At 46.9% G+C, this 230,686-nt stretch carries 198 protein-coding genes, 2 pseudogenes and 1 CRISPR repeat array (2 of these 201 only partly in view); of the genes and pseudogenes, 121 read left to right on the top strand and 79 right to left on the bottom strand.

Annotation, left to right across the window (positions count from 1 at the left end; translation table 11 throughout):
• Positions 1-1,069 carry the 3' portion of a radical SAM protein gene (locus tag THEBA_RS09125; protein WP_006488421.1) on the top strand. Its footprint begins 167 nt before the window's first position, so the window shows 1,069 of its 1,236 coding nt (coding positions 168-1,236); its start codon lies beyond the left edge, outside the window; the stop codon is at positions 1,067-1,069.
• Here the strand turns inward: THEBA_RS09125 and ylqF are convergent.
• Positions 1,039-1,875, bottom strand: a complete 837-nt coding sequence (ylqF, locus tag THEBA_RS09120) for a ribosome biogenesis GTPase YlqF (protein ID WP_006488422.1) — start codon at positions 1,873-1,875, stop codon at positions 1,039-1,041. The genes THEBA_RS09125 and ylqF overlap by 31 nt on opposite strands.
• Before the next feature lie 108 nt (positions 1,876-1,983).
• On the opposite strand from ylqF, the gene THEBA_RS09115 reads away from it, so the two are divergent.
• The 3 genes from THEBA_RS09115 to pncA are packed head-to-tail and all read left to right on the top strand — an operon-like array spanning position 1,984 to position 4,523.
• Entirely contained in the window at positions 1,984-2,835 is an 852-nt protein-coding gene (locus tag THEBA_RS09115; protein WP_014731295.1) for a DUF4438 domain-containing protein, read from the top strand.
• A 41-nt stretch (positions 2,836-2,876) separates the two neighbouring features.
• A complete protein-coding gene (locus THEBA_RS09110; protein WP_014731294.1) occupies positions 2,877-3,890 on the top strand; it encodes a glycoside hydrolase family 10 protein in 1,014 nt (337 codons plus the stop codon).
• A 24-nt stretch (positions 3,891-3,914) separates the two neighbouring features.
• Positions 3,915-4,523, top strand: a complete 609-nt coding sequence (gene pncA, locus THEBA_RS09105) for a bifunctional nicotinamidase/pyrazinamidase (RefSeq protein WP_014731293.1) — start codon at positions 3,915-3,917, stop codon at positions 4,521-4,523.
• Between the two features lie 649 nt (positions 4,524-5,172).
• Here the strand turns inward: pncA and msrA are convergent.
• The 17 genes from msrA to heR form a co-directional block, all read right to left on the bottom strand.
• The gene (gene msrA, locus THEBA_RS09100) at positions 5,173-5,874 is read right to left on the bottom strand and encodes a peptide-methionine (S)-S-oxide reductase MsrA (RefSeq protein ID WP_014731292.1); all 702 of its coding nucleotides are present in this window, start codon (positions 5,872-5,874) and stop codon (positions 5,173-5,175) included.
• 1,198 nt (positions 5,875-7,072) lie between these two features.
• Positions 7,073-7,570: a ferritin-like domain-containing protein gene (locus THEBA_RS09090; RefSeq protein WP_014731290.1), complete on the bottom strand. Its 498-nt coding sequence runs from the start codon at positions 7,568-7,570 to the stop codon at positions 7,073-7,075.
• The gene (locus tag THEBA_RS09085; RefSeq protein ID WP_014731289.1) at positions 7,570-9,399 is read right to left on the bottom strand and encodes an FAD-dependent oxidoreductase; all 1,830 of its coding nucleotides are present in this window, start codon (positions 9,397-9,399) and stop codon (positions 7,570-7,572) included. Before THEBA_RS09085 ends, THEBA_RS09090 begins: the two co-directional genes overlap by 1 nt.
• A gap of 12 nt (positions 9,400-9,411) precedes the next feature.
• Positions 9,412-10,518 (bottom strand): NADH-quinone oxidoreductase subunit D, encoded by a 1,107-nt coding sequence (locus THEBA_RS09080; protein ID WP_041928459.1) that lies wholly within the window; start codon positions 10,516-10,518, stop codon positions 9,412-9,414.
• Complete coding sequence (locus tag THEBA_RS09075) at positions 10,511-11,026, bottom strand: NADH-quinone oxidoreductase subunit C (protein WP_014731287.1); 516 nt, start codon at positions 11,024-11,026, stop codon at positions 10,511-10,513. Before THEBA_RS09075 ends, THEBA_RS09080 begins: the two co-directional genes overlap by 8 nt.
• A complete protein-coding gene (gene nuoB, locus THEBA_RS09070) occupies positions 11,010-11,549 on the bottom strand; it encodes an NADH-quinone oxidoreductase subunit NuoB (protein ID WP_014731286.1) in 540 nt (179 codons plus the stop codon). The genes THEBA_RS09075 and nuoB overlap by 17 nt, the downstream gene beginning before the upstream one ends.
• Before the next feature lie 4 nt (positions 11,550-11,553).
• Positions 11,554-12,462, bottom strand: coding sequence for a respiratory chain complex I subunit 1 family protein (locus THEBA_RS09065; protein ID WP_006488761.1), 909 nt, complete (start codon positions 12,460-12,462; stop codon positions 11,554-11,556).
• Positions 12,463-12,466: 4 nt separating this feature from the next.
• A complete protein-coding gene (locus THEBA_RS09060) occupies positions 12,467-14,299 on the bottom strand; it encodes a proton-conducting transporter transmembrane domain-containing protein (protein ID WP_014731285.1) in 1,833 nt (610 codons plus the stop codon).
• Entirely contained in the window at positions 14,300-15,748 is a 1,449-nt protein-coding gene (locus tag THEBA_RS09055) for a complex I subunit 5 family protein (RefSeq protein ID WP_014731284.1), read from the bottom strand. It abuts the gene before it with no gap.
• Positions 15,745-16,095, bottom strand: coding sequence for a sodium:proton antiporter (locus THEBA_RS09050; RefSeq protein WP_014731283.1), 351 nt, complete (start codon positions 16,093-16,095; stop codon positions 15,745-15,747). Before THEBA_RS09050 ends, THEBA_RS09055 begins: the two co-directional genes overlap by 4 nt.
• Complete coding sequence (locus THEBA_RS09045) at positions 16,092-16,850, bottom strand: Na(+)/H(+) antiporter subunit B (RefSeq protein ID WP_014731282.1); 759 nt, start codon at positions 16,848-16,850, stop codon at positions 16,092-16,094. Before THEBA_RS09045 ends, THEBA_RS09050 begins: the two co-directional genes overlap by 4 nt.
• Positions 16,847-17,089, bottom strand: coding sequence for a Na(+)/H(+) antiporter subunit B (locus THEBA_RS09040; protein ID WP_014731281.1), 243 nt, complete (start codon positions 17,087-17,089; stop codon positions 16,847-16,849). Before THEBA_RS09040 ends, THEBA_RS09045 begins: the two co-directional genes overlap by 4 nt.
• The gene (gene mnhG / locus THEBA_RS09035) at positions 17,086-17,430 is read right to left on the bottom strand and encodes a monovalent cation/H(+) antiporter subunit G (protein WP_014731280.1); all 345 of its coding nucleotides are present in this window, start codon (positions 17,428-17,430) and stop codon (positions 17,086-17,088) included. Before mnhG ends, THEBA_RS09040 begins: the two co-directional genes overlap by 4 nt.
• Positions 17,427-17,681, bottom strand: a complete 255-nt coding sequence (locus THEBA_RS09030; protein ID WP_014731279.1) for a cation:proton antiporter — start codon at positions 17,679-17,681, stop codon at positions 17,427-17,429. The genes mnhG and THEBA_RS09030 overlap by 4 nt, the downstream gene beginning before the upstream one ends.
• Positions 17,678-18,169 carry a Na+/H+ antiporter subunit E gene (locus THEBA_RS09025; protein WP_014731278.1) on the bottom strand — a complete coding sequence of 164 codons (492 nt, stop codon included), beginning with the start codon at positions 18,167-18,169 and terminating at the stop codon, positions 17,678-17,680. Before THEBA_RS09025 ends, THEBA_RS09030 begins: the two co-directional genes overlap by 4 nt.
• A gap of 225 nt (positions 18,170-18,394) precedes the next feature.
• On the bottom strand, positions 18,395-19,132 hold the full coding sequence (locus THEBA_RS09020; protein WP_014731277.1) for a class I SAM-dependent methyltransferase: 738 nt from the start codon (positions 19,130-19,132) through the stop codon (positions 18,395-18,397).
• 72 nt (positions 19,133-19,204) lie between these two features.
• Entirely contained in the window at positions 19,205-19,969 is a 765-nt protein-coding gene (gene heR / locus THEBA_RS09015) for a heliorhodopsin HeR (RefSeq protein WP_014731276.1), read from the bottom strand.
• 311 nt (positions 19,970-20,280) lie between these two features.
• Between heR and THEBA_RS14290 the strand changes: the two genes are divergently transcribed.
• From THEBA_RS14290 to THEBA_RS08970, 10 genes and pseudogenes are all read left to right on the top strand, one after another.
• Positions 20,281-20,490 carry a hypothetical protein gene (locus THEBA_RS14290; RefSeq protein WP_014731275.1) on the top strand — a complete coding sequence of 70 codons (210 nt, stop codon included), beginning with the start codon at positions 20,281-20,283 and terminating at the stop codon, positions 20,488-20,490.
• On the top strand, positions 20,438-20,836 hold the full coding sequence (locus THEBA_RS13765) for a protease inhibitor I42 family protein (protein WP_049794056.1): 399 nt from the start codon (positions 20,438-20,440) through the stop codon (positions 20,834-20,836). Before THEBA_RS14290 ends, THEBA_RS13765 begins: the two co-directional genes overlap by 53 nt.
• A pseudogene (locus THEBA_RS14980) lies at positions 20,809-21,051 on the top strand (hypothetical protein); the annotation flags it as partial. The gene THEBA_RS13765 and the pseudogene THEBA_RS14980, both read left to right, overlap by 28 nt.
• 186 nt (positions 21,052-21,237) lie before the next feature.
• Complete coding sequence (locus tag THEBA_RS09000; RefSeq protein WP_014731273.1) at positions 21,238-21,864, top strand: bifunctional 4-hydroxy-2-oxoglutarate aldolase/2-dehydro-3-deoxy-phosphogluconate aldolase; 627 nt, start codon at positions 21,238-21,240, stop codon at positions 21,862-21,864.
• Positions 21,851-22,750 carry an ROK family protein gene (locus THEBA_RS08995; RefSeq protein ID WP_014731272.1) on the top strand — a complete coding sequence of 300 codons (900 nt, stop codon included), beginning with the start codon at positions 21,851-21,853 and terminating at the stop codon, positions 22,748-22,750. Before THEBA_RS09000 ends, THEBA_RS08995 begins: the two co-directional genes overlap by 14 nt.
• A gap of 119 nt (positions 22,751-22,869) precedes the next feature.
• Entirely contained in the window at positions 22,870-23,895 is a 1,026-nt protein-coding gene (locus THEBA_RS08990; RefSeq protein WP_236609132.1) for a LacI family DNA-binding transcriptional regulator, read from the top strand.
• Between the two features lie 40 nt (positions 23,896-23,935).
• Positions 23,936-25,354: an L-fucose/L-arabinose isomerase family protein gene (locus THEBA_RS08985; protein WP_006489189.1), complete on the top strand. Its 1,419-nt coding sequence runs from the start codon at positions 23,936-23,938 to the stop codon at positions 25,352-25,354.
• Between the two features lie 43 nt (positions 25,355-25,397).
• A complete protein-coding gene (locus THEBA_RS08980; RefSeq protein ID WP_006489191.1) occupies positions 25,398-26,045 on the top strand; it encodes a transaldolase family protein in 648 nt (215 codons plus the stop codon).
• Positions 26,042-27,031, top strand: coding sequence for a carbohydrate kinase family protein (locus THEBA_RS08975; RefSeq protein ID WP_006489193.1), 990 nt, complete (start codon positions 26,042-26,044; stop codon positions 27,029-27,031). Before THEBA_RS08980 ends, THEBA_RS08975 begins: the two co-directional genes overlap by 4 nt.
• Positions 27,028-28,437, top strand: coding sequence for a rhamnulokinase (locus tag THEBA_RS08970; protein WP_014731270.1), 1,410 nt, complete (start codon positions 27,028-27,030; stop codon positions 28,435-28,437). Before THEBA_RS08975 ends, THEBA_RS08970 begins: the two co-directional genes overlap by 4 nt.
• 6 nt (positions 28,438-28,443) lie before the next feature.
• Here the strand turns inward: THEBA_RS08970 and THEBA_RS08965 are convergent, their stop codons facing one another.
• Genes THEBA_RS08965 through THEBA_RS08955 form a run of 3 tightly spaced genes read right to left on the bottom strand, consistent with a single transcriptional unit; the run spans position 28,444 to position 31,654 of the window.
• On the bottom strand, positions 28,444-29,052 hold the full coding sequence (locus THEBA_RS08965) for a bifunctional 4-hydroxy-2-oxoglutarate aldolase/2-dehydro-3-deoxy-phosphogluconate aldolase (protein WP_014731269.1): 609 nt from the start codon (positions 29,050-29,052) through the stop codon (positions 28,444-28,446).
• Positions 29,053-29,077: 25 nt separating this feature from the next.
• Positions 29,078-29,998: a hypothetical protein gene (locus THEBA_RS08960; protein ID WP_014731268.1), complete on the bottom strand. Its 921-nt coding sequence runs from the start codon at positions 29,996-29,998 to the stop codon at positions 29,078-29,080.
• A gap of 27 nt (positions 29,999-30,025) precedes the next feature.
• Positions 30,026-31,654, bottom strand: a complete 1,629-nt coding sequence (locus THEBA_RS08955; protein ID WP_014731267.1) for an ABC transporter substrate-binding protein — start codon at positions 31,652-31,654, stop codon at positions 30,026-30,028.
• Between the two features lie 199 nt (positions 31,655-31,853).
• Here THEBA_RS08955 and THEBA_RS08950 point away from each other — a divergent pair, with 199 nt between their 5' ends.
• The 5 genes from THEBA_RS08950 to ltrA (THEBA_RS08940) all read left to right on the top strand — a co-directional run bounded on the left by THEBA_RS08950 (position 31,854) and on the right by ltrA (THEBA_RS08940) (position 36,450).
• Positions 31,854-31,982 carry a hypothetical protein gene (locus tag THEBA_RS08950; protein ID WP_041928182.1) on the top strand — a complete coding sequence of 43 codons (129 nt, stop codon included), beginning with the start codon at positions 31,854-31,856 and terminating at the stop codon, positions 31,980-31,982.
• A 739-nt stretch (positions 31,983-32,721) separates the two neighbouring features.
• Positions 32,722-33,957, top strand: coding sequence for a group II intron reverse transcriptase/maturase (ltrA, locus tag THEBA_RS08945; protein ID WP_014731266.1), 1,236 nt, complete (start codon positions 32,722-32,724; stop codon positions 33,955-33,957).
• 667 nt (positions 33,958-34,624) lie between these two features.
• Positions 34,625-34,753, top strand: a complete 129-nt coding sequence (locus tag THEBA_RS14850; RefSeq protein ID WP_006485539.1) for a hypothetical protein — start codon at positions 34,625-34,627, stop codon at positions 34,751-34,753.
• A gap of 94 nt (positions 34,754-34,847) precedes the next feature.
• Positions 34,848-34,970 (top strand): hypothetical protein, encoded by a 123-nt coding sequence (locus THEBA_RS14845; protein WP_006485555.1) that lies wholly within the window; start codon positions 34,848-34,850, stop codon positions 34,968-34,970.
• Between the two features lie 211 nt (positions 34,971-35,181).
• Entirely contained in the window at positions 35,182-36,450 is a 1,269-nt protein-coding gene (gene ltrA, locus THEBA_RS08940) for a group II intron reverse transcriptase/maturase (protein WP_014731264.1), read from the top strand.
• 135 nt (positions 36,451-36,585) lie between these two features.
• Here ltrA (THEBA_RS08940) and THEBA_RS08935 read toward each other — a convergent pair.
• Positions 36,586-37,801: pseudogene (locus THEBA_RS08935) on the bottom strand (IS256 family transposase).
• A gap of 566 nt (positions 37,802-38,367) precedes the next feature.
• On the opposite strand from THEBA_RS08935, the gene THEBA_RS08930 reads away from it, so the two are divergent.
• Genes THEBA_RS08930 through THEBA_RS08905 form a run of 6 tightly spaced genes read left to right on the top strand, consistent with a single transcriptional unit; the run spans position 38,368 to position 43,627 of the window.
• Positions 38,368-39,000, top strand: a complete 633-nt coding sequence (locus tag THEBA_RS08930) for a GntR family transcriptional regulator (RefSeq protein WP_041928173.1) — start codon at positions 38,368-38,370, stop codon at positions 38,998-39,000.
• Positions 39,001-39,030: 30 nt separating this feature from the next.
• Complete coding sequence (locus tag THEBA_RS08925; protein WP_014731259.1) at positions 39,031-40,275, top strand: ABC transporter substrate-binding protein; 1,245 nt, start codon at positions 39,031-39,033, stop codon at positions 40,273-40,275.
• A gap of 48 nt (positions 40,276-40,323) precedes the next feature.
• Positions 40,324-41,190 carry a carbohydrate ABC transporter permease gene (locus tag THEBA_RS08920; RefSeq protein ID WP_014731258.1) on the top strand — a complete coding sequence of 289 codons (867 nt, stop codon included), beginning with the start codon at positions 40,324-40,326 and terminating at the stop codon, positions 41,188-41,190.
• A gap of 9 nt (positions 41,191-41,199) precedes the next feature.
• The gene (locus THEBA_RS08915) at positions 41,200-42,042 is read left to right on the top strand and encodes a carbohydrate ABC transporter permease (RefSeq protein ID WP_014731257.1); all 843 of its coding nucleotides are present in this window, start codon (positions 41,200-41,202) and stop codon (positions 42,040-42,042) included.
• A gap of 4 nt (positions 42,043-42,046) precedes the next feature.
• Entirely contained in the window at positions 42,047-42,859 is an 813-nt protein-coding gene (locus THEBA_RS08910; RefSeq protein WP_014731256.1) for a nucleoside phosphorylase, read from the top strand.
• Positions 42,860-42,865: 6 nt separating this feature from the next.
• Positions 42,866-43,627, top strand: a complete 762-nt coding sequence (locus THEBA_RS08905) for an SDR family NAD(P)-dependent oxidoreductase (protein ID WP_014731255.1) — start codon at positions 42,866-42,868, stop codon at positions 43,625-43,627.
• A 71-nt stretch (positions 43,628-43,698) separates the two neighbouring features.
• Here the strand turns inward: THEBA_RS08905 and THEBA_RS08900 are convergent, their stop codons facing one another.
• Entirely contained in the window at positions 43,699-44,883 is a 1,185-nt protein-coding gene (locus tag THEBA_RS08900) for a GNAT family N-acetyltransferase (RefSeq protein WP_236609130.1), read from the bottom strand.
• Between the two features lie 84 nt (positions 44,884-44,967).
• On the opposite strand from THEBA_RS08900, the gene THEBA_RS08895 reads away from it, so the two are divergent.
• From THEBA_RS08895 to THEBA_RS08880, 3 genes are all read left to right on the top strand, one after another.
• Positions 44,968-45,117: a hypothetical protein gene (locus tag THEBA_RS08895; protein WP_041928172.1), complete on the top strand. Its 150-nt coding sequence runs from the start codon at positions 44,968-44,970 to the stop codon at positions 45,115-45,117.
• Positions 45,118-45,847: 730 nt separating this feature from the next.
• Positions 45,848-47,083, top strand: coding sequence for a group II intron reverse transcriptase/maturase (gene ltrA / locus THEBA_RS08890; RefSeq protein ID WP_014731263.1), 1,236 nt, complete (start codon positions 45,848-45,850; stop codon positions 47,081-47,083).
• A 394-nt stretch (positions 47,084-47,477) separates the two neighbouring features.
• Positions 47,478-47,966, top strand: a complete 489-nt coding sequence (locus THEBA_RS08880) for a hypothetical protein (RefSeq protein ID WP_014731252.1) — start codon at positions 47,478-47,480, stop codon at positions 47,964-47,966.
• Between the two features lie 88 nt (positions 47,967-48,054).
• On the opposite strand, the gene THEBA_RS08875 is transcribed toward THEBA_RS08880, so the two are convergent.
• Positions 48,055-48,900: a formate/nitrite transporter family protein gene (locus THEBA_RS08875; RefSeq protein ID WP_014731251.1), complete on the bottom strand. Its 846-nt coding sequence runs from the start codon at positions 48,898-48,900 to the stop codon at positions 48,055-48,057.
• Positions 48,901-49,024: 124 nt separating this feature from the next.
• Here THEBA_RS08875 and THEBA_RS14705 point away from each other — a divergent pair, with 124 nt between their 5' ends.
• Both THEBA_RS14705 and THEBA_RS08865 read left to right on the top strand, forming a co-directional pair.
• Positions 49,025-49,264 carry a hypothetical protein gene (locus THEBA_RS14705; RefSeq protein WP_041928170.1) on the top strand — a complete coding sequence of 80 codons (240 nt, stop codon included), beginning with the start codon at positions 49,025-49,027 and terminating at the stop codon, positions 49,262-49,264.
• Between the two features lie 1,029 nt (positions 49,265-50,293).
• A complete protein-coding gene (locus THEBA_RS08865; protein WP_014731250.1) occupies positions 50,294-51,859 on the top strand; it encodes a tetratricopeptide repeat-containing diguanylate cyclase in 1,566 nt (521 codons plus the stop codon).
• A gap of 91 nt (positions 51,860-51,950) precedes the next feature.
• On the opposite strand, the gene THEBA_RS08860 is transcribed toward THEBA_RS08865, so the two are convergent.
• Genes THEBA_RS08860 through THEBA_RS08850 form a run of 3 tightly spaced genes read right to left on the bottom strand, consistent with a single transcriptional unit; the run spans position 51,951 to position 54,054 of the window.
• On the bottom strand, positions 51,951-52,682 hold the full coding sequence (locus THEBA_RS08860; RefSeq protein WP_014731249.1) for an ABC transporter permease: 732 nt from the start codon (positions 52,680-52,682) through the stop codon (positions 51,951-51,953).
• Positions 52,679-53,644 (bottom strand): ABC transporter ATP-binding protein, encoded by a 966-nt coding sequence (locus THEBA_RS08855; protein WP_014731248.1) that lies wholly within the window; start codon positions 53,642-53,644, stop codon positions 52,679-52,681. Before THEBA_RS08855 ends, THEBA_RS08860 begins: the two co-directional genes overlap by 4 nt.
• Before the next feature lie 59 nt (positions 53,645-53,703).
• Complete coding sequence (locus tag THEBA_RS08850) at positions 53,704-54,054, bottom strand: ArsR/SmtB family transcription factor (RefSeq protein WP_121526376.1); 351 nt, start codon at positions 54,052-54,054, stop codon at positions 53,704-53,706.
• A gap of 376 nt (positions 54,055-54,430) precedes the next feature.
• Between THEBA_RS08850 and THEBA_RS08845 the strand changes: the two genes are divergently transcribed.
• Both THEBA_RS08845 and THEBA_RS13760 read left to right on the top strand, forming a co-directional pair.
• Positions 54,431-54,673 (top strand): hypothetical protein, encoded by a 243-nt coding sequence (locus THEBA_RS08845; protein WP_014731246.1) that lies wholly within the window; start codon positions 54,431-54,433, stop codon positions 54,671-54,673.
• A complete protein-coding gene (locus THEBA_RS13760) occupies positions 54,660-55,097 on the top strand; it encodes a MarR family winged helix-turn-helix transcriptional regulator (protein ID WP_014731245.1) in 438 nt (145 codons plus the stop codon). Before THEBA_RS08845 ends, THEBA_RS13760 begins: the two co-directional genes overlap by 14 nt.
• An 18-nt stretch (positions 55,098-55,115) precedes the next feature.
• On the opposite strand, the gene THEBA_RS08835 is transcribed toward THEBA_RS13760, so the two are convergent.
• From THEBA_RS08835 to THEBA_RS08825, 3 genes are all read right to left on the bottom strand, one after another.
• Positions 55,116-56,354, bottom strand: a complete 1,239-nt coding sequence (locus tag THEBA_RS08835) for an anaerobic sulfatase maturase (protein WP_014731244.1) — start codon at positions 56,352-56,354, stop codon at positions 55,116-55,118.
• 40 nt (positions 56,355-56,394) lie between these two features.
• Complete coding sequence (locus THEBA_RS08830; protein ID WP_014731243.1) at positions 56,395-58,005, bottom strand: arylsulfatase; 1,611 nt, start codon at positions 58,003-58,005, stop codon at positions 56,395-56,397.
• 572 nt (positions 58,006-58,577) lie between these two features.
• Entirely contained in the window at positions 58,578-58,925 is a 348-nt protein-coding gene (locus THEBA_RS08825; RefSeq protein WP_014731242.1) for a hypothetical protein, read from the bottom strand.
• 181 nt (positions 58,926-59,106) lie between these two features.
• On the opposite strand from THEBA_RS08825, the gene THEBA_RS08820 reads away from it, so the two are divergent.
• Both THEBA_RS08820 and THEBA_RS08815 read left to right on the top strand, forming a co-directional pair.
• Entirely contained in the window at positions 59,107-59,616 is a 510-nt protein-coding gene (locus THEBA_RS08820) for a PH domain-containing protein (protein WP_014731241.1), read from the top strand.
• A 1,030-nt stretch (positions 59,617-60,646) separates the two neighbouring features.
• Positions 60,647-61,861 carry an IS256 family transposase gene (locus THEBA_RS08815; RefSeq protein ID WP_014730611.1) on the top strand — a complete coding sequence of 405 codons (1,215 nt, stop codon included), beginning with the start codon at positions 60,647-60,649 and terminating at the stop codon, positions 61,859-61,861.
• 225 nt (positions 61,862-62,086) lie between these two features.
• On the opposite strand, the gene THEBA_RS14425 is transcribed toward THEBA_RS08815, so the two are convergent.
• Complete coding sequence (locus tag THEBA_RS14425; protein ID WP_041928166.1) at positions 62,087-62,314, bottom strand: hypothetical protein; 228 nt, start codon at positions 62,312-62,314, stop codon at positions 62,087-62,089.
• Between the two features lie 106 nt (positions 62,315-62,420).
• Between THEBA_RS14425 and THEBA_RS08805 the strand changes: the two genes are divergently transcribed.
• From THEBA_RS08805 to THEBA_RS08785, 5 genes are all read left to right on the top strand, one after another.
• Positions 62,421-63,110, top strand: a complete 690-nt coding sequence (locus tag THEBA_RS08805; protein ID WP_041928165.1) for a response regulator transcription factor — start codon at positions 62,421-62,423, stop codon at positions 63,108-63,110.
• On the top strand, positions 63,111-64,367 hold the full coding sequence (locus THEBA_RS08800) for a sensor histidine kinase (RefSeq protein ID WP_014731239.1): 1,257 nt from the start codon (positions 63,111-63,113) through the stop codon (positions 64,365-64,367).
• 93 nt (positions 64,368-64,460) lie between these two features.
• Positions 64,461-65,186 carry an ABC transporter ATP-binding protein gene (locus tag THEBA_RS08795; protein WP_014731238.1) on the top strand — a complete coding sequence of 242 codons (726 nt, stop codon included), beginning with the start codon at positions 64,461-64,463 and terminating at the stop codon, positions 65,184-65,186.
• Complete coding sequence (locus THEBA_RS08790) at positions 65,183-67,687, top strand: FtsX-like permease family protein (RefSeq protein ID WP_014731237.1); 2,505 nt, start codon at positions 65,183-65,185, stop codon at positions 67,685-67,687. Before THEBA_RS08795 ends, THEBA_RS08790 begins: the two co-directional genes overlap by 4 nt.
• Positions 67,688-67,785: 98 nt before the next feature.
• The gene (locus tag THEBA_RS08785) at positions 67,786-68,139 is read left to right on the top strand and encodes a VOC family protein (protein ID WP_014731236.1); all 354 of its coding nucleotides are present in this window, start codon (positions 67,786-67,788) and stop codon (positions 68,137-68,139) included.
• 79 nt (positions 68,140-68,218) lie between these two features.
• Here THEBA_RS08785 and THEBA_RS08780 read toward each other — a convergent pair whose 3' ends face one another.
• The 3 genes from THEBA_RS08780 to THEBA_RS08770 form a co-directional block, all read right to left on the bottom strand.
• Positions 68,219-68,812 (bottom strand): InlB B-repeat-containing protein, encoded by a 594-nt coding sequence (locus tag THEBA_RS08780; RefSeq protein ID WP_158309305.1) that lies wholly within the window; start codon positions 68,810-68,812, stop codon positions 68,219-68,221.
• A gap of 29 nt (positions 68,813-68,841) precedes the next feature.
• Positions 68,842-70,065, bottom strand: coding sequence for a YibE/F family protein (locus THEBA_RS08775; protein ID WP_148270017.1), 1,224 nt, complete (start codon positions 70,063-70,065; stop codon positions 68,842-68,844).
• A gap of 64 nt (positions 70,066-70,129) precedes the next feature.
• Positions 70,130-71,533 carry an alkaline phosphatase gene (locus THEBA_RS08770; protein WP_014731233.1) on the bottom strand — a complete coding sequence of 468 codons (1,404 nt, stop codon included), beginning with the start codon at positions 71,531-71,533 and terminating at the stop codon, positions 70,130-70,132.
• 594 nt (positions 71,534-72,127) lie between these two features.
• On the opposite strand from THEBA_RS08770, the gene THEBA_RS08765 reads away from it, so the two are divergent.
• Positions 72,128-74,209 (top strand): SIR2 family protein, encoded by a 2,082-nt coding sequence (locus THEBA_RS08765; protein WP_014731232.1) that lies wholly within the window; start codon positions 72,128-72,130, stop codon positions 74,207-74,209.
• A gap of 232 nt (positions 74,210-74,441) precedes the next feature.
• Here THEBA_RS08765 and THEBA_RS08760 read toward each other — a convergent pair whose 3' ends face one another.
• Together THEBA_RS08760 and THEBA_RS08750 are read right to left on the bottom strand one after the other, a co-directional pair.
• The gene (locus THEBA_RS08760) at positions 74,442-74,624 is read right to left on the bottom strand and encodes a hypothetical protein (protein ID WP_014731231.1); all 183 of its coding nucleotides are present in this window, start codon (positions 74,622-74,624) and stop codon (positions 74,442-74,444) included.
• 842 nt (positions 74,625-75,466) lie between these two features.
• A complete protein-coding gene (locus THEBA_RS08750) occupies positions 75,467-76,615 on the bottom strand; it encodes a Fic family protein (RefSeq protein ID WP_014731226.1) in 1,149 nt (382 codons plus the stop codon).
• A gap of 419 nt (positions 76,616-77,034) precedes the next feature.
• Here THEBA_RS08750 and THEBA_RS14840 point away from each other — a divergent pair, with 419 nt between their 5' ends.
• From THEBA_RS14840 to THEBA_RS08740, 4 genes are all read left to right on the top strand, one after another.
• The gene (locus THEBA_RS14840; protein WP_006485539.1) at positions 77,035-77,163 is read left to right on the top strand and encodes a hypothetical protein; all 129 of its coding nucleotides are present in this window, start codon (positions 77,035-77,037) and stop codon (positions 77,161-77,163) included.
• Between the two features lie 94 nt (positions 77,164-77,257).
• On the top strand, positions 77,258-77,380 hold the full coding sequence (locus tag THEBA_RS14835; RefSeq protein ID WP_006485555.1) for a hypothetical protein: 123 nt from the start codon (positions 77,258-77,260) through the stop codon (positions 77,378-77,380).
• Positions 77,381-77,591: 211 nt separating this feature from the next.
• Positions 77,592-78,860: a group II intron reverse transcriptase/maturase gene (gene ltrA / locus THEBA_RS08745; RefSeq protein WP_014731262.1), complete on the top strand. Its 1,269-nt coding sequence runs from the start codon at positions 77,592-77,594 to the stop codon at positions 78,858-78,860.
• A gap of 628 nt (positions 78,861-79,488) precedes the next feature.
• On the top strand, positions 79,489-80,106 hold the full coding sequence (locus THEBA_RS08740; RefSeq protein ID WP_014731219.1) for a hypothetical protein: 618 nt from the start codon (positions 79,489-79,491) through the stop codon (positions 80,104-80,106).
• A gap of 1,124 nt (positions 80,107-81,230) precedes the next feature.
• Here THEBA_RS08740 and THEBA_RS08730 read toward each other — a convergent pair.
• The 9 genes from THEBA_RS08730 to THEBA_RS08690 form a co-directional block, all read right to left on the bottom strand.
• Positions 81,231-81,557, bottom strand: coding sequence for a hypothetical protein (locus THEBA_RS08730; protein WP_014731217.1), 327 nt, complete (start codon positions 81,555-81,557; stop codon positions 81,231-81,233).
• Between the two features lie 977 nt (positions 81,558-82,534).
• A complete protein-coding gene (locus THEBA_RS08725) occupies positions 82,535-83,434 on the bottom strand; it encodes an ABC transporter permease (RefSeq protein ID WP_014731216.1) in 900 nt (299 codons plus the stop codon).
• A gap of 1 nt (position 83,435) precedes the next feature.
• Complete coding sequence (locus THEBA_RS08720; protein ID WP_014731215.1) at positions 83,436-84,470, bottom strand: ABC transporter permease; 1,035 nt, start codon at positions 84,468-84,470, stop codon at positions 83,436-83,438.
• Entirely contained in the window at positions 84,448-85,983 is a 1,536-nt protein-coding gene (locus THEBA_RS08715) for an ABC transporter ATP-binding protein (protein ID WP_041928452.1), read from the bottom strand. The genes THEBA_RS08720 and THEBA_RS08715 overlap by 23 nt, the downstream gene beginning before the upstream one ends.
• 47 nt (positions 85,984-86,030) lie before the next feature.
• The gene (locus THEBA_RS08710; RefSeq protein WP_014731213.1) at positions 86,031-87,017 is read right to left on the bottom strand and encodes a BMP family lipoprotein; all 987 of its coding nucleotides are present in this window, start codon (positions 87,015-87,017) and stop codon (positions 86,031-86,033) included.
• The gene (locus tag THEBA_RS08705) at positions 87,014-87,973 is read right to left on the bottom strand and encodes a carbohydrate kinase family protein (RefSeq protein ID WP_014731212.1); all 960 of its coding nucleotides are present in this window, start codon (positions 87,971-87,973) and stop codon (positions 87,014-87,016) included. The genes THEBA_RS08710 and THEBA_RS08705 overlap by 4 nt, the downstream gene beginning before the upstream one ends.
• Positions 87,970-88,788, bottom strand: a complete 819-nt coding sequence (locus THEBA_RS08700) for a BtpA/SgcQ family protein (protein WP_014731211.1) — start codon at positions 88,786-88,788, stop codon at positions 87,970-87,972. Before THEBA_RS08700 ends, THEBA_RS08705 begins: the two co-directional genes overlap by 4 nt.
• On the bottom strand, positions 88,788-89,609 hold the full coding sequence (locus THEBA_RS08695; protein WP_049794054.1) for a BtpA/SgcQ family protein: 822 nt from the start codon (positions 89,607-89,609) through the stop codon (positions 88,788-88,790). The genes THEBA_RS08700 and THEBA_RS08695 overlap by 1 nt, the downstream gene beginning before the upstream one ends.
• Positions 89,609-90,325, bottom strand: a complete 717-nt coding sequence (locus THEBA_RS08690; RefSeq protein ID WP_014731209.1) for a GntR family transcriptional regulator — start codon at positions 90,323-90,325, stop codon at positions 89,609-89,611. Before THEBA_RS08690 ends, THEBA_RS08695 begins: the two co-directional genes overlap by 1 nt.
• A 1,355-nt stretch (positions 90,326-91,680) precedes the next feature.
• On the opposite strand from THEBA_RS08690, the gene THEBA_RS08685 reads away from it, so the two are divergent.
• From THEBA_RS08685 to ltrA (THEBA_RS08615), 17 genes are all read left to right on the top strand, one after another.
• Positions 91,681-92,664: a LacI family DNA-binding transcriptional regulator gene (locus tag THEBA_RS08685; protein WP_014731208.1), complete on the top strand. Its 984-nt coding sequence runs from the start codon at positions 91,681-91,683 to the stop codon at positions 92,662-92,664.
• Positions 92,661-94,472, top strand: a complete 1,812-nt coding sequence (locus THEBA_RS08680) for an amylo-alpha-1,6-glucosidase (protein WP_014731207.1) — start codon at positions 92,661-92,663, stop codon at positions 94,470-94,472. The genes THEBA_RS08685 and THEBA_RS08680 overlap by 4 nt, the downstream gene beginning before the upstream one ends.
• 15 nt (positions 94,473-94,487) lie before the next feature.
• Positions 94,488-95,702, top strand: a complete 1,215-nt coding sequence (locus tag THEBA_RS08675; RefSeq protein WP_014731206.1) for an extracellular solute-binding protein — start codon at positions 94,488-94,490, stop codon at positions 95,700-95,702.
• A 57-nt stretch (positions 95,703-95,759) separates the two neighbouring features.
• Positions 95,760-96,926 carry a carbohydrate ABC transporter permease gene (locus tag THEBA_RS08670; RefSeq protein WP_014731205.1) on the top strand — a complete coding sequence of 389 codons (1,167 nt, stop codon included), beginning with the start codon at positions 95,760-95,762 and terminating at the stop codon, positions 96,924-96,926.
• Positions 96,927-96,938: 12 nt separating this feature from the next.
• The gene (locus tag THEBA_RS08665; RefSeq protein ID WP_014731204.1) at positions 96,939-97,823 is read left to right on the top strand and encodes a carbohydrate ABC transporter permease; all 885 of its coding nucleotides are present in this window, start codon (positions 96,939-96,941) and stop codon (positions 97,821-97,823) included.
• Between the two features lie 97 nt (positions 97,824-97,920).
• Positions 97,921-99,435 carry a glucosidase family protein gene (locus tag THEBA_RS08660; protein WP_014731261.1) on the top strand — a complete coding sequence of 505 codons (1,515 nt, stop codon included), beginning with the start codon at positions 97,921-97,923 and terminating at the stop codon, positions 99,433-99,435.
• Between the two features lie 1,493 nt (positions 99,436-100,928).
• Complete coding sequence (locus THEBA_RS08655; protein ID WP_014731202.1) at positions 100,929-102,605, top strand: ABC transporter substrate-binding protein; 1,677 nt, start codon at positions 100,929-100,931, stop codon at positions 102,603-102,605.
• A gap of 480 nt (positions 102,606-103,085) precedes the next feature.
• A complete protein-coding gene (locus tag THEBA_RS08650; RefSeq protein ID WP_006489297.1) occupies positions 103,086-104,078 on the top strand; it encodes an ABC transporter permease in 993 nt (330 codons plus the stop codon).
• The gene (locus THEBA_RS08645; RefSeq protein ID WP_006489299.1) at positions 104,075-104,923 is read left to right on the top strand and encodes an ABC transporter permease; all 849 of its coding nucleotides are present in this window, start codon (positions 104,075-104,077) and stop codon (positions 104,921-104,923) included. The genes THEBA_RS08650 and THEBA_RS08645 overlap by 4 nt, the downstream gene beginning before the upstream one ends.
• 2 nt (positions 104,924-104,925) lie before the next feature.
• Complete coding sequence (locus THEBA_RS08640) at positions 104,926-105,876, top strand: ABC transporter ATP-binding protein (protein ID WP_014731201.1); 951 nt, start codon at positions 104,926-104,928, stop codon at positions 105,874-105,876.
• Positions 105,877-106,779, top strand: coding sequence for an ABC transporter ATP-binding protein (locus THEBA_RS08635; protein ID WP_014731200.1), 903 nt, complete (start codon positions 105,877-105,879; stop codon positions 106,777-106,779). It abuts the gene before it with no gap.
• On the top strand, positions 106,757-108,151 hold the full coding sequence (gene bgaS / locus THEBA_RS08630) for a beta-galactosidase BgaS (protein ID WP_014731199.1): 1,395 nt from the start codon (positions 106,757-106,759) through the stop codon (positions 108,149-108,151). Before THEBA_RS08635 ends, bgaS (THEBA_RS08630) begins: the two co-directional genes overlap by 23 nt.
• A 14-nt stretch (positions 108,152-108,165) precedes the next feature.
• Positions 108,166-109,161: a LacI family DNA-binding transcriptional regulator gene (locus THEBA_RS08625; protein WP_006489306.1), complete on the top strand. Its 996-nt coding sequence runs from the start codon at positions 108,166-108,168 to the stop codon at positions 109,159-109,161.
• Between the two features lie 23 nt (positions 109,162-109,184).
• Positions 109,185-110,165, top strand: a complete 981-nt coding sequence (locus tag THEBA_RS08620; RefSeq protein WP_014731198.1) for a glycoside hydrolase family 130 protein — start codon at positions 109,185-109,187, stop codon at positions 110,163-110,165.
• A 763-nt stretch (positions 110,166-110,928) separates the two neighbouring features.
• The gene (locus THEBA_RS14830) at positions 110,929-111,057 is read left to right on the top strand and encodes a hypothetical protein (RefSeq protein WP_006485539.1); all 129 of its coding nucleotides are present in this window, start codon (positions 110,929-110,931) and stop codon (positions 111,055-111,057) included.
• A gap of 94 nt (positions 111,058-111,151) precedes the next feature.
• Positions 111,152-111,274, top strand: a complete 123-nt coding sequence (locus tag THEBA_RS14825) for a hypothetical protein (protein ID WP_006485555.1) — start codon at positions 111,152-111,154, stop codon at positions 111,272-111,274.
• Positions 111,275-111,485: 211 nt separating this feature from the next.
• Positions 111,486-112,754 (top strand): group II intron reverse transcriptase/maturase, encoded by a 1,269-nt coding sequence (gene ltrA, locus THEBA_RS08615; RefSeq protein WP_014731260.1) that lies wholly within the window; start codon positions 111,486-111,488, stop codon positions 112,752-112,754.
• Positions 112,755-112,889: 135 nt separating this feature from the next.
• Here the strand turns inward: ltrA (THEBA_RS08615) and THEBA_RS08610 are convergent, their stop codons facing one another.
• On the bottom strand, positions 112,890-114,104 hold the full coding sequence (locus tag THEBA_RS08610) for an IS256 family transposase (RefSeq protein WP_014730611.1): 1,215 nt from the start codon (positions 114,102-114,104) through the stop codon (positions 112,890-112,892).
• A gap of 566 nt (positions 114,105-114,670) precedes the next feature.
• Here THEBA_RS08610 and THEBA_RS08605 point away from each other — a divergent pair.
• From THEBA_RS08605 to THEBA_RS08580, 6 genes are read left to right on the top strand one after another with little or no spacing between them, the layout of a single operon-like run.
• Entirely contained in the window at positions 114,671-115,303 is a 633-nt protein-coding gene (locus THEBA_RS08605) for a GntR family transcriptional regulator (RefSeq protein ID WP_041928173.1), read from the top strand.
• Positions 115,304-115,333: 30 nt separating this feature from the next.
• Positions 115,334-116,578, top strand: a complete 1,245-nt coding sequence (locus THEBA_RS08600; RefSeq protein ID WP_014731259.1) for an ABC transporter substrate-binding protein — start codon at positions 115,334-115,336, stop codon at positions 116,576-116,578.
• A 48-nt stretch (positions 116,579-116,626) separates the two neighbouring features.
• Positions 116,627-117,493 (top strand): carbohydrate ABC transporter permease, encoded by an 867-nt coding sequence (locus tag THEBA_RS08595; RefSeq protein WP_014731258.1) that lies wholly within the window; start codon positions 116,627-116,629, stop codon positions 117,491-117,493.
• A gap of 9 nt (positions 117,494-117,502) precedes the next feature.
• On the top strand, positions 117,503-118,345 hold the full coding sequence (locus THEBA_RS08590; protein WP_014731257.1) for a carbohydrate ABC transporter permease: 843 nt from the start codon (positions 117,503-117,505) through the stop codon (positions 118,343-118,345).
• Positions 118,346-118,349: 4 nt separating this feature from the next.
• Positions 118,350-119,162 carry a nucleoside phosphorylase gene (locus tag THEBA_RS08585; protein ID WP_014731256.1) on the top strand — a complete coding sequence of 271 codons (813 nt, stop codon included), beginning with the start codon at positions 118,350-118,352 and terminating at the stop codon, positions 119,160-119,162.
• A 6-nt stretch (positions 119,163-119,168) separates the two neighbouring features.
• Positions 119,169-119,930, top strand: a complete 762-nt coding sequence (locus tag THEBA_RS08580) for an SDR family NAD(P)-dependent oxidoreductase (protein WP_014731255.1) — start codon at positions 119,169-119,171, stop codon at positions 119,928-119,930.
• A gap of 71 nt (positions 119,931-120,001) precedes the next feature.
• Here the strand turns inward: THEBA_RS08580 and THEBA_RS08575 are convergent, their stop codons facing one another.
• On the bottom strand, positions 120,002-121,186 hold the full coding sequence (locus tag THEBA_RS08575) for a GNAT family N-acetyltransferase (protein WP_236609130.1): 1,185 nt from the start codon (positions 121,184-121,186) through the stop codon (positions 120,002-120,004).
• Between the two features lie 84 nt (positions 121,187-121,270).
• On the opposite strand from THEBA_RS08575, the gene THEBA_RS08570 reads away from it, so the two are divergent.
• From THEBA_RS08570 to THEBA_RS08555, 3 genes are all read left to right on the top strand, one after another.
• On the top strand, positions 121,271-121,420 hold the full coding sequence (locus THEBA_RS08570; protein ID WP_041928172.1) for a hypothetical protein: 150 nt from the start codon (positions 121,271-121,273) through the stop codon (positions 121,418-121,420).
• 730 nt (positions 121,421-122,150) lie between these two features.
• Complete coding sequence (ltrA, locus tag THEBA_RS08565) at positions 122,151-123,386, top strand: group II intron reverse transcriptase/maturase (protein ID WP_014731253.1); 1,236 nt, start codon at positions 122,151-122,153, stop codon at positions 123,384-123,386.
• 394 nt (positions 123,387-123,780) lie between these two features.
• Positions 123,781-124,269 carry a hypothetical protein gene (locus THEBA_RS08555; RefSeq protein ID WP_014731252.1) on the top strand — a complete coding sequence of 163 codons (489 nt, stop codon included), beginning with the start codon at positions 123,781-123,783 and terminating at the stop codon, positions 124,267-124,269.
• Between the two features lie 88 nt (positions 124,270-124,357).
• Here THEBA_RS08555 and THEBA_RS08550 read toward each other — a convergent pair whose 3' ends face one another.
• Positions 124,358-125,203 carry a formate/nitrite transporter family protein gene (locus THEBA_RS08550; RefSeq protein ID WP_014731251.1) on the bottom strand — a complete coding sequence of 282 codons (846 nt, stop codon included), beginning with the start codon at positions 125,201-125,203 and terminating at the stop codon, positions 124,358-124,360.
• Positions 125,204-125,327: 124 nt separating this feature from the next.
• Between THEBA_RS08550 and THEBA_RS14700 the strand changes: the two genes are divergently transcribed.
• On the top strand, positions 125,328-125,567 hold the full coding sequence (locus THEBA_RS14700; protein ID WP_041928170.1) for a hypothetical protein: 240 nt from the start codon (positions 125,328-125,330) through the stop codon (positions 125,565-125,567).
• 1,029 nt (positions 125,568-126,596) lie between these two features.
• Positions 126,597-128,162 carry a tetratricopeptide repeat-containing diguanylate cyclase gene (locus tag THEBA_RS08540; protein ID WP_014731250.1) on the top strand — a complete coding sequence of 522 codons (1,566 nt, stop codon included), beginning with the start codon at positions 126,597-126,599 and terminating at the stop codon, positions 128,160-128,162.
• A gap of 91 nt (positions 128,163-128,253) precedes the next feature.
• Here the strand turns inward: THEBA_RS08540 and THEBA_RS08535 are convergent, their stop codons facing one another.
• The 3 genes from THEBA_RS08535 to THEBA_RS08525 are packed head-to-tail and all read right to left on the bottom strand — an operon-like array spanning position 128,254 to position 130,357.
• Positions 128,254-128,985: an ABC transporter permease gene (locus THEBA_RS08535; protein WP_014731249.1), complete on the bottom strand. Its 732-nt coding sequence runs from the start codon at positions 128,983-128,985 to the stop codon at positions 128,254-128,256.
• On the bottom strand, positions 128,982-129,947 hold the full coding sequence (locus THEBA_RS08530) for an ABC transporter ATP-binding protein (protein WP_014731248.1): 966 nt from the start codon (positions 129,945-129,947) through the stop codon (positions 128,982-128,984). The genes THEBA_RS08535 and THEBA_RS08530 overlap by 4 nt, the downstream gene beginning before the upstream one ends.
• A gap of 59 nt (positions 129,948-130,006) precedes the next feature.
• Positions 130,007-130,357, bottom strand: a complete 351-nt coding sequence (locus THEBA_RS08525) for an ArsR/SmtB family transcription factor (RefSeq protein WP_121526376.1) — start codon at positions 130,355-130,357, stop codon at positions 130,007-130,009.
• A gap of 376 nt (positions 130,358-130,733) precedes the next feature.
• Between THEBA_RS08525 and THEBA_RS08520 the strand changes: the two genes are divergently transcribed.
• Positions 130,734-130,976, top strand: coding sequence for a hypothetical protein (locus THEBA_RS08520; RefSeq protein WP_014731246.1), 243 nt, complete (start codon positions 130,734-130,736; stop codon positions 130,974-130,976).
• Positions 130,963-131,400 (top strand): MarR family winged helix-turn-helix transcriptional regulator, encoded by a 438-nt coding sequence (locus THEBA_RS13755; protein ID WP_014731245.1) that lies wholly within the window; start codon positions 130,963-130,965, stop codon positions 131,398-131,400. Before THEBA_RS08520 ends, THEBA_RS13755 begins: the two co-directional genes overlap by 14 nt.
• An 18-nt stretch (positions 131,401-131,418) precedes the next feature.
• Here the strand turns inward: THEBA_RS13755 and THEBA_RS08510 are convergent, their stop codons facing one another.
• The 3 genes from THEBA_RS08510 to THEBA_RS08500 all read right to left on the bottom strand — a co-directional run bounded on the left by THEBA_RS08510 (position 131,419) and on the right by THEBA_RS08500 (position 135,228).
• Positions 131,419-132,657 (bottom strand): anaerobic sulfatase maturase, encoded by a 1,239-nt coding sequence (locus tag THEBA_RS08510; protein ID WP_014731244.1) that lies wholly within the window; start codon positions 132,655-132,657, stop codon positions 131,419-131,421.
• A 40-nt stretch (positions 132,658-132,697) separates the two neighbouring features.
• Entirely contained in the window at positions 132,698-134,308 is a 1,611-nt protein-coding gene (locus tag THEBA_RS08505) for an arylsulfatase (RefSeq protein WP_014731243.1), read from the bottom strand.
• A gap of 572 nt (positions 134,309-134,880) precedes the next feature.
• Positions 134,881-135,228 (bottom strand): hypothetical protein, encoded by a 348-nt coding sequence (locus THEBA_RS08500; RefSeq protein WP_014731242.1) that lies wholly within the window; start codon positions 135,226-135,228, stop codon positions 134,881-134,883.
• 181 nt (positions 135,229-135,409) lie between these two features.
• Between THEBA_RS08500 and THEBA_RS08495 the strand changes: the two genes are divergently transcribed.
• Positions 135,410-135,919, top strand: coding sequence for a PH domain-containing protein (locus tag THEBA_RS08495; RefSeq protein ID WP_014731241.1), 510 nt, complete (start codon positions 135,410-135,412; stop codon positions 135,917-135,919).
• 1,030 nt (positions 135,920-136,949) lie between these two features.
• A complete protein-coding gene (locus THEBA_RS08490) occupies positions 136,950-138,164 on the top strand; it encodes an IS256 family transposase (protein WP_014730611.1) in 1,215 nt (404 codons plus the stop codon).
• Between the two features lie 225 nt (positions 138,165-138,389).
• On the opposite strand, the gene THEBA_RS14420 is transcribed toward THEBA_RS08490, so the two are convergent.
• Positions 138,390-138,617 (bottom strand): hypothetical protein, encoded by a 228-nt coding sequence (locus THEBA_RS14420; RefSeq protein ID WP_041928166.1) that lies wholly within the window; start codon positions 138,615-138,617, stop codon positions 138,390-138,392.
• Between the two features lie 106 nt (positions 138,618-138,723).
• Here THEBA_RS14420 and THEBA_RS08480 point away from each other — a divergent pair, with 106 nt between their 5' ends.
• The 5 genes from THEBA_RS08480 (at position 138,724) to THEBA_RS08460 (ending at position 144,442) form a co-directional block, all read left to right on the top strand.
• Positions 138,724-139,413, top strand: a complete 690-nt coding sequence (locus THEBA_RS08480; protein ID WP_041928165.1) for a response regulator transcription factor — start codon at positions 138,724-138,726, stop codon at positions 139,411-139,413.
• The gene (locus THEBA_RS08475) at positions 139,414-140,670 is read left to right on the top strand and encodes a sensor histidine kinase (protein WP_014731239.1); all 1,257 of its coding nucleotides are present in this window, start codon (positions 139,414-139,416) and stop codon (positions 140,668-140,670) included.
• A 93-nt stretch (positions 140,671-140,763) separates the two neighbouring features.
• The gene (locus THEBA_RS08470) at positions 140,764-141,489 is read left to right on the top strand and encodes an ABC transporter ATP-binding protein (protein WP_014731238.1); all 726 of its coding nucleotides are present in this window, start codon (positions 140,764-140,766) and stop codon (positions 141,487-141,489) included.
• Positions 141,486-143,990 carry an FtsX-like permease family protein gene (locus THEBA_RS08465; RefSeq protein WP_014731237.1) on the top strand — a complete coding sequence of 835 codons (2,505 nt, stop codon included), beginning with the start codon at positions 141,486-141,488 and terminating at the stop codon, positions 143,988-143,990. The genes THEBA_RS08470 and THEBA_RS08465 overlap by 4 nt, the downstream gene beginning before the upstream one ends.
• Before the next feature lie 98 nt (positions 143,991-144,088).
• Complete coding sequence (locus THEBA_RS08460; protein WP_014731236.1) at positions 144,089-144,442, top strand: VOC family protein; 354 nt, start codon at positions 144,089-144,091, stop codon at positions 144,440-144,442.
• A gap of 79 nt (positions 144,443-144,521) precedes the next feature.
• On the opposite strand, the gene THEBA_RS08455 is transcribed toward THEBA_RS08460, so the two are convergent.
• The 3 genes from THEBA_RS08455 to THEBA_RS08445 form a co-directional block, all read right to left on the bottom strand.
• On the bottom strand, positions 144,522-145,115 hold the full coding sequence (locus tag THEBA_RS08455; protein ID WP_158309305.1) for an InlB B-repeat-containing protein: 594 nt from the start codon (positions 145,113-145,115) through the stop codon (positions 144,522-144,524).
• Positions 145,116-145,144: 29 nt separating this feature from the next.
• Positions 145,145-146,368: a YibE/F family protein gene (locus tag THEBA_RS08450; protein WP_148270017.1), complete on the bottom strand. Its 1,224-nt coding sequence runs from the start codon at positions 146,366-146,368 to the stop codon at positions 145,145-145,147.
• Between the two features lie 64 nt (positions 146,369-146,432).
• Positions 146,433-147,836 carry an alkaline phosphatase gene (locus THEBA_RS08445; RefSeq protein ID WP_014731233.1) on the bottom strand — a complete coding sequence of 468 codons (1,404 nt, stop codon included), beginning with the start codon at positions 147,834-147,836 and terminating at the stop codon, positions 146,433-146,435.
• A gap of 594 nt (positions 147,837-148,430) precedes the next feature.
• Between THEBA_RS08445 and THEBA_RS08440 the strand changes: the two genes are divergently transcribed.
• Complete coding sequence (locus THEBA_RS08440; RefSeq protein WP_014731232.1) at positions 148,431-150,512, top strand: SIR2 family protein; 2,082 nt, start codon at positions 148,431-148,433, stop codon at positions 150,510-150,512.
• A gap of 232 nt (positions 150,513-150,744) precedes the next feature.
• Here the strand turns inward: THEBA_RS08440 and THEBA_RS08435 are convergent, their stop codons facing one another.
• Positions 150,745-150,927: a hypothetical protein gene (locus tag THEBA_RS08435; RefSeq protein ID WP_014731231.1), complete on the bottom strand. Its 183-nt coding sequence runs from the start codon at positions 150,925-150,927 to the stop codon at positions 150,745-150,747.
• Positions 150,928-151,536: 609 nt separating this feature from the next.
• Here THEBA_RS08435 and THEBA_RS14415 point away from each other — a divergent pair.
• The 3 genes from THEBA_RS14415 to THEBA_RS08420 all read left to right on the top strand — a co-directional run bounded on the left by THEBA_RS14415 (position 151,537) and on the right by THEBA_RS08420 (position 153,813).
• Positions 151,537-151,686 (top strand): hypothetical protein, encoded by a 150-nt coding sequence (locus tag THEBA_RS14415; RefSeq protein ID WP_158309304.1) that lies wholly within the window; start codon positions 151,537-151,539, stop codon positions 151,684-151,686.
• A gap of 469 nt (positions 151,687-152,155) precedes the next feature.
• Positions 152,156-153,391, top strand: a complete 1,236-nt coding sequence (gene ltrA, locus THEBA_RS08425) for a group II intron reverse transcriptase/maturase (protein WP_014731229.1) — start codon at positions 152,156-152,158, stop codon at positions 153,389-153,391.
• Positions 153,392-153,531: 140 nt separating this feature from the next.
• Entirely contained in the window at positions 153,532-153,813 is a 282-nt protein-coding gene (locus tag THEBA_RS08420; protein ID WP_236609129.1) for a hypothetical protein, read from the top strand.
• A gap of 123 nt (positions 153,814-153,936) precedes the next feature.
• Here the strand turns inward: THEBA_RS08420 and ltrA (THEBA_RS08415) are convergent, their stop codons facing one another.
• From ltrA (THEBA_RS08415) to THEBA_RS08390, 5 genes are all read right to left on the bottom strand, one after another.
• Positions 153,937-155,172: a group II intron reverse transcriptase/maturase gene (ltrA, locus tag THEBA_RS08415; protein ID WP_014731228.1), complete on the bottom strand. Its 1,236-nt coding sequence runs from the start codon at positions 155,170-155,172 to the stop codon at positions 153,937-153,939.
• A gap of 651 nt (positions 155,173-155,823) precedes the next feature.
• Positions 155,824-156,003: a hypothetical protein gene (locus THEBA_RS14410; protein WP_158309303.1), complete on the bottom strand. Its 180-nt coding sequence runs from the start codon at positions 156,001-156,003 to the stop codon at positions 155,824-155,826.
• Positions 156,004-156,047: 44 nt separating this feature from the next.
• Entirely contained in the window at positions 156,048-157,196 is a 1,149-nt protein-coding gene (locus THEBA_RS08405; protein WP_014731226.1) for a Fic family protein, read from the bottom strand.
• Between the two features lie 765 nt (positions 157,197-157,961).
• Positions 157,962-158,897 (bottom strand): GGDEF domain-containing protein, encoded by a 936-nt coding sequence (locus tag THEBA_RS08395; RefSeq protein WP_014731225.1) that lies wholly within the window; start codon positions 158,895-158,897, stop codon positions 157,962-157,964.
• The gene (locus THEBA_RS08390; protein WP_014731224.1) at positions 158,890-159,996 is read right to left on the bottom strand and encodes a cobalamin B12-binding domain-containing protein; all 1,107 of its coding nucleotides are present in this window, start codon (positions 159,994-159,996) and stop codon (positions 158,890-158,892) included. Before THEBA_RS08390 ends, THEBA_RS08395 begins: the two co-directional genes overlap by 8 nt.
• A 514-nt stretch (positions 159,997-160,510) precedes the next feature.
• Between THEBA_RS08390 and THEBA_RS08385 the strand changes: the two genes are divergently transcribed.
• Positions 160,511-161,299, top strand: a complete 789-nt coding sequence (locus THEBA_RS08385; protein ID WP_014731223.1) for a hypothetical protein — start codon at positions 160,511-160,513, stop codon at positions 161,297-161,299.
• A gap of 20 nt (positions 161,300-161,319) precedes the next feature.
• Here THEBA_RS08385 and THEBA_RS08380 read toward each other — a convergent pair whose 3' ends face one another.
• Positions 161,320-161,889 (bottom strand): phosphatase PAP2 family protein, encoded by a 570-nt coding sequence (locus THEBA_RS08380; RefSeq protein ID WP_014731222.1) that lies wholly within the window; start codon positions 161,887-161,889, stop codon positions 161,320-161,322.
• A 75-nt stretch (positions 161,890-161,964) separates the two neighbouring features.
• A complete protein-coding gene (locus THEBA_RS08375) occupies positions 161,965-163,020 on the bottom strand; it encodes a tyrosine-protein phosphatase (RefSeq protein ID WP_014731221.1) in 1,056 nt (351 codons plus the stop codon).
• A 952-nt stretch (positions 163,021-163,972) separates the two neighbouring features.
• Here THEBA_RS08375 and ltrA (THEBA_RS08370) point away from each other — a divergent pair.
• Together ltrA (THEBA_RS08370) and THEBA_RS08360 are read left to right on the top strand one after the other, a co-directional pair.
• Positions 163,973-165,208 (top strand): group II intron reverse transcriptase/maturase, encoded by a 1,236-nt coding sequence (gene ltrA / locus THEBA_RS08370; RefSeq protein ID WP_014731220.1) that lies wholly within the window; start codon positions 163,973-163,975, stop codon positions 165,206-165,208.
• 811 nt (positions 165,209-166,019) lie between these two features.
• Positions 166,020-166,637, top strand: coding sequence for a hypothetical protein (locus tag THEBA_RS08360; protein WP_014731219.1), 618 nt, complete (start codon positions 166,020-166,022; stop codon positions 166,635-166,637).
• A 1,124-nt stretch (positions 166,638-167,761) separates the two neighbouring features.
• Here the strand turns inward: THEBA_RS08360 and THEBA_RS08350 are convergent.
• From THEBA_RS08350 to THEBA_RS08310, 9 genes are all read right to left on the bottom strand, one after another.
• Positions 167,762-168,088 (bottom strand): hypothetical protein, encoded by a 327-nt coding sequence (locus THEBA_RS08350; RefSeq protein ID WP_014731217.1) that lies wholly within the window; start codon positions 168,086-168,088, stop codon positions 167,762-167,764.
• Between the two features lie 977 nt (positions 168,089-169,065).
• Positions 169,066-169,965 carry an ABC transporter permease gene (locus THEBA_RS08345; protein WP_014731216.1) on the bottom strand — a complete coding sequence of 300 codons (900 nt, stop codon included), beginning with the start codon at positions 169,963-169,965 and terminating at the stop codon, positions 169,066-169,068.
• A 1-nt stretch (position 169,966) separates the two neighbouring features.
• Complete coding sequence (locus THEBA_RS08340) at positions 169,967-171,001, bottom strand: ABC transporter permease (RefSeq protein ID WP_014731215.1); 1,035 nt, start codon at positions 170,999-171,001, stop codon at positions 169,967-169,969.
• On the bottom strand, positions 170,979-172,514 hold the full coding sequence (locus THEBA_RS08335; RefSeq protein WP_041928452.1) for an ABC transporter ATP-binding protein: 1,536 nt from the start codon (positions 172,512-172,514) through the stop codon (positions 170,979-170,981). Before THEBA_RS08335 ends, THEBA_RS08340 begins: the two co-directional genes overlap by 23 nt.
• Before the next feature lie 47 nt (positions 172,515-172,561).
• A complete protein-coding gene (locus tag THEBA_RS08330) occupies positions 172,562-173,548 on the bottom strand; it encodes a BMP family lipoprotein (protein ID WP_014731213.1) in 987 nt (328 codons plus the stop codon).
• The gene (locus THEBA_RS08325; protein ID WP_014731212.1) at positions 173,545-174,504 is read right to left on the bottom strand and encodes a carbohydrate kinase family protein; all 960 of its coding nucleotides are present in this window, start codon (positions 174,502-174,504) and stop codon (positions 173,545-173,547) included. The genes THEBA_RS08330 and THEBA_RS08325 overlap by 4 nt, the downstream gene beginning before the upstream one ends.
• Complete coding sequence (locus tag THEBA_RS08320) at positions 174,501-175,319, bottom strand: BtpA/SgcQ family protein (RefSeq protein ID WP_014731211.1); 819 nt, start codon at positions 175,317-175,319, stop codon at positions 174,501-174,503. Before THEBA_RS08320 ends, THEBA_RS08325 begins: the two co-directional genes overlap by 4 nt.
• Positions 175,319-176,140, bottom strand: a complete 822-nt coding sequence (locus tag THEBA_RS08315; protein WP_049794054.1) for a BtpA/SgcQ family protein — start codon at positions 176,138-176,140, stop codon at positions 175,319-175,321. Before THEBA_RS08315 ends, THEBA_RS08320 begins: the two co-directional genes overlap by 1 nt.
• Complete coding sequence (locus THEBA_RS08310; protein WP_014731209.1) at positions 176,140-176,856, bottom strand: GntR family transcriptional regulator; 717 nt, start codon at positions 176,854-176,856, stop codon at positions 176,140-176,142. Before THEBA_RS08310 ends, THEBA_RS08315 begins: the two co-directional genes overlap by 1 nt.
• A 1,355-nt stretch (positions 176,857-178,211) precedes the next feature.
• Between THEBA_RS08310 and THEBA_RS08305 the strand changes: the two genes are divergently transcribed.
• From THEBA_RS08305 to ltrA (THEBA_RS08235), 17 genes are all read left to right on the top strand, one after another.
• Positions 178,212-179,195 carry a LacI family DNA-binding transcriptional regulator gene (locus THEBA_RS08305; protein WP_014731208.1) on the top strand — a complete coding sequence of 328 codons (984 nt, stop codon included), beginning with the start codon at positions 178,212-178,214 and terminating at the stop codon, positions 179,193-179,195.
• Entirely contained in the window at positions 179,192-181,003 is a 1,812-nt protein-coding gene (locus THEBA_RS08300) for an amylo-alpha-1,6-glucosidase (RefSeq protein ID WP_014731207.1), read from the top strand. Before THEBA_RS08305 ends, THEBA_RS08300 begins: the two co-directional genes overlap by 4 nt.
• Before the next feature lie 15 nt (positions 181,004-181,018).
• Entirely contained in the window at positions 181,019-182,233 is a 1,215-nt protein-coding gene (locus THEBA_RS08295; RefSeq protein ID WP_014731206.1) for an extracellular solute-binding protein, read from the top strand.
• A 57-nt stretch (positions 182,234-182,290) separates the two neighbouring features.
• Positions 182,291-183,457 carry a carbohydrate ABC transporter permease gene (locus THEBA_RS08290; RefSeq protein ID WP_014731205.1) on the top strand — a complete coding sequence of 389 codons (1,167 nt, stop codon included), beginning with the start codon at positions 182,291-182,293 and terminating at the stop codon, positions 183,455-183,457.
• Positions 183,458-183,469: 12 nt separating this feature from the next.
• Positions 183,470-184,354 (top strand): carbohydrate ABC transporter permease, encoded by an 885-nt coding sequence (locus THEBA_RS08285; RefSeq protein WP_014731204.1) that lies wholly within the window; start codon positions 183,470-183,472, stop codon positions 184,352-184,354.
• Positions 184,354-185,967 carry a glucosidase family protein gene (locus THEBA_RS08280; RefSeq protein WP_014731203.1) on the top strand — a complete coding sequence of 538 codons (1,614 nt, stop codon included), beginning with the start codon at positions 184,354-184,356 and terminating at the stop codon, positions 185,965-185,967. Before THEBA_RS08285 ends, THEBA_RS08280 begins: the two co-directional genes overlap by 1 nt.
• Before the next feature lie 1,493 nt (positions 185,968-187,460).
• Positions 187,461-189,137: an ABC transporter substrate-binding protein gene (locus THEBA_RS08275; RefSeq protein WP_014731202.1), complete on the top strand. Its 1,677-nt coding sequence runs from the start codon at positions 187,461-187,463 to the stop codon at positions 189,135-189,137.
• A 480-nt stretch (positions 189,138-189,617) separates the two neighbouring features.
• Positions 189,618-190,610 carry an ABC transporter permease gene (locus tag THEBA_RS08270; RefSeq protein WP_006489297.1) on the top strand — a complete coding sequence of 331 codons (993 nt, stop codon included), beginning with the start codon at positions 189,618-189,620 and terminating at the stop codon, positions 190,608-190,610.
• Positions 190,607-191,455, top strand: a complete 849-nt coding sequence (locus tag THEBA_RS08265) for an ABC transporter permease (RefSeq protein ID WP_006489299.1) — start codon at positions 190,607-190,609, stop codon at positions 191,453-191,455. Before THEBA_RS08270 ends, THEBA_RS08265 begins: the two co-directional genes overlap by 4 nt.
• A gap of 2 nt (positions 191,456-191,457) precedes the next feature.
• Entirely contained in the window at positions 191,458-192,408 is a 951-nt protein-coding gene (locus THEBA_RS08260) for an ABC transporter ATP-binding protein (protein WP_014731201.1), read from the top strand.
• Positions 192,409-193,311, top strand: coding sequence for an ABC transporter ATP-binding protein (locus tag THEBA_RS08255; RefSeq protein WP_014731200.1), 903 nt, complete (start codon positions 192,409-192,411; stop codon positions 193,309-193,311).
• Positions 193,289-194,683: a beta-galactosidase BgaS gene (gene bgaS / locus THEBA_RS08250; protein WP_014731199.1), complete on the top strand. Its 1,395-nt coding sequence runs from the start codon at positions 193,289-193,291 to the stop codon at positions 194,681-194,683. The genes THEBA_RS08255 and bgaS (THEBA_RS08250) overlap by 23 nt, the downstream gene beginning before the upstream one ends.
• 14 nt (positions 194,684-194,697) lie before the next feature.
• Positions 194,698-195,693, top strand: coding sequence for a LacI family DNA-binding transcriptional regulator (locus tag THEBA_RS08245; protein WP_006489306.1), 996 nt, complete (start codon positions 194,698-194,700; stop codon positions 195,691-195,693).
• Between the two features lie 23 nt (positions 195,694-195,716).
• Positions 195,717-196,697: a glycoside hydrolase family 130 protein gene (locus THEBA_RS08240; protein WP_014731198.1), complete on the top strand. Its 981-nt coding sequence runs from the start codon at positions 195,717-195,719 to the stop codon at positions 196,695-196,697.
• A gap of 763 nt (positions 196,698-197,460) precedes the next feature.
• Positions 197,461-197,589, top strand: a complete 129-nt coding sequence (locus THEBA_RS14820) for a hypothetical protein (RefSeq protein ID WP_006485539.1) — start codon at positions 197,461-197,463, stop codon at positions 197,587-197,589.
• 94 nt (positions 197,590-197,683) lie between these two features.
• Positions 197,684-197,806 carry a hypothetical protein gene (locus THEBA_RS14815; protein ID WP_006485555.1) on the top strand — a complete coding sequence of 41 codons (123 nt, stop codon included), beginning with the start codon at positions 197,684-197,686 and terminating at the stop codon, positions 197,804-197,806.
• A 211-nt stretch (positions 197,807-198,017) separates the two neighbouring features.
• Positions 198,018-199,286: a group II intron reverse transcriptase/maturase gene (ltrA, locus tag THEBA_RS08235; RefSeq protein ID WP_014731195.1), complete on the top strand. Its 1,269-nt coding sequence runs from the start codon at positions 198,018-198,020 to the stop codon at positions 199,284-199,286.
• Between the two features lie 598 nt (positions 199,287-199,884).
• On the opposite strand, the gene cas6 is transcribed toward ltrA (THEBA_RS08235), so the two are convergent.
• Genes cas6 through THEBA_RS08215 form a run of 4 tightly spaced genes read right to left on the bottom strand, consistent with a single transcriptional unit; the run spans position 199,885 to position 206,820 of the window.
• Positions 199,885-200,664: a CRISPR-associated endoribonuclease Cas6 gene (gene cas6 / locus THEBA_RS08230; RefSeq protein WP_014731194.1), complete on the bottom strand. Its 780-nt coding sequence runs from the start codon at positions 200,662-200,664 to the stop codon at positions 199,885-199,887.
• A 17-nt stretch (positions 200,665-200,681) separates the two neighbouring features.
• Positions 200,682-202,055, bottom strand: coding sequence for a sigma-54-dependent transcriptional regulator (locus tag THEBA_RS08225; protein WP_014731193.1), 1,374 nt, complete (start codon positions 202,053-202,055; stop codon positions 200,682-200,684).
• The gene (locus tag THEBA_RS08220; RefSeq protein WP_014731192.1) at positions 202,052-202,960 is read right to left on the bottom strand and encodes a hypothetical protein; all 909 of its coding nucleotides are present in this window, start codon (positions 202,958-202,960) and stop codon (positions 202,052-202,054) included. Before THEBA_RS08220 ends, THEBA_RS08225 begins: the two co-directional genes overlap by 4 nt.
• Entirely contained in the window at positions 202,942-206,820 is a 3,879-nt protein-coding gene (locus THEBA_RS08215; RefSeq protein ID WP_014731191.1) for a DNA-directed RNA polymerase subunit beta/140 kD subunit, read from the bottom strand. Before THEBA_RS08215 ends, THEBA_RS08220 begins: the two co-directional genes overlap by 19 nt.
• A 128-nt stretch (positions 206,821-206,948) precedes the next feature.
• Here THEBA_RS08215 and THEBA_RS08210 point away from each other — a divergent pair, with 128 nt between their 5' ends.
• The 16 genes from THEBA_RS08210 to cas10 all read left to right on the top strand — a co-directional run.
• Positions 206,949-207,539, top strand: coding sequence for a DUF4433 domain-containing protein (locus THEBA_RS08210; protein WP_014731190.1), 591 nt, complete (start codon positions 206,949-206,951; stop codon positions 207,537-207,539).
• Positions 207,540-207,543: 4 nt separating this feature from the next.
• Complete coding sequence (locus tag THEBA_RS08205) at positions 207,544-208,233, top strand: macro domain-containing protein (protein WP_014731189.1); 690 nt, start codon at positions 207,544-207,546, stop codon at positions 208,231-208,233.
• An 83-nt stretch (positions 208,234-208,316) separates the two neighbouring features.
• Positions 208,317-208,466 (top strand): hypothetical protein, encoded by a 150-nt coding sequence (locus THEBA_RS14405; protein WP_014731188.1) that lies wholly within the window; start codon positions 208,317-208,319, stop codon positions 208,464-208,466.
• A 652-nt stretch (positions 208,467-209,118) separates the two neighbouring features.
• Positions 209,119-209,292, top strand: coding sequence for a hypothetical protein (locus THEBA_RS14400; protein WP_014731187.1), 174 nt, complete (start codon positions 209,119-209,121; stop codon positions 209,290-209,292).
• Between the two features lie 16 nt (positions 209,293-209,308).
• Positions 209,309-210,610 (top strand): hypothetical protein, encoded by a 1,302-nt coding sequence (locus tag THEBA_RS08200; RefSeq protein WP_014731186.1) that lies wholly within the window; start codon positions 209,309-209,311, stop codon positions 210,608-210,610.
• The gene (cas7i, locus tag THEBA_RS08195) at positions 210,591-211,481 is read left to right on the top strand and encodes a type I-B CRISPR-associated protein Cas7/Cst2/DevR (RefSeq protein ID WP_236609128.1); all 891 of its coding nucleotides are present in this window, start codon (positions 210,591-210,593) and stop codon (positions 211,479-211,481) included. The genes THEBA_RS08200 and cas7i overlap by 20 nt, the downstream gene beginning before the upstream one ends.
• Positions 211,482-211,526: 45 nt before the next feature.
• Positions 211,527-212,222: a CRISPR-associated protein Cas5 gene (gene cas5, locus THEBA_RS08190; RefSeq protein WP_014731184.1), complete on the top strand. Its 696-nt coding sequence runs from the start codon at positions 211,527-211,529 to the stop codon at positions 212,220-212,222.
• A gap of 4 nt (positions 212,223-212,226) precedes the next feature.
• Positions 212,227-214,281, top strand: a complete 2,055-nt coding sequence (locus THEBA_RS08185; RefSeq protein WP_014731183.1) for a CRISPR-associated helicase/endonuclease Cas3 — start codon at positions 212,227-212,229, stop codon at positions 214,279-214,281.
• Complete coding sequence (gene cas4, locus THEBA_RS08180; RefSeq protein ID WP_014731182.1) at positions 214,281-214,790, top strand: CRISPR-associated protein Cas4; 510 nt, start codon at positions 214,281-214,283, stop codon at positions 214,788-214,790. Before THEBA_RS08185 ends, cas4 begins: the two co-directional genes overlap by 1 nt.
• Positions 214,791-214,801: 11 nt before the next feature.
• Positions 214,802-215,785, top strand: coding sequence for a type I-B CRISPR-associated endonuclease Cas1b (gene cas1b, locus THEBA_RS08175; protein ID WP_014731181.1), 984 nt, complete (start codon positions 214,802-214,804; stop codon positions 215,783-215,785).
• A gap of 688 nt (positions 215,786-216,473) precedes the next feature.
• A CRISPR array of direct repeats spans positions 216,474-221,116; the repeat unit is 30 nt; unit sequence GTTGCGTAAGAACCATAGTGGTATGGAAAC.
• A 4,413-nt stretch (positions 221,117-225,529) separates the two neighbouring features.
• Positions 225,530-225,682: a hypothetical protein gene (locus THEBA_RS14395; protein ID WP_014731180.1), complete on the top strand. Its 153-nt coding sequence runs from the start codon at positions 225,530-225,532 to the stop codon at positions 225,680-225,682.
• A gap of 220 nt (positions 225,683-225,902) precedes the next feature.
• Positions 225,903-226,424: a hypothetical protein gene (locus THEBA_RS08165; protein ID WP_014731179.1), complete on the top strand. Its 522-nt coding sequence runs from the start codon at positions 225,903-225,905 to the stop codon at positions 226,422-226,424.
• A gap of 94 nt (positions 226,425-226,518) precedes the next feature.
• Positions 226,519-226,782, top strand: a complete 264-nt coding sequence (gene cas2, locus THEBA_RS08160; RefSeq protein ID WP_014731178.1) for a CRISPR-associated endonuclease Cas2 — start codon at positions 226,519-226,521, stop codon at positions 226,780-226,782.
• A gap of 163 nt (positions 226,783-226,945) precedes the next feature.
• Positions 226,946-228,010: a putative CRISPR-associated protein gene (locus tag THEBA_RS08155; protein WP_014731177.1), complete on the top strand. Its 1,065-nt coding sequence runs from the start codon at positions 226,946-226,948 to the stop codon at positions 228,008-228,010.
• A 15-nt stretch (positions 228,011-228,025) separates the two neighbouring features.
• Entirely contained in the window at positions 228,026-229,261 is a 1,236-nt protein-coding gene (gene cmr1 / locus THEBA_RS08150) for a type III-B CRISPR module RAMP protein Cmr1 (RefSeq protein WP_014731176.1), read from the top strand.
• Positions 229,258-230,686: the 5' portion of a type III-B CRISPR-associated protein Cas10/Cmr2 gene (gene cas10 / locus THEBA_RS08145; RefSeq protein ID WP_014731175.1), read on the top strand. It continues 944 nt past the right edge of the window; the window shows 1,429 of its 2,373 coding nt (coding positions 1-1,429); it begins with the start codon at positions 229,258-229,260; its stop codon lies beyond the right edge, outside the window. Before cmr1 ends, cas10 begins: the two co-directional genes overlap by 4 nt.

Below are 230,686 nucleotides of genomic sequence, written 5' to 3'. Positions count from 1 at the left end.
CTCTAAACTGACAAACAAATACTTGACGGCTTTGAAGCGCGAATCCGAACTACAGAGAGTTGGACAATTCAGTTCCATATACATAGGGGGCGGGACACCTTCTTATGACCTGGACCTTCTAAAGGGAGTCGTCTCCCATTTCAGGGAAATGACTGATGGCGAAATCGCTCTTGAAATCCACCCGGCAGATGTCTCCAGCAAGAGGCTTGAGGAAATAAGAGAGACTGGCGTTAACTTCGTTAGTCTCGGGATCCAATCCTTCGACGATTTCACTTTGAACTCGATGGGGCGAAGGAGACAGGATTCCGTCGTTTCGCTGAATTCGATAGCCGCGACTACTTCGGCGGGCTTTGACTTTGTTGACGTTGACTTGATCTTCGATTACCAGCTTGAGCGGAGAAGAATCGTAGAGGATCTTGAGACGGCTATTTCTTACGGCCCGGAACAGGTATCAGTCTATCCAATGATGCGTTTCGCAGATACGGCGTACAAAAACACTAAGAACGATCCCGAGAAGGAACTCGAGATTCTGGAAGAACTGGAAAACGTCGCTCTCTCAAAAGGTTATATTAGGGACTCACTCTGGACCTTCAAGAAGAGAAACGAAGGAAGAAAATACAGCTCTGTTTCACGCGAGTTCTTTTTGGGAATTGGCACGAGCGCTTCTTCCTTTAATGGAAAGGAGTTTCGAACCAACACCTTTTCGCTCGATGAATACTACTCATTTCTCGATTCTGGAAAGCTTCCTGTCAGTAAGACAATCAAAATGGTGAAGTTTTCAGCGATTCTCTATTACTCTTTCTGGGCACTTTACGGTGGTCAACTAGATCTCCGCCGTCTTGAAGAACACTTCGGAAGGCTTCCGGTGAGGATGAGATATCTCCTTCACTCCGCAATAGCAAGGGGATATTTCCAAAGAGAGGAGGGCATCGTCAAACCAACCAGAATCGGCACGAGAAAACTGCACATAGTAGAAGAATGGCTGACCTATAGCTTCATCGATCGCATATGGAGCGATTTGAGAAACAAAGCGAGAAATCACTCCATTTCTGGCGAATCACTGGTGTAAAAGCTTTCAGGATCTTCGAAAGAGAGTCTGCCTGCCTTCCCGGCAGCGACCTCCCTGAGAAAAGTGTGGGCTCCTCTGGTAGTGTCGAGCGCCCCCTGTTTGGCAAGATAGTTTCTTCTTCTGCAGAACTTCTCGACAAACTCTTCTTGATTGGAGAATTCCTCACCGAGGTAATCCTCGAGGAGACCTTTCCCATACCTCTCGACAATTAGGGCAAGCACCCTTTCGAAGGCGTCAAGAGGGTCAAACTTCTCGTACGGTAGGGAACCAACCGCAAGAAGCTTCGTAGTTATGTGTGGAGATCGGAGATCTGAATATAGTATCCCCGGCGTGTCGAGAACTGCTATACTCTCCGAGACGTTTATCCACTGGACCCCTCGAGTTATTCCCGGCCTATTTCCAACGGCCAGTGATTTCTTGCCTTTGAGTCTGTTGATAAATGTCGACTTCCCAACGTTTGGCGTTCCTACAACCATGAATCTCTTTTCGTAGAATCTGCTTTTCAATAACGGTACTATTTCTCTTATAATGAACTGCTTTGCGTCGGTCGATCTCAGCGAGGCTTCGACAACGTCACTTCCCTCTGACTTGAAATAGTCTCTCCACATCGAAGTGATCTTCGGATCGGCGAGATCGGATTTGTTTAGAACGACAATGCGCTGTTTCTTTTGAAACAATTTCTCTGCTTCATAGGCTCTGCTCGAAAGAGGGATTCTCGCATCGAGCAGCTCGACTATTCCATCAACCGATTTTATGTAATTCTGAATCTGTCTTTTTGCCTTCTGTATATGTCCCGGATAAAACATCTTATAACCTCCAGCGTGGATTATATCACGGTTCGGACAAGCGTTATCGGGTTGATATAATATATATGTACTTCAAAACAACACAACGATTGAATGGAGGAAAGTACATTGCGTACAAACAAAGCTTCTGTAGTGAAGATCTCCGTAAGCGGAGAAGTTGCCCATCCCTTGAGGAGAAGCCCCTTCAGACTGGAAGTCGATGGGACTCCCAGACTCTTTCCCGGCACTGGTGGAATAACCTATAACTTCGCTCTTGGGGACAGCGCATTCAAGATGGTGGGCGACCATGTTGAACCGGATGTTTCTACGAAGAACCCGGACAACGACAAAAACGCGGCATATGTCGGCTATTCCTGTATCGGCAATTCGGCCACTTTGATCAGCGGAGATGCAAAAGGGGAGAAGGGAATAGTAATAGGCAAACATGGCGGCATAAATCATGTCTTGATTCACTTCAAAGAAGACATAAAGAAGAAGATGGCGATTGGAGACAAGATACAGGTTGTCGGATTCGGCCAGGGATTGGTGCTTGAGGACTATCCTTCGATAAGGGTTTACAATATCGATCCAGAACTTCTCGATAGAATTCCCGTTGGAGAAGGAGATGGAAAGATCCACTTTCCAGTTAGGGCAATAGTACCCGGCTATCTCATGGGTTCCGGCTCAGGATCGGGAGATCCTTCCGGCGGAGACTACGACATCATTACAAATGACAGGGCACTCATAAAGAAAGTCGGTCTCGACAGGCTAAGAATAGGCGATTTTGTAGCCCTTGAGAACCACAACGATTCTTTCGGACTTGGAGGTTATATGGAGGGCTCCGTTACAATCGGAGTAGTTGTGCACGGAGACTGTATAATTACCGGTCACGGCCCCGGCGTAACGGTAGTAATGGCGGACGGCAAGGGCATAATAATCCCGGAAATAAGCGAAAAATCTAACGTGATCGACTTCATCTGATAGTCTGGACAGAATTGCCGACATATTGAATGGAGGAGAAGATGAGCGGATTCAGACCGGAAGTGTGGGTTCCTAGCAAGGAACTCGTATCTCGGGAATCTCTGAGCAGAATGATCGAAAAGCTAGACGGGATTAATGCCTTCAGGGCTTACATACAGGTTGTTAATCGCGCCGATTCTTACTACTCCTCAAATATGCTCCCTCCCGCCGAAGAATTAGTTCAAGACTTTGATGCACTTCAGATGACCATAGAAAAGGCTTGCGGAAGGGAGTTCAAGATTTCGGCGTGGATGAACGTTAACCTTGTTTGGGGTTTTGGAAAGCAAAGACCCCTTTCCGAAAAGCATGTATTGAACAGGAGACCGGAATGGATCACCGTAGACGAGAGCGGCAATTCTATGCTTGAGTGTTCATCTAGCAATTTAGAAGAAGTATTCGGGCCGTACATAGATCCCGGTATCCCAGATGTGAGAGAATTCACTGCCCAAATTGCTTCGGAAATTTCAAATTACGATGTGGAAGAGGTTCATCTTGACTTCATAAGGTACCCATTCAAGAGCTTCGGCTACAATCCGCTTGCTCTCGCTGAATACAGAAAGTGGCTCAATCGAGAGGAACTTATCGAAAGTAAGGACACCTTCGTTCGCTTCAGAATCTATTCCATCACGAGACAGGTCTCGATGATCTCCGAAGTCGTAAGAGCCAAAGGGAAAAAGTTATCCTGTGCGGTCTACGATGATTATTCAGAAAGAGCTGTAAGTGAGCGTCTGCAACCCTGGATAGAGTGGTTGAAGAGCGGGTTGATTGATTCGGCCGTCGTTATGGCATATGGAAAGGAACCGGATGAAGTGATCACCAGGATAGAGAAGATCCGCAGTCTTCATGGATCGCTGAAAGATATTAAAATCGGACTTGGAGCATTCAATTACACAGGTCGATGGGACGAGTTCGCTGAACTGATCAAGAGGGTTCAGAAGCTAAGACCGGACGAGATCACGCTTTTCGCCCTTGGCTCAGTTGATGAAGAACTTCGCAAAAAGTTAAGGGCGCTTTAGAAATTTGAAAGTGAGGCGATTGAAATGCGTAAAGCACTGCTAGTCGTAGATGTTCAGAACGACTTCTATGAAACCGGCGCACTGCCCGTAAACGATGCGAGCAAGATCAACACAGTGGTAAACAGAACAATGAAAGACCCCGTGTACAAGGTGATAGTTGCGAGCCAGGACTGGCATCCGTCGAATCACATGAGCTTTGCGGTCAATCATGGGAAAGACCCTTTTACACCGTTTGACAACGGAAAAGGGATCGGCCCCGTTTTGTGGCCTGTTCACTGTCAACAGGGAAGTCATGGAGCGGAGTTTCATCAAGACATAGAGAGTTGGCGCTTCGACTATATAGTAAGAAAGGGGACTCACCCCCACGTCGACAGCTACTCGATCTTCAAGGAGAACGATGGAACACAGCTTGGAACCGACGGACTTCTCAAGGCACTTGGAACCGAGGAACTTGACATTTGCGGGCTCGCTCTTGACTACTGCCTAAAATATACTGTTCACGATGCGCTCCTGGCAGGCTTCAAGATAAACGTAATAATAAACGGAACAAAAGGGGTTGAGGCTAACCAGGGCGATATTCAGAGGACTATAGAGGAGTTCAAAAGCGCGGGAGTAAAACTTATCGAGAGATGATTTTCGGAGAAACCGTGGTTGGGGGTTGGAAAGAGCGAAAAATCAGTTGCAAGATGCAAGTTCCAAGTTGCAAGTAAAAAGACCTAACAAGACGGGTCTCGTCTCGAGTCTGGGGTTTCGTGAACAAAACCGGGTCACCAGTTCAAGGTTTTGCTGCAACTTAGGAAGTTATCCAAACATCGACTTTCGGAAGCTCCTCACTCTGTCATCCCGAACTTGTTTCGGGATCTGGGTTTTTCAAGAATCGGGGTTGGGGGTCGGAAATCGGGGGTTGGAAAGAGCGACTGAAAACCGGATCACCACTGAATGGTTCTCAGTTCTCCGAGGAGAGCCTTGAAGCAAGAGCATCCGGATTCCGACCAGGAGCTCTGTCGGAATGACGGAATGTATCCTTTTCGGAATAATCATTCGCTGTCATCCCGAACTTGTTTCGGGATCTAATTCCAAGAACAAACAACCCAGACGCTTAGCGTAGGAACGGACAACCGGTCTTCTCGGCGGCGACGGTGGATCGTTGACGGACAACTATCATCATGTCTCGTATATCGAAGCCTAGTTCTCGATAATGAGCTTTATCTACTTTTCTCTCTTATTCCTTAATTCAGACCAGGCTTTATTTAGAATTAGTTTTTCAGAATCTCTTTTCACTCTAAAAGAGCATCTTCCTCACCTTTTCGAGAGCTCTATTCTGGAGACCGTAATCTTCATATTCGTTTTTCATAAGATCGGGGTCTCCCTTGCCAGCCAGGAGAGAGTTTAACCTGGCCGCCACAGTTGAATCGTTCAAAGCGAAGATGTCTTCGTAATATCTTAGAAGATCGTTTAGAATCTCCTTATCTCTCTGGAGGTAAAACTTGAGATGGTAATCCTCGGCTCTGTAGAACTCGGTCATCCGCGAGACTTCTGTGGCCGCCTTCCTGCCGGCTTCGTTCTCCTTCGAATCAATGAACATTTCAGCGGTCTCTTTCTGTTGTTCATTGTGATAGAGAATGAGAGACATATACTGAATCTTGTAATTCACATAAGGGTTGTGAGAAAGCCAAAAAAGCTCCAAAAGTTCTTCATAGGAGATTACTGAAGAATCAAACTGTATCTGAACTACCTCAGTGTGGTCTCCAAGAGAATAGTAGCTTGGATTAACCTTCGTGCCTCCTGCGTATCCAACGCTGGTCCTATATACTCCGCTTATCCCTCCAAATATCGCTTCAGAACCCCAGAAACAGCCTAATCCGAAGGTCGCGGTTTCTAGATTCTCTGGCAAATTAGCATCAACTACTGGTATTTCAGTACTGGCCATAGTAAACACTCCTATCAATACGAGTAAAAACATTATTGTGACAATCCTTTTCATAAATACCTCCATGTAATTCTAGACAAATATTATCGGTCTTCTTATGACTATTTAGAATGGTTACAAGTTCAAGGCATGGGTTATCCGTCGGGCTGTTCACCGTTCACGAGAAGAGCCGTTGGCCGATTGCTAAGAGACGAAGGGAAGCTGGAAAGACCGGGGTTGGGGGTTGCGGGTTCGTGGTAGGAAGAGCAACAAAACTGGTTCACCGTTCTCCGAGGAGAATCTGTTATTCCAGAGCAAGGATTTGTTCTTCGTTCTTCGTTAAATCGCGAAGCAAGAGCATCCACATTCCGACCAGGAGCTTTGTCGGAATGACGGAATCTATCCTTTTCGGAATAATCACTCGCTGTCATCCCGAACTTGTTTCGGGATCTGGGTTTTGGAGAAACCGTGGTTGGGGGTCGCGGTTCGTGGTAGGAAAAGCAAGAGAAACTGGTTGACCGTTGAGAGGTTCTCTGTTCGCCGAGGAGAGCCGTGAAGCAATAACATCAAGATTCCGACCAGGAGCTTTGTCGGAATGACGGAATCTATCCTTTTCGGAATAATCACTCGCTGTCATCCCGAACTTGTTTCGGGATCTGGGTTTTGGAGAAAACGTGGTTGGGGGTTGCGGGTTCGTGGTAGGAAGAGCAACAAAACTGGTTCACCGTTCTCCGAGGAGAATCTGTTATTCCAGAGCAAGGATCTGTTCTTCGTTCTTCGTCAAATCGTGAAGCAAGAGCATCCAGATTCCGACCAGGAGCTTTGTCGGAATGACGGAATCTATCCTTATCGGAATAATCATTCGCTGTCATCCCGAACTTGTTTCGGGATCTGGTTTTCGAACCGATCGGGGCTGCAGGTAGGTGGTTGCAGGTTGGAAAAGAGCTACGGAACACAAGATGCTGATAATAGTTCATGATGTTGGTATGTGATGTTTGATCTTGATCTTCATACGTCTACCCTCATACCTCTGACCTCTTTAGTTTCTTTGATCTTATCGAAGGACACGCTCTTCTCGGAAAACCGTTGACGGATAACGTGGTTTTCATCAGCGTACAGCGGTAATTACGAGGGACGGGTCCATGTTCAACGAAGGACCAAGGATGGTTCTTCATAGCATTCAGCGGGTTCTCCGCTTTTAAGCGTGCAGCGGCTCTTCTCCCGCAAAGCGTAACGGCTTCTTCGTCTCTCTTCTCGAGAACGTTCTCTCCAATCAAAAGGGATAGAAGCCAAGATCAATTGCGTTCTTTTCGTATATCTTTTCCATGAGGTCTTTGACAAGAGTAACATGCCCTTTTTCCCAGTTCATTAGCTTTACCATGAGTTTCTTTGCACTCGTGTCTTCCACGTTTTTGGAGGCATTTTCGTAGTAATCAACAAAATCCCTCTCAATGAGGTAGGCCATTCTTAAAATCGAAAGATCGGCAAGATCGCTGCTGTAAGAGTTGTTTGAGAGCGCTTGCGATTCCAGCCTCTCTACGAATATCTCCTCCGCTTCTTCCTGTAGGGCAAAATCAACCTCCTTGTTATCTTCAAGAGCTTCGATCATACCCTCAATGAACTTCACATGAGAGTCTTCCATTTCCATAAGATATTCGAAGGTCTTTTTGGCAACGGATTGATTGACCTTCTGCATATTATTTTTATAGAACTCCCGGCCTGATTTTTCGAAACTGAGTGCTACCTCCAGAATGCTCTTGAAATCGCTCATCACTTCACCCCTTTACTAAGGTACTCGTCGATACCAACTGCCGCTTTGTGACCGTCGGCAACGCCATGAATGATGTCCGGACCATTCACGATATCTCCTCCCGCGAAAAGCCAGGGAAGATCTGTTTGACCTTTCTCGTTAACGAGTATTCTTCCCCTTACGAACTGTATCTTCTCTCTGATCGATTCTGGAAGATAATCGTAGTCCGGCGCCTGACCTATTGCCTCAACAATCATTTTTCCTTCGATCATACTTTCGTCGCTTTCATCGAATCTTGGGTTGAATCTTCCGTCTTTATCAAAGACTGCTGTGCAAGCAATCGTAGATAATCCGAAGACTTTGCCGCCCTTGAGACAGACTTCCTTCGGTCCTCGACTAGGAAAGAATTTGATTCCCTCTTCCCTTCCCTCTACTATCTCCTCAAGGTCGGCTGGCATCTCATCCGAGGATTCGAGACATGTTACTTTGACATCTATCGGCATTCCTTCCATCTTCTGGAGACGGGCAACGCTACGAGCCACGTCCATTGCAACGTTGCCTCCGCCTATTACGACAAGGCTTTCTGGCACCTCCGGTTTCTTGCTTGAATCCCCTCTGAGATAATCGCGAATAGACTCGAGAAGAGGCATGGCCATCAAAACCCCTTCGCTGTCAGCTCCTTTGACTCCGGTGCTTCTTCCCTTCATGAACCCCGTTCCGAGAAAGACCGCATCGAACTTCTCATGAAGGTGTTCTATAGTGACGTCCTTTCCAACTGTCTTGCCGCATTCGATCTTCACACCCAAGGCTTCTATTACTTCTAAGTCTGCATCCAATGCTTCATCGGGGAGACGATAGCGTGGTATACCATACCTCATGACACCGCCCGCATGCTCTTTGCTTTCATAGACTGTAACAGAGTAGCCCATTAGCGAAAGGTAATATGCGGCAGACAGACCGGCCGGGCCACTGCCTATTATCGCAACTCTGCCACTTCCCTTTCTGACTATCTCTTGTTCTTTCGCATATCTTATAACGTCTTCCGTCTTCTCCTGATCCATGAGATATCTTTTCAGCCATCTTATGGCAACGGGCTCTCCCCTGTTACCTATTGAACAGACGGTCTCACACTTGTGGGTACAGACGCGTCCACAAACCGACGGCAAAGGATTGGTCCTGTATATCCATTCGACGCCCTTTTTTGTATCGTTCTTGAAGACGCTCTCTATGTATCTAGGAATATCCATTTTTGCCGGGCAGGCATCTATGCAGAGTTCGCAGTCCACACATCTTGCCGCCTCCGCTATGGCCTGCTCTTTCGAGAATCCCTTGACAAATTCTATAAACGACTGAACTCTCTCTTCACCCGAGAGCTCTTCCATTTCTACCCTTTCAAGATCGAGCAGTTCCGAGTTTTCGTCGCGTGAATAGCCTATAGGTTGACTATCATGATGGATGCCAGTTTCATCTGGTAGGAAGAAAAAACTATCAGGGTCGTCGGATATATGAATATACTCCCTGGTCATGTTCAGTGAACCCGTCGTACATATGTCGACACACATACCGCAGAAGGAACATCTTCCATAGTCTATAGCCGGTCGCTGTGCCTTCTTTCCGATATCGACCGTAATATCCACTGGCACCATCTTAATGGCGTCGGTGGGGCATATCTTTGCGCAAGTTCCACATCCGGAGCATTTGTCCCAATCGTTAACGTGGAACCCCCTGTATCTTTCGGCTGCTTCGCGATAAACCTGTGGAACTTTTATTGTAACCGGCTTCGTGAACAGTCTCTTCCAGGCTACAGTAGGACCCCAGAAAGTCTTTTTGAAATCATCGTATACGCTCACGTTACCAGCCCCCTATCTGTCGATCTCTGGCGGACAGAAGTCCATAGTGGTTAGCCAGAGAGCAACGTCTTCTATTCTTGTGCCTGCTAGCAGTTTCTCGACACCGTATAAACCCTGAGGAAAGGAAGCCCCTCTGACGTTTATCCTGTAGGGTCTTTCCCCTCCATCTGAGACAACAAAGTATCCGTACTCGCCCCTGGATGACTCTATGTGAGTGTAGACAGTTCCCTCCGGCACCCTCCATCTGAGAGCGCTGCCAGATGAGATCTTTGCGTTCACAGGTCCCTCCGGCATTTTCTCAAGTACCTGCCTCAGTATCCTGATACTCTGCATCATCTCATAGTATTTCAAAGTGAATCTGGCAAATGCATCCCCTTCAGTTGCGGTGGGAATGTCGAAAGCCACACTGTCATATTTTGCATACGGATCTATCTTTCTTATGTCATAGGGCAGACCTGTTGCTCTCAGTCCCACGCCGGTTACACCTATTTCCAGCGCCTCTTCTCTGGTTAGAAGCGCGAGACCCTCTGTCCTCGTTCTGATTATCCTGTTTTTCAGGAGCAGGTTCTCAAATTCATCGCTCCTGCTTTCTATATAATCCAGGAATTCAACTATCTCAGACTCGATGCCTTCGGGCAGATCCTTTCTTACGCCTCCAGGAACGATATACATGTGATAGATCCTTGCGCCGGTAATCTTCTCGAAGATATCGAGAATCCTGTCCCTGTCAGCAAGCGTCCAGTGTGAAATTGTGTAGAGACCGGTAGATCCACCGACTCCACCCAAAGCCATAAGATGGGAAGCAATTCTCGCCAGCTCGAGAATTATCATCCTAATCCAGTGAGCTCTTTCTGGCACTTCCGTCCCGGTGAGCGCCTCGACTGCCATCGCATAAACCATTTCGTTAATGTCCGGTTCGGGCACGCAGATTCGCGGGATCAGGGCCAGGTTTTGCATCCAGCCTCTTCTCTCCATCAATTTCTCGAAGCCCCTGTGAAGGAACCCAGGAACAAGTCTAGATCTGACGACGGTGTCCCCCTCTACGTAAAGGTGAACGCTTGAATTGCCGTGCATCCCGGGGTGGTTAGGGCCCAAGAAGAGCTTGACTTCCTTACTCATTTTCATCGCCACCTTCTGCCAGAAACTCGGCTTCGTAGTGCCTGTCCGGAAAGTGCTCGTTTGAGTATTTCTGCGGATCGAAGTCCTTTCTCATCGGCGGCATTTCCTTCCAGTTTTCGAGTATGAGTGGTTTAAGGTCGGGGTTACCATCGAACACTATACCGAAGAACTCGTGAACGTCCCTTTCATAAAACCTTGCAGTAGGCCAAAGGTGCATCACGGTACTAATTACGGGTTCATCTCTACTAATCGAGCTCTTCACCAACAGAGTCTCTCCTGTCTCCCATCTGAATAGGGTGTAGAACACCTCGAAAATACCGTCTTTTATCCTGTCGACGCCGGTTATCAGTGAGAGATGAGAGAAGCCTCTTCTCTTTAAGAGCTCAAGAACCGCATTCAACCTCGAAGCTTCAACGGATACGATTGACTCACGGGCAGTTACTTCCTTAACCGATAATTCTCCGGCAATAGTCGTCACTTCTCCCAGTATCTCATTCATGGAATTCATCGTGTACATACACCTCCCCGAGAGCCTCTATCTGATTCCTCTTGTACCAATCGTTCTTCTCCTTATACTCTTTCCAACCGTTGGCCTCTCCTTTGTCAATCTTGCTCATCAGCGCGGTGAATCCGCTTACTATAGCTTCCGGGCGGGGCATACAACCGGCCAGATAAAGATCCACAGGCACATAAAGATCCAGTTTGTTTATCGTCGCGTACGAGTCATAGTATATTCCCCCATTTAAAGTGCAAGAACCAAAGCCGACTATATACTTCGGCGACTGCATCTGTTCGTACGAATAAATGACTCTCCTGAGAGTCTTCGTACTTAGGTATCCTGTGATTAACATAATGTCGGCCTGCCTAGGAGTTGCCATAGGCCCAATCCCGAGACGCTCCATATCGAAGCGCGAAGTCATCGTTGGAGGCAGCTCTATAGCTCCACATCCGGTACAGTAATAAAGCATCCACAACGAGCGTGATCTGAGCATATTTGCTACTTTTTCCCATGCTTTGCGTTCTTCGCTCATGCCATCACCTCCCCATCACAAAGACCACTATGATTACTTGAACGAAGGAGAGAATGAGCGGCCATTTCCAGTAGAATTTGATCGCCTGCTCGACCCTGAATCTTGGAATAGTGGCGGAGATGATTACTATGGAGAAGTACACTATAAGGAACTTCAAGAGGAATTCCCATAAAGTCCTACCGCCTCCAAGGAAGAGGTTCACAAACAATCCGATCTCAATGAATGTCGCAAATGCGTGCTGGATCATCAGCATACCAAGATACTTCCCGCTGTACTCCACAAGTGGTCCGGAAGCTATCTCGGCCGGTGCAATGAAGGTGTCGAAGGGCTTCTTTCCGAGCATCCCTATCAGAGAAATAAAGGCAACTACTCCGCCAATCGGCATTAACCAAGCGTTGTAAGCGCCCTGCGCTATCTGGATGCTTACAAGATCGGATAGAGATGAAGTCCCATGGTGGAAAAAGACCCCGAGAATCACTATCATGAAGGGAAGTTCGTATCCAAGCATCTGGGCCAGTGCCCTTCCGATTCCTATGGATGCATTTGGATTTCCCGACCCTACGGCAGACATCGCCATTCCAAGAAGGCCAATTGCCAGAAGATAGATCACTACAAAGACATTGTCGATTCCCGGAAAAACGGCGAGACTGCCGGCCGGGACGAAGAAGACCGTCGCAATCGTCCCTCCCAGAGCCATAAGTAAACCAAAGTCGAAGATGAAGCCGTGGGAAATCGAGTGCTTCGTCAGAGACTTGAAAATATCTATGAAGTTCTGCCAGAAAGGCGGGCCGTATCTTCTCTGAATTCTTGCATCTATCTTTCTTGCAATTCCTTCAAGGGTTACGGTATATACAAACGCGACTATTAAAAGCGCGATCCCCGAAAGTATTGTGATTACGATATTCATAAACATGTCATCACCTCAACCACCAGAAGGCGCCAAGAAGAACAATAACAGTCAAAGCAATGTATACCTGAGGATTACGGTTGAAAAAGACTGCCTTGAACAGGGCTCCAAGTTCCTTGATTTTCTCAGAAGTCGATGAAAGCCAGTTTTCCATCGAAGGCCACTTTTCGAATAACCTGTCGAACGGCCTGTACATCCTGTAAGAAAAGTGATAAAGCTCTGCGGTGTACAGAAAATCCCCGCCCGTGTAATTGTCTAGAAGATCTACCTGTCTGGCCTTCTTTGCGCGCATGAAGATCAACAACGATATCACGAAGCCTATCGCGAAGGCAGTCGTAACCAAAACTGAGTCCCATTCCCCAGTAAGTGCGACAATTCTCGAGAAAGTCACGTCGACAGTTCCTCCGCCAACCGATTCCGTAATCCTGTTGATCGATCTTATAGCGTTGCTCGGAAAGACTCCCCAGAAAACAGTAAGAAATGTCAGAAAGGCCATCGGAGCAAGCATAATCAGCGGTGCTTCTCTAACTTTCTCATGTTCGGGCTTCAGTTGTCCCAGGAAAATCCCCGCTAGAGGTTTGAAGACATACATGAATGACCCTATGCTTCCAAAGAAAGCGGCAAAGGCTAGAAACGGCAAACCATCCTGCACTAGCTGCTGATAGATCAACCACTTCGACACGAATCCGCTTGTAGGAGGAATTCCAGCCACCGAAATAATCGCAACGAGATAAACGGCGAAGGTGACGGGCATCTTCATTATGAGTCCTCCCATCTCGTGCATTTTCGTAGTCTTTGTCCTGTAGGCTACCGCAGCTATCGCCATAAACATGGCGGCAGATGCCATTGCGTGGTTGAGAATGTGCATCATTCCTCCGGCAGTCGCGTAGGTTCCACCAATGGCGAGGGCCAACACTATATAGCCTGAATTGCTTACAGTCGAAAAGGCGATGAGTTCTTTGGCGTCTTCCATTCGTATAGCCATAACCGTTCCCACGACTATCGAAATGCCCCCAAGGAGGGCAAATCCATAATTTACGATCGGAATGCCGTTAAATAGGGGAAGTTTGCCGAAAACCTTAAAGGAGGGGAAAACAATCGTCATGGTGAAGAGCAGAAAGCCACCGAGTTTTGTGAGTCCTCCGGAAAGGATGGGGCTGAATTCGTCTGGTGCAGAAGAATGTGAGCCCCTAAGCCATGTATGGAGAGGGAAAGTTCCCATCTTTGCAAGAACCATTACCGCCAAGGCTATGAAGATTGTGAGCTGAACACCGATCGGTTGGCTCTCGATCTTCAAAGCCACACTGGAAAATTCGACGGTTCCCAGCCTGCTGTCCATATAAAAGATCGCGAACAACATTGAATAACTTCCCACCGCCGCGATAGCGGCATACTTTATCGCCTCTCGAGTCGACTTTTCCTTGTCTTGAATTATGAGAATCAGAGAGGCCCATGTGGAAATCTCCCAGAAGATCATCAAAGTAAGGAAATCGGCCGAGAAGACCGCTCCGATCGCTCCTGCAGTTACAAGACTAAGCAGAAAGACCTTGACGGAGCTCTTCTTTAGAGGAAGCATGAAGACCGCAGTCGTGGATATTATTAGCATCACTATCGAAGCGAAAAACCAGTTAACGGGGGGCATAGAGAAGTTGAAGTTGAGTCTGCCCGTTATCCCGACCACTTCATATGAAGCTCCACTTCCTCCCCAGAAAAACACATAGACAAAGATGAATATCTGGAACGCGGCGTAAGCAACATAGGCCGCGTTCTTATTCAGTTTTGAAACCAGAAAGAACAACGGAGCGGCAAAGAGAGATGCCGCTATCAAAAAGAGTATATTCATCTACATCCCTCCCAGAATGGCCTTTCCAATTGCCAAAATGCCATTTACAAGAGAATCCGCGGCTCTCTCAAACATCATGAAGGCCTCCCCCGAGCTTACCCCGAGGAAGACTATGACCGTACTTAACACAAGCCCGAAGGCAAGGAACTCCACCGATGGGACCATTCTCTTCTCAGGCGTCTGAGCTGTTCCGACCGGCTTGAAGAAGGTGAAGATCCACCTGAAGTAATATGTAACTTCAATAGCCGCTGCAATGAGAATTATTATAGGAACCGCCATTGAGGTTTCGAAGCTTGCCGATATCGCGTTCAGCTTTCCCCTAAATCCGAAGAAGAGGGGCATACCTGCAATTGAAAGCGCTGAGATTACAAATATTACTCCGACTATCGGTGACTTTCGGCCGAACCCGTTAAGAGTATCTCTATCGTCTCGACCAACTTCATCGATAACCTTGTCGTCAACGGAGAAGAGCATAAATTTCGAAAGAGCGTTGTTTATGAGAAGCATTATCGATGCCGTGATTGCCTCAACGCTCCCGATCCCGACAAGAAAGATCGCCAGGCCCGACTGAGCGATGCTTGAATAGGCAAGCGTTCTTCTCAACGACTTCTGACTGAAAGCAAGGACCTCGCCTACAAGGACAGTTGCCGTCCCAAGAAGAATGACGAGAGTCATCGCGCGATCGTCTCCTACGGCGAGTAAGACCTTTGAAAAGGCATTCACCATTGCGAGCGGATAGACCGACGCAAGAACCAGCGTAGCAATACGCGACGATTTCGTCAGAACGTCGGGAACCCAACCGTTAAAGGGAAGCAATTTCGATTCAACACCGAGACCCGCAACAATAAGAAGTGAAGAAACTAACGTGACATCGCCGCTGATCTGACCGGAAGATATCCTGGCAGCAAGTTCGGAAATGTTTAGAGTGCCAGCCGCCCCGTAAAGAACAGCGACCCCAAGAAGATACAGCAGCGATCCTACCGATCCTATCATCAGATACTTGAAAGATGCAACCTTTGAACCGCTGCCTTCTCCAGTAGATGCCAGAAGATAGGCGGAGATTCCGGCGATCTCGAGGAAAACGAAGAGGTTGAAGAGATCGTTGGTCAAAAGGATCCCGTTCAATGAGGCAAGAGCTACCAAGAAAACCACCGAGTACTTCTTAGTCTCTTCCCCTTTTCGTAGGTAACTCAACACTGCAAAGAGAAAGAGTATATTTGCGACGGGAAGTAAAAGCTTCGTAGCGTCGTTAACGAGCAAGTTGATACCATATGGAGCTTTCCACCCGCCAATAGAGAAGCTTGTAGCGGTGAGGAACATTACCCCGAAGACTCCGGCGAAGGCGTTGAAGAAGGCGGCTACAAGCAGAGCCCAACCGGAGACACTTCTCCAGAAGGCGCTCACAAAGGCTAGCGCGAGGGGTATTGCTATTAACCATACGGGATTCATTCGGAATCACCTCCCCCGCTCGAGAGCTCCGAGATATCTATCGTGCCCCTTGATTTGCTTACAGAAACAATAAGCGAAAGGGCCAGGGCCGTTACGCCCACTCCGATAACTATAGAAGTAAGAACTAGAGCCTGGGGAAGAGGATCGACAAAGAGAAGGGACGAGTTGTCGCTGACCGAAGAAAGAATAGGAGCCGCTCCCCCTTCTATGTAACCTATAGAGACAATGAAGAGGTTGACTCCGATCTCTGCTATATTCAAAGAGATAATTAGCTTAACGAGATTCTTCTGCGAAAGAAGGCCGTATAAGCCAACGGCGACCAGCATCATAGAAAAGTACTGGATCATGCCTCATCGCCCCCTTCCGAAATGAAGTCATCCACAATTCCGGAAAGCTCTGCTCCAACCTTGATACCGATTACCGAGTAAACAACCGGTATAATGCCTGCGCTGAAAAGCTCTCCTACCACACCGGTGGGAAGGAAATTCTTAAGGAAGGAACCCGAGATCAACAGGCCGGCTATACCTATGAGAACGTAGAGAAGTCCCATTGTACCCTCCAGTATCTTCAGTCCCTTTGAAGCCCTCTTTTCATCGTCGACCGCAACGAGAAGCAAGAAACCGGCCGCGATTATCGCTCCTCCGGGAAACCCTCCGCCCGGCGTCAGATGGCCATGAACGAATACGTATATCCCCAGCACCATTAGCAATGGGGAGATTACGCGCGAGGCGATCTTGACAACGGGACTGACGGATATTGCCGAACCGACCCTCTTTCTTCCCCCTCCAAGAAGCAGTCCGACTCCGGTCGCTGAAATGAAGAGTACCGTCACCTCTCCGAGGGTGTCGAATGACCTGTAATTGACGACAATCGAAGTGACCATGTTAGCCGAACCCGTCTCGGCGTCCGCAGTCACTCCAAAGTTAATCTCATCTTCATTCCCATTCACCGATTTCTCGATGTATTTCGCAGAGACTCTTTCGGAGAGCTTCACTTCACCATATCTTGGAATCCCCATAGAATCGGAAGAGTCGGAATTCAGAACGGTTACGATCATGAAGAAGAAAAGAAGTGCTATAAGTGCAGATATCATCCGCTTCATTCTACATCAGCTCGTTTCAGCTTCCTAAGGGAGAGGAGGAATATGGCCGTAGTGAGGCCGGCTCCAACAGAAGCTTCCGTTATTGCGACATCCGGAGCTTTCATGATAACAAACAGTATGACAGACAGAAGCCCCATTGCGGAGAGCATTATCACGGAAGTCAACAGCTTATTCGCCTCAATCGCGAAAATAGCCAGTCCCACCATTACCACTCCGATTATGAACGAGAATACGTTCACTCTTCCCCACCCCCTTTGGGGAGACCGTCCGGTTCCTTATGAGATTCCTGATAAGTTATCGGTATTATTCCTTTCTTCAGGGCCGTTCTGGCTATCGCTGAACTCCCGACAGGATTTGTAATAGCAATGAAGGCGACTATGATTATAGTCTTCAGCAGCCACTGTGGATTTATCAGTCCCACACCAAGTATCACGGAGAACGAACCCAGTGTAGTTGCCTTCGTTCCGGCCTGCAGCCTGTTGAAAACATCGGGCATCCTCAGCATTCCAAGGCCTCCCAGGAAAAAGAAAAATGTGCCGACAGATAAGAGCCCATATCCCACAATATCTAGTATGATCATCTTCTCCCCTCCAGATACCTGGCAACCACTATGGTCTCAAGAAACGAGAGCGCAGCATAAACAAGCGCTATATCTAGAAAGAGAGGATTGCCATCGATTAGAGAAAACAATACTATTGCACTAGTAATCATCACGTTCAATATATCCAGTGCTGCGACTCTGTCGGGAACCGTCGGCCCTCTCAGTAATCTGTATAGAGTCAGAGCGGCGCCAATGAGTATTAGCGAAAAGAAGATGGAGAAGCCTATCATTCGAAGATCCCCCCTATTCTCTTCTCAAACTTTCCCGAGATCTCTTCTCTTATTCTCTCGGGTTCACTGGTCTTCTTGTCTATCCAGTGAACCAGGAGACGGTCTTCACCAATGTCAACTGTCAAGGTCCCAGGTGTGAGAGTTATTGAGTTGGCCAGAGTGAGCTTCGAGATCTCCCCTTTCAAATCCGTTTCAACTTCTACCATCGAAGGGTTTATCGGAAGAGAAGGATTCAAGACTCTTTTGGCTACATCGATATTTGCCTTTACCATTTCCATAATGAAGATTGGAAGGAAGGAGAATACGAATCTGAAGACCCGAACAGGAAAATCCAGACCGATCCGGAATCTTGAGTACTTGCTCAAGATTATGGCTACAACAGTCGAAACCACAAGCCCAAGAAGTATCTCGGCAAGGGCAAAACTCCCGGCTAAGCCCAGCCAGATGATAAAGGAGATCACCAGTAGAGAGATGAATTGCAGGGCCATTACACCACCCCTTTATGTGAAATTTGTGAAATATTCCACTTACTAATGAAAGTATCATACCATAAACTGGTATAGGGTATTACAATTCTTCTTTTCATGTTTCCACATCACTACCCCTGCAATAAACCGAAAAACCACTGAACTTTCGTAACCCTATCGATCCGGGGAAAAACTATGTGTTCATGATAATTCAATAAGCAACTCGAATGACCTAAAAGATAGACTCTAACCATTTTCGCCTCTGGTTCTTTTCTTGAAGAAGAATATTGAAAAGTCGTGTGAGAACTCGTTGCCGGAAAAGGCTTTCATGATTTGCCCCACCTTCTCGATCGGAAATTCCAGCGTAAGGGCCTTTTCGATTTCCCCACGGTTCTTTGCTCTCCATTTCGTTCTCACGATCCTTTCCAAAAAGCCCCTCGATGCGAAGTAATCGGAAATCTCTTTTTGAAGGTTTTTAAGGTCCCGACCATATGATAGTTCGAGAAAATCCGCATACTGGCCTGAAGAGTAGTTGTTCTGAATATTGAAGAAATACCCGCCGGTCTTCAGGACCCTTTTGACTTCCTCAATCCCCTCTTCACAACTCTCTGTGTATTTCATGGGCGGGCCAAAGAAATACGCAAGCCTGGCGTGCACGATATCTGCCAGATCAGATTTCAGTGGAAGGTCCTCAGCAAATCCCTTCAACACACAGAAGTTCGATCTGAAGTCACGGGCTTGCCTCGCTTTCAATTGTTTTAACATTCCCGAATCCGGCTCCACGGCGTAAACCATGGAGGCAGTGCTTGCGTACATATGTGAATGAAAGCCTGAGCCTGCTCCAACATCGACAATCACGCTGCCTTCGAAATCGCAGAACTCTTCCATAACCTTCTCTATTTTCCTTTCTGGGTCGATCAATTCATTCTGAAGCTCGTACAGCTCCGGATTTGCCGAACCGGCATAGAAGTAGAGATTTGGCATCTATATCCTCCTGGAATTATCTTAACAAAGAGACCCCTTTCGGGGTCTCACGATACTCCTTAAAAACTTTTATCAAACTGGCCTGAGCGTTCCGGCAAAAACCTGCCACGCAAGGACACTCTTGGCAACAAGGCTGAGAAGAACATACATACTTTCGCCGAAGAGGTAGTTCTTCCAGGGACCGATCTTCTTGTACTGAAGAAACATGTTTATCGCAAAGCTGTTGAAGAAAACTAGGAAAGTAATGAGAATTGCATAAACAAAAGACGGGAATTCAACATTAGCCTTTCCAAGAGATGTAAAAAAGTATACGAAGACAGCTATCCATGTGACCGCCCCGGCAATACAGCCGAAGATAAAGGCCGTCCAGTTTGTCCTTTCGGTTGTCTGATTGTGAAGTTCCATCATAAGCCCGAAGAGGTTCATTAGGGCATTGACAGTGAAGAGCAGCATGAGGCTAACTATGTCAAGCATACCCGAGAACATAGCGATGGCAACAATCATCACCGAAGAGCTGATGGAATACTCGTACCATCTGGCGTAATTAATTCCTTTCTGAAGATTTCTTGCGTACCACCCAAAGCCAAAGGTTGAGACTATGAAATGCGCTATGGCGGACATGAAGAGGAAACTCGCGATGAAAGGACCCATCTTCAGATCCATGAAGTTCTCGGTTGCTGGAACCAGTCGCATTATCTCCCGGTCAAACTCCAGGTAGTTTCTCGTAATCGTCAAAGAAGAATCGTTGCTTACTATCAGCATTATGATTCCCTGAACAAGGTGGAGAAAACCCATTATCAAGTTGTATATACGAAGCTTTTTGTAAACGGATTCCATTTACTTTCCCCCCTTTTTCATAGCATGAAGAAATATTAACACAAATGATTGATTTGTTGAGTCATAAAAATCTACACTATTAGATAAAAGATGAAAAGTCGAAAGACATCATTGGAGCTTGTCTTTCACGATTAGACGCGATTGAATTCGGTCGTTTTGACATTCCTCCTCTATGAAATACAAGAGAAGAGTTTAGCTGAAAACAGGACTTCTTCTTTGGATCCTTTCTTCCCGTTTGATCCTTTCTCTCTGGAGATCGTCAAATACCTACATTGTTAGGTTTTCTAACAGAAGCAGAATAGGTGGTACTTATGGCTTTCAAAGACTATCACATAATCTCTTTAATAATGACGATTGTATTTGTGACTTTCTATGGAACTCTTCTTGCCGGCATAGGAGATTCAGAAGAATCAAATATCCCGATAATTAAACAGAATCAGCTACGAACAACGCTTGAAGGCCCAACTTGTGGAGAAAGCTTCGACCGGTTATACATGGCACTACTATTCATCAGAAGCTAACGCCTTTTCACTTTTTTCGAAGGAAAGCTCCGTTGACCAATCTGAAAAAGCTGTCCAAGGTGGCGGTTCGAAAGTGACCTGGTTATTCAGTCCAGAAACCTTGGGAAGCTTTGCAATTATTTTCAAGCTCTACAGAGAATGGGAAGGCGAAGAAAAAGCTGTCGACATAAGGGTATTCAATGTAGAAATGGATGACAGAACTTTAAGTGAGTGTATTCCTGATTATGTAACGGTCCTTGACAGTTCTCCGGGTTTCATAAGTCGGGTGATCTATTCGCAGCCACTACTGAGGAAGACTTATCGGCTGGATTTTCATGGAGCGTGCGGGGCGATAGCGAAATCCTGAGACTCATAGATAACAGGTACATCGACCCTTCGAAGAGCCAATCCTTTCCCGGTGACATCTCGAACTTTCCAATAGCAAGCACCGAACCCGGAAAGCGGTTATTCGATTTCAAAGCTCTAAAAATAGGAGTCTCTCTAATAGAGTTCGAATTCTATAGCACGGTTGAAAACCATGGAAATGTTTCGACACTTTACGCGGGTGTCTCTGTTGAATAGCGATGAGAGATCTGAAAATGTTTTCAGAAGCACATTATTACATCAAAATGAGCAACGATATGCCACAAAAGACATAATACTCAAATGGACAGTTTCCTTTTCAGCGGGGAAATGTGGCGATACCTCCTGATATACTAAATGCAGAGATTATCTTCTGCCGGTAAGCGAAAGGAGGGGTATTTTACCGTGTTTGAAAGACTAATGACAGAAAAGGTCTTGACAGTAATTAGGGGTCTTACGCTTGATCAATCGAGGAAGTTGTGTGAAATGCTGCTGGAAAACGACTTGACGATTCTGGAAGTCAGTTTCTCCGACGAATCTTCATCTGAGATACTGCACGAACTCAAGAAGGAATTCTACGGAAAGCTCGTAATCGGGGCCGGTACAGTATACGATGATACGGCTTATTCGAGAGCGCTTCGCTCGAATGCCGATTTCGTTCTCAGCCCTGGATTTAGTGAGGAAATCGCAAAGCTGTCGACAAGGGATGGAATAAGTTATATACCCGGAGTCTACACTTCTACAGATATACAGACGGCGCTGAACAACGGATTCAGCTTTCTGAAACTCTTCCCCGGCGATGCAGAGGGTCTGAATTTGCTAAAAGCGTACAGGGGTCCGTTTCCCACAGTCAAATTCATGCCTTTCGGCGGAGTAACGGCCGAAAACGCTACAGAATACATGAAAGCAGGCGCCGTTGCGCTCGGAATCGGTTCCTACATAGCAAACAGAAACCTTTTTGATGAGGAAAGAGAAGGGGAGGTTCTTGAAAGGATCCTGAAAATTCGGAGAGCAGTAAATGCCAGCAGTTGACATAGCGATCGACGTTGGAGGTACCAAGACTCTCGTATCGGCTTTCGATGAGAAAGAAGTGGAGCCTTATTCATCGGAAGAATTTCCCACCAGGCCAGCTGAAGGAATTGACAGTTTCTTCGAGCGACTTAGTAACATCTGTCTTCGCATGAAAGGAAGTAGAAATATAAACCGCTGGGGGCTTTGCACGGCAGGTGCCGTCAGTCCCGAAAAGGGCAAGTTGATCTGGTCGCCGAACCTCGGGTGGAAAGACGTGGAGCTCTTCAAAAGAGCTTCCTCCTTTCTCGGTACCGAAGGTGTAATCGAAAACGACTGTAATGCAGCGGCTTTTGGAGAATGGGAATTCAGGAAGGATATTGAGTCGCTCATCTACGTTACCGTCAGTACGGGAATAGGAATGGGAATGGTCGTCCGGGGGAAAATCTTGCGGGGAGCAAGCAACGCAGCGGGAGAGATCGGCCACACAATAGTGAAAGCGGATGGCCCGCTTTGCACTTGTGGTCGTCGCGGTTGCCTGCAAGCAATTTCAGGCGGCAGGGGCCTTGAAATTAGAGCACATGATTCACTTGGAATCGAGATCGGCACAAAAGAGATAACAGATCGCGCAGAGTTGAACGAGCCGGTCTTCAAAGAAATGATAACCGAAGCTTCTGAAACTCTTGGACGCTTTCTCTGCAACCTCATAGATTCTCTCGATCCTTCGGTACTGGTAATCGGAGGAAGTCTCGGGAAGAACCGGTACTATTTCGACAGAATACTCAAGACCATTGAAGAGAACTACTACAGAGTTCCAGGAAAGAAGGTAAAGATTGAGCTTTCCTCTATAGAACCCAATCCAAACATACTTGGAATACTCTCCCTATCAAGGAAAACACACAAAGACTGACTTATTCTACTTGAGCTCTCTCTACGTCTGTCTGCTACCACTTTGCTTTTCAATCAAGGACGACCCATAGTATAATGAAAATGAACGCAAACGTTTGCGAAAGGTTGCGATCCCCAGTGATGAAGAAGACAACGATAAAAGACATAGCAAACGAATTGAACATATCACCGTCGTCCGTATCGCGAGCGCTTTCCGATGAGCCGGGAGTGAGTCCTTCCCTGAGGAAAGAGATAGTCGACGCGGCCGAGAGATTGAACTACATTCCCAATTCCTCCGCAAAATCCCTGAAGACAAGAAAGACCCAGACTGTGGGTCTCATCGTGTCGGATATCAGGAATCCATTCTTTCTGGATTTCATGAGCGGAGTCGAGACCGTGCTCTTTCCTAGAGGCTACAAATTCATCGTCTGCGACATCGGCGAGGATTTCGAGAAAGAGAGAATCTACATCAAATGGCTCCTCGAACACGGCGTCGAGGGGATACTTTCCTCGCCCTGTGGGGGTGAGGATGGAAGAAACAACTCACGACTTTACAGAGAGGCAGTCAGGAGAAACATCCCCGTAGTCTTCTACGATAGGATTCTCGAAGGACTTGATAGGATAAGCTCGGTAACCCTCGACAACCGACAGGCGATTCTCCAGGGAGTGTTGCACTTAAAGGAGAACGGTCACAGGAAACTCGGAATAGTCCTTCACAAAAAGGGAATCTATACAATAGAAGAGAGACGTATGGGCTTTTTGGAGGCTTGCAAGATGCTGGACATTGAAATAAACGCAGACTGGATTATCGAGAATGCAGTGGACGCGGAAAGGGCTTCGCTGTCACTGGAGTCTGTTCTGAAATCGGACAGGAGACCGGATGCGATCATATCCACAAACCAGTTTCTCAATGAGGTCATAGTTGCAACCGTAAGGCGGATGGGCCTGAAAATCCCCGGTGATCTATCGATTGTAGGCTTCGATGACCATTCTATGAACGAACTGATCGAGCCACCCTTGACGACGATCAGACAGCCTGTGAAGGACATCGGCAGGATTGCCGCCACGATTATGCTGAGCGAAATAGACGGAACACGAGGTGATAAATCGAAAGTTGTGCTGAAGGCGGAACTGCTTCAAAGAAAATCTGTGTCAAAGCTCATGTAGATAAGCTCGAAGAAAACACTGAAAAGAGGAGGAATGCTCAATGAAAAAGAGAAAGGTTGGAGTGATCACTTTTTCCGACGGGCGCGATTTCGTTCACAACGATCTGATCGAAATGAACAAGGGGTTTCAAGACAGGCTGGTTAAGGCCCTTGAAGCAACGGGTGAAGTGGAAGTTGTCACAGCCTCCGATATAGTCTGGAAGCCTTCTCTCGCGAAGAAGGCCGGCAAGGAGCTGATGAAGGCCGAGGTTGAGGCCACGATATTCAACTATGCTATCTGGTGCTGGCCGCATCTTTCCGTGATGGCCTCGCTTTATGCACCAGGTCCTTTCCTCACCTATGGACAGATCAATCCCTCTTACCCCGGTATGGTAGGCCAGCTGGCGGCAGCAGGTGCCCTCGAACAGGTCGGAATAATGCCTGAAAGGGTATGGGGCAATCCCGAAGATTCAGATGTAATTGAAAGGGTAATGCACTTCGTGAGGGCTGCTTCAGCGGCCGCAAGACTGAAGGGTGAAAGATACGGTATGTTCGGCGGCCGTCCGATGGGAATGTACACGGCTTCGGCCAACGGTGATCAGTGGCTGAAGGAGTTCGGTGTCGATGTGGAACAGATCGACCAGTATGAACTGGTAGTCAGGGCAGAGAAAGTACCAAAAGACGTCACAAAAGCAGCTAGAGAGTGGCTTGAAAAGCTTGCAACTGTAAAGTATGACGGCAAACAGCTTACACCTGAAAAACTGGAGAAGCAGATCGCGCTCTACGAGGCCGCGCTCAGTATCATAAAAGAGTACGAGCTGGATTTTGTTGGATTCAAAGGTCAGCCCGAGATGACAAACAACTACGCAACGATGGACATAGTAGAGGCCTTCCTCAATGATCCGTATGACTGGCACGGTTCAAAGGAGACAATCGTTGCGGCCACCGAAACGGACATGGATGGAGCTCTGACCATGGAGATCTTCAAGCATATTGCTCAGTCTCCAGTTCTATTTGCTGACGTGAGACACTACTTCGAGGAAGAGGACCTTCTCGACCTCTGTAACTCGGGCACTCATGCGACCTACTTTGCCGGAAAATCTATGAATCCCGAAGACAATCTCAAACACGTAGAACTGTATCCCGAGGACTTCTACTTCCCGGCCGGAGGAGCTGCCGTAAAGCATTTTGCGGCACCTGGGCGAGTTACCCTTGCCAGGCTTGCGAGACAGAACGGCGAGTACATCATGACAATAGTACCGGGAGAGTTCGTTAAGCTCTCCGAAGCAGAAGAAAAGAAGCTGTCGGAGAAGGTTCAGATCGAATGGCCACATGCCTACGTGAAGCTGGATACGGACATGGATACCTTCCTGAGATACTACCCGTGCAACCACACTCACGGTGTTTATGGCGATTTTGTAGAGGAATTGGTACAGTTCTGTGATATAAAGGGTATTGATTACCAGATTCTTGGAGAGTAAACTGCATTTCGGGACATATAGTTACTAAGAAAGGAGCCTGATAATGTTATACATTGACGGTATTTGTGAAAAGAGCGTTGAACTCGTTGAACAGCCGGTCTTTGCCGGAATCACTACCAACCCCACAATACTGAAAAGAGACAGGCCGGGATGGGGCCTGATGGATGCAATGAAATTTCTCTCAAAGGTCCCGGGCGAGAGACACTTCGTTCAGGGCAGCCTCTCTTCGACCGAATGGATTCAAAAGGTAAAGGAATTCATAAAGAAGAGCGATTTCGATCCCGAATTCTTTACTATCAAACTGCCCTGGGATCCGCAGAAGGCCTCTAATATTGTCCCTCAGCTGAACGATATTGGAGTTGGAGTATGTGCTACGGCCGTTTACACTTTACAGCAGTACTACGCCGCGGTCAGCATGGAAGTTGAGTATGTGGCCGTGTACTTCGATAGAATGGTGAAGGCGGGAATAGATGCTGACTTGAGAATTACGGAGATGTTAGACATTGGTGACTGGCACTCAAACGCCCCTAGAATCATTGCGGCAAGTATAAAGGATATCGAGAGCGCAAACAAACTTATCTCACTGGGTGTCCATGATCTCACGTTGCCCATCGAGATCGCAGCTGAATACGTTCAGGGTAGTTTTCCGGCAGATGATCTCAACAGGTTCGAGGCTGACTTCAAGTTATGAGAGATCGGTCCAAACCGGTTTTATGCTCTGGAGAGATCCTCTTCGATTTTATCTCTAGAGAACCTATGAAAGGCCTGGAAGGCACCACCCTGTTTGAAAAGAAACCGGGTGGTGCACCTTTCAACATATCTGTCGGTCTTCACAGACTGGGAGTCCCTATGGAATTCCTCGCCAAAATCGGCATGGACGAATTTGGAAACGCACTCCTTGAGTATCTGAAGTCTCTTGGAATATCTACCAGCTACGTGATTAGAGAACATGGAACGAAGACACCGATAGCCTTTGCCGCTCTGGACGGAGAGGGAAAGCCGGAATTTAGATTCTACTGGGATCATGCAGCCCATCTATCGCTCAAATCAGAAGAAATCGAAGAGATCGACCCTCTTAACTTTTCCCTCTTTCATTTTGGCGCGATAGTGCTCCTGGAAGAACCGTCGGCATCCACTTATCTAGAGCTGTTCGAAAGATTCAGCTCAAGAGGAGTCAAGACTTCATTCGACCCCAACATTCGAAGAAGCGCAATAGAAGATCACGATTCATTCAGGGCCACAGTCAGAGAAATCATCTCAAGAGTCGACATTCTCAAGCTCAGCGACGACGATCTGCTATACATATGTGACAGCGACAATTTAGATGAGGCCCTGTCTCGGCTCAAAGTCAGACCGGACACGCTCGTCTTTCTCACCCTCGGCAGCAGAGGATCCACTGTTTATCGCGGAAGGACTTCTGTTAAGAGAGAGGGGTTCAAGGTGAAAGTGGCCGAGACAACCGGCTGCGGAGACTCTTTCATGGCCGCAGTAATCTCTAAGCTCTACAATATGGGCGATGAAGAACTGCGTAGTCTTACCGAAGAAGATCTGGGAAGCATTCTCACTTTCGCAAACGCAGAGGCGGCGATTGTCGCGACAAGATATGGCGGAGCAAGCTCGATGCCAGCCGAAAGCGAAGTGAACCAGTTCCTTAAAGAACGGGGTATGGACCATTGATCGGATTCCTCGCCATAGACATCGGTGCCTCCAGCGGCAAGGCCTTCGTTGGAAAGTACGGTCGAAACAGGCTGGTTCTGGAAGAAGTACATCGCTTTTCGAACGAGCCTATTCATGTCGCGGATTTGACTCACTGGAACCTCATTTCGCTTTACAAGAATGTCGTGGAAAGTATAAAGGCGGCTTCAGCAATGGGAATTGAGATCCGGAGCGTAGGAATCGACACATGGGGAGTGGATTTCGGTCTCATCGACAGTTCCGGTTCGATTCAGGGCGATCCCAGGCATTACAGAGACATGTTCAAAGATGATTCCATGGATTACGCAATAAAGAAGGCCGGCAAGCGCTGGATCTTCGACAGAGCTCCAACCCAGTTTCAGCCATTCAACACTCTCTATCAGCTCATATCTCTCAAGCGTAATAACAGCCGTTACCTTGAAAAGGCAGACGCCCTTCTCCCGATGCCTTCACTCCTGACCTACTTCCTCACAGGGGAGAAGCTGACAGAGTTCACTTTCGCCACTACCACACAACTCTTCGATCCCGATCGAAACGACTGGAGCGAAGAGCTTATAAGATTCTTCGATCTACCGGACATAATGACTCCGATCGTAGATCCAGGGGAAATCGCCGGAGAACTGCTCCCCTCAGTCGCGGAAGAGCTTGGCATAAAGGGCTTGAAGGTTATTCTCCCAGCGAGCCACGACACGGCGTCGGCCGTTTCGTCCATGGATCTTTCAGATGATTCGATGTTCGTCAGCGCCGGAACCTGGTGCCTAGAGGGGGTGTTGATCGACAAACCTTCCAGAAATGACGACGTTATCGAAAACAACCTTGCCAACGAGGGCTGCTACGGAAGAAGGTACCGCCTGCTCAAGAATCTAACCGGTCTATGGTTGGTTCAGGAACTCCTCAAGGAGTGGAGGAGATCGGATCCGAATCTCGATCACTATGCATTGACCGAGATGGCGCTGACCGTCAGAAGCTATGAGAGAAAAATAGATGTGGAATCCGAAGCCTTCAGAAAACCGAGAAGCATGGAGAAGGCTATACTCTCCGAAGCCGAGAAGCTCGGAATCTCTTTGAAAAATAGGGGAGAGATCGTGAGAGCCGCTATCGAAGGAATCGCTTACCAGACAGAGCAGACAAGAAAACAACTGCAGTCAATAACCGGCCGGTCAATAAGGAACATTAGAATGGTGGGCGGTGGCATTCGCAACAGCCTTCTCTGCCAGTTAGTGTCAGACTACACAGGGCTTCCGGTAGTCGCAGGACCGGCGGAAGGAACTGCCACGGGTAACATCATAGTGCAGATGCTTGGTCTTGGAGAACTAAGCGACCTATCGCAGGCTCACGATCTTATTCAACGCTCATTCAACTTTCAGGAATACACTCCGAAAAAGTAACAAGATTTATCCAAAGAAATTCTTGACTTTGGCGACGTACTGTCTTGCCTTCTCCTCTATTTCTTCCGGGCTCCCCTTAGTCAGATCGGATCCTATACCGACGGCGGCGGTGCCTGCCTTGAACCACGTGTCTATGTTGTCAAGATTGACTCCTCCCGACACCACACACAGCGCCTCGGGGAAGGGACCCCTAAGTGACTTCACAAAGGATGGCGAAAGGACATCGCCGGGGAAGACTTTGACCATCGAGCTGCCCAGCGCAGTTGCCTTTACATACTCCGTCGGCGTCATTATTCCGGGAAGATATAGCGTCTCAAGCGCTCTGGACTGAATCGCAAGCTCTTCGGAAAGATGCGGACTTACAACGTACTTTGCGCCGCTCTTAACTGCCTTGCTGAACTGGTCGTCAGTGATAACCGTTCCAGCTCCAACGTAGGCACCCTCTATTTCTTTTGAGAGAATTGCAATCGCCTTGGGGGCGTCTGGAACCGTGAAGGTTATTTCCAGGATCTTCACGCCTCCTCTGAAACAGCTTCTTCCAATCTCGACACATCTCTCCACGCTGTCGCTTCTGATGACAGCCATTATCCTTTCCTGCAGGATAATATTCTTCACTTCTATCCCCCCATTCGAATTCTATTTAGAGTAATATTCTTCCAAATGATTTGAGAATCAAAAGAACTCTCAAGGTTATTATAGCAACCCACTCATCCCAGGCCCTGCTCATCTCGCCATCGTAGAAGCTCTTGGACCAAGTGGGCTTGATCTTCCCGTGTGTATGAAGCTCGTTAATATAGTATTCGATATTCTTTTCAATCAGCTCTCTATCGACGCAGAAAAATTCATCGGGAGAGGTAACAAAATCCAGCGGCTTGGCTACATACTCCGTTCGCCATTCCTCCTCATCCTTGCTGATCAATGTGCAGACTGCTTCATAGAGCTTTGGCCTTAAACTTGCGGCCGTCTTTTCGTCAAGTAATCTGTAGAGCCTTACAAAGCATAATATCTCGTGAAAAGAGGTAAACGTGTTCATACTTTCCAGATACCTGGTTGCCTGAGAAATAAGCTCATCTACATCTAGATTGGTGAACTCCCTGTACCTGGTTAAATATCCTATGATCTCGGCCGTTGGGTTCCCCCAGTTTGCATCGATTGCGCAAATTTCCTTCTCTTCATCGCATCCCCACCAAGGAGCGTGGGGGTAGTCATTGACGGTTCGTGGAACGGCAAACCATCCCTTTCTTTCCGAAACATATGTGTTGTCCAAATAGGCAATCGCTTTCGAGATTACTCCCTTTGCAAGTGGCAAATCATCGAAGTGAACAAGGTGTTGAAGCGCTACGGACGTTGCCATTGGAGAAGACGCTGGCAATCTGAAGTCCGGCTCTATAGCGTTTCCAAACCCGCCATCGACATTCTGATAACTGGCTATCTCCTCAACAACAATGTTTGCCGGGCCATCCATGAAATAATAGGCGAATAGTCTCTTTTCCAGTTCTCTACCATTCTCAAGGATCGTATATTGTGCTCTCCTAAAAGGCTCCTTTTCAAGATAGAGCATTTTTAATACCCCCTTTATGTTGTCCTTTCATTTCTGTAAATACCATTCAGCAAGATTCTCGTAAAGCTCCCCTCTGCCCGGGACCGGCCCGCTGAGCTGGCTATTCCAGAAAGCGTAAGAGAGATTGTAGGCAAGAACTAGAACCGGTACATCGTTCGTCCATATCCTGTATGACCCAAGATAATAGGGAGCACGTTTTCGCCAGTCAGTTTCAATGGCGGCCCTTCTCATAATCCTGAAAATCTGTGGATTTACATAACCCACTTCCCAGCCTGTCTTCAAATCATGCTCATACTCATTGGTCCATGGGGCTATCTCGGGATAATCAAAGGCCTCGACTCGAAGATAGACCAGCTCGTAATCACCTTCGTCTATGTCACGAAGAAGGCTTCCCCAATCGAGCCTTTCAACTTCGAGTTTCACACCTATCTTGTCCCAGCTCTTCTGGAGCTCCTCCAGCAATATATTCTCAATTCCATGATAGACCTTGATCGACAAAGTTATGCTACCCGGATAACCTGCATTTGAAAGAAAGGTCTTTGCCTTATCCGGATCGTACGGAAGATCCACTATCTGAGCTTGCAAAGTCTTAAAAATGGACGTCCTGGGATCCACAGGGATGAAAGTCCCAATGGAGTTGGGGAGGGCTTCAAGAAGAGATTCGTAGTCAAGAGACATCTTGAGTGCCTGTCTCACTCCCCTTTCTGCCAGGAGCGCGTTTCTATGATTTATGAGGATAACGTGATAACTACCATCCGGGAAGCTTCCCGATTTGAACTTTCCGGAAGCCGCTTCACTAAGAAGAGACTCGTTATGGTCCGGTTCACTGAAGAGAAGATGCAGCTCGCCCGCATCGAACATCTCAATTCTGTCAAGAGGCTCTGCCACTTCCACGAGCCTTATTTCATCTAGAAGGCTCTTTCCAGGCCAACTCTCGAATACTAGCGGAAAGAGATCGTCTCCAGATCCTCCGTGCCAGTTCGGGTTTCTCTTTAGAATAATGTTGCCTTTTACGCTTGCCGGATCGAGCATGAACGACCCTGATGTAGCTTCCACGGGTGGTTTATCCATCTCCATGTTCTCTTCCAGGCTCTCCGGTTCGATTCCAAGTCTGTCGGAGTAAATATGTTTGGCGAGTATGCCCGTTCTCAAAGAGTTCAAGAATTCGGGATACGAATCATTGAAATTGAAAACCACGGTCTTGCCGTCGACGACGGAAAACCAGCCAAACCGCGGATCATTGAGAGCCTCATAGACCGGAGAGCTTTCGGTGCTCTTCCAGGCTTTTATCGAGTACTCTAAATCCGCACTGGTTATAGGCGTTCCGTCATACCAGAAAATATCGTCTCTGAGCTTTATGATAAGTGACTTGTTCGAATTCAACAGCTCGTACTTTTCCACCAGGCAAGGACTCAATTCGTCGCCGCTTGCCCATCTGAAAAGCGGATCCTGGATCGCAAAAGTAACCCAGAAATCACCCTCCGAAAGCTCAAAGCCTGGAATGAATCTGAACGTAGTATCGACCGGCAGTGTAATCGAACCTCCGGCTAACTCCGAGTAAGAGAATTCTTCTTCCGTACCTCTTCTTTTAAGAACCTCGGCGAAACTACTGGTCAACAAGATTAGCAATATACCGACTAGAAATAATCTCCGCACAGGGTACCTCCAAAGCTTCAAGTCTCTCCACTATTATATTAGATAAACCTAATTCGATTTCATTCGCAAAGACAAAGAGCAGGAGAAAATGGTTCTTCGTTGAATGGTTCACCGTTCACTGAATAGAGCATGTTCTTGGTTCCAGAGCAAGAATCTGTTCTTCGTTCTTGGTCAAACATTTGCAAGTGGTCGGAGGTTGGTGGCATCAAGATCAGAAGTGATGCTGCCTCCGGCAGGAAGTGAGGCTCGCTGGCGCGAGGAAGTGATGCCTGGAAGGTCATCCGGGGAAGCGATGCTGGCGCTTACGCACCAGGAGGCAAAAACCTAAGAAAAAGAGCGGGCAAACTAATGTAATCTGATTAGAACAAACCTATTCTGTAATCCTGAAGTGCTCCTGTTCAGGATCTGGGCTTTTGAAAAACTGTGGTCGAGGGTTGCGAGTTGGGGGTTGGAAAGAGCAAAGGATTAGTTGCAAGATGCAGTGTGCCAAGAAGGCGAAGAAGGAAACTTCTAGCCATGCTTAATTGAAGATGAGGGAGGGCCCCTCGAAGCCGCCATGCAGGTGGAGGCTTCAAACCACCGTAAGCTGCTGTGGTAAAGAGCCATGGTAGTGAACGTTACGGGAAAAGGCGGGACAGTGATCCCGTCAGGTGAGTACCAGAGGAGACGAATACAAGTGAATCACCGTGAACGTGTCGTAAGAACTACTAGTGTCATCAAAACCGGGGGGTGCAACTATCCCGGGATAAGTCTGGAGGAAACCTGCTTACTGTCCAGATGGTGACCGGCATATAGGTGGCGTGACCCTGGTACAGGCTTTGATTAGGAACTTGGGAACCTGGATCTGGATGTTAAGGGAAAAGCCGCAAGTGGAAGAACCCACGAGGGTGAAAGTACCGATGCCAGATTCAGGGGCGGAACAGTCCGTAGTAGTGATGAAGCTCCTGTAATGGGAGTGGAGCGAAGGGACTGTGTTATCCAGTTTTGTAGGTTAGTCAACCAACTCTGTGCAGACAACCGAAAGGGAGGAACTGTGAACAGAGACAAGGAAGGAGCCAACAGACAAGATGAGGTCGTATGAAATCCCCAAGAAAGTAGTACTGGAAGCATTCAAGAAAGTGAAAGAGAACAGAGGGGCAGAAGGAATAGACGAGGTAAGCCTGGAAGAGTTCGAAGCCGATCTTGACAACAATCTCTACAAGATTTGGAATCGAATGACCTCGGGCAGTTACTTTCCACCTCCAGTAAAAGCTATAGAGATAGAAAAGAAGAGTGGAGGAAAGAGAGTACTGGGAATCCCCACAGTGGGGGACAGAGTAGCCCAGATGGTAGCCAAAATCTATCTCAATCCCCTGGTAGATCCATACTTCCATAAGGACTCCTACGGATACAGGGAGGGAAAGTCAGCGATAGATGCCCTTGAAGTAACGAGGCAGAGATGCTGGCGGTATGACTGGGTACTGGAATTCGACATTAAAGGACTGTTCGACAACATAGACCATGAACTACTAATGAGGGCAGTCAAGAAACATGTGAAGATTCCATGGCTAATACTCTACATAGAGAGATGGCTGAAAGCACCCTTTATGCAAGCGAATGGAAGAGTCGAAGAGAGGAGCAAGGGAACGCCACAGGGAGGGGTAATAAGCCCTGTACTGGCTAACCTCTTCATGCATTACGCCTTCGACAAGTGGATGGAGAGAACTCATCCGGATAAGCCCTTTGCCAGATACGCAGATGATGGAGTGATACACTGTAGAACTCTGGAGGAAGCCCGGCTTCTTCTTGAAAGTCTCAAAGAAAGAATGGAAGAATGCAAACTAAAGCTTCATCCAGAGAAGACCCGTATTGTCTACTGCAAAGACGATAAAAGGAAGGGCGAGTATCCAAATACAAGCTTTGACTTTCTAGGATACACCTTCAGAGTCCGTAGCTGCAAAGCCAGAAACGGGAGGATCTTCTACAGCTTCACCCCTGCAGTGAGTGAACAGGCAAAGAAGGCGATGAGACAGAAGATCCGGAGAATGAGACTTCAAACCAAGTCATACCTGAGTATTGAAGAACTCTCAGAAAGAATCAACCCGGTAATAAGAGGTTGGATAAACTACTATGGACACTTTCGCAGATTTGAGATGTATACAGTACTGAGTCAGCTAAACAAAGCCTTAGTTCAGTGGGTAAGAAACAAGTACAAGAAAAGGAGAGGTCGTACAAAAGCGGGTAAATGGCTAGAAACTCTTGCTCGCAGAGAGCCTCGTCTATTTGTACACTGGACAATGGGGATATTCTATACGGCTGGATAATGGGAGCCGGATGAATCGAGAGGTTCAAGTCCGGTTCTGAGAGAGCCTGGGGGTGAAATCCCCCTGGGCTACTCACCAAAAAGGCCGGGGTCGGAGGTTGGTGGTTGGAGGTTCGTAAGAGCAAAAGAGGTTCACTGCTGAATGGTTCTCCGTTCTCCAAACAAAAAACCTGTTCTTCGTTCCAGAGAAAGAATCTGTTCTTCGTTATTGGTCAAAACCGTGAAGCAAGAGTACCAAGATTCCGAACAGGAGCTTTGTCGGAATGACGGCATCTAGCCTTTTCGCAGTAACCGTTACTTGTTATCCCACTGAGCCTGTCCTGAAGCCTGCCCCAATGAGCCTGCCCTGAAATGCTCTTGTTCAGGGCTTCTGTTTGGGGTCTCTGTTCAGGGTCATCCCGAACTTGTTTCGGGATCTGCACTTTTGAAGACCGTTGTCGGGGTGTCGGAGGTCGGAGGGTGGAAAGAGCAAAGGAACTGGTTGGCCGTTGAATGGTTTTCCGTTCGCCGGGGAAAGCCATGAAGCAATAACATCGAGATTCCGACCAGGAGCTTTGTCGGAATGACGGAATTGGGCGTTTTCGGAGTAACCATACGCTGTCATCCCGAACTTGTTTCGGGATCTGGTGCGCCCGGCATGATACACAACTATAGGGTGAAAGACCCGAATGCGGGGAGTCAAAGAAGCATTAGCCAGAGGCAAGGGTGTCACTGGTAACGGTGAATCTGAAGGAAGCCCGAGGCAAAGTCCGGAACTGAACGAAAGTGAACCAGGGATGGCCGTTACAGTAGGGTAACCCTGCCAGATAAGGGAAAGCCCTGACTCCAGCTGTAAAGGTTTGGATGGCAGGATTCGGATGAAAGTGGTGTATCTTACCCGGGGAAGTCCTCATGAGTCCGAAAGGGGTAACCGTTAGCAAGGAGGTGATCCAAGTTAACGGAAAGCTCAGGAGGATGGCAGACGAACCCGTAGTAGTGAAGAACCTCTCCGAAAGGGGAAGGGACCTTGGCTAAAAGCCAAGGGGGTGATGGGGAAGTCGAAAGGCTCCATCACTTGCGAAGGGGGGAAGGATCGAAGAAATGTGATCGGAAGACAGATAAGAGATTCAGCTTAGACAGTTAAAGACAAGGTACAGATTCCCGAAAGGGTAGAGAAGCCAGTAATAAACTGTCGAAACAAAATCTGAAACTACAACTGTTGGAAGAGAGCATACAGGAGAAAGAGATGAAGTATTACAGTCTAATCGACAAAGTCTATTCGGAGAAGAACCTTTTAAAAGCCTATGGCAGGGTAGAATCCAACAGAGGAGCCCCCGGTATAGACGGAGTAACCGTAGAGATATTCGCAGAGAAACTTCCCGAAGAAATCGAGAGACTATCCGGAGAAATCAAGAGAGGCGAATACAAACCCATGTCACTCAGGAGGGTAGAGATCCCGAAAGCCGACGGTAAAACGAGGCAATTGGGAATACCTGCAGTGAGAGACAGGGTTGTACAGCAATCTCTCAAGGAGGTACTCGAACCGATATTCGAGGAAGGATTCCATCCCTCCAGTTACGGTTACAGAAAGGGAAGAAATGCCTGGCAGGCAGTGGAGAAGGCGAAAGCCTTCGCATCCAAATACGGACTGTGTAATGTAGTGGAACTTGACCTCAGTGAATGTTTCGACACTCTGGATCATGAGAAGATAATAGACTCCGTAGCCGAGAGAGTGAGTGATGGAAAGATACTCAAACTCATACGGGCAATACTGAAGAGCGGAGTAATGGAAGATGGAGTCTGGAAGGCAACAGAGACTGGCAGTCCACAGGGAGGAGTAATAAGCCCGCTGCTGGCTAACATCTATCTGAACGAATTCGATCAGAAGATGAAAGCCAGAGGAATAAGGATAGTCAGATACGCAGACGACATACTGATCTTCTCGAAAACCCAGGAAGAAGCCCGAGAGTTTCTGGCAATCGCGATAAACATACTGGAGATTGACATGAAGCTCAAGGTCAACAGAAACAAGACGAGAATCACAACACTTGAAGATGGATTTCACTTTCTTGGCTTCGAAATAAAAGGCGAGAGAGTGGGGATAGAGAAATCCAGATTGAAGAGATTCAAGGAAAAGGTCAGGAAACTTACAAGAAGGAATCAGAGCAGGCCGGTAAAGGAGATAGTGAAACAGCTCAATCCACTGTTGAGGGGATTCGCCAGCTATTTCAGGATAGTGGATTTCCAATCCATTTTGAGGGGACTTCTGAGCTGGATAAGGAGAAGGCTAAGAGCCATCATACTACACCAGTGGAAGACCACCAAGAAACTGAACAGAGTTCTCAGAAGGACCGGATGGAAAGAGAAAGTCAACATGAGAATGAACAAATGGCGATCTTCTCACTCAAAAGCAGCCAATTACGCCATCCCCAACAGGTTCTTTGAAGAGATGAACCTAGTCGATATGACAAAATACCATCATCCCCTGTCGAAATTTCCGATACTTGATCCATGAGCCGTGTACGTGGCCCGTACGCACGGTTCTGTGAGAGGGCGAGGGGCTCCGCCCCTCTCCTACTCGATGTTTTGAACCGCTCGGGGTTCTGTCTCTTTTTTTGTGTAAACCCCTTTTTTGTAATGGGTTTAAGAATCAGCTTATGTACTTAGCTAATCTTTCATACTTTATCACAAGTTGAGTAAGGATCCTGGACCAATCAAGAGTTCTTACTGTCCATTTCTTTGTTATGTTCATTATTGCTAGATAAGCCATCTTTAAGAGAGAATTGTCTGTTGGAAAGACTCCTTTGTTCTTCGTCACCTTCCTGAGTTGTCTATTAACTGATTCAATGGGATTAGTTGTATAAACCAATCTTCTCAGTTCCTCTGGATATTGAAAGAAGGTTGAGAGAGTTTCCCAGTTATCTTTCCAGCTTTTTATTGACAAGTGGTATTTGTCGCCCCACTTCTCTTCTAGTGCAAGCAATGCATTCCATCCTGCCTCTCTTGTAGGTGCCTGATAAATTGTCTTGAGATCGCGTGCTAGAGGTCTACGATCCCTCCAGGTAACATATCTCATGGTGTTTCTTATCTGGTGAACTATGCACTTCTGAACCTCTGAGAATGGATATACAGCCTCTATGGCTTCTTCCATTCCGGCTTAATGCATCTATTGAGAAGATTGCCACGTCTTCAACCCCGCGATTCTTCAATTCGTTGAGAATGCTTAGCCAGTAGCTTGCTCCTTCTGTTTCACTTATCCACATGCCTAGAATGTCTTTGTGGCCATTTAGGGATACTCCTAAGGCTATATAGAGTGCTTTCTTCCTTACCTGGTTGCTTTCAACGACCCTGAAGAATACGGCATCCATGTAGACTATCGCATACGCAGATTCTAATGGTCTGTTTCTCCATTCGGAGACCAGTGGCAGTATCTTGTCCGTTATCCTGCTTACGCTCTCTGCAGACAATCTGGAACCGTAGATATCCTCTATATGACTCTGAATATCTCTTACTGTCATTCCCCTTGCATACATGGAGATTATCTGATCCTCTATACCAGAAATGTCCCTCTGGTGTTTCTTCACAACAACCGGTTCAAATTCACCTTTCCTGTCTCTTGGTATCTCAAGTTCTATTTCTCCGTAATCGCTCCTAACTGTCTTCTTGCTATGTCCATTCCTGGAATTGTCAGTCTCTTTGTTCTTGTAGTCATGCTTCGAATATCCAAGCTCATCTTCCAGTTCTCCTTCAAGCATTTCTTTGATTACGTCACCAAACAATTCCTTCATTGCCTCTTGAACATCTCCAACGTTTTCAAATCCATTCTTCTCGATTAACGACTTGATCTTTTCTCTGTCAAATTTCATCTTCTTTTCCCTCCAATCTTCTCTTCCATTCTAGAGGGTTTACACAATCTTCTTTACATACTCCCGCTCGGCAGGGAGAACCGTTGACCGGCAACGTGGCTTTCATCAGTGTTCATCCGCTCTTTCCCCGCGAAGCGAGCATTGCGACCTGGGCAGTTCTTGCCCAGCCTTGCGTCCACTGATGCTCCTCAGTGTATTGCGTCCAATGTTCTATAAGGGCATCACTTCCCGAAGCAGTCGGCCTCGCGTCCCGGCATGTTCTTAGCCGGCATTGCGACCTGGGATGTCCCTGCCCTGCCTTGCGCTCCAGCACGATCTTCGCCGGAATTCCGATTCCTAGTACAGTGGACTGATGATGGCAAATCGCAAACTAAAAGGGTTCCACAGTCTTTGTTTCTGAAGATGAATAGTGTATATTAAGCTGTAGGACATCCTACAACATTCAAGAGGCGGTGCGAATGAGGGAGATAGGTATCGACCACAATTCCCATGTCTCACTTTCTGGGAAGATTCATAGCGAACTGAGAAAACTGATCTTGAATGGTGAACTCAAAGCAGGAGAGTGATTGCCCTCGGAACCGGACCTTGCTCATGAGCTTGGGGTTAGCAGGAATTCCCTGAGAGAAGCTATCGGCCTCCTTCAAAGAGAGGGTTTGCTACTTAAGAAGCATGGAATTGGGACTTTCGTTACAGATAGATATCCGATCATTAGGGGAGGAATCGAGAGGCTCTCAAGCATAGGGAGCTTTATCGAATCCCAGGGTCATTCTGCCAGAAGCGAGATAAGCCGATTCGATCAGTGTGTTTGCGAAGAAAAAATCTGTGAGTTCCTCGACCTGGAAGTCGGCTGTCTGGTTCATGTTCTTGAGACTACCAAATACGCTTCGGAAATGCCCGTTGCCGTTTGCATTGATTACATTCCGAAGTCCATAGTGAAAGATATAGATCCCGACAGAATTCACAATTCTGTCTTTGAGGGACTGGGTAAACACTATAATATCGATATCAGATATGCCGAGTGCGATTTAATTCCTTCAAGTTGTGACGAAGTCCTATCTGAAAGGCTCAAGGTCGACGTGGGTACTTCACTTCTCTTACTGGAGCAGATTCATTACGACGTTTTGGATAGAAAGGTTCTGTATTCGAAGAGTTACTTTCCGTCGGGAAAATTCACTTTCAAGCTCATCAGAAGACGTTGAGATAGATAGCTAAACAGGAGGTGTAGGGAAATGAGAAAGCTTTTACTGGTGACGGTTCTATTACTGGGTGTTATGCTTTCAGCCACAACCATTGAGGTCCTATGGATGGGGTGGCCCCAGGATCAGGTTATGCAGCTCGTCAATGCGTTCAAAGAAGAGACAGGAATCGACGTGGACATTCAACTGGTCCCCTTCGGCCAGCTCTTCCAGACGATTGAAGTCAGACTTGCGGCTGGCGACGGTACACCGGATGTGTATATTGTGGATGGTCCAAACACGGCCTCTTATGCGGCACGAGGTTATCTCCTTCCCCTGGATGAACACTTCAGCGATGAGGAGATGTCTGCGTGGTTCGATGCCTCTATAGAAGAGGGCAGCTATCAGGGCACTTTCTATTCGGTTCCTTACGGAACTTCATCGGCCGGCATATTCTACAATAAAGCTATCTTCGAGGAATACGGTGTTCCATTTCTGCCGGAGACAATAGAAGAGAGACTTACGTGGGAAGAGGTGGCCGAAATTGCGAAGAAACTCACCAAAGACACCAACGGTGACGGACTTACAGATATCTGGGGTCTTGTGATTGAACAGATAGACAGACCGTATCTGATCTTCCCCATGGTTCAGTCACTAGGCGCGAAAGTCCTTTCTGACGACGGTCTTGAATCTCAGGGATATATCACTTCAGATGAGTTCGTTGAAGGAACCACCTTCTACTGGAAACTCTTCAACGAATGGAAGGTCAGTCCCCAAGGGCTCAACGACTCGGCCATTTCACGAGAGTATTTCGGAACTGGCAGAGCCGCAATGATGCTTGGAAACGAGTGGAACTTGAGAAGGATGCTCCAGTATCCCGACGTGGATTATGGACTTTCCCCCTTCCCCTATTTCGAGGGCGGAGTTGCAGTCACCCCGACAGGCAGTTGGCATGTTGGAATTAACTCCAAGACAAAGAAGCTTGAGGAGGCTCTGGCCTTCACAAAGTATATTACCGGCAAGGAAGCTGTAATAACCTGGCACAAGCTGAACGGTATTGCACCGGCAAGGCCAGATGTTTACGAGGCCCTTCCCGAGGTTTTCGATAACCCAATGTGGCAGCTCTTCGTTAAAGAAATGGAGACCACCGCAGTCCCGAGACCTAGAACACCCGGATACTCTCAGTACGAGCTAATGCTGCGGGAGGCATTCAACTCTATTCACTACGGTGCCGATCCAAGAAGCACCCTTGAAGAGGTCGCCGTACGAATCGACAGAGAACTTAGAAAGTACAGATAGTTTTCCAGGGATCGTGCCTGAATCTAGATTATTCCGGATGGTGTGCAGATGTTTCGAAATAACAAAGTAGCGTGGCTTTTTGTTCTGCCCGCGCTGGTATTTCTTCTTGTATTCAAGATCTGGCCAATAGGCGTCTCGGTTATTGAGAGCCTTACTATGACGAGTTACACCGGGACAAAGTCATTCGTAGGGTTCGAAAACTATGAATACCTCTTCAAGCATGATCCCGTTTTCTGGAAATCCTTTTCTGTTACTCTCTTGTACTCGATAATCGTAAATCCCTTGATTGTCCTGACCTCATTGTTGATGGCGTTGCTTCTGAATTCCAGCCACTTCTTCACCAAGTTCTTCAGGACTGTCTTCTTCTTGCCGACGGCGATCTCGTTCGCCGTTGTCTCGGTAATCTGGATGATAGTCCTCGATCCGTATAACGGGCTGGCAAACAGCTTTCTGACCATGTTCGGCTTCAAACCTCAGCCCTTCTTCGCCTCTCCCGATCAGGCGCTTTGGGGGCTGATACTTCTTAACGTCTGGAGAAGCTCGGGCTACTGGATGATGTACTTCCTTGCAGGATTGCAGAACATTCCCGAGACGCTGTACGAAGCTGCCGAGATCGACGGGGCCTCAACTCTGAGGAAGACTTTCAAGATAACGTTGCCTCTGCTTACTAGGACCATTTCATTTGTTCTCGTCGCAAATACGGCCTTCAATTTTCTTAGTTTCGCGCCGGTCTACATAATTACCAAGGGCGGCCCCATGGGCTCGACAAATCTCCTGATGTACGAGTCTTACAAGAGCGCCTTCGTAAATCTCGACATGGGAAGGGCCTCTGCGATCACTACGATCTTGCTGGGAATCATCCTTGTTTTCAGTTTCTTCGAGCTGAGGTTTACAAGAGCTCGATTCGAGTATTGAGGTGGAATCATGAAGAAGCGAAGCCTTTGGAAAACACTTATTCTCTTTGCCGTTCTCGGCATTATAAGTCTTTTCTTTCTGATCCCACTCATCTGGGTCGTTGCATCCGCTTTGAGGCCTGCCAGTCCGCTCTACGAGTACGCCAATCCTCTGACCTGGAAGAGTTTCATTCCGACTCAACCGACGCTGGAGAATTTCGTACATATATTTGTGAACCTCAACTTTGGCAGGGCTCTCATGAACAGCCTTTTCGTTTCAGTCTCAACCATAGTTCTTACGGTCCTGGTTTCCTCCATGGCAGGCTTCGCGCTTGCGAAGTTCGAATTCAGAGGCAAGGCTGCGCTCTTCACAATAGTGCTGATAACCTTCATGGTTCCCTTCGAGTCTATTGTCATACCGCTTTATATACTCATAAAACAGCTACATATAGACAACACATACTGGGCGCTCATTCTTCCGGGCGTAGCCAACGGCCTTGCGATATTCCTTTTCAGGCAGTTCTTCTCTGAAGTGCCTTCAGAGATAATGGAAGCGGCAAGAATAGACGGCGCGTCCTGGTTCAGAATCTACTGGAGGATAGTCCTTCCGCTGAGCGTTCCGGCCATAGTCACGGTAATCGTAATGGTCTTCATGTTCCAGTGGAACTCGCTGTTCTGGCCTCTTGTAGCAACCCATTCAAGCAGATTCGAAGTTGTACAGGTAGCCATCGCCGCACATAGATCAACGGAAAATACAAGTTGGGCAAATCTCTTCAGCTCGGCCATCGCCGGCAGTCTGCCGCCGGTAATTCTCTTCCTGTTCCTCCAGAAGTACTTCGTAAGGGGGATAAGCGGAACGGGGTTGAAAGGATGATTTCATGAATAATTCGAAGAAGGCGAAAAACCACTTGCAGATTTCCAGCGACTCTATTCCCGAGATAGCTCTTCTGCCCGGTGATCCGGCAAGAGTATACGAGATCGCAGAGTGTCTGAGTAATGTGGAGGAAATAGGAAACAACAGAGACTACATAACCGTTACCGGAACCTATAAAGGCCTGCCGCTTACTGTATGTTCAAGCGGAATCGGAGGACCCTCGACTGAGATCGCAGTGGTCGAGCTAAACAGGCTGGGCGTTAAGACAATCATCCGTGTCGGAACCTCCGGAGGACTTGCCGACGATGTGAAACCGGGAGACTTGATTGTGCTTTCGAGTTGCATAAGATACTCGGGGACAGCAAACCTCTTCATTCCTGAGAACTTCCCCGCCGTAGCCGATTACCGGCTACTTACGGCGCTGATCTCAGCCTGTGAAGAGGCCGGAGTGGACTATCACGTGGGAATCGGTCTTTCACTCGATTCCTTCTATGCAACAAAGCCCGATCTCTTAAGAGAAGACTTCCCATCATCTATCTACGGAAAACTTGAAGAATGGATCGCGGCAGGTGCCTTGCAGCTCGACATGGAAGCGGCTACTCTCTATGTGCTTTCTTCTCTTCTGAAGATCAACGCCGCCGCCATATGCACCGCAGGATCCAACATCTCACGAGGTGAAAGACCGGAGACTCCTCCTTCGAACAAAAACGCTATAAGAGCAGCCTGCGAAGCAGCTTATAAATTCAATAACTGGAAAAAGATCTCAGTGAAGCGGGGGAGGAATTTCACCCTTCCTCCGATTGCAGAGCGGGGGTAATGAACAATGAGTGAGAGACTGACCGGAAAGACGGCCCTTATCTTCGGAGCTGGCAGAGTTGGAAGCTCCGCTGCCAATGCATTTGTAAACGAGGGTGCAAAGGTTATTCTGCTGGATAGAGACGAGGAAAGGCTCGAAGCTTTGAAGAAGAAACTTGAAGAATCGAGAAAGGGATTCTGTTCGACGATATGCGCAAACATAGACAGTCAAAGAGATGTGAATGAGATCTCAGATCTACTGGAAGAAAAGACATGGAAGGTCGACATCCTTTTTAACTGCCCAGCCTACATATACAGGGCACCATTTGTCGATCACCCAATAGAAGAGATTGACAAGCAGTGGCATGTCAATGTGAGAATAGTCTTCATGTTGTCGCAGGTTGTTGCTAAGATGATGTCGAAAAACGGCGGCGGAAAGATCATCAACCTGGCCTCGGTCGGAGGCCTCTTTCCGGAAAAGGAGCACGCAGGCCACTGCGCAGCAAAAGCGGGGATTATTGCGATTTCAAAGGTAATGGCGCTTGAACTAGCCTCGGCCAATATTCAGGTAAACGTCATTGCCCCCGGTCCAACAGAGACCGTTCCATTTACTTCTCCCTTCTATTCTCAACATCCCGAAGTACTGAAAAGAATAGAGGAAAAGACTCCGGCCGGGAGGATTGGTCATCCCGAAGACCATACAGGCCTCATGGTATTCCTGGCTTCGGATGAATCGAACTGGATAACGGGCCAGGTGATAATGTCCGACGGTGGACTTGGTTTGGTTTGATGCTACAAAGCATAGAAGAATAAGTATGCCCCGGATCGAGCCGGGGCATATTCATTGGTGTCAGGATAATACTAGAAGTGTTGAAGCTCGAAGGGCAAGCTCTTTGGAAGATCCTGACCTTTGTAGCCGTCCGATACCTTAACCCTGCCGAACTCTATCATCTCTTTGAAATTAGTGCTGCCGCCAACAACTGAAGACAAGGTCGAGATATCACACTCAAGATCAAAAGAGTCACTCGGCGAGAAGCTAAGTTCTCCATTCTCAACGCATAGTTCGAAAACTCCGTCGTTCCAGGATGCCTGACTGTCGTCGATTTTGATTCCGACCCGCATGTCCGGAGCATCGATTCTCAGACCATTTAGTAGCTGGAGGTCTACGATTCTGATCATAGTCCTGGGTACTATCTTCATCTCGGACGGCCTTTCCTTTAGATACGGCCAGAGAAGGAAATCAGGCGGAAGGAAGGCGTGGATCTGATCGATTTGAAGAGAAAGACCTTTCAAGAAACGGAACATTGCATGCCTTGTTTCGACATCGTCCGCAAGGAAGATCGTGACTAAAAACTTAAGTCCGCTGTCCTTGTCAAACTTATCGTAGAGAAAGACGTAGCGGAGCATCCCCGTAGTCCTTCCTTCTCGCTTGAACTTCACGAATTTCTTGGAAACATCGTTATCGGTTCGAAACTCGAAATCGCTTTTCCACATCTCTTCGTCTCTCAAGATCATGCTGTAGTGACTGCTTGCGTACTCGTTGTAGAACTCCCTGATTTCACCGTCGGCATCTTCCATCTCCTCAATCTTCACTTCGACCTTCTGATCGGGAAGATCTATAGAACCTGGGGAGAACTTCGCCCTGAGCATCGTGTCAAACTCCTCCCATCCGAGCTTTCTGTAGAAGCTCCTGCTAAAGGGATAGAGCAGAGATACGGCCTGCCCCTTCTCTCTCATAGTCTCGAGTGATTTCTGCAGAAGGAATTTGACTGCGCCCTTACCCCTGTAAAGGGGACTTGTACACACGTTGCCGATTCCACCCATCGGAATGACGGAATCTCTGAGTCGCATCTTCAAAGAAAGTAGAAGATACTCGGCGGCAAGAGTAGAACCGTCATAGGCCCCAAAGGGGTCCCTTAGATCGTTATTGAAGATCTCACCAGCATGTTTCGAAGCGACCCTCATCCAATTTTCTGTAATACCGAAAGAGAACTTCATAAGATCAAGATAATCCTTCTGATTGCTTATTCTCCTGCATTCAAACATCATTTCACCATCCCTGAATGTGGTGTAAAAATGATAGCATATCGCCGTCGTCGTACGAAGACCGTGGCTGGGGGTAGCAGGTTAGTGGCATCAAGATTAGAAGTGATGCTGCCTCCGGCAGGAAGTGAGGCTCGCTGGCGCGAGGAAGTGATGCCCGGAAGATCATCCGGGGAAGTGATGCTGGCGCTTACGTGCCAGGAGGCAAAAACCAAAGAAAAAGAGCATGCAAATTAAAGTGATCTGATCAGAACGAACTTATTTTGTCACTGAAGTGCTCTTGTTCAGGATCTGAGCTCTTGAAAAACCGTGGTCGGGGGTTGCGGGTTGGGGGTTGGAAAGAGCAAAGGATCAGTTGCAAGATGTAAGTTCCAAGTTGTAGTGTGCCAAGAAGGCGAAGAAGGAAACTTCTAGCCATGCTTAATTGAAGATGAGGGAGGGCCCCTCGAAGCCGCCATGCAGGTGGAGGCTTCAAACCGCCGTAAGCTGCTGTGGTAAAGAGCCATGGTAGTGAACGTTACGGGAAAAGGCGGGACAGTGATCCCGTCAGGTGAGTACCAGAGGAGACGAATACAAGTGAATCACCGTGAACGTGTCGTAAGAACTACTAGTGTCATCTAAACCGGGAGGTGCAACTATCCCGGGATAAGTCTGGAGGAAACCTGCTTACTGTCCAGATGGTGACCGGCATATAGGTGGCGTGACCCTGGTACAGGCTTCGATTAGGAACTTGGGAACCTGGATCTGGATGTTAAGGGAAAAGCCGCAAGTGGAAGAACCCACGAGGGTGAAAGTACCGATGCCAGATTCAGGGGCGGAACAGTCCGTAGTAGTGATGAAGCTCCTGTAATGGGAGTGGAGCGAAGGGACTGTGTTATCCAGTTTTGTAGGTTAGTCAACCAACTCTGTGCAGACAACCGAAAGGGAGGAACTGTGAACAGAGACAAGGAAGGAGCCAACAGACAAGATGAGGTCGTATGAAATCCCCAAGAAAGTAGTACTGGAAGCATTCAAGAAAGTGAAAGAGAACAGAGGGGCAGAAGGAATAGACGAGGTAAGCCTGGAAGAGTTCGAAGCCGATCTTGACAACAATCTCTACAAGATTTGGAATCGAATGACCTCGGGCAGTTACTTTCCACCTCCAGTAAAAGCTATAGAGATAGAAAAGAAGAGTGGAGGAAAGAGAGTACTGGGAATCCCCACAGTGGGGGACAGAGTAGCCCAGATGGTAGCCAAAATCTATCTAAATCCCCTGGTAGATCCATACTTCCATAAGGACTCCTACGGATACAGGGAGGGAAAGTCAGCGATAGATGCCCTTGAAGTAACGAGGCAGAGATGCTGGCAGTATGACTGGGTACTGGAATTCGACATTAAAGGACTGTTCGACAACATAGACCATGAACTACTAATGAGGGCAGTCAAGAAACATGTGAAGATTCCATGGCTAATACTCTACATAGAGAGATGGCTGAAAGCACCCTTTATGCAAGCGAATGGAAGAGTCGAAGAGAGGAGCAAGGGAACGCCACAGGGAGGGGTAATAAGCCCTGTACTGGCTAACCTCTTCATGCATTACGCCTTCGACAAGTGGATGGAGAGAACTCATCCGGATAAGCCCTTTGCCAGATACGCAGATGATGGAGTGATACACTGTAGAACTCTGGAGGAAGCCCGGCTTCTTCTTGAAAGTCTCAAAGAAAGAATGGAAGAATGCAAACTAAAGCTTCATCCAGAGAAGACCCGTATTGTCTACTGCAAAGACGATAAAAGGAAGGGCGAGTATCCAAATACAAGCTTTGACTTTCTAGGATACACCTTCAGAGTCCGTAGCTGCAAAGCCAGAAACGGGAGGATCTTCTACAGCTTCACCCCTGCAGTGAGTGAACAGGCAAAGAAGGCGATGAGACAGAAGATCCGGAGAATGAGACTTCAAACCAAGTCATACCTGAGTATTGAAGAACTCTCAGAAAGAATCAACCCGGTAATAAGAGGTTGGATAAACTACTATGGACACTTTCGCAGATTTGAGATGTATACAGTACTGAGTCGGCTAAACAAAGCCTTAGTTCAGTGGGTAAGAAACAAGTACAAGAAAAGGAGAGGTCGTACAAAAGCGGGTAAATGGCTAGAAACTCTTGCTCGCAGGGAGCCTCGTCTATTTGTACACTGGACAATGGGGATATTCTATACGGCTGGATAATGGGAGCCGGATGAATCGAGAGATTCAAGTCCGGTTCTGAGAGAGCCTGGGGGTGAAATCCCCCTGGGCTACTCACCAGTAAAAAGACCTAACAAAACGGGGCTCGGGTTTCGAGTCTGGGGTTTCGTGAACAAAACCGGCTCACCAATTCAGGGTTTCACTGTAACTGAGGAAGTTATCTCGATATCGGCTTTCGGAAGTCCCTTACTCTGTCATCCCGAACTTGTTTCGGGATCTGCTCTTCGGGAAACCGTGGCTGGGGGTAGCAGGTTGGTGGTTGGAAAGAGCTAAGTGAAACCGGTTCGCCGTTTAATGGTTCTCCGTTCTCCGAAGAAAACCTGTTCTTCATTCCTGATCAAAGTGAAAAAACGAGAGATTCTGAATCAAGTTCAGAATGACGGGATGCGACGTCTTCGAAAAAGCCGATAACTGTCATCCCGAACTTGTTTCGGGATCTGCACTTTTGAAGACCGCGTCGGGGTCGGAGGTTGGAAAAGCAAATGAAACTGGTCTGCCGTTTAATGGTTCTCCGTTCTCCGAAGAAAACCTGTTCTTCGTTCCAGAGAGAGGATCTGTTCTTCATGCGCTTTCGAAGGACGGGTTCATGGTTTTGGACGAAGGGCCAACGGTTGCTCTTTACAGCGCTCAGCGGGTTTTTACTCTTAAGCGTACAGCGATTCTTAGGATAGAGATGCTGAAACAAGTTCAGATGACGCCGAGAAAGGGGTTTCGATTACAGGATCGGGGCCTTGTGAACAGAACTGGCTTACCAATTCAAGGTTTTGCTGCAAATGAGGTAGTTATCCAGACAGCGGTTTTGGGAAGTCCCTCAAATTGTCATCCCGAACTTGTTTCGGGATCTGGGCGTCGACCTCACTATTAAATTAAGTACGCTGCCCTTTCTTATCGCTTTTCCAACAAATCAAATTTATACTTACGCTTTCTTTGAAGCTTACAGTCCGGGATCACCATTATTGTGCCGACTTTCCTTTCTTCAAGTAGACAAACCAGTAGATTGTACCGACAAAGAAAGCGCCTCCTACGATGTTTCCAAGAGTCACCGGTATTAGATTCTTCGTGAAGAGAGTTCCCCAGTTTAGATTGGCGATCTGCTCAGCACTGACTCCAAGAGAAATCGCGGCCTTGGCAAATTCTTCATTTGCCTTTGCGAGAATTCCTGCGGGAATATAATACATGTTTGCCACGGAATGTTCAAAGCCTGAGGTAATGAAAAGCCATATCGGGAAGAAGATGGCGAGAATCTTGCCGGCTATGTCTTTGGATGCGGATGCCATCCATATGGCTATGCAGACGAGCCAGTTGCACAAAATCCCCATAAAGAATGCGCTTTCGAAACTAAGACCCGTCTTATAAGCCGCAATCTTGATTGTATATCCACCCAGCAGACCTTCGGAAAAGCCGAGCTGGCCTGAATGGAGAACGAAGTAAGCTATAAGTAAGGAACCCGCAAAGTTTCCTAAGTAAACGAAGAGCCAGTTCCTGAACATAGAAACCCATTTCGACTTCTTTTGCAAACAGGAAATGACAATAAGACTGTTACCCGTGAAAAGCTCTGCTCCGGAAACGACTACCATCATAAGGCCCGTCGCAAATAATGCGCCTGCCAGGGTCTTGGAAAGTCCCACTGAACCGATAGTGTGTATCGCCACGTTGGACCCCTGCGCCGCAAATGCAATGAATGCACCGCCCAGAATACCCAGCACGAATTCCTTCACGATAGTCAAATTGGTTTTCGCAAAACCTATCTCGACAAAACTCTCAGCATTTTCCGAAGGACTTACAACAGACCTTTCCATTTCAAAAACCCCCTGTTATCTATACATCTGGAAACCATTCATACGGAACTTCCCGAAAAGCCGACAATGATGAGGGACACTTAGATGTTATCACACACTAAGAGTAGCAGCGATAAGAACTAGAGTGGGGATCATATTCAAGAAGGCAGTATCGACGCTTCTTTTCAGAGGAAAGAATCAGTTGCAAGACCGCGGTTGGTGGTCGGAGGTTGGTGGCATCAAGATCAGAAGTGATGCTGCCTCCGGCAGGAAGTGGGCTCTCTGGCGCGAGGAAGTGATGCCCGGAAGGTCATCCGGGGAAGCGATGCTGGCGCTTACACACCAGGAGGCAAAAACCAAAAAAAGAGCAAGCAAATTGAAGTAATCTCATCAGACGAACTCATTTTGTCAGTGAAGTGCTCCTGTTCAGGATCTGGGCTTTGGAGAAACCGTGGCTGGGCGTTCGAAAGTTCAAGAGAAACTAGTCGACCGTTGAGCGGTTCTCCGTTCATCGAGAAGAGCCGCTTCCCGCTTGCTAAGAAACGCTGAACGCTGGAAAGAGCGAGATTCTGAATCAAGTTCATGACGCCGAGAACGGGGTATCGATTACAGGGTATGGGTCTTGTGAACAGAACTGGCTTACAATTCAAGGTTTTGCTGCAACTGAGGAAGCCATCCCGACATCGGCTTTCGGAAGTCCCTTACTCTGTCATCCCGAACTTGTTTCGGGATCTGTTCCAAGAACGAAGAACCCGGACATGTACCGTCGAAGAACCCGTATTCTTGGCGGGGACGGTAGACCGTTGACGGGCAACGTGCTTTTCATGAGCGTACAGCGGTTCTTAGGATAGAGATGCTGAAACAAGTTCAGCATGACGCCGCGAACGAGGTTTCGATTACAGGGTATGGGGTCTCGTGAACAGAATCGGCCATCAGTTTAGGGTTTTTCTGTAATTGAGAAAGCTACCCCGACATCGGCTTTTGGAAGTCCCTTACTCTGTCATCCCGAACTTGTTTCGAGATTAATTCCAAGAACGAAGAGCCTGGACGCGTAGCGTCGGAACGAGGAACCGCGATTCTCGGCGGGGACGGTGGACCGTTGACGGACAGCGTGGTCTTCATCAGCGTACAGCGTGTACTCTCAAGCGTGAAGTGGCTTTTCTCGGCGAACCAGTTTCTCTTGCTCTTCCTACTTCTGACCACCGACGTCAAACCTCGGTAAACGATGGCATGAAATTGCTTGGTGAGTGTGGCATAGCTTTCAATCATATGAAATAACCTTGTGTAATCATGTAATAAATTATGCAATCGAACAATTTTCAAGTCACTCTCTGTTTGTTTGCAAGCGCTTCTAATTTCTGTATCGTTGAAGAAGAGCAAAGAATTTTGCACGGCAGATGTGTGGGAGGCAATGATGACCGAGAAGAGATCGATCAAAGAGATTATGAAAGCCTATTCAGAAGTCCCCGATAAGGATTTCCGGCAAAAGCTCAAAATTTTGAATGAGCTTTCTCAGACTATGTTCAAAGAGGGCAAGCCTCTTCTCGCATCGGAGACTGTTAAAGCCGAGCTTTCTAGAATTGAAGCCCCGGCATGTATCGAGCTGGCAAACATTACGCATAACATGATTAAGTACTCATGCGTTGTGGGCAATTATGATGCATCTATCGAGTATGCATTGAAGGCAGTTGACCTTTTCAAGGAGTTCGGAACGGCCGACGATGTCAACGACGTGATTGGAAACATTGGTGGCGTATATGTCTACATGGAGCGTTTTGAAGAATCTCTCGAGTACACCGACAAGGCTCTAGAATACGCTAGAGCAATAGGTGATGATCTCGCAGTAGCTAACTTTCAGAACAATAAAGCCGTCGCACTGAAAGGTCTGGAAAGATTTGAAGAAGCCATGGATTGCTTGAACAAGGCGATAGAAATAAAGCTCTCTCTACGAAAGAAAGCAGATCTCTGCAACAGCTACTTCAATCTCTCCGAAGTGCTGATCAGCGCGGAAAGGTATGACGAAGTTCCCGCGATCTTCAAGAAAACCGAACCTCTAGTCAAAGAAATCGAAGATCCTGCAGGGTCTGCTGAATTCGATTTTCTTAAGGCTCAGTACTACATGGGAACTGGCAACTATGCAAAGGCTCTGGAAAAAATCGAAAGTTATATAGAGTATCAGAAAGAGTCTGGAAGCATGTCGAAAGTGCCTGGCGCACTAAGAAATAAGATTAAGATTCATGAAGAGCTTGGAGAAGAGGGGCTGGCTCTCGAAACGTACAGGGAACTTGACCTCTTGTCCCAAAGAACTTACAAGGAAACCTGCAGTGCCAGGGCCGCTGAGCTGGCGGCTTCATTCAGATTTCAGCAGAAGATGCACGAAATACAGTTACTGAGCAATCAGAACTTAGAACTTCAGGAAGCAAAGACAACTATCGAAAAGCAATATGAAGAACTTCTCGAAATCGACAGCAAACTCAAGAAGGCAAATGAGCTACTCGAGAAACAGGCCGAGATAGATCCATTGACCGGCCTCCTCAACCAGAAGAAGATGTACCCCATAATAGAAAGAGAGATAAATAGAGCCACAAGATACGGGACTCCTCTATCCATGATCATGATAGATCTTGACAACTTCAAAAACGTCAACGATACTTATGGTCACCTGCAGGGGGACATCCTTCTCAAGAATGTGGCGGGCATAATCAGGTCTTCTCTAAGAAAGGTTGACTTCGTTTTCAGGTATGGTGGCGAGGAATTTCTTGTTCTTTTGCCCTCAAGCGATTTGCAAATGGCAAGTTCTACCGCAGATCGTCTCCGGGATGAGCTGGCCAAGACCACATATCCTAAGGTGACGATGAGCGCTGGTGTCTCCAGCTGGTCAGGCGAAGATGCGACTCATTTCATTCAAAAGACCGACCACCTGTTATACGCAGCGAAAGGCAAAGGAAAGAACAGAGTCGAATTTCAGAAAGGCTCTTGACAGAGTAATCGGCGCAGCTTCAACCGAAAAGAAGACATTGTACTTGGTCCCAAAGGATTACTGAAAAATCAGACTCATTTAACCCTGGACTCTAGTAGATCCATCTTCTCTCAATATTCCGCGTACTTATTAAAAAGAGCAGTGCGGCAAAGCCCAGCAATATAAAAACGCTCGCCAGAGGATCTATGATTCCATTTCTGTTTATAGCGTGTTTAAGAGAATCGGCACCATAGGTCAGTGGAAGGACGAAGGAAAATGGTCTCAAAAACGCCGGCAGATTCTCTATAGGGATGAAGAGACCACAAAGAAACATCATAGGAAAACGGAAGAAGTTAGAAAACGTCTGCGCTTCGAATACTTCGCTAGCCGAAACTGCTATGAAAAGACCAAGAAAGGTCGAAGTCACGGCAATTAGCAGCACACTAACTGAAACCAGGAACCAGTTTATTCCAGATAGGTCGACAATCAAGAGGGCAAAGAGAACCGGAACAAAAGCGTTGATAATTCCGAAAAGTATTGCCCCAGTGGTTTTTGCAAGCATTAGAAGCTTGAGGCTTATGGGAGCTAGAAGCAAGCGTTCAAATGACCTACTTTTTCGTTCGAAAGTTATCGTAACTGCAAGCATCGATGTAGTCCCAAAGAGAACGGAGAGAGCCATAACCCCCGGCAAAATGTCTCTTATTTCTACGTCGCTTCCCGATCGCACAAAGAACATGAGGGTCCATGAGATAGGAAACACAATTCCCCAGCTTATGTTTGGTGGCTTCAAATAGTAGTTCTTCATATCCTTCATAAGGATTGTCCAGTAGGCTACTCCACTCATTTTTTCTTCCCCTCTTTCTCTGTCTTCATCTTCTCAACCTCTATTCCGGTCACTTTAACAAAGACCTCCTCAAGGGACGGTCTGACTATCTTCGCCTCGTACACATCAATCCCACGGGAACCGAAGAAGCTCATAAACGGCATCAGTTTTATTGGCTCCAAAGAGGTTATTCTAAGTGTGTTACCAGGTCGGAGGTTTATAGTCACGTTGCTGAACTCTTCAATCAATTGCTTCTTGAGATCAACGGGATCACTTCCAAGAGTGAATTCAACAATATTTTCTCTCTGAGCTTCTTTCATCAGGTCGGCCACGGTACCTATCTTTACAATTCTTCCCCCGACGATGAAACCAATCCTATCGCACAACCTTTCGGCCTCTTCTATGTAATGCGTGGTCAGAAAGATCGTGGTTCCCCGGTCGTTCAGTTCTCTTACCAAAGACCTTATCTGCCTTGCGCTTTCGACGTCGATACCTGTAGTGGGTTCATCGAGGAAGAGAATCTCTGGATCGTGAATTAAGCCCGCGGCGATCGTGAGCTTTCTTTTCATCCCCTTTGAAAAAGCCTTGAAAGGTCTCTTTCCTGTATCATCAAGACCAAACTGCTTCAGCAGAGACCTCGCCTTTTCTTCTCTTTCAGACTTTCTAACCCCATAGAGAGCCGAACAGAAGACAAGGTTCTCATAGCCGCTAAGATCATCGTAAAGGTTGCTCTCATCAGGAACAATCCCGATCAATCTCTGAACCTTCTTGATCTCTCTGATACCGTCTTTGCCTGCAATATCGATCCTTCCCGAAGTGGGTCTTGCCAGACCCGTGAGCATGTTTATCGTAGTAGTCTTTCCGGCTCCGTTAGGTCCAAGGAAACCGAATACCTCTCCCTTTTCAACCGAGAAGTCGATACTTTTCACGGCAGTGAAGCCGTTGTAGTTTTTTGAAAGGCCGGAGACTTCAATAATTCCCAAAGCGATTACCCCCCAAACTTGTATATTTCACCAAATCCCTATAGACTTATCCTAGAAACCTAATCGCTTTCCCCACTGGAGTCCAAACTACCGCTAATCGATTCCTGCAGAATTGCAATGCTGTCAGAGAGAAGAGTATCTGAAGATTCTTCACAGAGCTCAGCAAGTTGATTCGACAACTCCTTCAACTTTCCTCTGTCCACAGAATAATGGGTGAAATATCCTTTCTTATGACCCTTGACAAGATGCGCGCTCCGAAGCACCTTAAGATGCTGAGAGACGGCTGGCTCGGAAATACCGAGTCTTCTTGAAAGAGCTCTAACGCAGAACTCCCTCCGAAGAAGCAGCTTAATAATTTCGTACCTTGTATTATCTGCAAGTGCCTTCAATACATTGATTTCGAGATTCACAAAAATGTTTTCTCCAATCCAATTAAGTGAATACTTAACCAAATTCTAGTCCATTTTTTCTACTCTTTCAACTAAGGGTCGCCCACGTTTTCTCATGTCTGCTTATTTCCTCAAGTGCTTTCTTCTAGCGGTCATGTCTATCTACCGACTGGTGTCTCACAAAAAACTCTTTGTTTCTCATTCAATACTGATTATCGTAATCATGATTATTATTAATATCGGTGTTGAATGAAGAAGGTGAATCTGATATGAATGACTGCTCATGCAGAGAAACGAAGTGCGAGTTCCACGGTATATGCGACAGATGCCGGGAAAAACACGAAAGACTCGGGTCGCTTCCTGCCTGTGAAAGGAAGAGAAGGAGGAATCGGAGGAAATGAGAAAACTGATCAACCGCATCCTGTTGGCTGTGGCGCTTTCTCCGCTCGTACCAGCGATTGTCACGCTTTTCCCGTGGGAAGCTTCAAAGCCAAACTGCGTCGGCTACTATTCTGTCTGCTCTTTTGCACCGTATAGCTCCATTATTCTTGCAGGGATTGCATTTGCTACTCTAGGACTTGTTATAGCAACCAAGAGGCTGCTGAAGAGGTTTCTGAGGTTGTCCGATGATCTTCGATGACAAGATTGGAAGCCTATTCGAGAAAATTGCTTCGTTGCACATAAACCTCAGCAGACATGCACGGCTTGCCCTGGAACCTCATGGTATTACCTACCCACAGTTCGGCGCACTGCTCGTTCTTTCAAGCCGCGGAGAGATGACCCAGAAGCAGCTCTCCTCACATCTCGAAACGGACACAACGAACACCATGGTGATATGTGTCGGACTGGAGAAGAAGCAGCTCATAACGAGAGAACAGTCCTCTGAAGACAAGCGGGCAAACATCGTCTCAATAACAGCAAAGGGAAGAGAGATATTTCAAAAGTCCATGGCAGTGCTTAGAGAGAGCTATGGTCCGACTGCTAATTCAATTTCGGAGAAGAAAAGAGACACGGTGAACTCAGTCCTGGACAAGTTACTTGAATCACTGAACACACTTCGGTAAGATGAGTTCCGGACTCTCTCACTTTCTCGACCGATACTCTTCGGCAAGCTTTTTCATGTATGGATCTATATGGGAGAAGTATTTTTTCAGTCCGGAGCAAAGGTAGTTCAGTCCCGGTTCTCCGTCTGGCGTTTTGACAAATCTGTTCTTCGGGCATTCTCCGTGACAGGCGAAAAGGTATTCGCACTTGTTGCAGTATTCCGGCAGTGTGGCAGCTTTCGAAACCCCGAAGACAGTCTGTGATGTCAAAGTCACCATTTCGAGCAACCTCCGGTCCTTAATGTTTCCGAGCCTGTGCTCGGGATAGACAAAGTGATCGCAGGAGTACAGGCTTCCATCGGCCTCCAGCGCAAGTGCCTTTCCGCAAGTTTCAGAGAAGATGCACAACGATGCCTCCATCCCGAGCCACTGGGCAAGGGCACACTCAAAGAGGAAGACAAAAACCTTGCCAATATCCTCCCTGTACCAGATATCGAAAACCCCGTTGAGAAAACTCCCGTAGTCTTCAGGAACGACCGACCAGTCGGCAACGAGCGAAGCGTGCTTACCTGGCAGGGCTTCAGTAGATCCTGTAATCGGCATACTGTCTTCGGGAATGAATGTAGTGGGCGAACTTTTGAATACCTTCGGTTCTGCTATAGGGATGAACTGCATTCTGGTTGAACCGGCTGTATCCCTCAAAAAGCGATACACCTCTCCAGGATACTTCGCGTTTATTCTGTTAACCGCGGTCAGGGTATTGAAAAGAATCTCGTACTTGTGCAAAAGTCTTACAGCATTGAGGACCTTCTGGAAGGTCGGACCGCCGCTCCTGCTTTTTCTGTAGACGTTATGCAGTCTCTCCGGGCCGTCGATGCTTATTCCAACGAGAAAGTTGTGTTCTTTGAGAAACGAGCACCACTTTTCATCCAGCAGCGTTCCGTTTGTCTGGAGATCGTTGGCAATCTTCTTGCCCGGAGGACAGTAAAGCCTCTCGTAATCGACAACCTTTTTGAAGAAGTCGATTCCAAGTAGTGTGGGCTCCCCTCCCTGCCAGGTGAAGACTATCTCTGGAACTGTCTGTGAGTTGATGTATTCATAGATGAACCTCTCCAGGACCTCGTCGCTTATAACGTTTCTGCTGTTTATAAGCTCCTGTTTATGCAAATAAAAGCAGTAGGCGCAGTCGAGATTGCATAGGGCTCCCGTGGGTTTGACCATAACGTGAAACGCATTTATACTTTCCCTCGTTCTCCTATCGACTGCGCCCTCTGCCATTTACTGCTCTCCCTCTATGCGAGCTATTTCCTTATTCGTTCTAGTGACCCGTAATGATTTCAACTACAGGTGGATATTCAAGGAATGTGTCAATATGTTTCTTCATGGCTTCCAAGAAGAGATCTGTGAAAACCAGTTTTCTTATGGAGACGTTGTGTTCTTCCTTCGGATCCAGATAGAGATTGTACAGGTGATAATACGGGAAGGCCATTATGTAACCGGTAAAGCCTCCGGGATTAACGATTCCCTCTCCCGAATCCGATTCGGCAAACTGTACGTATTTGTACTCGGCTACCCTTACGGCAGAGAAGTAGCTCATAAGCCAGTAGTAGATGTACTTCCTGTTTGAGAGTCCCTCCTCGGCTAGGAGGAATGAAGTCTGGTCTACTCCGTCGATAAACCTGTCTGTAGGGATAGAATCGGTTGCGCCCGCAAGTGTAAGGCATGTATTGAAGATATCGGCAATGTCGAAGAGGCCGTCGGAGGCCCGTCCAGGTTCTATCATTCCCTTCCAGTAGAAGATTGCGGGTACTCTGACGCCACCTTCCCAGGTTGAACCTTTCGCACCTCTAAACGGCGAATAAGCGCTGTCCGGCCATGATTCCATCTCTGGGCCGTTGTCGGACGCGATGAAAATCAGTGTGTTCTCGAGTTGTCCAGTTCTCTCGAGCGCTGCGACCAGCTCACCCAGTATGTCGTCAAGTTCGACTATTGTGTCTTTGTAAACCTGCTTGGCCGGAGACGACCCCTCATACTCGTCTCTGGGATAGTTGTCAAAGTGAGCTCCCCTCGTGCAGTGGTAAAGGAAGAACGGCTGGTCGCTATCGGCCATCTTTTCAATAAATTCAATCGAGTAGTCTTTCCAGTACTCGTCTAGATGTGAAGATACCTCGATATCTATCTCTTTAACCTGTTCGATTGTGCCGCCCTTTTCTGCGTGAACCCAGTACTTCTCGAAAGCCCACTCCCGTATCATCTCGGTTCTCTCTTCGCTGGTGGCAATTTCGGGGTAGAAGTATGGATCCCGCCACTCTGTGTACAGGTCCGACACACTGAGAAAACCCGAGAAGTCATCAAATCCAACGTTTTGAGGCTGAGAACCGGGATTCTCTCCCATGTGCCATTTTCCAACAGCTTGAGTAACGTAACCGGCATCGCTCAACAACTGGGCAAGTGTAACTGCATTTGTCAGTCCTCCGGGCTCGTTGTACAGCGTTGGCCTTAGTATTCCATGCCTGACTGGGAGCTGTCCCGTAAGAAGAGTCGCCCTGGTTGGTGAAGAAGAAGGTTGCGAATAAGCAGAAGTAAGCATGAGTCCGTCTCTTGCAAGTGCATCCATGTTTGGAGTCGGCGCTCCTACAGCGACACCTCCACCATAAACACCAAGGTCCCCCCAACCGACATCATCCATTAGGTATACAAGTATGTTGGGCCGTTTCCCAGTTCTGCTCTCAAATTCGGCCAACTTCGCCATTGCTTCTTCTCTCTGCTCCGGATGAGGTAATACCTCCTCCAGATTCGGGGCCGGCTTCACGGTTTCGAGCGGCATAGTGTCTTCATAGTTGGCCGCAAGCGCAGATGTGAGAGCGAGAGCGCTTCCGGTGGCTCCAATAAGCACTTTTCTCAGTAACCTGGAACTTTGAATTTCCATACAACCATCTCCTCTTGGATTCACTTTCTAATAACCTTTCTGGAAGTGAAAAACCACGAAATAATTTTTGAAAGCAGCATTCCGGGACCGTTCTCGGATAACCTTATTGGCATAGAAGAAAACGATCGAAGATAGTTAATATAGTCACAAGATAAATGCCTTCAAGATACTATCATAAAGACCTTCGAAATCAGAGCAAATGCCAGATATCTACTCGAAGAAAACTTCGCGCTTCGAATAATGAACAAATGCAAGCCAAATCTCTTTCATTGACTACTCCTGGCAGGTTCCAGATATCTGCAATAACTCGCTTATGAAGAGATCTTCGGAAATTAACACGTTTTGACATCTAAAATTTGCAAAGCAATAGCGGAAAGAAAAAGTGATAAGGTCGTTTGAGTTATATTGATTAAACTTGCTTGCCCTGACTAGAACCGGTGAAATATAATGCTTGGATTCGGAATCTACCGTACAAAAGAAAACTCCCAGACCGAAGTTTGAAAGTTATAGTTTCAGGAATAATACTAGCTTTTTTGTATCAGGGCGGCCGTACTTAAGCCGTAAGTACAAGGCTACTTATACAGGAAGCCATCGCTGATGAGATCGCCGAAATTATCGTATATCTTTATCCGCAATGTGCCGTAGTTTATCATTTCGGCCTGAATGGTTCTCTCGATCCAATAGGAGTCGTACCAGCCGTACTCTCCGACAAAACTCCGGTTGGCTCTTCTACTTACTATGTCCACGTTGTACGGGTCATTGTCGAAAGATATCCATCCGGTATTGTTCGAGTTCACTATGAGAACAACATTGTGGTTCCCATAATAATCATTCAGAACACCACTCCACGTTCCGTCTAGCATGTCGTCAAATGAAAAACATCCGCCAAGCAGCAATACCATAATCACGGCTAGAGACACCAGGTATTGCTTCTTCATGGAGGTCGAACGGCGTTACGATAGAAGTTTTGCAGTTTGAACCCTTCAGATAAAGAGCTCTCTGTCCGAACCGCCACAAAGTCATGATGTCAACGATCATATGAAGATCAGGAGCACTCGAATGTGTAATAATTGAATCGAATTTCTTGTGAGGAGGCAAGATATGGAGACAATCGTGTTCAAGTTTTCATTACCCACATCTGCGATTATGCTGAATATTGGAATCGTTGTTTTTGTTGCGGTGATATTCGTTTTCTCTCTATTCAAGACAAAGGGCTGGCAGAAGACTATTTCACTAATAATCATAGGCAGTCTGTTCGTCTTCTTCATATTTCTCTTCCTGATATTTCCATTCACAAACGCCGTGAAATTTGACGGCGAAAACGTTGTTCTGAATGCACTTCCCTTCGGAAGAAAGACGATAGCAATAGATTCAGCTGAAATCGTTGGAATTATCGACTGGACTGAAGAGAGGGACTTCGAGCCGACGGTAAGAACCAACGGAGCATCTACAGGCCTATACAAAGTGGGCTGGTTCCGACTCAGAAATGGCTCCAAGGCCTTCATCATGACTGCAAGATCGAAAGCCTTCGTCATGAAATCCGAGGATATTTACTACTTGATCTCTCCGGATGAGCTTCAGGAATTTGCCGATGTAATTTATTCAAATTAGGAATGCTTTATTGTAAGAAACGTGTTAGGGGGTAACGGGTTTGTGGCATCAAGATCAGAAGTGAGGCCGACTTCGTCTGGAAGTGATGCTCGCTAGCGCAAGAAAAGACACCCTCTCCTCTCTGGTCGTAAAACGTTGTGAAAAGGCGTCCTTCGAGAAGGAAAGAGCCACCTGGATAAGAAACACTGAAGGCTTACGCTGGAAAAATGCTTCTTCGACACTTTGTGTCAAAGTTCTTCGTTAAGGACCACGAGATAAGGAGAACCGGGCGAGACGTTTCTCTCGCCTTCTAGTGAGCATAGCGAATGTCTCGAAATTATCTTCCTCGTCCTATCTCGATCTTGTCTGAGGACAGGTCTATGATCTGGGACGAAGGGCCAAGGATGGCTCTTGCTTAAGCATGATGAGATATGACGTTCTCAGAATTATCAACTCTCTTATATTCTCCATGCGAAGCTCTCAACAATCTTCTTTCTCACTAATTCTGATCTTCGCTCCTAAATCCCCTCTTTAGAGCTCTTCATTACCTATACGTCAGGGAGTCAAATACCATAAATTAGCTGCTTTTTTGCACGAGTTTATATTTGGCTCCTAATGATCCTGATCTTAAATCCTCCCTTGAGGGAGGAGGGCCACGTAGTGGCGGAGGGTGTTGGTCTTTGTATGCGAGAAAAGTTGATGCTCTCAAATAGTCATTTTAGAGCGGTTGTTCGATGTTCATTCCTGGTTGCTGGTAGGTGCATACATATGGATCACAGACCAAATAACGTGAAGTAGTGAATATATCGTTCAATTTCGAACAGGCCAATCTATTCAAAACGTTGTTCAAAGAGCACACTCCCCACCGCAAGCGGTCCCCCCCGCTCAAGCGGGGATTTAAGAAGGGATCACAAAAAACGAGGTTAGAGGTTGGGCGTACGGGGTCGGAAGAGCAAGAGACACTGATTGACCGTTGAGCGGTTCTTCGGAGTATGTAAAGAAGATTGTGTAAACCCTCTAGAATGGAAGAGAAGATTGGAGGGAAAAGAAGATGAAATTTGACAGAGAAAAGATCAAGTCGTTAATCGAGAAGAATGGATTTGAAAACGTTGGAGATGTTCAAGAGGCAATGAAGGAATTGTTTGGTGACGTAATCAAAGAAATGCTTGAAGGAGAACTGGAAGATGAGCTTGGATATTCGAAGCATGACTACAAGAACAAAGAGACTGACAATTCCAGGAATGGACATAGCAAGAAGACAGTTAGGAGCGATTACGGAGAAATAGAACTTGAGATACCAAGAGACAGGAAAGGTGAATTTGAACCGGTTGTTGTGAAGAAACACCAGAGGGACATTTCTGGTATAGAGGATCAGATAATCTCCATGTATGCAAGGGGAATGACAGTAAGAGATATTCAGAGTCATATAGAGGATATCTACGGTTCCAGATTGTCTGCAGAGAGCGTAAGCAGGATAACGGACAAGATACTGCCACTGGTCTCCGAATGGAGAAACAGACCATTAGAATCTGCGTATGCGATAGTCTACATGGATGCCGTATTCTTCAGGGTCGTTGAAAGCAACCAGGTAAGGAAGAAAGCACTCTATATAGCCTTAGGAGTATCCCTAAATGGCCACAAAGACATTCTAGGCATGTGGATAAGTGAAACAGAAGGAGCAAGCTACTGGCTAAGCATTCTCAACGAATTGAAGAATCGCGGGGTTGAAGACGTGGCAATCTTCTCAATAGATGCATTAAGCGGAATGGAAGAAGCCATAGAGGCTGTATATCCATTCTCAGAGGTTCAGAAGTGCATAGTTCACCAGATAAGAAACACCATGAGATATGTTACCTGGAGGGATCGTAGACCTCTAGCACGCGATCTCAAGACAATTTATCAGGCACCTACAAGAGAGGCAGGATGGAATGCATTGCTTGCACTAGAAGAGAAGTGGGGCGACAAATACCACTTGTCAATAAAAAGCTGGAAAGATAACTGGGAAACTCTCTCAACCTTCTTTCAATATCCAGAGGAACTGAGAAGATTGGTTTATACAACTAATCCCATTGAATCAGTTAATAGACAACTCAGGAAGGTGACGAAGAACAAAGGAGTCTTTCCAACAGACAATTCTCTCTTAAAGATGGCTTATCTAGCAATAATGAACATAACAAAGAAATGGACAGTAAGAACTCTTGATTGGTCCAGGATCCTTACTCAACTTGTGATAAAGTATGAAAGATTAGCTAAGTACATAAGCTGATTCTTAAACCCATTACAAAAAAGGGGTTTACACAAAAAAAGAGACAGAACCGTTCTTCGTTCACCGAGGAGAGTCAGTTTTTACTTACAGAGCTAGGATCTGATCTTCATGCTCTTCTCGAAGGACTGGACTTATCTTGCATCCCCCGCCTCTCTTATTCTAACAAACAACGACGGACCAAGCACGGCTCTTGACAGCGATCAGCGTGTTCTTGATTTTAAGCGTTCAGCGGCTCTTCTCCCGCGAAGTGGTACTGGCGAAGGCGAAGCCTTCACTTGCGGCGATGATTCTCGCCTTTTGGCCGGCCAGCGCAGCACACTGGCTCCCTTTCCCCTCCTGCGAAGCAGCCTCACTTCCCCGGATGATCCTCCGGGCATCACTTCCGCCGGGATCTTTCGGCGCATCACTTCCGGGGATGCTCTTCCCAGCATCACTTCTCAATGGAGTCGGCATTGCGCCCGCCGATGTTTTTCAGCGCTTTTCTATACATTTACATTCCATATATAATAGAAACGCCGGATCTACAAGGACCGGTCATGGCCATTCGGAAGTGATACGATTGCTCAGGATTCTGCTAGTTGAAGACGACGAAAACCTTGCGAACGGCATAAGCTATGCGCTCACGCAGGAGGGGTGGGCAACGACCTTAGCCGGGAGTGTGTCGTATGCTCTCGAAATGCTAGAGAGCGGAGACTTTGATCTGGCGCTCCTAGATGTAATGCTCCCCGACGGAAACGGATTTGAACTCTGCAAGAAGATACGCGAAAGATCAGAGATGCCAATAATCTTCCTTACTGCAAGGGACGAGGAAGTGAATATCGTAATGGGTCTCGAGAGCGGGGCGGACGATTACGTAACGAAACCATTCAGACTAAGGGAGCTCATATCGCGAATCAAAGCCAATGCACGGAGAATCCAGAAGCGTTCCGTTGAGGAAGGTGGTTCGCTAAAGTCAGGCCCCTTAGAACTGAACACCTCTAAGCTGAGGGCTTACAGATCCGGGAAAGAGATCATACTCACTCCAACGGAGTTCAAAATACTCAGAACTCTTATGGAGAACGAAGGTATTGTCCTCGGAAGGGATCGGCTCCTTCAGAAGGTATGGGATGTAGACGGTGAATTCATTGATGACAACACCCTCTCTGTTCATATCCGAAAGCTCAGAGAGAAGGTGGAGGAAGATCCCTCAAAGCCGAAGCTTATTGAAACGCTGAGAGGCCTGGGTTACAGGTGGAATGGAGGGAAGTAGATGTTAAGATTCCTCTTCAGAGAAAAAGCCAATAGACTGGCCTCAGTTGCCGGCATTGTGATCTCTCTCGCGGTCGTCATTATCGCCGTGCTGCTCATATGGTCTGCATTGCAGGAACAGAGAAGTCGTCAGTATGAAAGGGAGATCTCGTTAATTGGAAGGCTGGTTTCGCTGGGTGGTCTTTCGGATGAGACGTTTCAGAGGCTGCTTTCTGAGAGTCGGCCGGAGGACTTCGAAGCTGCGCTGAATCTTCTCAAGCCCTATGGATACACAGAAGCGCCTCCCGAAAGCTATGGATCTACTTACAAGAATTTCCGCTCCAGGATAATTACGATAATTTCGCTCTCTTCTATAACTCTTGTTCTTCTTTGGGTTTCACTGCTCTCCCTCATAGCGAAAAAACAGTCCGACTTTCTGAAAGAAACATCGCTGAGATTGGACGCCCTGATGAGCGGGAGATACGATGGTAAATCGATTTTCGATGGCGAGGGGGACACGGCCATTCTCTCGGCACAACTGAACGCGCTCAGCAGAAGACTGGAGAAGACCATGGAAAGCGTTGATTCCGAGCGCGACAAGATGAGGGCCTTCATCTCTTTCATATCGCATGAACTCAAGACGCCACTTGCCTCCCTAAAAACGATGAATGAATTAATGCTAGACGGCAAAAATATGGAAAGAGAACAGATTGAAGAGTTTCTGGGTAGAAGCGGCGAAGATATCGAGAGAATGGAATGGCTCATCGGTGACGTTCTCAACATAGCAAGGATAGAATCGGGCGCTATCAGATTTAGTTTCAGAAAGGCAGATCTCGCAGAACTGGCGAGAGATATAATGAGAAACTACATCGAGATAGCTCGCAGAAAGAAGATCGAGATTTCACTGAATACCGAATCGTCGGCTATTGTCTTCTGTGATGAGAAGTGGATTACGCAAGCTATTGGCAATCTCCTTAAGAACGCCATCGATTACTCTCCTGAAGGCGGCTCGGTATCTGTGTCAATTTCAGGGAGCGAGACCTACGCCTATATAAGCGTCTCGGACGAAGGCCCTGGGATCCCGCAAGAAGATTCATCGAAGATCTTTCAGAGTTTCTACCGGGGCAGTTCTGCCGGCAGATCGAAAAAGGGTTCAGGGCTCGGGCTATCGCTGGCTAAAGCGATTATTGAGAGACACCAAGGCGACATAAAGCTGAAGTCATCTACGGAAAGAGGGTCGACTTTCACAATAGAGCTCCCCGTAAGACGGGGAGAATGAGGGCTTAACCTTGCGATTTCTTAAGCTTATCCTTCATCTACGAATAAGAAAGACTCCTTAAACTCTGAACAGAAATCAATAAGGAGGCGGATTATGGAAGTACTCAAAACTACTGGACTGAGAAAAGTATATGGATCTGGCGCGAACGCAGTCACTGCGCTAAAAGGGGCGGAGCTTTCCGTCGAGGAGGGCGAGTTCATCGCGATAGTCGGGCCTAGTGGCTCGGGAAAGAGTACGCTCCTTCATCTGCTTGCGGGGCTTGATCGGCCTACCGCGGGAAGCGTCCACATAGACGGCAAGAATCTCTACGCCATGACGGATACGCAACTTTCGATCTTCAGAAGAAGAAGAATCGGGTTTGTCTTTCAGTTTTTCAACCTGATTCCCGTCCTGACTGCCAGGGAAAACATAGAACTCCCGCTGATCCTGGACGAAAGAAAGGTCGATGAGCCCTATCTGAACGAACTCATAAGGCTTATGAAACTAGAAGACAGGGTCGGTCACCTCCCGTCTGCCCTTTCAGGCGGCCAGCAACAAAGGGTGGCCATAGCCAGGGCTCTCATAACGAAACCGGCAATCGTCTTTGCCGACGAACCGACAGGAAATCTCGACAGCAAGACGAGCCAGGAAGTCATGGACCTGCTTAAAATAAGCGCGAGGAAATTCCACCAGACTCTCGTAATAGTGACTCATGAAGAGGATATTGCAGAAAGAGCCAACAGAATAATCACCCTGGAGGACGGCGAGATCGTTTCGGACTACTCGAATACAGACGTGGGCAACGTCTTTTCTTCGGCCCTGGGAGGTCAGAAGGTATGAAACGTTATACAGAACTAAGCAGAAAGTACCTTTCGAGACGACTTAGGAGAACGTTGTACACACTCCTGGGAGTGGCCCTTGCCGTAGCCTTCATAACCGCAATCATGATCACTTTCGAAAGCATCGAAGCTTCGGAGCTCCAGAGCATGGAGAACTCTGTGGGGAGATACCATGGCAAAGTAGTGGAGACAAGTGAATCTGAGCTCATGGACCTGAAGATACATGTTTTGATTGAAGAGCTGGGTATTCAGAAAATAGCCGGAACAATTGAATTCCCCGAAGAAAGGGCTTCTCTGTTTATTGAAGAGGCCAATGAGCTGACGCTCAACCTGAGAGGAAAGAGTGTAAAAGAAGGCCGTCTCCCGGAAAGGCCTGGAGAGATAGCGTTAGACTCATTTTCGGCACAGCTTCTGGGAATCACTCCGGAAACCGGCCAAATGGTCTCACTTGATATTGGAGGCAAGAAACGTACCTATGAAGTAGTAGGGATAGTATCAAAGGCTAGACAGGAGAGTGCAATGTCAAAGGCCTTTGTGGAAATCTCACCTGAGGAGTTTTCAGAGATTTCTGAAGAGTCGAGAGTGGTGAAGAACGCCTATTTCACCGTTGAAGCACCAAACAACGGAATAAGAGTTGCCGCACTGAAGGTTGCCTCGGATCTCGAAATAAGAGATAAGACAACTTACAACGGTTCGTTGATCTACTTTCTTGAGAACCTATCTCCCGTCAACTGGCCGGCCGTCGTTCTGGGACTGCTCGTCGCAGTGGCTTCAATGGTCTCTATCTATAACACCGTACAAATATCCGTTCTCGAAAGAATACGTGAATTCGGGCTTCTCAGGGCGGCCGGTGCCACTCCCGCACAGATAAGGAAGGTCGTCTTCCGAGAATCGATCCTCGTAAGTCTTGTTGGTATTCCCTTAGGACTGGCGACAGGCGTTTTGCTTTCCTTCGCCATAGCGCTCTATGCGGGATCTCAGCTTACGGGGCTAGGCGGCTTCGCAACCATGATTTCACCCCTATCACTCTTACTTGGAGCCATTCTCGGATTCCTGTCGGTAGTCGTATCTTCTCTTATTCCCGCACTAAGGGCGGGGAAAGTCTCACCCGTAGAGGCGATGAGACAGTACGGTGTCGAACCCTCTGACTTCGAAGTCAGAGGGATCGTTAAAGGACAAAGTTCGTTTGGAGAGAAGATCCCGTTGAAACTTGCGAAAAGAAACATGAGGAGAAATCTTCGCACGACGATTATTTCTGTCATTTCAATGACGATGGCGGCAACTCTTTTCATAGCCTTCTCGTACTTTGCCGCAAACTTCGATACTGAGAGAATTGCGCGGGGCGTTGTGAAGTCGGATTTCTCAATAAGAGTGGCAAGCATGTACGATGACGGACCCGATGAGGAAACGATCGAAGAGATACTCTCATTTGAAGATGTACAGACAGTAGCGGCTGCGAAGTTCATTACGGGAAGACTGCTCACCGAATGGGAAGACCGCGACCTTGATAACAAGTCATTCGCAACCTTCTCCACCCCTGAGGCTGGAATGCGCGCGACAATAGTTGATAATAGCGGAATGTTCATGGCTCTCCTCGCTTACAACGATCTCGGTATCGAGCTGATGAAGACGAAAGTCATTTCGGGATCGATAGATTTGACGAGAGCAACTTCCGAACCGGTAATCATTATCGACATAGAAAACAGCAACAAGCACGGAATCGAGGCAGGAGACAGAGTTTTGCTCAAGACGTACTATCTGAACGAGTCTATGGTACAAGTTCCCGTCGCCTCGGAGTTCGTCGTTGCCGCTGTGGTGCAGGAGCTGCCATCAGTCGTCGGCTACACGGTCGAGGGCGGAATACTTGTTGCGGCATGCAGCGAGAAGATAATTGAGGTTTTCAGGCCTGAGAACGGCAATGTCCATCTCACCATGATGGACTACATGGACCACTACTCGTATGTAGATATATACCTTCGAAGGGGAAGCGACGCTGAAGCTCTCGAATCAACAATCGAAGAGATCGCCGACAGATACAGGAACTCTACCTTCATCTCATACAGTGAATACAAGAAAGAGGCTGAAGACGCGATCAGCACACTTTCAACCCTAGTGTACGGGCTTATTGCAATAGTTGGCTTCATAGGCATCTGCGGTATAACAAACACCATGAACACTACTATCATCCTGCGTCGCAGAGAGTTTGGAATACTCAGAGCGGTGGGCATGACCGGAAAACAACTCAAGGCCATGCTTACTTACGAAGGCCTGATCTTCGGATTCATAAGTGCCATATCGTCTGTCGTTCTAGGCCTGATTCTCTCTTACACGGTCTATTCGCTCTTGAGATCCGAGATGAGTCATCTCAACTGGTCGATACCATGGATGGGAATTGTTCTAGCGGTTGCCGGCGCGATAGGGGCAGGAATACTGACCACGCTCGCTTCGTCGAGAAAGGTGACGTCTCTAAGTATAACCGAATCGATCAGAACTATAGAGTGATGTAGAAATGAATCTTTCAGTTTGACTGAGGTCGGACTCTGATAGGTTTTATCGCCGGCCTCATTCTTCTTAAAACAAATTAATATTGGGAGGCTTAAATGGAAATTCAAGTTGCTACTATATCTGTTAGCTCTCTTGAGAGAGCAAGAGTCTTCTACGAAGAGATCCTCGGGTTCGAACCGGATATTTTTTACGAACAGACCAACTGGCAGTCCTATAAACTCGATGGAACGGCCGGCTTTGGGATAATCGAAACTCCGGGATTGAAAAGAAACAGGAATTCAGACATCTTGAACTTCCGAATCACCGGTGTCGAGGAGCTGTGGAATAGAATCAAAGACACTGTTGAGATCGATACTCCTCTCGAAACGACTCCCTATGGAATCCTTAAATTCGTCATCAGAGATCCGGACGGTTTCAGAATCGGTTTTGTTGAAAAGATAGAAGCCTGAGGATTCTCTCCTCAGGCTCCTTCTTTGTACACAAAATCAAATAAACTAAAAAGCTATGTCTCAAAAAGAGAGCTTCGATCTAAAAAGGCTTGTGGAAAGACGCAAAAAGAGCCCAATCAACCTGCAAATTGCTTAGAGTCAAAGTCTGAGAATCACTGAAAGGGCTCCCACATGGATCAAAGTACCAGCCACTAAACTCATATCCGGAATTTGGCACGGCGCTGATAGTAGTGCTCGATCCTTTTGAAAATTTGCCTCCGCCGCTTACTTCACCACCCTCAGGTGGCTCGGCTCTCAAGTTCACAGTAATTGTGTCGGGCACATCCAGGTCGAAATTGCCGACTATGGTGAATTCAGTGCAGCCGATACAAGTCGATCTAGCAAGGAAGAAGGTGGAATTCCCTTCCCACAATGGATTATCGCTGAACTCAGCTCCCTCGAAAGTCCAGTTCCTGAATACGTAATTGTCATTAGGAATTGCACCCAGCGTCATTGGAGCGCCGTATATGAATACACCACTTTCCATGACTTCCCCGCCTTCGGGAGGATTTGCAACTACGTTGAAATGATAGAAGACTGGCGGGAACCAGGCTACTATCGGAAGGGTATCGGTCACACCCTGTGTCGGCAGCCAATCAGATGTGTTAAATGTGTATGGAAGATCCTCACTCAACTTTTCCCCGTCGGTGTACCAGCCATTCCTCAATCGACGGAATCGTTAATGGCGGGCCCAAGTTCTCGAGCCTTCTTGTCCACACTTTGTCCGGCTTCTTGGTTCGCTGGGATAAGAAGCTCGCTCCCTTTTCTGGTGAATACGAAGGCTCCGATTATGGCTGTGAGAGGCGCGGTAAGAACCAGCCCAAAACTCCCGATTACAGTTATGAGTACTTCTGACGAAAAATAGTTGAGATTCAGCATCGCTGATGTATTCACACCCTGCGCCATGAAGGCCATGAGTAGTGTCAGATAGCCACCTGAGTAGGCAAAAAGAAGAGTGGTCGTCATTGTGCCTACCACCGCCCTACCTACACGAAATCCGGAAAACATCAGTTCTCTTGTGGTAATGTCGGGGTTTTTGAATACCACTTCTTGCATAGATGCAGAAAGATCCATACCGATATCCATTACTGCCCCTGAACTCCCGATAAAAATGCTGGCCAGAAAGAGCTGGTTCAGATCAAGGTGTGCAAAACCTGAATAAAGCAGTGTTTCCGCAAACGGCATCACCGAACCGTTTATGTAAAATGGGTCTGAAAAGCTTAAAGAAAGAATCAGGGTTACCAAGACTCCCGATATCGATCCAAGGAAGGCAACAAATCCCTTACGGGTGAATCCTCCAACAAGAAAGATGATTGCCAAAGTGAGTGCTGAAACAATTGCGAAAGCTATCAGTACAGGATTGAAGCCTTGTAAATAGAGCGGAATCATCACTTTCCACAGAACCAGAAGCGTCGTGGTGAACGAGAGTAGTGTTTTGAGTCCGGTGAACCCCGCGAAGAGTATAAGCATTACTCCGAATACTGTGAAAAGAAGCATTTCAGTACCAAGACGGTAGAAATCAACGACCTTAACGTAGATTGATCCGTCACCGATGGTTGAGTATTCGACATAGACGGTATCGCCTTCACTGAGTACTTTATCAAGTTCCATTTTACCTATAAGGTTGTTGTCTGTTTCAAAAACCTGACCTTTCAGTTCGCCGCGTTTGATCTCAACGGTCAAATACTGACTCCCCTGTTTTATCAGTCCATACTGCTTGAGTTCGGTATTGTCTACTTCAACAATCTTTCCAACTGTGTAGCTGTAATTTGAACTCTTATCATACCTGTTTGGCATGATGATGAGCACAATGTTCACAGCCACCAGGATCAATACAAAGAGCAGCTCGTACCGTTTTTTGGATCCACTTATGCTCACTTTTCTCATCTCCAATCAGAACAAGAGACCAGTGCGTTTTTCTGCGCACTGGCCACTACATTTATCGATACTATTAGTCTAGGAGTTTGAAGAGATTCTTGCCGATATCGGTATTGTCGTAGAAACCTGCGAACATTTCTTGGCCAACACCCATGGCGAATGTTGCAACTGGAACACCGGTATGCGAGTAAGATGTCCAACCGAGTCCGGCTTTTTCATTCAGAATATGAGTGAGTGTTACGCTAACTGGATTGTAACCACCGTAGAGGATGTATGTTCTGCTATCCTTTGGTACGCTACCATTCACGTAGTAACCGAAGGCTTCCCGAAGTCTTTCAATCTCTGTATCGTTTAGAGGGATGCCCTGAGGTTTGCCAGTGGTCACAAGACCAAAGTTGTCCTCAACAAGAACGAGAAGATCTTCGAACGTGTTGAGTTTGCCCAGAGCCTTTTCAGAAGAGAGGAGAGCATCGAAGGCCTCGTAGGACATCTTCTGATTTCCGATTGTTGGAACGTTGGCAACGTACTTTGTTCCAGCAAAACCTAGTGTGAGTCCTCCCGTTTCGTGATCACCGGTAACAACAATAAGGGTATCTTCCGGATGTTCATTGTAGAACTTTATTGCTTCCGCTATTGCCTTATCGAAAGCTATCGTATCTCCAACTGATGCTGCTGCGTCGTTTGCGTGACACGCCCAGTCTATCTTGCCTGACTCGACCATTATGAAGAAGCCATTGTCATTTGAGAGAAGTTGTATTGCTTTTGCAGTAATATCTGCCAGAGAGAATTCGTTCTCTCTATCGATTTCGTAAGCCATCGCTCCGCTGCCAGGAATTACTTCGTTTGTGATAATGACCTTTCCTTCAACTGATTCAAGTGATTCGAACTCTTCCTGAGTTCTTACAACCGTGAATCCATTTTCTACAGCTATCTCAAAGAGATTTCTGTCTTTACCTTTGTTGTCAGGCCTGTTGAAAGTTCCGCCACCGAAGAGGTCGTAATTACTTGTTACTGCCTGAAGCCCAATTGAGTAGTAATTGTTTCTTGATTTCTCATGAGCGTAAAAAACTGCCGGCGTGGCATGGTCGATGGAGACGCTTGAAATGATCCCGACTTTCATGTCCCTGCTTTTGGCAAATTCTGCAACCGTTTGGTAGGATTCAGTAAGTGTTGGATCCATGCTAATAACGCCATCATTCGTCTTCCTTCCTGTTGCTATCGCAGTACCGGCCGAGGCTGAGTCGGTTATGAAGGAGTTTGAGGAGTAGGTTGTCGTCATACCCTGGACTGGAAACCTAAGCATGTTTAGCTTAGGAGTTACCGCATCCTCAAATGATGAACTTAGAAATAGTTGTGCTGCGTTGATCTGTGGAAGAGCCATGCCATCGCCAATAAACAGGAAAACATACTTTGGACCCGCAAGAGCCGTTAACGCAAATAGAACCACAAGCGAGAAAAGTAGCAGTGCTTTCTTCATAATACTTACCTCCTGAAAGAATTTGACCCGATTACTATCCATAGAGAATTCTAGAGTGCAGTTTTTTCCACAGTAGATTCTGAATATTCGAGATGCCTAATCACTTAATGGAAAGCAAAAGTAAGTCATGTATGCGAAACAAGTGGCTTCTAGAACTACTGCGAGACATTTGAAAAGAGCGTCTTGACAAGGCACCGAAGAAAGGCTTTCAGGTAATCTCCGCTTGATAGTCTTCTCGACAAATCACTGGGTAAATCAATAACTGATGTTCAAGATGTCACCTGGAGCTTGTCTCACAGTCATCAGGCAAACCAAATCTAGATCCCATTTGTTCGCAAAGAAATTTCCCTACATGAAGGTGGGCGGAGTTACATACGAAGAAAACGGCGTGAGAATTACGCATTTTCCCACCGTTCAAGACAGGCATGAAAGACGCCAGATTCGGTTTTTCTCTCTAGGTAAAGCCTCTTGGATTAAGCACCTTCCTCGACACCGTGTTCGGCAATGGAGTATCATTGCATCAAGGACGCTCTCTATTCAAGGGTCTCAATTTGTGAATGAAGGTTATTAGAAAGAGAGACGGCGGGAGGAATAATGCTCTTAACAGACCATGTAGATATTCCTACAGAATTAATAAGGGCGCAGGAGGAAGAAAGGCTGGTAGTCTTCGCGGGTGCCGGCGTTTCAATGGCCTCTCCTTCAAACATACCCGGTTTTGTCGACCTCGCAAAAGCCGTCGCGAAAAGCTACGGCCAAAAATACTACGTCAAACAGCAGCGAGTCCAACCTCCGGACGTCTTTCTCGGCAGTCTAAACTCCAAGAATGGCGGACAGGGCGTCCACGAAATCGTAAAACAGATTATGAGTAGAGAAACCTCTAGACCGTCGCAGCTTCACAACCTTATTCCTCTTCTATTCAAGAGCGCCCGGGACCTCAAAATCGTAACGACAAATTACGACGCGCACTTTCTAACCGTTTTGAAGAATTACGGAGAGAGATACGACGGCTTCGATATCTTCAGAGCGCCCGCTCTACCGAGGGGCGATGACTTCAGGGGAATAGTATATCTTCACGGAAACGTGGAACAGGATTCTAGATGGCTTGTCGTTACGAACAGGGACTTCGGAAGAGCTTACCTAACCGAAGGTTGGGCGAGGGACTTTCTTAGGGATCTGTACCTATCGGACTACACGATTCTTTTCATAGGGTACAGTCACAGAGATACCATAGTCGATTATCTGGCAAGAGGACTGGACATAAGGCAATCGAATAGATACGCACTTGTCAGCGCGAGCGATGCCGAGAGGTGGAAAGAGATCAATGTGATTCCCGTCTCCTATCCCCTAACACCCGAAAAGAAGAAAGTTCATTACGAACTTCAGAAGGCTCTTGAAAACTGGACTTCCCTGGCCAGTTCAGATCTTGAAATCCATACCGACAGAATTAAAAGCATTGCCGGCAAGAAACCCGGAATAGATCAAAAGGTCGACAGTTACCTAACATACTGTCTCAACCGTGAAGACCTCACAGAGGTCTTTTGTCGTTTCGCTGAGGGCTTCGCATGGGTGGAATGGCTCGATTCGAAAGCGATGCTGGATAATCTCTTCCGCGAGGAAGAGCCGCTCACAGAGATCGAAAAGTCTCTAACCCGCTGGTTCGTAAAAACTGCTTTCGTAAGCAGCAGCCAGGAACACCTGACTTTCTTGGCCTCTAGAAGATCATCCTTGAACCCATATCTGGTCTCTTCGATCGTGGAACAAATGGCAGACAGTGATCTGGAGATTCCAGATACCTGTCAGGCAGAATGGTTGAATCTGATCCTCAACAACTGGCACAAAGGAGAAACTCCATGTCTCGCAATGCTGAAAGCCCTGAAGAAGGTCGATGTCACCACAAACCCATGGATAATCACGAAGGCCATACAGAGCTTCTTCTCTCTTTCTCAGACTGGAAAACCGGCGAAGCTTTCCCTCTTTCACAGGCAATACGATCTTGAGCCTCTCGTCAAAACCGATTGCTTGAAGAAATTTTGGTCCGAGATCATTGAACCAAACCTTGATATACTACATGAAGACATCCTTTCGATTCTTACCTCGCAGCTAATGAAGGCCGTCACAGACATGTCGGTAATCAACGGCTCGGTAAGAGAGTACGACAGCATTTGCAGCGCGAGAAAGACCATCGAAGAGAGCGAGCCGGAATCGAGCCCGGAATGGCTTCATATCTATATAGATTTCGTACGTGATACGATCCTTCACTTGATAAAAACCGACAACAAAGACAGGAACTTCTATTACGAATGGTGGAGACGATCCAGGGCCCCTATCCTGTGGCGTATACTGCTTTATGCTGTATCCGAAGACCCTTCGTGCTCTGACGATGACCGTGTTAGGATCGTCCTGGATAATGGGTGGCTGATAAATCCCGTTCTGAAAGCAGAAACTGCGAAGATCATCTCTAACTCTCTTCGAACAACCTCCACATCTGTTCTTATGAAAGTCGTTGAAACAATCGAAAGAGAACTAGACAGACTGAGCAGAGTACCTAATCTTGGTGACGGTCAGAGATCTAATCCCGCTATTGGAGAAATCCTCTTGGCAATCGAAAAGTCAGGAGTCGACTCCCCCGAAATCAAAAAACTAGTCAAACCGCTTAAAGAAAAAGAACGGTCATAGCGCCTCAAAGCCTCAGAATATAATTTGATTCGCAGGCACAATGTAATACCGGAGTTCTTCGTTGAAGAGAAAGACAGCCGTGGCGACCAGTATGATGTGCCAAATTCAGAGCTTCATGAAGCGCCAAAGATACTGAAAGATCTTGAAATAAGAAAGTGAAACTTCAAACGAAAGGATTCATAACGAGATATCACAAATAAACGGCCCGGAGAATCCTCCGGGCCTTGTAATACTAAGAGTCCGACTTAGCCTTCTTGCCCTTATCCATATAAGCAACAAGGATCATAATAGCACCGCCTATCCATTTCAATGAAACGTACCAGGCGGGTATTACAATACCTCCGACGTTGAATGAAGCTAGAAGAGCCATAACCAGGACTACCACACCGGCGAGCATCAATACAGTTCTTGACATAACAATCACCCCTCCTGTTCACAGGTATCTGGTACAATCTTGACTCCGTCTACTATCGTGATTTTATCACAACTTCACGCTGGAAAGACCATTTTTGTAGAAAAAAACTCGCCTTGGTTTCAATCTACACATAATAGGTCGGTTATTCAGTTGCATTGATAGATTCGTCGATGATATCTTGACAGGCAACTTCGACCGCGCGCTGAAGGCAGAAAACACTGTAGTTCGCTTCCTCTCTTTGAGATGAAGAATCTAAGGTCTTTTGAGAAACCTTCGTTGGAGATTCTAAAGAGCAAGAGAAAGTGGTTGACCGTTGAATCGTTCTCCGTTCACCGAGGAGAACCCGTTGCTCGTTCAAGAGCGAGGATCTGTTCTTCGTTCTTGGTTGAAATCGTAAGCAGTAGCATCAAGATTCCGACCAGGAGCTTTGTCGGAATGACGGAATCTAGCCTTTTCGCAATAACCGTCAGTTGTCATCCCACTGAGCCTGTCCTGAAACCCTGCGCCAAAATGCTCCTGTTTGGGGTCTCCTGTTCAGGGTCATCCCGAACTTGTTTCGGGATCTTGGTTTTGAAGGGGAAACCGTGGTTGGGGGTCGGAGGTCGGAGGTTGGAAAGAGCAAAGGATCAGTTGCAAGATGCAGTGTGCCAAGAAGGCGAAGCCTTCACTGGCGGCGATGATTCTCGCCTTTTGACCGGCTTCTGAGTGCTTCCCGCTGAAAGCCGCATCACTTCTGCTCTTAGTCTCCTCGGAGGACGGAGAACCTTTGACGGTGGACCTGAGAATGCTTCCTGCCAAAAGCAGCATCTCCAATATACTTGGTACTTCTGGAGGACGAGTCTTCATTTAACAATCTCAATCAACTCTGAAGCAATGTATTTCTTTCCGTATTTGCTTTGATCTGTTTGTGAAAGGACTCCCTTCTCACACAAAGCAGTGACCGCCCTTCTGGCGCTAACGTAAGTCACGTTTAGTCTTTCAGCAGCTAGCGGAATTGTAATTACAGGATTCTCGAATAGAGAATCAATTAGCGCTAGTGGAAGGGCTGAAGAAACAGGTTTTAGACGACCTATCCAGTTGCTTCTAAGATCCATGATCTCCTTCAGCTTATTCTTTCCTAGCTCAGACTGCTGAAGGATCGCCTTGAGAAAGAAGAAAATCCATCCATTCCAGTCGCCCTCAAAGCTTACGCTTCTCAGTCTTGAATAGTATTCCTGTCGATTAGCTTCGAAATAGCCGCTGAGATACAATCCCGGTTGATCCATCAGTCCCCAATAAGTTTTGAGTAAAGAGATCAATAGCCTCCCAACCCTCCCATTTCCGTCCACAAATGGATGGATGGCTTCAAACTGATAATGAACCAAAGCCAACCTAACAAGTGGAGGTAGTCTAGATTCAGAGTTGATGAAATTCTCCAGTTCGCCAAGACAATCGTTCAGCTCTTCGGGAGGTGGGGGTACATAATCAGCTTCATTCAAAGTGCAGCCCGGTTTTCCAATCCAGTTCTGCGTTCTCCTTAATTCTCCGGGATATGAATAGCCTCCGCGCACTCCCGACATGAGCACGGAATGTAACTCCTTGAAAAGTCGTGTTGAAATCGGCAAAGACTTCAGGCGTTCAAGACCATACTCAAGTGCCTTTAGATAATTCGACACCTCCCGAACATCATCTGCCAAGGGAACACTATTTTGGTCAGCTTCAAAAAAGTAGAGATCTTCAATGTCCGAAGTCGTTCCCTCGATCTGTGACGAAGCAACGGCTTCCCTGCGAAAGAGAGGCCTGATCAATAATCGCGATCCTGGACTCCCAGAAAGAAACCCCGAAAACTCTCCCATCGCTCGATTTGCTTCACCGAGAAAAAACAGAAGGTCATTGTCATATACGAGCTTTGGTGGTAAGGGATTAGGTACAAACGCCCAGTATGTGAAGCTCGGACCGACTATCTTCTTCACTTTTCCTGGTGAATTAGAGGAAAACTGATCCGGTATCATTTTGCCCTCCAAATTGTGCGCAAGTACAATTCTTTTCAAGACAATTATACTATAGTGCTCATGAGTATAATTTTTTTGATCGGAGAAGTTACCTAAATTGAAGCATTTAAGGAGTAAACAAGCGCCGTGGGCTCTGTTTCCCTTCTATCAAGAGCAATGGAAACTGTCGACAAGACTCTTTTTCGATTTATTGTAGAAGAACATAGATGCTGAAACAAGTTCATGACGCCGAGCACGGAGTATCGATTACAAGGTATGGAGTCCCGCGAACGGAAAAGGCTCATAGATTCAGGGTTTTTCTGTAATTGAGAAAGTTATTCGGGCAGCGCGTTTGGGAAGTCCCTCACATTGTCATCCCGAACTTGTTTCGGGATCTGGTGCGCCCGGCATGATACACAACTATAGGGTGAAAGACCCGAATGCGGGGAGTCAAAGAAGCATTAGCCAGAGGCAAGGGTGTCACTGGTAACGGTGAATCTGAAGGAAGCCCGAGGCAAAGTCCGGAACTGAACGAAAGTGAACCAGGGATGGCCGTTACAGTAGGGTAACCCTGCCAGATAAGGGAAAGCCCTGACTCCAGCTGTAAAGGTTTGGATGGCAGGATTCGGATGAAAGTGGTGTATCTTACCCGGGGAAGTCCTCATGAGTCCGAAAGGGGTAACCGTTAGCAAGGAGGTGATCCAAGTTAACGGAAAGCTCAGGAGGATGGCAGATGAACCCGTAGTAGTGAAGAACCTCTCCGAAAGGGGAAGGGACCTTGGCTAAAAGCCAAGGGGGTGATGGGGAAGTCGAAAGGCTCCATCACTTGCGAAGGGGGGAAGGATCGAAGAAATGTGATCGGAAGACAGTGAAGAGATTCAGGTTAGACAGTTAAAGACAAGGTACATATTCCCGAAAGGGTAGAGAAGCCAGTCATTAGTTGTCGCAATAACATCTGAGACTACAACCGTTGGAAGAGAGCATACAGGAGAAAGAGATGAAGTATTACAGTCTAATCGACAAAGTCTATTTGGAGAAGAACCTTTTAGAAGCCTATGGCAGGGTAAAATCCAACAGAGGAGCCCCTGGGATAGACGGAGTAAGCGTAGAGATATTCGCAGAGAAACTTCCCGAAGAAATCGAGAGACTATCCGGAGAAATCAAGAGAGGCGAATACAAACCCATGTCACTCAGGGGGGTAGAGATCCCGAAAGCCGACGGTAAAACGAGGCAATTGAGAATACCTGCCGTAAGGGACAGGGTTGTACAGCAATCTCTTAAGGAGGTACTCGAACCGATATTCGAGGAAGGATTCCATCCCTCCAGTTACGGTTACAGAAAGGGAAGAAATGCCTGGCAGGCAGTGGAGAAGGCGAAAGCCTTTGCATCCAAATACGGACTGTGTAATGTAGTGGAACTTGACCTCAGTGAATGTTTCGACACTCTGGATCATGAGAAGATAATAGACTCCGTAGCCGAGAGAGTGAGTGATGGAAAGATACTCAAACTCATACGGGCAATACTGAAGAGCGGAGTAATGGAAGATGGAGTCTGGAAGGAAACAGAGACTGGCAGTCCACAGGGAGGAGTAATAAGCCCGCTGCTGGCTAACATCTATCTGAACGAATTCGATCAGAAGATGAAAGCCAGAGGAATAAGGATAGTCAGATACGCAGACGACATACTGATCTTCTCGAAAACCCAGGAAGAAGCCCGAGAGTTTCTGGCAATCGCGATAAACATACTGGAGATTGACATGAAGCTCAAAGTCAACAGGAACAAGACGAGAATCACAACACTTGAAGATGGATTTCACTTTCTTGGCTTTGAAATAAAAGGCGAGAGAGTGGGGATAGAGAAATCCAGATTGAAGAGATTCAAGGAAAAGGTCAGGAAACTTACAAGAAGGAATCAGAGCAGGCCGGTAAAGGAGATAGTGAAACAGCTCAATCCACTGTTGAGGGGATTCGCCAGCTATTTCAGGATAGTGGATTTCCAATCCATTTTGAGGGGACTTCTGAGCTGGATAAGGAGAAGGCTAAGAGCCATCATACTACACCAGTGGAAGACAACTAAGAAACTGAACAGAGTTCTCAGAAGGACCGGATGGAAAGAGAAAGTCAACATGAGAATGAACAAATGGCGATCTTCTCACTCAAAAGCAGCCAATTACGCCATCCCCAACAGGTTCTTTGAAGAGATGAACCTAGTCGATATGACAAAATACCATCATCCCCTGTCGAAATTTCCGATACTTGATCCATGAGCCGTGTACGCGGCCCGTACGCACGGTTCTGTGAGAGGACGAGGGGCTCCGCCCCTCTCCTACTCGATGTTTTGAACCGATCGGGGTTGCAGGTAGGTGGTTGCAGGTTCGAAAAGAGCTACGGAACACAAGATACTGATAATAGTTCATGATGTTGGTATGTGATGTTTGATCTTGATCTTCATACGTCTACCCTCATACCTCTGACCTCTTTAGTTTTTTGATCTTATCGAAGAACCGGCTCTTCACAGCGTTCAGCGGGTTCTCCGCTTTTAAGCGTGCAGCGGCTCTTCTCCCGCGAAGTGGTACTGGCGAAGGCGAAGCCTTCACTGGCAGCGATGATTATCGCCTTTTGAATGGCCTGCGCCAGAAGACTGGCTTCTCCATTTCTCGTCTCTCGTTAGCGCAGCAAACTCTCTATAATGCTCTTTCTCGGCTGATCTTATCGTAGGAACACGTGTATCTTAACTCCTTCTCCAAGGAATCAGCAAAGAACACTCTGGCCAGAAGAGCCTGAATCGGCCGATACTGTTCTAAAATCTATAAGGAGATGTTTGTTAGAGAACCACTCACTTTTCAGACTAAGCAGCATTCTCATCTCCTAATTCAGATTGTGGAGGATAATGAGATGAAGAGTTTTCGCCTGACGGTGGTTCTTGTGCTTACTGTATTATTTCTTACGGCCTGTCCAATTAAGAATAGCAAGCCTGAATGGGGTGTCATAGAGACAATTGTCGAGAATATTGGAGAGCTAATCCAGATCAACCTTGCCAACTATTGTTCAGATCCGGACGGCCATCTTCTTTCATATAGTCTTATTGGAGGACCGGGAACCGTCTCAGGCAGCCTTTATGAATGGACAGTCAGCGGACCACTCGGCGATATTGCAGTTACTATAAAAGCAGAAGACGAGAAGGAAGCGTCATCTGACAAGACATTCACAGTAACGGTCAAATCATTCCCCAACGTTCCCTCGAACCCTTCCCCTGCAAATGACGCGAAAGACACTGATCTTGAAGTTCTCTTGTCTTGGGAAGGCGGAGATCCCGACGGGGATGCGGTATTGTACGATTTATACCTTTCTACTTTCCACAATCCTTCCCTTTTCAGATCGAATCGAACTACGAACACTTATAACAAAATCGGCCTCCTTCCAAATACTACATACTACTGGAAGATCGCCGCAAAGAACGAAGGCTCAGAACCAGTAGTTGGTCCAATTTGGAGTTTCACAACAAAAAAGTAATTCTATCTGGCTGAATGTTGTGGAGACCCTGAAAACCGTTGGAGTCTCCTAAAATTATCAAACATCGTTGTCCAGTAGCGGCTTTCCTGTAGCTCTCACTGCGTTATCGAACAACGGGTTTTTGAAAGTTTCTCTATGCGTCATTCCTGTGAGACTCCTCACTCTGTCATCCCGAACTTGTTTCGGGATCCGGGTTTTGGAGAAGCCGAGGTTAGAGGTCAGTGGTCAGAGGTCAGAAGAGCAAGAGAGTAGTCAGCGTTCGCCGAGGAGAACTTTGAAGCAATAGCATCGAGATTCCGACCAGGAGCTTTGTCGGAATGACGGAATCTAGCCTTTTGCAATAACCGTTAGTTGTCACCCCAATGAGCCTACCCTGAAATGCTCTTGCTCAGGGCCCCTGTTTGGGGTCTCCTGTTCAGAGTCATCCCGAACTTGTTTCGGGATCTGGTTTTGATCCTCTCGGCGGGGCCGGAAGATCGTTGACGGATAACGTGGTTTTTAGCAGCGTTCATCCGCTCTTTCCCCGCGAAGCGGGCATTGCGACCTGGGCAGTTCTTGCACAGCCTTGCGTTCAATGTTCTACAACTGTATCACTTCTCAATGGAGTCGGCAGCGCGTCCGCCGAGGGCTTCCTAAGGACCAAGAGCAAAGCTCTTAGCTCTCGAATGAAGATCTATCTCATAGCAAAAAAAGCAGGGTTAACTGAATGCAAAAAATGGAGTCACGAAAGAACGAAAGAAGCAATTTATCGGAAATATATCGGCATTTTATCGGAAATGGGTACTAACTTCCCAAAAGGTTATAGGTTTTTCTAAAAGCGGTAAGAAACTCTATTGGATCGTAAAACAACAAACTGAAATTGCGGCATCAACTTACCTCCTATATTATTATAAACCCGCGATATTCAGTAACCATTTCGGCAACTTGCATATTCTCGAAGTAATTAGCTCCTTGTACTGTGAAAAACATCTTCCCAGGAATACCAGTGGTTTTTCATTTCAGGCGAATAATCTCCTTGTTCGTTTAAAACGCATACTTTCAAACCCGTCTTCGTAGTTCCATCTAGGTTATTCGGCGAACCGGTAGGTTGCATTTGCAATTCATGAGAGAAAACAATTCGCTTATCACACTCGAGTTAGTACCTTCGTTGTCCTGAGCCTTGCCTTCGAATGTGTGCAAGCCTTTAGAGTATCCACTCCATGTATAGCTTGTGCTCGTGCCATTCTTACCCAGCTGTCACCATCTTTTCTGTATTCGTACTTGGAAATAGTTCCATCCGGATCACTTCCATTCCAGCTGAATGTGCTGCTGTTCTGGGATATTGCTCCGGAAGGGCTACTTGCTTTGGTGATTGTTGGAAGCGTGTTTGGAACGGGTGGACATCGACTTATAAATAGCACCACAGCTGCTATAAGCACCAGCAAACAAAACGAGAAAATTTCGCTCTTCATTACCCACCTCCACAAGTGAGGCTTTGCATCTATACAAAATAAGTGAGGGCTCAGGGAAAATATGGGAAGAGGTGCAATGTACTGATGCGATTAATATACCACTTGTTACATTATAAACAAAATGGAAGTTTCCCTGTTCTAATTAGACAATGTGATTAGTTACATAAAGAAAGAGAGCCTGGTCCATTTATGTCTTTTATTGAGTAAAAAACCAATGATTAAGAACTATAAGTGACAATAATCGCTTAGGATAAGCCTCAACAAATTATAGTAAGCTCAATGGGTATCACTGAGTCTGAAGAATACGAAGGATTTTGGCAGTTCAAGACAGACTTTGAGGTATGATATTCGTCAGCTTTCTCTAAATAGTTAACATACGGTTAGTCACTGCGAAAATAAAAAATGCCACTTTATGCTCCGGATTTTCGTTCACAAAGTTGGCTTTTCAGTATAAGTCTACATAACTAATAAGTGTAAAGTGTAGTCTTTTCCAAACTAGCATTTCTGGTTCATACGCATATTAAGCAGATTGAGATCATCACATGTCTAGGTTGATCTGTTACTAGAGAGTGGCATGCAATCCCTTCCTTCCTGCCGTTGGATGAAAAACCTTTTCTGGACTCCATTTTTAACAACCCGTCAACCTTCATCAGGCTACAGGAAATCTCTATTGAAACAGAATCAAAACTCACTACCACAGTAAGATAAAGCTGTAGCTTCAGATTGTGCACACACAATTGCTTCCGAGTTAGTCATTTGAAGTTCTTATAATAGCCAATACCGCCAGCAAAACGAAAGGCGCAATGTTGCCGCTACGGGTGTCCTAAGAAGCTAGTTTCATAAGGCTTATTGACGGTTATTTGAAGTGCTCTTCACAAAAGAGCTCAGTCTTTTTTGTGGCCCGCATAATTTGGGTATCTTGATTCAGAAGTTGACTTGCTCAAGTAATCTAGTCCAGCCATGTGAAAGATTCTGCTTCAGGCGTTCTTCAGTCCCTTTCTGGACTTCAGATGAAACAACAGCAGAACGACTACACTCATCACATAAGGCAGCATTAGAGCGAACTGAGGCGCGACCTTCTCGCCTTGCAGCTTGACAGAAAGAGCATCGAAAACACCAAAGAGCAGAGAGATGACAAGTATCCTCTTCGGTTTTCCCCCCGAAATTAGAATCGCGGCAAGTGCTACAAAACCTCTCCCGCCCGTCATCTCGCGGGAGAACATCCTTACGTTGTATAGCGAAAGCTGTGCCCCCGCAAGTCCACAGAGAGCTCCACACAAAACGCTGGAACACAGTTGAACAAACCCCACCTTCACACCTGCTGTTGTAAGGGCCTGAGGCATCTCTCCACAAACCCTAAGCCTGAGCCCAAAGGAGGTCTTGTAGACTATGAATGCCAAGACAAAAGCAATCAGAATTGAAAGATAAGTGAGTATACTGAAATTCAGAATGTAGTTGTCTAGAAAGTAGTTTCCAGTTATGAGTTTGAGTTCAGGAATTGGCGCTATATCTGGAGAGTTGAATGCATTTTCTCCCTTAAACATGATTCTCATAAGGAATAAAGTGAGTGAACTCACCAATATGTTTATTGCAAAACCGATTGCGAAGTTGTTTGCTTTCAAGAAACTTACAAAAACTGAGTACAGCAATGATATTAGAATGGAAGCCATCATTCCGGCAATTATGCCGTAAAAAGCATTCCCTGTAAGATATGAAAACACTACGGAGAAGAAGGCGCTAATCAGCATGAGTCCTTCCATAGCCACGTTGATTATACCTGCATGATAAGTTAGTGCCCCTCCTAACGATGCAAGCAGAATTGGAGTCGCCATTCGGATTGATGTTCGAAATAGTGTAGTGATCAATTCCATGTCCATTCTAATTATCCCCCCGTCCAACAATGAAGGTCTTGAATGCAGCTACAAATAAAACCATAACCGCTTGAAGAACACCGCTAATCTCAGCCGGAACCGACGAGAACAACTGTAGATTCACACTTCCGGTTTGAAGTACAGAGAAGAGAAAGGCAATCCCAATAATGATCAGTGGATCATTGAATGCAAGTAGACAAATCAGGAGACCAGTAAATCCGTATCCCGGTGGAAAACTTTGCATAACCCTTTGTGTCATTCCCAGGACCAGAAGACCACCGGCTAGACCTGCCAAAGCACCTCCAATGAGCATCGACAGAAGCTTTATCTTCTTGACCTTAACTCCACTCAACTCTGCAAAAACCGAGTTGCTTCCAGTGATTTCAAATTCATATCCCATGATGAACTTCTTCCTGAATACGAATAGAACCAAAACTATCCCTATAGCAATAAAAAAAGTCGCGGAAAACTGTGACCCTTCGAACAAATATGGAATGACATAATTCGACTTTATATAGGGAGTCTGGGCAAGAGGTGATCGAGGGTCTCTAAATGGTTTGTTGATCAAATAGGCTATCAACTGAGCGGCGATGTAGTTCCCCATCAGAGTAGTAACTACCTCATCCATTCTCAACTTGATCTTGAATATCGCAGGCCACGCAGCCCAGGCCATACCAAATGCAGCAGATACCAAAAGGGCCACGACAATGTTCACGATACCCGCTCCGAAATCTATAGAAAAACCGACTAGAGCAGCCCCGAATGCTCCCAACAATAACTGACCCTCTCCACCGATGTTCCACATTCCGGTCCATGCAGGAACGGCAACGGCGGCTGCGGCTAAAATCAATGGAACCATTTTGTTTAAAGTAGACAAAAGCTGATAGTGGTTGCCTAGTGAACCTTCAATAATAAAGCTGAATCCTTTGAAAGGTGACTCTCCGCCAAACCATATAATCAGTGCCCAAACCGATAAGATACAAACTACGAGAAGAAGCGAGAGAAGGAGCTTTCTTAGACTAAGAGTTCGTGCAGCTTGCATTCTGCGACCCCCTTATCCCCGTCATGTAATAACTGATCTCCGTCGTATCGTAATGAGGGTATGCCAGCTCCGCAACGGCTCTACCGCGGTATAACACAATAATTCTATTCGCAAGATCCATTATCTCCTCGAGATCACCGCTGATCAAGATAATACCGGAACCACTCTTTGAAAGTCTCCTGAACGAATCGTGGATGAGCTTTCTCGCTGCCACATCGACTCCTGCTGTGGGCTGAGAAGCAATAAGAACGGCAGGATCATATGCGATTTCGCGTCCGACGAGAAGTTTCTGCATGTTGCCCCCCGACAAAGCCCTCACAGGGGTTCGAATATTCTTACCTGTTCTAACGTCGTAATCGGCAATGATTGACTCGGTGAACGCGTTTGCCTTCGAGCTATTTATCGCCAGTTTCCCAAATCTTCCAGATTTATGGTGGCCCGCAATGCTGTTCTCGACTATACTTCTGTCAGGCGCTAGCCCCTTCTTCATTCGATCGTCGGTGATATAGGCAAGTCCTGCTTTTCTTCTTTCGAGCGTATTTAGTGATTCGATCGAAGATCCCTTTAGTAAGATTTCTCCCGAGGACAACATCAGATTTCCTGCAAGCACCTCAAAGAGCTCCTCCTGACCATTTCCTCCAACTCCTGCGAAACCTAGGACCTCCCCTTCGTGGAGGTCAAAGCTCAAATTCTTTAGTATTCCCGATGCGTCGGAAATCTGCTTCACAGACAAAACGATTTCATCTCTCACGAAGTTTTCTGGTCGTTCATAGAGATCACTGGCTGTTCCGATCATCATGTTTGCCACACTCTCTCTGTTCACGTCCTTCTTGTCAAAAGTACCTACGACCTTGCCCCTTCTCAAAATCGTTATTCGGTCAGCAATAGCGAAGACCTCTCCCAGTCTATGAGAGATGAAAACCACCGTCTTACCCATGTCCCTAATTCCAGTCACAAATTCAAGAAAGTCATCCACCTCGTTCGGGGCTAGCACTGCGGTTGGTTCATCAAGAATAACGAAATCCGTATCTCTATAGAGAACCTTAAGAATCTCAACCTGCTGCTTCTTACTTATCGGTAAGTCCTGTATTCTGTCATCCGGAGAGATCGACATTCTAAGCCTCTCAATCAACGAAGAAACCGAACTGTTCATCTCGGCGTTGTTGATCTTTCCAATTCTGTTCTGAAAGCGTTTCTCCATACCAAGCACTACATTCTCGGCAACCGTTATGCTCTGCACGAGCTTGAAGTGCTGGTGTACCATTCCTATGCCAAGGCCTATCGCTTCCGAGGGATGTTTTGGCGAGAACTGCTTGTCCTTGAACGTTATTTCTCCCGAAGTCGGTTTGAACATTCCAAATAGAATGTTCATCAGAGTCGACTTTCCAGCGCCATTCTCTCCCACGATCGCGTGAATCTCGCCTCTTTTTACATCGAAACTCACTTCTTTGAGTGCTTCCAGGCCATTTGGGTATGTCTTCGAGACTTTATTGCAGACAAGAATTGGTAACACCCCCCGAGATATTGAAGACGGAGCCCCCGGAGGGGCTCCAAAAAACATCAGTTGAGATATGAGTCTACTACGATTTCTCCGTTCGCGATCTTCTCCTGAATCTCTCTGATTTCTATGTAGACTGACGCTGGTACTGTATCCATCATGAATTCGTTATACGCGAGTCCCACTCCGCCATTAGCAATACCGTAGACATGGAGGGAACCCTTTTCAAGCTTATTCTCAACCTGCATTCTAACGATATCCAGAACTGCGACGTCAACTTTTTTCATCATACTAGACACTATGAAACCTGGCTGAAGATAGCCCTGATCCGTATCAACGCCAATTGCAAAGAAGCCATAGTCCTTAGCTGCCTCGAGAATTCCGAGACCCGTGGGGCCCGCGGCCTGGAAAATCACATCGGCTCCTTCTTTAGATACTGAATAGGCCGTCTCTTTTCCAAGGGCTGGATCGTAATGATCTCCGGCATATCTCGCAATGACCTTGACTTCTGGATCGACATATCTGACACCATGTTCGTAACCGACCTGATAGTCCCTGATTACGGGCATATCGAAACCGCCGACAAATCCAACTATCTTCTCGGAATTGATCTTGCACAGTTCAGTCTTGTCAGTCAATAGCGCAGCAAGGCATCCAGCGAGGAAAGCTCCTTCATTCTGCTTGAAAGGAACTGAAACGACGTTTGGAAGATCCGATGCGCCGTCGATATAGACAAAGGTCTTCGACAGGAACATTGCGCTTACCTCCGCGAGCTCCTTGTCAAAGAAGTAGCCAGGATCTACGAAGATTAGATCGTAGTTCATAGCTGCCGCTCTCAAAGAATCAAAATACTTCGAAGGGTCGACATGGCACTCGAATACTTTGTATTCAATATCGAACTGCTTTTCTGCTTCTTGAATGCCAATGTAAGCCATGTCCGTAAATCCACGGTCTCCGATTGCGTCTCCTGCAACAATGGCCACCTTCAATGCGCCGAAACCCGTTGCAACGATCCCCAGTAGAAATAGAACGAGAATCATTCGTTTCATGATACTTTCACCCCCGTTTTGATAGATTTATAGTGCTTGCTTTCTAACATCTCTTTTCTATAGGGATAAGATGTAGCAGCACCGATTCTTTCTGTGCTGATCCCTGCGTAAATATTTCCGTAAATGCCAATCTCCTTCTCTTCAAGATTGTTGACATAACCCCAGATAACGGCTGCGTTGAAGGCATCACCTGCTCCCGTGCATTCAAGAGCCGTTACTCTTGGAGCGGGAAAGTCAAAACAGCTATCCTTCGAAAAGAGAGAACAACCATTTGCTCCTCTCTTTATCCAGATGTCAGAAATACCAGTTGAAAGCAAGTCCGAGCAAAACCTGAACTTGTCAGACTTTGAAAATAGAGCTTTCAACTCATCTTGAGCGGGAAGGAAGACATCCACGAAAGGAATTATCTTTTCTATTCTCGAAATCGAAACCAAATCGGTCTTTCTTATGTTGGGATCGAAGAAGATCTTCGTGCCGGAAGACTTGGTTTCCTCAACAACTCTAAGAAATGTCTCGAAAGTCTCCTCACCTTCTACAACAGACACACCCGTAAGATACAATATACCTGAATCCAGAGAGGTTCCCGAAAGATCTTCGTAAGTTATATGTACATCGGCCGCACCTCTTCTGAATGAGAAGAAGGTCCGCTCGTTGTTTGTAGAGAGAGAAAACACTACACCGGTTGAATACGACTCCGAGATTTTAGGAGAGAATTCAATTCCAAGTGTCAAAAGTTCGGCCTTTATGAAATCGCCAAAAATGTCCTCTCCTATCATAGTGAAAAAATCAGCATCGATCCCAAGCTTTCTCAATCCAACATAAGTGTTCAGTCCTGAGCCACCGGGTCGCAAAGCCGGTTTCTCGCTGTAGGCACAGCTACCCGGTGTGGGAAACCCATCAAACTTCCCGATTATATCTACGTTTACATCACCCAGAACAAGAACGGATCTGCTCATCGCTTTCTTATCTCCTTGATGACCTTCATGAACTCCTTGACTCTCTCGGAATCCACTGACTTGTAAGAATCACCGTCGACCTTGAAAGTGGAACCAACAAAAGCTCCTGAAGCTACTTCGAAGATCTTTCCAGCGTTAACCTTGTTCATTCCTGAACCCACCATAATCGGGTAATTTGGAAGTACGCCTCGCACCTTTTTCAGATCTTCGAGAGGCGTCTCAAATCCAGTGTGCTTTCCACTAATGATTACAGAATCCGCCAGGAAATATGCGGCATCGTAGGCGGATTCTTCAATCGGTCTCATCGCAAGAGGCGCGGAATGTTTGATATGAACGTCTGCAAAGATCCTTATGGAAGGATCGAGGAATTTGCGGTATCTAAGAATTTCATGAGGTCTTCTTATTGCTAAGCCCGAAACATCTACAGATGCTTCGGTGAACACGGTCGCTCTCACGAATTTCGCGCCGGAGGAATGCGCTACAGCAATGGATGCTATTGGATCGGCAAGAAGACAGATGCCCATAGGCGTATCCGGAAAAGCTTTGTGAACTTCGTGTGCAACAATGGAGAGCGAGGAAACAGTCTCGGGGGCGGCAACATCCGGGAAGTAAGACGGATCGTTGTAATTCTCGACTTGAACGCCATCTACTCCGCCTTCAATGAGCTTTCCCGCTTCGTCCAGCGCATGATCTATTACTTTTCTTAAACCCTCCCCATCATAAACTGGTGAGCCTGGTAATGGCTTTAGATGAATCATCCCAATTATTGGTTTCGAAGTACCAAACAACTGGTTGAACTCAGTTATTGTGGTCATCAATCAAGCTCCTTTCTGCACTTCTCCATATGATTTGCAAACTGCCTGACTCTCTCGGGGTCCACAGGGCTTTCAGTCTTACCGTCTTTCTTAAGGCTCGTTCCAACAATTACAGCATCGCCAAGTTGTGGGAAGTACTCGGAAAGACTTTCTGGAGTCACCCCGCTTCCCACAATAAGTGGAAGCTTTGGAAGGTAATCTCTTACCGCCTTTACATCCTCTGGTTTGGTCTTGCCGCCGGTCTTTTTCCCCGTGACAATAACGGCATCGGCAAGTCCTCGTTCAAAGGCATCTTCGGCCGATTCCTCAATGGGTCTGCGTGAAAGCGAATAGCCGTGCTTGATGTGTACATCTGCAAATATCTTTACGTCTCTGGCTTCGATCATCTTTCTGAATCTCAGTGCATCGGCTGCAATACTCTCCATCATTCCAGCATCAACTATGTATGTCTCCGTGTAGTAAGGTACCCTGATAAACTTGCCCCCAACTGCTTTCGCGATCGCAAGAGCAGAAATCGCATCGGATTGGAGAACGCAGAGCCCTATTGGAACAGAGAGATTAGCGACTACTTCCGAAGCAACATAGGTCATAGATGCAACGGTCTCGGGACCGACTCTCTTTTTGAACATCATGTCGCGGAAGTTTTCGATTATCAGGCCGTCCACGCCATTCTCCACCATGGTTTTGGCTTCTTCAACAGCGAGCCTGGTAATCTCTTTCATAGACATTCCTTCATATCTCGGCGCACCTGGCAGTGGCTGCAGATGAACTACACCGATTATTGGGAGCTTCTTTCCAAACATTTCTTCAAACATCTTCATCATCTCACTTCCTGTCTATAGAGTTCTTGGGATATAAAATATCTGTCTGGCCTGAACAATCCCTCCATGTATTCAATAGGTACGTTGTTCGAAATAAATGTGAGCCTAGTTATTTTCAGGAGGGGGGCTTTGTCTTTCACACGCAGAAAGTTCGCAGTCCTTTTGTCGGCTGCTTCAGCTGTAACCGTTTCGGTAGCCTTTTCTATTCGAAGGCCTAGGGACTCAATTTGGTTGTAGATCGAAGTCGCGCTGAAGTCTATCTCATCTACCGGAAATGCTCTTGACAAAGGAAAGTACGAAACAGTAATCGCCATTTCTAGATCGTCAACCAACCTCAGTCTTTCAACTCTCATCACCTCATGACTGCTGTCAATCCTTAGAAGAGAAGTGACTGAGTTTCCAGCCTGACCTCTCTCGATCCGTATCAATTTGGCTGAGGGGCGATGCCCGGTAGAGATTATTTCCTCTGAGAAGCTTCTCAAAACATTTAGCTCGGTTGCAAACTTCTCACTGCTTACGTAAGTACCCTTGCCTACCATTCTGACAAGGATTCCATCGTTAACCAGCTGATCGATGGCGTGTCTAACAGTCATGCGACTTACCTTGAAGAGATCAACAAGCTCCCTTTCAGACGGAATTCTGTCACCGGGGATAAGTATGCCTTTTTCGATCTGCTTGATCATGTAGTTTCTGATTTTAAGATAGATAGGTATCATGTTGACACCTCGCATTCACACACAGATATCTATATGTCTATACCAGTTTTATTCTACACTTTCTTCGTGAAGCGTTTCTTTTGCTGCAATTAAGCTTTTATGCGGCATATAGACCATTACACTGTGTTCTCTATTAAGAGTAGTTTTCGAACGTGTACCAGCTGAAAGAATCTCACCCTTTCATTTTCAGAATGCTGCATGAAAGGGTCGTATTCCTCAGTGTCGCTGGGATGTTTAGTTCGGCCAGACCAAGTGAACCGGAACAGTTGTCAATTCCAAGCGCAACCTTGTTCAGTAAGAGCCTATAATCAATTCCTTAGCTTCTGATTTGACCATGAGCAAGAGCGAGAATTGGAGGTAAGGAGAGCCGGATGCGAGAGGGAAAAATCCTGAGCGAAGAATACAGCTTTACATTCCTCATCAAAAGATCTCTAGAGCGACAATATGAAATTGTGTTTTATATACTGGACATTTTAATCAAAAACTGTCCGTTAAGCAGGTCATAGTTGAAGAGAGACGCTTGTCGCTCGCTAAGAGACGCTGCTCGCTGGGACGACCATCGATGCTGAAACAGGTTCAGATACGTTGAGCACGGGGTATCGATTACAGGGTATGGGGTCTCGTGAACAGAACCGGCAATCAATTCAGGGGCTCACTGCAACTGAAAAAAATTATCCGAGCAGCGGCTTCAAGAAGCCCCTCACAATGTCATCCCGAACTTGTTTCGGGATCTTGTTTTGATCCTCTCGGAGGACGGTAGACCGTTGACAAACAACGTGGTTTTCATCAGAGTCGCGCGGCTCTGCTCGAAGGATGGGCCTGCGGTCACGGAGGACCAGGGAGACCTCAACAACAAGAGTCTATCTCCTGGTATCCTGATCCCTAGGTTGACTGAATGCAGAAAATGGAGTCACGAGGGCAAGGGACAATATGATGAGTGAGTTTTTTTGTATTATTGGTTCACAGGCTAAATATTGGGCCACAAGGTTGCATGGCACTGATGCTTTTCGATATGGAGAGTGAAAACATAGGTATATAGTCCGCCGCAAGCTTCTGAACACATCGCTGTCAGTCTCTTGTCAATGCCCACAGCATCCCGCTCTGAAATTGGTAACCTGAAACTGCTCTCGAGAGAACCAGCGAGACTACTCACATTTCTCATATCTAGAAATTATGGAATTCTGCCAAACTTTCCCGTACAGTGAGGAAAAACCGTACATTCGTCCCTATTAATGAATAAACAGGAAAAATGCCTGCAAATTGCCGGCATTTGTGTTTGTTGTTAAAAACTAACTGTCTATATAATGTAATCGATTACATTGAAATCGATTACATCTTTTGCAGGAGTTGCTTATATGAACATTAACATTTCCAAAATAGCGAAGATGGCAAGAGTATCTACGGCGACTGTTTCCCGGGTAATAAACAATCCAGAGAAGGTATCAGCTAAAACCCGCGAGAGAGTTGAAAGTGTAATAAGCAAGCTAGGCTACGTGCCAAATCAGCAGGCGCGAAGCCTTAGAAGCCAGCAGACGAAGATGATTGCGATTATTGTTCCGCACAGCGCTGATTATCTCTTCACATATCCGTATTTTTCGATTTTCTTGAGGGAGACCTCGCTCGAATTGAGTCGTCTCGGTTACCATCTTATTCTGACAACCGACGAACCACATAACTCCGTGATAGATACTTACCGTGTATTCACAGACAAAAGACTAGTGGATGGATTTGTGGTACTTGACTTGAAAAACGAAGACGAAAGAGTGGACTTTCTCAAATTGCGGAACATTCCTTTTGTGGCAGTCGGTAGAAACGAAAAAGATAAGGACATCTCATTTGTAGATACCGATAATGAAGGAGGTGCGTATCTTGCAGGGAAGCACCTCGCCCGAAAAGGTTGCTCGCATGTTCTCTTTATTAACGGCCCAGCCGATCAAAGCGTTTCTCTATGGAGGGAACGCGGCTTTCAAAAAGCGGCGCAGGAAATGAATTTCACCTTTCTCGGCCGCAATGGAGACTTCGTTGAAAAGAGCGGCTTCGAAATAACGAAAAAACACCTTGGCCAGTTCGACGGCATCTTTGCGGCTTCAGACCTGATGGCGATTGGCGCGTTGAAAGCCTTGAGGGAAGAGGGGGTTTCTCTGCCAGTCGTGGGATTTGACGATATTCCCATTTCATCAGACGTTTCGCCCTCTCTGACAACGATCCACCAGCCAATAGACGAGGTCGGAAGAAGGGCCGCTATCAATCTTATCAGACTCATATCCGAAGACCACACGGAAACGACGATTCTTCCGGTCGAGCTGATTGTCAGAGAATCCTCAGAGGTGAAAAGATGAAGGTTTTCAAGAACGGAAACCTTATGGTAGTTACCGATGACAGAGGGATCATCGACTGCGAGTATGAAAAGGCGGCCGGACTTTATCTGGAGGATACCCGTTTCATATCCAGAATGATATTAAAGTCCTCGCACAAGCTCAGAAGACTACACACAGATTTTTCCTGGGACAGGATTGAAACCCATTATCTGGGGCGATCAAAACCGGGAATTCCACATTACGATATCGCAGTCTCCGAATGTCTCCGGGCTGAAGGAAATGCTCTTCAAACAGAGTTGACGGTGAGGAGTTATTCTCTGGAAGAAGTTCGGATCTCTTTCGAATATGATATCATTTGCGTCTTCGAAGACATTTTCTCAGTGAGGAAAAAGAATGACTCATACAATGAGCTCGAAAGCTCGAGAACTCTTTCCTCTTCTCCACCGAGGAGTTTTCAATATGAGACCGACCTCGAAAGGGATACCGTTGAGAACTCTCTGACTTCACTCTCTCTGGAAGTTAGACCAGGTCAGATTGAGAGAGTATCCGGGAAATTGAGGCTCGGCAAATATGTGAAAAAGGACGTTGTTTTCAAGAAGATGTTGTCCGAAAGACCGGTGAAGGATATTGCGCCTATCAAAAAGACTTCGCTGCTGGATGAAAGGGAACTGGGAGATCTGAAAATGCTCATGATTCCCACAGTCTACGGTGATTTTCCAGGCGCAGGCCTACCCTGGTTCGCCACAGTTTTTGGGAGGGATAGCCTTATCTTTGGCCTCCAGACCGTGGATCTTCTTCCTGAAATAACGAGAAATATCCTTACGGTGCATACTCATCTTCAAAGTAAAGAAGAAGACAGCCAGACCGAAGCACAACCCGGAAAGATCGTTCATGAAACCCGTCTGAATGAACTATCGCTAGCCGGAAGGCTACCTTTTGAAAGATACTACGGATCGATAGATGCAACGCTCCTGTTCATTATGCTCTCACACAGGTACTACTCACAGACTAATGACTGGAACTTTATAAGATCTATAAAAAACAGCATCATGGCAGCTGCCAAATGGATCGATACTTACGCTGATCTAGATAACGACGGATACATCGAATTCGCACCTTCAGGCACCGGTCTATCTATTCAGAGCTGGAAAGATTCCGCCGACTCCGTGAGCTTCTCCGACGGTACGCTGGCAGAGCCTCCACTGGCGCCAGTAGAGGTCCAGGGATATCTGTATGATGCCTTCAAGTGTCTCGAAAAACTCATGGCTCTCTTTGAGGACGAAGAAAGGGCAAATGTGTATGCACTGAAGGCAGCCGCCCTGAAAGAAAATTTCAACCGGGACTTCTGGCTGGAGAGCGAAGACTACTTCGCTACGGCGCTGGATAAAAACAAGAAACCGGTCGATTCAATAACATCAAATCCCGGGCACTGCCTAATGACGGGCATAGTGGACGAAGATAGAGCCGAGGCGTTGGTGAACCGTCTCTTTTCCGATGAACTATACACCGGATGGGGGATAAGAACGCTCTCCAGCAAAATGAAGCGTTACAATCCATTCTCCTACCACAACGGAAGTGTCTGGCCGCACGACAACTCACTGATTATGCTTGGCCTGATAAAATATGGTTTTTACGAAAAGGCCAGACAGCTCGCGCGGGATCTGTTGAAAGTGAAGGACAAACATCATGACAATCGCCTCCCCGAGCTCTTTAGCGGTCTGTCAGTATCTGAAACATCTGGAAAGTTGATTGAATATCCAACAAGTTGCTCACCTCAGCTGTGGTCTATAGGAACTGTTCTAGTAATATCCAAGGCGCTGGACGCCTGAAAAGGAGGGTTTAGTATGAAAAGATTTCTGTTGGTAAGTCTTGTTTTGTTAGCTGGACTCATGGTATTAGGGGTCACGAACATCAGAATCAGCGGCTGGCCTGGAAACCCTGTTGAAGAGGCCGTCATAATGAAGAACGTCGAAGAATTCAACAACATGCAAACGGATATCGTGGTCGAATGGCAGCCTATACCGGGGGACTTCAGGCAAATGCTTATCACCCAGTATTCTGCTGGCACCGCTCCTGATCTCTTCTATGTTGAAGCCTTCTGGTTCGAAGAACTGGCCAAGCAGAATATGCTCCTTCCACTAGATCTATACATCAAAAGAGACGATAGTTTCGACATCGACTGGTTCTACCCCAATCTCATCGAAGCCTTCAAGTACGAAGATAGGATCTACGGGATCCCGAAGGACTTTTCGACCCTTGCACTTGTTTTCAACAAGAAAATATTCGACCAGTACGATGTCGCCTACCCTACAGACGAAGACACCTGGTTCGATATGCTTGATAAGGCTCTTCAACTCAAGAGAAAGGGCTTTGAAACCCCTCTGGTTCTTGCGGCCGATCTCAATAGGATACTACCTTTTGTTTATGGAACAGGCGGAGACATCGTTGACGAGGATCTAAACGTAGCTCTGGGTAAACCAGATGCCAAATTCGGCCTCAATTTCTATCTCGATCTGGTCAACAAGTACAAAGTCGCTCAGGAACCGGCAAACCTGGGTGCTGGTTGGATTGGAGAAGCTTATGGAAAGGAAAGGGTGGCTATGGCGATGACCGGCCCCTGGACCATCGGATTCCTCGCCGGCGATTACCCGGAAGTTCTGAAGAACACCGGTATAGTCGAGATGCCGCATCTTATTGAGAAGTCAACGATGGTTTATACGGTCTCCTGGAGCATAAACCGAACTACTCCAAACAAGGATGCAGCCTGGGAAGTCTTGAAATTCCTTGTTACGAAGGGACAAGAGCGGTTTGTCAGCGAAGCGGGAGTACTGGCCTCCAACATACAGAACGCTGAAAAGGATACCGATCCAACGAAACAGGCATTCTACAGAGGCGCGGAGTATGGCACTCCCTGGAAGGTCAAGACACCCAGCGGAGTTTTTTCCAGAGCACACGACCAGCTCAATTCGTTGTTAAAGGATCTCTTCTATCAGAAAATCAGCCTCTCCGAAGCCTTAACCTTTGTCGAAGAGAATTATTCGGGCTGGGTAGCCGAATAACCTGTCTCTTGCCGGGCGGATTGCGATCCGCCCGGATCTCTTTAGAGGGGTGAGGATATGAAGCTGAATTTCAAAACGAGAGAAGCCATGGTTGGTTATCTCTTCGCAGCGCCTATAATAATCACCATCTTGATCTTCACGATCTATCCTGTTTTCGCAGGCTTGTACTACAGCTTCACCAACTACCAGCCCACGGAAGCCCAAAAATTCAACATGACCTTCGTCCCTGAAGAATCCGTTTCATTTCATCTGGGCGTTTTCCCCGATGAAGAAGGACTTGTCAAGAATGAGCTTCTCTCTCTTTTTGACCCGGTAACTTTCTTGACGCTGGATATGGGGGTAAAACTGAACGCAGAGCAAAAGGAAGCCGTAAGTAGCTTTCTAGATACGGACAAAATAGTAGAAGACTTTCTGGCAGGCCGGCTCAACAGTTCGGTATCTGTCAAAGACTTCATGAAGGAATACATGTCCTCAAAGAGTGAACTCTTCACGAGATACGTGCCGGAATTTGTAGGATTAAAGAATTTCAGAGAGATGTTCAAGGATCAGTATTTCTGGATCTCGTTAAAGAACGCCTTTGTCTATTCCATCGTAGTCGTACCCATCCAAACGTTACTGGCAATCCTCCTGGCCGTAGCCGCCAACATGAAAATCATGGGACAGAGATTCTTCAAGACGGTTTTCTTCCTCCCTTCAATTTCTTCTTCCGCGGCTATCTCGATGATCTTCTGGCTTATATACTCCAAGCCCGGCGTTTTGAACAGGTTCCTTTCAACGTTCGGGTTTCAGGCTGTTGACTGGCTCAATGAACCGAATACGGCTCTCGGAGCAATTATGGTGATGAACATATGGACCACAGCCGGTTACTTCATGATAACCTTTCTGGCCGCGCTGCAGAGTATTCCATCATCCATTTACGAGGCCTCCCAGCTCGATGGGGCGAAATTCTGGAAGACCTTCTGGAAGATCACTGTGCCCCTTCTCAGACCTCAGATGCTCTTCGTATCGATAATGGGAATAATAGGTTGTCTGCAGGTTTTTGACCAGATATACTTCCTAATCAAAAACATGCGAAATATAACGATTTCCTATTACATATACAAGAACGCTTTTGAATATCACAGGATGGGCTATGCTTCTGCGATCGCGATGGTCCTCTTTCTGATAATTTTCGCGATCACTGCCCTTCAGCGCAAACTGATAAAGGAAGAGTCGTATTTTTAAGGGGGCGATTACATGAAGAAAAAACTAAAGATTGGTATGATTATCGCCTACGTCGTGTTGATTCTCTATGCGGTCGTTTCGCTCTTTCCCTTCCTCTGGTCGGCCATAGTATCTCTCACTCCTATGAGATACACCGAAAACGGTGTGACAACGGGTACGGATATAATGAAGTGGCCTCCCGAGATAAATTTGTTTAAGTGGCCTCCGGAGTTTTTCGGAGCCCCCGCTACCGGCGAGAATTACGTACAAGTCTTCAAGATCACGCCCTACGCCAGATGGATACTTAACACGATCATCTATGCCGCGCTGGTAACAATTGGCCACCTTATCTTCGATGCCCTTGGAGGTTACGCCTTCGCTAGGTTGCGTTTTCCGCTGAGGGATCTGTGGTTCGCACTCTTTCTAGCCACACTCATGATCCCCGGTCACGTCACGCTGATACCCAATTACAACCTCATGGTGAGGTTCGGATTCGTGAACACTTATTACGGCCTCTTTCTCCCCAAGCTAACCGGTGTCTTTGGGATCTTTCTGATGAGGCAGTTCTTCATGGCTATTCCCAGGGAGATGGAAGAGGCCGCAAGAATCGATGGCGCCTCGATAATCAAGACTTACTTCAAAGTCGTGTTGCCAATCTCAAAACCGGCCATTTCAGCATTGGCCATATACATCTTTGTTGGCACCTGGAACGACTTTCTCTGGCCGCTGCTCATGACCTCGAGAAAGGAGATGTTTACCCTAACTGTGGGCCTTGATTTTTACCGGACAAGTTACTATACGTACTGGCAGTATATGATGGCAGCTTCCATAATGATGACGATTCCCATGATAATCATTTTCCTGATCTTCCAGAGGCAGTTCATAGATACAGGCGTTTCATCCGGGGTGAAAGGCTGATGGATAATTTTGACTACTACGTGGCAGGTAGAAGGGCATATTTTTTGGAGGTATCGACGGAAACGCAGAAAACATTGGCTGGCACTTGAAGGGAAAGATGGGCGGGTTTTGGCTAGATAAATACAGGCTATTCTCTTCGTATTTTCTCTCGCTCAATGGAAAGAGGGTTTCGCCGACAAGTTTTCAGAACAAAGTCTCGGAACGAATTGTCAACTATCCCGGGGCCGACCTCCGGATTCTTGCCCACCCTGAACGGCCACTTATCGCCATCAGAATTGAGAGTCGTGCCAAGATCGAGTTCTGCCTCAGACAGGAGATGGATCTAGTGTGGCTCGAAGACAGACCTTCTGGAAACATCTCGCTGAGAGTGGAGAATCAAGACCGGGACACGATCGTATGGCGCGAATTAGAGGGCATGAGTTCTTTCGTCAAAGTGAACGGAAAGGCCACATCGGAAGGCGACTGGCTGAAACTCAGCAGAAGGGGCAGACTTGAAGCGGTTATTGCTCTGGGCAGACCAGGGAAAGAGGGTTACGAACAATACCTCCTTGAGCGGGAGGAACACAACCGTCGATATCTTCCACCATTCCAGGACACTATACCATTCTGGGCAAGGGCTGGAGCTCTTGAACTCTTCTTCGAAAGAGACGTGGGATGCGGATTTGTCGCTGGGCTGGGAGAGTTCCCCTGGTGGTTCGGGATCGATGGAGTCTATACCTGCCTCGGACTGCTCGACACGCCCATGCTGGAACTTGTGGGAAAGACAGTAGACAATCTCGCGAAATTTGGCAACGGCCTGGCCCCTCACGAAGTTACTACGGCGGGCAGGATATACGCTTACGGAAGAATGAACGAGATAATCGCTTTTGCCTATCTAGCCCTGAAGTATGCGGTAAAGACTTCCAAAAAAGAGTACTTAGAACTTGTGGACAACGCGCTTTCACATGTTTCCGGTCACCTTTCGCGAAAGCTGTATCCTCAGGGTGAAGGCATCGTAGAAGTACCCATCAGTGGCGAATTTGCTCTGCTGGATTCCGCCTGCTGGCTATACTCTATGCTGAAAGAGCTACGCGACTCGAACATGATGAAAGATCTCAAAAACTCTCAGTTCGCGGCTTGGCTCCTTGAAAGATACGATCGTGAGTTTCTAAAAGACTGGTACGGCAAAGATGGCCTTTTTTACGATGCCCTCACCGAAAAAAGCGGGAATTTCGAGGGTCACTTTATACAAATTTACCCACTGTCCATGGGTCTCATCCGGAGAGAAATCGGGGAGAGATTGCTGGCAAAAATGGAGAAGATAGGCTACTTCAAAGAGCCGGGGCTGATACACTCGCTCCCTCTAAAAACCTTCGAAGCAGGCGATTATGGAGAGGGAGACAAAAACGATATTGTCTGGTCACTTCCCACTCTCCTTGCCATAGAAGCGGGAATTAGATACGGAAGGCCGGACCTTTCTGAAAAGTTCATCTTGTCTCTTGAGAACTCTCTAAAAAGCGAAATGTACGGGGCGTTACCGGAAATACTTCCCGCTGGCGGTTGTACGATCCAGGCCTGGAATGCCTATGCGATACCTTTGATCGAGCACATGAACTCCCCCTCCCCTGCTTAATGATAGAAACTCCAGAAAGGGCCTGTATTCACGCCTGGTTTTTATTCGGGAACACTGTCAAGGCACAAGACTGACAGCCATTATCGATGTGCCGACAGAGTCGAATCATTCGCTGAATTGGTAGCCAAGTCCCTGAAAAGTTTAATCACAGCCAGCCGGAGTGTGAGTATGCCGGAAGCAAGAAAACACTTGGTGGCTGGGATGCGCCGTATATCCAGTCACTCCTGAGATCGATAAAGAAGCAGAGCAAATCGGCACTGGCAAATCTTGCGTTTGATTGTTCCGAGAGTTCAGTTGCCGCTCTGGGGCAGAAACCTTCTGGACGACCCGCTTCCCAAAACGTATTGAAAGCCACCAAAGACCAGTTGTCGGGAAAGATAACGCTGCCTGAGTAGAAAAAGTGAATCCTCCAATGCCACACGGCTGCATGAGAAACCTAAAACAATCTTGTTGCCCAAACCGATGAAAGAGCGATTCGTCAGAGCCCTTCGACGCTGTACTCGGTGAGTCATTCTTTCGAGCGGGCTCTTATGGATTGTTATCGGCTGCGTACGGTACGCTCGGAACGGTCCCGCCCGTGAACAAACTGAACGGCTGGTCGAAAAGAATGTGAACGTTTCCTTAACGAGCTACGTAAAGTGTCGACCAAAAACTAACCAAACCCTTTGAAGATCAATTGAAAGACCTGAATGACAAGGATACGATGTCGCAGAAGTCCTCACCTGATCGGGAAGGCAAACCACGAACAACCCGGACGCTTAGCAACGAAGAACCGTTCTTCCCGAAGGACGGGTCCATGCTCTTGGAAGGATCAAGGTCGGGCTTCTTGATGACGGTATGTGAAGTTTTCGTAATCGCCTAACACTGTCAGCCTGAAATTGTTTCGGGAATTGAAAGACCGGGGTTGGGGGTTGGAGGTCCGTGGTTTGAAAGAGCAAAAGAAAGTGGTCCTCAGTTAAACGATTCTCTGTCCATCGGGGAGAGCCGGGAAGCAATAGCATCGAGATTCCGACCAGGAGCTTTGTCGGAACGATGGAATCTAGCCTTTTCGGAGTAACCGTTAGCTGTCATCCCGAACTTGTTTCGGGATCTAAGTTTGATCTTATCCAAGGGCGGGTTCTTGCCATAAGGATTTCGACCCTAACGAACCGATACATGAAAACCATTTTCATATGCGAGGATTTCATTTGGGTCCTTCGAAAAACATTCTCCGCATAAAACGGCAAAAACAAATTCATCTTTGTCACTCTATTGTGAGAGAATAACACTTACACGAACTTCACTAAAGATAATTCAGATAATGCATGCGGAAGGCTACACGGTTTACCTTGAAATAGCGTTAATTATTTGTGAATGTAGAAAGCATTACGCATAGTTCGATGATAATTCCAGATTTCTGAGAAATATCGGCCTGAGATCGCTTTAATATGTAAATGTTTTCAGGAATATTATGTTAGCGGAGCCCTTAAGGCTAAGTAAAGGAGGTTGGGTATATGAAAAAGAGGTTCATTTTACTACTTCTGGCCATCATACTCGTTAGTAGCCTCGCAATTGGTCAAGTTTACGATCGAAAAGAAACTCTGTACGCCGGTGGAGGCCTTTGGAGTCCACCAAACAACTGGAACCCATTCACCCCATGGGCGATTATGACCGGAACCAACGGTCTAATCTATGAATACCTGTTTATGTTCGATCCTCTGAGCAACGAGATGATACCCTGGCTTGCGGTGGATGGAGGATGGATAGACGAAAAGACCTACGAGCTGAAGCTTCGAGACGGAGTATACTGGACGGATGGAGAGGAGTTCAATGCCGAAGATGTGAAATTCACATTTGACATCGCAAAGAAGTATCCCGGAGTCCATTACAGCTCTATGTGGAACTGGATGAAGGAAGTGGAGATAGTAGACAGACTGACTGTACGTGTCCACTTCACCGAACCGCTGTATCAGCAATGGTCCTTCCAGCTCTACCAGTTGCCCATGGTTCCCGAGCACATATGGAAAAACAAGACGGAAGCCGAAATTCTGACTGGAGCGAACGAGGGGCCCATTGGAACGGGTTGCTACACAGCCGAAGGTTACGGTCAGGACAGAATGATCTATTTGAGAAACGAAAACTGGTGGGCTATCGAGCAGCTGGGAATAAAGCCTACGCCCAAGAGAATAGTCTATCTCACCGTTTCGGGAAACAACGTGGCTCTCGGTATGATCTTCAAAGGGGAACTGGATATCAGTAACTTCTTCCTTCCAGGAGTCCCAGCCGTCAAATCCGCTTACGGAATCCACACATATTTCGATGGCCCGCCTTACATGCTTTCCGACAATACGGCAGTTCTCTTTCTAAACAACAGCAGAAAGCCAATGGATGATGTTAACTTCAGGAAGGCCGTTGCCTGGGCAATAAACGCCGACGACATAGTCACAAGGGTTTTCGAGAACCAGGTAATCAAGTCTAACCCACTTGGCTTCCTTCCTATCGACGCCTGGATGAAGTATTACGATGAAAAGGTTGTCGAGCAGTATGGATTCAAGTACGATCCATCGGTTTCCAAAAAGGTCCTTGCCGATGCGGGCTACAAGGACATTAACGGAGACGGATTCGTCGAGGCGCCGGACGGTTCCGAGATAGAGCTCTCTATAATAGTTCCATTCGGCTGGACCGACTGGATGGAGTCGATAAAGATAATTGCCAACAACCTGAACGCCGTGGGCATTAACGCAAAGGCCGAGTTCCCCGACTATTCGAGGTATCAGGACGAGCTTTACGGCGGCAACTTCGATATGGCGATAAACAACTTCAACAGCAACCTGTCTAACACAGTATGGAGTTACTACTACTGGCTATTCTGGGATATCAGAGAGCAGCAGACTCAGGGCAACTACGGAAAATACAACAATCCCAAGGCCTTTGAGTTGATGGAAGCCTTCGACAGAACGCCTGTCGATGACTACGAGACTGGTCAAAAGATCATGTCGGAACTGGAAGAGCTTTTCTTGAAAGAGATTCCCTACGTTCCCCTCTGGTTCAACGGAATGTGGTTCCAGGCAAGTACCAATGTTTGGACCAACTGGCCGAGCGAACACGGCCCTCACTACTATCCATGTACGTGGAACGGAAAATGGCAGCTCGGTGGTATATTCATGCTGACAGCCCTGGAGGCTAAGTAACAGAGTATAATCTTCGCCCCCATGGACTTCCGGCCCGTGGGGGCTTTTGGCAGACTGAGATTAAACGGTTTGGCTCATGCGAGATTCAACCTGTCATGTTCGGGCTCCGAGTGTTGTTTTTCGCTGAGCGACGAACAAGAGTGTTCTGGCAAGACGTCCGAATACCGAAAGACAATAGCGATAATGGTACAGACTGGAGAGATCGAGATGCCGGACTGCCTATGAGTATAAGGTTGCACCCGGGTCTTCATACGCGCAGTCTCTAAACATTATTAAAAAACCAACTTTCAGCAATTTATGAAGAAAGAAAAACCTGTCTAATCACCTCTCTCTGTCAAGCGAGAGCCTAAAGACTCTTGAATCTGAATGGGTGATCGGAAGGAATTGAGTATCGCACTTTCAACTGAAAATAACTTTTGGTTGGGCAAGAAGATGAAGCTCTCCATCACGTGGGTAGGGTAAAGGAAGGAGACTCAGACTGTGGGAGCCTATTTCAGAAGAAAGATAATAATCTACCTGCTGACATTTGTATTTGCGGTTACGATAGACTGGATGATACCGCGATTCATGCCCGGCAATCCAATTACGAATCTACTGTCTAGGTTTTCCACCAGATCGGATACAACCGAGGTAATCGCCGGCTACCTTAACGAGATCTACGGGCTGGACAAGTCACCTCTTCATCAGTATTTCGCTTTTTGGGCGGGCCTTTTCAGAGGCGATCTCGGAGTCAGCTTATATGTTACAGGCGCTCCCGTTACGAGGGTAATAGCCAGGGCCCTGCCCTTTGATCTTGCCCTTTTGATTCCCGCAATAATGTTGAGTTATATAGCCGGGAACAAGTTCGGCGCCTTTGCCGCCAGGAAAAAGAAACTAGACGGCATCGTCTTGCCCATCTGGTACGTGCTTACGGCCACGCCCTACATGTGGCTCGGTATACTTCTGGCCTGGTTCTTTGGGGTCGCGCTAGACGTTCTTCCCATAGCGGGCGCCTACAGTTTTTCAATGGTCCCCAACTGGAGCTGGACCTTCATCTGGGATTTCCTGAAGCACTGGATACTTCCCTTCAGCTCTCTCTTTCTCGTGCAATTTGGAGGCTGGGCCATCGGAATGCGTAACATGATCATCTACGAACTCGAGGCCGAGTATTCCAGGTACCTTGAATCTCTGGGTGCCTCGGGAAGACTGGTCAGACAGTATGCCTATAAGAACGCGGTTCTTCCTCAGATCACAGGACTGGCTCTCCAGCTAGGTGTCATAGTTGCCGGGGCTCTTGCTACCGAAGTCGTCTTTTCATACCCCGGCATCGGACATCTTCTAAAGGAAGCGATAATGAATCAAGATTACTTCCTAATACAGGGCTGTTTTCTGTTCATAATCGTCGGCGTGTTGTTGGCTAACATCATTCTGGATATCGCGTATATACTGATCGATCCGAGAATCAGGCACACGGCAGAAGGAGAGACTGTATGAAGACAAAGAATGAATTTCTATACTTCGCCCTGAGGAACGGACGTCTGAAGGTCGGCTTTTTCATACTGGTGATCTTCATCTTACTCGCGATCTTCGGACCTCTCTTCGCGAAGTACGGACCGCTCGATTATGCGGGGCCAGGTTACCACCCTCCTTCAAAAGAGTTCTGGTTAGGGACCACAACCTTCGGGCAGGATGTTTTCTCGCAGACGGTTTACGGGCTGAGATCAACCTTCCTGGTCGGATTGGTTGCCGGAGGTCTCGCTACGCTTCTGGGAGTCCTAATCGGCTTCGTAGCCGGCTACCATGGAGGCATGATCGACGAGCTGCTCAATATGTTGACCAATGTGGTCACCGTGATACCGACGCTGGCCCTCCTTCTAATTGTTGCGGCTTATCTGCCATACAGGGGAATACTCGTCCAGAGCATATTTATAGGGCTCACTTCTTGGCCGTGGGCGGCGAGAGCGATAAGGGCCCAGACGTTTACTTTGAGAACAAGGGACTTTGTGGACCTCGCAAGAATAACTGGCATGAAACCCATGAGGATAATCTTTGGGGAGATCGCTCCAAACATGATGTCCTATCTTTTCATGACCTTCATACTCCAGTTCGGAGGCGCTATTCTCGCAGCCGTTACGCTTGATTTCATCGGGCTCGGCCCGACGCAGGGGATTTCTCTAGGGCTAATGATGCAGAATGCGGTTCTTTGGAGCGCAATTCAGCTCGGAATGTGGTGGTGGCTGATACCTCCCGGAGTAGCCATTACGGCTATCGTCGGCGCGCTCTACTTTATGAATACTGGACTGGACGAAGTCTTCAATCCTAAACTGAGGGAGCTGTGACGATGTCTCTAAGCGTGGATGGCCTTAGAGTCTATTACCAGACTCTTAAGGGAGATATAAAGGCACTGGACGGTGTGAGCTTCGATCTTCGTGATGGGGAGATCGCAGGAATTGCCGGAGAATCGGGCTGTGGAAAGTCGACTCTCAGCAACTCCCTCATAATGCTTCGCCTCCCGATGAAACTCGTGGAAGGCAGTGCCTCTCTTGACGGAAGCCCTCTTCCAATCGGCGATCAAAGAAAGATGAACGACTTCAGATACAAGAGAATCTCGATAATCCCTCAGTATGCTATGAACGCCTTGAATCCCACCGTGAAGCTCAAGAGACTCATCTCAGATCTTCTCGCCTGTCACGGCGTGGGTTACGAAAAAACTCTCCCCGAACTCAACAGGAGGCTGGATCTCGTGGGTCTGGATAGTTCGGTCCTGAAGATGTATCCCGTGGAACTGTCGGGCGGAATGAAGCAGAGGGCCGTAATGGTTATCTCGACGCTTCTGAATCCCTCTCTGCTGATAGCCGACGAGGTCACATCGGCCCTGGATGTCTCGACTCAGCGAGCAGTGGCCGAGATGATCGTGGAGTTCAGGGACAAGGGTTTCGTCAAAAGCATCATCTTCGTTACCCATGACATCTCGATCCTCTACCAGATAGCCGATTCTATTCTTATAATGTACGCGGGTAAGCTTGTCGAGCGGGCCGCCACGGAAGTGATAATAAAAAGGCCCGTCCATCCCTACACGAAGATGCTTATCTCGTCTCTGCCGGAGGTCGGCGTTCACTACACAGATAAGAGACTGAAAGGGATCCCTGGAAAACCCCCTCAACTCCTCTCGCCCCCGCGGGGCTGCAGATTCAAGGACAGATGTCCCATCGCCTTCGAAAAGTGCGAAGAGGAACCGCCCATGGTTGAAATTGAGCCTTCACACTGGGTGGCCTGCTGGGGAGTGAACTAGATGCTTGAGCTCATTAATCTGACTAAGGTCTTCAAGACGGGAATGTTCTCTTCAGGAAGGCTCAAGGCCGTAAACAACGTCTCATTCAAGATCGAAGAGGGAGAGGTCACCTCGCTCATAGGCGAAAGCGGGAGCGGAAAAAGCACCATAGGAAAGATGATCTTGAGATTGTTGACAATCACCCAAGGGGAAATACGACTTGACGGACGCGATATAAGCGGGCTGAAGGGCGCAGAGCTAAGAGACTATTACAGAAAGGTCCAGGGTGTCTTTCAGGATCCCTTCAGCTCGTATAATCCTATCTTCAAAGTTGACAGAGTCTTCGAGAATCTTAGATCGGTCTTCTTTGCGAAGATGCACTACAGCGACTGGATGGACAAGGTCCACACGGTCCTGAAACTGGTTGGCCTTGATCCGGATCAGATTCTGGGCAAGTATCCTCATCAGCTCAGCGGCGGGCAGCTCCAGAGAATTCTCATATCCAGGGCCCTGCTGCTGGACGTGAACCTTCTCGTTGCCGACGAACTGATAAGCATGCTCGACGCCTCTACAAGAATAGACGTTTTGAACCTGCTCGCAGACCTCAAAAAGAAGGGGCTTTCAATCCTCTTCATAACTCATGACCTGTCTCTCGGCTACTATTTAAGCGAAAGAGCTGTGATACTGTTCAAAGGTCATGTCGTAGAAATGGGAAGAACTGACAAAGTTTTCTTCAACCCCCAGCACTATTACACATGCAAACTTCTCTCTTCAGTACCGAGGCTCGACAAGAAGTGGGAGGATATTGAAAGCGATCACAAAAAGAAAATAGACGGACGGAAGTGTTTCGATCCCATCATGGATGCGGAACATGAAATGGTGGAAGTTGAAGAGGATCACTATGTTGCCGTACAAAGGAGATGAAGACATGTTTGGCGAAGATTTCCTGTTCGGTGCCTCTCTTTCGGGATTTCAGTTTGAAATGGGTAGGAACTCTCCCGAGAGCATCGACCGCGGCTCGGATTGGTACGCTTGGGCTCATGATAAATTGAACATCGAAAACGGGATAGTTAGCGGGACGTTTCCCGAAAGCGGGCCGAATTACTGGACAGGTTTCGAGGAGTTCCACAGACTTGCGGCCGACGCGGGAATGAAGATAATACGAATAGGTCTGGAGTGGTCTAGAATCCTCCCCAAACCGACTTTCGAGAGATGGACAGATGATTTGGATGACATATGCAACACTGAAGCGTTAGAGCATTACAGAGGGATCATCGAGGACATAAGAAACCGGGGAATGAAGGTGATGGTAAATCTCAACCATTTCTCACTCCCCATTTGGCTCCACGAACCGATTAGGGTCAACAGATACTCCGATTTCACCGCCGGGGGCTGGGCCGATCCCCGCGCTGCGGAGGAATTCCGTAAATTCGCCGCTCTCTGCGGAAGGAGACTTGGAGATATCGTCGACATGTGGTCGACCGAGAATGAACCGAACGTCTTGGCTACGCTTGGCTACAGAAACAGGGCCTCCGGGTTCCCTCCCTCGATAATCAGGCCCGAACTGGCGGGGGTAGCCCGCGACAATCTGATCAATGCCCATCTTCTTGGATACGAGGAACTAAAGAAAGAAACGAGCTCTCCGGTAGGACTGATCTACGCTATGAGCTGGATAGACGGGGAGGAAAGGGCGGTCGATTCTGCCCTGAAAGCTCAGTTTGAATTTATCGACCGCATAAAAGATAGAACGGACTTCCTTGGTTTGAATTACTATTCACGGATGGTAGTAGAAAGCGATGAAGAGAGCGACATAGGTTACAAACTCCTGCCGGGATTCGGACAGGGCTGCAAGCCCAACTCGCTTTCCAGATCGGGCAGACCGACGAGTGATTTCGGCTGGGAGATCTACCCCGAAGGGTTGTACAATATACTGAAGACGACTATGAGAAGGTACGACGTTCCAGTCTTCGTAACCGAGAATGGAATCGCCGATGCCACGGACGGACTGAGACCATACTATCTCATAGGTCACCTGAAAGCAGTGGAAAAGCTTATTGAAGAGGGCTTCAGCGTAAAGGGGTACATGCACTGGTCTCTCACCGACAACTACGAATGGGCCTCCGGCCTTGGGATGCGTTTCGGACTGGTCAGTGTGGACTTCAATGATGGAAGCCTCACTCCGAGACCTTCCTACTACCTTTTGAAAGAAATCATAAAGCAGGGCTCGGTTAATGGTTTCAAGAAGATGCTGAAAGAGCCGTACGACATTTTTGACGAAACCCTGCTCATCGAATAGGGGGAAAGGACTGGATGGTGACGATAAAGGATGTGGCTGCCGAAGCTGAGGTTTCGATAGCGACCGTCTCTCGGGTATTGAACGGAAGCGGCTATGTTTCCGAAGATACGAAGCTGCGCGTGTTGAGGGTCATCAACAGACTCAACTACCATCCCATGCCTTCGATTCGAAAGAAGAGCCTATACAGAACCCTGGGCGTCCTCCTGCCCAACACCATGGGAAACCATTACGGCGAAATTTTCATGGGAGTGGAGGATTATGCTCACAAAAACGGTTTCAACGTGATGCTTGCCATGGCCAGAGAAATGGTCAGTCGTGAACAGGAGATTCTGAACGAATACTTCCAGCGAAAGGTAGATGGAGTCATAGTTGCGACTCTTCACAGCGACGAGCACATGCTCAACAGGTTCATAGAGAGCGGGATAGTCGTTGTCGCCGTCGACTCCCCAATAAGAGAAATAAAGGCCGATTCCGTAAACATAGACAACTCCTTTGCAGCATACAACGTTGCGAAATTCCTTTACGAAAAGGGGCACAGACGGGTCCTCTTTCTCCCGGGGCAGGAAGGAGTGCATGCTTCAAAGGATAGGTTGAAGGGGCTGAGAAAATTCGCTTCGAGGACCTCGGATTTCGATCTGAAAGTCGCGAGGATAGGGGGCTTCGAACCTCACCACGGGCAGGAGGCGATCCGTGATTACCTTCGGGATTTCGGTATCGATTTCACGGCGATCTTTGCCGTCAACGACCACGTGGCAATGGGGGCAATGCAGGAGCTTCACAAAAACGGTGTTCGTGTCCCAGACGACGTATCCGTGATCGGGTTCGACGATTCCGTTCACGCGCCCTATACGATCCCCGCATTAACCACCGTCTCACAACCGAGAATCGAAATGGGAAGCGCTGCGGCCCAGCTGCTCATAGAGAGATTGAGACTCACCCAGAAGAGAGTATTCAGGAATATAGTTCTGCCCACGGCCCTTGTCGAAAGGGACTCGGTTAAAGCCATATAGGAGAGAGGAAGGAGAGGATCTCTTTGTCGATCACAATACTCGGCCACAAACTCAAAAATCTCCCCTGGGAAGAGAAACCCAAAGATTGTCTAGAACCGGTCTGGAGATACTCGAAAAACCCCCTCATCACACGGGAAACGGTGAGAGGCGCAAACAGCATCTTCAACAGCGCGGTCGTAGCCTACAAAGATGAATTCAGGGGAGTATTCCGTATAGATACGAAAGAGCTTGTCATGGAGCTTCACTCGGGAAGAAGCGAAGACGGATTGTCGTGGAACATTGATCAGGAGAGAATCGAATTTAATGCCGAAGACCCGGAAATCGGCCGATTCGTTTACGGATACGATCCCAGAGTCGTCTTCCTGGAAGACAGATACTACGTAACCTGGTGCAACGGTTATCACGGGCCTACCATAGGCGTTGCCTACACTTACGATTTCGAGAGATTTTATCAGCTTGAGAATGCATTCCTTCCCTTCAACAGAAACGGGGTCCTCTTCCCGAGGAAGATCAAAGGAAAGTTTGCAATGTTGAGCCGGCCGAGCGACAACGGCCACACTCCCTTTGGAGACATCTTCTACAGCGAGAGCCCCGACATGATTCATTGGGGCTGCCACAGGCATGTAATGTCACCCACCGCCGGCTGGCAATCGACCAAGGTTGGGGCCGGACCTATTCCGATAGAAACCTCGGAAGGTTGGCTGCTAATCTATCACGGAGTATGGACATCCTGCAACGGCTTCGTGTACAGTGCCGGCGTCGCTCTCCTCGATCTGGAAAGGCCCTGGAAAGTAATCAAAAGGTCGAAACACTACATACTTAACCCGAGAATGCCTTACGAAAACATTGGCGACGTACCCAACGTCACCTTCCCCTGCGCAAGCCTTCAGGACCCCGAAACGGGCAGAATCGCCATATACTACGGGGCGGCCGACACCGTTACCGCCCTCGCTTTCACGACTTCAGAGATCTTGTACCACTTCCTTCAAGAGCACTCATATTGAGACTGCCATTATGTATCAGACTGTGCCAGGAGATTAGTATATGTGCCGGTCCTTTCGGCTGCCTCTTACGCGCTTGTCAGTTGAAGTTCTGATAATAGCCAATACTGCAAGCAAAATGAAAGTCACTATGTTGCCGTTGCTTGCAGTGACTGGCCTCAGCTTTAAGCTGAGACTGGCACCACGAAGTAGTACTAGCGGCGATGATTCCCGCCTTTTGACTAGCTCCTAATGCTTCCCGCTGAAAGCGGCATCACTTATGCTCTTGGTCTCCTCGGAGAACGGAGAACCTTTGACGGTGGACCTGAGAGGCTTCCTGCCGGAGGCATCCTTGCTGGTATGTTCTTTTCGAGTCCGGCTTCTAAATCCCCGCTCGAGCGGGGGGACCGCTTGCGGTGGGGTGTGTGCTCTTCTCTAAAGACGCCTTTTCACAAAGTTTTGCAACCAGAGAGGAGAGGGTGTCTTTCCTCGCGCCAGCGAACATCACTTCCCGACTCAGCCGGCCTTGAGTTCCTGCGCAATTTTCGCCGGCATTCCGCGCGCGATTCGGAGGACGGTGGACCGTTGACGGACAACGCGGTTTTCATCAGCAACCAGCGGGTTTTTGATTTTAAGCGTACAGCAGCTCTTTGATCATCGAGATTCTGAATCAAGTTCAGAATGACGTGATGTGATGTTTTCGTGATCGCCTAACATTGTCATCCCGAACTTGTTTCGGGATCTGGTGCGCCCGGCATGATACACAACTATAGGGTGAAAGACCCGAATGCGGGGAGTCAAAGAAGCATTAGCCAGAGGCAAGGGTGTCACTGGTAACGGTGAATCTGAAGGAAGCCCGAGGCAAAGTCCGGAACTGAACGAAAGTGAACCAGGGATGGCCGTTACAGTAGGGTAACCCTGCCAGATAAGGGAAAGCCCTGACTCCAGCTGTAAAGGTTTGGATGGCAGGATTCGGATGAAAGTGGTGTATCTTACCCGGGGAAGTCCTCATGAGTCCGAAAGGGGTAACCGTTAGCAAGGAGGTGATCCAAGTTAACGGAAAGCTCAGGAGGATGGCAGATGAACCCGTAGTAGTGAAGAACCTCTCCGAAAGGGGAAGGGACCTTGGCTAAAAGCCAAGGGGGTGATGGGGAAGTCGAAAGGCTCCATCACTTGCGAAGGGGGGAAGGATCGAAGAAATGTGATCGGAAGACAGTGAAGAGATTCAGGTTAGACAGTTAAAGACAAGGTACATATTCCCGAAAGGGTAGAGAAGCCAGTCATTAGTTGTCGCAATAACATCTGAGACTACAACTGTTGGAAGAGAGCATACAGGAGAAAGAGATGAAGTATTACAGTCTAATCGACAAAGTCTATTTGGAGAAGAACCTTTTAAAAGCCTATGGCAGGGTAAAATCCAACAGAGGAGCCCCTGGGATAGACGGAGTAAGCGTAGAAACATTTGGAGAGAAACTTCTCGAAGAAATCGAGAGACTATCCGGAGAAATCAAGAGAGGCGAATACAAACCCATGTCACTCAGGAGGGTAGAAATCCCGAAAGCCGACGGTAAAACGAGGCAATTGAGAATACCTGCCGTAAGGGACAGGGTTGTACAGCAATCTCTCAAGGAGGTACTCGAACCGATATTCGAGGAAGGATTCCATCCCTCCAGTTACGGTTACAGAAAGGGAAGAAATGCCTGGCAGGCAGTGGAGAAGGCGAAAGCCTTCGCATCCAAATACGGACTGTGTAATGTAGTGGAACTTGACCTCAGTGAATGTTTCGACACTCTGGATCATGAGAAGATAATAGACTCCGTAGCCGAGAGAGTGAGTGATGGAAAGATACTCAAACTCATACGGGCAATACTGAAGAGCGGAGTAATGGAAGATGGAGTCTGGAAGGCAACAGAGACTGGCAGTCCACAGGGAGGAGTAATAAGCCCGCTGCTGGCTAACATCTATCTGAACGAATTCGATCAGAAGATGAAAGCCAGAGGAATAAGGATAGTCAGATACGCAGACGACATACTGATCTTCTCGAAAACCCAGGAAGAAGCCCGAGAGTTTCTGGCAATCGCGATAAACATACTGGAGATTGACATGAAGCTCAAGGTCAACAGAAACAAGACGAGAATCACAACACTTGAAGATGGATTTCACTTTCTTGGCTTCGAAATAAAAGGCGAGAGAGTGGGGATAGAGAAATCCAGATTGAAGAGATTCAAGGAAAAGGTCAGGAAACTTACAAGAAGGAATCAGAGCAGGCCGGTAAAGGAGATAGTGAAACAGCTCAATCCACTGTTGAGGGGATTCGCCAGCTATTTCAGGATAGTGGATTTCCAATCCATTTTGAGGGGACTTCTGAGCTGGATAAGGAGAAGGCTAAGAGCCATCATACTACACCAGTGGAAGACCACCAAGAAACTGAACAGAGTTCTCAGAAGGACCGGATGGAAAGAGAAAGTCAACATGAGAATGAACAAATGGCGATCTTCTCACTCAAAAGCAGCCAATTACGCCATCCCCAACAGGTTCTTTGAAGAGATGAACCTAGTCGATATGACAAAATACCATCATCCCCTGTCGAAATTTCCGATACTTGATCCATGAGCCGTGTACGTGGCCCGTACGCACGGTTCTGTGAGAGGGCGAGGGGCTCCGCCCCTCTCCTACTCGATGTTTTGAACCGCTCGGGGTTCTGTCTCTTTTTTTGTGTAAACCCCTTTTTTGTAATGGGTTTAAGAATCAGCTTATGTACTTAGCTAATCTTTCATACTTTATCACAAGTTGAGTAAGGATCCTGGACCAATCAAGAGTTCTTACTGTCCATTTCTTTGTTATGTTCATTATTGCTAGATAAGCCATCTTTAAGAGAGAATTGTCTGTTGGAAAGACTCCTTTGTTCTTCGTCACCTTCCTGAGTTGTCTATTAACTGATTCAATGGGATTAGTTGTATAAACCAATCTTCTCAGTTCCTCTGGATATTGAAAGAAGGTTGAGAGAGTTTCCCAGTTATCTTTCCAGCTTTTTATTGACAAGTGGTATTTGTCGCCCCACTTCTCTTCTAGTGCAAGCAATGCATTCCATCCTGCCTCTCTTGTAGGTGCCTGATAAATTGTCTTGAGATCGCGTGCTAGAGGTCTACGATCCCTCCAGGTAACATATCTCATGGTGTTTCTTATCTGGTGAACTATGCACTTCTGAACCTCTGAGAATGGATATACAGCCTCTATGGCTTCTTCCATTCCGCTTAATGCATCTATTGAGAAGATTGCCACGTCTTCAACCCCGCGATTCTTCAATTCGTTGAGAATGCTTAGCCAGTAGCTTGCTCCTTCTGTTTCACTTATCCACATGCCTAGAATGTCTTTGTGGCCATTTAGGGATACTCCTAAGGCTATATAGAGTGCTTTCTTCCTTACCTGGTTGCTTTCAACGACCCTGAAGAATACGGCATCCATGTAGACTATCGCATACGCAGATTCTAATGGTCTGTTTCTCCATTCGGAGACCAGTGGCAGTATCTTGTCCGTTATCCTGCTTACGCTCTCTGCAGACAATCTGGAACCGTAGATATCCTCTATATGACTCTGAATATCTCTTACTGTCATTCCCCTTGCATACATGGAGATTATCTGATCCTCTATACCAGAAATGTCCCTCTGGTGTTTCTTCACAACAACCGGTTCAAATTCACCTTTCCTGTCTCTTGGTATCTCAAGTTCTATTTCTCCGTAATCGCTCCTAACTGTCTTCTTGCTATGTCCATTCCTGGAATTGTCAGTCTCTTTGTTCTTGTAGTCATGCTTCGAATATCCAAGCTCATCTTCCAGTTCTCCTTCAAGCATTTCTTTGATTACGTCACCAAACAATTCCTTCATTGCCTCTTGAACATCTCCAACGTTTTCAAATCCATTCTTCTCGATTAACGACTTGATCTTTTCTCTGTCAAATTTCATCTTCTTTTCCCTCCAATCTTCTCTTCCATTCTAGAGGGTTTACACAATCTTCTTTACATACTCCCGCTCGGCAGGGAGAACCGTTGACCGGCAACGTGGCTTTCATCAGTGTTCATCCGCTCTTTCCCCGCGAAGCGAGCATTGCGACCTGGGCAGTTCTTGCCCAGCCTTGCGTCCACTGATGCTCCTCAGTGTATTGCGTCCAATGTTCTATAAGGGCATCACTTCCCGAAGCAGTCGGCCTCGCGTCCCGGCATGTTCTTAGCCGGCATTGCGACCTGGGATGTCCCTGCCCTGCCTTGCGCTCCAGCACGATCTTCGCCGGAATTCCGATTCCTAGTACAGTGGACTGATGATGGCAAATCGCAAACTAAAAGGGTTCCACAGTCTTTGTTTCTGAAGATGAATAGTGTATATTAAGCTGTAGGACATCCTACAACATTCAAGAGGCGGTGCGAATGAGGGAGATAGGTATCGACCACAATTCCCATGTCTCACTTTCTGGGAAGATTCATAGCGAACTGAGAAAACTGATCTTGAATGGTGAACTCAAAGCAGGAGAGTGATTGCCCTCGGAACCGGACCTTGCTCATGAGCTTGGGGTTAGCAGGAATTCCCTGAGAGAAGCTATCGGCCTCCTTCAAAGAGAGGGTTTGCTACTTAAGAAGCATGGAATTGGGACTTTCGTTACAGATAGATATCCGATCATTAGGGGAGGAATCGAGAGGCTCTCAAGCATAGGGAGCTTTATCGAATCCCAGGGTCATTCTGCCAGAAGCGAGATAAGCCGATTCGATCAGTGTGTTTGCGAAGAAAAAATCTGTGAGTTCCTCGACCTGGAAGTCGGCTGTCTGGTTCATGTTCTTGAGACTACCAAATACGCTTCGGAAATGCCCGTTGCCGTTTGCATTGATTACATTCCGAAGTCCATAGTGAAAGATATAGATCCCGACAGAATTCACAATTCTGTCTTTGAGGGACTGGGTAAACACTATAATATCGATATCAGATATGCCGAGTGCGATTTAATTCCTTCAAGTTGTGACGAAGTCCTATCTGAAAGGCTCAAGGTCGACGTGGGTACTTCACTTCTCTTACTGGAGCAGATTCATTACGACGTTTTGGATAGAAAGGTTCTGTATTCGAAGAGTTACTTTCCGTCGGGAAAATTCACTTTCAAGCTCATCAGAAGACGTTGAGATAGATAGCTAAACAGGAGGTGTAGGGAAATGAGAAAGCTTTTACTGGTGACGGTTCTATTACTGGGTGTTATGCTTTCAGCCACAACCATTGAGGTCCTATGGATGGGGTGGCCCCAGGATCAGGTTATGCAGCTCGTCAATGCGTTCAAAGAAGAGACAGGAATCGACGTGGACATTCAACTGGTCCCCTTCGGCCAGCTCTTCCAGACGATTGAAGTCAGACTTGCGGCTGGCGACGGTACACCGGATGTGTATATTGTGGATGGTCCAAACACGGCCTCTTATGCGGCACGAGGTTATCTCCTTCCCCTGGATGAACACTTCAGCGATGAGGAGATGTCTGCGTGGTTCGATGCCTCTATAGAAGAGGGCAGCTATCAGGGCACTTTCTATTCGGTTCCTTACGGAACTTCATCGGCCGGCATATTCTACAATAAAGCTATCTTCGAGGAATACGGTGTTCCATTTCTGCCGGAGACAATAGAAGAGAGACTTACGTGGGAAGAGGTGGCCGAAATTGCGAAGAAACTCACCAAAGACACCAACGGTGACGGACTTACAGATATCTGGGGTCTTGTGATTGAACAGATAGACAGACCGTATCTGATCTTCCCCATGGTTCAGTCACTAGGCGCGAAAGTCCTTTCTGACGACGGTCTTGAATCTCAGGGATATATCACTTCAGATGAGTTCGTTGAAGGAACCACCTTCTACTGGAAACTCTTCAACGAATGGAAGGTCAGTCCCCAAGGGCTCAACGACTCGGCCATTTCACGAGAGTATTTCGGAACTGGCAGAGCCGCAATGATGCTTGGAAACGAGTGGAACTTGAGAAGGATGCTCCAGTATCCCGACGTGGATTATGGACTTTCCCCCTTCCCCTATTTCGAGGGCGGAGTTGCAGTCACCCCGACAGGCAGTTGGCATGTTGGAATTAACTCCAAGACAAAGAAGCTTGAGGAGGCTCTGGCCTTCACAAAGTATATTACCGGCAAGGAAGCTGTAATAACCTGGCACAAGCTGAACGGTATTGCACCGGCAAGGCCAGATGTTTACGAGGCCCTTCCCGAGGTTTTCGATAACCCAATGTGGCAGCTCTTCGTTAAAGAAATGGAGACCACCGCAGTCCCGAGACCTAGAACACCCGGATACTCTCAGTACGAGCTAATGCTGCGGGAGGCATTCAACTCTATTCACTACGGTGCCGATCCAAGAAGCACCCTTGAAGAGGTCGCCGTACGAATCGACAGAGAACTTAGAAAGTACAGATAGTTTTCCAGGGATCGTGCCTGAATCTAGATTATTCCGGATGGTGTGCAGATGTTTCGAAATAACAAAGTAGCGTGGCTTTTTGTTCTGCCCGCGCTGGTATTTCTTCTTGTATTCAAGATCTGGCCAATAGGCGTCTCGGTTATTGAGAGCCTTACTATGACGAGTTACACCGGGACAAAGTCATTCGTAGGGTTCGAAAACTATGAATACCTCTTCAAGCATGATCCCGTTTTCTGGAAATCCTTTTCTGTTACTCTCTTGTACTCGATAATCGTAAATCCCTTGATTGTCCTGACCTCATTGTTGATGGCGTTGCTTCTGAATTCCAGCCACTTCTTCACCAAGTTCTTCAGGACTGTCTTCTTCTTGCCGACGGCGATCTCGTTCGCCGTTGTCTCGGTAATCTGGATGATAGTCCTCGATCCGTATAACGGGCTGGCAAACAGCTTTCTGACCATGTTCGGCTTCAAACCTCAGCCCTTCTTCGCCTCTCCCGATCAGGCGCTTTGGGGGCTGATACTTCTTAACGTCTGGAGAAGCTCGGGCTACTGGATGATGTACTTCCTTGCAGGATTGCAGAACATTCCCGAGACGCTGTACGAAGCTGCCGAGATCGACGGGGCCTCAACTCTGAGGAAGACTTTCAAGATAACGTTGCCTCTGCTTACTAGGACCATTTCATTTGTTCTCGTCGCAAATACGGCCTTCAATTTTCTTAGTTTCGCGCCGGTCTACATAATTACCAAGGGCGGCCCCATGGGCTCGACAAATCTCCTGATGTACGAGTCTTACAAGAGCGCCTTCGTAAATCTCGACATGGGAAGGGCCTCTGCGATCACTACGATCTTGCTGGGAATCATCCTTGTTTTCAGTTTCTTCGAGCTGAGGTTTACAAGAGCTCGATTCGAGTATTGAGGTGGAATCATGAAGAAGCGAAGCCTTTGGAAAACACTTATTCTCTTTGCCGTTCTCGGCATTATAAGTCTTTTCTTTCTGATCCCACTCATCTGGGTCGTTGCATCCGCTTTGAGGCCTGCCAGTCCGCTCTACGAGTACGCCAATCCTCTGACCTGGAAGAGTTTCATTCCGACTCAACCGACGCTGGAGAATTTCGTACATATATTTGTGAACCTCAACTTTGGCAGGGCTCTCATGAACAGCCTTTTCGTTTCAGTCTCAACCATAGTTCTTACGGTCCTGGTTTCCTCCATGGCAGGCTTCGCGCTTGCGAAGTTCGAATTCAGAGGCAAGGCTGCGCTCTTCACAATAGTGCTGATAACCTTCATGGTTCCCTTCGAGTCTATTGTCATACCGCTTTATATACTCATAAAACAGCTACATATAGACAACACATACTGGGCGCTCATTCTTCCGGGCGTAGCCAACGGCCTTGCGATATTCCTTTTCAGGCAGTTCTTCTCTGAAGTGCCTTCAGAGATAATGGAAGCGGCAAGAATAGACGGCGCGTCCTGGTTCAGAATCTACTGGAGGATAGTCCTTCCGCTGAGCGTTCCGGCCATAGTCACGGTAATCGTAATGGTCTTCATGTTCCAGTGGAACTCGCTGTTCTGGCCTCTTGTAGCAACCCATTCAAGCAGATTCGAAGTTGTACAGGTAGCCATCGCCGCACATAGATCAACGGAAAATACAAGTTGGGCAAATCTCTTCAGCTCGGCCATCGCCGGCAGTCTGCCGCCGGTAATTCTCTTCCTGTTCCTCCAGAAGTACTTCGTAAGGGGGATAAGCGGAACGGGGTTGAAAGGATGATTTCATGAATAATTCGAAGAAGGCGAAAAACCACTTGCAGATTTCCAGCGACTCTATTCCCGAGATAGCTCTTCTGCCCGGTGATCCGGCAAGAGTATACGAGATCGCAGAGTGTCTGAGTAATGTGGAGGAAATAGGAAACAACAGAGACTACATAACCGTTACCGGAACCTATAAAGGCCTGCCGCTTACTGTATGTTCAAGCGGAATCGGAGGACCCTCGACTGAGATCGCAGTGGTCGAGCTAAACAGGCTGGGCGTTAAGACAATCATCCGTGTCGGAACCTCCGGAGGACTTGCCGACGATGTGAAACCGGGAGACTTGATTGTGCTTTCGAGTTGCATAAGATACTCGGGGACAGCAAACCTCTTCATTCCTGAGAACTTCCCCGCCGTAGCCGATTACCGGCTACTTACGGCGCTGATCTCAGCCTGTGAAGAGGCCGGAGTGGACTATCACGTGGGAATCGGTCTTTCACTCGATTCCTTCTATGCAACAAAGCCCGATCTCTTAAGAGAAGACTTCCCATCATCTATCTACGGAAAACTTGAAGAATGGATCGCGGCAGGTGCCTTGCAGCTCGACATGGAAGCGGCTACTCTCTATGTGCTTTCTTCTCTTCTGAAGATCAACGCCGCCGCCATATGCACCGCAGGATCCAACATCTCACGAGGTGAAAGACCGGAGACTCCTCCTTCGAACAAAAACGCTATAAGAGCAGCCTGCGAAGCAGCTTATAAATTCAATAACTGGAAAAAGATCTCAGTGAAGCGGGGGAGGAATTTCACCCTTCCTCCGATTGCAGAGCGGGGGTAATGAACAATGAGTGAGAGACTGACCGGAAAGACGGCCCTTATCTTCGGAGCTGGCAGAGTTGGAAGCTCCGCTGCCAATGCATTTGTAAACGAGGGTGCAAAGGTTATTCTGCTGGATAGAGACGAGGAAAGGCTCGAAGCTTTGAAGAAGAAACTTGAAGAATCGAGAAAGGGATTCTGTTCGACGATATGCGCAAACATAGACAGTCAAAGAGATGTGAATGAGATCTCAGATCTACTGGAAGAAAAGACATGGAAGGTCGACATCCTTTTTAACTGCCCAGCCTACATATACAGGGCACCATTTGTCGATCACCCAATAGAAGAGATTGACAAGCAGTGGCATGTCAATGTGAGAATAGTCTTCATGTTGTCGCAGGTTGTTGCTAAGATGATGTCGAAAAACGGCGGCGGAAAGATCATCAACCTGGCCTCGGTCGGAGGCCTCTTTCCGGAAAAGGAGCACGCAGGCCACTGCGCAGCAAAAGCGGGGATTATTGCGATTTCAAAGGTAATGGCGCTTGAACTAGCCTCGGCCAATATTCAGGTAAACGTCATTGCCCCCGGTCCAACAGAGACCGTTCCATTTACTTCTCCCTTCTATTCTCAACATCCCGAAGTACTGAAAAGAATAGAGGAAAAGACTCCGGCCGGGAGGATTGGTCATCCCGAAGACCATACAGGCCTCATGGTATTCCTGGCTTCGGATGAATCGAACTGGATAACGGGCCAGGTGATAATGTCCGACGGTGGACTTGGTTTGGTTTGATGCTACAAAGCATAGAAGAATAAGTATGCCCCGGATCGAGCCGGGGCATATTCATTGGTGTCAGGATAATACTAGAAGTGTTGAAGCTCGAAGGGCAAGCTCTTTGGAAGATCCTGACCTTTGTAGCCGTCCGATACCTTAACCCTGCCGAACTCTATCATCTCTTTGAAATTAGTGCTGCCGCCAACAACTGAAGACAAGGTCGAGATATCACACTCAAGATCAAAAGAGTCACTCGGCGAGAAGCTAAGTTCTCCATTCTCAACGCATAGTTCGAAAACTCCGTCGTTCCAGGATGCCTGACTGTCGTCGATTTTGATTCCGACCCGCATGTCCGGAGCATCGATTCTCAGACCATTTAGTAGCTGGAGGTCTACGATTCTGATCATAGTCCTGGGTACTATCTTCATCTCGGACGGCCTTTCCTTTAGATACGGCCAGAGAAGGAAATCAGGCGGAAGGAAGGCGTGGATCTGATCGATTTGAAGAGAAAGACCTTTCAAGAAACGGAACATTGCATGCCTTGTTTCGACATCGTCCGCAAGGAAGATCGTGACTAAAAACTTAAGTCCGCTGTCCTTGTCAAACTTATCGTAGAGAAAGACGTAGCGGAGCATCCCCGTAGTCCTTCCTTCTCGCTTGAACTTCACGAATTTCTTGGAAACATCGTTATCGGTTCGAAACTCGAAATCGCTTTTCCACATCTCTTCGTCTCTCAAGATCATGCTGTAGTGACTGCTTGCGTACTCGTTGTAGAACTCCCTGATTTCACCGTCGGCATCTTCCATCTCCTCAATCTTCACTTCGACCTTCTGATCGGGAAGATCTATAGAACCTGGGGAGAACTTCGCCCTGAGCATCGTGTCAAACTCCTCCCATCCGAGCTTTCTGTAGAAGCTCCTGCTAAAGGGATAGAGCAGAGATACGGCCTGCCCCTTCTCTCTCATAGTCTCGAGTGATTTCTGCAGAAGGAATTTGACTGCGCCCTTACCCCTGTAAAGGGGACTTGTACACACGTTGCCGATTCCACCCATCGGAATGACGGAATCTCTGAGTCGCATCTTCAAAGAAAGTAGAAGATACTCGGCGGCAAGAGTAGAACCGTCATAGGCCCCAAAGGGGTCCCTTAGATCGTTATTGAAGATCTCACCAGCATGTTTCGAAGCGACCCTCATCCAATTTTCTGTAATACCGAAAGAGAACTTCATAAGATCAAGATAATCCTTCTGATTGCTTATTCTCCTGCATTCAAACATCATTTCACCATCCCTGAATGTGGTGTAAAAATGATAGCATATCGCCGTCGTCGTACGAAGACCGTGGCTGGGGGTAGCAGGTTAGTGGCATCAAGATTAGAAGTGATGCTGCCTCCGGCAGGAAGTGAGGCTCGCTGGCGCGAGGAAGTGATGCCCGGAAGATCATCCGGGGAAGTGATGCTGGCGCTTACGTGCCAGGAGGCAAAAACCAAAGAAAAAGAGCATGCAAATTAAAGTGATCTGATCAGAACGAACTTATTTTGTCACTGAAGTGCTCTTGTTCAGGATCTGAGCTCTTGAAAAACCGTGGTCGGGGGTTGCGGGTTGGGGGTTGGAAAGAGCAAAGGATCAGTTGCAAGATGTAAGTTCCAAGTTGTAGTGTGCCAAGAAGGCGAAGAAGGAAACTTCTAGCCATGCTTAATTGAAGATGAGGGAGGGCCCCTCGAAGCCGCCATGCAGGTGGAGGCTTCAAACCGCCGTAAGCTGCTGTGGTAAAGAGCCATGGTAGTGAACGTTACGGGAAAAGGCGGGACAGTGATCCCGTCAGGTGAGTACCAGAGGAGACGAATACAAGTGAATCACCGTGAACGTGTCGTAAGAACTACTAGTGTCATCTAAACCGGGAGGTGCAACTATCCCGGGATAAGTCTGGAGGAAACCTGCTTACTGTCCAGATGGTGACCGGCATATAGGTGGCGTGACCCTGGTACAGGCTTCGATTAGGAACTTGGGAACCTGGATCTGGATGTTAAGGGAAAAGCCGCAAGTGGAAGAACCCACGAGGGTGAAAGTACCGATGCCAGATTCAGGGGCGGAACAGTCCGTAGTAGTGATGAAGCTCCTGTAATGGGAGTGGAGCGAAGGGACTGTGTTATCCAGTTTTGTAGGTTAGTCAACCAACTCTGTGCAGACAACCGAAAGGGAGGAACTGTGAACAGAGACAAGGAAGGAGCCAACAGACAAGATGAGGTCGTATGAAATCCCCAAGAAAGTAGTACTGGAAGCATTCAAGAAAGTGAAAGAGAACAGAGGGGCAGAAGGAATAGACGAGGTAAGCCTGGAAGAGTTCGAAGCCGATCTTGACAACAATCTCTACAAGATTTGGAATCGAATGACCTCGGGCAGTTACTTTCCACCTCCAGTAAAAGCTATAGAGATAGAAAAGAAGAGTGGAGGAAAGAGAGTACTGGGAATCCCCACGGTGGGGGACAGAGTAGCCCAGATGGTAGCCAAAATCTATCTAAATCCCCTGGTAGATCCATACTTCCATAAGGACTCCTACGGATACAGGGAGGGAAAGTCAGCGATAGATGCCCTTGAAGTAACGAGGCAGAGATGCTGGCAGTATGACTGGGTACTGGAATTCGACATTAAAGGACTGTTCGACAACATAGACCATGAACTACTAATGAGGGCAGTCAAGAAACATGTGAAGATTCCATGGCTAATACTCTACATAGAGAGATGGCTGAAAGCACCCTTTATGCAAGCGAATGGAAGAGTCGAAGAGAGGAGCAAGGGAACGCCACAGGGAGGGGTAATAAGCCCTGTACTGGCTAACCTCTTCATGCATTACGCCTTCGACAAGTGGATGGAGAGAACTCATCCGGATAAGCCCTTTGCCAGATACGCAGATGATGGAGTGATACACTGTAGAACTCTGGAGGAAGCCCGGCTTCTTCTTGAAAGTCTCAAAGAAAGAATGGAAGAATGCAAACTAAAGCTTCATCCAGAGAAGACCCGTATTGTCTACTGCAAAGACGATAAAAGGAAGGGCGAGTATCCAAATACAAGCTTTGACTTTCTAGGATACACCTTCAGAGTCCGTAGCTGCAAAGCCAGAAACGGGAGGATCTTCTACAGCTTCACCCCTGCAGTGAGTGAACAGGCAAAGAAGGCGATGAGACAGAAGATCCGGAGAATGAGACTTCAAACCAAGTCATACCTGAGTATTGAAGAACTCTCAGAAAGAATCAACCCGGTAATAAGAGGTTGGATAAACTACTATGGACACTTTCGCAGATTTGAGATGTATACAGTACTGAGTCAGCTAAACAAAGCCTTAGTTCAGTGGGTAAGAAACAAGTACAAGAAAAGGAGAGGTCGTACAAAAGCGGGTAAATGGCTAGAAACTCTTGCTCGCAGAGAGCCTCGTCTATTTGTACACTGGACAATGGGGATATTCTATACGGCTGGATAATGGGAGCCGGATGAATCGAGAGATTCAAGTCCGGTTCTGAGAGAGCCTGGGGGTGAAATCCCCCTGGGCTACTCACCAGTAAAAAGACCTAACAAAACGGGGCTCGGGTTTCGAGTCTGGGGTTTCGTGAACAAAACCGGCTCACCAATTCAGGGTTTCACTGTAACTGAGGAAGTTATCTCGATATCGGCTTTCGGAAGTCCCTTACTCTGTCATCCCGAACTTGTTTCGGGATCTGCTCTTCGGGAAACCGTGGCTGGGGGTAGCAGGTTGGTGGTTGGAAAGAGCTAAGTGAAACCGGTTCGCCGTTTAATGGTTCTCCGTTCTCCGAAGAAAACCTGTTCTTCATTCCTGATCAAAGTGAAAAAACGAGAGATTCTGAATCAAGTTCAGAATGACGGGATGCGACGTCTTCGAAAAAGCCGATAACTGTCATCCCGAACTTGTTTCGGGATCTGCACTTTTGAAGACCGCGTCGGGGTCGGAGGTTGGAAAAGCAAATGAAACTGGTCTGCCGTTTAATGGTTCTCCGTTCTCCGAAGAAAACCTGTTCTTCGTTCCAGAGAGAGGATCTGTTCTTCATGCGCTTTCGAAGGACGGGTTCATGGTTTTGGACGAAGGGCCAACGGTTGCTCTTTACAGCGCTCAGCGGGTTTTTACTCTTAAGCGTACAGCGATTCTTAGGATAGAGATGCTGAAACAAGTTCAGATGACGCCGAGAAAGGGGTTTCGATTACAGGATCGGGGCCTTGTGAACAGAACTGGCTTACCAATTCAAGGTTTTGCTGCAAATGAGGTAGTTATCCAGACAGCGGTTTTGGGAAGTCCCTCAAATTGTCATCCCGAACTTGTTTCGGGATCTGGGCGTCGACCTCACTATTAAATTAAGTACGCTGCCCTTTCTTATCGCTTTTCCAACAAATCAAATTTATACTTACGCTTTCTTTGAAGCTTACAGTCCGGGATCACCATTATTGTGCCGACTTTCCTTTCTTCAAGTAGACAAACCAGTAGATTGTACCGACAAAGAAAGCGCCTCCTACGATGTTTCCAAGAGTCACCGGTATTAGATTCTTCGTGAAGAGAGTTCCCCAGTTTAGATTGGCGATCTGCTCAGCACTGACTCCAAGAGAAATCGCGGCCTTGGCAAATTCTTCATTTGCCTTTGCGAGAATTCCTGCGGGAATATAATACATGTTTGCCACGGAATGTTCAAAGCCTGAGGTAATGAAAAGCCATATCGGGAAGAAGATGGCGAGAATCTTGCCGGCTATGTCTTTGGATGCGGATGCCATCCATATGGCTATGCAGACGAGCCAGTTGCACAAAATCCCCATAAAGAATGCGCTTTCGAAACTAAGACCCGTCTTATAAGCCGCAATCTTGATTGTATATCCACCCAGCAGACCTTCGGAAAAGCCGAGCTGGCCTGAATGGAGAACGAAGTAAGCTATAAGTAAGGAACCCGCAAAGTTTCCTAAGTAAACGAAGAGCCAGTTCCTGAACATAGAAACCCATTTCGACTTCTTTTGCAAACAGGAAATGACAATAAGACTGTTACCCGTGAAAAGCTCTGCTCCGGAAACGACTACCATCATAAGGCCCGTCGCAAATAATGCGCCTGCCAGGGTCTTGGAAAGTCCCACTGAACCGATAGTGTGTATCGCCACGTTGGACCCCTGCGCCGCAAATGCAATGAATGCACCGCCCAGAATACCCAGCACGAATTCCTTCACGATAGTCAAATTGGTTTTCGCAAAACCTATCTCGACAAAACTCTCAGCATTTTCCGAAGGACTTACAACAGACCTTTCCATTTCAAAAACCCCCTGTTATCTATACATCTGGAAACCATTCATACGGAACTTCCCGAAAAGCCGACAATGATGAGGGACACTTAGATGTTATCACACACTAAGAGTAGCAGCGATAAGAACTAGAGTGGGGATCATATTCAAGAAGGCAGTATCGACGCTTCTTTTCAGAGGAAAGAATCAGTTGCAAGACCGCGGTTGGTGGTCGGAGGTTGGTGGCATCAAGATCAGAAGTGATGCTGCCTCCGGCAGGAAGTGGGCTCTCTGGCGCGAGGAAGTGATGCCCGGAAGGTCATCCGGGGAAGCGATGCTGGCGCTTACACACCAGGAGGCAAAAACCAAAAAAAGAGCAAGCAAATTGAAGTAATCTCATCAGACGAACTCATTTTGTCAGTGAAGTGCTCCTGTTCAGGATCTGGGCTTTGGAGAAACCGTGGCTGGGCGTTCGAAAGTTCAAGAGAAACTAGTCGACCGTTGAGCGGTTCTCCGTTCATCGAGAAGAGCCGCTTCCCGCTTGCTAAGAAACGCTGAACGCTGGAAAGAGCGAGATTCTGAATCAAGTTCATGACGCCGAGAACGGGGTATCGATTACAGGGTATGGGTCTTGTGAACAGAACTGGCTTACAATTCAAGGTTTTGCTGCAACTGAGGAAGCCATCCCGACATCGGCTTTCGGAAGTCCCTTACTCTGTCATCCCGAACTTGTTTCGGGATCTGTTCCAAGAACGAAGAACCCGGACATGTACCGTCGAAGAACCCGTATTCTTGGCGGGGACGGTAGACCGTTGACGGGCAACGTGCTTTTCATGAGCGTACAGCGGTTCTTAGGATAGAGATGCTGAAACAAGTTCAGCATGACGCCGCGAACGAGGTTTCGATTACAGGGTATGGGGTCTCGTGAACAGAATCGGCCATCAGTTTAGGGTTTTTCTGTAATTGAGAAAGCTACCCCGACATCGGCTTTTGGAAGTCCCTTACTCTGTCATCCCGAACTTGTTTCGAGATTAATTCCAAGAACGAAGAGCCTGGACGCGTAGCGTCGGAACGAGGAACCGCGATTCTCGGCGGGGACGGTGGACCGTTGACGGACAGCGTGGTCTTCATCAGCGTACAGCGTGTACTCTCAAGCGTGAAGTGGCTTTTCTCGGCGAACCAGTTTCTCTTGCTCTTCCTACTTCTGACCACCGACGTCAAACCTCGGTAAACGATGGCATGAAATTGCTTGGTGAGTGTGGCATAGCTTTCAATCATATGAAATAACCTTGTGTAATCATGTAATAAATTATGCAATCGAACAATTTTCAAGTCACTCTCTGTTTGTTTGCAAGCGCTTCTAATTTCTGTATCGTTGAAGAAGAGCAAAGAATTTTGCACGGCAGATGTGTGGGAGGCAATGATGACCGAGAAGAGATCGATCAAAGAGATTATGAAAGCCTATTCAGAAGTCCCCGATAAGGATTTCCGGCAAAAGCTCAAAATTTTGAATGAGCTTTCTCAGACTATGTTCAAAGAGGGCAAGCCTCTTCTCGCATCGGAGACTGTTAAAGCCGAGCTTTCTAGAATTGAAGCCCCGGCATGTATCGAGCTGGCAAACATTACGCATAACATGATTAAGTACTCATGCGTTGTGGGCAATTATGATGCATCTATCGAGTATGCATTGAAGGCAGTTGACCTTTTCAAGGAGTTCGGAACGGCCGACGATGTCAACGACGTGATTGGAAACATTGGTGGCGTATATGTCTACATGGAGCGTTTTGAAGAATCTCTCGAGTACACCGACAAGGCTCTAGAATACGCTAGAGCAATAGGTGATGATCTCGCAGTAGCTAACTTTCAGAACAATAAAGCCGTCGCACTGAAAGGTCTGGAAAGATTTGAAGAAGCCATGGATTGCTTGAACAAGGCGATAGAAATAAAGCTCTCTCTACGAAAGAAAGCAGATCTCTGCAACAGCTACTTCAATCTCTCCGAAGTGCTGATCAGCGCGGAAAGGTATGACGAAGTTCCCGCGATCTTCAAGAAAACCGAACCTCTAGTCAAAGAAATCGAAGATCCTGCAGGGTCTGCTGAATTCGATTTTCTTAAGGCTCAGTACTACATGGGAACTGGCAACTATGCAAAGGCTCTGGAAAAAATCGAAAGTTATATAGAGTATCAGAAAGAGTCTGGAAGCATGTCGAAAGTGCCTGGCGCACTAAGAAATAAGATTAAGATTCATGAAGAGCTTGGAGAAGAGGGGCTGGCTCTCGAAACGTACAGGGAACTTGACCTCTTGTCCCAAAGAACTTACAAGGAAACCTGCAGTGCCAGGGCCGCTGAGCTGGCGGCTTCATTCAGATTTCAGCAGAAGATGCACGAAATACAGTTACTGAGCAATCAGAACTTAGAACTTCAGGAAGCAAAGACAACTATCGAAAAGCAATATGAAGAACTTCTCGAAATCGACAGCAAACTCAAGAAGGCAAATGAGCTACTCGAGAAACAGGCCGAGATAGATCCATTGACCGGCCTCCTCAACCAGAAGAAGATGTACCCCATAATAGAAAGAGAGATAAATAGAGCCACAAGATACGGGACTCCTCTATCCATGATCATGATAGATCTTGACAACTTCAAAAACGTCAACGATACTTATGGTCACCTGCAGGGGGACATCCTTCTCAAGAATGTGGCGGGCATAATCAGGTCTTCTCTAAGAAAGGTTGACTTCGTTTTCAGGTATGGTGGCGAGGAATTTCTTGTTCTTTTGCCCTCAAGCGATTTGCAAATGGCAAGTTCTACCGCAGATCGTCTCCGGGATGAGCTGGCCAAGACCACATATCCTAAGGTGACGATGAGCGCTGGTGTCTCCAGCTGGTCAGGCGAAGATGCGACTCATTTCATTCAAAAGACCGACCACCTGTTATACGCAGCGAAAGGCAAAGGAAAGAACAGAGTCGAATTTCAGAAAGGCTCTTGACAGAGTAATCGGCGCAGCTTCAACCGAAAAGAAGACATTGTACTTGGTCCCAAAGGATTACTGAAAAATCAGACTCATTTAACCCTGGACTCTAGTAGATCCATCTTCTCTCAATATTCCGCGTACTTATTAAAAAGAGCAGTGCGGCAAAGCCCAGCAATATAAAAACGCTCGCCAGAGGATCTATGATTCCATTTCTGTTTATAGCGTGTTTAAGAGAATCGGCACCATAGGTCAGTGGAAGGACGAAGGAAAATGGTCTCAAAAACGCCGGCAGATTCTCTATAGGGATGAAGAGACCACAAAGAAACATCATAGGAAAACGGAAGAAGTTAGAAAACGTCTGCGCTTCGAATACTTCGCTAGCCGAAACTGCTATGAAAAGACCAAGAAAGGTCGAAGTCACGGCAATTAGCAGCACACTAACTGAAACCAGGAACCAGTTTATTCCAGATAGGTCGACAATCAAGAGGGCAAAGAGAACCGGAACAAAAGCGTTGATAATTCCGAAAAGTATTGCCCCAGTGGTTTTTGCAAGCATTAGAAGCTTGAGGCTTATGGGAGCTAGAAGCAAGCGTTCAAATGACCTACTTTTTCGTTCGAAAGTTATCGTAACTGCAAGCATCGATGTAGTCCCAAAGAGAACGGAGAGAGCCATAACCCCCGGCAAAATGTCTCTTATTTCTACGTCGCTTCCCGATCGCACAAAGAACATGAGGGTCCATGAGATAGGAAACACAATTCCCCAGCTTATGTTTGGTGGCTTCAAATAGTAGTTCTTCATATCCTTCATAAGGATTGTCCAGTAGGCTACTCCACTCATTTTTTCTTCCCCTCTTTCTCTGTCTTCATCTTCTCAACCTCTATTCCGGTCACTTTAACAAAGACCTCCTCAAGGGACGGTCTGACTATCTTCGCCTCGTACACATCAATCCCACGGGAACCGAAGAAGCTCATAAACGGCATCAGTTTTATTGGCTCCAAAGAGGTTATTCTAAGTGTGTTACCAGGTCGGAGGTTTATAGTCACGTTGCTGAACTCTTCAATCAATTGCTTCTTGAGATCAACGGGATCACTTCCAAGAGTGAATTCAACAATATTTTCTCTCTGAGCTTCTTTCATCAGGTCGGCCACGGTACCTATCTTTACAATTCTTCCCCCGACGATGAAACCAATCCTATCGCACAACCTTTCGGCCTCTTCTATGTAATGCGTGGTCAGAAAGATCGTGGTTCCCCGGTCGTTCAGTTCTCTTACCAAAGACCTTATCTGCCTTGCGCTTTCGACGTCGATACCTGTAGTGGGTTCATCGAGGAAGAGAATCTCTGGATCGTGAATTAAGCCCGCGGCGATCGTGAGCTTTCTTTTCATCCCCTTTGAAAAAGCCTTGAAAGGTCTCTTTCCTGTATCATCAAGACCAAACTGCTTCAGCAGAGACCTCGCCTTTTCTTCTCTTTCAGACTTTCTAACCCCATAGAGAGCCGAACAGAAGACAAGGTTCTCATAGCCGCTAAGATCATCGTAAAGGTTGCTCTCATCAGGAACAATCCCGATCAATCTCTGAACCTTCTTGATCTCTCTGATACCGTCTTTGCCTGCAATATCGATCCTTCCCGAAGTGGGTCTTGCCAGACCCGTGAGCATGTTTATCGTAGTAGTCTTTCCGGCTCCGTTAGGTCCAAGGAAACCGAATACCTCTCCCTTTTCAACCGAGAAGTCGATACTTTTCACGGCAGTGAAGCCGTTGTAGTTTTTTGAAAGGCCGGAGACTTCAATAATTCCCAAAGCGATTACCCCCCAAACTTGTATATTTCACCAAATCCCTATAGACTTATCCTAGAAACCTAATCGCTTTCCCCACTGGAGTCCAAACTACCGCTAATCGATTCCTGCAGAATTGCAATGCTGTCAGAGAGAAGAGTATCTGAAGATTCTTCACAGAGCTCAGCAAGTTGATTCGACAACTCCTTCAACTTTCCTCTGTCCACAGAATAATGGGTGAAATATCCTTTCTTATGACCCTTGACAAGATGCGCGCTCCGAAGCACCTTAAGATGCTGAGAGACGGCTGGCTCGGAAATACCGAGTCTTCTTGAAAGAGCTCTAACGCAGAACTCCCTCCGAAGAAGCAGCTTAATAATTTCGTACCTTGTATTATCTGCAAGTGCCTTCAATACATTGATTTCGAGATTCACAAAAATGTTTTCTCCAATCCAATTAAGTGAATACTTAACCAAATTCTAGTCCATTTTTTCTACTCTTTCAACTAAGGGTCGCCCACGTTTTCTCATGTCTGCTTATTTCCTCAAGTGCTTTCTTCTAGCGGTCATGTCTATCTACCGACTGGTGTCTCACAAAAAACTCTTTGTTTCTCATTCAATACTGATTATCGTAATCATGATTATTATTAATATCGGTGTTGAATGAAGAAGGTGAATCTGATATGAATGACTGCTCATGCAGAGAAACGAAGTGCGAGTTCCACGGTATATGCGACAGATGCCGGGAAAAACACGAAAGACTCGGGTCGCTTCCTGCCTGTGAAAGGAAGAGAAGGAGGAATCGGAGGAAATGAGAAAACTGATCAACCGCATCCTGTTGGCTGTGGCGCTTTCTCCGCTCGTACCAGCGATTGTCACGCTTTTCCCGTGGGAAGCTTCAAAGCCAAACTGCGTCGGCTACTATTCTGTCTGCTCTTTTGCACCGTATAGCTCCATTATTCTTGCAGGGATTGCATTTGCTACTCTAGGACTTGTTATAGCAACCAAGAGGCTGCTGAAGAGGTTTCTGAGGTTGTCCGATGATCTTCGATGACAAGATTGGAAGCCTATTCGAGAAAATTGCTTCGTTGCACATAAACCTCAGCAGACATGCACGGCTTGCCCTGGAACCTCATGGTATTACCTACCCACAGTTCGGCGCACTGCTCGTTCTTTCAAGCCGCGGAGAGATGACCCAGAAGCAGCTCTCCTCACATCTCGAAACGGACACAACGAACACCATGGTGATATGTGTCGGACTGGAGAAGAAGCAGCTCATAACGAGAGAACAGTCCTCTGAAGACAAGCGGGCAAACATCGTCTCAATAACAGCAAAGGGAAGAGAGATATTTCAAAAGTCCATGGCAGTGCTTAGAGAGAGCTATGGTCCGACTGCTAATTCAATTTCGGAGAAGAAAAGAGACACGGTGAACTCAGTCCTGGACAAGTTACTTGAATCACTGAACACACTTCGGTAAGATGAGTTCCGGACTCTCTCACTTTCTCGACCGATACTCTTCGGCAAGCTTTTTCATGTATGGATCTATATGGGAGAAGTATTTTTTCAGTCCGGAGCAAAGGTAGTTCAGTCCCGGTTCTCCGTCTGGCGTTTTGACAAATCTGTTCTTCGGGCATTCTCCGTGACAGGCGAAAAGGTATTCGCACTTGTTGCAGTATTCCGGCAGTGTGGCAGCTTTCGAAACCCCGAAGACAGTCTGTGATGTCAAAGTCACCATTTCGAGCAACCTCCGGTCCTTAATGTTTCCGAGCCTGTGCTCGGGATAGACAAAGTGATCGCAGGAGTACAGGCTTCCATCGGCCTCCAGCGCAAGTGCCTTTCCGCAAGTTTCAGAGAAGATGCACAACGATGCCTCCATCCCGAGCCACTGGGCAAGGGCACACTCAAAGAGGAAGACAAAAACCTTGCCAATATCCTCCCTGTACCAGATATCGAAAACCCCGTTGAGAAAACTCCCGTAGTCTTCAGGAACGACCGACCAGTCGGCAACGAGCGAAGCGTGCTTACCTGGCAGGGCTTCAGTAGATCCTGTAATCGGCATACTGTCTTCGGGAATGAATGTAGTGGGCGAACTTTTGAATACCTTCGGTTCTGCTATAGGGATGAACTGCATTCTGGTTGAACCGGCTGTATCCCTCAAAAAGCGATACACCTCTCCAGGATACTTCGCGTTTATTCTGTTAACCGCGGTCAGGGTATTGAAAAGAATCTCGTACTTGTGCAAAAGTCTTACAGCATTGAGGACCTTCTGGAAGGTCGGACCGCCGCTCCTGCTTTTTCTGTAGACGTTATGCAGTCTCTCCGGGCCGTCGATGCTTATTCCAACGAGAAAGTTGTGTTCTTTGAGAAACGAGCACCACTTTTCATCCAGCAGCGTTCCGTTTGTCTGGAGATCGTTGGCAATCTTCTTGCCCGGAGGACAGTAAAGCCTCTCGTAATCGACAACCTTTTTGAAGAAGTCGATTCCAAGTAGTGTGGGCTCCCCTCCCTGCCAGGTGAAGACTATCTCTGGAACTGTCTGTGAGTTGATGTATTCATAGATGAACCTCTCCAGGACCTCGTCGCTTATAACGTTTCTGCTGTTTATAAGCTCCTGTTTATGCAAATAAAAGCAGTAGGCGCAGTCGAGATTGCATAGGGCTCCCGTGGGTTTGACCATAACGTGAAACGCATTTATACTTTCCCTCGTTCTCCTATCGACTGCGCCCTCTGCCATTTACTGCTCTCCCTCTATGCGAGCTATTTCCTTATTCGTTCTAGTGACCCGTAATGATTTCAACTACAGGTGGATATTCAAGGAATGTGTCAATATGTTTCTTCATGGCTTCCAAGAAGAGATCTGTGAAAACCAGTTTTCTTATGGAGACGTTGTGTTCTTCCTTCGGATCCAGATAGAGATTGTACAGGTGATAATACGGGAAGGCCATTATGTAACCGGTAAAGCCTCCGGGATTAACGATTCCCTCTCCCGAATCCGATTCGGCAAACTGTACGTATTTGTACTCGGCTACCCTTACGGCAGAGAAGTAGCTCATAAGCCAGTAGTAGATGTACTTCCTGTTTGAGAGTCCCTCCTCGGCTAGGAGGAATGAAGTCTGGTCTACTCCGTCGATAAACCTGTCTGTAGGGATAGAATCGGTTGCGCCCGCAAGTGTAAGGCATGTATTGAAGATATCGGCAATGTCGAAGAGGCCGTCGGAGGCCCGTCCAGGTTCTATCATTCCCTTCCAGTAGAAGATTGCGGGTACTCTGACGCCACCTTCCCAGGTTGAACCTTTCGCACCTCTAAACGGCGAATAAGCGCTGTCCGGCCATGATTCCATCTCTGGGCCGTTGTCGGACGCGATGAAAATCAGTGTGTTCTCGAGTTGTCCAGTTCTCTCGAGCGCTGCGACCAGCTCACCCAGTATGTCGTCAAGTTCGACTATTGTGTCTTTGTAAACCTGCTTGGCCGGAGACGACCCCTCATACTCGTCTCTGGGATAGTTGTCAAAGTGAGCTCCCCTCGTGCAGTGGTAAAGGAAGAACGGCTGGTCGCTATCGGCCATCTTTTCAATAAATTCAATCGAGTAGTCTTTCCAGTACTCGTCTAGATGTGAAGATACCTCGATATCTATCTCTTTAACCTGTTCGATTGTGCCGCCCTTTTCTGCGTGAACCCAGTACTTCTCGAAAGCCCACTCCCGTATCATCTCGGTTCTCTCTTCGCTGGTGGCAATTTCGGGGTAGAAGTATGGATCCCGCCACTCTGTGTACAGGTCCGACACACTGAGAAAACCCGAGAAGTCATCAAATCCAACGTTTTGAGGCTGAGAACCGGGATTCTCTCCCATGTGCCATTTTCCAACAGCTTGAGTAACGTAACCGGCATCGCTCAACAACTGGGCAAGTGTAACTGCATTTGTCAGTCCTCCGGGCTCGTTGTACAGCGTTGGCCTTAGTATTCCATGCCTGACTGGGAGCTGTCCCGTAAGAAGAGTCGCCCTGGTTGGTGAAGAAGAAGGTTGCGAATAAGCAGAAGTAAGCATGAGTCCGTCTCTTGCAAGTGCATCCATGTTTGGAGTCGGCGCTCCTACAGCGACACCTCCACCATAAACACCAAGGTCCCCCCAACCGACATCATCCATTAGGTATACAAGTATGTTGGGCCGTTTCCCAGTTCTGCTCTCAAATTCGGCCAACTTCGCCATTGCTTCTTCTCTCTGCTCCGGATGAGGTAATACCTCCTCCAGATTCGGGGCCGGCTTCACGGTTTCGAGCGGCATAGTGTCTTCATAGTTGGCCGCAAGCGCAGATGTGAGAGCGAGAGCGCTTCCGGTGGCTCCAATAAGCACTTTTCTCAGTAACCTGGAACTTTGAATTTCCATACAACCATCTCCTCTTGGATTCACTTTCTAATAACCTTTCTGGAAGTGAAAAACCACGAAATAATTTTTGAAAGCAGCATTCCGGGACCGTTCTCGGATAACCTTATTGGCATAGAAGAAAACGATCGAAGATAGTTAATATAGTCACAAGATAAATGCCTTCAAGATACTATCATAAAGACCTTCGAAATCAGAGCAAATGCCAGATATCTACTCGAAGAAAACTTCGCGCTTCGAATAATGAACAAATGCAAGCCAAATCTCTTTCATTGACTACTCCTGGCAGGTTCCAGATATCTGCAATAACTCGCTTATGAAGAGATCTTCGGAAATTAACACGTTTTGACATCTAAAATTTGCAAAGCAATAGCGGAAAGAAAAAGTGATAAGGTCGTTTGAGTTATATTGATTAAACTTGCTTGCCCTGACTAGAACCGGTGAAATATAATGCTTGGATTCGGAATCTACCGTACAAAAGAAAACTCCCAGACCGAAGTTTGAAAGTTATAGTTTCAGGAATAATACTAGCTTTTTTGTATCAGGGCGGCCGTACTTAAGCCGTAAGTACAAGGCTACTTATACAGGAAGCCATCGCTGATGAGATCGCCGAAATTATCGTATATCTTTATCCGCAATGTGCCGTAGTTTATCATTTCGGCCTGAATGGTTCTCTCGATCCAATAGGAGTCGTACCAGCCGTACTCTCCGACAAAACTCCGGTTGGCTCTTCTACTTACTATGTCCACGTTGTACGGGTCATTGTCGAAAGATATCCATCCGGTATTGTTCGAGTTCACTATGAGAACAACATTGTGGTTCCCATAATAATCATTCAGAACACCACTCCACGTTCCGTCTAGCATGTCGTCAAATGAAAAACATCCGCCAAGCAGCAATACCATAATCACGGCTAGAGACACCAGGTATTGCTTCTTCATGGAGGTCGAACGGCGTTACGATAGAAGTTTTGCAGTTTGAACCCTTCAGATAAAGAGCTCTCTGTCCGAACCGCCACAAAGTCATGATGTCAACGATCATATGAAGATCAGGAGCACTCGAATGTGTAATAATTGAATCGAATTTCTTGTGAGGAGGCAAGATATGGAGACAATCGTGTTCAAGTTTTCATTACCCACATCTGCGATTATGCTGAATATTGGAATCGTTGTTTTTGTTGCGGTGATATTCGTTTTCTCTCTATTCAAGACAAAGGGCTGGCAGAAGACTATTTCACTAATAATCATAGGCAGTCTGTTCGTCTTCTTCATATTTCTCTTCCTGATATTTCCATTCACAAACGCCGTGAAATTTGACGGCGAAAACGTTGTTCTGAATGCACTTCCCTTCGGAAGAAAGACGATAGCAATAGATTCAGCTGAAATCGTTGGAATTATCGACTGGACTGAAGAGAGGGACTTCGAGCCGACGGTAAGAACCAACGGAGCATCTACAGGCCTATACAAAGTGGGCTGGTTCCGACTCAGAAATGGCTCCAAGGCCTTCATCATGACTGCAAGATCGAAAGCCTTCGTCATGAAATCCGAGGATATTTACTACTTGATCTCTCCGGATGAGCTTCAGGAATTTGCCGATGTAATTTATTCAAATTAGGAATGCTTTATTGTAAGAAACGTGTTAGGGGGTAACGGGTTTGTGGCATCAAGATCAGAAGTGAGGCCGACTTCGTCTGGAAGTGATGCTCGCTAGCGCAAGAAAAGACACCCTCTCCTCTCTGGTCGTAAAACGTTGTGAAAAGGCGTCCTTCGAGAAGGAAAGAGCCACCTGGATAAGAAACACTGAAGGCTTACGCTGGAAAAATGCTTCTTCGACACTTTGTGTCAAAGTTCTTCGTTAAGGACCACGAGATAAGGAGAACCGGGCGAGACGTTTCTCTCGCCTTCTAGTGAGCATAGCGAATGTCTCGAAATTATCTTCCTCGTCCTATCTCGATCTTGTCTGAGGACAGGTCTATGATCTGGGACGAAGGGCCAAGGATGGCTCTTGCTTAAGCATGATGAGATATGACGTTCTCAGAATTATCAACTCTCTTATATTCTCCATGCGAAGCTCTCAACAATCTTCTTTCTCACTAATTCTGATCTTCGCTCCTAAATCCCCTCTTTAGAGCTCTTCATTACCTATACGTCAGGGAGTCAAATACCATAAATTAGCTGCTTTTTTGCACGAGTTTATATTTGGCTCCTAATGATCCTGATCTTAAATCCTCCCTTGAGGGAGGAGGGCCACGTAGTGGCGGAGGGTGTTGGTCTTTGTATGCGAGAAAAGTTGATGCTCTCAAATAGTCATTTTAGAGCGGTTGTTCGATGTTCATTCCTGGTTGCTGGTAGGTGCATACATATGGATCACAGACCAAATAACGTGAAGTAGTGAATATATCGTTCAATTTCGAACAGGCCAATCTATTCAAAACGTTGTTCAAAGAGCACACTCCCCACCGCAAGCGGTCCCCCCCGCTCAAGCGGGGATTTAAGAAGGGATCACAAAAAACGAGGTTAGAGGTTGGGCGTACGGGGTCGGAAGAGCAAGAGACACTGATTGACCGTTGAGCGGTTCTTCGGAGTATGTAAAGAAGATTGTGTAAACCCTCTAGAATGGAAGAGAAGATTGGAGGGAAAAGAAGATGAAATTTGACAGAGAAAAGATCAAGTCGTTAATCGAGAAGAATGGATTTGAAAACGTTGGAGATGTTCAAGAGGCAATGAAGGAATTGTTTGGTGACGTAATCAAAGAAATGCTTGAAGGAGAACTGGAAGATGAGCTTGGATATTCGAAGCATGACTACAAGAACAAAGAGACTGACAATTCCAGGAATGGACATAGCAAGAAGACAGTTAGGAGCGATTACGGAGAAATAGAACTTGAGATACCAAGAGACAGGAAAGGTGAATTTGAACCGGTTGTTGTGAAGAAACACCAGAGGGACATTTCTGGTATAGAGGATCAGATAATCTCCATGTATGCAAGGGGAATGACAGTAAGAGATATTCAGAGTCATATAGAGGATATCTACGGTTCCAGATTGTCTGCAGAGAGCGTAAGCAGGATAACGGACAAGATACTGCCACTGGTCTCCGAATGGAGAAACAGACCATTAGAATCTGCGTATGCGATAGTCTACATGGATGCCGTATTCTTCAGGGTCGTTGAAAGCAACCAGGTAAGGAAGAAAGCACTCTATATAGCCTTAGGAGTATCCCTAAATGGCCACAAAGACATTCTAGGCATGTGGATAAGTGAAACAGAAGGAGCAAGCTACTGGCTAAGCATTCTCAACGAATTGAAGAATCGCGGGGTTGAAGACGTGGCAATCTTCTCAATAGATGCATTAAGCGGAATGGAAGAAGCCATAGAGGCTGTATATCCATTCTCAGAGGTTCAGAAGTGCATAGTTCACCAGATAAGAAACACCATGAGATATGTTACCTGGAGGGATCGTAGACCTCTAGCACGCGATCTCAAGACAATTTATCAGGCACCTACAAGAGAGGCAGGATGGAATGCATTGCTTGCACTAGAAGAGAAGTGGGGCGACAAATACCACTTGTCAATAAAAAGCTGGAAAGATAACTGGGAAACTCTCTCAACCTTCTTTCAATATCCAGAGGAACTGAGAAGATTGGTTTATACAACTAATCCCATTGAATCAGTTAATAGACAACTCAGGAAGGTGACGAAGAACAAAGGAGTCTTTCCAACAGACAATTCTCTCTTAAAGATGGCTTATCTAGCAATAATGAACATAACAAAGAAATGGACAGTAAGAACTCTTGATTGGTCCAGGATCCTTACTCAACTTGTGATAAAGTATGAAAGATTAGCTAAGTACATAAGCTGATTCTTAAACCCATTACAAAAAAGGGGTTTACACAAAAAAAGAGACAGAACCGTTCTTCGTTCACCGAGGAGAGTCAGTTTTTACTTACAGAGCTAGGATCTGATCTTCATGCTCTTCTCGAAGGACTGGACTTATCTTGCATCCCCCGCCTCTCTTATTCTAACAAACAACGACGGACCAAGCACGGCTCTTGACAGCGATCAGCGTGTTCTTGATTTTAAGCGTTCAGCGGCTCTTCTCCCGCGAAGTGGTACTGGCGAAGGCGAAGCCTTCACTTGCGGCGATGATTCTCGCCTTTTGGCCGGCCAGCGCAGCACACTGGCTCCCTTTCCCCTCCTGCGAAGCAGCCTCACTTCCCCGGATGATCCTCCGGGCATCACTTCCGCCGGGATCTTTCGGCGCATCACTTCCGGGGATGCTCTTCCCAGCATCACTTCTCAATGGAGTCGGCATTGCGCCCGCCGATGTTTTTCAGCGCTTTTCTATACATTTACATTCCATATATAATAGAAACGCCGGATCTACAAGGACCGGTCATGGCCATTCGGAAGTGATACGATTGCTCAGGATTCTGCTAGTTGAAGACGACGAAAACCTTGCGAACGGCATAAGCTATGCGCTCACGCAGGAGGGGTGGGCAACGACCTTAGCCGGGAGTGTGTCGTATGCTCTCGAAATGCTAGAGAGCGGAGACTTTGATCTGGCGCTCCTAGATGTAATGCTCCCCGACGGAAACGGATTTGAACTCTGCAAGAAGATACGCGAAAGATCAGAGATGCCAATAATCTTCCTTACTGCAAGGGACGAGGAAGTGAATATCGTAATGGGTCTCGAGAGCGGGGCGGACGATTACGTAACGAAACCATTCAGACTAAGGGAGCTCATATCGCGAATCAAAGCCAATGCACGGAGAATCCAGAAGCGTTCCGTTGAGGAAGGTGGTTCGCTAAAGTCAGGCCCCTTAGAACTGAACACCTCTAAGCTGAGGGCTTACAGATCCGGGAAAGAGATCATACTCACTCCAACGGAGTTCAAAATACTCAGAACTCTTATGGAGAACGAAGGTATTGTCCTCGGAAGGGATCGGCTCCTTCAGAAGGTATGGGATGTAGACGGTGAATTCATTGATGACAACACCCTCTCTGTTCATATCCGAAAGCTCAGAGAGAAGGTGGAGGAAGATCCCTCAAAGCCGAAGCTTATTGAAACGCTGAGAGGCCTGGGTTACAGGTGGAATGGAGGGAAGTAGATGTTAAGATTCCTCTTCAGAGAAAAAGCCAATAGACTGGCCTCAGTTGCCGGCATTGTGATCTCTCTCGCGGTCGTCATTATCGCCGTGCTGCTCATATGGTCTGCATTGCAGGAACAGAGAAGTCGTCAGTATGAAAGGGAGATCTCGTTAATTGGAAGGCTGGTTTCGCTGGGTGGTCTTTCGGATGAGACGTTTCAGAGGCTGCTTTCTGAGAGTCGGCCGGAGGACTTCGAAGCTGCGCTGAATCTTCTCAAGCCCTATGGATACACAGAAGCGCCTCCCGAAAGCTATGGATCTACTTACAAGAATTTCCGCTCCAGGATAATTACGATAATTTCGCTCTCTTCTATAACTCTTGTTCTTCTTTGGGTTTCACTGCTCTCCCTCATAGCGAAAAAACAGTCCGACTTTCTGAAAGAAACATCGCTGAGATTGGACGCCCTGATGAGCGGGAGATACGATGGTAAATCGATTTTCGATGGCGAGGGGGACACGGCCATTCTCTCGGCACAACTGAACGCGCTCAGCAGAAGACTGGAGAAGACCATGGAAAGCGTTGATTCCGAGCGCGACAAGATGAGGGCCTTCATCTCTTTCATATCGCATGAACTCAAGACGCCACTTGCCTCCCTAAAAACGATGAATGAATTAATGCTAGACGGCAAAAATATGGAAAGAGAACAGATTGAAGAGTTTCTGGGTAGAAGCGGCGAAGATATCGAGAGAATGGAATGGCTCATCGGTGACGTTCTCAACATAGCAAGGATAGAATCGGGCGCTATCAGATTTAGTTTCAGAAAGGCAGATCTCGCAGAACTGGCGAGAGATATAATGAGAAACTACATCGAGATAGCTCGCAGAAAGAAGATCGAGATTTCACTGAATACCGAATCGTCGGCTATTGTCTTCTGTGATGAGAAGTGGATTACGCAAGCTATTGGCAATCTCCTTAAGAACGCCATCGATTACTCTCCTGAAGGCGGCTCGGTATCTGTGTCAATTTCAGGGAGCGAGACCTACGCCTATATAAGCGTCTCGGACGAAGGCCCTGGGATCCCGCAAGAAGATTCATCGAAGATCTTTCAGAGTTTCTACCGGGGCAGTTCTGCCGGCAGATCGAAAAAGGGTTCAGGGCTCGGGCTATCGCTGGCTAAAGCGATTATTGAGAGACACCAAGGCGACATAAAGCTGAAGTCATCTACGGAAAGAGGGTCGACTTTCACAATAGAGCTCCCCGTAAGACGGGGAGAATGAGGGCTTAACCTTGCGATTTCTTAAGCTTATCCTTCATCTACGAATAAGAAAGACTCCTTAAACTCTGAACAGAAATCAATAAGGAGGCGGATTATGGAAGTACTCAAAACTACTGGACTGAGAAAAGTATATGGATCTGGCGCGAACGCAGTCACTGCGCTAAAAGGGGCGGAGCTTTCCGTCGAGGAGGGCGAGTTCATCGCGATAGTCGGGCCTAGTGGCTCGGGAAAGAGTACGCTCCTTCATCTGCTTGCGGGGCTTGATCGGCCTACCGCGGGAAGCGTCCACATAGACGGCAAGAATCTCTACGCCATGACGGATACGCAACTTTCGATCTTCAGAAGAAGAAGAATCGGGTTTGTCTTTCAGTTTTTCAACCTGATTCCCGTCCTGACTGCCAGGGAAAACATAGAACTCCCGCTGATCCTGGACGAAAGAAAGGTCGATGAGCCCTATCTGAACGAACTCATAAGGCTTATGAAACTAGAAGACAGGGTCGGTCACCTCCCGTCTGCCCTTTCAGGCGGCCAGCAACAAAGGGTGGCCATAGCCAGGGCTCTCATAACGAAACCGGCAATCGTCTTTGCCGACGAACCGACAGGAAATCTCGACAGCAAGACGAGCCAGGAAGTCATGGACCTGCTTAAAATAAGCGCGAGGAAATTCCACCAGACTCTCGTAATAGTGACTCATGAAGAGGATATTGCAGAAAGAGCCAACAGAATAATCACCCTGGAGGACGGCGAGATCGTTTCGGACTACTCGAATACAGACGTGGGCAACGTCTTTTCTTCGGCCCTGGGAGGTCAGAAGGTATGAAACGTTATACAGAACTAAGCAGAAAGTACCTTTCGAGACGACTTAGGAGAACGTTGTACACACTCCTGGGAGTGGCCCTTGCCGTAGCCTTCATAACCGCAATCATGATCACTTTCGAAAGCATCGAAGCTTCGGAGCTCCAGAGCATGGAGAACTCTGTGGGGAGATACCATGGCAAAGTAGTGGAGACAAGTGAATCTGAGCTCATGGACCTGAAGATACATGTTTTGATTGAAGAGCTGGGTATTCAGAAAATAGCCGGAACAATTGAATTCCCCGAAGAAAGGGCTTCTCTGTTTATTGAAGAGGCCAATGAGCTGACGCTCAACCTGAGAGGAAAGAGTGTAAAAGAAGGCCGTCTCCCGGAAAGGCCTGGAGAGATAGCGTTAGACTCATTTTCGGCACAGCTTCTGGGAATCACTCCGGAAACCGGCCAAATGGTCTCACTTGATATTGGAGGCAAGAAACGTACCTATGAAGTAGTAGGGATAGTATCAAAGGCTAGACAGGAGAGTGCAATGTCAAAGGCCTTTGTGGAAATCTCACCTGAGGAGTTTTCAGAGATTTCTGAAGAGTCGAGAGTGGTGAAGAACGCCTATTTCACCGTTGAAGCACCAAACAACGGAATAAGAGTTGCCGCACTGAAGGTTGCCTCGGATCTCGAAATAAGAGATAAGACAACTTACAACGGTTCGTTGATCTACTTTCTTGAGAACCTATCTCCCGTCAACTGGCCGGCCGTCGTTCTGGGACTGCTCGTCGCAGTGGCTTCAATGGTCTCTATCTATAACACCGTACAAATATCCGTTCTCGAAAGAATACGTGAATTCGGGCTTCTCAGGGCGGCCGGTGCCACTCCCGCACAGATAAGGAAGGTCGTCTTCCGAGAATCGATCCTCGTAAGTCTTGTTGGTATTCCCTTAGGACTGGCGACAGGCGTTTTGCTTTCCTTCGCCATAGCGCTCTATGCGGGATCTCAGCTTACGGGGCTAGGCGGCTTCGCAACCATGATTTCACCCCTATCACTCTTACTTGGAGCCATTCTCGGATTCCTGTCGGTAGTCGTATCTTCTCTTATTCCCGCACTAAGGGCGGGGAAAGTCTCACCCGTAGAGGCGATGAGACAGTACGGTGTCGAACCCTCTGACTTCGAAGTCAGAGGGATCGTTAAAGGACAAAGTTCGTTTGGAGAGAAGATCCCGTTGAAACTTGCGAAAAGAAACATGAGGAGAAATCTTCGCACGACGATTATTTCTGTCATTTCAATGACGATGGCGGCAACTCTTTTCATAGCCTTCTCGTACTTTGCCGCAAACTTCGATACTGAGAGAATTGCGCGGGGCGTTGTGAAGTCGGATTTCTCAATAAGAGTGGCAAGCATGTACGATGACGGACCCGATGAGGAAACGATCGAAGAGATACTCTCATTTGAAGATGTACAGACAGTAGCGGCTGCGAAGTTCATTACGGGAAGACTGCTCACCGAATGGGAAGACCGCGACCTTGATAACAAGTCATTCGCAACCTTCTCCACCCCTGAGGCTGGAATGCGCGCGACAATAGTTGATAATAGCGGAATGTTCATGGCTCTCCTCGCTTACAACGATCTCGGTATCGAGCTGATGAAGACGAAAGTCATTTCGGGATCGATAGATTTGACGAGAGCAACTTCCGAACCGGTAATCATTATCGACATAGAAAACAGCAACAAGCACGGAATCGAGGCAGGAGACAGAGTTTTGCTCAAGACGTACTATCTGAACGAGTCTATGGTACAAGTTCCCGTCGCCTCGGAGTTCGTCGTTGCCGCTGTGGTGCAGGAGCTGCCATCAGTCGTCGGCTACACGGTCGAGGGCGGAATACTTGTTGCGGCATGCAGCGAGAAGATAATTGAGGTTTTCAGGCCTGAGAACGGCAATGTCCATCTCACCATGATGGACTACATGGACCACTACTCGTATGTAGATATATACCTTCGAAGGGGAAGCGACGCTGAAGCTCTCGAATCAACAATCGAAGAGATCGCCGACAGATACAGGAACTCTACCTTCATCTCATACAGTGAATACAAGAAAGAGGCTGAAGACGCGATCAGCACACTTTCAACCCTAGTGTACGGGCTTATTGCAATAGTTGGCTTCATAGGCATCTGCGGTATAACAAACACCATGAACACTACTATCATCCTGCGTCGCAGAGAGTTTGGAATACTCAGAGCGGTGGGCATGACCGGAAAACAACTCAAGGCCATGCTTACTTACGAAGGCCTGATCTTCGGATTCATAAGTGCCATATCGTCTGTCGTTCTAGGCCTGATTCTCTCTTACACGGTCTATTCGCTCTTGAGATCCGAGATGAGTCATCTCAACTGGTCGATACCATGGATGGGAATTGTTCTAGCGGTTGCCGGCGCGATAGGGGCAGGAATACTGACCACGCTCGCTTCGTCGAGAAAGGTGACGTCTCTAAGTATAACCGAATCGATCAGAACTATAGAGTGATGTAGAAATGAATCTTTCAGTTTGACTGAGGTCGGACTCTGATAGGTTTTATCGCCGGCCTCATTCTTCTTAAAACAAATTAATATTGGGAGGCTTAAATGGAAATTCAAGTTGCTACTATATCTGTTAGCTCTCTTGAGAGAGCAAGAGTCTTCTACGAAGAGATCCTCGGGTTCGAACCGGATATTTTTTACGAACAGACCAACTGGCAGTCCTATAAACTCGATGGAACGGCCGGCTTTGGGATAATCGAAACTCCGGGATTGAAAAGAAACAGGAATTCAGACATCTTGAACTTCCGAATCACCGGTGTCGAGGAGCTGTGGAATAGAATCAAAGACACTGTTGAGATCGATACTCCTCTCGAAACGACTCCCTATGGAATCCTTAAATTCGTCATCAGAGATCCGGACGGTTTCAGAATCGGTTTTGTTGAAAAGATAGAAGCCTGAGGATTCTCTCCTCAGGCTCCTTCTTTGTACACAAAATCAAATAAACTAAAAAGCTATGTCTCAAAAAGAGAGCTTCGATCTAAAAAGGCTTGTGGAAAGACGCAAAAAGAGCCCAATCAACCTGCAAATTGCTTAGAGTCAAAGTCTGAGAATCACTGAAAGGGCTCCCACATGGATCAAAGTACCAGCCACTAAACTCATATCCGGAATTTGGCACGGCGCTGATAGTAGTGCTCGATCCTTTTGAAAATTTGCCTCCGCCGCTTACTTCACCACCCTCAGGTGGCTCGGCTCTCAAGTTCACAGTAATTGTGTCGGGCACATCCAGGTCGAAATTGCCGACTATGGTGAATTCAGTGCAGCCGATACAAGTCGATCTAGCAAGGAAGAAGGTGGAATTCCCTTCCCACAATGGATTATCGCTGAACTCAGCTCCCTCGAAAGTCCAGTTCCTGAATACGTAATTGTCATTAGGAATTGCACCCAGCGTCATTGGAGCGCCGTATATGAATACACCACTTTCCATGACTTCCCCGCCTTCGGGAGGATTTGCAACTACGTTGAAATGATAGAAGACTGGCGGGAACCAGGCTACTATCGGAAGGGTATCGGTCACACCCTGTGTCGGCAGCCAATCAGATGTGTTAAATGTGTATGGAAGATCCTCACTCAACTTTTCCCCGTCGGTGTACCAGCCATTCCTCAATCGACGGAATCGTTAATGGCGGGCCCAAGTTCTCGAGCCTTCTTGTCCACACTTTGTCCGGCTTCTTGGTTCGCTGGGATAAGAAGCTCGCTCCCTTTTCTGGTGAATACGAAGGCTCCGATTATGGCTGTGAGAGGCGCGGTAAGAACCAGCCCAAAACTCCCGATTACAGTTATGAGTACTTCTGACGAAAAATAGTTGAGATTCAGCATCGCTGATGTATTCACACCCTGCGCCATGAAGGCCATGAGTAGTGTCAGATAGCCACCTGAGTAGGCAAAAAGAAGAGTGGTCGTCATTGTGCCTACCACCGCCCTACCTACACGAAATCCGGAAAACATCAGTTCTCTTGTGGTAATGTCGGGGTTTTTGAATACCACTTCTTGCATAGATGCAGAAAGATCCATACCGATATCCATTACTGCCCCTGAACTCCCGATAAAAATGCTGGCCAGAAAGAGCTGGTTCAGATCAAGGTGTGCAAAACCTGAATAAAGCAGTGTTTCCGCAAACGGCATCACCGAACCGTTTATGTAAAATGGGTCTGAAAAGCTTAAAGAAAGAATCAGGGTTACCAAGACTCCCGATATCGATCCAAGGAAGGCAACAAATCCCTTACGGGTGAATCCTCCAACAAGAAAGATGATTGCCAAAGTGAGTGCTGAAACAATTGCGAAAGCTATCAGTACAGGATTGAAGCCTTGTAAATAGAGCGGAATCATCACTTTCCACAGAACCAGAAGCGTCGTGGTGAACGAGAGTAGTGTTTTGAGTCCGGTGAACCCCGCGAAGAGTATAAGCATTACTCCGAATACTGTGAAAAGAAGCATTTCAGTACCAAGACGGTAGAAATCAACGACCTTAACGTAGATTGATCCGTCACCGATGGTTGAGTATTCGACATAGACGGTATCGCCTTCACTGAGTACTTTATCAAGTTCCATTTTACCTATAAGGTTGTTGTCTGTTTCAAAAACCTGACCTTTCAGTTCGCCGCGTTTGATCTCAACGGTCAAATACTGACTCCCCTGTTTTATCAGTCCATACTGCTTGAGTTCGGTATTGTCTACTTCAACAATCTTTCCAACTGTGTAGCTGTAATTTGAACTCTTATCATACCTGTTTGGCATGATGATGAGCACAATGTTCACAGCCACCAGGATCAATACAAAGAGCAGCTCGTACCGTTTTTTGGATCCACTTATGCTCACTTTTCTCATCTCCAATCAGAACAAGAGACCAGTGCGTTTTTCTGCGCACTGGCCACTACATTTATCGATACTATTAGTCTAGGAGTTTGAAGAGATTCTTGCCGATATCGGTATTGTCGTAGAAACCTGCGAACATTTCTTGGCCAACACCCATGGCGAATGTTGCAACTGGAACACCGGTATGCGAGTAAGATGTCCAACCGAGTCCGGCTTTTTCATTCAGAATATGAGTGAGTGTTACGCTAACTGGATTGTAACCACCGTAGAGGATGTATGTTCTGCTATCCTTTGGTACGCTACCATTCACGTAGTAACCGAAGGCTTCCCGAAGTCTTTCAATCTCTGTATCGTTTAGAGGGATGCCCTGAGGTTTGCCAGTGGTCACAAGACCAAAGTTGTCCTCAACAAGAACGAGAAGATCTTCGAACGTGTTGAGTTTGCCCAGAGCCTTTTCAGAAGAGAGGAGAGCATCGAAGGCCTCGTAGGACATCTTCTGATTTCCGATTGTTGGAACGTTGGCAACGTACTTTGTTCCAGCAAAACCTAGTGTGAGTCCTCCCGTTTCGTGATCACCGGTAACAACAATAAGGGTATCTTCCGGATGTTCATTGTAGAACTTTATTGCTTCCGCTATTGCCTTATCGAAAGCTATCGTATCTCCAACTGATGCTGCTGCGTCGTTTGCGTGACACGCCCAGTCTATCTTGCCTGACTCGACCATTATGAAGAAGCCATTGTCATTTGAGAGAAGTTGTATTGCTTTTGCAGTAATATCTGCCAGAGAGAATTCGTTCTCTCTATCGATTTCGTAAGCCATCGCTCCGCTGCCAGGAATTACTTCGTTTGTGATAATGACCTTTCCTTCAACTGATTCAAGTGATTCGAACTCTTCCTGAGTTCTTACAACCGTGAATCCATTTTCTACAGCTATCTCAAAGAGATTTCTGTCTTTACCTTTGTTGTCAGGCCTGTTGAAAGTTCCGCCACCGAAGAGGTCGTAATTACTTGTTACTGCCTGAAGCCCAATTGAGTAGTAATTGTTTCTTGATTTCTCATGAGCGTAAAAAACTGCCGGCGTGGCATGGTCGATGGAGACGCTTGAAATGATCCCGACTTTCATGTCCCTGCTTTTGGCAAATTCTGCAACCGTTTGGTAGGATTCAGTAAGTGTTGGATCCATGCTAATAACGCCATCATTCGTCTTCCTTCCTGTTGCTATCGCAGTACCGGCCGAGGCTGAGTCGGTTATGAAGGAGTTTGAGGAGTAGGTTGTCGTCATACCCTGGACTGGAAACCTAAGCATGTTTAGCTTAGGAGTTACCGCATCCTCAAATGATGAACTTAGAAATAGTTGTGCTGCGTTGATCTGTGGAAGAGCCATGCCATCGCCAATAAACAGGAAAACATACTTTGGACCCGCAAGAGCCGTTAACGCAAATAGAACCACAAGCGAGAAAAGTAGCAGTGCTTTCTTCATAATACTTACCTCCTGAAAGAATTTGACCCGATTACTATCCATAGAGAATTCTAGAGTGCAGTTTTTTCCACAGTAGATTCTGAATATTCGAGATGCCTAATCACTTAATGGAAAGCAAAAGTAAGTCATGTATGCGAAACAAGTGGCTTCTAGAACTACTGCGAGACATTTGAAAAGAGCGTCTTGACAAGGCACCGAAGAAAGGCTTTCAGGTAATCTCCGCTTGATAGTCTTCTCGACAAATCACTGGGTAAATCAATAACTGATGTTCAAGATGTCACCTGGAGCTTGTCTCACAGTCATCAGGCAAACCAAATCTAGATCCCATTTGTTCGCAAAGAAATTTCCCTACATGAAGGTGGGCGGAGTTACATACGAAGAAAACGGCGTGAGAATTACGCATTTTCCCACCGTTCAAGACAGGCATGAAAGACGCCAGATTCGGTTTTTCTCTCTAGGTAAAGCCTCTTGGATTAAGCACCTTCCTCGACACCGTGTTCGGCAATGGAGTATCATTGCATCAAGGACGCTCTCTATTCAAGGGTCTCAATTTGTGAATGAAGGTTATTAGAAAGAGAGACGGCGGGAGGAATAATGCTCTTAACAGACCATGTAGATATTCCTACAGAATTAATAAGGGCGCAGGAGGAAGAAAGGCTGGTAGTCTTCGCGGGTGCCGGCGTTTCAATGGCCTCTCCTTCAAACATACCCGGTTTTGTCGACCTCGCAAAAGCCGTCGCGAAAAGCTACGGCCAAAAATACTACGTCAAACAGCAGCGAGTCCAACCTCCGGACGTCTTTCTCGGCAGTCTAAACTCCAAGAATGGCGGACAGGGCGTCCACGAAATCGTAAAACAGATTATGAGTAGAGAAACCTCTAGACCGTCGCAGCTTCACAACCTTATTCCTCTTCTATTCAAGAGCGCCCGGGACCTCAAAATCGTAACGACAAATTACGACGCGCACTTTCTAACCGTTTTGAAGAATTACGGAGAGAGATACGACGGCTTCGATATCTTCAGAGCGCCCGCTCTACCGAGGGGCGATGACTTCAGGGGAATAGTATATCTTCACGGAAACGTGGAACAGGATTCTAGATGGCTTGTCGTTACGAACAGGGACTTCGGAAGAGCTTACCTAACCGAAGGTTGGGCGAGGGACTTTCTTAGGGATCTGTACCTATCGGACTACACGATTCTTTTCATAGGGTACAGTCACAGAGATACCATAGTCGATTATCTGGCAAGAGGACTGGACATAAGGCAATCGAATAGATACGCACTTGTCAGCGCGAGCGATGCCGAGAGGTGGAAAGAGATCAATGTGATTCCCGTCTCCTATCCCCTAACACCCGAAAAGAAGAAAGTTCATTACGAACTTCAGAAGGCTCTTGAAAACTGGACTTCCCTGGCCAGTTCAGATCTTGAAATCCATACCGACAGAATTAAAAGCATTGCCGGCAAGAAACCCGGAATAGATCAAAAGGTCGACAGTTACCTAACATACTGTCTCAACCGTGAAGACCTCACAGAGGTCTTTTGTCGTTTCGCTGAGGGCTTCGCATGGGTGGAATGGCTCGATTCGAAAGCGATGCTGGATAATCTCTTCCGCGAGGAAGAGCCGCTCACAGAGATCGAAAAGTCTCTAACCCGCTGGTTCGTAAAAACTGCTTTCGTAAGCAGCAGCCAGGAACACCTGACTTTCTTGGCCTCTAGAAGATCATCCTTGAACCCATATCTGGTCTCTTCGATCGTGGAACAAATGGCAGACAGTGATCTGGAGATTCCAGATACCTGTCAGGCAGAATGGTTGAATCTGATCCTCAACAACTGGCACAAAGGAGAAACTCCATGTCTCGCAATGCTGAAAGCCCTGAAGAAGGTCGATGTCACCACAAACCCATGGATAATCACGAAGGCCATACAGAGCTTCTTCTCTCTTTCTCAGACTGGAAAACCGGCGAAGCTTTCCCTCTTTCACAGGCAATACGATCTTGAGCCTCTCGTCAAAACCGATTGCTTGAAGAAATTTTGGTCCGAGATCATTGAACCAAACCTTGATATACTACATGAAGACATCCTTTCGATTCTTACCTCGCAGCTAATGAAGGCCGTCACAGACATGTCGGTAATCAACGGCTCGGTAAGAGAGTACGACAGCATTTGCAGCGCGAGAAAGACCATCGAAGAGAGCGAGCCGGAATCGAGCCCGGAATGGCTTCATATCTATATAGATTTCGTACGTGATACGATCCTTCACTTGATAAAAACCGACAACAAAGACAGGAACTTCTATTACGAATGGTGGAGACGATCCAGGGCCCCTATCCTGTGGCGTATACTGCTTTATGCTGTATCCGAAGACCCTTCGTGCTCTGACGATGACCGTGTTAGGATCGTCCTGGATAATGGGTGGCTGATAAATCCCGTTCTGAAAGCAGAAACTGCGAAGATCATCTCTAACTCTCTTCGAACAACCTCCACATCTGTTCTTATGAAAGTCGTTGAAACAATCGAAAGAGAACTAGACAGACTGAGCAGAGTACCTAATCTTGGTGACGGTCAGAGATCTAATCCCGCTATTGGAGAAATCCTCTTGGCAATCGAAAAGTCAGGAGTCGACTCCCCCGAAATCAAAAAACTAGTCAAACCGCTTAAAGAAAAAGAACGGTCATAGCGCCTCAAAGCCTCAGAATATAATTTGATTCGCAGGCACAATGTAATACCGGAGTTCTTCGTTGAAGAGAAAGACAGCCGTGGCGACCAGTATGATGTGCCAAATTCAGAGCTTCATGAAGCGCCAAAGATACTGAAAGATCTTGAAATAAGAAAGTGAAACTTCAAACGAAAGGATTCATAACGAGATATCACAAATAAACGGCCCGGAGAATCCTCCGGGCCTTGTAATACTAAGAGTCCGACTTAGCCTTCTTGCCCTTATCCATATAAGCAACAAGGATCATAATAGCACCGCCTATCCATTTCAATGAAACGTACCAGGCGGGTATTACAATACCTCCGACGTTGAATGAAGCTAGAAGAGCCATAACCAGGACTACCACACCGGCGAGCATCAATACAGTTCTTGACATAACAATCACCCCTCCTGTTCACAGGTATCTGGTACAATCTTGACTCCGTCTACTATCGTGATTTTATCACAACTTCACGCTGGAAAGACCATTTTTGTAGAAAAAAACTCGCCTTGGTTTCAATCTACACATAATAGGTCGGTTATTCAGTTGCATTGATAGATTCGTCGATGATATCTTGACAGGCAACTTCGACCGCGCGCTGAAGGCAGAAAACACTGTAGTTCGCTTCCTCTCTTTGAGATGAAGAATCTAAGGTCTTTTGAGAAACCTTCGTTGGAGATTCTAAAGAGCAAGAGAAAGTGGTTGACCGTTGAATCGTTCTCCGTTCACCGAGGAGAACCCGTTGCTCGTTCAAGAGCGAGGATCTGTTCTTCGTTCTTGGTTGAAATCGTAAGCAGTAGCATCAAGATTCCGACCAGGAGCTTTGTCGGAATGACGGAATCTAGCCTTTTCGCAATAACCGTCAGTTGTCATCCCACTGAGCCTGTCCTGAAACCCTGCGCCAAAATGCTCCTGTTTGGGGTCTCCTGTTCAGGGTCATCCCGAACTTGTTTCGGGATCTTGGTTTTGAAGGGGAAACCGTGGTTGGGGGTCGGAGGTCGGAGGTTGGAAAGAGCAAAGGATCAGTTGCAAGATGCAGTGTGCCAAGAAGGCGAAGAAGGAAACTTCAAGCCATGCTTAATTGAAGATGAGGGAGGGCCCCTCGAAGCCGCCATGCAGGTGGAGGCTTCAAACCACCGTAAGCTGCTGTGGTAAAGAGCCATGGTAGTGAACGTTACGGGAAAAGGCGGGACAGTGATCCCGTCAGGTGAGTACCAGAGGAGACGAATACAAGTGAACCACCGTGAACGTGTCGTAACAACTACTAGTGTCATCTAAACCGGGAGGTGCAACTATCCCGGGATAAGTCTGGAGGAAACCTGCTTACTGTCCAGATGGTGACCGGCATATAGGTGGCGTGACCCTGGTACAGGCTTTGATTAGGAACTTGGGAACCTGGATCTGGATGTTAAGGGAAAAGCCGCAAGTGGAAGAACCCACGAGGGTGAAAGTACCGATGCCAGATTCAGGGGCGGAACAGTCCGTAGTAGTGATGAAGCTCCTGTAATGGGAGTGGAGCGAAGGGACTGTGTTATCCAGTTTTGTTGGTTAGTCAACCAACTCTGTGCAGACAACCGAAAGGGAGGAACTGTGAACAGAGACAAGGAAGGAGCCAGCAGACAAGATGAGGTCGTATGAAATCCCCAAGAAAGTAGTACTGGAAGCATTCAAGAAAGTGAAAGAGAACAGAGGGGCAGAAGGAATAGACGAGGTAAGCCTGGAAGAGTTCGAAGCCGATCTTGACAACAATCTCTACAAGATTTGGAATCGAATGACCTCGGGCAGTTACTTTCCACCTCCAGTAAAAGCTATAGAGATAGAAAAGAAGAGTGGAGGAAAGAGAGTACTGGGAATCCCCACAGTGGGGGACAGAGTAGCCCAGATGGTAGCCAAAATCTATCTCAATCCCCTGGTAGATCCATACTTCCATAAGGACTCCTACGGATACAGGGAGGGAAAGTCAGCGATAGATGCCCTTGAAGTAACGAGGCAGAGATGCTGGCGGTATGACTGGGTACTGGAATTCGACATTAAAGGACTGTTCGACAACATAGACCATGAACTACTAATGAGGGCAGTCAAGAAACATGTGAAGATTCCATGGCTAATACTCTACATAGGGAGATGGCTGAAAGCACCCTTTATGCAAGCGAATGGAAGAGTCGAAGAGAGGAGCAAGGGAACGCCACAGGGAGGAGTAATAAGCCCTGTACTGGCTAACCTCTTCATGCATTACGCCTTCGACAAGTGGATGGAGAGAACTCATCCGGATAAGCCCTTTGCCAGATACGCAGATGATGGAGTGATACACTGTAGAACTCTGGAGGAAGCCAGGCTTCTTCTTGAAAGTCTCAAAGAAAGACTGGAAGAATGCAAACTAGAGCTTCATCCAGAGAAGACCCGTATTGTCTACTGCAAAGACGATAAAAGGAAGGGCGAGTATCCAAATACAAGCTTTGACTTTCTAGGATACACCTCCAGAGTCCGTAGCTGCAAAGCCAGAAACGGGAGGATCTTCTACAGCTTCACCCCTGCAGTGAGTGAACAGGCAAAGAAGGCGATGAGACAGAAGATCCGGAGAATGAGACTTCAAACCAAGTCATACCTGAGTATTGAAGAACTCTCAGAAAGAATCAACCCGGTAATAAGAGGTTGGATAAACTACTATGGACACTTTCGCAGATTTGAGATGTATACAGTACTGAGTCAACTTAACAAAGCCTTAGTTCAGTGGGTAAGAAACAAGTACAAGAAAAGGAGAGGTCGTACAAAAGCGGGTAAATGGCTAGAAACTCTTGCTCGCAGGGAGCCTCGTCTATTTGTACACTGGACAATGGGGATATTCTATACGGCTGGATAATGGGAGCCGGATGAATCGAGAGGTTCAAGTCCGGTTCTGAGAGAGCCTGGGGGTGAAATCCCCCTGGGCTACTCACCAGTTCCAAGTTGTAAGTAAAAAGACCTAACAAAACGGGGCTCGGGTTTCGAGTCTGGGGTTTCGTGAACAAAACCGGCTCACCAATTCAGGGTTTCACTGTAACTGAGGAAGTTATCTCGATATCGGCTTTCGAAAGTCCCTTACTCTGTCATCCCGAACTTGTTTCGGGATCTGCTCTTCGGGAAACCGTGGTTGGGGGTATCGGGTTGGTGGTAGGAAAGAGCAAGAGAAACTGGTTCGCCGTTGAATGGTTCTCCGTTCTCGGAATAAAAAACCTGTTCTTCGTTGATCGAAATCGTGAAGCAAGAGCATCAAGATTCCGACCAGGAGCTTTGTCGGAATGACGGCATTTGACTCCTTTCTCTGGGCTTCAGCTTGCAACTTGGAACAGGTGAGTAGCCCAGGGGGATTTCACCCCCAGGCTCTCTCAGAACCGGACTTGAATCTCTCGATTCATCCGGCTCCCATTATCCAGCCATATAGAATATCCCCATTGTCCAGTGTACAAATAGATGAGGCTCCCTGCGAGCAAGAGCTTCTAGCCATTTACCCGCTTTTGTACGACCTCTCCTTTTCTTGTATTTGTTTCTTACCCACTGAACTAAGGCTTTGTGTAGCCGACTCAGTACTGTATACATCTCAAATTTGCGAAAGTGTCCATAGTAGTTTATCCAACCTCTTATTACCGGGTTGATTCTTTCTGAGAGTTCTTCAATACTCAGGTATGACTTGGTTTGAAGTCTCATTCTCCGGATCTTCTGTCTCATCGCCTTCTTTGCCTGTTCACTCACTGCAGGATTGAAGCCGTAGAAGATTCTCCCATTTCTGTCTTTGCAGCTACGGACTCTGAAGGTGTATCCTAGAAAGTCAAAGCTTGTGTTTGGATACTCGTCCTTCCTTTTATCGTCTTTGCAGTAGACAATACGGGTCTTCTCTGGATGAAGCTTTAGTTTGCATTCTTCCATTCTTTCTTTGAGACTTTCAAGAAGAAGCCTGGCTTCCTCCAGAGTTCTACAGTGTATCACTCCATCATCTGCGTATCTGGCAAAGGGCTTATCCGGATGAGTTCTCTCCATCCACTTGTCGAAGGCGTAATGCATGAAGAGGTTAGCCAGTACAGGGCTTATTACTCCTCCCTGTGGCGTTCCCTTGCTCCTCTCTTCGACTCTTCCATTCGCTTGCATAAAGGGTGCTTTCAGCCATCTCCCTATGTAGAGTATTAGCCATGGAATCTTCACATGTTTCTTGACTGCCCTCATTAGTAGTTCATGGTCTATGTTGTCGAACAGTCCTTTAATGTCGAATTCCAGTACCCAGTCATACCGCCAGCATCTCTGCCTCGTTACTTCAAGGGCATCTATCGCTGACTTTCCCTCCCTGTATCCGTAGGAGTCCTTATGGAAGTATGGATCTACCAGGGGATTGAGATAGATTTTGGCTACCATCTGGGCTACTCTGTCCCCCACTGTGGGGATTCCCAGTACTCTCTTTCCTCCACTCTTCTTTTCTATCTCTATAGCTTTTACTGGAGGTGGAAAGTAACTGCCCGAGGTCATTCGATTCCAAATCTTGTAGAGATTGTTGTCAAGATCGGCTTCGAACTCTTCCAGGCTTACCTCGTCTATTCCTTCTGCCCCTCTGTTCTCTTTCACTTTCTTGAATGCTTCCAGTACTACTTTCTTGGGGATTTCATACGACCTCATCTTGTCTGCTGGCTCCTTCCTTGTCTCTGTTCACAGTTCCTCCCTTTCGGTTGTCTGCACAGAGTTGGTTGACTAACCAACAAAACTGGATAACACAGTCCCTTCGCTCCACTCCCATTACAGGAGCTTCATCACTACTACGGACTGTTCCGCCCCTGAATCTGGCATCGGTACTTTCACCCTCGTGGGTTCTTCCACTTGCGGCTTTTCCCTTAACATCCAGATCCAGGTTCCCAAGTTCCTAATCAAAGCCTGTACCAGGGTCACGCCACCTATATGCCGGTCACCATCTGGACAGTAAGCAGGTTTCCTCCAGACTTATCCCGGGATAGTTGCACCTCCCGGTTTAGATGACACTAGTAGTTGTTACGACACGTTCACGGTGATTCACTTGTATTCGTCTCCTCTGGTACTCACCTGACGGGATCACTGTCCCGCCTTTTCCCGTAACGTTCACTACCATGGCTCTTTACCACAGCAGCTTACGGTGGTTTGAAGCCTCCACCTGCATGGCGGCTTCGAGGGGCCCTCCCTCATCTTCAATTAAGCATGGCTTGAAGTTTCCTTCTTCGCCTTCTTGGCACACAGCAACTTGCAACTGCTCTTCGAAGGACGGGTCCATGAAGGACCAAGGACGGCTATTTGCAGCATTCAGCGGTTCTTCTCCCGTGAGGTGGTGCTGGCGAAGGCGAAGCCTTCACTGGCGGCGATGATTCTCGCCTTTTGACCGGCTTCTGAGTGCTTCCCGCTGAAAGCCGCATCACTTCTGCTCTTAGTCTCCTCGGAGGACGGAGAACCTTTGACGGTGGACCTGAGAATGCTTCCTGCCAAAAGCAGCATCTCCAATATACTTGGTACTTCTGGAGGACGAGTCTTCATTTAACAATCTCAATCAACTCTGAAGCAATGTATTTCTTTCCGTATTTGCTTTGATCTGTTTGTGAAAGGACTCCCTTCTCACACAAAGCAGTGACCGCCCTTCTGGCGCTAACGTAAGTCACGTTTAGTCTTTCAGCAGCTAGCGGAATTGTAATTACAGGATTCTCGAATAGAGAATCAATTAGCGCTAGTGGAAGGGCTGAAGAAACAGGTTTTAGACGACCTATCCAGTTGCTTCTAAGATCCATGATCTCCTTCAGCTTATTCTTTCCTAGCTCAGACTGCTGAAGGATCGCCTTGAGAAAGAAGAAAATCCATCCATTCCAGTCGCCCTCAAAGCTTACGCTTCTCAGTCTTGAATAGTATTCCTGTCGATTAGCTTCGAAATAGCCGCTGAGATACAATCCCGGTTGATCCATCAGTCCCCAATAAGTTTTGAGTAAAGAGATCAATAGCCTCCCAACCCTCCCATTTCCGTCCACAAATGGATGGATGGCTTCAAACTGATAATGAACCAAAGCCAACCTAACAAGTGGAGGTAGTCTAGATTCAGAGTTGATGAAATTCTCCAGTTCGCCAAGACAATCGTTCAGCTCTTCGGGAGGTGGGGGTACATAATCAGCTTCATTCAAAGTGCAGCCCGGTTTTCCAATCCAGTTCTGCGTTCTCCTTAATTCTCCGGGATATGAATAGCCTCCGCGCACTCCCGACATGAGCACGGAATGTAACTCCTTGAAAAGTCGTGTTGAAATCGGCAAAGACTTCAGGCGTTCAAGACCATACTCAAGTGCCTTTAGATAATTCGACACCTCCCGAACATCATCTGCCAAGGGAACACTATTTTGGTCAGCTTCAAAAAAGTAGAGATCTTCAATGTCCGAAGTCGTTCCCTCGATCTGTGACGAAGCAACGGCTTCCCTGCGAAAGAGAGGCCTGATCAATAATCGCGATCCTGGACTCCCAGAAAGAAACCCCGAAAACTCTCCCATCGCTCGATTTGCTTCACCGAGAAAAAACAGAAGGTCATTGTCATATACGAGCTTTGGTGGTAAGGGATTAGGTACAAACGCCCAGTATGTGAAGCTCGGACCGACTATCTTCTTCACTTTTCCTGGTGAATTAGAGGAAAACTGATCCGGTATCATTTTGCCCTCCAAATTGTGCGCAAGTACAATTCTTTTCAAGACAATTATACTATAGTGCTCATGAGTATAATTTTTTTGATCGGAGAAGTTACCTAAATTGAAGCATTTAAGGAGTAAACAAGCGCCGTGGGCTCTGTTTCCCTTCTATCAAGAGCAATGGAAACTGTCGACAAGACTCTTTTTCGATTTATTGTAGAAGAACATAGATGCTGAAACAAGTTCATGACGCCGAGCACGGAGTATCGATTACAAGGTATGGAGTCCCGCGAACGGAAAAGGCTCATAGATTCAGGGTTTTTCTGTAATTGAGAAAGTTATTCGGGCAGCGCGTTTGGGAAGTCCCTCACATTGTCATCCCGAACTTGTTTCGGGATCTGGTTCCAACCTGGACGCGCAGCCTCGGAACGAAGAACCGGTGCTTCTTGGCGCGGGCGAAGGACCAAGGACGGCTATTTGCAGCATTCAGCGGTTCTTCTCCCGTGAGGTGGTGCTGGCGAAGGCGAAGCCTTCACTGGCGGCGACGATTCTCGCCTTTTGACTGGCCTGCGCAGCAGACTGGTTTTTTTCCCTCCTGCGAAGCAGCCTCACTTCCCCGGATGATCCTCCGGGCATCACTTCCGCCGGGATCTTTCGGCGCATCACTTCCTGGGATGCTCTTCCCAGAATCACTTCTCAATGGAGTCGGCATTGCGTCCGCCGATGTTTTTCGGCGCCTTGCGTCTTGTTTCAATGGGAACTGGCCTTCTTCAGCAGATATGCCCGCTTTCAACGCACCACTCTGTTTTTTCCACCGGATTTTGCACTATAAAGAGCGTCGTCGACACGTTTTAGTATGCTTGACTTCGTGTCTGAAGGCTTAAATGTGGCGACCCCGAAGCTGGCCGTGACTGTCAATCCGAGCTTTTTCTCAGTCTCTCTCTCGAAGTTCTTCCGAACCTCTTCTGCGATCTCGGTAGCCTCTTCTGATGTCGTTTCGGGAAGCATTACAATGAATTCCTCGCCACCGTATCTCACGGTAGTCCGTCTTGGTGAGATTATTTCGTTTAGAACATCAGCGAACAGCTGTAGAACTCTGTCGCCTTCGGGGTGGCCTCTAGTATCGTTGACTCTCTTGAAGTCGTCTATGTCTGCCATTATTATGGAAAGAGGCTTGCAGGTCGAGCATAAGCTCTCTATCTCTTTATCTAGCCTGTTCATGAATTCACGTCTGTTCGACAATCCAGTCAGCGGGTCGCAGTTCATCAGCCTTTCTATCTCTTTATTTGCAGCCTGAAGCTCTTTGTTCTTACGCGCTAGCTCTCTCGTAAGCGATGCGAGCTCATCCGTAACCTTCGACATGCTCTCCATAATGTCTCCGGCCGAAAGGCCAATCTTCACGCCTAGAAACAGCCTCCTTGACTCGTCGACAAGCATGACAAATCCGCTCACTAGATGAATGTTCGATCTTGAATCGCTAAGACCGATTCTTACAGGCTTCGCTCCAAATCTCTTCAATAGTGCTTGGGAATTGTCCACAACAAGATTGCAAATATTCTCGCCTTTGAGAGTATCACTTTTCTCCACCAAAGAAATCAGAGAGGGGCTGTGATCAAGGATCTTGCCTTCGTTGTCAAAGAGAATAAGGATTGCTCCAGATAGATTCTCGAGAGCGGAAAAGAAATCATCTTTATTCGAAAGGATAGCCTCTCTTAGCTCATTCACGCTCTTTCCACCATTGTTTGGCAAGCTCGATAGCCTCATCGGCCGATTCGGCAGTTCCATCGGCACCCAGTCTCTTCCAGAGATCCTCTGATTCGTTGATTACCAGACCTCCGACCATGATCCTCATTGTTTTGAAGTCACTATCATTGTGAACGGACTGAATTAGCTTTTTCGTGAGATCGAGATTGAAGGACATCGTAACGGAGATCGCCAGCAAAAAAGGAAGATTCTTCTTCAGATGCTTGAGCACTTCGGACACCGGTGTATTTGCTCCGAGATAGCTGACATTCCAGCCGCTCAGTTCAAGAAGGTCGGCAAGTATCCTTGCTCCAAGCTCGTGGTATTCGTTCTGCGAACTGAGCACAACGGCCTTTCTTCTGGGGTGCGAAGGTACGGTCTCGATCATGCTGTATGTGCTTGCCATAAGCCTATTCATAAGAGAAGTCGCGAGATGTTCCTCGGCAATGGATATCTCACCGGTCTGCCATAGGTAACCTATCTCGTACATTGCAGGCTGAACTACCTTCAAATAGAAATCGGCGAGCAATTTTTCGCTATTGATTTCACGGTTAGCAATCTCTCTAAGCTTTTTATAATCGCCTGTGAGCAGGGCTAAGACGGTTTGCCTCTCGATAGCCTTCCAGTCCTCGTCAACCTTCATCTGGATCAGACCCTCCTGAGCATGTTCTACAGCCGCATTATGTGAATCCAACATTTCAAGATATACTTCGATTACCTGAGCGGCGCTTTCCGGAGTTAGAAACTCATCTATCGCCTTCATCCAGGCCTTCAAGACTTCAGGAAAGAATTCGACAGAGAAATCCCTCGAGGTGTAAGTCTTATATACCCAGGGTAGAGACTTCGCCAGGAGATCGTAGTCGTTCAGCTTAATGACGTTTGAGATGAATTGGAGATGATTCGAGTTGTTGTCATACATTATGTATAGCGGATTCATACCGAGAAGTTCAGAAATGTCCTCTCTCGCCGCCATAAGCTCGTTAACCCTCTTTAGCATCTTCTCTCCCTGAGACTCGTACTCCATAGCCGCCGAGGCTGAAACACTCAGATTTTTTCCAAAATCATCCGATACTCTCTGCATATAAACACTCCCAAAGTGATTTAATCGAATTCTAGCCTATTCCGCATACACATTATAAACTAATGAGACCTAGTTCACAGGAATCCTTCAGCTTATCATCTAACCCTGGTCAATCCGATGTAGAGAAAAGGCCAAATACACGGCGGCTTTTCGCTTCATAATTGTCTGACCTCTTTTGGCGTCCTAAAACCGGCAGAGGCGATATCCTGCGGCAAGTATCGATTATCCGATTTTGAGATTCGAGTTGTTACACAGCCTTCAAAGGTAGCCTGATCATGCCGGAGCATTCACAGAAGAAATTCATTTAAGTGTCCGATTTATTTCAGTATCTAAATGAAAAGCACAAAGCACTTCCAAGTACACATTCCCGTCTGAATGGAGTTTCTTTAGACTCGATTCGGAAATCTCTTAGACTAGAAATAGCCTACCGTCTCTCCAGCTTAATTCCCTATACTTCAACGCGTATAATCTAACTTTCGACTCCAATCGTATGAACTCGATGGGAGGTGAGAAAATGAAACGTTTCTTCGTACCGCTCATGATAGTTGTTCTGATCTTTCTTCTTTCGGGATGCATATGGGGAGATAAGCCTCTTCCAAAGATTGTTCTTATAGATGACTCCCATGCAAACAGATTTGGAGGGGAAGAGAGCGAATTTTTCGATGGAATAATTGCTATTCTCGCGGCCAAGGGTTACGACTACAAATACTCCTCTGTCGAGGGGTTTGAACCGCAGAACTACGCGATAGTTATCCTTTCGATGCCCGGCGCTAGTTATTCTACTTCGGACATAGACAAACTGGAAACACAGCTCAGCAAAAAAGGCAAGATAATTATGATGGATATCCTTGCTGAGGTTCCGCCGGCAAGCACCTTCTTTCTAGATGCTCTTTCCGACGGCCTCAATACTGGCATAGGTTTTGTGTGGGGGCTTGTAACGGATACCGTCAACAACATCGGCGGAAACAAGATGATGATAACAACCGATAACTTCACGACCCACCCGCTTGCATCTACCCTCTCTGCGAAGATCGCCATGATGATGGCTACCAAGCTTACTGTGGAAGGGAATGCGACAGTCGCGATCTTTGCGGAATCATCTGCAATCTTCACTACCTATGTACCCAGTGGCGATGAAGTGACCTATGTACCGGAGGCTACTCCTCCCATACCGATTGTAGTAGCATCCAATATCGGGGGAGGTAAAGTAGTAGCGATTTCCAGCGCATATGCATTTACAGGAACCCTTATGGGAATCGTTCCAGGCAACACCGACCTCTTCAGGGCAGCGGTCGACTGGTAAATCACCTACTAGAAACGTAGTTACTCTAAGCTGTCAGACTTGTCGTTTCTCTCGGGCTTGATAATAGTGTACTTATCGAAGAGCCATACGGTGAGAATTCCGCATGCTATACCGATAAGGGCACCGGCAATAACATCCGAGAAATAGCTGAAATAGACGTAAACCTCTGCCAGAGCTATTAGAGAAGAAAGTAGAGCTAGCGGGACCCTGAGCATTTTGACGCTGTTCCATAAGACTGCAGTGTAGGCAAAAGCGACGGCAACCGGAGAAGACGGAAAGGAATAAGTCTCGGGAATTGGAAAGATGATAGTATACCCCTCGATAAACTCGAGCGGCCGCAGCCGCCCGAAAACGGGCTTAAAGATAACGAAGGCAATCAGTAAACTTATACCGAGTCCCAGCGAAGTCATATAACCTGCCCTACGGTATTTCTTATCTAGGAGGAGAAAGACCGTAAGCAGGATCCATACTAAGGCTCCCCTCTCGAGAAACAGCATGAACGAGAGAAAGAGATCCATAAACTGTCCAGACATAACTGCATTAAGCGAATCCATAACCGAAAGCTCAATCTGATTAAGCGCATCCCACATTCTAGAACACCACCATAATCTCTAAGAAAAGGGGCGGTTCTAGACCGCCCCTCGATAATAACACTCTCTATAAAACTATCTAAGAATATCCTGAATTGCAGCGATCTCGGTGTAAGAGAGACCGGCCTTCTTCGTCAGGTAGTCTAAAGCAACGCTCTTCACGTTGAGATCGTCGACGGGATTGCCGTCGTTCATTATAACGAAGAGATCAACGATGATCTTTCTTACTGCTTCGTAAGCTGCGGTTCCCGGTACTACATTATAGTAGTTCTCGTAAGACTTGACATAATCGGCATAGATCTCGTCGGTCTTGGCGTTCATGATTGCGCCAAGCAGAGCAGATGCGATTCCGGCCCTATCCTTGCCTTCGACACAGTGAATCAGGTACGGAGGCTCGTGAGCTATCATGAATCTAAGGCCTTCTCCGAGCTTCTTCGCAAAGTCGTCTGCGAGAGGATCGACACCCATATTCAAATTGATTAGGTTGCCGGCCTCGCTGATGGACTTGTAGTACTCCGAGTATTCAAGATTTGATGCGAGCTCTTCATCCGAGTCGGAGAGATTGATGACAGTCTTGATACCGGCCTGCTCGATAAGAGCCGATGCGTACGGAGCCCTGGGATCGTCTATCGAGGGATGGGAGCATCTGTAAAGCTTACCTGGAGCAATATCTCCGAGGGTAATCTCTCTGAAGTTCGCGAAAATCTCATCGCTCGCGTAATCTTCCCTTACGTCGCTTCTCACAAGATGTCTTATCTCCAGCTCATCCTTGTAAGCCCCCTTCTCGACTAGACCCATATAGACGGGACTTCCAACTTCCAGTCCATAAGTCTTCGCAAAATTGCCATAGTTGATCGCAAGAAGAACATGATCGTCGGAATATCTCGCAAGCGGCTTCCCTCTGTCGACATCACCGTATGTGGTCACGAACGGAACCATGATAGTGGTCGTTCCCATCGTTACGTAAACCAGATCTCCCGCTTCAATAGCGGCGTAAACAACTGCTTCCATCGGGATATTAGTATGAACGTTACCGTACTTATCAATTTCAGCTACTGCACCAACGATTCCGGCTAGCATCAAAGCTGACAGAACCACAAATACACCCAGTAAAAACCCTCTTTTAAGCATAAAACACCTCCACCTATCTTTTTTAGACGTTAAGGTATTTGCACCACAATTATATCACCAGCGACTTTTAATCACGAAAAGAACAACCTTCACTATCCAGTCGATTTGAAGGTAATGCGACAGCCGCATGGCACTGTTGCTCCGCGTTAAAACACCTGATATACAGTTTATACCACAGATAGAGCCGTAGAGAAACGAAAGATCAAAGTGTGGGGATAACAACGGCAGGAAGTTATCCGGGCAGCGGTTCATGGAAGCCCCCAACTCTGTCAGCCCGAACTTGTTTCGGGATCTGGGTTTTGAAGACCGTGGCCGGTGGTAGCGGATTGGGGGTTGGAAAGAGCAAAGGATCAGTTGCAAGATGCAGTGTGCCAAGAAGGCGAAGAAGGAAACTTCAAGCCATGCTTAATTGAAGATGAGGGAGGGCCCCTCGAAGCCGCCATGCAGGTGGAGGCTTCAAACCACCGTAAGCTGCTGTGGTAAAGAGCCATGGTAGTGAACGTTACGGGAAAAGGCGGGACAGTGATCCCGTCAGGTGAGTACCAGAGGAGACGAATACAAGTGAACCACCGTGAACGTGTCGTAACAACTACTAGTGTCATCTAAACCGGGAGGTGCAACTATCCCGGGATAAGTCTGGAGGAAACCTGCTTACTGTCCAGATGGTGACCGGCATATAGGTGGCGTGACCCTGGTACAGGCTTTGATTAGGAACTTGGGAACCTGGATCTGGATGTTAAGGGAAAAGCCGCAAGTGGAAGAACCCACGAGGGTGAAAGTACCGATGCCAGATTCAGGGGCGGAACAGTCCGTAGTAGTGATGAAGCTCCTGTAATGGGAGTGGAGCGAAGGGACTGTGTTATCCAGTTTTGTTGGTTAGTCAACCAACTCTGTGCAGACAACCGAAAGGGAGGAACTGTGAACAGAGACAAGGAAGGAGCCAGCAGACAAGATGAGGTCGTATGAAATCCCCAAGAAAGTAGTACTGGAAGCATTCAAGAAAGTGAAAGAGAACAGAGGGGCAGAAGGAATAGACGAGGTAAGCCTGGAAGAGTTCGAAGCCGATCTTGACAACAATCTCTACAAGATTTGGAATCGAATGACCTCGGGCAGTTACTTTCCACCTCCAGTAAAAGCTATAGAGATAGAAAAGAAGAGTGGAGGAAAGAGAGTACTGGGAATCCCCACAGTGGGGGACAGAGTAGCCCAGATGGTAGCCAAAATCTATCTCAATCCCCTGGTAGATCCATACTTCCATAAGGACTCCTACGGATACAGGGAGGGAAAGTCAGCGATAGATACCCTTGAAGTAACGAGGCAGAGATGCTGGCAGTATGACTGGGTACTGGAATTCGACATTAAAGGACTGTTCGACAACATAGACCATGAACTACTAATGAGGGCAGTCAAGAAACATGTGAAGATTCCATGGCTAATACTCTACATAGAGAGATGGCTGAAAGCACCCTTTATGCAAGCGAATGGAAGAGTCGAAGAGAGGAGCAAGGGAACGCCACAGGGAGGGGTAATAAGCCCTGTACTGGCTAACCTCTTCATGCATTACGCCTTCGACAAGTGGATGGAGAGAACTCATCCGGATAAGCCCTTTGCCAGATACGCAGATGATGGAGTGATACACTGTAGAACTCTGGAGGAAGCCCGGCTTCTTCTTGAAAGTCTCAAAGAAAGAATGGAAGAATGCAAACTAAAGCTTCATCCAGAGAAGACCCGTATTGTCTACTGCAAAGACGATAAAAGGAAGGGCGAGTATCCAAATACAAGCTTTGACTTTCTAGGATACACCTTCAGAGTCCGTAGCTGCAAAGCCAGAAACGGGAGGATCTTCTACAGCTTCACCCCTGCAGTGAGTGAACAGGCAAAGAAGGCGATGAGACAGAAGATCCGGAGAATGAGACTTCAAACCAAGTCATACCTGAGTATTGAAGAACTCTCAGAAAGAATCAACCCGGTAATAAGAGGTTGGATAAACTACTATGGACACTTTCGCAGATTTGAGATGTATACAGTACTGAGTCAACTTAACAAAGCCTTAGTTCAGTGGGTAAGAAACAAGTACAAGAAAAGGAGAGGTCGTACAAAAGCGGGTAAATGGCTAGAAACTCTTGCTCGCAGGGAGCCTCGTCTATTTGTACACTGGACAATGGGGATATTCTATACGGCTGGATAATGGGAGCCGGATGAATCGAGAGGTTCAAGTCCGGTTCTGAGAGAGCCTGGGGGTGAAATCCCCCTGGGCTACTCACCAGTTCCAAGTTGTAAGTAAAAAGCCCAACAAAACGGGTCTCGGGCCTCGAGTCTGGGGTTTCGTGAACAAAACCGGCTCAGCAGTTCAAGGTTTTGCTGCAACTGAGGAAGCTGTCTGGGCAGCGGTTCATGGAAGCCCCTCACTCTGTCATCCCGAACTTGTTTCGGGATCTGGTTTTGAACCGATCGGGGTTGCAGGTAGGTGGTTGCAGGTTCGAAAAGAGCTACGGAACACAAGATACTGATAATAGTTCATGATGTTGGTATGTGATGTTTGATCTTGATCTTCATACGTCTACCCTCATACCTCTGACCTCTTTAGTTTTTTGATCTTATCGAAGAACCGGCTCTTCACAGCGTTCAGCGGGTTCTCCGCTTTTAAGCGTGCAGCGGCTCTTCTCCCGCGAAGTGGTACTGGCGAAGGCGAAGCCTTCACTGGCAGCGATGATTATCGCCTTTTGAATGGCCTGCGCCAGAAGACTGGCTTCTCCATTTCTCGTCTCTCGTTAGCGCAGCAAACTCTCTATAATGCTCTTTCTCGGCTGATCTTATCGTAGGAACACGTGTATCTTAACTCCTTCTCCAAGGAATCAGCAAAGAACACTCTGGCCAGAAGAGCCTGAATCGGCCGATACTGTTCTAAAATCTATAAGGAGATGTTTGTTAGAGAACCACTCACTTTTCAGACTAAGCAGCATTCTCATCTCCTAATTCAGATTGTGGAGGATAATGAGATGAAGAGTTTTCGCCTGACGGTGGTTCTTGTGCTTACTGTATTATTTCTTACGGCCTGTCCAATTAAGAATAGCAAGCCTGAATGGGGTGTCATAGAGACAATTGTCGAGAATATTGGAGAGCTAATCCAGATCAACCTTGCCAACTATTGTTCAGATCCGGACGGCCATCTTCTTTCATATAGTCTTATTGGAGGACCGGGAACCGTCTCAGGCAGCCTTTATGAATGGACAGTCAGCGGACCACTCGGCGATATTGCAGTTACTATAAAAGCAGAAGACGAGAAGGAAGCGTCATCTGACAAGACATTCACAGTAACGGTCAAATCATTCCCCAACGTTCCCTCGAACCCTTCCCCTGCAAATGACGCGAAAGACACTGATCTTGAAGTTCTCTTGTCTTGGGAAGGCGGAGATCCCGACGGGGATGCGGTATTGTACGATTTATACCTTTCTACTTTCCACAATCCTTCCCTTTTCAGATCGAATCGAACTACGAACACTTATAACAAAATCGGCCTCCTTCCAAATACTACATACTACTGGAAGATCGCCGCAAAGAACGAAGGCTCAGAACCAGTAGTTGGTCCAATTTGGAGTTTCACAACAAAAAAGTAATTCTATCTGGCTGAATGTTGTGGAGACCCTGAAAACCGTTGGAGTCTCCTAAAATTATCAAACATCGTTGTCCAGTAGCGGCTTTCCTGTAGCTCTCACTGCGTTATCGAACAACGGGTTTTTGAAAGTTTCTCTATGCGTCATTCCTGTGAGACTCCTCACTCTGTCATCCCGAACTTGTTTCGGGATCCGGGTTTTGGAGAAGCCGAGGTTAGAGGTCAGTGGTCAGAGGTCAGAAGAGCAAGAGAGTAGTCAGCGTTCGCCGAGGAGAACTTTGAAGCAATAGCATCGAGATTCCGACCAGGAGCTTTGTCGGAATGACGGAATCTAGCCTTTTGCAATAACCGTTAGTTGTCACCCCAATGAGCCTACCCTGAAATGCTCTTGCTCAGGGCCCCTGTTTGGGGTCTCCTGTTCAGAGTCATCCCGAACTTGTTTCGGGATCTGGTTTTGATCCTCTCGGCGGGGCCGGAAGATCGTTGACGGATAACGTGGTTTTTAGCAGCGTTCATCCGCTCTTTCCCCGCGAAGCGGGCATTGCGACCTGGGCAGTTCTTGCACAGCCTTGCGTTCAATGTTCTACAACTGTATCACTTCTCAATGGAGTCGGCAGCGCGTCCGCCGAGGGCTTCCTAAGGACCAAGAGCAAAGCTCTTAGCTCTCGAATGAAGATCTATCTCATAGCAAAAAAAGCAGGGTTAACTGAATGCAAAAAATGGAGTCACGAAAGAACGAAAGAAGCAATTTATCGGAAATATATCGGCATTTTATCGGAAATGGGTACTAACTTCCCAAAAGGTTATAGGTTTTTCTAAAAGCGGTAAGAAACTCTATTGGATCGTAAAACAACAAACTGAAATTGCGGCATCAACTTACCTCCTATATTATTATAAACCCGCGATATTCAGTAACCATTTCGGCAACTTGCATATTCTCGAAGTAATTAGCTCCTTGTACTGTGAAAAACATCTTCCCAGGAATACCAGTGGTTTTTCATTTCAGGCGAATAATCTCCTTGTTCGTTTAAAACGCATACTTTCAAACCCGTCTTCGTAGTTCCATCTAGGTTATTCGGCGAACCGGTAGGTTGCATTTGCAATTCATGAGAGAAAACAATTCGCTTATCACACTCGAGTTAGTACCTTCGTTGTCCTGAGCCTTGCCTTCGAATGTGTGCAAGCCTTTAGAGTATCCACTCCATGTATAGCTTGTGCTCGTGCCATTCTTACCCAGCTGTCACCATCTTTTCTGTATTCGTACTTGGAAATAGTTCCATCCGGATCACTTCCATTCCAGCTGAATGTGCTGCTGTTCTGGGATATTGCTCCGGAAGGGCTACTTGCTTTGGTGATTGTTGGAAGCGTGTTTGGAACGGGTGGACATCGACTTATAAATAGCACCACAGCTGCTATAAGCACCAGCAAACAAAACGAGAAAATTTCGCTCTTCATTACCCACCTCCACAAGTGAGGCTTTGCATCTATACAAAATAAGTGAGGGCTCAGGGAAAATATGGGAAGAGGTGCAATGTACTGATGCGATTAATATACCACTTGTTACATTATAAACAAAATGGAAGTTTCCCTGTTCTAATTAGACAATGTGATTAGTTACATAAAGAAAGAGAGCCTGGTCCATTTATGTCTTTTATTGAGTAAAAAACCAATGATTAAGAACTATAAGTGACAATAATCGCTTAGGATAAGCCTCAACAAATTATAGTAAGCTCAATGGGTATCACTGAGTCTGAAGAATACGAAGGATTTTGGCAGTTCAAGACAGACTTTGAGGTATGATATTCGTCAGCTTTCTCTAAATAGTTAACATACGGTTAGTCACTGCGAAAATAAAAAATGCCACTTTATGCTCCGGATTTTCGTTCACAAAGTTGGCTTTTCAGTATAAGTCTACATAACTAATAAGTGTAAAGTGTAGTCTTTTCCAAACTAGCATTTCTGGTTCATACGCATATTAAGCAGATTGAGATCATCACATGTCTAGGTTGATCTGTTACTAGAGAGTGGCATGCAATCCCTTCCTTCCTGCCGTTGGATGAAAAACCTTTTCTGGACTCCATTTTTAACAACCCGTCAACCTTCATCAGGCTACAGGAAATCTCTATTGAAACAGAATCAAAACTCACTACCACAGTAAGATAAAGCTGTAGCTTCAGATTGTGCACACACAATTGCTTCCGAGTTAGTCATTTGAAGTTCTTATAATAGCCAATACCGCCAGCAAAACGAAAGGCGCAATGTTGCCGCTACGGGTGTCCTAAGAAGCTAGTTTCATAAGGCTTATTGACGGTTATTTGAAGTGCTCTTCACAAAAGAGCTCAGTCTTTTTTGTGGCCCGCATAATTTGGGTATCTTGATTCAGAAGTTGACTTGCTCAAGTAATCTAGTCCAGCCATGTGAAAGATTCTGCTTCAGGCGTTCTTCAGTCCCTTTCTGGACTTCAGATGAAACAACAGCAGAACGACTACACTCATCACATAAGGCAGCATTAGAGCGAACTGAGGCGCGACCTTCTCGCCTTGCAGCTTGACAGAAAGAGCATCGAAAACACCAAAGAGCAGAGAGATGACAAGTATCCTCTTCGGTTTTCCCCCCGAAATTAGAATCGCGGCAAGTGCTACAAAACCTCTCCCGCCCGTCATCTCGCGGGAGAACATCCTTACGTTGTATAGCGAAAGCTGTGCCCCCGCAAGTCCACAGAGAGCTCCACACAAAACGCTGGAACACAGTTGAACAAACCCCACCTTCACACCTGCTGTTGTAAGGGCCTGAGGCATCTCTCCACAAACCCTAAGCCTGAGCCCAAAGGAGGTCTTGTAGACTATGAATGCCAAGACAAAAGCAATCAGAATTGAAAGATAAGTGAGTATACTGAAATTCAGAATGTAGTTGTCTAGAAAGTAGTTTCCAGTTATGAGTTTGAGTTCAGGAATTGGCGCTATATCTGGAGAGTTGAATGCATTTTCTCCCTTAAACATGATTCTCATAAGGAATAAAGTGAGTGAACTCACCAATATGTTTATTGCAAAACCGATTGCGAAGTTGTTTGCTTTCAAGAAACTTACAAAAACTGAGTACAGCAATGATATTAGAATGGAAGCCATCATTCCGGCAATTATGCCGTAAAAAGCATTCCCTGTAAGATATGAAAACACTACGGAGAAGAAGGCGCTAATCAGCATGAGTCCTTCCATAGCCACGTTGATTATACCTGCATGATAAGTTAGTGCCCCTCCTAACGATGCAAGCAGAATTGGAGTCGCCATTCGGATTGATGTTCGAAATAGTGTAGTGATCAATTCCATGTCCATTCTAATTATCCCCCCGTCCAACAATGAAGGTCTTGAATGCAGCTACAAATAAAACCATAACCGCTTGAAGAACACCGCTAATCTCAGCCGGAACCGACGAGAACAACTGTAGATTCACACTTCCGGTTTGAAGTACAGAGAAGAGAAAGGCAATCCCAATAATGATCAGTGGATCATTGAATGCAAGTAGACAAATCAGGAGACCAGTAAATCCGTATCCCGGTGGAAAACTTTGCATAACCCTTTGTGTCATTCCCAGGACCAGAAGACCACCGGCTAGACCTGCCAAAGCACCTCCAATGAGCATCGACAGAAGCTTTATCTTCTTGACCTTAACTCCACTCAACTCTGCAAAAACCGAGTTGCTTCCAGTGATTTCAAATTCATATCCCATGATGAACTTCTTCCTGAATACGAATAGAACCAAAACTATCCCTATAGCAATAAAAAAAGTCGCGGAAAACTGTGACCCTTCGAACAAATATGGAATGACATAATTCGACTTTATATAGGGAGTCTGGGCAAGAGGTGATCGAGGGTCTCTAAATGGTTTGTTGATCAAATAGGCTATCAACTGAGCGGCGATGTAGTTCCCCATCAGAGTAGTAACTACCTCATCCATTCTCAACTTGATCTTGAATATCGCAGGCCACGCAGCCCAGGCCATACCAAATGCAGCAGATACCAAAAGGGCCACGACAATGTTCACGATACCCGCTCCGAAATCTATAGAAAAACCGACTAGAGCAGCCCCGAATGCTCCCAACAATAACTGACCCTCTCCACCGATGTTCCACATTCCGGTCCATGCAGGAACGGCAACGGCGGCTGCGGCTAAAATCAATGGAACCATTTTGTTTAAAGTAGACAAAAGCTGATAGTGGTTGCCTAGTGAACCTTCAATAATAAAGCTGAATCCTTTGAAAGGTGACTCTCCGCCAAACCATATAATCAGTGCCCAAACCGATAAGATACAAACTACGAGAAGAAGCGAGAGAAGGAGCTTTCTTAGACTAAGAGTTCGTGCAGCTTGCATTCTGCGACCCCCTTATCCCCGTCATGTAATAACTGATCTCCGTCGTATCGTAATGAGGGTATGCCAGCTCCGCAACGGCTCTACCGCGGTATAACACAATAATTCTATTCGCAAGATCCATTATCTCCTCGAGATCACCGCTGATCAAGATAATACCGGAACCACTCTTTGAAAGTCTCCTGAACGAATCGTGGATGAGCTTTCTCGCTGCCACATCGACTCCTGCTGTGGGCTGAGAAGCAATAAGAACGGCAGGATCATATGCGATTTCGCGTCCGACGAGAAGTTTCTGCATGTTGCCCCCCGACAAAGCCCTCACAGGGGTTCGAATATTCTTACCTGTTCTAACGTCGTAATCGGCAATGATTGACTCGGTGAACGCGTTTGCCTTCGAGCTATTTATCGCCAGTTTCCCAAATCTTCCAGATTTATGGTGGCCCGCAATGCTGTTCTCGACTATACTTCTGTCAGGCGCTAGCCCCTTCTTCATTCGATCGTCGGTGATATAGGCAAGTCCTGCTTTTCTTCTTTCGAGCGTATTTAGTGATTCGATCGAAGATCCCTTTAGTAAGATTTCTCCCGAGGACAACATCAGATTTCCTGCAAGCACCTCAAAGAGCTCCTCCTGACCATTTCCTCCAACTCCTGCGAAACCTAGGACCTCCCCTTCGTGGAGGTCAAAGCTCAAATTCTTTAGTATTCCCGATGCGTCGGAAATCTGCTTCACAGACAAAACGATTTCATCTCTCACGAAGTTTTCTGGTCGTTCATAGAGATCACTGGCTGTTCCGATCATCATGTTTGCCACACTCTCTCTGTTCACGTCCTTCTTGTCAAAAGTACCTACGACCTTGCCCCTTCTCAAAATCGTTATTCGGTCAGCAATAGCGAAGACCTCTCCCAGTCTATGAGAGATGAAAACCACCGTCTTACCCATGTCCCTAATTCCAGTCACAAATTCAAGAAAGTCATCCACCTCGTTCGGGGCTAGCACTGCGGTTGGTTCATCAAGAATAACGAAATCCGTATCTCTATAGAGAACCTTAAGAATCTCAACCTGCTGCTTCTTACTTATCGGTAAGTCCTGTATTCTGTCATCCGGAGAGATCGACATTCTAAGCCTCTCAATCAACGAAGAAACCGAACTGTTCATCTCGGCGTTGTTGATCTTTCCAATTCTGTTCTGAAAGCGTTTCTCCATACCAAGCACTACATTCTCGGCAACCGTTATGCTCTGCACGAGCTTGAAGTGCTGGTGTACCATTCCTATGCCAAGGCCTATCGCTTCCGAGGGATGTTTTGGCGAGAACTGCTTGTCCTTGAACGTTATTTCTCCCGAAGTCGGTTTGAACATTCCAAATAGAATGTTCATCAGAGTCGACTTTCCAGCGCCATTCTCTCCCACGATCGCGTGAATCTCGCCTCTTTTTACATCGAAACTCACTTCTTTGAGTGCTTCCAGGCCATTTGGGTATGTCTTCGAGACTTTATTGCAGACAAGAATTGGTAACACCCCCCGAGATATTGAAGACGGAGCCCCCGGAGGGGCTCCAAAAAACATCAGTTGAGATATGAGTCTACTACGATTTCTCCGTTCGCGATCTTCTCCTGAATCTCTCTGATTTCTATGTAGACTGACGCTGGTACTGTATCCATCATGAATTCGTTATACGCGAGTCCCACTCCGCCATTAGCAATACCGTAGACATGGAGGGAACCCTTTTCAAGCTTATTCTCAACCTGCATTCTAACGATATCCAGAACTGCGACGTCAACTTTTTTCATCATACTAGACACTATGAAACCTGGCTGAAGATAGCCCTGATCCGTATCAACGCCAATTGCAAAGAAGCCATAGTCCTTAGCTGCCTCGAGAATTCCGAGACCCGTGGGGCCCGCGGCCTGGAAAATCACATCGGCTCCTTCTTTAGATACTGAATAGGCCGTCTCTTTTCCAAGGGCTGGATCGTAATGATCTCCGGCATATCTCGCAATGACCTTGACTTCTGGATCGACATATCTGACACCATGTTCGTAACCGACCTGATAGTCCCTGATTACGGGCATATCGAAACCGCCGACAAATCCAACTATCTTCTCGGAATTGATCTTGCACAGTTCAGTCTTGTCAGTCAATAGCGCAGCAAGGCATCCAGCGAGGAAAGCTCCTTCATTCTGCTTGAAAGGAACTGAAACGACGTTTGGAAGATCCGATGCGCCGTCGATATAGACAAAGGTCTTCGACAGGAACATTGCGCTTACCTCCGCGAGCTCCTTGTCAAAGAAGTAGCCAGGATCTACGAAGATTAGATCGTAGTTCATAGCTGCCGCTCTCAAAGAATCAAAATACTTCGAAGGGTCGACATGGCACTCGAATACTTTGTATTCAATATCGAACTGCTTTTCTGCTTCTTGAATGCCAATGTAAGCCATGTCCGTAAATCCACGGTCTCCGATTGCGTCTCCTGCAACAATGGCCACCTTCAATGCGCCGAAACCCGTTGCAACGATCCCCAGTAGAAATAGAACGAGAATCATTCGTTTCATGATACTTTCACCCCCGTTTTGATAGATTTATAGTGCTTGCTTTCTAACATCTCTTTTCTATAGGGATAAGATGTAGCAGCACCGATTCTTTCTGTGCTGATCCCTGCGTAAATATTTCCGTAAATGCCAATCTCCTTCTCTTCAAGATTGTTGACATAACCCCAGATAACGGCTGCGTTGAAGGCATCACCTGCTCCCGTGCATTCAAGAGCCGTTACTCTTGGAGCGGGAAAGTCAAAACAGCTATCCTTCGAAAAGAGAGAACAACCATTTGCTCCTCTCTTTATCCAGATGTCAGAAATACCAGTTGAAAGCAAGTCCGAGCAAAACCTGAACTTGTCAGACTTTGAAAATAGAGCTTTCAACTCATCTTGAGCGGGAAGGAAGACATCCACGAAAGGAATTATCTTTTCTATTCTCGAAATCGAAACCAAATCGGTCTTTCTTATGTTGGGATCGAAGAAGATCTTCGTGCCGGAAGACTTGGTTTCCTCAACAACTCTAAGAAATGTCTCGAAAGTCTCCTCACCTTCTACAACAGACACACCCGTAAGATACAATATACCTGAATCCAGAGAGGTTCCCGAAAGATCTTCGTAAGTTATATGTACATCGGCCGCACCTCTTCTGAATGAGAAGAAGGTCCGCTCGTTGTTTGTAGAGAGAGAAAACACTACACCGGTTGAATACGACTCCGAGATTTTAGGAGAGAATTCAATTCCAAGTGTCAAAAGTTCGGCCTTTATGAAATCGCCAAAAATGTCCTCTCCTATCATAGTGAAAAAATCAGCATCGATCCCAAGCTTTCTCAATCCAACATAAGTGTTCAGTCCTGAGCCACCGGGTCGCAAAGCCGGTTTCTCGCTGTAGGCACAGCTACCCGGTGTGGGAAACCCATCAAACTTCCCGATTATATCTACGTTTACATCACCCAGAACAAGAACGGATCTGCTCATCGCTTTCTTATCTCCTTGATGACCTTCATGAACTCCTTGACTCTCTCGGAATCCACTGACTTGTAAGAATCACCGTCGACCTTGAAAGTGGAACCAACAAAAGCTCCTGAAGCTACTTCGAAGATCTTTCCAGCGTTAACCTTGTTCATTCCTGAACCCACCATAATCGGGTAATTTGGAAGTACGCCTCGCACCTTTTTCAGATCTTCGAGAGGCGTCTCAAATCCAGTGTGCTTTCCACTAATGATTACAGAATCCGCCAGGAAATATGCGGCATCGTAGGCGGATTCTTCAATCGGTCTCATCGCAAGAGGCGCGGAATGTTTGATATGAACGTCTGCAAAGATCCTTATGGAAGGATCGAGGAATTTGCGGTATCTAAGAATTTCATGAGGTCTTCTTATTGCTAAGCCCGAAACATCTACAGATGCTTCGGTGAACACGGTCGCTCTCACGAATTTCGCGCCGGAGGAATGCGCTACAGCAATGGATGCTATTGGATCGGCAAGAAGACAGATGCCCATAGGCGTATCCGGAAAAGCTTTGTGAACTTCGTGTGCAACAATGGAGAGCGAGGAAACAGTCTCGGGGGCGGCAACATCCGGGAAGTAAGACGGATCGTTGTAATTCTCGACTTGAACGCCATCTACTCCGCCTTCAATGAGCTTTCCCGCTTCGTCCAGCGCATGATCTATTACTTTTCTTAAACCCTCCCCATCATAAACTGGTGAGCCTGGTAATGGCTTTAGATGAATCATCCCAATTATTGGTTTCGAAGTACCAAACAACTGGTTGAACTCAGTTATTGTGGTCATCAATCAAGCTCCTTTCTGCACTTCTCCATATGATTTGCAAACTGCCTGACTCTCTCGGGGTCCACAGGGCTTTCAGTCTTACCGTCTTTCTTAAGGCTCGTTCCAACAATTACAGCATCGCCAAGTTGTGGGAAGTACTCGGAAAGACTTTCTGGAGTCACCCCGCTTCCCACAATAAGTGGAAGCTTTGGAAGGTAATCTCTTACCGCCTTTACATCCTCTGGTTTGGTCTTGCCGCCGGTCTTTTTCCCCGTGACAATAACGGCATCGGCAAGTCCTCGTTCAAAGGCATCTTCGGCCGATTCCTCAATGGGTCTGCGTGAAAGCGAATAGCCGTGCTTGATGTGTACATCTGCAAATATCTTTACGTCTCTGGCTTCGATCATCTTTCTGAATCTCAGTGCATCGGCTGCAATACTCTCCATCATTCCAGCATCAACTATGTATGTCTCCGTGTAGTAAGGTACCCTGATAAACTTGCCCCCAACTGCTTTCGCGATCGCAAGAGCAGAAATCGCATCGGATTGGAGAACGCAGAGCCCTATTGGAACAGAGAGATTAGCGACTACTTCCGAAGCAACATAGGTCATAGATGCAACGGTCTCGGGACCGACTCTCTTTTTGAACATCATGTCGCGGAAGTTTTCGATTATCAGGCCGTCCACGCCATTCTCCACCATGGTTTTGGCTTCTTCAACAGCGAGCCTGGTAATCTCTTTCATAGACATTCCTTCATATCTCGGCGCACCTGGCAGTGGCTGCAGATGAACTACACCGATTATTGGGAGCTTCTTTCCAAACATTTCTTCAAACATCTTCATCATCTCACTTCCTGTCTATAGAGTTCTTGGGATATAAAATATCTGTCTGGCCTGAACAATCCCTCCATGTATTCAATAGGTACGTTGTTCGAAATAAATGTGAGCCTAGTTATTTTCAGGAGGGGGGCTTTGTCTTTCACACGCAGAAAGTTCGCAGTCCTTTTGTCGGCTGCTTCAGCTGTAACCGTTTCGGTAGCCTTTTCTATTCGAAGGCCTAGGGACTCAATTTGGTTGTAGATCGAAGTCGCGCTGAAGTCTATCTCATCTACCGGAAATGCTCTTGACAAAGGAAAGTACGAAACAGTAATCGCCATTTCTAGATCGTCAACCAACCTCAGTCTTTCAACTCTCATCACCTCATGACTGCTGTCAATCCTTAGAAGAGAAGTGACTGAGTTTCCAGCCTGACCTCTCTCGATCCGTATCAATTTGGCTGAGGGGCGATGCCCGGTAGAGATTATTTCCTCTGAGAAGCTTCTCAAAACATTTAGCTCGGTTGCAAACTTCTCACTGCTTACGTAAGTACCCTTGCCTACCATTCTGACAAGGATTCCATCGTTAACCAGCTGATCGATGGCGTGTCTAACAGTCATGCGACTTACCTTGAAGAGATCAACAAGCTCCCTTTCAGACGGAATTCTGTCACCGGGGATAAGTATGCCTTTTTCGATCTGCTTGATCATGTAGTTTCTGATTTTAAGATAGATAGGTATCATGTTGACACCTCGCATTCACACACAGATATCTATATGTCTATACCAGTTTTATTCTACACTTTCTTCGTGAAGCGTTTCTTTTGCTGCAATTAAGCTTTTATGCGGCATATAGACCATTACACTGTGTTCTCTATTAAGAGTAGTTTTCGAACGTGTACCAGCTGAAAGAATCTCACCCTTTCATTTTCAGAATGCTGCATGAAAGGGTCGTATTCCTCAGTGTCGCTGGGATGTTTAGTTCGGCCAGACCAAGTGAACCGGAACAGTTGTCAATTCCAAGCGCAACCTTGTTCAGTAAGAGCCTATAATCAATTCCTTAGCTTCTGATTTGACCATGAGCAAGAGCGAGAATTGGAGGTAAGGAGAGCCGGATGCGAGAGGGAAAAATCCTGAGCGAAGAATACAGCTTTACATTCCTCATCAAAAGATCTCTAGAGCGACAATATGAAATTGTGTTTTATATACTGGACATTTTAATCAAAAACTGTCCGTTAAGCAGGTCATAGTTGAAGAGAGACGCTTGTCGCTCGCTAAGAGACGCTGCTCGCTGGGACGACCATCGATGCTGAAACAGGTTCAGATACGTTGAGCACGGGGTATCGATTACAGGGTATGGGGTCTCGTGAACAGAACCGGCAATCAATTCAGGGGCTCACTGCAACTGAAAAAAATTATCCGAGCAGCGGCTTCAAGAAGCCCCTCACAATGTCATCCCGAACTTGTTTCGGGATCTTGTTTTGATCCTCTCGGAGGACGGTAGACCGTTGACAAACAACGTGGTTTTCATCAGAGTCGCGCGGCTCTGCTCGAAGGATGGGCCTGCGGTCACGGAGGACCAGGGAGACCTCAACAACAAGAGTCTATCTCCTGGTATCCTGATCCCTAGGTTGACTGAATGCAGAAAATGGAGTCACGAGGGCAAGGGACAATATGATGAGTGAGTTTTTTTGTATTATTGGTTCACAGGCTAAATATTGGGCCACAAGGTTGCATGGCACTGATGCTTTTCGATATGGAGAGTGAAAACATAGGTATATAGTCCGCCGCAAGCTTCTGAACACATCGCTGTCAGTCTCTTGTCAATGCCCACAGCATCCCGCTCTGAAATTGGTAACCTGAAACTGCTCTCGAGAGAACCAGCGAGACTACTCACATTTCTCATATCTAGAAATTATGGAATTCTGCCAAACTTTCCCGTACAGTGAGGAAAAACCGTACATTCGTCCCTATTAATGAATAAACAGGAAAAATGCCTGCAAATTGCCGGCATTTGTGTTTGTTGTTAAAAACTAACTGTCTATATAATGTAATCGATTACATTGAAATCGATTACATCTTTTGCAGGAGTTGCTTATATGAACATTAACATTTCCAAAATAGCGAAGATGGCAAGAGTATCTACGGCGACTGTTTCCCGGGTAATAAACAATCCAGAGAAGGTATCAGCTAAAACCCGCGAGAGAGTTGAAAGTGTAATAAGCAAGCTAGGCTACGTGCCAAATCAGCAGGCGCGAAGCCTTAGAAGCCAGCAGACGAAGATGATTGCGATTATTGTTCCGCACAGCGCTGATTATCTCTTCACATATCCGTATTTTTCGATTTTCTTGAGGGAGACCTCGCTCGAATTGAGTCGTCTCGGTTACCATCTTATTCTGACAACCGACGAACCACATAACTCCGTGATAGATACTTACCGTGTATTCACAGACAAAAGACTAGTGGATGGATTTGTGGTACTTGACTTGAAAAACGAAGACGAAAGAGTGGACTTTCTCAAATTGCGGAACATTCCTTTTGTGGCAGTCGGTAGAAACGAAAAAGATAAGGACATCTCATTTGTAGATACCGATAATGAAGGAGGTGCGTATCTTGCAGGGAAGCACCTCGCCCGAAAAGGTTGCTCGCATGTTCTCTTTATTAACGGCCCAGCCGATCAAAGCGTTTCTCTATGGAGGGAACGCGGCTTTCAAAAAGCGGCGCAGGAAATGAATTTCACCTTTCTCGGCCGCAATGGAGACTTCGTTGAAAAGAGCGGCTTCGAAATAACGAAAAAACACCTTGGCCAGTTCGACGGCATCTTTGCGGCTTCAGACCTGATGGCGATTGGCGCGTTGAAAGCCTTGAGGGAAGAGGGGGTTTCTCTGCCAGTCGTGGGATTTGACGATATTCCCATTTCATCAGACGTTTCGCCCTCTCTGACAACGATCCACCAGCCAATAGACGAGGTCGGAAGAAGGGCCGCTATCAATCTTATCAGACTCATATCCGAAGACCACACGGAAACGACGATTCTTCCGGTCGAGCTGATTGTCAGAGAATCCTCAGAGGTGAAAAGATGAAGGTTTTCAAGAACGGAAACCTTATGGTAGTTACCGATGACAGAGGGATCATCGACTGCGAGTATGAAAAGGCGGCCGGACTTTATCTGGAGGATACCCGTTTCATATCCAGAATGATATTAAAGTCCTCGCACAAGCTCAGAAGACTACACACAGATTTTTCCTGGGACAGGATTGAAACCCATTATCTGGGGCGATCAAAACCGGGAATTCCACATTACGATATCGCAGTCTCCGAATGTCTCCGGGCTGAAGGAAATGCTCTTCAAACAGAGTTGACGGTGAGGAGTTATTCTCTGGAAGAAGTTCGGATCTCTTTCGAATATGATATCATTTGCGTCTTCGAAGACATTTTCTCAGTGAGGAAAAAGAATGACTCATACAATGAGCTCGAAAGCTCGAGAACTCTTTCCTCTTCTCCACCGAGGAGTTTTCAATATGAGACCGACCTCGAAAGGGATACCGTTGAGAACTCTCTGACTTCACTCTCTCTGGAAGTTAGACCAGGTCAGATTGAGAGAGTATCCGGGAAATTGAGGCTCGGCAAATATGTGAAAAAGGACGTTGTTTTCAAGAAGATGTTGTCCGAAAGACCGGTGAAGGATATTGCGCCTATCAAAAAGACTTCGCTGCTGGATGAAAGGGAACTGGGAGATCTGAAAATGCTCATGATTCCCACAGTCTACGGTGATTTTCCAGGCGCAGGCCTACCCTGGTTCGCCACAGTTTTTGGGAGGGATAGCCTTATCTTTGGCCTCCAGACCGTGGATCTTCTTCCTGAAATAACGAGAAATATCCTTACGGTGCATACTCATCTTCAAAGTAAAGAAGAAGACAGCCAGACCGAAGCACAACCCGGAAAGATCGTTCATGAAACCCGTCTGAATGAACTATCGCTAGCCGGAAGGCTACCTTTTGAAAGATACTACGGATCGATAGATGCAACGCTCCTGTTCATTATGCTCTCACACAGGTACTACTCACAGACTAATGACTGGAACTTTATAAGATCTATAAAAAACAGCATCATGGCAGCTGCCAAATGGATCGATACTTACGCTGATCTAGATAACGACGGATACATCGAATTCGCACCTTCAGGCACCGGTCTATCTATTCAGAGCTGGAAAGATTCCGCCGACTCCGTGAGCTTCTCCGACGGTACGCTGGCAGAGCCTCCACTGGCGCCAGTAGAGGTCCAGGGATATCTGTATGATGCCTTCAAGTGTCTCGAAAAACTCATGGCTCTCTTTGAGGACGAAGAAAGGGCAAATGTGTATGCACTGAAGGCAGCCGCCCTGAAAGAAAATTTCAACCGGGACTTCTGGCTGGAGAGCGAAGACTACTTCGCTACGGCGCTGGATAAAAACAAGAAACCGGTCGATTCAATAACATCAAATCCCGGGCACTGCCTAATGACGGGCATAGTGGACGAAGATAGAGCCGAGGCGTTGGTGAACCGTCTCTTTTCCGATGAACTATACACCGGATGGGGGATAAGAACGCTCTCCAGCAAAATGAAGCGTTACAATCCATTCTCCTACCACAACGGAAGTGTCTGGCCGCACGACAACTCACTGATTATGCTTGGCCTGATAAAATATGGTTTTTACGAAAAGGCCAGACAGCTCGCGCGGGATCTGTTGAAAGTGAAGGACAAACATCATGACAATCGCCTCCCCGAGCTCTTTAGCGGTCTGTCAGTATCTGAAACATCTGGAAAGTTGATTGAATATCCAACAAGTTGCTCACCTCAGCTGTGGTCTATAGGAACTGTTCTAGTAATATCCAAGGCGCTGGACGCCTGAAAAGGAGGGTTTAGTATGAAAAGATTTCTGTTGGTAAGTCTTGTTTTGTTAGCTGGACTCATGGTATTAGGGGTCACGAACATCAGAATCAGCGGCTGGCCTGGAAACCCTGTTGAAGAGGCCGTCATAATGAAGAACGTCGAAGAATTCAACAACATGCAAACGGATATCGTGGTCGAATGGCAGCCTATACCGGGGGACTTCAGGCAAATGCTTATCACCCAGTATTCTGCTGGCACCGCTCCTGATCTCTTCTATGTTGAAGCCTTCTGGTTCGAAGAACTGGCCAAGCAGAATATGCTCCTTCCACTAGATCTATACATCAAAAGAGACGATAGTTTCGACATCGACTGGTTCTACCCCAATCTCATCGAAGCCTTCAAGTACGAAGATAGGATCTACGGGATCCCGAAGGACTTTTCGACCCTTGCACTTGTTTTCAACAAGAAAATATTCGACCAGTACGATGTCGCCTACCCTACAGACGAAGACACCTGGTTCGATATGCTTGATAAGGCTCTTCAACTCAAGAGAAAGGGCTTTGAAACCCCTCTGGTTCTTGCGGCCGATCTCAATAGGATACTACCTTTTGTTTATGGAACAGGCGGAGACATCGTTGACGAGGATCTAAACGTAGCTCTGGGTAAACCAGATGCCAAATTCGGCCTCAATTTCTATCTCGATCTGGTCAACAAGTACAAAGTCGCTCAGGAACCGGCAAACCTGGGTGCTGGTTGGATTGGAGAAGCTTATGGAAAGGAAAGGGTGGCTATGGCGATGACCGGCCCCTGGACCATCGGATTCCTCGCCGGCGATTACCCGGAAGTTCTGAAGAACACCGGTATAGTCGAGATGCCGCATCTTATTGAGAAGTCAACGATGGTTTATACGGTCTCCTGGAGCATAAACCGAACTACTCCAAACAAGGATGCAGCCTGGGAAGTCTTGAAATTCCTTGTTACGAAGGGACAAGAGCGGTTTGTCAGCGAAGCGGGAGTACTGGCCTCCAACATACAGAACGCTGAAAAGGATACCGATCCAACGAAACAGGCATTCTACAGAGGCGCGGAGTATGGCACTCCCTGGAAGGTCAAGACACCCAGCGGAGTTTTTTCCAGAGCACACGACCAGCTCAATTCGTTGTTAAAGGATCTCTTCTATCAGAAAATCAGCCTCTCCGAAGCCTTAACCTTTGTCGAAGAGAATTATTCGGGCTGGGTAGCCGAATAACCTGTCTCTTGCCGGGCGGATTGCGATCCGCCCGGATCTCTTTAGAGGGGTGAGGATATGAAGCTGAATTTCAAAACGAGAGAAGCCATGGTTGGTTATCTCTTCGCAGCGCCTATAATAATCACCATCTTGATCTTCACGATCTATCCTGTTTTCGCAGGCTTGTACTACAGCTTCACCAACTACCAGCCCACGGAAGCCCAAAAATTCAACATGACCTTCGTCCCTGAAGAATCCGTTTCATTTCATCTGGGCGTTTTCCCCGATGAAGAAGGACTTGTCAAGAATGAGCTTCTCTCTCTTTTTGACCCGGTAACTTTCTTGACGCTGGATATGGGGGTAAAACTGAACGCAGAGCAAAAGGAAGCCGTAAGTAGCTTTCTAGATACGGACAAAATAGTAGAAGACTTTCTGGCAGGCCGGCTCAACAGTTCGGTATCTGTCAAAGACTTCATGAAGGAATACATGTCCTCAAAGAGTGAACTCTTCACGAGATACGTGCCGGAATTTGTAGGATTAAAGAATTTCAGAGAGATGTTCAAGGATCAGTATTTCTGGATCTCGTTAAAGAACGCCTTTGTCTATTCCATCGTAGTCGTACCCATCCAAACGTTACTGGCAATCCTCCTGGCCGTAGCCGCCAACATGAAAATCATGGGACAGAGATTCTTCAAGACGGTTTTCTTCCTCCCTTCAATTTCTTCTTCCGCGGCTATCTCGATGATCTTCTGGCTTATATACTCCAAGCCCGGCGTTTTGAACAGGTTCCTTTCAACGTTCGGGTTTCAGGCTGTTGACTGGCTCAATGAACCGAATACGGCTCTCGGAGCAATTATGGTGATGAACATATGGACCACAGCCGGTTACTTCATGATAACCTTTCTGGCCGCGCTGCAGAGTATTCCATCATCCATTTACGAGGCCTCCCAGCTCGATGGGGCGAAATTCTGGAAGACCTTCTGGAAGATCACTGTGCCCCTTCTCAGACCTCAGATGCTCTTCGTATCGATAATGGGAATAATAGGTTGTCTGCAGGTTTTTGACCAGATATACTTCCTAATCAAAAACATGCGAAATATAACGATTTCCTATTACATATACAAGAACGCTTTTGAATATCACAGGATGGGCTATGCTTCTGCGATCGCGATGGTCCTCTTTCTGATAATTTTCGCGATCACTGCCCTTCAGCGCAAACTGATAAAGGAAGAGTCGTATTTTTAAGGGGGCGATTACATGAAGAAAAAACTAAAGATTGGTATGATTATCGCCTACGTCGTGTTGATTCTCTATGCGGTCGTTTCGCTCTTTCCCTTCCTCTGGTCGGCCATAGTATCTCTCACTCCTATGAGATACACCGAAAACGGTGTGACAACGGGTACGGATATAATGAAGTGGCCTCCCGAGATAAATTTGTTTAAGTGGCCTCCGGAGTTTTTCGGAGCCCCCGCTACCGGCGAGAATTACGTACAAGTCTTCAAGATCACGCCCTACGCCAGATGGATACTTAACACGATCATCTATGCCGCGCTGGTAACAATTGGCCACCTTATCTTCGATGCCCTTGGAGGTTACGCCTTCGCTAGGTTGCGTTTTCCGCTGAGGGATCTGTGGTTCGCACTCTTTCTAGCCACACTCATGATCCCCGGTCACGTCACGCTGATACCCAATTACAACCTCATGGTGAGGTTCGGATTCGTGAACACTTATTACGGCCTCTTTCTCCCCAAGCTAACCGGTGTCTTTGGGATCTTTCTGATGAGGCAGTTCTTCATGGCTATTCCCAGGGAGATGGAAGAGGCCGCAAGAATCGATGGCGCCTCGATAATCAAGACTTACTTCAAAGTCGTGTTGCCAATCTCAAAACCGGCCATTTCAGCATTGGCCATATACATCTTTGTTGGCACCTGGAACGACTTTCTCTGGCCGCTGCTCATGACCTCGAGAAAGGAGATGTTTACCCTAACTGTGGGCCTTGATTTTTACCGGACAAGTTACTATACGTACTGGCAGTATATGATGGCAGCTTCCATAATGATGACGATTCCCATGATAATCATTTTCCTGATCTTCCAGAGGCAGTTCATAGATACAGGCGTTTCATCCGGGGTGAAAGGCTGATGGATAATTTTGACTACTACGTGGCAGGTAGAAGGGCATATTTTTTTGGAGGTATCGACGGAAACGCAGAAAACATTGGCTGGCACTTGAAGGGAAAGATGGGCGGGTTTTGGCTAGATAAATACAGGCTATTCTCTTCGTATTTTCTCTCGCTCAATGGAAAGAGGGTTTCGCCGACAAGTTTTCAGAACAAAGTCTCGGAACGAATTGTCAACTATCCCGGGGCCGACCTCCGGATTCTTGCCCACCCTGAACGGCCACTTATCGCCATCAGAATTGAGAGTCGTGCCAAGATCGAGTTCTGCCTCAGACAGGAGATGGATCTAGTGTGGCTCGAAGACAGACCTTCTGGAAACATCTCGCTGAGAGTGGAGAATCAAGACCGGGACACGATCGTATGGCGCGAATTAGAGGGCATGAGTTCTTTCGTCAAAGTGAACGGAAAGGCCACATCGGAAGGCGACTGGCTGAAACTCAGCAGAAGGGGCAGACTTGAAGCGGTTATTGCTCTGGGCAGACCAGGGAAAGAGGGTTACGAACAATACCTCCTTGAGCGGGAGGAACACAACCGTCGATATCTTCCACCATTCCAGGACACTATACCATTCTGGGCAAGGGCTGGAGCTCTTGAACTCTTCTTCGAAAGAGACGTGGGATGCGGATTTGTCGCTGGGCTGGGAGAGTTCCCCTGGTGGTTCGGGATCGATGGAGTCTATACCTGCCTCGGACTGCTCGACACGCCCATGCTGGAACTTGTGGGAAAGACAGTAGACAATCTCGCGAAATTTGGCAACGGCCTGGCCCCTCACGAAGTTACTACGGCGGGCAGGATATACGCTTACGGAAGAATGAACGAGATAATCGCTTTTGCCTATCTAGCCCTGAAGTATGCGGTAAAGACTTCCAAAAAAGAGTACTTAGAACTTGTGGACAACGCGCTTTCACATGTTTCCGGTCACCTTTCGCGAAAGCTGTATCCTCAGGGTGAAGGCATCGTAGAAGTACCCATCAGTGGCGAATTTGCTCTGCTGGATTCCGCCTGCTGGCTATACTCTATGCTGAAAGAGCTACGCGACTCGAACATGATGAAAGATCTCAAAAACTCTCAGTTCGCGGCTTGGCTCCTTGAAAGATACGATCGTGAGTTTCTAAAAGACTGGTACGGCAAAGATGGCCTTTTTTACGATGCCCTCACCGAAAAAAGCGGGAATTTCGAGGGTCACTTTATACAAATTTACCCACTGTCCATGGGTCTCATCCGGAGAGAAATCGGGGAGAGATTGCTGGCAAAAATGGAGAAGATAGGCTACTTCAAAGAGCCGGGGCTGATACACTCGCTCCCTCTAAAAACCTTCGAAGCAGGCGATTATGGAGAGGGAGACAAAAACGATATTGTCTGGTCACTTCCCACTCTCCTTGCCATAGAAGCGGGAATTAGATACGGAAGGCCGGACCTTTCTGAAAAGTTCATCTTGTCTCTTGAGAACTCTCTAAAAAGCGAAATGTACGGGGCGTTACCGGAAATACTTCCCGCTGGCGGTTGTACGATCCAGGCCTGGAATGCCTATGCGATACCTTTGATCGAGCACATGAACTCCCCCTCCCCTGCTTAATGATAGAAACTCCAGAAAGGGCCTGTATTCACGCCTGGTTTTTATTCGGGAACACTGTCAAGGCACAAGACTGACAGCCATTATCGATGTGCCGACAGAGTCGAATCATTCGCTGAATTGGTAGCCAAGTCCCTGAAAAGTTTAATCACAGCCAGCCGGAGTGTGAGTATGCCGGAAGCAAGAAAACACTTGGTGGCTGGGATGCGCCGTATATCCAGTCACTCCTGAGATCGATAAAGAAGCAGAGCAAATCGGCACTGGCAAATCTTGCGTTTGATTGTTCCGAGAGTTCAGTTGCCGCTCTGGGGCAGAAACCTTCTGGACGACCCGCTTCCCAAAACGTATTGAAAGCCACCAAAGACCAGTTGTCGGGAAAGATAACGCTGCCTGAGTAGAAAAAGTGAATCCTCCAATGCCACACGGCTGCATGAGAAACCTAAAACAATCTTGTTGCCCAAACCGATGAAAGAGCGATTCGTCAGAGCCCTTCGACGCTGTACTCGGTGAGTCATTCTTTCGAGCGGGCTCTTATGGATTGTTATCGGCTGCGTACGGTACGCTCGGAACGGTCCCGCCCGTGAACAAACTGAACGGCTGGTCGAAAAGAATGTGAACGTTTCCTTAACGAGCTACGTAAAGTGTCGACCAAAAACTAACCAAACCCTTTGAAGATCAATTGAAAGACCTGAATGACAAGGATACGATGTCGCAGAAGTCCTCACCTGATCGGGAAGGCAAACCACGAACAACCCGGACGCTTAGCAACGAAGAACCGTTCTTCCCGAAGGACGGGTCCATGCTCTTGGAAGGATCAAGGTCGGGCTTCTTGATGACGGTATGTGAAGTTTTCGTAATCGCCTAACACTGTCAGCCTGAAATTGTTTCGGGAATTGAAAGACCGGGGTTGGGGGTTGGAGGTCCGTGGTTTGAAAGAGCAAAAGAAAGTGGTCCTCAGTTAAACGATTCTCTGTCCATCGGGGAGAGCCGGGAAGCAATAGCATCGAGATTCCGACCAGGAGCTTTGTCGGAACGATGGAATCTAGCCTTTTCGGAGTAACCGTTAGCTGTCATCCCGAACTTGTTTCGGGATCTAAGTTTGATCTTATCCAAGGGCGGGTTCTTGCCATAAGGATTTCGACCCTAACGAACCGATACATGAAAACCATTTTCATATGCGAGGATTTCATTTGGGTCCTTCGAAAAACATTCTCCGCATAAAACGGCAAAAACAAATTCATCTTTGTCACTCTATTGTGAGAGAATAACACTTACACGAACTTCACTAAAGATAATTCAGATAATGCATGCGGAAGGCTACACGGTTTACCTTGAAATAGCGTTAATTATTTGTGAATGTAGAAAGCATTACGCATAGTTCGATGATAATTCCAGATTTCTGAGAAATATCGGCCTGAGATCGCTTTAATATGTAAATGTTTTCAGGAATATTATGTTAGCGGAGCCCTTAAGGCTAAGTAAAGGAGGTTGGGTATATGAAAAAGAGGTTCATTTTACTACTTCTGGCCATCATACTCGTTAGTAGCCTCGCAATTGGTCAAGTTTACGATCGAAAAGAAACTCTGTACGCCGGTGGAGGCCTTTGGAGTCCACCAAACAACTGGAACCCATTCACCCCATGGGCGATTATGACCGGAACCAACGGTCTAATCTATGAATACCTGTTTATGTTCGATCCTCTGAGCAACGAGATGATACCCTGGCTTGCGGTGGATGGAGGATGGATAGACGAAAAGACCTACGAGCTGAAGCTTCGAGACGGAGTATACTGGACGGATGGAGAGGAGTTCAATGCCGAAGATGTGAAATTCACATTTGACATCGCAAAGAAGTATCCCGGAGTCCATTACAGCTCTATGTGGAACTGGATGAAGGAAGTGGAGATAGTAGACAGACTGACTGTACGTGTCCACTTCACCGAACCGCTGTATCAGCAATGGTCCTTCCAGCTCTACCAGTTGCCCATGGTTCCCGAGCACATATGGAAAAACAAGACGGAAGCCGAAATTCTGACTGGAGCGAACGAGGGGCCCATTGGAACGGGTTGCTACACAGCCGAAGGTTACGGTCAGGACAGAATGATCTATTTGAGAAACGAAAACTGGTGGGCTATCGAGCAGCTGGGAATAAAGCCTACGCCCAAGAGAATAGTCTATCTCACCGTTTCGGGAAACAACGTGGCTCTCGGTATGATCTTCAAAGGGGAACTGGATATCAGTAACTTCTTCCTTCCAGGAGTCCCAGCCGTCAAATCCGCTTACGGAATCCACACATATTTCGATGGCCCGCCTTACATGCTTTCCGACAATACGGCAGTTCTCTTTCTAAACAACAGCAGAAAGCCAATGGATGATGTTAACTTCAGGAAGGCCGTTGCCTGGGCAATAAACGCCGACGACATAGTCACAAGGGTTTTCGAGAACCAGGTAATCAAGTCTAACCCACTTGGCTTCCTTCCTATCGACGCCTGGATGAAGTATTACGATGAAAAGGTTGTCGAGCAGTATGGATTCAAGTACGATCCATCGGTTTCCAAAAAGGTCCTTGCCGATGCGGGCTACAAGGACATTAACGGAGACGGATTCGTCGAGGCGCCGGACGGTTCCGAGATAGAGCTCTCTATAATAGTTCCATTCGGCTGGACCGACTGGATGGAGTCGATAAAGATAATTGCCAACAACCTGAACGCCGTGGGCATTAACGCAAAGGCCGAGTTCCCCGACTATTCGAGGTATCAGGACGAGCTTTACGGCGGCAACTTCGATATGGCGATAAACAACTTCAACAGCAACCTGTCTAACACAGTATGGAGTTACTACTACTGGCTATTCTGGGATATCAGAGAGCAGCAGACTCAGGGCAACTACGGAAAATACAACAATCCCAAGGCCTTTGAGTTGATGGAAGCCTTCGACAGAACGCCTGTCGATGACTACGAGACTGGTCAAAAGATCATGTCGGAACTGGAAGAGCTTTTCTTGAAAGAGATTCCCTACGTTCCCCTCTGGTTCAACGGAATGTGGTTCCAGGCAAGTACCAATGTTTGGACCAACTGGCCGAGCGAACACGGCCCTCACTACTATCCATGTACGTGGAACGGAAAATGGCAGCTCGGTGGTATATTCATGCTGACAGCCCTGGAGGCTAAGTAACAGAGTATAATCTTCGCCCCCATGGACTTCCGGCCCGTGGGGGCTTTTGGCAGACTGAGATTAAACGGTTTGGCTCATGCGAGATTCAACCTGTCATGTTCGGGCTCCGAGTGTTGTTTTTCGCTGAGCGACGAACAAGAGTGTTCTGGCAAGACGTCCGAATACCGAAAGACAATAGCGATAATGGTACAGACTGGAGAGATCGAGATGCCGGACTGCCTATGAGTATAAGGTTGCACCCGGGTCTTCATACGCGCAGTCTCTAAACATTATTAAAAAACCAACTTTCAGCAATTTATGAAGAAAGAAAAACCTGTCTAATCACCTCTCTCTGTCAAGCGAGAGCCTAAAGACTCTTGAATCTGAATGGGTGATCGGAAGGAATTGAGTATCGCACTTTCAACTGAAAATAACTTTTGGTTGGGCAAGAAGATGAAGCTCTCCATCACGTGGGTAGGGTAAAGGAAGGAGACTCAGACTGTGGGAGCCTATTTCAGAAGAAAGATAATAATCTACCTGCTGACATTTGTATTTGCGGTTACGATAGACTGGATGATACCGCGATTCATGCCCGGCAATCCAATTACGAATCTACTGTCTAGGTTTTCCACCAGATCGGATACAACCGAGGTAATCGCCGGCTACCTTAACGAGATCTACGGGCTGGACAAGTCACCTCTTCATCAGTATTTCGCTTTTTGGGCGGGCCTTTTCAGAGGCGATCTCGGAGTCAGCTTATATGTTACAGGCGCTCCCGTTACGAGGGTAATAGCCAGGGCCCTGCCCTTTGATCTTGCCCTTTTGATTCCCGCAATAATGTTGAGTTATATAGCCGGGAACAAGTTCGGCGCCTTTGCCGCCAGGAAAAAGAAACTAGACGGCATCGTCTTGCCCATCTGGTACGTGCTTACGGCCACGCCCTACATGTGGCTCGGTATACTTCTGGCCTGGTTCTTTGGGGTCGCGCTAGACGTTCTTCCCATAGCGGGCGCCTACAGTTTTTCAATGGTCCCCAACTGGAGCTGGACCTTCATCTGGGATTTCCTGAAGCACTGGATACTTCCCTTCAGCTCTCTCTTTCTCGTGCAATTTGGAGGCTGGGCCATCGGAATGCGTAACATGATCATCTACGAACTCGAGGCCGAGTATTCCAGGTACCTTGAATCTCTGGGTGCCTCGGGAAGACTGGTCAGACAGTATGCCTATAAGAACGCGGTTCTTCCTCAGATCACAGGACTGGCTCTCCAGCTAGGTGTCATAGTTGCCGGGGCTCTTGCTACCGAAGTCGTCTTTTCATACCCCGGCATCGGACATCTTCTAAAGGAAGCGATAATGAATCAAGATTACTTCCTAATACAGGGCTGTTTTCTGTTCATAATCGTCGGCGTGTTGTTGGCTAACATCATTCTGGATATCGCGTATATACTGATCGATCCGAGAATCAGGCACACGGCAGAAGGAGAGACTGTATGAAGACAAAGAATGAATTTCTATACTTCGCCCTGAGGAACGGACGTCTGAAGGTCGGCTTTTTCATACTGGTGATCTTCATCTTACTCGCGATCTTCGGACCTCTCTTCGCGAAGTACGGACCGCTCGATTATGCGGGGCCAGGTTACCACCCTCCTTCAAAAGAGTTCTGGTTAGGGACCACAACCTTCGGGCAGGATGTTTTCTCGCAGACGGTTTACGGGCTGAGATCAACCTTCCTGGTCGGATTGGTTGCCGGAGGTCTCGCTACGCTTCTGGGAGTCCTAATCGGCTTCGTAGCCGGCTACCATGGAGGCATGATCGACGAGCTGCTCAATATGTTGACCAATGTGGTCACCGTGATACCGACGCTGGCCCTCCTTCTAATTGTTGCGGCTTATCTGCCATACAGGGGAATACTCGTCCAGAGCATATTTATAGGGCTCACTTCTTGGCCGTGGGCGGCGAGAGCGATAAGGGCCCAGACGTTTACTTTGAGAACAAGGGACTTTGTGGACCTCGCAAGAATAACTGGCATGAAACCCATGAGGATAATCTTTGGGGAGATCGCTCCAAACATGATGTCCTATCTTTTCATGACCTTCATACTCCAGTTCGGAGGCGCTATTCTCGCAGCCGTTACGCTTGATTTCATCGGGCTCGGCCCGACGCAGGGGATTTCTCTAGGGCTAATGATGCAGAATGCGGTTCTTTGGAGCGCAATTCAGCTCGGAATGTGGTGGTGGCTGATACCTCCCGGAGTAGCCATTACGGCTATCGTCGGCGCGCTCTACTTTATGAATACTGGACTGGACGAAGTCTTCAATCCTAAACTGAGGGAGCTGTGACGATGTCTCTAAGCGTGGATGGCCTTAGAGTCTATTACCAGACTCTTAAGGGAGATATAAAGGCACTGGACGGTGTGAGCTTCGATCTTCGTGATGGGGAGATCGCAGGAATTGCCGGAGAATCGGGCTGTGGAAAGTCGACTCTCAGCAACTCCCTCATAATGCTTCGCCTCCCGATGAAACTCGTGGAAGGCAGTGCCTCTCTTGACGGAAGCCCTCTTCCAATCGGCGATCAAAGAAAGATGAACGACTTCAGATACAAGAGAATCTCGATAATCCCTCAGTATGCTATGAACGCCTTGAATCCCACCGTGAAGCTCAAGAGACTCATCTCAGATCTTCTCGCCTGTCACGGCGTGGGTTACGAAAAAACTCTCCCCGAACTCAACAGGAGGCTGGATCTCGTGGGTCTGGATAGTTCGGTCCTGAAGATGTATCCCGTGGAACTGTCGGGCGGAATGAAGCAGAGGGCCGTAATGGTTATCTCGACGCTTCTGAATCCCTCTCTGCTGATAGCCGACGAGGTCACATCGGCCCTGGATGTCTCGACTCAGCGAGCAGTGGCCGAGATGATCGTGGAGTTCAGGGACAAGGGTTTCGTCAAAAGCATCATCTTCGTTACCCATGACATCTCGATCCTCTACCAGATAGCCGATTCTATTCTTATAATGTACGCGGGTAAGCTTGTCGAGCGGGCCGCCACGGAAGTGATAATAAAAAGGCCCGTCCATCCCTACACGAAGATGCTTATCTCGTCTCTGCCGGAGGTCGGCGTTCACTACACAGATAAGAGACTGAAAGGGATCCCTGGAAAACCCCCTCAACTCCTCTCGCCCCCGCGGGGCTGCAGATTCAAGGACAGATGTCCCATCGCCTTCGAAAAGTGCGAAGAGGAACCGCCCATGGTTGAAATTGAGCCTTCACACTGGGTGGCCTGCTGGGGAGTGAACTAGATGCTTGAGCTCATTAATCTGACTAAGGTCTTCAAGACGGGAATGTTCTCTTCAGGAAGGCTCAAGGCCGTAAACAACGTCTCATTCAAGATCGAAGAGGGAGAGGTCACCTCGCTCATAGGCGAAAGCGGGAGCGGAAAAAGCACCATAGGAAAGATGATCTTGAGATTGTTGACAATCACCCAAGGGGAAATACGACTTGACGGACGCGATATAAGCGGGCTGAAGGGCGCAGAGCTAAGAGACTATTACAGAAAGGTCCAGGGTGTCTTTCAGGATCCCTTCAGCTCGTATAATCCTATCTTCAAAGTTGACAGAGTCTTCGAGAATCTTAGATCGGTCTTCTTTGCGAAGATGCACTACAGCGACTGGATGGACAAGGTCCACACGGTCCTGAAACTGGTTGGCCTTGATCCGGATCAGATTCTGGGCAAGTATCCTCATCAGCTCAGCGGCGGGCAGCTCCAGAGAATTCTCATATCCAGGGCCCTGCTGCTGGACGTGAACCTTCTCGTTGCCGACGAACTGATAAGCATGCTCGACGCCTCTACAAGAATAGACGTTTTGAACCTGCTCGCAGACCTCAAAAAGAAGGGGCTTTCAATCCTCTTCATAACTCATGACCTGTCTCTCGGCTACTATTTAAGCGAAAGAGCTGTGATACTGTTCAAAGGTCATGTCGTAGAAATGGGAAGAACTGACAAAGTTTTCTTCAACCCCCAGCACTATTACACATGCAAACTTCTCTCTTCAGTACCGAGGCTCGACAAGAAGTGGGAGGATATTGAAAGCGATCACAAAAAGAAAATAGACGGACGGAAGTGTTTCGATCCCATCATGGATGCGGAACATGAAATGGTGGAAGTTGAAGAGGATCACTATGTTGCCGTACAAAGGAGATGAAGACATGTTTGGCGAAGATTTCCTGTTCGGTGCCTCTCTTTCGGGATTTCAGTTTGAAATGGGTAGGAACTCTCCCGAGAGCATCGACCGCGGCTCGGATTGGTACGCTTGGGCTCATGATAAATTGAACATCGAAAACGGGATAGTTAGCGGGACGTTTCCCGAAAGCGGGCCGAATTACTGGACAGGTTTCGAGGAGTTCCACAGACTTGCGGCCGACGCGGGAATGAAGATAATACGAATAGGTCTGGAGTGGTCTAGAATCCTCCCCAAACCGACTTTCGAGAGATGGACAGATGATTTGGATGACATATGCAACACTGAAGCGTTAGAGCATTACAGAGGGATCATCGAGGACATAAGAAACCGGGGAATGAAGGTGATGGTAAATCTCAACCATTTCTCACTCCCCATTTGGCTCCACGAACCGATTAGGGTCAACAGATACTCCGATTTCACCGCCGGGGGCTGGGCCGATCCCCGCGCTGCGGAGGAATTCCGTAAATTCGCCGCTCTCTGCGGAAGGAGACTTGGAGATATCGTCGACATGTGGTCGACCGAGAATGAACCGAACGTCTTGGCTACGCTTGGCTACAGAAACAGGGCCTCCGGGTTCCCTCCCTCGATAATCAGGCCCGAACTGGCGGGGGTAGCCCGCGACAATCTGATCAATGCCCATCTTCTTGGATACGAGGAACTAAAGAAAGAAACGAGCTCTCCGGTAGGACTGATCTACGCTATGAGCTGGATAGACGGGGAGGAAAGGGCGGTCGATTCTGCCCTGAAAGCTCAGTTTGAATTTATCGACCGCATAAAAGATAGAACGGACTTCCTTGGTTTGAATTACTATTCACGGATGGTAGTAGAAAGCGATGAAGAGAGCGACATAGGTTACAAACTCCTGCCGGGATTCGGACAGGGCTGCAAGCCCAACTCGCTTTCCAGATCGGGCAGACCGACGAGTGATTTCGGCTGGGAGATCTACCCCGAAGGGTTGTACAATATACTGAAGACGACTATGAGAAGGTACGACGTTCCAGTCTTCGTAACCGAGAATGGAATCGCCGATGCCACGGACGGACTGAGACCATACTATCTCATAGGTCACCTGAAAGCAGTGGAAAAGCTTATTGAAGAGGGCTTCAGCGTAAAGGGGTACATGCACTGGTCTCTCACCGACAACTACGAATGGGCCTCCGGCCTTGGGATGCGTTTCGGACTGGTCAGTGTGGACTTCAATGATGGAAGCCTCACTCCGAGACCTTCCTACTACCTTTTGAAAGAAATCATAAAGCAGGGCTCGGTTAATGGTTTCAAGAAGATGCTGAAAGAGCCGTACGACATTTTTGACGAAACCCTGCTCATCGAATAGGGGGAAAGGACTGGATGGTGACGATAAAGGATGTGGCTGCCGAAGCTGAGGTTTCGATAGCGACCGTCTCTCGGGTATTGAACGGAAGCGGCTATGTTTCCGAAGATACGAAGCTGCGCGTGTTGAGGGTCATCAACAGACTCAACTACCATCCCATGCCTTCGATTCGAAAGAAGAGCCTATACAGAACCCTGGGCGTCCTCCTGCCCAACACCATGGGAAACCATTACGGCGAAATTTTCATGGGAGTGGAGGATTATGCTCACAAAAACGGTTTCAACGTGATGCTTGCCATGGCCAGAGAAATGGTCAGTCGTGAACAGGAGATTCTGAACGAATACTTCCAGCGAAAGGTAGATGGAGTCATAGTTGCGACTCTTCACAGCGACGAGCACATGCTCAACAGGTTCATAGAGAGCGGGATAGTCGTTGTCGCCGTCGACTCCCCAATAAGAGAAATAAAGGCCGATTCCGTAAACATAGACAACTCCTTTGCAGCATACAACGTTGCGAAATTCCTTTACGAAAAGGGGCACAGACGGGTCCTCTTTCTCCCGGGGCAGGAAGGAGTGCATGCTTCAAAGGATAGGTTGAAGGGGCTGAGAAAATTCGCTTCGAGGACCTCGGATTTCGATCTGAAAGTCGCGAGGATAGGGGGCTTCGAACCTCACCACGGGCAGGAGGCGATCCGTGATTACCTTCGGGATTTCGGTATCGATTTCACGGCGATCTTTGCCGTCAACGACCACGTGGCAATGGGGGCAATGCAGGAGCTTCACAAAAACGGTGTTCGTGTCCCAGACGACGTATCCGTGATCGGGTTCGACGATTCCGTTCACGCGCCCTATACGATCCCCGCATTAACCACCGTCTCACAACCGAGAATCGAAATGGGAAGCGCTGCGGCCCAGCTGCTCATAGAGAGATTGAGACTCACCCAGAAGAGAGTATTCAGGAATATAGTTCTGCCCACGGCCCTTGTCGAAAGGGACTCGGTTAAAGCCATATAGGAGAGAGGAAGGAGAGGATCTCTTTGTCGATCACAATACTCGGCCACAAACTCAAAAATCTCCCCTGGGAAGAGAAACCCAAAGATTGTCTAGAACCGGTCTGGAGATACTCGAAAAACCCCCTCATCACACGGGAAACGGTGAGAGGCGCAAACAGCATCTTCAACAGCGCGGTCGTAGCCTACAAAGATGAATTCAGGGGAGTATTCCGTATAGATACGAAAGAGCTTGTCATGGAGCTTCACTCGGGAAGAAGCGAAGACGGATTGTCGTGGAACATTGATCAGGAGAGAATCGAATTTAATGCCGAAGACCCGGAAATCGGCCGATTCGTTTACGGATACGATCCCAGAGTCGTCTTCCTGGAAGACAGATACTACGTAACCTGGTGCAACGGTTATCACGGGCCTACCATAGGCGTTGCCTACACTTACGATTTCGAGAGATTTTATCAGCTTGAGAATGCATTCCTTCCCTTCAACAGAAACGGGGTCCTCTTCCCGAGGAAGATCAAAGGAAAGTTTGCAATGTTGAGCCGGCCGAGCGACAACGGCCACACTCCCTTTGGAGACATCTTCTACAGCGAGAGCCCCGACATGATTCATTGGGGCTGCCACAGGCATGTAATGTCACCCACCGCCGGCTGGCAATCGACCAAGGTTGGGGCCGGACCTATTCCGATAGAAACCTCGGAAGGTTGGCTGCTAATCTATCACGGAGTATGGACATCCTGCAACGGCTTCGTGTACAGTGCCGGCGTCGCTCTCCTCGATCTGGAAAGGCCCTGGAAAGTAATCAAAAGGTCGAAACACTACATACTTAACCCGAGAATGCCTTACGAAAACATTGGCGACGTACCCAACGTCACCTTCCCCTGCGCAAGCCTTCAGGACCCCGAAACGGGCAGAATCGCCATATACTACGGGGCGGCCGACACCGTTACCGCCCTCGCTTTCACGACTTCAGAGATCTTGTACCACTTCCTTCAAGAGCACTCATATTGAGACTGCCATTATGTATCAGACTGTGCCAGGAGATTAGTATATGTGCCGGTCCTTTCGGCTGCCTCTTACGCGCTTGTCAGTTGAAGTTCTGATAATAGCCAATACTGCAAGCAAAATGAAAGTCACTATGTTGCCGTTGCTTGCAGTGACTGGCCTCAGCTTTAAGCTGAGACTGGCACCACGAAGTAGTACTAGCGGCGATGATTCCCGCCTTTTGACTAGCTCCTAATGCTTCCCGCTGAAAGCGGCATCACTTATGCTCTTGGTCTCCTCGGAGAACGGAGAACCTTTGACGGTGGACCTGAGAGGCTTCCTGCCGGAGGCATCCTTGCTGGTATGTTCTTTTCGAGTCCGGCTTCTAAATCCCCGCTCGAGCGGGGGGACCGCTTGCGGTGGGGTGTGTGCTCTTCTCTAAAGACGCCTTTTCACAAAGTTTTGCAACCAGAGAGGAGAGGGTGTCTTTCCTCGCGCCAGCGAACATCACTTCCCGACTCAGCCGGCCTTGAGTTCCTGCGCAATTTTCGCCGGCATTCCGCGCGCGATTCGGAGGACGGTGGACCGTTGACGGACAACGCGGTTTTCATCAGCAACCAGCGGGTTTTTGATTTTAAGCGTACAGCAGCTCTTTGATCATCGAGATTCTGAATCAAGTTCAGAATGACGTGATGTGATGTTTTCGTGATCGCCTAACATTGTCATCCCGAACTTGTTTCGGGATCTGGTGCGCCCGGCATGATACACAACTATAGGGTGAAAGACCCGAATGCGGGGAGTCAAAGAAGCATTAGCCAGAGGCAAGGGTGTCACTGGTAACGGTGAATCTGAAGGAAGCCCGAGGCAAAGTCCGGAACTGAACGAAAGTGAACCAGGGATGGCCGTTACAGTAGGGTAACCCTGCCAGATAAGGGAAAGCCCTGACTCCAGCTGTAAAGGTTTGGATGGCAGGATTCGGATGAAAGTGGTGTATCTTACCCGGGGAAGTCCTCATGAGTCCGAAAGGGGTAACCGTTAGCAAGGAGGTGATCCAAGTTAACGGAAAGCTCAGGAGGATGGCAGATGAACCCGTAGTAGTGAAGAACCTCTCCGAAAGGGGAAGGGACCTTGGCTAAAAGCCAAGGGGGTGATGGGGAAGTCGAAAGGCTCCATCACTTGCGAAGGGGGGAAGGATCGAAGAAATGTGATCGGAAGACAGTGAAGAGATTCAGGTTAGACAGTTAAAGACAAGGTACATATTCCCGAAAGGGTAGAGAAGCCAGTCATTAGTTGTCGCAATAACATCTGAGACTACAACTGTTGGAAGAGAGCATACAGGAGAAAGAGATGAAGTATTACAGTCTAATCGACAAAGTCTATTTGGAGAAGAACCTTTTAAAAGCCTATGGCAGGGTAAAATCCAACAGAGGAGCCCCTGGGATAGACGGAGTAAGCGTAGAAACATTTGGAGAGAAACTTCTCGAAGAAATCGAGAGACTATCCGGAGAAATCAAGAGAGGCGAATACAAACCCATGTCACTCAGGAGGGTAGAAATCCCGAAAGCCGACGGTAAAACGAGGCAATTGAGAATACCTGCCGTAAGGGACAGGGTTGTACAGCAATCTCTCAAGGAGGTACTCGAACCGATATTCGAGGAAGGATTCCATCCCTCCAGTTACGGTTACAGAAAGGGAAGAAATGCCTGGCAGGCAGTGGAGAAGGCGAAAGCCTTCGCATCCAAATACGGACTGTGTAATGTAGTGGAACTTGACCTCAGTGAATGTTTCGACACTCTGGATCATGAGAAGATAATAGACTCCGTAGCCGAGAGAGTGAGTGATGGAAAGATACTCAAACTCATACGGGCAATACTGAAGAGCGGAGTAATGGAAGATGGAGTCTGGAAGGCAACAGAGACTGGCAGTCCACAGGGAGGAGTAATAAGCCCGCTGCTGGCTAACATCTATCTGAACGAATTCGATCAGAAGATGAAAGCCAGAGGAATAAGGATAGTCAGATACGCAGACGACATACTGATCTTCTCGAAAACCCAGGAAGAAGCCCGAGAGTTTCTGGCAATCGCGATAAACATACTGGAGATTGACATGAAGCTCAAGGTCAACAGAAACAAGACGAGAATCACAACACTTGAAGATGGATTTCACTTTCTTGGCTTTGAAATAAAAGGCGAGAGAGTAGGGATAGAGAAATCCAGATTGAAGAGATTCAAGGAAAAGGTCAGGAAACTTACAAGAAGGAATCAGAGCAGGCCGGTAAAGGAGATAGTGAAACAGCTTAATCCACTGTTGAGGGGATTCGCCAGCTATTTCAGGATAGTGGATTTCCAATCCATTTTGAGGGGACTTCTGAGCTGGATAAGGAGAAGGCTGAGAGCCATCATACTACACCAGTGGAAGACAACTAAGAAACTGAACAGAGTTCTCAGAAGGACCGGATGGAAAGAGAAAGTCAACATGAGAATGAACAAATGGCGATCTTCTCATTCAAAAGCAGCCAATTACGCCATTCCCAACAGGTTCTTTGAAGAGATGAACCTCGTCGATATGACAAAATATCATCATCCCCTGTCGAAATATCCGATACTTGATCCATGAGCCGTGTACGCGGCCCGTACGCACGGTTCTGTGAGAGGGCGAGGGGCTCCGCCCCTCTCCTACTCGATGTTTTTATCTTCTCGGCTGCGGAGGACCGCTGACGGACAACGCGGTTTTCATCAGCGATCAGCGGGTTTTTGATTTTAAGCGTGCAGCGGTTCTTAGGATAGAGATGCTGAAACAAGTTCATGACGCGGAGCGGGGGGTATCGATTACAACGTATGGGGTCTCACGAACAGAACCGGCTCAACAATTCGGGTTTTCTATGCACCTGATGAAGTTATCCGGGCAGCGCGTTTGGGAAGTCCCTCACATTGTCATCCCGAACTTGTTTCGGGATCTGGTTTTGATCTCTCTGTCCGCAGAGATCGGTAAATTATCAAGCGCTTATCCGTTTGTCAGTCTAAGTTTTGAAGCCAACCAATATAGCTAAAAATAATGGTCTGAAAGTTGCCACTACAGTACCTTTAAAATATCGGTTCATGACGATTATAGGCGTGTTCTGGTAAAACCGTGCGGATAACCTACTCTATCGAAGCGGCCTTCACTTCAAATACACGCATCGAAAACCAGCTTGCTAAAGAAAACCCTTTTATACTCAAAACCGCTTCCCGGCAATTTCTATCATTCCCATTCCAAGGGAATTCTTTTCTCCAAGTCCAGTATCGTACAGAAACGCAATCTCCTCTCCGGTACCGGAAATCTTTACTGGGACGACCGATCCGAAGACCTCGATATCGTCAACTATGTTGATTCTTATGTTGCTCTTCCTCCCGACTTTTTCTACATATTCGCCATCGACAACAATACTGACACTGCTCTCTCTCCCGGAGAAAACTCTGAATTTCTCTCTGGCATTCTTAGTAAGGAATTCGCCAAACTGGGCAGGATCCTGATAGGCCCTCAAGTAGAAAGGCGTCTTATGTTCGTCGTTTCTCGTCGAAAGAACGATAGGCGTAATACATTTGAAGAGCTCCTCTTCGCTTTCAAAACTCTCCGTCGATGCAAAGGCGTTTTGAATCACCAGATTATGATTGAGGATTCTAATTTCCCTGTTTAGCAGCAAGAAATCTACTAGATGCTGCATGATCTCCCTCACCGGCGAGGATATATATAGAGCAGCGATGTCTTTGGTGAAGACAATCATCTCGCCATTATCTCCGGCTTTGATATAAGCATTCTTTTCCGGAATTAGCTTGGAGAAACAGAAGAACTTGAAGCTCTTGCTTCCGTCAAGAAAGCCCTCGTCGTGCAGCCATTTCGAATAATCGGGATTTGCCTTTTGTATCATCGCGTAAATAAGGCCCGAAAGCTGATGAAAATGATCGCGGGGAACGGCCTTGTTCTTCAGACCGCTAAGCGTAAGCTTAACTCTCATATCTACCTCCCATAGAACTAAAACTGAACATCTCTAGACAGAACAATCTCCCGTCCATCCATCTTTGCGCTCATCATGGCCGCGGTAACAACTCTCTCTAGTTCTCGATAGTTGCCGGGGTACTCGTAACCCTCCAGTTTCTCTATTGCGGCTATGCTTATCTCATCTATACTTAGATTCAGAATCTTCTTTTTCACCTGGAGAAGATGACTAAGAATATATCTGAAATCTGACTTCCTCTCAGAAAGCGAAGGCATGTGAATCTCGTAGGCAAAACGCTGATAGAAGTCAGACCTGAAATTGCCGAGGCTCATTTCCTTTCTAACATCTCGATTCGTGGCGGCGATAATCAATACGGGAACTCTCACTCCCGAAGTATCTGAAAGGCCTTCTATAAGGACCTTCATATCGTCCAGATAGGTCAAAAGCTTTGCCTGAATGGCAGGAGAGATTTCTCCGATCTCATCGAGGAATACCGCTCCTCCCGCCATTGACACCATTTTTCCAACCTTATAAGAACTCCCGGTCCACGACCCCGGAAAACTTCCGAAAAGCTCGCTTTCAAGAAGGTTATCGCCCATATTGACCAGTGAGATTCTAGAAAAGGTCTCCAAGGAGCCAAATAGGCTGTTTGCTATGTACTTCGCCAGAAGAGTCTTGCCGCAGCCGGTTGGACCCGTAAGCAGAATACAAACCGGCTTTCTGAACTTCATTTCGGATGTCAAATCATTCAGTTTTCTTATGGCTATTCTAGCTCCTTCAAGTTTCGGGTCTTCAGAGAGTTCCTTCTTTTTTAGCTCTTCAAGAACCCTTTTCGATTTTAATCTAAACGTCTTTAGCTCTTTAACATAGGGCATGACAGACGTTATTATTTCGTTGGTCTTCTTGACGTTCTTGTGGGTAATCTCGTCTCCAAATAGCGAAATATAGGCGTCTTCATCTTCGAAAGCCTTGTCATCAAGTTTCATTTTCCAGTCGATCCTTTTTTTAAAGTCCCATTCAGGAAAACGGGTTGAAAGTCTATCTCTCAAAACGTTTTTCAAGACATTCTCAAACCGTGAAATCTCCCCATATTCCATTCTCTCTCCATAGAAACGATCGATAGGGAAGATTCCGACAGCACCCATTCTTTGCGCGAAACCTACTATGTTGCTTTCAAGACCTCCTTTGAACATTATGAATAACTGGCCTGAAGACCGTTCAGGATTCAGCTCTCCAATGACCTGCTGGGAGATGATCATTATTCCCTGTTCTTCGCGAAATTCAGAAAGCTCAACAATCTCCACTTTTTCTCTTAGATCCTCTTTTGAAGAAACAAGACTATCAACGATCTCCTTGAGCACTCTTAGCTCATGCTCTTCAAAACCCTTCTCGACAATGAATACTCTCATTTCCTAGCTCTCCCAGCAATTTGATGAAAATAGTGTCTTATTGAACTTCGGTTAAGCTCTTTCAATAGAGCTCTCGGTTCGCCCAGTTTGCTTTCGGGATACCCGGCCTTCATAATGGTCCTGTTCAGGCAGATGACTCTCCCCAACAAATCTTCCAGCTCAAGCGAATAGTCAATTAACCCGGTAGACTTTGCGATCACTTCTTCAAACTTATATTTGAGCACTTCTCCCACCTCCGGGTCCCCCATTGAGATTCTCATAATCGACAGTGCTTGCTTCGAAAGATTTGGGGCACCGCTTCTGGGAGTTAGGCAGTTGAGAGTGTATAGAACTCCGTCGGGCATCCGGAAGAGATACCAGGATAACTGGTTCTTGGATACGTCATTCAAATCGGAGACGCCAAAGAGAATCTTTGAGCTGAGCGAGCCAAAGAGATCTTGAATCGAGGCCGTCTCTCCTTCGAGGTATCCATTGAGGAAATTCTCAATAATCCTGCCTGTTCTTCTAACCGTTTCCCCAAAACGCCTCATGTGTTCTTCTTTTTGGGGAGAGTTTTCAGAGAATTCGAAACTCCACCTGTATCTTCTCAGACAATGGTACCTCTTCCCTTTGACGATTTCCAGAACAACTCTCTTCTCGGAAATCGGATTCCTCTCTGCCGGCTCAAAAACCAGATTCTCAAGGTTCTCTACAGATGCGAACGGATCGGAATTTGAAGTCTCGTCATTATCGTGGTCTTCAGATTCAACTTCCTCAAACGCTTCTTCATCTGGAAGCTCTTCTTCACTTTCTTCGCTGGTTTCAACGGGTCTATTTCTAAAGGACGTGGTAAGCGATTTAAACTTTTCCTTGTTTTTGCCTTTCGACTTTTCAGGTGTCTTTTCTGTTATTTTTTCCCTACCCATTTAGCCACCTCTCCCGGCCTAAGCGCATAATTCGCCTTAGGAGACTTCTCCTCTATTTCTTCTCCGATTCCGATTTTCTCTGAACTGCCGCTTTTCTCGAAAGAAAGTGCAGAGAATATCCCGACTTCCCTTGGATCAGAGAGTCTCTTCTTCAATTCCCCCTCAGTACGTATTTCGGTATCCTTCAAATGTCTAAAGAGAACCTCCAAATAGATAGAGGCCACATCTATGGTACCGAGAACGGGCGATCCCTCTTCAGCAGAACCTGATGCCGACTTCGATGAACCCTTCATTATCCCTTCGATAGATCTGTCGGCAAGCCGTTTTAGATAAGAAGAAAACTCTTCTTCGGCCTTGAAAAATTCCGAAGAGACCCGCTGCATACTGAACCCTGATGAGCCCGTCTGGAAGGTCTTCATCGAAAGCTGAGTTCCCCGCTCTCCTATAGTATGGCCTGAAAGAACTCCCAAAAAGCTGCCGACTCTAAACTTCTTCATACTGGAGAGCTCGAGACCCGCACACTTTGAACAGATGCCGTTCTCCCCTGAGGACGCACACTTAACCGGGCTTCTCAGCAGAAGATCGCAGTCTCTGAAGTCATTCAGATTACTTCGCGTTACAGGCATCCACTCTTTGTCCATCGGCCTCTTGACATATCTGCCGAGTATCAGTCTTTCAAGAGAGTATTTTCGCAATGCCAGATGCTGGACAAATGATTGATTGAGTTCTATTCCGTCATCTGTACAACAGTCTTCTTCTGTGACAGAAACGGGATACAGAAACTCGACCAACTTCCTGGTAAAGTATCCCGCTTCGGCGACATGGAGTTTCTTGTCGATCAAACCTGTCCTCGATCTGGACGCAATGTTCACATCAAGACCATCTGTACGACCAAGGTAATCTTCTCTCGATACTCCTCTCGCAAAGGCTTCAGCCCTTCTTCCATCGAGATCAATCCCCTCAGCCATCTGTACGAAGTGCTCTGGTTTTCCTCTACTGCCCGAATCTTTAACGCTCTTGGCAACCTCGCTCATCAAAGCGATATCGCGCAGATCAAGACTCAGTCCCGATTCCTTTGCCGCTGCAAGGCTTTCATTCTGCCACTTCAGAAGATCTTTCGAAATATTGTTGGAATTCTCTATTATCTGTGTAAGCTCCTCTTTTACCTTCTTGGAGTTAAGTCCTCTCTTTCTATATAGACCGTACACCAAATCCTGAGTGACCGAAAAAGTGAGTTCTCCCGTTCCAATTCTGAACGGGTTGTTGGAGGGAAGCATAGATTTCAGCTCTCTCTTCAGATCTTCATCCTGATCTACGGGCAGGTAAACAGCCATGGAGTCGCCATCGAAATCGGCGCCGAATCCATCGCACAACATAATTGGCAATCCTATTGTCTTGTTCTCCCAGAAAATCGGCCTAGCAGAGGAAATACTGTGTCTATGGAGAGAGGGCTGTCTGTTGAGAAGCACATAGAGATTACTCTCCTTCGCCAGATCATTAGCAATCTTAATCCCTTCTTTAGAATCCTCTTTCAGAGGAAGCCAAAGTTTTGCAAATTCGTAGGGAAGATAAACATGGTCTATGTCTATGTCTGTCACCGGTGTGATCACGGTTCTGCCAGAAGAATGAATCCGTCTTCCAAGCATGTACTTTCTCAAATATCCTGACTTAGATAGCAGGAATCTTCTCTCTTTCCTGTCTTTCGCCCTTCCCTTAATTTGCTTGAAGAACTCGCTCATGGTTTCGTCGCTCGCGACTTTCTCCAGGAAGTCATTTGAAGTCTCCTTAACAATTATTCTCAACGGGTCGTCCTCGATTTCAACATCAAAATCCCTGTAGTAGTTCATAAGAAGCCTGAAGGTATCGAAGTAGCGCTTCATGAAGTCTGAAGAATCGCTGATGTTAGTTTGAGAAAACCTCCCAACGGTCTCAAGCGCATTGTTGTCGAAGAGAGTCCAAAACTCCATTTCGCCGATTCTCTGTCCGCCCTCTCTCCGCTTTCCTTTCACTGGCTGTCCCGTAATCTTAGAGGTCTCCGCAAGATCTACTACATGCAATTTGTCCCTTACGCAGTGATCTAGCCTCACAAAATACTGATAACCGACTGCTGCCTCAAACGAAGTTCCATCTGCAAAAAAGAGTCTCTTCTTCAGCTGTGGTATGTCTCTTCCTTTGGCGACCCTGGAAGCGAGATCCAGATTCTTAAAAGGTTTGTCGACATATTCACCTTCAAGTGATTTGTGCGTCTCTAGTAGCTGACCTAGATTCATTCTGGTTATAACCCCGAAGGGGCTCAGAATAATGTCCAGAGGTCTGCGTTGGCCATCTATTTCAACATGCGGCATTTCTCTTTCGGAAACGATCTTCGATATAGTGCCCTTGTTTCCATGTCTTCCAGTAATCTTGTCACCAATTTCGAGCGGCTTTGTGATAGTCAAGGGAACACTTATGGAGACGACGCTCTCGTTCAAGTTGTCTACTAATTTTTCCCCCTTTTTTATCTTCCTGGCGGTTGGTATAGTTCTCATAATGAACGAGATCATTCTCTCTTCTGGATTCTGCAAGATTTCCCCTGGATATGAAAGGTCATAGTAGATATTCTTTGAATAGGACTTAGTGGGATTATCGTTTCCACCAAAAAAGACATTTCTTCTTATCAGCCAGTCACCTTTATTGACAATCGAACCTTTAGTTCTGAAGTTGTAAACAATCCTTATCGAACCTTCCTCACTGGAAAGCTCTATCGTAGACCTGTTCTTAACACTGACCTTCGCATCGAGCAATACAGGAACTGAGTCGACGATTTCAATTGTCTTTTTCTCTACGATGCACATTTTCATTGAAAACCCTTCAGAACAAACTATTCCATCTTCGAAGTTCAAGCCGTTGAACAACGCATATCCGGCTAGGGCATTGACACCGTAGTCAAGATCAACTTCCTCATCAATGGGAGTCCGAATTATTGGCTTTTCGCTGGAAACAACCTTTACTGCCTGCTTCAGATTCTTGCCTCCCATAGTAACCCTGACGCCATCTGAGTATGCCATGAAAGGAACAGCACACGTAGAAGGGCTAAGAAGGGCTTCGGAATCTTCGCCACTGCTTTCTATCTCAAGATCCGAAGCATTATAACGGGCGCCGTTCGCAAGGAAGAGATTCATTCCGATTCTCACGGATTCAGGAGTCTCGAGAAGATCCAGCTTCCCCAAGTGCGAGAAATGAGGCAATCTAAGCGATTCCTTCACTTTGTCTCCGGGTATGACCGCCTTTCTCAGCTCGGATATCTGCAGAAGCCCGTTTGAAGAGGGCAGTTCAAAGAGGATCGGGACCTTTAGATACTTCGGCTTCTTCATCTCGGGTTCTTCCTCAATGTCACTTGTGTCGTATTGCTTGAGAATCTCGGTCCCAACAACCGTTCTGTTGAGAAGAGTTTCAGCCGTTTCGAGGACTGTATCTAAACGTTCCATGCCGTTTTTTGACTGCAGTTCTCTCAAAACCTGCAAGCACACAAAGGCCATTCTCAAGTAATACCCTGGCACTACCCAGAAGTTCTCGAGATCGAGATAGTCAGAGGAACGCCCCCTCTTCTCTAGCAGTATTAGCGGCGTCGAATACCTTTTCGAAAGATATGAAAAGGCACCATCCTGATCGGGATTTAGAACCTTGAATCCTACAGAATAACGATCTTCTTCGAATTCAAATGAGAACTTCGCTAGAGCAGAACCGGAAGGCTCCTCGAGCGTTTCGATCAGTCCAAACTCCGGAGAAAACTTCTCGAACAACAGTTTGTAGTCCTCTTTTATCAGAAGTTCTAGACCGGCGAAGACCTGCTGCAAGGAATAAGTGATTTTATTAACCATAAATCCTCCAAAACAGACAACTGCAAAGAATTAGTAATTCAGTTTCAACGATATTATACGCTTTCCATTTGCGAATCCAAAGCCTCGTAAAAAAGTGTGATTATAAACCCTGAAAGGGAGGTGAGATAATGGTTACGAGCAGTAATCCTTTACAGGCGTTCGGAGTGAAGCATCTCTACTATCTTTCGCCAGTAAAGAATATTCCTTCGATACTCGAACACGGAGTAATGAGCAAGATGGCAGTAGAGACTCTGGAGATACCATACGATGATTACTCCGATCAGACCGTTCAAACAATCAGAGAAAGAAAGTCCCTACATGAATATGTACCGCTGTTCTTTAATACCAGGAATGCGATGACCTTCCGCTACCAGAAAGAAAACAGAGATTTCGCGATTCTAAGACTGAATAGCGATCTAGTAACTCACTATGACTGCCTGGTATCTGACAGAATCGCCGCCTGCAGTGATGCCGAGATCTACACTCTAAGTGAACCCGCTCTCAAGAAGATAAATATTGAAGTGGTGCTTTCAACGAGAAATTTCTACGATAACTGGTTGCTCAAGAAAAGACTTGGTGCCGAGATCTTAGTGAAGATCGACATGATCGAACCGGAATGGATCGAATGTATAATTCTAGACAGAACTGCGGAAAAGATAAAAGGAATCTCCATCAGACAGCTCCGCGATAGCGGATACACCTATTACTTCGAGGGCTGAGCTTATGATAACTGTATATAAGAAAAGCGTATTTGCCGCGTTTGAAGAAGAGAATGTCCCCGTAATAGCAAACACCGTCAATACAGAGGGAGTTATGGGGGCCGGATTGGCGCTTGAGTTCAAACTTAGATTTCCTAGCTATTTTGATAATTACAGAGAGAGATGCTCCCACGAAGGTCCTTTGCCCGGTTCTGCCTGGATATTCCGAGGAGATATTTTTCCAAGGATAATCAGTCTGTTTGTCAAAGAAGACTGGAAGATGCCATCAAAAATCTCATGGATACGTTCCTCTCTTAAGCGTGCGGAAGAGATCATAACAGAAAGCAATTTTGAAAGAGTTGCCCTTCCTCTGGCCGGGGCAGGAAAGGGGGGTATAGATCCTCAAACATCGGAGAACATAACAAGAGAGGTATTTGAAAGCTCAAAGGCAGAAATACTTCTCTGTCTGGATAAAAGCCCTTCGAAAAACGAGGAATCGATGATAAAACAGCTAAGGGCGATGTCTGAATATGAACTGAAATGCCTTACTCTCAGGCCTTCGATCATAAAAAGACTTCTGGACAAACGCGAAGACGTCACTCGTTTCAGAGAGATCCTAGACATTAGAGGAATAGGAATCAAGACCTATTCGATTCTTTTTAACGCGCTGATCTCAAGAGAACCCGGCCATGATAATCAGCTAAATCTCTTCTGAGCTGTCTTTGCGGCAATAATTTAAAAAGTGTGATTATGAATCATGAAAGTACGATCATAACTGAGATAAAGGGAGGTGAAACAGTGAAACCAAATGAACTGGGAGCACCTCGCAATCCAACAAATATCGCACAAGCAATCATGCTCGTTGTCAAAGTAGGACTGGAAGTATTCGATGCTGCATGTCATATAGCTGTACAGTACAAGAAGACCAAGGAAGAACTGAGCAAGTAATCTGCGCCACCAAGCTAACGGCACCTGGATCCCCGTTCCATACTTAAATTACCCGAAGACTTTCTCTCTCCTGATTCTATTTGTATTAGAGAATTCAGATCATATCTTTAAGAAAATCGTGCCGTTTATGGAATAGCAATCCCTACATTAACGTTCTTCTTCACAAACACCATCTAGGTAGAAGAGGTCATTCTTCACCAAGCAAATCCCAGGAAAACCAAAAGACTATCTGCTCATTACAGAAAAGTGTGATTATATATCCTAGGCTGAGTGCCATGACTGTCAATATAAGGAGGTGATTTCATAGAGCTTGTCTACAAATACTATGCAAAAGCTCCCTGGATTGTCGTCGATTACTTCAAAGAAAAACTGCTCGACTCTCTCAAAAATGGAGAGATACTTCCCGAAGGACAGATTCAAATCAGCCGACGGCAGGACGACTTTTCCGTGTTCGTTACCTTCTCCCATTTCTGCGAGGAAGACAACGGCGTAGAGGAATTACAGTCTGCTCTGGACAAGATATCCGAATTACTAAGTAAGGTCAACATCGCCTTTGAACCACCAAGACTCCATAAGATTGACGGGGAATATGTACTCGAGAACTGATACTCCAAAAAAGTGTGATTATAAAGCTTGAAGGAGGTGAGCCATCTTGGAAGACGAAAGAGATTTCTACGAGGATGATTGCCTAGATGAAGATGAGGGATTTGGTTTAGAAGGCAGCGCCTGCGCGACCTGCTGGTGCAAAGGAGTCTTCTGCGACTGCTGCGGTTGCACAATTCAGGAAGGAAGAAACGTCTGCGAAAACTGTGAGGACAATTCTTAACCGAAAGAGGTGTCACATGAGAGTTCATATAAGAAGTTTCTGGCAAATGGCCGGAGCGGTCGCGATAAAGAGATATACTGCAGACTGTACTATCACGGGAAACCTTTTCGAGACACAGACGCCCAAAAAGACAATCTTCGAAAACGCCCTCAAAGATATGCTCAACAAGAACGGCAAGCCCTGGGCGCCAAACCTCAGACCTTTTCTAAAGCAGTACACAGTTCTGGACAAAGTCTCAAAGATCCTCGAGGAAAACAAGATTGGAAGCAAAGTATGCAGTCTTTGCGGTTCTAGAGTCTCAACTCTCGAAAAACTGTCGATGCTGGGAGATCCCCTATCGGTGAAGGCCGAGAACTTTCAGAGCTTCTTCAGCTTCGGCTCGGGAAGCGGTGAAGTCTGCCTTAACTGCCAGTTCCTTGGAATGATGGCCGGTCTCGCCTTGTTCTACACATCCTATAAGGACGGGCAGGACTACGTGATCACTTACCTCTTCCCGGAGAGCGATACTCTCGAATCGACCTACAATACATTTCTCTGGATGAAAGACCTCCACGAACCCGGTTCATGGAGAAACCTGAAGGTCAAGGCGAGATTCTATCCTCAGGAACCCTATGAAACCCTTCTCCTTTCTCTTCACACCCTGTTCGAGAAGACCAGATTCATTCCCCGCTCCTCGTTCAAAGTTATGCAGGTCTCGAACACTGGAAGAAACAACTCATTTCTCAACTTCGACTCATTCGAGAGAGTGGAGGAGCTGACAACCTTTTTCGAAAACGTGGAGACCCTGGGTGGCGACTTCTCGAAATTCATGGACAGTCTGGTAATCCCCGGAAGCCCCTCTGCCGACGTTTCGAGACGTGAAGAGATATCCAGAATGATCCTCTCTTTCAAGCCACTCGAAGAAAGGCTTCAGATGATCATCTTTGATTTCGATTACCCTGTCCATTCTATATACGAGGTGATAGTTGCATCAAATACCATGAAAGGAGTGAATGGCTTGGATCAAATGACAATCGATCTCTCAAAAAAGGCCGGAGAAGTGATTGGCAACGCGGTCTTTGAAGCCCAGAGCTTCGGCGATCTATACTCTTTACGCAACAGCCGCTCTCTGGAGGATCTCTTGCTCACCCTTGCCGATCTTGAATTCAAGTACGCAAAAGAGGATTGGAAAATCAGAATTCCCGAAGAGTTCATAAGGATCCTCAATGAGGAAAGCTGGAAGAAGCCCAAAGCACTTCTTGTAATCTTCGCCGTGAACAAATACCTTTCAAGACATTATGCATCCTCACAGAATGGAGGTGAAAAGATTGCAGATTAAATGTCTCTCCTGGGGTTCGATATCCAAAGTCACTATGGGTAACCCCAACGCAGGATTCACAGAAGGCAACATTCAGACCGCAAAAAAGATCGTCGCTCCCGACGGATCCGCTTTCAACTACGTTTCCGGACAATGTCAGCGCCACGGCCTGAGAGAGAGATTTGCAGAAATCGGCGAGGCCCTCTCCACTCCCGTAGACGGAGAAGTCGAAACTACACTCGGAGATCCGCTGAACTACATCGACGACGACCTCTTCGGCTTTATGATCGCAGTAACCGGTGACAACAGAAAGAGAACGTCTCCCGTGAGAATCGCCCCGCTCGTATCTCTCTTCCCTTACAGAGGCGACAGAGATCTACTTACAAAGACAAGAAAAGCCAGCGACAAGGGCGGAAACATGGTTGAAACCGAAGTCTACTCCGCGTATCTCAGAGGCGGCGGACTTATAGAACTTGACAGGGTCGGCAAATTCGATCCTTCTGAAATCAAAGAGACCACACTCGAGATACAGAAAGAAGAGCGCTTGAGAAGACTCAACCTCTTCCTCGATTCCATGATGACTCTCTGGACAGGCGGAAAGCAGACCAACATACTATCAGACATCTCTCCGAAATTCATCGCCTTCGCCTTTCAAACAGTAAAGCTTCCCTTCCTCCTCGAATCCGTAAGCTGTGATACAAAGGGAAAGATCAATGCCGAAACGCTGATCGATAGCATTACCAATTATTCAAGCATAATCGATCGCGTAATCATTGGAACCACGAAAGTACTTGACGCATCTGCGCTGGATGCTGGAGTTCCTGAGACAGTTGAAGTTCTTCCCATGACAGACGCCTTCTCCAGAGTGAAAGAGATTCTTTCAACAATATAACACTGGCCCCTCATGCGAGGGGCCTTTTCCAATGGAGGTGAAAAGATGTTAGTGCTCCAAATCTCAATAAAAGGATACACAGCTTCCTTTCGAAGCCCCGCATCCATGAATTATCAGGAGAGCCTGCCCTTTCCTCCGCCCACCACGATCACTGGAATAATCGGCGCAGCTACCGGCAGAGAATACTTCGAAGCACAGAACTATTGCCGGGACCTTTCTTTCGGCGTACACATACAGGAGAATGAAGGAATTGCAAAAGACGCATGGGCGATAAAGAAGGTAAAAGACGGTGGAAGATCCATTGGTAAGGCTGTCGTGATAAGAGAGGTCCTCTATCAACCCAATATTAGACTTCTAATTGTGGGCCCCGAGACCAAACTAAAAGAGATTAAGAAAGCTATTTCCGATCCCTGCTTCCCCCTAAGTCTGGGAAGAGACGACGAGTTCATAACCTTTATCCAGTCTGAATTAGAGACCGCAGAGAGAGTGGAGAGATCAGTCATACACAACACTGTGGTTAAGGGAGACCTTCAAGGCAAGATCAACATCACCGCTCTAAATGAAGGGAGTATCCCTCACTTCAAGACTTACTGGCTGAATAGCGAATTTGATAGAGATAAACGGAACCCGAAAGCACGGAGGCCAAAAAACAGATCTCCTTACACATACATCTCCGAACCGGTCGAATACTCTGGAGAGGCAGTAGATGTCTCAGATACTGTCTTTCCCCTCTGGAGGTAGAATAATGTCTCTCGCAAAGCCGGGAGTAAGCCTGGTAGAGCATACCGAGAGAGTTCTTGATTACGCTCATAGCTATCTTGATCAAAACAAAATCGCCCTCAAAAACACGAATCTTGACCCAAAACAAATCTCAGAAGCAATTCTAACCGCCTGCGCCTTCCACGACATCGGGAAAGGCTGTGTAGAATTCTCCTTCGACAAGAAGGGCTTTTCCCACTCACTTGCTTCGGCTCAGATAGCTATGGCCTCTCTTAAAGAATCCCCCATCAAGAACTACATCCTCCAGTCTATACTGGGCCATCATGGTTCTCGATTCAAAGACTCTTTTTCATCCTTGGAATTTCAAAGACAACAGGCGACTCCAAACCTCGAACTTGTGAATGAATTCAAGGAGATAAAAGACTATGCGAAGGGTCACTTCAGAATTGAGCTTCCCGATCTCGACTTGCAGATACCTTCTCCTCGAGAACTTCTCAAGAGACTCTGCAACTTCTTTTTTGGCGCACCTCGCGACAGGCGACTCTATTTCTTGATCCAGGGAATTCTAAACCTTGCAGATTGGTCGGCTTCCGCAAAGAAGTCACTCTCATCAGCAAGCATAAAACTCGATTCTCGGCCCTTGCGCACATTTCAAGCAGAGGCCTCTACCGGAAAGGACACGATAATCCTCGCTCCTACTGGTCGCGGAAAATCTCTCGCCGCTCTTGTCTGGACAAAATCGACTGGAAGAGAAAAGTCCACCCTCTTTCTTCCCACAGTGACAACAGTCGAAGCTATGTACAAAAGATACACGGAAGAAGTGTCCGACAAAACCGGTCTGGTCCACGGCAACATCGCATACTATTTGTATTCTAACGAAGGATACTCCGAAGACACCCGAGATAGAATCTTCTGGATGAAAGCCTTTGACAACCCAATTAACGTTGCGACTCTCGATCAGCTTCTTCTCATGTCGCTTAACTGGGGAAGATGGGAGCCAAAGATAGTAAATATCGTCAATTCGGCGGTCATATTCGACGAGATCCACGCGAGTCAACCGTACACATTTGGCATACTGCTTGAAAGCATAAAAATGCTTAACGCCATGGGTACTCCAGTTTGCGTGATGAGCGCCACTCTCCCTTCCTACATGATCCAGAAGCTCAAGGAAGTTCTTGACTACCCTGTGATAGTGAGAGATTACGAAGGTGAATCGCTGAGAAGAATCACCATCTCTCATTTAGAAGATGTCGACCCTGTTGAAGAGACAAAGAGGCAACATAAAAAGGGGAAAAAAGCCATTCTTTGCTTCAACACGGTCAAAAAGGCAACGGAAGCTTTCAAAACCCTGTCAGATAAGATTCCAGATAAAGAAATAATTCTCTATCACGGTCGCTTCAACCTCGAAGACAGGGAAAGAATCCTCTCTCGCATTACGGGAGATTCTCCTCCGAGAATCATCGTAGCCACACAGACGATCGAAATCAGCCTTGATATAAGCTACGATGTCCTCATAACAGAAGCTGCACCGATTGACTCGCTCACCCAGCGTTTCGGGAGAGTAAACAGAGAAGGCACCACTCCGATAGGTGAGGTTATGATCTTCCCTCAGAATGAAAACTCATATTCTGTCTACAACAAGAACCTTGTCGCCAAATCTCTTGGACTCCTAAAAGCCCATCAAACGCCTAGCGGACTTGAACTAAGGGAAATGATGGAAGACTTACTCTCTGAAATAGAGAACATTGAAGAGGAGATCTCTGCCGGTAAGGCGAGCTGGCAGTTTGTGAGAGAGATGAACTTCCAGATTTATTCGATGTCAATCGATCAAAGGCTTGCAGACGACCTGATTCGCCGTATCCCCTACAAGACTATAGAAGTGATACCTGCTGAATTCAGGAACGATAATTCGGGCAAGATGCAGAAACTCGGCAAACTTGTCAAAGTACCTGTAAGAGATGTGATCGGACGCTTGGAAAAGGATGATGACGGATTCATCTACGCGCCAATCATCTACGATCCATCATTCGGCTACCTCGGTCCGAAAGAAGACGAAGGTTCCATAGTCGAGGGCTTCTGATGGAAATAACGGAAAGACAGCCGAGGATCGGGGGTAATGCAATCAACTATCTCCATTACTGCAAGACGCAGCTCTGGTTCTTTCTTCACAACATCTCAATGGAATCGACTTCAGAGAGCGTTCAACTCGGCAAGCTACTTCAAGAAGAATACAGTCAGGGCGAAGACAAAGACATCGTGATCGACGAGATCTCTCTCGACATACTCAGAAACACAAGAGAAATCGTTGAAATCAAGTACGGTAAAGAAGTGAGAGAGGGCCACATCTATCAGGTCAAGTATTATCTCTACTATCTAAAGCATAAACTTGGCCTTCACGAATTTACTGCCAGGCTAACGTATCCCAGAGCCAAGAAAATGATCATGCTCTCACTTACTGAAGAAGACGAAGAACAAATAAGAAGAGATCTCGATGAGATAAAGACAATCTTCAACCTGGATAATGCGCCCCTTCCGCTCTTCAAAGAAGGGTGCAAAGGTTGTTCGTACTTCGATCTCTGCTTTTCCTAGGAGGTTTGATCATGAAGAAGAACTTCTATCTCTTTGCCAGCGGACAGCTGAGCAGAAAGGACAACACTCTTCTGCTTGAACGTGAGGGCAGAAGAAAGTTCATTCCAATAGAAAAGATCGAATCGATTTCGACCTTTGGAGAAATCGATCTTAACACCCATCTTCTCTCCTTCCTTTCAAAAAAGGAAGTAGCGCTTCATGTCTTCTCCCATAATGGTTGGTACAGCGGGAGTTTCGTTCCGAGGAAGCAGAAAGTATCGGGGAAACTCCTAGTAGAACAGATCAAAACCTTTCTCGACCCTATTAAAAGGCTGAAACTATCTAGAGAATTCATCGACGGAGCGATGCACAACATGCTTAGAGTTCTCCAGAGATCCTCCAGCAAGATTCCCGGATACAAAGACAAGATAGAGGGGCTGAAGAACACTAGAGAAAGACTTCAAAACACAACTGGGGTAAACTCAGTAATGGCTGTCGAGGGCGCTTTCAGACAATACTACTATCCGATTCTTGCGGGGCTTACCGGTCAGGAATTCGTAACAAGAATCAGACAGCCTCCCTTGGGTATACTCAACTGCATGATCTCCTTCGGGAACTCACTACTCTACACCAGGACACTCAGTAAGATCTATCAGACCCAACTCGATCCCACAGTGAGCTTTCTCCACGAACCCTGCGAAATGAGATTCTCGCTCTGCCTCGACATAAGCGAGGTTTTCAAACCTGTAATCGTAGACAGACTGATCATGACTCTACTGAACAAAGCCATCATTACAGAAGACGACTTCGATAAGGAAATGAATTCAACCCTTCTTACCAATGAAGGAATGAAGAAGTACGTTGAGCACTTCGAGAAATTCATGGAAGAGACGGTCTTTCATCCAACACTAAAAAGGAAAGTCTCGTACAACACGCTTCTTCTAACCGAATGCTACAAACTGATCCGGTCTATTCTTTCAGAGGAAGACTACAAAGCGCTTCACATGTGGTGGTAGAAGGCAGAACACCCATTCAGAACAATTCTCTCAAATCCTTTCATCAAGTTCGAATTTTCTTGACTCCAGAAGTAAAATTCCCGCAATAATCATTCTCGGTCAATACCCATTCGGAACTACTTGCCGTCGAAATCACTATGCTTCTAAAACCCAATTCCACTGAGGCATTTCAAGATTGGTTAATTCAGCTTATTGTCGCACTAGATTACATGCGATCATTTCATGTAAACGCCATATTGCGGATTATCATCATCGGCTTTTCCGAACAGAGTTGTATTATCCTTCCCATAAGCCTTTCCCGAGTTAATAATTTCGTTACCAATTCTCGTCGGATCGATCGTATGCCATTTTCTTCTAGACTCATTTCCTAATAACACTTCTAGACCTATTTATAATCATTCCTGTACAGTTTACACAGACACGACTGCAGATAGGTCATTTGATTGAAAGCGAAATCGTGAGCAGCTTTCTTCTGTAAGCTTCTGCTGGAGAGTTTTTCGCCGGTATTTTCTGCAATTGGTCTTCCTTAGAAGATACCGGTGCCTTCTCCCTCCACATAACACTGCGTCCATCTAGAATCAAATCCAAGCGAATCGCCGAAATGTAAATTCGATGGCGCTTGCGAGATCTTCCCGATTGGTTGATTCTGCCTCCCCAAAACCTGTATAATATCTTTGTAATAAAAGCGGTTGCGTAAGAACCATAGTGGTATGGAAACAGTTGGGAAAATGGAGTTGTCCGGGTGGTAGGTGAGTTGCGTAAGAACCATAGTGGTATGGAAACAAGAATCAATGTTATAGATAAAAACCCCGTTCCTGTTGCGTAAGAACCATAGTGGTATGGAAACCTAAATCAATTCGCACCGTATCATATCTATAACTCAGTTGCGTAAGAACCATAGTGGTATGGAAACAGTTGGGAAAATGGAGTTGTCCGGGTGGTAGGTGATGTTGCGTAAGAACCATAGTGGTATGGAAACGAGGCAAGTTTCCAAACCCTCTATAACTTCCTTGCTTGGTTGCGTAAGAACCATAGTGGTATGGAAACTTCAAGCAGCGAATCCAGAAACCGTTTTCGTTGTATCCGTTGCGTAAGAACCATAGTGGTATGGAAACACTCACGTGGCTAATAAAGTAGTTCGAGGTATTAACTGGTTGCGTAAGAACCATAGTGGTATGGAAACGATTTTGTTGAGGAAAGGAAATTCCTGCCTCAACATTGTTGCGTAAGAACCATAGTGGTATGGAAACTCGTGTAGAACATAGTAAACAAGCCACCTTACAGATTCGTTGCGTAAGAACCATAGTGGTATGGAAACATCCTCAATTAGCACAAACAACCTTCGGGGATTTCCGGTTGCGTAAGAACCATAGTGGTATGGAAACAATACAGCCTCAAGATCAGTACCTTCATGATCTGCAGGTTGCGTAAGAACCATAGTGGTATGGAAACTTTGGCAGACCGTTCTTAGCAGAGACTATTCTCTCGTTGCGTAAGAACCATAGTGGTATGGAAACGTTAACGGGTGTTGCGTGATGGTCTCCTTGGCATGGTGTTGCGTAAGAACCATAGTGGTATGGAAACAGTATAGTGAGCATTACAATATCTTTCTGCAAACTTCGTTGCGTAAGAACCATAGTGGTATGGAAACAAATTTCTTCGGGGACAGGGACAATCCTGTCATCTCTCGGTTGCGTAAGAACCATAGTGGTATGGAAACATACTTTTTAGATAAAGATCCGCGGGCTTGTCTTAAGTTGCGTAAGAACCATAGTGGTATGGAAACTCATTTCTTCGTATACACGAAGCTAGCAGTATCATTAGTTGCGTAAGAACCATAGTGGTATGGAAACTCCTTACGCATACCAGGAACAATACCCCGAACATAACCTGTTGCGTAAGAACCATAGTGGTATGGAAACATATCCTGACTCATCAAACCAATACTTTCTGTTTTGTTGCGTAAGAACCATAGTGGTATGGAAACGTGATTGGATACTTTGCTAAGTATTGCGGAAAAGAAGTTGCGTAAGAACCATAGTGGTATGGAAACCTGAAAGTACGGGGGGCGGAATCGGATACCTGGTTAAGTTGCGTAAGAACCATAGTGGTATGGAAACGGAATCGGAGGGGTAGCAATGCCAACGATTGAAAGAGTGTTGCGTAAGAACCATAGTGGTATGGAAACTTAGGGAATTGGATATATTTATGAGAAGTAATGGTGCGTTGCGTAAGAACCATAGTGGTATGGAAACAAAATATGGGGGCTTCTCTGGGTGCGTGTATCTGGGGTTGCGTAAGAACCATAGTGGTATGGAAACAGGAAAATACGGAATCAGTCTTGTTAAGCATGAAAGGTTGCGTAAGAACCATAGTGGTATGGAAACATAAAGAAGTGTATGAGAAGCTATACGAGATCGCTGTTGCGTAAGAACCATAGTGGTATGGAAACCTATAACCCCCATCCTTTACCATCGCAACCCTCCTGTTGCGTAAGAACCATAGTGGTATGGAAACACTCATGTTCGGTCAAGATCGCCCCGAACATTCGCAGGGTTGCGTAAGAACCATAGTGGTATGGAAACTTCCTGGATCCCTTCCCTCGGACTGGTACAGAACAGCCGTTGCGTAAGAACCATAGTGGTATGGAAACGATAATCCTTTCCCATATATCGCATCATGTAACCAATCGCGTTGCGTAAGAACCATAGTGGTATGGAAACATTGTAACAGACAAAGTCTCCTTGAATGACCTTAGTTGCGTAAGAACCATAGTGGTATGGAAACCCTTGAGAGTGGCTGCTCTCGTGGCGGAGGTGATAGAGTTGCGTAAGAACCATAGTGGTATGGAAACTGCTGAGATGAGTAAGTTTAATGAGCTTGCGGAGAAGTGTTGCGTAAGAACCATAGTGGTATGGAAACGATGATATTCCTAGCGTCTTCTGAAGGTAGTTCCAGGGTTGCGTAAGAACCATAGTGGTATGGAAACTCTTCTGATGATCTTCAACGAGGTATAAACGCCAATTGTTGCGTAAGAACCATAGTGGTATGGAAACGTATAAAGATTCAATAGAGAGGCATTGTCGCAAGCCTGTTGCGTAAGAACCATAGTGGTATGGAAACGTGAAAGGACCAGTGTAATCCGCAGCGTACTTGTGCGTTGCGTAAGAACCATAGTGGTATGGAAACCTTATACATGTCTTCTATCATCTCTTCCGGCAGGTTCGTTGCGTAAGAACCATAGTGGTATGGAAACGTATTGGGTCTTTACTGATGAGTTTGTATCCGTGCCGTTGCGTAAGAACCATAGTGGTATGGAAACCGAAAGTGAGGACTGAGATCGATGGATGACCTTTTGTTGCGTAAGAACCATAGTGGTATGGAAACTATGCTAGTATCAGCAAGAGAACCAACTGCACCAGGAGTTGCGTAAGAACCATAGTGGTATGGAAACTACAATCGCCCCTCTATCTCATCGATAAATTCCCGGTTGCGTAAGAACCATAGTGGTATGGAAACTACATATGCTTCTTATAAGCCTTTTTGTAAAACTGAGTTGCGTAAGAACCATAGTGGTATGGAAACAACCAAAACAGTTTTTTCCATATGCTAGTATCAGCAAGAGTTGCGTAAGAACCATAGTGGTATGGAAACATGAAATAAGCCCATATAAACAACGTCGATATAGGCTTGTTGCGTAAGAACCATAGTGGTATGGAAACTTTTAATATAATTAAACACATAATAAAAGGCACAGATAGTTGCGTAAGAACCATAGTGGTATGGAAACGTATTGCATTTTTATTATAGGGTTGGTATGATTATACCGTTGCGTAAGAACCATAGTGGTATGGAAACGAGTTTCGCTCTGAATTTGAGAAATTTGCTTCCTCAGTTGCGTAAGAACCATAGTGGTATGGAAACATGCCCGGGAGTTATCCGTTGACTACGAAGCCCTCCTGGTTGCGTAAGAACCATAGTGGTATGGAAACTACTGCATCTTCAGCCTGTACGCCCTCCTAAACTGCAGGTTGCGTAAGAACCATAGTGGTATGGAAACACTGAGCGCGCATCTTGGAGCTAAAATCACCCATACATGTTGCGTAAGAACCATAGTGGTATGGAAACATCCACAGAGCGGTTTTATAACCGACTATTATGACATGTTGCGTAAGAACCATAGTGGTATGGAAACAGGCAGAAGTCATAAAACCTCCTTGCTTCTTCCATGTGTTGCGTAAGAACCATAGTGGTATGGAAACCACTTAGCCGATTGGCATAGTGAACCATTTTCAGTATGGTTGCGTAAGAACCATAGTGGTATGGAAACGCAAGTTGAGTACCCATGCCTAGCATCGCTGCCACCAGGTTGCGTAAGAACCATAGTGGTATGGAAACGTGTGGGGGCAATAGCGTTCACTGTAGTTGGCGATTGAGTTGCGTAAGAACCATAGTGGTATGGAAACCTTTATATCCGTGGCGTTTCCTTGCCTTGTTATCCTGTTGCGTAAGAACCATAGTGGTATGGAAACTGTGAATACTTTTGTGTTCGTTTCGATCCTCTTCCTGAGTTGCGTAAGAACCATAGTGGTATGGAAACGTGGACAGTACCGCGAACTGCACCGTCACGGTCGGGTTGCGTAAGAACCATAGTGGTATGGAAACATATGCTTACCGAGGCTTCATTCATGCCCGGTGCAGGTTGCGTAAGAACCATAGTGGTATGGAAACTTGGAAAACGCACTGAGTGTCAAACTCTCGATTCTGCGTTGCGTAAGAACCATAGTGGTATGGAAACATGTTACTGTGGTAGCTTCCATCGTAAGAATACCGAAGGTTGCGTAAGAACCATAGTGGTATGGAAACCACCTCCTATGCCTTTCCTTCCCAAGTTCGTGTGCGTTGCGTAAGAACCATAGTGGTATGGAAACTGTCCAGGACGTATAGGGGGTTACCTTACGGATTCCGGTTGCGTAAGAACCATAGCGGTATGGAAACAAGCGAGGAACTCAAACAGCTGTGCTTTCGTCACCTGGTTGCGTAAGAACCATAGTGGTATGGAAACGTTATACACAAACTTCTCAAGCTTTCCTTTGTCATGTTGCGTAAGAACCATAGTGGTATGGAAACGCAATACTGACGTCTTCTATAGAATACAGCTGATAGGTTGCGTAAGAACCATAGTGGTATGGAAACATATTTGCCGACAGAGTTTACCCTGCGGCCAGGGACAGTTGCGTGAGAACCATAGTGGTATGGAAACATTAGCTTATTCATATTTTTCCTCCTTTTTTATATAACGTTGCGTGAGAACCATAGTGGTATGAATTGCTGCCTTCGGCAGGACGCTGTGCCGGGAAGATCATCCCGGGAAGTGATGCGCCGAAGATCATCGGCGGACGCAATGCCCGGAGATGCATCCGGGGACGCACGGCTGGCTTCGCCAGGAGGAAAGATCCTTCAAGGGGCATCATGCTAGGCTGTGAGAACCAACTATTATGTCATCCTGAAATGCTCCTGTTCAGGATCTGATCTTAGATCCTTTCGGAGGACGGTTCTCAGGCCCGACGAAGTCGGAACTGGCCTTTGCGAAGCAAAGACTGGCCGCACGAAGTGCGACTGGCCACCGAAGGTGAATGAACCATAGTGGTATGAATTGCTGCCTTCGGCAGGACGCTGTGCCGGGAAGATCATCCCGGGAAGTGATGCGCCGAAGATCATCGGCGGACGCAATGCCCGGAAAAGCATCCGGGGACGCATGGCTGGCTTCGCCAGGAGGAAAGATCCTTCAAGGGGCATTATGTTAGGCTGTGAGAAACAACTCAGTTTGTCATCCTGAAAAGCTCCTGTTCAGGATCTGATCTTTGATCCTTTCGGTGGACGGGTCCATGATCTGGGACGGTCAACGGAGGACTGCTTTTGTATGAACCATAGTGGTATGGAAACAGATCATCACCATCCAGAACATCCTCCGGATCAATCTCAGTTGCGTGAGAACCATAGTGGTATGGAAACTTGACGATACCGCAGGAAGCGACCAATCTACACCGTTGCGTGAGAACCATAGTGGTATGGAAACTGTTAAGCATGGAAGAAAAAACGGTGCGGAACGCTTAGGTTGCGTGAGAACCATAGTGGTATGGAAACAAGTAACGAATCCATACACATAATAAGCAAAAAGAAGTTGCGTGAGAACCATAGTGGTATGGAAACTGAAAATAGGTATGCTTCGCCTGAAAGATGGGATAGTTGCGTAAGAACCATAGTGGTATGGAAACGTGTCTTGTGCTGCAATAGAAGCGACTTCCCGCTGTAGGTTGCGTAAGAACCATAGTGGTATGGAAACATTGAGCCGCAATCCTTCTATGAGAGAACTGCCCGGCGTTGCGTAAGAACCATAGTGGTATGAATTGCTGCCTTCGGCAGGACGCTGTGCCGGGAAGATCATCCCGGGAAGTGATGCGCCGAAGAGCATCGGCGGACGCAATGCCCGGAGAATCATCCGGGGACGCAAGGCTGGCTTCGCCAGGAGGGAGAACCCTTCTAGGAGCAGGACATTAGGTTGTGAAAACCAACTCACCTTGTCATCCTGACGCGCTTCTAGTCAGGATCTGGTCTTTGATCTTAACGGAGGACGGGTCCATGATCTGGGACGGTCAACGGAGGACGGCTCTTATATGAACCATAGTGGTATGGAAACATATCCCCGACAACCTCTTGAGTCATCGCCGTGCGGGTTGCGTGAGAACCATAGTGGTATGGAAACGAGATTATTCTGCTTACATTTTCGTTTGCAGCTCTGGAGTTGCGTAAGAACCATAGTGGTATGGAAACTTGGTAGATCACAATACTTTAACCATTTCTTGTAGTGAGTTGCGTAAGAACCATAGTGGTATGGAAACAGGAGATTCTCAACCTTATGAATGTTTGCTCTCCAAACGTTGCGTAAGAACCATAGTGGTATGGAAACCAGCAGAAGTAATACTAGGAATATCGAACCAGAAGATGTTGCGTAAGAACCATAGTGGTATGAATTGCTGCCTTCGGCAGGACGCTGTGCCGGGAAGATCATCCCGGGAAGTGATGCGCCGAGGATCATCGGCGGACGCAATGCCCGGAGAAGCATCCGGGGACGCATGGCTGGCTTCGCCAGGAGGGAGAACCTCTCAAGAGCCAAGACGTTAGATTGTAAGAACCAACTCAATTCGTCATCCTGAAAAGCTCCTGTTCAGGATCTGATCTTTGATCCTTTCGGTGGACGGGTCCATGCTCTTGGACGGTCAACGGAGGACGGCTCTTGTATGAACCATAGTGGTATGAATTGCTGCATTAGTAGGACGCTGTGCCGGGAAGATCATCCCGGGAAGTGATGCGCCGAGGATCATCGGCGGACGCAATGCCCGGAAAAGCATCCGGGGACGCATGGCTGGCTTCGCCAGGAGGAAAGATCCTTCAAGGGGCATTATGTTAGGCTGTGAGAACCAACTATTTTGTCATCCTGAAATGCTCCTGTTCAGGATCTGGTCTTTGATCCTTTCGGAGGACGGGTCCATGCTCTGGGACGGTCAACGGAGGACTGCTCTTGTATGAACCATAGTGGTATGGAAACTTGATCTGCTCCGGAGTCATCTTTGCCACCTGTTCCCGTTGCGTAAGAACCATAGTGGTATGGAAACTAGGTCATCTTCCGTGTGGAGATCTTCATTTCATCACCGTTGCGTAAGAACCATAGTGGTATGAATTGCTGCCTTCGGCAGGACGCTGTGCCGGGAAGATCATCCCGGGAAGTGATGCGCCGAGGATCATCGGCGGACGCAATGCCCGGAGAAGCATCCGGGGACGCATGGCTGGCTTCGCCAGGAGGGAGAACCTCTCAAGAGCCAAGACGTTAGATTGTAAGAACCAACTCAATTCGTCATCCTGAAAAGCTCCTGTTCAGGATCTGATCTTTGATCCTTTCGGTGGACGGGTCCATGCTCTTGGACGGTCAACGGAGGACGGCTCTTGTATGAACCATAGTGGTATGAATTGCTGCATTAGTAGGACGCTGTGCCGGGAAGATCATCCCGGGAAGTGATGCGCCGAAGAACATCGGCGGACGCAATGCCCCGAGAAGCATCCGGGGACGCATGGCTGGCTTCGCCAGGAGGGAGAACCCTTCTAGGAGCAGGACATTAGGTTGTGAAAACCAACTCATCTTGTCATCCTGACGTGCTTCTAGTCAGGATCTGGTCTTTGATCTTAACGGAGGACGGGTCCATGCTCTTGGACGGTCAACGGAGGACTGCTCTTGTATGAACCGTAGTGGTATGGAAACTTTAGGCTGCCTGTCTAATGATCAGGACTTACAGCTTGTTGCGTGAGAACCATGGTGGTATGAATTGCTGCCTTCGGCAGGAGGAAGAACCCTTATTGAGTATTGACGTTTGGCTGTGAGAACCTACCCAATTCGTCATCTGAAATGCCCCTGTTCAGGATTTGGGCTTTTGGGAAACTGTGGTTGGTTAGCAGGCAGCGGGTTCGTAAGAGCAAGAGAAACAGGTTTACCTCTGGCGGCTCCGTTCGTCGAGGAGCGCCGTGAAGCAATAGCATCAAGATTCCGACCAGGAGCTTTGTCGGAATGACGATATTTGACGCTTTTTCCTCGGGACTTCAGCTTGCGACTTGGAACATTTAACTCGTAACTGTTCTTTCGAAGGACGGGTCCATGATCCGGGACGGTCAACGGAAGACTTTTCTCAAAGACGTTCAGCGATCAGCGGATCCTTGACTTTAAGCCTACAGCGGTTATTTGATGCGAGATTCCGTGCAGACCCATCATGGGATGACAGTTTTTTTCTTATTCTCATTGTCTGACAATCCTCTGGTCGGAATGTTGTTTTTTAGCACGTGTAAGTTTCTCGCCTTTTCGTGAGCGCAGCGAACGTCTCTAAATGATCTTTCTCGATTGATCTTCACAAAGAACGGTTCTTAATCCTGTCAGCAACAATAGCTTTGATCTCTCAACTTTTAGCTTCTTCAGCTGGTTCTTCCGAAAGCAAAACTTTCGTTTCTCCTTTAGGAGAAAGAATGTTTTATGTTTTGTTTTGTCTTGTTTTGTTTTGTTTATATATAATGTGCGGGTGCGTGCTTAGCGCGAAAGTTGCGCATAGTCTGCGCATGACTTGCGCATAGAATCGTCGCAGTACTGCATTTGTAATTAATGCTATCCCTTTTCGGAAGGGAATTATGTGCAATCAGCATAGTGGGTTGAAAGTGCGCATGGATTGCACATAGGTTGCGCACGACTTGCGCGTTGATTTTTTCGCGTTAGAAAGTCTTCACTTGCATCGAGAAATGGCTAAAAGCCTTTATTAAAGAGCTTAATAGACACTTTAGTGTTCAAGCGTGATTCTTGATTTCTTTTTTTCAGACTCGAGATTCGAAGCAATAAACTCTTTCAATTCATGGAAAAAAGAAGTCTTCTCAGCTCATTACTCCTAAGCAAAAGCGCGTCAGCAAATGCAAAGAGCAAAGTAGAATGATCTCAGACTATCCCAGTTAATTCCTTGTGTACCCACATGACTTGCAGTCACGTCAGTTAAACAATGCCTCCCAGATTATGGAGATAGAAGCGTCGGAAGAAGGAAACTCGATTGCCAAAAAACAAATCTACACAAAAAGTGTGAGTATGAAACTTGGAATGTGGCTACCGTTAAAAGGTTCGTTTATCCTAAGAATATCGTTCAAAATGGAGGTGAAGAAATGTCCTTACCCTATAAGCTCTTCATAGGAATCATAGCGCTGGCTGGTGTTCTCGGGATTCTTGGCCTGATTTCCGGAACTTGGTCAGGTCTGATAATCGGTCTCCTGTGCGCCCTATTCGCATGGACTATGGATCAAAATAAGAAAAAATAAACCTCGTTCAGTTTCAGCCGCTATTTATAGCTTCCGATTATCTGTCCATTGCCTATCTTAGCTCCCTCAAAAACAAGCACTTTGGTTTCTTGAAGGCAAACTCAGGTTCAACTTTGTTTCGTAGAATTGCTTCGCCAACCAGGAGAAGCTTAATCCTCGTTTTCACGTCCGATTTCTGTGAAGGGTACTCACAACACAAAGAATCGAAAGGAGGTGTAACTTGGTATACAGTATCAAGAGAAGAGATGACGGCTCTTTTGTTGCCTACATGAAAGGTGTGTTGTTCTCAAAAGATGGTGATTCATGGTATTTGCCCTCACCTGAGGAGTTCAAAGAGATTGGTGATCTTGAAGTGAATGGAACATTGGTATTTGAGAAGACCGATGAAATTGAAGACGACAGTCCAAAGTTTTCCGATCTATGTGGTCTTCCTTTGCTGTCACTTGAGGAAGCTCTCTTATCTGCTGGACTTGCCTTTGAGACTACAGGTAACAATATTGCAATAAGCTGCAAAGACAATCACAAGCTTGAAGTCTTGAGTTATGAAGACTTGCTGTTGATTGTATTCTGCCCCGAATGCAAGACCGGGATACTCAATTTCATCAGTTTCCTTGATGCCACTGGTGTTGGAAATGACTTGTTCCAGCCCGATTGTAACTACGATGAAGTGTGGCTCCCTATGAACGAAGAAACCTATCAGAAGACTGTAGAGGCTCTAAGCTCTGTAATAAACGTAGAGTAGTTCCGAAAGGATCATCTACAAAGGCAGGATTTCATCCTGCCTGCATTCGGAATTCTCTTTGAAGAGCTGGCTTCCAATACAGCCGGAGGTAATCATGTGGGTAATCATCGTCTATGACATCAATGAGAAGAGAGTAGCAAAAGTACTGAAGTATCTCCGCCGTTACCTGAACTGGATCCAGAATTCCGTCTTTGAGGGAGAGTTGACTTACGCAGAGCTTAAGAAAGTGAAGTCTGGACTGAAAAGACTCATGAACACGCAAGAGGACTCAGTTATAATATTCAGCTCGAGCCTGTCAAATGATTACAAGAAGGAGATTATTGGCCTTGACAAGGCCAAAGAAACGCAAATTCTATGAGAATAGCTAGTATGGCCTTTGGATATCCACAAAGTAACTGATATAATTCGTTCATAATCAATTCAAATTCCATTCTGACTTCAGTTTTTCTAGGGGATTGCACTTTGAGGGAAGACAGGGGGAAACCATCATAAACACGATTATCTGCACAGTCGGAGCAAGCTTGAGAAAACTGTGCAATATGACTTCGAGTGGAATTACTGATCGTCTCCTTAACTTGAATGACCCGATCGGGAATCGCGAGTTTGGAGCTGAGATTAACTCTCTAGCGTCCATACTTTCTCAGTCAGTTTTGTCTTCGAGAGACTACTTATATTTTCTTACCTCGGATACCGAAGAAGGCAAGAAGATCGGTGACGCTCTCAAATTATTCTTTGATTGCTCGAAAGATATGAGCTTCAAAAATGTCTCCGTAAATGCAATATCCGATCTTGATGACTCAAGGCCAGACGATTTCCAGAACAAAGGCTTACGTAATCTAGTGAAGAGAATTGCCGAGATATACAAACATCACATGGATAATCTACTTATCAACGCTACAGGAGGATACAAGGCTCAGATCGCGCTTTCTCTAGCTTTCGGGATGGGGGTTAAGATCCCTGTTTATTATCGGTTCGAGACATTTGACGGCGTTATAAAGCTGCCTCCAATGCCTCTGTCTCTAGATGTTGAGCTTTGGCTCGAGAACAAAGGCCTTCTCGACACTCTGGAAATGAATTCCGTAATAAACGAAAAAGATCTGGAAAGAGAGTACGATTACAGGATCAACTTCAGTTCGCTTCCCGCAGAAATTAAGCTTCTCATAGACCGCGAACAGGATTCAGTAGGTCACATGCTTTCACTGAGTCCGATGGGCGAGGTTTTTGTCCAAGCCTGCAGATTGAGTCTTGGAAAGCTGGATGTTGAAGCGAGTCTTAAGGATAGCTCTGTACCGATAGAGAACAGACTAAAGAAAAGCTCCAAAGAAGCCCATTCAAACAAGATGATTTCGGACAATCAATCATTCATAGACAAGCTGGTATCCATTCCATTCATCGAAGAAGTATTGGTGAGGGGCTCAAGCCAAAAATTTGACAGAAATGAATTCGTCTGCAAGCAGTTCGGCGAAATCATTAAGGCAAGATACAGTACTAGAGGCGGAACATTGTACATGGAAATTCGAACGACAGCTAGAAATCCATATGAACTAGAAAAAGCGGTTGAAGAGATAAAGAGATTATTGAAATAGAAAGGAGGGAAGAAGTTGCAAAAATCAACTTTCGTTTGCAAAACTATAACCCCAATGCTTTCAAGAAGCATGTATTCGAAAACAGGAAAATCCTGGCGATTTGAACTTAGACCTCAAAGCGTCAAGGGAGTAATGCGTTTCTGGTTCAGGGCACTGGTTCCTTGTGTTATAGATCCCAATTGGCTGGATGGTTCGAAGAAGCCTTTTGCAGCTCTTCATTATCTGGAAGGGCTAATGTTCGGTTCGCAAGAAAAGAAGTCACCATTCTCACTGACTGTCTCCTATGGTGACGACATTGAAGAATCGGTTAACACTTTGGTGGAATCAAGTGACAGGTTTTTTCGCAATGCATTGTTTGGAACTTATGAGCTGAAAGGAGACAATCCTTCTTTTTCCTACATGATGCCAGATCAAAGTTTCACAATTAGGATCCGGTATTCGAGTTCAATCTTGCCGGTTCAAAAGACTGTTACTGATTCTCTTATGAGCCTCATAAGCAACTACTCAGGCTTTGGAGCAAAGGCAAGAGACGGCTTTGGCAGTTTTGCGATCAGTAAGGCCAAAGGAGTGGAAGAGGATTCTGTAGGCGAACAGTATTCAACTTCAAAATCACTTCTATTGAAGATGATCAGCGAACTGGATCCTGACGAAAGGAAGTTCCGACTCATTAATGAAGAACCAAATTTGTACCCTTACGACTTTCCTACATTGGCCAGATCTAGAGAAATGAATTCCCTGATCAAATCGCGATCCTGGAAGGACATTATCGGAGCGCTTACTGGTCAGAGAACTAAGGACGGAGACCCAGTATCCAAGTATTCGAGATTGAAGCTTAATGAACTTAGAAAGTACGGTCAGCCGGGAGACAATCTTGAACCATTGAGGGCTGCTTATTTCGAAAGGACTGCACCTTCAAGAGAATTTGTGATGCGTACAAGCATAATGGGGTTACCTATTATCTATCAAAGATTCGGGGAATACCCTGGAACAACCGGAAAGGGGACGGCCACTGTTTCGAACAGCAACAATAGTTCGGGTAGAAAAGCATCTCCGATATTCATATCTGTACACAAAGCATTGAACAACTCTTACTTTGCCAGAATTCTGCTCATGGCAAGCAAGATATCTCCGGATAGAGACAACAATGACAGACCTGTGATTTATGCAATTGTAAAAGGCGAACCTTATCCAATACTCGGAAACGAGAACTTCGAAGAACTATGGAATCTTTTAAAGGGGGTTATCGAATGAACTGGGAAAAGAAGATAATTGCTCTTATGCACGATCCCCTTTTCAAAGCAATGGACATAAGAGGTCATGAAAGCAGCTCTGCTGAGATTCTCAAAGCCTTAGGAATTTCTCCTGACAAGGTCAAAGAAGAAGACTGGATTGCAAGTGCAATGGATAGACTTGCAATTCCCTGGGAAAAGAGCAATCAAGTCAGAGTCTCGTTGGATGATACAGGTGGGTTTGTTCATTCTCTCTCGAGTAGCAAACTCGATGTTCTGAAACATCTACCGAATTTGGATAGCGCCAGATCTCAGTTCATGGCTAATCTCAGAGTGATTTCAGAAGGAAATAAGAAAGAGAACCTGTTCCATGCCTTATGGTGGCAGCTACCCGATATGATGGAAGGATCGGCGTTTCTTCCTGCCGATACGAGAATCCCCAATCACTCGATCGTTGATCACCTTGATTCAACGTCTTCCCTAGCAGGGACTATTGAAAACGGGAAGATCAAGGCAAGTTTGATCAGCGTATCTGTGGGGCCAGTTCAGAGTTTCATCGCTGCAGCGAGAAAGACCATGGATCTCTGGAGCGGAAGCTATCTCTTGTCGTTGATAACTTATAAAGGAATAGAGTATGTAGGGCAGAAATACGGTTTCGACTGCGTGATATTTCCATCGCTCAGAAACATAGCTTTCGTGAAAAAGTCTCTGTCAGAATGGGGAGTGAAGTTCACAGTTGATTCTAAAGTTCCCAAACCTTCAACTAGAGTCGCTTCCTTACCAAACAGATTTGTTGCAATAGTTCCAACAAGTGAAGTAAAAGAGACTCTGAAAAACGTTGAGAAAGCTATAAAGGATGGCTGGAAAGAGATTTATAGTGTCTCGTTGAAGGCAGGCAAACCTCTTGACGAGACTAATTTGCAGATGCAGCTGGATACTTTCCCCGAGGTTTTCACAACAAGCCAAGAGCTTATTGAAATCGAAAACGCAAAGGAGATTATCAGCAATCTATATAATGATTCGGGAATAAAAGATGAAATCGATAATTTGAATTCCTTGTCTACCCAGCACGGCGCTCACAAACCAAATGCCGGTGCGCTTTACTCATACTCGTACAGACTTTTAAGGAGCCGCGCAGATGCAAGAAAAACGTTGAGAACTTTTAGCCACTTTACCGATAACTCTTCTGTCAATGGCAAAACTCTCCAAGGCGATCAGTTCAACGGAGATATGAAGGCGATCTTCAAACTAAAAGATGGAGAGAAGACAGACCACTTGAACGCAGTCAATGCTGTGAAACGTCTATACGCTTCAGAGATAAATGAGAAGTTCCCGTCTGTAGATGAATTTGCCGGCAAGAATGAACAGAAGTTCATCGAGTTTACTGGTAACATGCCAGAGAGCTATAAGAACAGCTATTACGCGATTCTCCTTATGGACGGAGACA

The organism is Mesotoga prima MesG1.Ag.4.2, assembly GCF_000147715.2.
In the GTDB taxonomy this organism is placed as follows: Bacteria; Thermotogota; Thermotogae; order Petrotogales; family Kosmotogaceae; genus Mesotoga; species Mesotoga prima.
The sequence above is the reverse complement of the archived record's forward strand: the minus strand, read 5'-3'. Positions and strand labels throughout refer to the sequence as shown.

Excerpts from the sequence above, each read along its gene's own strand:
- THEBA_RS14840 (WP_006485539.1), top strand. The coding sequence starts at position 77,035 with ATGCGGGGAGTCAAAGAAGCATTAGCCAGAGGCAAGGGTGTCACTGGT.
- THEBA_RS08390 (WP_014731224.1), bottom strand. The coding sequence starts at position 159,996 with ATGCAGAGAGTATCGGATGATTTTGGAAAAAATCTGAGTGTTTCAGCC.
- THEBA_RS09045 (WP_014731282.1), bottom strand. The coding sequence starts at position 16,850 with ATGAAGCGGATGATATCTGCACTTATAGCACTTCTTTTCTTCTTCATG.
- THEBA_RS08815 (WP_014730611.1), top strand. The coding sequence starts at position 60,647 with ATGAAATTTGACAGAGAAAAGATCAAGTCGTTAATCGAGAAGAATGGA.
- THEBA_RS08200 (WP_014731186.1), top strand. The coding sequence starts at position 209,309 with ATGAGAGTTCATATAAGAAGTTTCTGGCAAATGGCCGGAGCGGTCGCG.
- THEBA_RS08975 (WP_006489193.1), top strand. The coding sequence starts at position 26,042 with ATGAGAGATCGGTCCAAACCGGTTTTATGCTCTGGAGAGATCCTCTTC.
- THEBA_RS13755 (WP_014731245.1), top strand. The coding sequence starts at position 130,963 with ATGATCTTCGATGACAAGATTGGAAGCCTATTCGAGAAAATTGCTTCG.
- ltrA (WP_014731263.1), top strand. The coding sequence starts at position 45,848 with ATGAGGTCGTATGAAATCCCCAAGAAAGTAGTACTGGAAGCATTCAAG.
- ltrA (WP_014731253.1), top strand. The coding sequence starts at position 122,151 with ATGAGGTCGTATGAAATCCCCAAGAAAGTAGTACTGGAAGCATTCAAG.
- THEBA_RS09080 (WP_041928459.1), bottom strand. The coding sequence starts at position 10,518 with ATGAGTAAGGAAGTCAAGCTCTTCTTGGGCCCTAACCACCCCGGGATG.
- THEBA_RS08900 (WP_236609130.1), bottom strand. The coding sequence starts at position 44,883 with ATGTTTGAATGCAGGAGAATAAGCAATCAGAAGGATTATCTTGATCTT.
- nuoB (WP_014731286.1), bottom strand. The coding sequence starts at position 11,549 with ATGAGCGAAGAACGCAAAGCATGGGAAAAAGTAGCAAATATGCTCAGA.
- THEBA_RS08435 (WP_014731231.1), bottom strand. The coding sequence starts at position 150,927 with ATGTCAAGAACTGTATTGATGCTCGCCGGTGTGGTAGTCCTGGTTATG.
- THEBA_RS08820 (WP_014731241.1), top strand. The coding sequence starts at position 59,107 with ATGGAGACAATCGTGTTCAAGTTTTCATTACCCACATCTGCGATTATG.
- THEBA_RS08835 (WP_014731244.1), bottom strand. The coding sequence starts at position 56,354 with ATGGCAGAGGGCGCAGTCGATAGGAGAACGAGGGAAAGTATAAATGCG.
- THEBA_RS08490 (WP_014730611.1), top strand. The coding sequence starts at position 136,950 with ATGAAATTTGACAGAGAAAAGATCAAGTCGTTAATCGAGAAGAATGGA.
- THEBA_RS08795 (WP_014731238.1), top strand. The coding sequence starts at position 64,461 with ATGGAAGTACTCAAAACTACTGGACTGAGAAAAGTATATGGATCTGGC.
- msrA (WP_014731292.1), bottom strand. The coding sequence starts at position 5,874 with ATGAAAAGGATTGTCACAATAATGTTTTTACTCGTATTGATAGGAGTG.
- THEBA_RS08320 (WP_014731211.1), bottom strand. The coding sequence starts at position 175,319 with ATGACCACAATAACTGAGTTCAACCAGTTGTTTGGTACTTCGAAACCA.
- THEBA_RS08325 (WP_014731212.1), bottom strand. The coding sequence starts at position 174,504 with ATGAGCAGATCCGTTCTTGTTCTGGGTGATGTAAACGTAGATATAATC.
- THEBA_RS08350 (WP_014731217.1), bottom strand. The coding sequence starts at position 168,088 with ATGAAGAGCGAAATTTTCTCGTTTTGTTTGCTGGTGCTTATAGCAGCT.
- ltrA (WP_014731260.1), top strand. The coding sequence starts at position 111,486 with ATGAAGTATTACAGTCTAATCGACAAAGTCTATTTGGAGAAGAACCTT.
- pncA (WP_014731293.1), top strand. The coding sequence starts at position 3,915 with ATGCGTAAAGCACTGCTAGTCGTAGATGTTCAGAACGACTTCTATGAA.
- THEBA_RS08290 (WP_014731205.1), top strand. The coding sequence starts at position 182,291 with ATGAAGCTGAATTTCAAAACGAGAGAAGCCATGGTTGGTTATCTCTTC.
- THEBA_RS08910 (WP_014731256.1), top strand. The coding sequence starts at position 42,047 with ATGAATAATTCGAAGAAGGCGAAAAACCACTTGCAGATTTCCAGCGAC.
- cas5 (WP_014731184.1), top strand. The coding sequence starts at position 211,527 with ATGTTAGTGCTCCAAATCTCAATAAAAGGATACACAGCTTCCTTTCGA.
- THEBA_RS08725 (WP_014731216.1), bottom strand. The coding sequence starts at position 83,434 with ATGGACATGGAATTGATCACTACACTATTTCGAACATCAATCCGAATG.
- THEBA_RS08520 (WP_014731246.1), top strand. The coding sequence starts at position 130,734 with ATGAGAAAACTGATCAACCGCATCCTGTTGGCTGTGGCGCTTTCTCCG.
- cas1b (WP_014731181.1), top strand. The coding sequence starts at position 214,802 with ATGAAGAAGAACTTCTATCTCTTTGCCAGCGGACAGCTGAGCAGAAAG.
- THEBA_RS09065 (WP_006488761.1), bottom strand. The coding sequence starts at position 12,462 with ATGTTTATGAATATCGTAATCACAATACTTTCGGGGATCGCGCTTTTA.
- THEBA_RS08675 (WP_014731206.1), top strand. The coding sequence starts at position 94,488 with ATGAAAAGATTTCTGTTGGTAAGTCTTGTTTTGTTAGCTGGACTCATG.
- THEBA_RS08275 (WP_014731202.1), top strand. The coding sequence starts at position 187,461 with ATGAAAAAGAGGTTCATTTTACTACTTCTGGCCATCATACTCGTTAGT.
- THEBA_RS08535 (WP_014731249.1), bottom strand. The coding sequence starts at position 128,985 with ATGAGTGGAGTAGCCTACTGGACAATCCTTATGAAGGATATGAAGAAC.
- THEBA_RS08300 (WP_014731207.1), top strand. The coding sequence starts at position 179,192 with ATGAAGGTTTTCAAGAACGGAAACCTTATGGTAGTTACCGATGACAGA.
- THEBA_RS08285 (WP_014731204.1), top strand. The coding sequence starts at position 183,470 with ATGAAGAAAAAACTAAAGATTGGTATGATTATCGCCTACGTCGTGTTG.
- THEBA_RS09020 (WP_014731277.1), bottom strand. The coding sequence starts at position 19,132 with ATGCCAAATCTCTACTTCTATGCCGGTTCGGCAAATCCGGAGCTGTAC.
- THEBA_RS08740 (WP_014731219.1), top strand. The coding sequence starts at position 79,489 with ATGAAGAGTTTTCGCCTGACGGTGGTTCTTGTGCTTACTGTATTATTT.
- heR (WP_014731276.1), bottom strand. The coding sequence starts at position 19,969 with ATGGAATCCGTTTACAAAAAGCTTCGTATATACAACTTGATAATGGGT.
- THEBA_RS08830 (WP_014731243.1), bottom strand. The coding sequence starts at position 58,005 with ATGGAAATTCAAAGTTCCAGGTTACTGAGAAAAGTGCTTATTGGAGCC.
- THEBA_RS08990 (WP_236609132.1), top strand. The coding sequence starts at position 22,870 with ATGAAGAAGACAACGATAAAAGACATAGCAAACGAATTGAACATATCA.
- THEBA_RS08600 (WP_014731259.1), top strand. The coding sequence starts at position 115,334 with ATGAGAAAGCTTTTACTGGTGACGGTTCTATTACTGGGTGTTATGCTT.
- THEBA_RS08265 (WP_006489299.1), top strand. The coding sequence starts at position 190,607 with ATGAAGACAAAGAATGAATTTCTATACTTCGCCCTGAGGAACGGACGT.
- THEBA_RS08215 (WP_014731191.1), bottom strand. The coding sequence starts at position 206,820 with ATGGTTAATAAAATCACTTATTCCTTGCAGCAGGTCTTCGCCGGTCTA.
- THEBA_RS08260 (WP_014731201.1), top strand. The coding sequence starts at position 191,458 with ATGTCTCTAAGCGTGGATGGCCTTAGAGTCTATTACCAGACTCTTAAG.
- THEBA_RS08760 (WP_014731231.1), bottom strand. The coding sequence starts at position 74,624 with ATGTCAAGAACTGTATTGATGCTCGCCGGTGTGGTAGTCCTGGTTATG.
- THEBA_RS08440 (WP_014731232.1), top strand. The coding sequence starts at position 148,431 with ATGCTCTTAACAGACCATGTAGATATTCCTACAGAATTAATAAGGGCG.
- THEBA_RS14425 (WP_041928166.1), bottom strand. The coding sequence starts at position 62,314 with ATGCCGACTCCATTGAGAAGTGATGCTGGGAAGAGCATCCCCGGAAGT.
- THEBA_RS14830 (WP_006485539.1), top strand. The coding sequence starts at position 110,929 with ATGCGGGGAGTCAAAGAAGCATTAGCCAGAGGCAAGGGTGTCACTGGT.
- THEBA_RS08475 (WP_014731239.1), top strand. The coding sequence starts at position 139,414 with ATGTTAAGATTCCTCTTCAGAGAAAAAGCCAATAGACTGGCCTCAGTT.
- THEBA_RS08505 (WP_014731243.1), bottom strand. The coding sequence starts at position 134,308 with ATGGAAATTCAAAGTTCCAGGTTACTGAGAAAAGTGCTTATTGGAGCC.
- THEBA_RS08225 (WP_014731193.1), bottom strand. The coding sequence starts at position 202,055 with ATGAGAGTATTCATTGTCGAGAAGGGTTTTGAAGAGCATGAGCTAAGA.
- THEBA_RS08925 (WP_014731259.1), top strand. The coding sequence starts at position 39,031 with ATGAGAAAGCTTTTACTGGTGACGGTTCTATTACTGGGTGTTATGCTT.
- THEBA_RS08905 (WP_014731255.1), top strand. The coding sequence starts at position 42,866 with ATGAGTGAGAGACTGACCGGAAAGACGGCCCTTATCTTCGGAGCTGGC.
- THEBA_RS08915 (WP_014731257.1), top strand. The coding sequence starts at position 41,200 with ATGAAGAAGCGAAGCCTTTGGAAAACACTTATTCTCTTTGCCGTTCTC.
- ltrA (WP_014731229.1), top strand. The coding sequence starts at position 152,156 with ATGAGGTCGTATGAAATCCCCAAGAAAGTAGTACTGGAAGCATTCAAG.
- THEBA_RS14835 (WP_006485555.1), top strand. The coding sequence starts at position 77,258 with ATGAGTCCGAAAGGGGTAACCGTTAGCAAGGAGGTGATCCAAGTTAAC.
- THEBA_RS08660 (WP_014731261.1), top strand. The coding sequence starts at position 97,921 with ATGGGCGGGTTTTGGCTAGATAAATACAGGCTATTCTCTTCGTATTTT.
- THEBA_RS08255 (WP_014731200.1), top strand. The coding sequence starts at position 192,409 with ATGCTTGAGCTCATTAATCTGACTAAGGTCTTCAAGACGGGAATGTTC.
- THEBA_RS08800 (WP_014731239.1), top strand. The coding sequence starts at position 63,111 with ATGTTAAGATTCCTCTTCAGAGAAAAAGCCAATAGACTGGCCTCAGTT.
- THEBA_RS08730 (WP_014731217.1), bottom strand. The coding sequence starts at position 81,557 with ATGAAGAGCGAAATTTTCTCGTTTTGTTTGCTGGTGCTTATAGCAGCT.
- THEBA_RS08405 (WP_014731226.1), bottom strand. The coding sequence starts at position 157,196 with ATGATACCGGATCAGTTTTCCTCTAATTCACCAGGAAAAGTGAAGAAG.
- THEBA_RS08185 (WP_014731183.1), top strand. The coding sequence starts at position 212,227 with ATGTCTCTCGCAAAGCCGGGAGTAAGCCTGGTAGAGCATACCGAGAGA.
- ltrA (WP_014731262.1), top strand. The coding sequence starts at position 77,592 with ATGAAGTATTACAGTCTAATCGACAAAGTCTATTTGGAGAAGAACCTT.
- THEBA_RS08690 (WP_014731209.1), bottom strand. The coding sequence starts at position 90,325 with ATGATACCTATCTATCTTAAAATCAGAAACTACATGATCAAGCAGATC.
- THEBA_RS08645 (WP_006489299.1), top strand. The coding sequence starts at position 104,075 with ATGAAGACAAAGAATGAATTTCTATACTTCGCCCTGAGGAACGGACGT.
- THEBA_RS13760 (WP_014731245.1), top strand. The coding sequence starts at position 54,660 with ATGATCTTCGATGACAAGATTGGAAGCCTATTCGAGAAAATTGCTTCG.
- THEBA_RS09075 (WP_014731287.1), bottom strand. The coding sequence starts at position 11,026 with ATGAATTCCATGAATGAGATACTGGGAGAAGTGACGACTATTGCCGGA.
- THEBA_RS09090 (WP_014731290.1), bottom strand. The coding sequence starts at position 7,570 with ATGAGCGATTTCAAGAGCATTCTGGAGGTAGCACTCAGTTTCGAAAAA.
- THEBA_RS08340 (WP_014731215.1), bottom strand. The coding sequence starts at position 171,001 with ATGCAAGCTGCACGAACTCTTAGTCTAAGAAAGCTCCTTCTCTCGCTT.
- THEBA_RS08550 (WP_014731251.1), bottom strand. The coding sequence starts at position 125,203 with ATGGAAAGGTCTGTTGTAAGTCCTTCGGAAAATGCTGAGAGTTTTGTC.
- THEBA_RS08695 (WP_049794054.1), bottom strand. The coding sequence starts at position 89,609 with ATGAAGATGTTTGAAGAAATGTTTGGAAAGAAGCTCCCAATAATCGGT.
- THEBA_RS08860 (WP_014731249.1), bottom strand. The coding sequence starts at position 52,682 with ATGAGTGGAGTAGCCTACTGGACAATCCTTATGAAGGATATGAAGAAC.
- THEBA_RS08750 (WP_014731226.1), bottom strand. The coding sequence starts at position 76,615 with ATGATACCGGATCAGTTTTCCTCTAATTCACCAGGAAAAGTGAAGAAG.
- THEBA_RS08595 (WP_014731258.1), top strand. The coding sequence starts at position 116,627 with ATGTTTCGAAATAACAAAGTAGCGTGGCTTTTTGTTCTGCCCGCGCTG.
- THEBA_RS08705 (WP_014731212.1), bottom strand. The coding sequence starts at position 87,973 with ATGAGCAGATCCGTTCTTGTTCTGGGTGATGTAAACGTAGATATAATC.
- THEBA_RS08775 (WP_148270017.1), bottom strand. The coding sequence starts at position 70,065 with ATGAGAAAAGTGAGCATAAGTGGATCCAAAAAACGGTACGAGCTGCTC.
- ltrA (WP_014731220.1), top strand. The coding sequence starts at position 163,973 with ATGAGGTCGTATGAAATCCCCAAGAAAGTAGTACTGGAAGCATTCAAG.
- THEBA_RS08555 (WP_014731252.1), top strand. The coding sequence starts at position 123,781 with ATGACGGGATGCGACGTCTTCGAAAAAGCCGATAACTGTCATCCCGAA.
- THEBA_RS08865 (WP_014731250.1), top strand. The coding sequence starts at position 50,294 with ATGACCGAGAAGAGATCGATCAAAGAGATTATGAAAGCCTATTCAGAA.
- cas2 (WP_014731178.1), top strand. The coding sequence starts at position 226,519 with ATGTGGGTAATCATCGTCTATGACATCAATGAGAAGAGAGTAGCAAAA.
- THEBA_RS08790 (WP_014731237.1), top strand. The coding sequence starts at position 65,183 with ATGAAACGTTATACAGAACTAAGCAGAAAGTACCTTTCGAGACGACTT.
- bgaS (WP_014731199.1), top strand. The coding sequence starts at position 193,289 with ATGTTGCCGTACAAAGGAGATGAAGACATGTTTGGCGAAGATTTCCTG.
- THEBA_RS14825 (WP_006485555.1), top strand. The coding sequence starts at position 111,152 with ATGAGTCCGAAAGGGGTAACCGTTAGCAAGGAGGTGATCCAAGTTAAC.
- THEBA_RS14395 (WP_014731180.1), top strand. The coding sequence starts at position 225,530 with ATGTCCTTACCCTATAAGCTCTTCATAGGAATCATAGCGCTGGCTGGT.
- THEBA_RS08360 (WP_014731219.1), top strand. The coding sequence starts at position 166,020 with ATGAAGAGTTTTCGCCTGACGGTGGTTCTTGTGCTTACTGTATTATTT.
- THEBA_RS08980 (WP_006489191.1), top strand. The coding sequence starts at position 25,398 with ATGTTATACATTGACGGTATTTGTGAAAAGAGCGTTGAACTCGTTGAA.
- THEBA_RS14290 (WP_014731275.1), top strand. The coding sequence starts at position 20,281 with ATGGCTTTCAAAGACTATCACATAATCTCTTTAATAATGACGATTGTA.
- THEBA_RS14820 (WP_006485539.1), top strand. The coding sequence starts at position 197,461 with ATGCGGGGAGTCAAAGAAGCATTAGCCAGAGGCAAGGGTGTCACTGGT.
- THEBA_RS08685 (WP_014731208.1), top strand. The coding sequence starts at position 91,681 with ATGAACATTAACATTTCCAAAATAGCGAAGATGGCAAGAGTATCTACG.
- ylqF (WP_006488422.1), bottom strand. The coding sequence starts at position 1,875 with ATGTTTTATCCGGGACATATACAGAAGGCAAAAAGACAGATTCAGAAT.
- THEBA_RS08210 (WP_014731190.1), top strand. The coding sequence starts at position 206,949 with ATGGTTACGAGCAGTAATCCTTTACAGGCGTTCGGAGTGAAGCATCTC.
- THEBA_RS08540 (WP_014731250.1), top strand. The coding sequence starts at position 126,597 with ATGACCGAGAAGAGATCGATCAAAGAGATTATGAAAGCCTATTCAGAA.
- THEBA_RS08655 (WP_014731202.1), top strand. The coding sequence starts at position 100,929 with ATGAAAAAGAGGTTCATTTTACTACTTCTGGCCATCATACTCGTTAGT.
- THEBA_RS08205 (WP_014731189.1), top strand. The coding sequence starts at position 207,544 with ATGATAACTGTATATAAGAAAAGCGTATTTGCCGCGTTTGAAGAAGAG.
- THEBA_RS08995 (WP_014731272.1), top strand. The coding sequence starts at position 21,851 with ATGCCAGCAGTTGACATAGCGATCGACGTTGGAGGTACCAAGACTCTC.
- THEBA_RS08785 (WP_014731236.1), top strand. The coding sequence starts at position 67,786 with ATGGAAATTCAAGTTGCTACTATATCTGTTAGCTCTCTTGAGAGAGCA.
- THEBA_RS08635 (WP_014731200.1), top strand. The coding sequence starts at position 105,877 with ATGCTTGAGCTCATTAATCTGACTAAGGTCTTCAAGACGGGAATGTTC.
- THEBA_RS08495 (WP_014731241.1), top strand. The coding sequence starts at position 135,410 with ATGGAGACAATCGTGTTCAAGTTTTCATTACCCACATCTGCGATTATG.
- THEBA_RS08380 (WP_014731222.1), bottom strand. The coding sequence starts at position 161,889 with ATGTGGGATGCGCTTAATCAGATTGAGCTTTCGGTTATGGATTCGCTT.
- THEBA_RS08590 (WP_014731257.1), top strand. The coding sequence starts at position 117,503 with ATGAAGAAGCGAAGCCTTTGGAAAACACTTATTCTCTTTGCCGTTCTC.
- THEBA_RS09025 (WP_014731278.1), bottom strand. The coding sequence starts at position 18,169 with ATGGCCCTGCAATTCATCTCTCTACTGGTGATCTCCTTTATCATCTGG.
- THEBA_RS08985 (WP_006489189.1), top strand. The coding sequence starts at position 23,936 with ATGAAAAAGAGAAAGGTTGGAGTGATCACTTTTTCCGACGGGCGCGAT.
- THEBA_RS14815 (WP_006485555.1), top strand. The coding sequence starts at position 197,684 with ATGAGTCCGAAAGGGGTAACCGTTAGCAAGGAGGTGATCCAAGTTAAC.
- THEBA_RS08610 (WP_014730611.1), bottom strand. The coding sequence starts at position 114,104 with ATGAAATTTGACAGAGAAAAGATCAAGTCGTTAATCGAGAAGAATGGA.
- THEBA_RS14845 (WP_006485555.1), top strand. The coding sequence starts at position 34,848 with ATGAGTCCGAAAGGGGTAACCGTTAGCAAGGAGGTGATCCAAGTTAAC.
- THEBA_RS08680 (WP_014731207.1), top strand. The coding sequence starts at position 92,661 with ATGAAGGTTTTCAAGAACGGAAACCTTATGGTAGTTACCGATGACAGA.
- THEBA_RS08720 (WP_014731215.1), bottom strand. The coding sequence starts at position 84,470 with ATGCAAGCTGCACGAACTCTTAGTCTAAGAAAGCTCCTTCTCTCGCTT.
- THEBA_RS08305 (WP_014731208.1), top strand. The coding sequence starts at position 178,212 with ATGAACATTAACATTTCCAAAATAGCGAAGATGGCAAGAGTATCTACG.
- THEBA_RS08295 (WP_014731206.1), top strand. The coding sequence starts at position 181,019 with ATGAAAAGATTTCTGTTGGTAAGTCTTGTTTTGTTAGCTGGACTCATG.
- THEBA_RS08445 (WP_014731233.1), bottom strand. The coding sequence starts at position 147,836 with ATGAAGAAAGCACTGCTACTTTTCTCGCTTGTGGTTCTATTTGCGTTA.
- THEBA_RS08765 (WP_014731232.1), top strand. The coding sequence starts at position 72,128 with ATGCTCTTAACAGACCATGTAGATATTCCTACAGAATTAATAAGGGCG.
- THEBA_RS08450 (WP_148270017.1), bottom strand. The coding sequence starts at position 146,368 with ATGAGAAAAGTGAGCATAAGTGGATCCAAAAAACGGTACGAGCTGCTC.
- THEBA_RS08280 (WP_014731203.1), top strand. The coding sequence starts at position 184,354 with ATGGATAATTTTGACTACTACGTGGCAGGTAGAAGGGCATATTTTTTT.
- ltrA (WP_014731195.1), top strand. The coding sequence starts at position 198,018 with ATGAAGTATTACAGTCTAATCGACAAAGTCTATTTGGAGAAGAACCTT.
- THEBA_RS14850 (WP_006485539.1), top strand. The coding sequence starts at position 34,625 with ATGCGGGGAGTCAAAGAAGCATTAGCCAGAGGCAAGGGTGTCACTGGT.
- THEBA_RS08330 (WP_014731213.1), bottom strand. The coding sequence starts at position 173,548 with ATGAAACGAATGATTCTCGTTCTATTTCTACTGGGGATCGTTGCAACG.
- THEBA_RS08625 (WP_006489306.1), top strand. The coding sequence starts at position 108,166 with ATGGTGACGATAAAGGATGTGGCTGCCGAAGCTGAGGTTTCGATAGCG.
- THEBA_RS09055 (WP_014731284.1), bottom strand. The coding sequence starts at position 15,748 with ATGAATCCCGTATGGTTAATAGCAATACCCCTCGCGCTAGCCTTTGTG.
- THEBA_RS08585 (WP_014731256.1), top strand. The coding sequence starts at position 118,350 with ATGAATAATTCGAAGAAGGCGAAAAACCACTTGCAGATTTCCAGCGAC.
- THEBA_RS08465 (WP_014731237.1), top strand. The coding sequence starts at position 141,486 with ATGAAACGTTATACAGAACTAAGCAGAAAGTACCTTTCGAGACGACTT.
- THEBA_RS09030 (WP_014731279.1), bottom strand. The coding sequence starts at position 17,681 with ATGATAGGCTTCTCCATCTTCTTTTCGCTAATACTCATTGGCGCCGCT.
- THEBA_RS08470 (WP_014731238.1), top strand. The coding sequence starts at position 140,764 with ATGGAAGTACTCAAAACTACTGGACTGAGAAAAGTATATGGATCTGGC.
- THEBA_RS08460 (WP_014731236.1), top strand. The coding sequence starts at position 144,089 with ATGGAAATTCAAGTTGCTACTATATCTGTTAGCTCTCTTGAGAGAGCA.
- THEBA_RS08575 (WP_236609130.1), bottom strand. The coding sequence starts at position 121,186 with ATGTTTGAATGCAGGAGAATAAGCAATCAGAAGGATTATCTTGATCTT.
- THEBA_RS08510 (WP_014731244.1), bottom strand. The coding sequence starts at position 132,657 with ATGGCAGAGGGCGCAGTCGATAGGAGAACGAGGGAAAGTATAAATGCG.
- bgaS (WP_014731199.1), top strand. The coding sequence starts at position 106,757 with ATGTTGCCGTACAAAGGAGATGAAGACATGTTTGGCGAAGATTTCCTG.
- THEBA_RS08665 (WP_014731204.1), top strand. The coding sequence starts at position 96,939 with ATGAAGAAAAAACTAAAGATTGGTATGATTATCGCCTACGTCGTGTTG.
- THEBA_RS09060 (WP_014731285.1), bottom strand. The coding sequence starts at position 14,299 with ATGAATATACTCTTTTTGATAGCGGCATCTCTCTTTGCCGCTCCGTTG.
- THEBA_RS08245 (WP_006489306.1), top strand. The coding sequence starts at position 194,698 with ATGGTGACGATAAAGGATGTGGCTGCCGAAGCTGAGGTTTCGATAGCG.
- THEBA_RS08960 (WP_014731268.1), bottom strand. The coding sequence starts at position 29,998 with ATGCTCTATCTTGAAAAGGAGCCTTTTAGGAGAGCACAATATACGATC.
- ltrA (WP_014731264.1), top strand. The coding sequence starts at position 35,182 with ATGAAGTATTACAGTCTAATCGACAAAGTCTATTCGGAGAAGAACCTT.
- THEBA_RS08580 (WP_014731255.1), top strand. The coding sequence starts at position 119,169 with ATGAGTGAGAGACTGACCGGAAAGACGGCCCTTATCTTCGGAGCTGGC.
- THEBA_RS08310 (WP_014731209.1), bottom strand. The coding sequence starts at position 176,856 with ATGATACCTATCTATCTTAAAATCAGAAACTACATGATCAAGCAGATC.
- THEBA_RS08920 (WP_014731258.1), top strand. The coding sequence starts at position 40,324 with ATGTTTCGAAATAACAAAGTAGCGTGGCTTTTTGTTCTGCCCGCGCTG.
- THEBA_RS09050 (WP_014731283.1), bottom strand. The coding sequence starts at position 16,095 with ATGATCCAGTACTTTTCTATGATGCTGGTCGCCGTTGGCTTATACGGC.
- ltrA (WP_014731266.1), top strand. The coding sequence starts at position 32,722 with ATGAGGTCGTATGAAATCCCCAAGAAAGTAGTACTGGAAGCATTCAAG.
- THEBA_RS08770 (WP_014731233.1), bottom strand. The coding sequence starts at position 71,533 with ATGAAGAAAGCACTGCTACTTTTCTCGCTTGTGGTTCTATTTGCGTTA.
- THEBA_RS08640 (WP_014731201.1), top strand. The coding sequence starts at position 104,926 with ATGTCTCTAAGCGTGGATGGCCTTAGAGTCTATTACCAGACTCTTAAG.
- ltrA (WP_014731228.1), bottom strand. The coding sequence starts at position 155,172 with ATGAGGTCGTATGAAATCCCCAAGAAAGTAGTACTGGAAGCATTCAAG.
- cas4 (WP_014731182.1), top strand. The coding sequence starts at position 214,281 with ATGGAAATAACGGAAAGACAGCCGAGGATCGGGGGTAATGCAATCAAC.
- mnhG (WP_014731280.1), bottom strand. The coding sequence starts at position 17,430 with ATGATCATACTAGATATTGTGGGATATGGGCTCTTATCTGTCGGCACA.
- THEBA_RS08385 (WP_014731223.1), top strand. The coding sequence starts at position 160,511 with ATGAAACGTTTCTTCGTACCGCTCATGATAGTTGTTCTGATCTTTCTT.
- THEBA_RS08220 (WP_014731192.1), bottom strand. The coding sequence starts at position 202,960 with ATGGGTAGGGAAAAAATAACAGAAAAGACACCTGAAAAGTCGAAAGGC.
- THEBA_RS08345 (WP_014731216.1), bottom strand. The coding sequence starts at position 169,965 with ATGGACATGGAATTGATCACTACACTATTTCGAACATCAATCCGAATG.
- cas6 (WP_014731194.1), bottom strand. The coding sequence starts at position 200,664 with ATGAGAGTTAAGCTTACGCTTAGCGGTCTGAAGAACAAGGCCGTTCCC.
- THEBA_RS08875 (WP_014731251.1), bottom strand. The coding sequence starts at position 48,900 with ATGGAAAGGTCTGTTGTAAGTCCTTCGGAAAATGCTGAGAGTTTTGTC.
- THEBA_RS08315 (WP_049794054.1), bottom strand. The coding sequence starts at position 176,140 with ATGAAGATGTTTGAAGAAATGTTTGGAAAGAAGCTCCCAATAATCGGT.
- THEBA_RS09110 (WP_014731294.1), top strand. The coding sequence starts at position 2,877 with ATGAGCGGATTCAGACCGGAAGTGTGGGTTCCTAGCAAGGAACTCGTA.
- THEBA_RS08845 (WP_014731246.1), top strand. The coding sequence starts at position 54,431 with ATGAGAAAACTGATCAACCGCATCCTGTTGGCTGTGGCGCTTTCTCCG.
- THEBA_RS08375 (WP_014731221.1), bottom strand. The coding sequence starts at position 163,020 with ATGCTTAAAAGAGGGTTTTTACTGGGTGTATTTGTGGTTCTGTCAGCT.
- THEBA_RS14420 (WP_041928166.1), bottom strand. The coding sequence starts at position 138,617 with ATGCCGACTCCATTGAGAAGTGATGCTGGGAAGAGCATCCCCGGAAGT.
- THEBA_RS08710 (WP_014731213.1), bottom strand. The coding sequence starts at position 87,017 with ATGAAACGAATGATTCTCGTTCTATTTCTACTGGGGATCGTTGCAACG.
- THEBA_RS08700 (WP_014731211.1), bottom strand. The coding sequence starts at position 88,788 with ATGACCACAATAACTGAGTTCAACCAGTTGTTTGGTACTTCGAAACCA.
- THEBA_RS08880 (WP_014731252.1), top strand. The coding sequence starts at position 47,478 with ATGACGGGATGCGACGTCTTCGAAAAAGCCGATAACTGTCATCCCGAA.
- THEBA_RS08670 (WP_014731205.1), top strand. The coding sequence starts at position 95,760 with ATGAAGCTGAATTTCAAAACGAGAGAAGCCATGGTTGGTTATCTCTTC.